Source organism: Arthrobacter psychrolactophilus (assembly GCF_003219795.1).
In the GTDB taxonomy this organism is placed as follows: Bacteria; Actinomycetota; Actinomycetes; order Actinomycetales; family Micrococcaceae; genus Specibacter; species Specibacter psychrolactophilus.
This window is the reverse complement of record NZ_QJVC01000002.1, coordinates 292,097-471,280: the sequence shown is the minus strand read 5'-3', so window position 1 is coordinate 471,280 and position 179,184 is coordinate 292,097. Positions and strand designations below refer to the sequence as shown.

Annotated in this window: 146 protein-coding genes, 2 tRNA genes, 1 other RNA gene and 3 pseudogenes (1 of these 152 running past the window's edge); 106 read left to right on the top strand and 46 right to left on the bottom strand. The window is 60.9% G+C overall.

The genetic code is table 11. The features are described from left to right. Nucleotides 1–606 precede the first annotated feature (606 nt). Nucleotides 607–1,293, bottom strand: coding sequence for a 3'-5' exonuclease (locus CVS30_RS04460; RefSeq protein ID WP_110484085.1), 687 nt, complete (start codon nucleotides 1,291–1,293; stop codon nucleotides 607–609). Nucleotides 1,294–1,372: 79 nt separating this feature from the next. Here CVS30_RS04460 and CVS30_RS04455 point away from each other — a divergent pair, with 79 nt between their 5' ends. Genes CVS30_RS04455 through CVS30_RS04445 form a run of 3 tightly spaced genes read left to right on the top strand, consistent with a single transcriptional unit; the run spans nucleotide 1,373 to nucleotide 8,588 of the window. Beyond that, nucleotides 1,373–1,795 (top strand): MGMT family protein, encoded by a 423-nt coding sequence (locus CVS30_RS04455; protein ID WP_110484084.1) that lies wholly within the window; start codon nucleotides 1,373–1,375, stop codon nucleotides 1,793–1,795. Beyond that, nucleotides 1,792–5,094 carry an ATP-dependent helicase gene (locus tag CVS30_RS04450; RefSeq protein ID WP_110484083.1) on the top strand — a complete coding sequence of 1,101 codons (3,303 nt, stop codon included), beginning with the start codon at nucleotides 1,792–1,794 and terminating at the stop codon, nucleotides 5,092–5,094. The genes CVS30_RS04455 and CVS30_RS04450 overlap by 4 nt, the downstream gene beginning before the upstream one ends. Further along, nucleotides 5,091–8,588, top strand: a complete 3,498-nt coding sequence (locus tag CVS30_RS04445; protein WP_110484082.1) for an ATP-dependent helicase — start codon at nucleotides 5,091–5,093, stop codon at nucleotides 8,586–8,588. The genes CVS30_RS04450 and CVS30_RS04445 overlap by 4 nt, the downstream gene beginning before the upstream one ends. A 24-nt stretch (nucleotides 8,589–8,612) precedes the next feature. Here CVS30_RS04445 and CVS30_RS04440 read toward each other — a convergent pair whose 3' ends face one another. Beyond that, nucleotides 8,613–9,875 carry a macrolide 2'-phosphotransferase gene (locus tag CVS30_RS04440; RefSeq protein WP_110484081.1) on the bottom strand — a complete coding sequence of 421 codons (1,263 nt, stop codon included), beginning with the start codon at nucleotides 9,873–9,875 and terminating at the stop codon, nucleotides 8,613–8,615. 187 nt (nucleotides 9,876–10,062) lie between these two features. On the opposite strand from CVS30_RS04440, the gene nudC reads away from it, so the two are divergent. After that, the gene (gene nudC / locus CVS30_RS04435; RefSeq protein WP_110484080.1) at nucleotides 10,063–11,037 is read left to right on the top strand and encodes an NAD(+) diphosphatase; all 975 of its coding nucleotides are present in this window, start codon (nucleotides 10,063–10,065) and stop codon (nucleotides 11,035–11,037) included. Further along, the gene (locus tag CVS30_RS04430) at nucleotides 11,034–13,181 is read left to right on the top strand and encodes an ATP-dependent DNA helicase UvrD2 (RefSeq protein ID WP_245934428.1); all 2,148 of its coding nucleotides are present in this window, start codon (nucleotides 11,034–11,036) and stop codon (nucleotides 13,179–13,181) included. The genes nudC and CVS30_RS04430 overlap by 4 nt, the downstream gene beginning before the upstream one ends. Here CVS30_RS04430 and CVS30_RS04425 read toward each other — a convergent pair. Further along, a complete protein-coding gene (locus CVS30_RS04425; RefSeq protein ID WP_110484078.1) occupies nucleotides 13,142–14,215 on the bottom strand; it encodes a TOMM precursor leader peptide-binding protein in 1,074 nt (357 codons plus the stop codon). The genes CVS30_RS04430 and CVS30_RS04425 overlap by 40 nt on opposite strands. Nucleotides 14,216–14,370: 155 nt before the next feature. On the opposite strand from CVS30_RS04425, the gene CVS30_RS04420 reads away from it, so the two are divergent. Both CVS30_RS04420 and CVS30_RS04415 read left to right on the top strand, forming a co-directional pair. Continuing rightward, nucleotides 14,371–15,015 (top strand): M48 metallopeptidase family protein, encoded by a 645-nt coding sequence (locus tag CVS30_RS04420; RefSeq protein ID WP_110484077.1) that lies wholly within the window; start codon nucleotides 14,371–14,373, stop codon nucleotides 15,013–15,015. A gap of 229 nt (nucleotides 15,016–15,244) precedes the next feature. Further along, nucleotides 15,245–16,063, top strand: coding sequence for an SDR family NAD(P)-dependent oxidoreductase (locus CVS30_RS04415; RefSeq protein WP_110484076.1), 819 nt, complete (start codon nucleotides 15,245–15,247; stop codon nucleotides 16,061–16,063). Between the two features lie 664 nt (nucleotides 16,064–16,727). Here the strand turns inward: CVS30_RS04415 and CVS30_RS04410 are convergent. Then, nucleotides 16,728–17,570 (bottom strand): alpha/beta fold hydrolase, encoded by an 843-nt coding sequence (locus CVS30_RS04410; RefSeq protein WP_110484075.1) that lies wholly within the window; start codon nucleotides 17,568–17,570, stop codon nucleotides 16,728–16,730. Nucleotides 17,571–17,692: 122 nt separating this feature from the next. Between CVS30_RS04410 and CVS30_RS04405 the strand changes: the two genes are divergently transcribed. Beyond that, nucleotides 17,693–18,253, top strand: coding sequence for a TetR/AcrR family transcriptional regulator (locus tag CVS30_RS04405; protein ID WP_110484074.1), 561 nt, complete (start codon nucleotides 17,693–17,695; stop codon nucleotides 18,251–18,253). Between the two features lie 100 nt (nucleotides 18,254–18,353). Here CVS30_RS04405 and CVS30_RS04400 read toward each other — a convergent pair whose 3' ends face one another. After that, nucleotides 18,354–19,751 (bottom strand): zinc-dependent metalloprotease, encoded by a 1,398-nt coding sequence (locus CVS30_RS04400; RefSeq protein WP_110484136.1) that lies wholly within the window; start codon nucleotides 19,749–19,751, stop codon nucleotides 18,354–18,356. A 264-nt stretch (nucleotides 19,752–20,015) separates the two neighbouring features. Between CVS30_RS04400 and CVS30_RS04395 the strand changes: the two genes are divergently transcribed. From CVS30_RS04395 to CVS30_RS04385, 3 genes are all read left to right on the top strand, one after another. Then, on the top strand, nucleotides 20,016–21,110 hold the full coding sequence (locus CVS30_RS04395; protein ID WP_245934427.1) for a YlbL family protein: 1,095 nt from the start codon (nucleotides 20,016–20,018) through the stop codon (nucleotides 21,108–21,110). Between the two features lie 165 nt (nucleotides 21,111–21,275). Beyond that, nucleotides 21,276–24,206 carry a UPF0182 family membrane protein gene (locus CVS30_RS04390; RefSeq protein ID WP_110484073.1) on the top strand — a complete coding sequence of 977 codons (2,931 nt, stop codon included), beginning with the start codon at nucleotides 21,276–21,278 and terminating at the stop codon, nucleotides 24,204–24,206. A 131-nt stretch (nucleotides 24,207–24,337) separates the two neighbouring features. Next, a tRNA-Met gene (locus tag CVS30_RS04385) sits at nucleotides 24,338–24,411 on the top strand. A gap of 65 nt (nucleotides 24,412–24,476) precedes the next feature. On the opposite strand, the gene CVS30_RS04380 is transcribed toward CVS30_RS04385, so the two are convergent. Beyond that, entirely contained in the window at nucleotides 24,477–26,312 is a 1,836-nt protein-coding gene (locus CVS30_RS04380) for an SLC13 family permease (RefSeq protein WP_110484072.1), read from the bottom strand. Between the two features lie 190 nt (nucleotides 26,313–26,502). Here CVS30_RS04380 and CVS30_RS04375 point away from each other — a divergent pair, with 190 nt between their 5' ends. The 4 genes from CVS30_RS04375 (at nucleotide 26,503) to cls (ending at nucleotide 31,616) form a co-directional block, all read left to right on the top strand. Then, entirely contained in the window at nucleotides 26,503–26,880 is a 378-nt protein-coding gene (locus tag CVS30_RS04375) for an SHOCT domain-containing protein (RefSeq protein ID WP_110484071.1), read from the top strand. Between the two features lie 65 nt (nucleotides 26,881–26,945). Then, on the top strand, nucleotides 26,946–28,499 hold the full coding sequence (locus CVS30_RS04370; protein WP_110484070.1) for an AbgT family transporter: 1,554 nt from the start codon (nucleotides 26,946–26,948) through the stop codon (nucleotides 28,497–28,499). Nucleotides 28,500–28,540: 41 nt separating this feature from the next. Then, nucleotides 28,541–30,040, top strand: coding sequence for a leucyl aminopeptidase (locus tag CVS30_RS04365; protein WP_110484069.1), 1,500 nt, complete (start codon nucleotides 28,541–28,543; stop codon nucleotides 30,038–30,040). A 109-nt stretch (nucleotides 30,041–30,149) separates the two neighbouring features. Continuing rightward, complete coding sequence (cls, locus tag CVS30_RS04360) at nucleotides 30,150–31,616, top strand: cardiolipin synthase (protein ID WP_110484134.1); 1,467 nt, start codon at nucleotides 30,150–30,152, stop codon at nucleotides 31,614–31,616. A 19-nt stretch (nucleotides 31,617–31,635) separates the two neighbouring features. Here the strand turns inward: cls and CVS30_RS04355 are convergent, their stop codons facing one another. Next, a complete protein-coding gene (locus CVS30_RS04355; RefSeq protein ID WP_110484068.1) occupies nucleotides 31,636–32,775 on the bottom strand; it encodes an AI-2E family transporter in 1,140 nt (379 codons plus the stop codon). 139 nt (nucleotides 32,776–32,914) lie between these two features. On the opposite strand from CVS30_RS04355, the gene CVS30_RS04350 reads away from it, so the two are divergent. From CVS30_RS04350 to CVS30_RS04340, 3 genes are read left to right on the top strand one after another with little or no spacing between them, the layout of a single operon-like run. Continuing rightward, nucleotides 32,915–34,132 (top strand): acetyl-CoA C-acetyltransferase, encoded by a 1,218-nt coding sequence (locus CVS30_RS04350; protein WP_110484067.1) that lies wholly within the window; start codon nucleotides 32,915–32,917, stop codon nucleotides 34,130–34,132. 4 nt (nucleotides 34,133–34,136) lie between these two features. Continuing rightward, the gene (locus tag CVS30_RS04345; RefSeq protein ID WP_306418753.1) at nucleotides 34,137–36,317 is read left to right on the top strand and encodes a 3-hydroxyacyl-CoA dehydrogenase NAD-binding domain-containing protein; all 2,181 of its coding nucleotides are present in this window, start codon (nucleotides 34,137–34,139) and stop codon (nucleotides 36,315–36,317) included. Beyond that, nucleotides 36,317–37,180: a crotonase/enoyl-CoA hydratase family protein gene (locus CVS30_RS04340; protein WP_110484065.1), complete on the top strand. Its 864-nt coding sequence runs from the start codon at nucleotides 36,317–36,319 to the stop codon at nucleotides 37,178–37,180. Before CVS30_RS04345 ends, CVS30_RS04340 begins: the two co-directional genes overlap by 1 nt. 16 nt (nucleotides 37,181–37,196) lie before the next feature. Here the strand turns inward: CVS30_RS04340 and CVS30_RS04335 are convergent, their stop codons facing one another. Beyond that, the gene (locus CVS30_RS04335; RefSeq protein WP_110484064.1) at nucleotides 37,197–37,733 is read right to left on the bottom strand and encodes a MarR family winged helix-turn-helix transcriptional regulator; all 537 of its coding nucleotides are present in this window, start codon (nucleotides 37,731–37,733) and stop codon (nucleotides 37,197–37,199) included. Nucleotides 37,734–37,991: 258 nt separating this feature from the next. On the opposite strand from CVS30_RS04335, the gene CVS30_RS04330 reads away from it, so the two are divergent. The 6 genes and pseudogenes from CVS30_RS04330 (at nucleotide 37,992) to CVS30_RS04305 (ending at nucleotide 43,217) form a co-directional block, all read left to right on the top strand. After that, on the top strand, nucleotides 37,992–38,945 hold the full coding sequence (locus tag CVS30_RS04330) for a cytochrome b/b6 domain-containing protein (protein ID WP_110484063.1): 954 nt from the start codon (nucleotides 37,992–37,994) through the stop codon (nucleotides 38,943–38,945). Between the two features lie 106 nt (nucleotides 38,946–39,051). Then, the gene (locus CVS30_RS04325) at nucleotides 39,052–40,188 is read left to right on the top strand and encodes an acyl-CoA dehydrogenase family protein (protein ID WP_110484062.1); all 1,137 of its coding nucleotides are present in this window, start codon (nucleotides 39,052–39,054) and stop codon (nucleotides 40,186–40,188) included. A gap of 18 nt (nucleotides 40,189–40,206) precedes the next feature. After that, nucleotides 40,207–41,265, top strand: a complete 1,059-nt coding sequence (locus CVS30_RS04320) for an enoyl-CoA hydratase/isomerase family protein (protein WP_110484133.1) — start codon at nucleotides 40,207–40,209, stop codon at nucleotides 41,263–41,265. A gap of 23 nt (nucleotides 41,266–41,288) precedes the next feature. Then, nucleotides 41,289–42,248, top strand: a pseudogene (mmsB, locus tag CVS30_RS04315) (3-hydroxyisobutyrate dehydrogenase); the annotation flags it as partial. Nucleotides 42,249–42,290: 42 nt separating this feature from the next. Next, the gene (locus CVS30_RS04310; protein ID WP_110484060.1) at nucleotides 42,291–43,067 is read left to right on the top strand and encodes an enoyl-CoA hydratase; all 777 of its coding nucleotides are present in this window, start codon (nucleotides 42,291–42,293) and stop codon (nucleotides 43,065–43,067) included. A gap of 73 nt (nucleotides 43,068–43,140) precedes the next feature. Beyond that, nucleotides 43,141–43,217, top strand: a tRNA-Met gene (locus tag CVS30_RS04305). A 152-nt stretch (nucleotides 43,218–43,369) separates the two neighbouring features. Here CVS30_RS04305 and CVS30_RS04300 read toward each other — a convergent pair. The 7 genes from CVS30_RS04300 to CVS30_RS04270 all read right to left on the bottom strand — a co-directional run bounded on the left by CVS30_RS04300 (nucleotide 43,370) and on the right by CVS30_RS04270 (nucleotide 49,398). Further along, nucleotides 43,370–44,428, bottom strand: coding sequence for a sulfate/molybdate ABC transporter ATP-binding protein (locus CVS30_RS04300; RefSeq protein ID WP_110484059.1), 1,059 nt, complete (start codon nucleotides 44,426–44,428; stop codon nucleotides 43,370–43,372). Beyond that, nucleotides 44,425–45,267, bottom strand: a complete 843-nt coding sequence (locus CVS30_RS04295; protein WP_110484058.1) for an ABC transporter permease — start codon at nucleotides 45,265–45,267, stop codon at nucleotides 44,425–44,427. Before CVS30_RS04295 ends, CVS30_RS04300 begins: the two co-directional genes overlap by 4 nt. After that, a complete protein-coding gene (gene modA / locus CVS30_RS04290; RefSeq protein WP_110484057.1) occupies nucleotides 45,245–46,060 on the bottom strand; it encodes a molybdate ABC transporter substrate-binding protein in 816 nt (271 codons plus the stop codon). Before modA ends, CVS30_RS04295 begins: the two co-directional genes overlap by 23 nt. Beyond that, complete coding sequence (locus CVS30_RS04285; RefSeq protein WP_110484056.1) at nucleotides 46,057–46,467, bottom strand: TOBE domain-containing protein; 411 nt, start codon at nucleotides 46,465–46,467, stop codon at nucleotides 46,057–46,059. Before CVS30_RS04285 ends, modA begins: the two co-directional genes overlap by 4 nt. Nucleotides 46,468–46,547: 80 nt before the next feature. Further along, the gene (locus CVS30_RS04280) at nucleotides 46,548–47,552 is read right to left on the bottom strand and encodes an NAD-dependent epimerase/dehydratase family protein (RefSeq protein WP_245934425.1); all 1,005 of its coding nucleotides are present in this window, start codon (nucleotides 47,550–47,552) and stop codon (nucleotides 46,548–46,550) included. After that, on the bottom strand, nucleotides 47,549–48,520 hold the full coding sequence (locus CVS30_RS04275) for an aldo/keto reductase (protein ID WP_110484054.1): 972 nt from the start codon (nucleotides 48,518–48,520) through the stop codon (nucleotides 47,549–47,551). The genes CVS30_RS04280 and CVS30_RS04275 overlap by 4 nt, the downstream gene beginning before the upstream one ends. Before the next feature lie 2 nt (nucleotides 48,521–48,522). Continuing rightward, nucleotides 48,523–49,398: a helix-turn-helix transcriptional regulator gene (locus CVS30_RS04270; protein ID WP_110484053.1), complete on the bottom strand. Its 876-nt coding sequence runs from the start codon at nucleotides 49,396–49,398 to the stop codon at nucleotides 48,523–48,525. 162 nt (nucleotides 49,399–49,560) lie between these two features. Here CVS30_RS04270 and CVS30_RS04265 point away from each other — a divergent pair, with 162 nt between their 5' ends. Continuing rightward, nucleotides 49,561–50,412 (top strand): aldo/keto reductase, encoded by an 852-nt coding sequence (locus tag CVS30_RS04265; RefSeq protein ID WP_110484052.1) that lies wholly within the window; start codon nucleotides 49,561–49,563, stop codon nucleotides 50,410–50,412. Between the two features lie 73 nt (nucleotides 50,413–50,485). Here CVS30_RS04265 and CVS30_RS04260 read toward each other — a convergent pair whose 3' ends face one another. Together CVS30_RS04260 and CVS30_RS04255 are read right to left on the bottom strand one after the other, a co-directional pair. Then, a complete protein-coding gene (locus CVS30_RS04260; RefSeq protein ID WP_110484051.1) occupies nucleotides 50,486–51,262 on the bottom strand; it encodes a PspA/IM30 family protein in 777 nt (258 codons plus the stop codon). A gap of 131 nt (nucleotides 51,263–51,393) precedes the next feature. After that, a complete protein-coding gene (locus CVS30_RS04255) occupies nucleotides 51,394–53,427 on the bottom strand; it encodes a TPM domain-containing protein (RefSeq protein WP_110484050.1) in 2,034 nt (677 codons plus the stop codon). Nucleotides 53,428–53,684: 257 nt separating this feature from the next. On the opposite strand from CVS30_RS04255, the gene CVS30_RS04250 reads away from it, so the two are divergent. Further along, nucleotides 53,685–55,337: a S1C family serine protease gene (locus CVS30_RS04250; RefSeq protein WP_245934424.1), complete on the top strand. Its 1,653-nt coding sequence runs from the start codon at nucleotides 53,685–53,687 to the stop codon at nucleotides 55,335–55,337. 52 nt (nucleotides 55,338–55,389) lie between these two features. On the opposite strand, the gene CVS30_RS04245 is transcribed toward CVS30_RS04250, so the two are convergent. The 3 genes from CVS30_RS04245 to CVS30_RS17755 form a co-directional block, all read right to left on the bottom strand. After that, nucleotides 55,390–56,730, bottom strand: coding sequence for an ABC transporter permease family protein (locus CVS30_RS04245; RefSeq protein WP_245934423.1), 1,341 nt, complete (start codon nucleotides 56,728–56,730; stop codon nucleotides 55,390–55,392). Beyond that, entirely contained in the window at nucleotides 56,727–57,491 is a 765-nt protein-coding gene (locus CVS30_RS04240; protein ID WP_110484049.1) for an ABC transporter ATP-binding protein, read from the bottom strand. Before CVS30_RS04240 ends, CVS30_RS04245 begins: the two co-directional genes overlap by 4 nt. An 85-nt stretch (nucleotides 57,492–57,576) precedes the next feature. Continuing rightward, complete coding sequence (locus tag CVS30_RS17755) at nucleotides 57,577–57,810, bottom strand: hypothetical protein (protein WP_146233337.1); 234 nt, start codon at nucleotides 57,808–57,810, stop codon at nucleotides 57,577–57,579. Nucleotides 57,811–57,841: 31 nt separating this feature from the next. Between CVS30_RS17755 and CVS30_RS04235 the strand changes: the two genes are divergently transcribed. The 3 genes from CVS30_RS04235 (at nucleotide 57,842) to CVS30_RS04225 (ending at nucleotide 60,815) form a co-directional block, all read left to right on the top strand. Beyond that, a complete protein-coding gene (locus CVS30_RS04235) occupies nucleotides 57,842–58,633 on the top strand; it encodes an electron transfer flavoprotein subunit beta/FixA family protein (protein WP_110484130.1) in 792 nt (263 codons plus the stop codon). A gap of 10 nt (nucleotides 58,634–58,643) precedes the next feature. Continuing rightward, nucleotides 58,644–59,612, top strand: a complete 969-nt coding sequence (locus CVS30_RS04230; protein WP_110484048.1) for an electron transfer flavoprotein subunit alpha/FixB family protein — start codon at nucleotides 58,644–58,646, stop codon at nucleotides 59,610–59,612. Nucleotides 59,613–59,810: 198 nt separating this feature from the next. Beyond that, the gene (locus CVS30_RS04225) at nucleotides 59,811–60,815 is read left to right on the top strand and encodes a type IV toxin-antitoxin system AbiEi family antitoxin domain-containing protein (protein WP_110484047.1); all 1,005 of its coding nucleotides are present in this window, start codon (nucleotides 59,811–59,813) and stop codon (nucleotides 60,813–60,815) included. 155 nt (nucleotides 60,816–60,970) lie between these two features. Here the strand turns inward: CVS30_RS04225 and CVS30_RS04220 are convergent, their stop codons facing one another. Genes CVS30_RS04220 through CVS30_RS04210 form a run of 3 tightly spaced genes read right to left on the bottom strand, consistent with a single transcriptional unit; the run spans nucleotide 60,971 to nucleotide 63,364 of the window. Continuing rightward, on the bottom strand, nucleotides 60,971–61,774 hold the full coding sequence (locus tag CVS30_RS04220; protein ID WP_110484046.1) for a class I SAM-dependent methyltransferase: 804 nt from the start codon (nucleotides 61,772–61,774) through the stop codon (nucleotides 60,971–60,973). Between the two features lie 58 nt (nucleotides 61,775–61,832). Further along, entirely contained in the window at nucleotides 61,833–62,306 is a 474-nt protein-coding gene (locus tag CVS30_RS04215; protein ID WP_110484045.1) for a tRNA (cytidine(34)-2'-O)-methyltransferase, read from the bottom strand. A 50-nt stretch (nucleotides 62,307–62,356) separates the two neighbouring features. After that, nucleotides 62,357–63,364: a J domain-containing protein gene (locus tag CVS30_RS04210; protein ID WP_110484044.1), complete on the bottom strand. Its 1,008-nt coding sequence runs from the start codon at nucleotides 63,362–63,364 to the stop codon at nucleotides 62,357–62,359. Between the two features lie 77 nt (nucleotides 63,365–63,441). Between CVS30_RS04210 and CVS30_RS04205 the strand changes: the two genes are divergently transcribed. Further along, nucleotides 63,442–64,398: a diacylglycerol kinase family protein gene (locus CVS30_RS04205; RefSeq protein ID WP_110484043.1), complete on the top strand. Its 957-nt coding sequence runs from the start codon at nucleotides 63,442–63,444 to the stop codon at nucleotides 64,396–64,398. Here the strand turns inward: CVS30_RS04205 and CVS30_RS04200 are convergent. From CVS30_RS04200 to folE, 4 genes are all read right to left on the bottom strand, one after another. Then, nucleotides 64,395–65,168 (bottom strand): pyrimidine reductase family protein, encoded by a 774-nt coding sequence (locus CVS30_RS04200; protein WP_110484042.1) that lies wholly within the window; start codon nucleotides 65,166–65,168, stop codon nucleotides 64,395–64,397. The genes CVS30_RS04205 and CVS30_RS04200 overlap by 4 nt on opposite strands. 11 nt (nucleotides 65,169–65,179) lie before the next feature. After that, a complete protein-coding gene (folP, locus tag CVS30_RS04195) occupies nucleotides 65,180–66,118 on the bottom strand; it encodes a dihydropteroate synthase (RefSeq protein WP_181419679.1) in 939 nt (312 codons plus the stop codon). Nucleotides 66,119–66,126: 8 nt separating this feature from the next. Beyond that, nucleotides 66,127–67,398 carry an NAD(P)/FAD-dependent oxidoreductase gene (locus tag CVS30_RS04190; RefSeq protein WP_110484040.1) on the bottom strand — a complete coding sequence of 424 codons (1,272 nt, stop codon included), beginning with the start codon at nucleotides 67,396–67,398 and terminating at the stop codon, nucleotides 66,127–66,129. Nucleotides 67,399–67,482: 84 nt separating this feature from the next. After that, complete coding sequence (gene folE / locus CVS30_RS04185) at nucleotides 67,483–68,085, bottom strand: GTP cyclohydrolase I (RefSeq protein ID WP_110484039.1); 603 nt, start codon at nucleotides 68,083–68,085, stop codon at nucleotides 67,483–67,485. A 130-nt stretch (nucleotides 68,086–68,215) separates the two neighbouring features. On the opposite strand from folE, the gene CVS30_RS04180 reads away from it, so the two are divergent. Both CVS30_RS04180 and CVS30_RS04175 read left to right on the top strand, forming a co-directional pair. Continuing rightward, the gene (locus tag CVS30_RS04180) at nucleotides 68,216–68,935 is read left to right on the top strand and encodes a helix-turn-helix transcriptional regulator (protein ID WP_110484038.1); all 720 of its coding nucleotides are present in this window, start codon (nucleotides 68,216–68,218) and stop codon (nucleotides 68,933–68,935) included. A 193-nt stretch (nucleotides 68,936–69,128) separates the two neighbouring features. Further along, the gene (locus CVS30_RS04175) at nucleotides 69,129–69,869 is read left to right on the top strand and encodes a hypothetical protein (protein ID WP_110484037.1); all 741 of its coding nucleotides are present in this window, start codon (nucleotides 69,129–69,131) and stop codon (nucleotides 69,867–69,869) included. Nucleotides 69,870–69,921: 52 nt separating this feature from the next. Here the strand turns inward: CVS30_RS04175 and CVS30_RS04170 are convergent, their stop codons facing one another. Next, on the bottom strand, nucleotides 69,922–71,427 hold the full coding sequence (locus tag CVS30_RS04170; RefSeq protein WP_110484036.1) for a S8 family serine peptidase: 1,506 nt from the start codon (nucleotides 71,425–71,427) through the stop codon (nucleotides 69,922–69,924). Nucleotides 71,428–71,524: 97 nt separating this feature from the next. Between CVS30_RS04170 and CVS30_RS04165 the strand changes: the two genes are divergently transcribed. The 10 genes from CVS30_RS04165 (at nucleotide 71,525) to CVS30_RS04120 (ending at nucleotide 83,133) form a co-directional block, all read left to right on the top strand. After that, a complete protein-coding gene (locus CVS30_RS04165) occupies nucleotides 71,525–72,745 on the top strand; it encodes a cysteine desulfurase family protein (protein WP_110484035.1) in 1,221 nt (406 codons plus the stop codon). A gap of 69 nt (nucleotides 72,746–72,814) precedes the next feature. Beyond that, nucleotides 72,815–73,954, top strand: coding sequence for a tRNA 2-thiouridine(34) synthase MnmA (gene mnmA / locus CVS30_RS04160; RefSeq protein WP_110484034.1), 1,140 nt, complete (start codon nucleotides 72,815–72,817; stop codon nucleotides 73,952–73,954). Nucleotides 73,955–74,173: 219 nt separating this feature from the next. After that, nucleotides 74,174–74,791: a TIGR03086 family metal-binding protein gene (locus CVS30_RS04155; protein WP_110484033.1), complete on the top strand. Its 618-nt coding sequence runs from the start codon at nucleotides 74,174–74,176 to the stop codon at nucleotides 74,789–74,791. A 227-nt stretch (nucleotides 74,792–75,018) separates the two neighbouring features. Further along, entirely contained in the window at nucleotides 75,019–76,653 is a 1,635-nt protein-coding gene (locus CVS30_RS04150) for an ABC transporter substrate-binding protein (protein WP_110484129.1), read from the top strand. Between the two features lie 106 nt (nucleotides 76,654–76,759). Then, complete coding sequence (locus CVS30_RS04145) at nucleotides 76,760–77,851, top strand: ABC transporter permease (protein WP_110484032.1); 1,092 nt, start codon at nucleotides 76,760–76,762, stop codon at nucleotides 77,849–77,851. 3 nt (nucleotides 77,852–77,854) lie between these two features. Further along, nucleotides 77,855–78,805 (top strand): ABC transporter permease, encoded by a 951-nt coding sequence (locus CVS30_RS04140; RefSeq protein WP_110484031.1) that lies wholly within the window; start codon nucleotides 77,855–77,857, stop codon nucleotides 78,803–78,805. Continuing rightward, nucleotides 78,802–80,520: a dipeptide ABC transporter ATP-binding protein gene (locus CVS30_RS04135; RefSeq protein ID WP_110484030.1), complete on the top strand. Its 1,719-nt coding sequence runs from the start codon at nucleotides 78,802–78,804 to the stop codon at nucleotides 80,518–80,520. The genes CVS30_RS04140 and CVS30_RS04135 overlap by 4 nt, the downstream gene beginning before the upstream one ends. A 99-nt stretch (nucleotides 80,521–80,619) precedes the next feature. Beyond that, nucleotides 80,620–81,081 (top strand): chorismate mutase, encoded by a 462-nt coding sequence (locus CVS30_RS04130; protein WP_110484029.1) that lies wholly within the window; start codon nucleotides 80,620–80,622, stop codon nucleotides 81,079–81,081. Further along, complete coding sequence (locus CVS30_RS04125; protein WP_110484028.1) at nucleotides 81,078–82,184, top strand: uroporphyrinogen decarboxylase/cobalamine-independent methonine synthase family protein; 1,107 nt, start codon at nucleotides 81,078–81,080, stop codon at nucleotides 82,182–82,184. Before CVS30_RS04130 ends, CVS30_RS04125 begins: the two co-directional genes overlap by 4 nt. Nucleotides 82,185–82,245: 61 nt before the next feature. Then, on the top strand, nucleotides 82,246–83,133 hold the full coding sequence (locus CVS30_RS04120; protein WP_110484027.1) for an SGNH/GDSL hydrolase family protein: 888 nt from the start codon (nucleotides 82,246–82,248) through the stop codon (nucleotides 83,131–83,133). A gap of 9 nt (nucleotides 83,134–83,142) precedes the next feature. Here CVS30_RS04120 and CVS30_RS04115 read toward each other — a convergent pair whose 3' ends face one another. Genes CVS30_RS04115 through CVS30_RS04095 form a run of 5 tightly spaced genes read right to left on the bottom strand, consistent with a single transcriptional unit; the run spans nucleotide 83,143 to nucleotide 88,705 of the window. Continuing rightward, nucleotides 83,143–84,435: a DUF58 domain-containing protein gene (locus tag CVS30_RS04115; RefSeq protein WP_110484026.1), complete on the bottom strand. Its 1,293-nt coding sequence runs from the start codon at nucleotides 84,433–84,435 to the stop codon at nucleotides 83,143–83,145. Between the two features lie 34 nt (nucleotides 84,436–84,469). Next, nucleotides 84,470–85,498 (bottom strand): AAA family ATPase, encoded by a 1,029-nt coding sequence (locus tag CVS30_RS04110; protein ID WP_110484025.1) that lies wholly within the window; start codon nucleotides 85,496–85,498, stop codon nucleotides 84,470–84,472. Beyond that, complete coding sequence (locus CVS30_RS04105) at nucleotides 85,495–86,754, bottom strand: DUF4350 domain-containing protein (protein WP_110484024.1); 1,260 nt, start codon at nucleotides 86,752–86,754, stop codon at nucleotides 85,495–85,497. The genes CVS30_RS04110 and CVS30_RS04105 overlap by 4 nt, the downstream gene beginning before the upstream one ends. Beyond that, a complete protein-coding gene (locus CVS30_RS04100) occupies nucleotides 86,751–87,446 on the bottom strand; it encodes a DUF4129 domain-containing protein (RefSeq protein ID WP_110484023.1) in 696 nt (231 codons plus the stop codon). The genes CVS30_RS04105 and CVS30_RS04100 overlap by 4 nt, the downstream gene beginning before the upstream one ends. Nucleotides 87,447–87,457: 11 nt before the next feature. After that, nucleotides 87,458–88,705 carry a DUF7847 domain-containing protein gene (locus CVS30_RS04095; protein WP_110484022.1) on the bottom strand — a complete coding sequence of 416 codons (1,248 nt, stop codon included), beginning with the start codon at nucleotides 88,703–88,705 and terminating at the stop codon, nucleotides 87,458–87,460. A 278-nt stretch (nucleotides 88,706–88,983) separates the two neighbouring features. Here CVS30_RS04095 and mtrA point away from each other — a divergent pair, with 278 nt between their 5' ends. From mtrA to secA, 7 genes are all read left to right on the top strand, one after another. After that, on the top strand, nucleotides 88,984–89,658 hold the full coding sequence (gene mtrA, locus CVS30_RS04090) for an MtrAB system response regulator MtrA (RefSeq protein WP_110484021.1): 675 nt from the start codon (nucleotides 88,984–88,986) through the stop codon (nucleotides 89,656–89,658). Nucleotides 89,659–89,667: 9 nt separating this feature from the next. Next, the gene (gene mtrB, locus CVS30_RS04085) at nucleotides 89,668–91,626 is read left to right on the top strand and encodes an MtrAB system histidine kinase MtrB (RefSeq protein ID WP_370800357.1); all 1,959 of its coding nucleotides are present in this window, start codon (nucleotides 89,668–89,670) and stop codon (nucleotides 91,624–91,626) included. Beyond that, complete coding sequence (locus tag CVS30_RS04080; protein ID WP_110484019.1) at nucleotides 91,623–93,380, top strand: LpqB family beta-propeller domain-containing protein; 1,758 nt, start codon at nucleotides 91,623–91,625, stop codon at nucleotides 93,378–93,380. Before mtrB ends, CVS30_RS04080 begins: the two co-directional genes overlap by 4 nt. Nucleotides 93,381–93,469: 89 nt before the next feature. Continuing rightward, complete coding sequence (locus CVS30_RS04075; protein ID WP_110484018.1) at nucleotides 93,470–94,327, top strand: ComF family protein; 858 nt, start codon at nucleotides 93,470–93,472, stop codon at nucleotides 94,325–94,327. 146 nt (nucleotides 94,328–94,473) lie between these two features. Next, entirely contained in the window at nucleotides 94,474–95,169 is a 696-nt protein-coding gene (hpf, locus tag CVS30_RS04070) for a ribosome hibernation-promoting factor, HPF/YfiA family (protein WP_110484017.1), read from the top strand. 30 nt (nucleotides 95,170–95,199) lie between these two features. After that, complete coding sequence (locus CVS30_RS04065; RefSeq protein WP_110484016.1) at nucleotides 95,200–96,411, top strand: winged helix-turn-helix domain-containing protein; 1,212 nt, start codon at nucleotides 95,200–95,202, stop codon at nucleotides 96,409–96,411. A 122-nt stretch (nucleotides 96,412–96,533) separates the two neighbouring features. Next, the gene (secA, locus tag CVS30_RS04060; protein WP_110484015.1) at nucleotides 96,534–99,311 is read left to right on the top strand and encodes a preprotein translocase subunit SecA; all 2,778 of its coding nucleotides are present in this window, start codon (nucleotides 96,534–96,536) and stop codon (nucleotides 99,309–99,311) included. Between the two features lie 117 nt (nucleotides 99,312–99,428). Here the strand turns inward: secA and CVS30_RS04055 are convergent, their stop codons facing one another. Both CVS30_RS04055 and CVS30_RS04050 read right to left on the bottom strand, forming a co-directional pair. Next, nucleotides 99,429–100,007: an Rv3235 family protein gene (locus CVS30_RS04055; protein WP_110484014.1), complete on the bottom strand. Its 579-nt coding sequence runs from the start codon at nucleotides 100,005–100,007 to the stop codon at nucleotides 99,429–99,431. A gap of 72 nt (nucleotides 100,008–100,079) precedes the next feature. Beyond that, on the bottom strand, nucleotides 100,080–100,856 hold the full coding sequence (locus CVS30_RS04050) for a LysM peptidoglycan-binding domain-containing protein (RefSeq protein ID WP_110484013.1): 777 nt from the start codon (nucleotides 100,854–100,856) through the stop codon (nucleotides 100,080–100,082). 174 nt (nucleotides 100,857–101,030) lie between these two features. On the opposite strand from CVS30_RS04050, the gene CVS30_RS04045 reads away from it, so the two are divergent. Continuing rightward, nucleotides 101,031–101,591: a hypothetical protein gene (locus tag CVS30_RS04045; RefSeq protein WP_110484012.1), complete on the top strand. Its 561-nt coding sequence runs from the start codon at nucleotides 101,031–101,033 to the stop codon at nucleotides 101,589–101,591. A 32-nt stretch (nucleotides 101,592–101,623) separates the two neighbouring features. Here the strand turns inward: CVS30_RS04045 and CVS30_RS04040 are convergent, their stop codons facing one another. Beyond that, on the bottom strand, nucleotides 101,624–101,842 hold the full coding sequence (locus CVS30_RS04040) for a helix-turn-helix domain-containing protein (protein WP_110484011.1): 219 nt from the start codon (nucleotides 101,840–101,842) through the stop codon (nucleotides 101,624–101,626). A gap of 165 nt (nucleotides 101,843–102,007) precedes the next feature. Between CVS30_RS04040 and CVS30_RS04035 the strand changes: the two genes are divergently transcribed. The 4 genes from CVS30_RS04035 to CVS30_RS04020 all read left to right on the top strand — a co-directional run bounded on the left by CVS30_RS04035 (nucleotide 102,008) and on the right by CVS30_RS04020 (nucleotide 110,638). Further along, the gene (locus CVS30_RS04035) at nucleotides 102,008–102,649 is read left to right on the top strand and encodes a CpaB family protein (protein ID WP_110484010.1); all 642 of its coding nucleotides are present in this window, start codon (nucleotides 102,008–102,010) and stop codon (nucleotides 102,647–102,649) included. Beyond that, nucleotides 102,646–104,067, top strand: a complete 1,422-nt coding sequence (locus CVS30_RS04030) for a CpaE/TadZ family protein (RefSeq protein WP_245934422.1) — start codon at nucleotides 102,646–102,648, stop codon at nucleotides 104,065–104,067. The genes CVS30_RS04035 and CVS30_RS04030 overlap by 4 nt, the downstream gene beginning before the upstream one ends. 113 nt (nucleotides 104,068–104,180) lie before the next feature. Next, nucleotides 104,181–109,055, top strand: coding sequence for an NAD-glutamate dehydrogenase (locus CVS30_RS04025; protein WP_110484009.1), 4,875 nt, complete (start codon nucleotides 104,181–104,183; stop codon nucleotides 109,053–109,055). Nucleotides 109,056–109,159: 104 nt separating this feature from the next. Beyond that, a complete protein-coding gene (locus CVS30_RS04020; protein ID WP_110484008.1) occupies nucleotides 109,160–110,638 on the top strand; it encodes a sensor histidine kinase in 1,479 nt (492 codons plus the stop codon). Between the two features lie 67 nt (nucleotides 110,639–110,705). Here the strand turns inward: CVS30_RS04020 and CVS30_RS04015 are convergent, their stop codons facing one another. Continuing rightward, complete coding sequence (locus CVS30_RS04015) at nucleotides 110,706–110,954, bottom strand: WhiB family transcriptional regulator (protein WP_038469266.1); 249 nt, start codon at nucleotides 110,952–110,954, stop codon at nucleotides 110,706–110,708. A 290-nt stretch (nucleotides 110,955–111,244) separates the two neighbouring features. On the opposite strand from CVS30_RS04015, the gene CVS30_RS04010 reads away from it, so the two are divergent. Further along, on the top strand, nucleotides 111,245–111,685 hold the full coding sequence (locus tag CVS30_RS04010) for a hypothetical protein (protein ID WP_146233335.1): 441 nt from the start codon (nucleotides 111,245–111,247) through the stop codon (nucleotides 111,683–111,685). 5 nt (nucleotides 111,686–111,690) lie between these two features. Here CVS30_RS04010 and CVS30_RS04005 read toward each other — a convergent pair whose 3' ends face one another. Then, on the bottom strand, nucleotides 111,691–115,713 hold the full coding sequence (locus CVS30_RS04005; protein WP_146233334.1) for an FtsK/SpoIIIE domain-containing protein: 4,023 nt from the start codon (nucleotides 115,711–115,713) through the stop codon (nucleotides 111,691–111,693). A gap of 247 nt (nucleotides 115,714–115,960) precedes the next feature. Here CVS30_RS04005 and glf point away from each other — a divergent pair, with 247 nt between their 5' ends. From glf to CVS30_RS03955, 10 genes are all read left to right on the top strand, one after another. Next, entirely contained in the window at nucleotides 115,961–117,145 is a 1,185-nt protein-coding gene (glf, locus tag CVS30_RS04000) for a UDP-galactopyranose mutase (protein WP_110484005.1), read from the top strand. A 92-nt stretch (nucleotides 117,146–117,237) separates the two neighbouring features. Beyond that, nucleotides 117,238–119,157 (top strand): glycosyltransferase, encoded by a 1,920-nt coding sequence (locus tag CVS30_RS03995; protein ID WP_110484127.1) that lies wholly within the window; start codon nucleotides 117,238–117,240, stop codon nucleotides 119,155–119,157. A gap of 6 nt (nucleotides 119,158–119,163) precedes the next feature. Beyond that, nucleotides 119,164–120,042, top strand: coding sequence for an ABC transporter permease (locus tag CVS30_RS03990; RefSeq protein WP_110484004.1), 879 nt, complete (start codon nucleotides 119,164–119,166; stop codon nucleotides 120,040–120,042). 1 nt (nucleotide 120,043) lies between these two features. Further along, the gene (locus CVS30_RS03985) at nucleotides 120,044–120,772 is read left to right on the top strand and encodes an ABC transporter ATP-binding protein (RefSeq protein ID WP_110484003.1); all 729 of its coding nucleotides are present in this window, start codon (nucleotides 120,044–120,046) and stop codon (nucleotides 120,770–120,772) included. Beyond that, entirely contained in the window at nucleotides 120,769–122,847 is a 2,079-nt protein-coding gene (locus CVS30_RS03980) for an acyltransferase family protein (RefSeq protein ID WP_110484002.1), read from the top strand. Before CVS30_RS03985 ends, CVS30_RS03980 begins: the two co-directional genes overlap by 4 nt. Before the next feature lie 274 nt (nucleotides 122,848–123,121). After that, the gene (locus CVS30_RS03975) at nucleotides 123,122–124,411 is read left to right on the top strand and encodes a nucleotide sugar dehydrogenase (RefSeq protein ID WP_110484001.1); all 1,290 of its coding nucleotides are present in this window, start codon (nucleotides 123,122–123,124) and stop codon (nucleotides 124,409–124,411) included. A gap of 43 nt (nucleotides 124,412–124,454) precedes the next feature. Further along, on the top strand, nucleotides 124,455–125,051 hold the full coding sequence (locus CVS30_RS03970; protein ID WP_110484000.1) for an acyltransferase: 597 nt from the start codon (nucleotides 124,455–124,457) through the stop codon (nucleotides 125,049–125,051). After that, nucleotides 125,048–126,139 (top strand): DegT/DnrJ/EryC1/StrS family aminotransferase, encoded by a 1,092-nt coding sequence (locus tag CVS30_RS03965; protein WP_110483999.1) that lies wholly within the window; start codon nucleotides 125,048–125,050, stop codon nucleotides 126,137–126,139. Before CVS30_RS03970 ends, CVS30_RS03965 begins: the two co-directional genes overlap by 4 nt. Nucleotides 126,140–126,142: 3 nt before the next feature. Next, on the top strand, nucleotides 126,143–127,135 hold the full coding sequence (locus CVS30_RS03960; protein WP_110483998.1) for a Gfo/Idh/MocA family protein: 993 nt from the start codon (nucleotides 126,143–126,145) through the stop codon (nucleotides 127,133–127,135). Beyond that, complete coding sequence (locus CVS30_RS03955; RefSeq protein ID WP_110483997.1) at nucleotides 127,135–128,301, top strand: glycosyltransferase family 4 protein; 1,167 nt, start codon at nucleotides 127,135–127,137, stop codon at nucleotides 128,299–128,301. Before CVS30_RS03960 ends, CVS30_RS03955 begins: the two co-directional genes overlap by 1 nt. 153 nt (nucleotides 128,302–128,454) lie before the next feature. On the opposite strand, the gene wecB is transcribed toward CVS30_RS03955, so the two are convergent. Continuing rightward, the gene (wecB, locus tag CVS30_RS03950; RefSeq protein WP_110483996.1) at nucleotides 128,455–129,519 is read right to left on the bottom strand and encodes a non-hydrolyzing UDP-N-acetylglucosamine 2-epimerase; all 1,065 of its coding nucleotides are present in this window, start codon (nucleotides 129,517–129,519) and stop codon (nucleotides 128,455–128,457) included. 44 nt (nucleotides 129,520–129,563) lie between these two features. Continuing rightward, the gene (locus tag CVS30_RS03945) at nucleotides 129,564–130,706 is read right to left on the bottom strand and encodes a glycosyltransferase family A protein (RefSeq protein WP_110483995.1); all 1,143 of its coding nucleotides are present in this window, start codon (nucleotides 130,704–130,706) and stop codon (nucleotides 129,564–129,566) included. A 54-nt stretch (nucleotides 130,707–130,760) separates the two neighbouring features. Here CVS30_RS03945 and CVS30_RS03940 point away from each other — a divergent pair, with 54 nt between their 5' ends. From CVS30_RS03940 to CVS30_RS03930, 3 genes are read left to right on the top strand one after another with little or no spacing between them, the layout of a single operon-like run. Next, nucleotides 130,761–131,870 (top strand): glycosyltransferase family 2 protein, encoded by a 1,110-nt coding sequence (locus CVS30_RS03940; RefSeq protein ID WP_110483994.1) that lies wholly within the window; start codon nucleotides 130,761–130,763, stop codon nucleotides 131,868–131,870. 47 nt (nucleotides 131,871–131,917) lie between these two features. Continuing rightward, on the top strand, nucleotides 131,918–133,039 hold the full coding sequence (locus CVS30_RS03935) for a glycosyltransferase (protein ID WP_110483993.1): 1,122 nt from the start codon (nucleotides 131,918–131,920) through the stop codon (nucleotides 133,037–133,039). A 54-nt stretch (nucleotides 133,040–133,093) separates the two neighbouring features. Further along, a complete protein-coding gene (locus CVS30_RS03930; protein WP_110483992.1) occupies nucleotides 133,094–134,089 on the top strand; it encodes a glycosyltransferase family protein in 996 nt (331 codons plus the stop codon). Between the two features lie 54 nt (nucleotides 134,090–134,143). Here CVS30_RS03930 and CVS30_RS03925 read toward each other — a convergent pair whose 3' ends face one another. After that, on the bottom strand, nucleotides 134,144–135,850 hold the full coding sequence (locus CVS30_RS03925; RefSeq protein WP_245934421.1) for an ABC transporter ATP-binding protein: 1,707 nt from the start codon (nucleotides 135,848–135,850) through the stop codon (nucleotides 134,144–134,146). A gap of 245 nt (nucleotides 135,851–136,095) precedes the next feature. Between CVS30_RS03925 and CVS30_RS03920 the strand changes: the two genes are divergently transcribed. The 7 genes from CVS30_RS03920 to CVS30_RS03890 all read left to right on the top strand — a co-directional run bounded on the left by CVS30_RS03920 (nucleotide 136,096) and on the right by CVS30_RS03890 (nucleotide 142,272). Continuing rightward, nucleotides 136,096–137,055: a glycosyltransferase family protein gene (locus tag CVS30_RS03920; RefSeq protein ID WP_110483990.1), complete on the top strand. Its 960-nt coding sequence runs from the start codon at nucleotides 136,096–136,098 to the stop codon at nucleotides 137,053–137,055. A 4-nt stretch (nucleotides 137,056–137,059) separates the two neighbouring features. Continuing rightward, complete coding sequence (locus CVS30_RS03915) at nucleotides 137,060–138,406, top strand: glycosyltransferase (protein ID WP_110483989.1); 1,347 nt, start codon at nucleotides 137,060–137,062, stop codon at nucleotides 138,404–138,406. Continuing rightward, a complete protein-coding gene (locus CVS30_RS03910; protein WP_110483988.1) occupies nucleotides 138,406–138,897 on the top strand; it encodes a hypothetical protein in 492 nt (163 codons plus the stop codon). Before CVS30_RS03915 ends, CVS30_RS03910 begins: the two co-directional genes overlap by 1 nt. 73 nt (nucleotides 138,898–138,970) lie before the next feature. Next, nucleotides 138,971–139,609 (top strand): glycosyltransferase family 2 protein, encoded by a 639-nt coding sequence (locus tag CVS30_RS03905; RefSeq protein ID WP_110483987.1) that lies wholly within the window; start codon nucleotides 138,971–138,973, stop codon nucleotides 139,607–139,609. A 4-nt stretch (nucleotides 139,610–139,613) separates the two neighbouring features. Then, complete coding sequence (locus CVS30_RS03900; RefSeq protein WP_110483986.1) at nucleotides 139,614–140,030, top strand: DUF2304 domain-containing protein; 417 nt, start codon at nucleotides 139,614–139,616, stop codon at nucleotides 140,028–140,030. Then, a complete protein-coding gene (locus CVS30_RS03895) occupies nucleotides 140,027–141,082 on the top strand; it encodes an acyltransferase (RefSeq protein WP_110483985.1) in 1,056 nt (351 codons plus the stop codon). Before CVS30_RS03900 ends, CVS30_RS03895 begins: the two co-directional genes overlap by 4 nt. 56 nt (nucleotides 141,083–141,138) lie before the next feature. After that, nucleotides 141,139–142,272, top strand: coding sequence for a glycosyltransferase family protein (locus CVS30_RS03890; protein WP_110483984.1), 1,134 nt, complete (start codon nucleotides 141,139–141,141; stop codon nucleotides 142,270–142,272). Here the strand turns inward: CVS30_RS03890 and CVS30_RS03885 are convergent. Next, nucleotides 142,269–145,445 (bottom strand): cell wall-binding repeat-containing protein, encoded by a 3,177-nt coding sequence (locus CVS30_RS03885; RefSeq protein WP_110483983.1) that lies wholly within the window; start codon nucleotides 145,443–145,445, stop codon nucleotides 142,269–142,271. The genes CVS30_RS03890 and CVS30_RS03885 overlap by 4 nt on opposite strands. A gap of 111 nt (nucleotides 145,446–145,556) precedes the next feature. Between CVS30_RS03885 and galE the strand changes: the two genes are divergently transcribed. Further along, nucleotides 145,557–146,570: a UDP-glucose 4-epimerase GalE gene (gene galE, locus CVS30_RS03880; RefSeq protein ID WP_110483982.1), complete on the top strand. Its 1,014-nt coding sequence runs from the start codon at nucleotides 145,557–145,559 to the stop codon at nucleotides 146,568–146,570. 100 nt (nucleotides 146,571–146,670) lie between these two features. Here the strand turns inward: galE and CVS30_RS03875 are convergent, their stop codons facing one another. Then, complete coding sequence (locus CVS30_RS03875; RefSeq protein WP_110483981.1) at nucleotides 146,671–148,632, bottom strand: DUF6541 family protein; 1,962 nt, start codon at nucleotides 148,630–148,632, stop codon at nucleotides 146,671–146,673. Nucleotides 148,633–148,878: 246 nt separating this feature from the next. On the opposite strand from CVS30_RS03875, the gene CVS30_RS03870 reads away from it, so the two are divergent. From CVS30_RS03870 to CVS30_RS03790, 13 genes and pseudogenes are all read left to right on the top strand, one after another. After that, entirely contained in the window at nucleotides 148,879–150,990 is a 2,112-nt protein-coding gene (locus CVS30_RS03870; protein ID WP_110483980.1) for an acyltransferase family protein, read from the top strand. Between the two features lie 1,128 nt (nucleotides 150,991–152,118). Beyond that, nucleotides 152,119–153,093, top strand: a pseudogene (locus CVS30_RS03855) (TadA family conjugal transfer-associated ATPase); the annotation flags it as partial. Nucleotides 153,094–153,134: 41 nt separating this feature from the next. Then, nucleotides 153,135–154,547, top strand: a complete 1,413-nt coding sequence (locus CVS30_RS03850) for a recombinase family protein (RefSeq protein ID WP_110483977.1) — start codon at nucleotides 153,135–153,137, stop codon at nucleotides 154,545–154,547. Continuing rightward, nucleotides 154,544–154,981: a hypothetical protein gene (locus CVS30_RS03845; RefSeq protein ID WP_110483976.1), complete on the top strand. Its 438-nt coding sequence runs from the start codon at nucleotides 154,544–154,546 to the stop codon at nucleotides 154,979–154,981. Before CVS30_RS03850 ends, CVS30_RS03845 begins: the two co-directional genes overlap by 4 nt. Nucleotides 154,982–155,329: 348 nt before the next feature. Beyond that, nucleotides 155,330–155,650, top strand: a complete 321-nt coding sequence (locus tag CVS30_RS03835; RefSeq protein WP_146233332.1) for a hypothetical protein — start codon at nucleotides 155,330–155,332, stop codon at nucleotides 155,648–155,650. Then, nucleotides 155,650–155,940: a hypothetical protein gene (locus CVS30_RS03830; RefSeq protein ID WP_110483973.1), complete on the top strand. Its 291-nt coding sequence runs from the start codon at nucleotides 155,650–155,652 to the stop codon at nucleotides 155,938–155,940. The genes CVS30_RS03835 and CVS30_RS03830 overlap by 1 nt, the downstream gene beginning before the upstream one ends. Further along, nucleotides 155,937–156,191 carry a hypothetical protein gene (locus tag CVS30_RS03825; protein ID WP_110483972.1) on the top strand — a complete coding sequence of 85 codons (255 nt, stop codon included), beginning with the start codon at nucleotides 155,937–155,939 and terminating at the stop codon, nucleotides 156,189–156,191. The genes CVS30_RS03830 and CVS30_RS03825 overlap by 4 nt, the downstream gene beginning before the upstream one ends. Further along, nucleotides 156,188–157,564 carry a DNA primase family protein gene (locus CVS30_RS03820; protein WP_110483971.1) on the top strand — a complete coding sequence of 459 codons (1,377 nt, stop codon included), beginning with the start codon at nucleotides 156,188–156,190 and terminating at the stop codon, nucleotides 157,562–157,564. Before CVS30_RS03825 ends, CVS30_RS03820 begins: the two co-directional genes overlap by 4 nt. A 309-nt stretch (nucleotides 157,565–157,873) precedes the next feature. Continuing rightward, nucleotides 157,874–158,062 (top strand): hypothetical protein, encoded by a 189-nt coding sequence (locus tag CVS30_RS17750; RefSeq protein WP_146233330.1) that lies wholly within the window; start codon nucleotides 157,874–157,876, stop codon nucleotides 158,060–158,062. Between the two features lie 2 nt (nucleotides 158,063–158,064). Beyond that, nucleotides 158,065–158,364 (top strand): hypothetical protein, encoded by a 300-nt coding sequence (locus CVS30_RS03810; protein ID WP_146233329.1) that lies wholly within the window; start codon nucleotides 158,065–158,067, stop codon nucleotides 158,362–158,364. A gap of 190 nt (nucleotides 158,365–158,554) precedes the next feature. Continuing rightward, entirely contained in the window at nucleotides 158,555–158,791 is a 237-nt protein-coding gene (locus CVS30_RS03800) for a hypothetical protein (RefSeq protein WP_110483967.1), read from the top strand. Between the two features lie 12 nt (nucleotides 158,792–158,803). Continuing rightward, on the top strand, nucleotides 158,804–159,580 hold the full coding sequence (locus CVS30_RS03795; protein WP_110483966.1) for a hypothetical protein: 777 nt from the start codon (nucleotides 158,804–158,806) through the stop codon (nucleotides 159,578–159,580). A gap of 933 nt (nucleotides 159,581–160,513) precedes the next feature. Further along, entirely contained in the window at nucleotides 160,514–160,948 is a 435-nt protein-coding gene (locus tag CVS30_RS03790; RefSeq protein WP_110483965.1) for a hypothetical protein, read from the top strand. A 173-nt stretch (nucleotides 160,949–161,121) separates the two neighbouring features. On the opposite strand, the gene CVS30_RS03785 is transcribed toward CVS30_RS03790, so the two are convergent. The 3 genes from CVS30_RS03785 to CVS30_RS03775 form a co-directional block, all read right to left on the bottom strand. Beyond that, complete coding sequence (locus tag CVS30_RS03785) at nucleotides 161,122–161,361, bottom strand: helix-turn-helix domain-containing protein (RefSeq protein WP_110483964.1); 240 nt, start codon at nucleotides 161,359–161,361, stop codon at nucleotides 161,122–161,124. After that, entirely contained in the window at nucleotides 161,361–161,807 is a 447-nt protein-coding gene (locus CVS30_RS03780) for a hypothetical protein (RefSeq protein WP_110483963.1), read from the bottom strand. Before CVS30_RS03780 ends, CVS30_RS03785 begins: the two co-directional genes overlap by 1 nt. A 484-nt stretch (nucleotides 161,808–162,291) precedes the next feature. After that, nucleotides 162,292–162,699, bottom strand: coding sequence for a helix-turn-helix domain-containing protein (locus CVS30_RS03775; RefSeq protein ID WP_110483962.1), 408 nt, complete (start codon nucleotides 162,697–162,699; stop codon nucleotides 162,292–162,294). A 210-nt stretch (nucleotides 162,700–162,909) separates the two neighbouring features. On the opposite strand from CVS30_RS03775, the gene CVS30_RS03770 reads away from it, so the two are divergent. From CVS30_RS03770 to CVS30_RS03690, 17 genes and pseudogenes are all read left to right on the top strand, one after another. Beyond that, nucleotides 162,910–163,167, top strand: coding sequence for a hypothetical protein (locus CVS30_RS03770; protein WP_110483961.1), 258 nt, complete (start codon nucleotides 162,910–162,912; stop codon nucleotides 163,165–163,167). After that, on the top strand, nucleotides 163,167–164,021 hold the full coding sequence (locus CVS30_RS03765) for a type II secretion system F family protein (RefSeq protein ID WP_110483960.1): 855 nt from the start codon (nucleotides 163,167–163,169) through the stop codon (nucleotides 164,019–164,021). The genes CVS30_RS03770 and CVS30_RS03765 overlap by 1 nt, the downstream gene beginning before the upstream one ends. Then, the gene (locus tag CVS30_RS03760) at nucleotides 164,018–164,956 is read left to right on the top strand and encodes a type II secretion system F family protein (protein WP_110483959.1); all 939 of its coding nucleotides are present in this window, start codon (nucleotides 164,018–164,020) and stop codon (nucleotides 164,954–164,956) included. The genes CVS30_RS03765 and CVS30_RS03760 overlap by 4 nt, the downstream gene beginning before the upstream one ends. A gap of 133 nt (nucleotides 164,957–165,089) precedes the next feature. Beyond that, nucleotides 165,090–165,287: a hypothetical protein gene (locus tag CVS30_RS03755; RefSeq protein WP_110483958.1), complete on the top strand. Its 198-nt coding sequence runs from the start codon at nucleotides 165,090–165,092 to the stop codon at nucleotides 165,285–165,287. A 56-nt stretch (nucleotides 165,288–165,343) separates the two neighbouring features. Continuing rightward, nucleotides 165,344–165,688: a TadE family protein gene (locus tag CVS30_RS03750; RefSeq protein WP_245934420.1), complete on the top strand. Its 345-nt coding sequence runs from the start codon at nucleotides 165,344–165,346 to the stop codon at nucleotides 165,686–165,688. Then, nucleotides 165,669–166,124 (top strand): hypothetical protein, encoded by a 456-nt coding sequence (locus tag CVS30_RS03745; protein ID WP_110483957.1) that lies wholly within the window; start codon nucleotides 165,669–165,671, stop codon nucleotides 166,122–166,124. Before CVS30_RS03750 ends, CVS30_RS03745 begins: the two co-directional genes overlap by 20 nt. Beyond that, the gene (locus CVS30_RS03740) at nucleotides 166,121–166,585 is read left to right on the top strand and encodes a pilus assembly protein TadG-related protein (protein WP_245934419.1); all 465 of its coding nucleotides are present in this window, start codon (nucleotides 166,121–166,123) and stop codon (nucleotides 166,583–166,585) included. Before CVS30_RS03745 ends, CVS30_RS03740 begins: the two co-directional genes overlap by 4 nt. A gap of 57 nt (nucleotides 166,586–166,642) precedes the next feature. Continuing rightward, a complete protein-coding gene (prfB, locus tag CVS30_RS03735; protein WP_110483956.1) occupies nucleotides 166,643–167,764 on the top strand; it encodes a peptide chain release factor 2 in 1,122 nt (373 codons plus the stop codon). A gap of 57 nt (nucleotides 167,765–167,821) precedes the next feature. After that, entirely contained in the window at nucleotides 167,822–168,238 is a 417-nt protein-coding gene (locus CVS30_RS03730) for a hypothetical protein (protein ID WP_110483955.1), read from the top strand. Between the two features lie 86 nt (nucleotides 168,239–168,324). Next, nucleotides 168,325–169,020: pseudogene (ftsE, locus tag CVS30_RS03725) on the top strand (cell division ATP-binding protein FtsE); the annotation flags it as partial. A gap of 221 nt (nucleotides 169,021–169,241) precedes the next feature. After that, nucleotides 169,242–170,156 carry a permease-like cell division protein FtsX gene (ftsX, locus tag CVS30_RS03720; RefSeq protein WP_110483953.1) on the top strand — a complete coding sequence of 305 codons (915 nt, stop codon included), beginning with the start codon at nucleotides 169,242–169,244 and terminating at the stop codon, nucleotides 170,154–170,156. A 97-nt stretch (nucleotides 170,157–170,253) separates the two neighbouring features. Beyond that, entirely contained in the window at nucleotides 170,254–171,759 is a 1,506-nt protein-coding gene (locus CVS30_RS03715) for a M23 family metallopeptidase (protein WP_110483952.1), read from the top strand. Between the two features lie 118 nt (nucleotides 171,760–171,877). Next, the gene (gene smpB, locus CVS30_RS03710) at nucleotides 171,878–172,351 is read left to right on the top strand and encodes an SsrA-binding protein SmpB (RefSeq protein ID WP_110483951.1); all 474 of its coding nucleotides are present in this window, start codon (nucleotides 171,878–171,880) and stop codon (nucleotides 172,349–172,351) included. Beyond that, nucleotides 172,352–173,233: a cytochrome c oxidase assembly protein gene (locus CVS30_RS03705; RefSeq protein ID WP_110483950.1), complete on the top strand. Its 882-nt coding sequence runs from the start codon at nucleotides 172,352–172,354 to the stop codon at nucleotides 173,231–173,233. Nucleotides 173,234–173,238: 5 nt separating this feature from the next. Then, nucleotides 173,239–174,522 carry a glycoside hydrolase family 3 N-terminal domain-containing protein gene (locus CVS30_RS03700; RefSeq protein ID WP_245934418.1) on the top strand — a complete coding sequence of 428 codons (1,284 nt, stop codon included), beginning with the start codon at nucleotides 173,239–173,241 and terminating at the stop codon, nucleotides 174,520–174,522. Between the two features lie 90 nt (nucleotides 174,523–174,612). Next, nucleotides 174,613–174,978, top strand: a transfer-messenger RNA (tmRNA) gene (gene ssrA / locus CVS30_RS03695). 498 nt (nucleotides 174,979–175,476) lie between these two features. Then, nucleotides 175,477–179,184, top strand: partial view of an SdrD B-like domain-containing protein gene (locus CVS30_RS03690; protein ID WP_146233327.1) — the 5' portion only. It continues 207 nt past the right edge of the window; the window shows 3,708 of its 3,915 coding nt (coding positions 1–3,708); its start codon is at nucleotides 175,477–175,479; the stop codon falls past the right edge of the window.

Sequence of the window (179,184 nt, the reverse complement as noted above, 5' to 3'; positions counted from 1 at the left end):
CAAAGGAAGCCACCGAAAAACAAGCAGCCTAACCGCTGTCTAACTCACCTTGGTACCGCTTGACTTGAAAAATTCCGCAACCGCGGCAGCCTAGGAAATCAGAACGCTTAACTATGGCATTTAGCGACGCATTCTCTCCGGGATGTGTGAACTTCATTAGGATCCTCACCCAACCGGGTACAAGAAGCTGGCCGGTGAAACTCACGCTTGAAGGATTCGTATTGGCGACCATCGGCCTCTATACGACGGTATTGACGATATTCTGGTCGTCACCGTGCTCCGAGTGGCGCACCGCGGCGAGGTCTACAAATAGCTAACCACCGATTTCGATGTGCCCTCAGAGTTCCTAATCTTTCGTCGATTCTCGGAATCCAGCATCGGATGAACCAGCCCAGCAGAATGGCTAGCTTCTTCCACCCGGCAGAGCCCATTCGCACTGTTCTTCAAGTCGCAGTCGACAGTCCCGCAGGGTTCCTTCGTATGGGACACACGACGTCTTGGACGTGAATCAAACGGACTTGCTGAAGTTGTCTCACTACAGTTGGGTCATTCCATTACATCCCGCGCTTTTCGTGGTCCAACTTCTGTGAGACCGGGAGGTGTCGATCAGGGAAGAAGCGGCCAGTCGCCCTCGATCACGGCTTCTGGATCTTTGACGCGACGCAGATAGGCCTGGAAATCAGCGGCCTGCTCCCGCGCCCAGCCAACTTGTGCGGCATGCAGTTCGTTCAGATCAATCCGCAGGGCACTGTATTTCGCGGCCAGGGCATCGGCCAGGCGCAGCGTGGCCTCGGCGTCGGCGGCCGAGGTGTGAGCGTCCTCAAGGTTGATGCCGTATTCCTCGCACAGGGCCACGAGCGTGCGGCTGCCCTTGCGGAAACGGTCGACGTGCTTATTGCAGATAAAGGGGTCAATGACGGGAGACGCCGTGATCTGCGTGAGTTCGTGCCGGCGAGCCTCGTTGGCCAGGACGGTGAAGTCGTAGCTGGCATTGAAGGCGATAACGGGGATGTCATTGGCGAACAAGGTGGCCAGGACGGCGCCAACCTCTGCCGTGACCTCGTCGGAGGGGCGGCCGTTTTCGCGGGCATGGGCCGTGGAGATGCCGTGGATTGCGGCAGCTTCCTCGGGGATTTCAACTCCGGGATCGGCTAGCCACTCGTAGCTTTCGGCCACGGCACCGCTCTCGTCCACCATCACGATCGAGGCCGTGACGATCCGCGCCGTGCGCGGATCCTTGCCGGTGGTTTCAAGGTCAAATGCGGCACGGGGGTGCATGCTCCAGCTAGTCATTCCATAACGCTACCTGCTGCCATGGACAAAGACGTATCCGGGGCGCATCTGGGCTGCTCAGGCGAACTAGGCTTGAGGCATGCGTGAGCAGTATATTGAAGCAGTTTTGGCGGTAGCGGACTTGATTCCGCCAGCCCGCGTCCTCTCCTATGGGGACATTGCGGCCTTGCTCGAGAATGGTGGACCTCGGCAGGTGGGCGCCGCGATGGCGGCGCAGGGCAGCGACACGCCCTGGTGGCGGGTCATTCGTGCCAGCGGTCAGGCACCACAGGGCCTTGATGCTCAGGCACTGGAACATTACCGCCAAGAGCAGACAGCCCTGCGCGGCGATACCTCTCCCACAGCTGGCCGGACTCCGTCATGGCGGGTTGACATGAAGCTCGCGCGCTGGAACCCCAGCGACACCGAATTTGATCAGATCGACGCCATCGCCGAGAGCCTCCGGGTGCTGGATGGTTCCGACGCCACAATGTCAGAGCCTCATGATGGACTACAAGTATGAGCACGCAAGCAGAGCAGCCGTATTCAGAACAGCCCTTCGCAGAAAAGCCAGGGAAATTCGCGGTGCCGAAGTTGGCGCTGGTGCCACCCGTGGACAGTGTTCGCTCCGCCCCGCAGCTCACGGCCGACCAGCAGGCAGTTGTGGATCTGGAACCCGGCTCGGGCCCGGTCTTGATTTGGGGTGCCCCGGGAACCGGGAAGTCCACAGTTCTCATTGAAGCGTCGGTGCAGCGGATGGATCATCACGGGATCGATCCCGCCGGTGCCCTGCTGCTGGCGCCGTCGCGTCTCGCGGCTGCACGCCTGCGCGATGGTTTTAGCGCCCGGCTGACTCGAAGCCTCAGTACCTCGCCGGCCAGAACCTGGTCCTCCTATGCCTTTGATTTGCTGCGCCGGGCCAAGGTCGAGGGGCGAATGCCACACCTCGATGGCCCGCCGCGCCTCATGAGCGGCCCGGAACAAGACCTGATCATCAGGGATCTGTTGTTGGGGCATCGGCTCGGTCTGGGGTCGGCCCCGCAGTGGCCCGCCGAACTGTCCGACGCCTTAGAAACCCGGGGATTCCGGAAGGAGATCCGCGAGCTCTTTGACCGGGTCATTGAGTATGGGCTGGCTCCGGAAGAACTCGCTGAACTGGGATCTGCCCAGAAGCGCCCGGATTGGGTTGCCGCGGCGTCCCTCTACCAGGAGTACCGCGATGTAGTGGACTGGGGAAAATCGGGTTCCTTTGACCCCGCAGGCATCATCACGGCGGCCACGACCCTGCTGCAGCTGGATCCGGAATTCCTCGCTCAGGAACGTAACCGGCTGTCCTTGATTGTTGTTGACGACATTCAAGAGGCCAATAAATCGGTGCATGAACTCCTTCGGCTCGTGGCTCGCGGCAAGGACGTGCTCGTGGCAGCATCCCCTGACACCGTGGTGCAGGGTTTCCGTGGGGCACGCCCGGATCTCATCGCGTCCCTGGGGGAGACCCTCTCCACGCCCGAACACCCACTGCAACAGTTTTCCCTCAGCGCCTCCCACCGCATGAATCCCGCCCTCGGGGCCGCCTGGCAGGGTGTCGCGGACCGGATCTTCCAGATTCGTGGTGGACACAAGGCGCGTGAACTCCGGTGGCGCAGTGACGTAGCTGAGACGGTAGCGGACGGTGCTGCGGTCAGCGCCCATGTGGTGGCGTCAGAGGTGCACGAGCTGCGTCTCGTGGCGGAGCGCATCTTGCATCTGCAACACCTGGGCGGTCGCGGACTGAACCAGATCGCCGTCATTGTGCGAACAGGTTCGGCGCTCGCGGCTCTGCAACGATATTTAAGTGCGCAGGGGATCGCCGTCAAGGTGCCTGTCGCCGAGAATCCGGTCCGCGACGAGCCCGCCGTACGCCCGCTCCTCGAGGCCTTTGCTGTTGCCTTGGCGCCAGAGAAGCTCGACGCCGAGGCTTGCGTTGCGCTGTTAACCTCACGTCTGGGGCGCTCAACGGCGCTTCATCTGCGCCGTTTGCGGCAGGCACTGCGGCAACAAGAACTGCATGCGGGAGGCGGCCGCGCCAGCGACGAGCTGCTCGTCGAGGCATTGCTCAACCCAGAAAAGCTAGAGCCCTTGGGCTGGGAGGCCGCCAATGCTCGCCGCATTGCAGCCATGCTGGCGGCCGGTCGAGTGGCGGTCGTTGAGGCGGGCGCGAATGCCGAGACGGTCTTGTGGGCGCTGTGGGACGCGTGCGACAGTTCCGGAACCTGGGAGACTCAGGCACTGCGTGGTGGCCCCACAGGGATTCGCGCCGATAGGGATCTCGACGCTGTCATGGCCTTGTTCCAAACGGCCGAACGCTATGTGGACCAGCTGCCCGGTTCTAGCCCACAACAGTTCTTGGACTACCTCATGGACCAGGAACTGCCCATGGATACGCTCGCGGCTCGTGCGCAGCGCACGGACGCCGTGGAGATCTTGACCCCGGCCAGTGCTGCGGGCAGGGAATGGCCCGTGGTGATTGTGGCCGGTCTGCAAGAAGGCGTCTGGCCCAACACTCGCCTGCGAGGTGAATTGCTGGGGAGCCAGCTGCTCGTGGATGTGCTTGAACGGGGGGCGCTCGCGGCCCAGCAGATCGATCCGGCCGCACGACTGCGGGACATCCGGTATGACGAACTCCGCAGCTTTGCTGCCGCCATCTCGCGCGCCAGTGAGCTCTTGATTCTCACAGCAGCCGCGGGGCATGATCTGCAGCCCTCACAATTCCTAGATCTGGCCGCGCCCTATATCCCCGTGACCGATTCCGGCGGCGAATCACAATATCCTGTCCGCCCAGTAGAGCAGGTACCCCGGCCCATGACCTTGCGCTCGCTCGTGGCCGAACTCCGGCAAGAATCGGAGATGCATGCCGAGCCGGAAGCCGCACGCATGCTGGCACTCCTGTCGGAAAACCAGGTGCCCGGGGCTCACCCGAAGCAATGGTGGGGGCTGTTGCCGTTGAGCTCTGACGCCGCGATTGTGGCGCCGGGCGAGCCGGTGGTGGTCTCGCCGTCGAAAGTTGAAGAGGTACTCAAGTCACCCCTGAATTGGTTTATCAAAGCGGCCGGAGGCGAAGCGACGACGGACTTTGCGCGCAGCCTCGGAACGCTCATCCATGGCATCGCCCAAGACATCCCCAACGGCGCCGGACATGAATACCTGGCCGAGCTGGATAAACGCTGGCCGTCGCTCGGGCTTCCTGAGTCGTGGGAGAGCGATGTGGACTACAAACGTGCTCAGGAGATGCTGGGCAAGCTGGCGCAGTACGTCATCGACGCCCGGCAACAGGGACGCACCTTGATCGGTGTCGAGGAGAACTTCACGACCGATCTAGGTGAATTACCTGAGGGAGATCACGTGGTCCGGCTGCGTGGGCAGGTGGACCGGCTTGAGGCTGATTCCCAAGGAAATCTGATTGTTGTTGACCTCAAGACCGGGCGTACCAAACCCACCAAGGATCAGGTGGCCGAGCATCCGCAGCTGGGTGCCTACCAAGTAGCCGTGAGCGCGGGAGGCTTCGAGGAGCAGGCCGCCGCTGCGGGCTTTGCCGGAGCCGTCTCCGGCGGGGCCGCGCTACTGCCGCTCGGCGATGGCACCAAGAGCGTGAAAACACAGGACCAGGCGGCCATGGTGGCTGGCAGCGATAACGATCCCACCCGCAAAGTCATGGAGGCGGCCCTGCTCATGGCCCAGGCGGTTTTCCCCGCCCGTCACGGGGCCGATTGGTCCGAACGTAATGGCTGCCCCCTGCCCACCATCTGTCCGCTGTGCCCGGAAGGGAAACAAATCACCGAATGAGTACCTCTGAGCAAGTGAGCACTGAAGCGTCGGAAGCATCCGAGGTCCCGGACTCGAGCCAGGCGCCGGAGCGGCCCGTCTTGAGTCCCTACGAGCTGGCCGAGCTTTTGGAACAGCGCCCGCCCACCCCTGAACAGGCCGCGATTATCTGCTCGCCGCTGGAGCCATTGCTGGTCATTGCCGGTGCCGGATCGGGCAAGACCACCACGATGGCCGACCGTGTTGTGTGGCTCGTGGCCAATGGTTTGGTCCTGCCCGAGGAGATCCTCGGCGTCACCTTCACTCGAAAAGCGGCCGGAGAATTAGCCTCACGCATTCGCGGGCAGCTGGCTAAACTCGGCACGCTGGCCCGCTCGGGGCTCGTGGAGCTGGCCCCCGCCGCAGCGGCCCGGGATGCCTTGGAGCCCAAGGTTTCCACCTACCATTCCTACGCGAGTGGCATCGTGACGGATTATGGCTTGCGCTTGGGAATCGAACGCGACGCCATCGTCATGGGCTCCGCCGATGCCTGGCAGCTGGCCAGCCACGTGGTGGAAGCCCACGATGGCGCTCACGAGCACTTCACGGCGGCCAAGTCCACGCTGATTCAATCCGTCATGGACCTGGCAGGGGAGTGCGCCGAACACCTGCAAGAACCCGAGCAGGTCATCGCCACGATCGAAGAGTATCTGGCAAGTTTTGAGGCCCTGCCTTATATCGCCGAGACCGTGAAGCCGCGGACGGCAGCCGTCACCAAACAGCTGGACGTTCTGCGAACGCGTGCCTCCGTGGCCGCCCTGGTGCAGAAGTATGCCGAGGCCAAGCGCCGCCGCAACGTCCTCGACTACGGAGACCTGGTGGCCCTGGCTGCCCGAATTGCGCGCGATGTTCCGCATGCTGCCGAGATGGAACGCCAACGCTTCAAGGTGGTGTTGCTGGATGAATTCCAGGACACCTCGCACGCCCAGCTGCAGCTCTTCGCCGAGCTCTTCGGCGCCGGTCACCCGGTCACGGCTGTAGGCGATCCGCACCAGTCCATCTATGGTTTCCGTGGCGCCTCGGCCGGTCAGCTCTTCCGCTTCCCCGAGATCTTTCTCAAGCACGACGGCGCCTATGCCGGAACTGCCGAACTCACCATTGCGTGGCGCAACTCCGCACATATTCTGGCCGCTGCCAACGTCATGTCGGCCGAGCTGACGGCCGCACAAACGCGCAAGGCCAATGCCAGGCTCGCCGCCGGGCTCACCGAGTCCGAGCGGGCGGCCGCCGGTCCCCGGGTGGTCGTCTCGCCGTTGCGCGAGAAGCCCCATGCACCGGACGGGGAGGTGGTGCTGGCCCGTTACGAGACCGAACTCGATGAAGCCGAGGCCATCGCCGCCGAAATTCTCGACCGCAAAGGCGACTTCACTCACCGTACCGGAGCCCAAGGTGCCATGACGCTGGCTGTCTTGTGCCGCCGTCGTGCGCAGTTTTCAAAGCTGCAATCTGTCTTTGAGGCGCGGGGTATTCCCTATGAAATTGTCGGGCTGAGCGGGCTGCTCGGAACCCCGGAAATCGTTGATCTCGTGGCAACGCTGCGGGTAATTGCCGATCCCGGGCGTTCGGATGCCCTGATGCGTCTGCTCACGGGGGCACGGTGGCGGATTGGGCCGGCGGATTTGATGGCCTTTGCCGATTGGGCCCGGCACTTGGCACGCCGTCGCAGCTGGGCTGCGAAACATCGGGTGGGCTTTGATGCCGCCGCGCTGCATGCAGAGGGTGGAGAGTCGCCGCAGGAGACGCCCGATGCCCCCGTTGTGACAGCCGATCTGGTCGATGCCTCCTCGCTGATCGAGGCGCTGGATTATCTGAGCCCCGACTATTGGCCCGAGGGCTGCCGACCGCTGAGCGATGTCGCCCGCACCCGGCTCCTGGCGCTGCGCGATGAGCTGCGCGTGCTGCGGACCTTTGTGGGCGAGGACCTGGCGAACCTGCTCGGCGTCGTGGAGAAGACCATGCTCCTGGACATTGAGTTGGCCGCCAAACCCGGCTCCAGCATTCACCATGCCAGGCGTCATCTGGACGCCTTTGCCGATGCCGCCGCAACGTTTATGCAGGCCGCTCAGCGCGTAGATCTGGATGCTTTTCTCGCGTGGCTGGAAACTGCGGAATCCGAGGAGGGCGGGCTGGAGATGTCGCCGGTGGAAAGCAACCCCGACGCTGTTGCCCTGCTGACCGTGCACGCCTCGAAGGGGCTTGAATGGGATGTGGTCTTTGTGCCGGGCATGAATGCCGGAGCGTTCCCCAGCGCCCGCGCGGACCGGTGGAGCACGGGTGCTAAATCGCTGCCGTGGCCCCTGCGCGGGGATCGCGATGATCTGCCCGAGTGGGATATGAACGTGCCGGATCTCAAGTCATTGATGGATAACGAGAAGCTCTTCGCCGACGATGTTTTGCTGCATGCCGAAGAAGAGGAACGACGCCTGGCCTATGTCGCCTTCACTCGAGCCCGCGACTATCTCATGTGCTCTACGACGGTGTGGGGAAGCGGAAAGAAGCCACTGGAACCATCGCCTTTCCTCGACGAGTTGCTCCCGCTGACCGAGGGTGCACACCAGACGGCGGCCCTGGGACTGTGGCGAGAAGATCCGGAAGAAGACGCGGTCAACCCCATCAGCGCGGGTGCCGAAAGCGCACCCTGGCCCTACGATCCACTCAACGGGCCAGAGATTGCAGGCCGTGCCGGTGTGGCGCAGCGGATCGGACGCCGGGAGAACTCCGAACGTTCCGCGGCCGCCGTCCTCGCCTCGGTTGCTGAGTTCCAAGAACAGGAAATCTCCGCAGGGACTGCGGAATTCCTGGCCCAGAATCCTCGCTGGGGTACGGAAGCCTCGGTCCTGTTGGCCCAAGACAAGATCGAAACGGAACAGCTGAGGGTGGAACTGCCCCCGCATATTTCCGCCTCACGGCTCGTGGCCTTGGGCGAGGACCCCGATAAGGTTACGCGTGCCATGCGCCGACCCGTGCCCACGAAGCCGGGTATGGCGGCTCGTAAGGGAACGGCGTTCCACGCCTGGATCGAAGAGTTCTTTGCCACCACCGGACAGCTCGACTTTGACGAAGAGCCGGGTGCCGACGCTTATGTCGACGAGGCGTATGGCCTGGCCGATATGCAGGAGACCTTTAAAAACTCCGATTGGGCCGCGAGAATCCCCGCCGATCTTGAGGTACCCATTGAAACCCGCGTGGCCGAGGTGGTTGTGCGTGGCCGTATCGACGCGGTGTTCCGCGACCCCGATGGTGTGTGGGATCTGATCGACTGGAAGACCGGCAAGGTACCCAGCAAGGCGCAGCTGGCCGTACGCGGCGTGCAGCTGGCCGTGTACCGCTTGGCCTGGTCACGCTTGAAGGGCGTGCCGCTGGATCAGGTGCGTGCAGCGTTTTACTACGTGGGGCAGGACAAGTTGATCCGGCCCGTGGATCTCGCCGGGCAGGAGGAACTCGAGGCGATCGTGCGGAATGCCTACACAGCGTAGCTCGTGAGGGAGGACCGCGGGGGATCAGTCCTTTTTGAAAGGGATGACCTTGAGCGCTGTTGTGTCGAGTTCGTTGGCGGCAGGCGTATCGCTTGACGGCTCCTCGGTGGCGTCCTCGGTTGCAGCGTCGTCGGAATCGCTCGCGTCGTCCGCAGAGTCTGTGGCGCTGTCCTCGACGCTGACAGCGTCGGTGGCCTCGGCGTCGTCCGCTTCGAGTGCCTTGACGGCCTCCGGAACGATCGTGATAGCGTCCGTTGCATCCGGCACCGGGCTGACAGAAACCGCGGATGGCACCGCTGCGGGGGTGGAGGGAGTAGTGTCGGGGGCCTTGGCGGGTGCGGGCGGAACCACGGTGGGCTCCACGCTGATGGGCTGACCGCCATGCTCGGCGATATCGGCCTCGAGGGTCTTGAGCATGGACTCGGCGTCCTCCACCATACGGGCGCTATCGGCGGCGTAACCCTTGACGAGCCACTGAGCCAGCGCAAACTCGGCGCTCAGGGCGGCGCGGCGGAGCAGATGGGGGTCCGGGGTTTCGTGGCGGGCCGCGGCATAGGCCTGCATGACCGTGTCAACAAAATTGGCGTCGTTGACGGCCACCAGCCAGGCAAAATCATCGGCAGGGTCGCCAATGCGCAGATCGGTCCAGCCAATAACGGCCGTGACCTTGTCCTTCTCCAACAAGATGTTGTCCTCGTGGAGATCGCCATGCACCACGCAGGGGTTGAAACGCCAAAGCGTCACATCCTCCATGGCGTGTTCCCAGCGACGCAACAACGACGGGGGAATCTTGCCCGTGGTGGCCGACTGATCAAGCTCATTGAGCTTACGCTGTCGGAATTCGTTCGCCGTGTAGCTGGGCAGATCAGAATTCGTGACGAGTTCCTGCGGCAAATCATGAATTGCGGCAATCGCGGCGCCAATCTCCAGCGCGAGCGCAGCGGTGCCTGAGGCAAGCCGCTCCACGGTTTCGGCCTGGCCGGCGATGTGTGAGTATACAAAAGTGATCAGCTCACCCTGACGCACGGTTCCGGCGACGGACGGCAGAAGGAAGGGCAATTCGGCCCGGATCGCGGGAGAGAAGGCTCGCAGAACTTGGCGCTCGGTCTCGAGTCGGGTGCTGGCTTCGGGGTGCCGCGGTGAGCGTACTCGCCAGCGGCGATTTTCGGCGTCAACAAGCATCGCCGAGCAGAAATCAGCCGTGTCATCAGGCTCCGGCCCGAACGCTGTGACATTAAGTCCGGGCACGGCGGCGCTGGCGATCGCGGCCAATTCGATTGCAGTCATTCTTCTCACCCCTCCACCGTAGAACGCCAATGCCTTAACCCCGTGCCGCTGGGGCGGCGAGTCGCAAGAACTCCTTGGCCCGGATCTAGCGCAACGCCTCCCCGCGCGTGTGCGCCGGCGGCGGAAGTTGTCCACAATCACGGCCGCTGGAATGTAAAAATCGCTCCCCGATGCGTACGGTAGAAACATGACCATTCTCAGCCCGTCCCCCGAAACCTTGCTCGATCGCCAGTGCGAACAACGCAGCGAACTGGGGTATCTGGAGACGATGCTGGAATCGAGTGCCCGTCGCGTTGTGATCTTCCACCGCGGCAAGGCCCTCATGAGCGGTGGCGCGCTGGGATATTTCGACCCCGCAACGCTTCCCGCTGTGCCCCCGGCGGGCACCATTTCTGTGTACCTAGCCAAGACCCTTGAAGGGCACGGGTTGCCGTCCGGCACCGATGTGCTCCTGCAAGTTCTCCCTTACGACGCCGGCGACCTCGCCTGGGTGCCGGCAGACGCCGAATTTTCCGGGTACCGGGACGTGGCGAGTTCCTTGAGCGCTGGCGATGTTGAAATCTTCATCGAGGCGCAAGCCGTCGCGAACTGGCACGCCACGCACACCTTCTGCCCGCGCTGTGGCACCCTCACCGAATCGCTGAGCTCGGGCTGGATGCGCCGCTGCCCGAAGGACGGCTCGGAGCATTTTCCGCGCACCGATCCGGCCGTTATTGTGGCCATCGTGGGCCCGGATGACAAGATCTTGTTGGCCAATAACTTTGCGTGGCCCGAAAATAAGTACTCCACCGTTGCGGGCTTTGTTGAGGCAGGGGAGAGCGGTGAGCGTGCCGCCGTGCGTGAAATTGCCGAAGAGGTCGGTGTCGTGCTCGAATCGCTGAGCTATGTCGACTCACAAGCCTGGCCTTTCCCTCGCTCCTTGATGCTTGGCTACATGGGATACACCTCCTCATCCGTGTCTACACCGGACAGGGTCGAGGTGCGAGCTACCCGCTGGTTCAGCCGGGAAGAGCTGCAGGCCGAGGTCCTCAGCGGCCGTGCCAGCATTCCTGGCCGCCTCTCGATCGCCCGTGAACTCGTGGAACGCTGGTACGGCGGACGCATCGTGGAAGCCGACGATTCCGATGCCGCCGAGTTGATTGCCTCTGGCGCGACGGCATGAGTTTCGATCCACAACAGTCGGGCCTGCCGGTGATGGATGAACGCACCGCGGAGGAGCGCATCCTGGCAGGTCTGGATGATGAACAACGTGCCGTAGCAACCACCCTGAATGGTCCGCTCTGCGTTTTGGCCGGAGCCGGTACGGGCAAAACCCGTGCCATCACGCACCGCATTGCCTACGGTGTGCACACAGGTGTTTACAACCCCAACCGGCTGCTGGCCGTGACCTTCACCGCCCGGGCGGCAGCTGAGATGCGGACCCGCTTGCGTGATCTGGGCGTTGGTACCGTGCAGGCCCGGACGTTCCACGCAGCCGCCCTGCGTCAACTGCAGTACTTTTGGCCGCACGCCGTCGGAGGTCAGCTGCCTGGGCTGCTCGACTACAAGGCACAAATCATTGCCGAGGCTGCACGTCGCCTGCGCCTACCCACCGACCGGGCCGCCGTCCGCGACCTTGCCGCCGAAATTGAATGGGCCAAGGTGTCGATGCTGACGCCGGAAACGTACCTGCTCAAGGCCGAGGACCGTGGCGAACCCGGAGGTCTCGACAAGGTCGCCGTGGGCCGCTTGTTCCAGGCCTACGAAGACGTCAAAGCCGATCGAAACCTCATTGACTTTGAGGACGTCCTGCTCATCACCGTCGGTATTTTGCAGGAAGATCCGCGCGTTGCCGCGACCGTGAGAGATCAGTACCGGCACTTTGTGGTTGATGAGTATCAGGATGTGTCCCCGCTCCAGCAGCGCATGCTTGATTTGTGGCTGGGCGGGCGGGATGAGTTGTGCGTCGTGGGCGATGCAAGTCAGACCATTTACTCCTTTACGGGTGCAACGCCACGGCATTTGCTCGACTTCCCCAAGCGCTATCCCGAGGCTAATGTGGTCAAGCTCGTGCGCGACTACCGCTCCACCCCGCAGGTTGTGGGCTTGGCGAACTCCCTGTTGGGTAACCGGCGAAGCGGGGGACTCAGCGCTGATGCGCTCTGGTCCAAACCCCTAGAACTCATCGCCCAACGCCCCAACGGTCCGGCCTCCGAGTTCTTAGAATGCAGCGACGACGAGGCCGAGGCAGCAGCCGTGGCCTCACGCATCAAGGCATTGATGGCCAACGGCACCCAGGCCAGCGAAATAGCCGTGCTCTTTAGGACCAATGGGCAGTCCGAAGCCTACGAGCAGGCACTGACGGCAGCCAATGTTGGGTATCAACTGCGTGGCGGGGAGCGCTTCTTTGCGCGCAAGGAAGTCCGCGACGCCATGCTGCAGCTCCGGGCAGCCTCCCGTGCAGCCGAGGACGAAGCCCTGGGTCAGTTGGTCCGCGATGTGCTGCACAACCTGGGCTACCAGGAAGAAGCACCCAAGACCGGCGGTGCCGTCCGCGAGCGGTGGGAATCGCTCTCGGCCATTGTTGCCCTGGCTGATGAACTCGTGGTTTCCCGCAGCACACCGGAGCACACCTTTACGCTCATTGACTTTGTTGCCGAGCTCCAGGACCGCGCAACAGCCCAGCATGCACCCACGGTGCAGGGTGTTACGCTGGCCTCTTTGCACTCGGCCAAGGGCCTGGAATGGGATGCCGTCTTCCTCGTGGGGTTGAGCGAGGGACTCATGCCGATCTCCTTCGCGGACACCCCTGAGACCGTCGATGAGGAACGCCGCCTGCTCTATGTGGGTATCACGCGTGCCAGGGAATTCTTGAACTTCTCCTGGTCCACGGCACGTACCCCCGGAGGGCGCGCCAACCGTAGGCCCTCGAGGTTCCTCGATGGCTTGCGCCCCAACACCTCGGCCAGCGCCCCGGCGTCGGCCCGCCTGCCCGGAACCAAGAAGTCCCGTAAGGCTGTGGGACCCTCCGTGTGCCGAGTCTGTGGGAAGATCTTGAGCACAGGAGCCGAACGCAAGACTGGCCGTTGCGCCGACTGCCCGCCCGGCTACGACGAGGCCGTCTTTGAGGAACTGCGGGAATGGCGATTGGGTGAGGCCACAAGCGCCAACGTTCCGGCTTTCGTGGTGTTCACCGATGCCACCTTGATGGCTATCGCCGAGGCCGCACCGCAGGACCTCGACGCACTAGCGGCCCTGCCCGGGGTTGGTCCCTCGAAGCTGGAGCGTTACGGAGAGGACGTCTTGGATATTGTCGCCAACGGCTGATCCTGCCACTGACAGCCACAGTCAGGATGCGGGGCGAACTCTTGCCGCGTCCACCGGCCAGTCCCTGAATGAAAGGTCATGACGGCCGAGTAACTCCCCGGTTGATTGACGGCATCTAGAAACAATAAGGCATGAGCTGCCGCCATGCCAGCCAGGGTTGTCGCCAAGGCAACACTCTCCAGCGAGGCAGGATGACGAGCAGGGGAGGCGCCAGCTTCGGGGGATTCCTGCCATCCCACGTGCTGCACCCCGAGATGGCGTTCCACGCAGTCGGCGCACGCGGTTTCGCCAGGGATGACAAAGGGTCCCAACCGCCCATCCTGTTCTCGGAGGACCACAAAGAGATGCGGCCGCTCCACGGCAAGGAAACGCGCCGCGGTGTCCTGTGAGACGGTGTCGTGGCTGGTCACAATGGCAAGATCAAGGCACCGCGGATCAGGACCACCGTTCCCTCCCGTATGCAGCACATGGGCGTTGGCCAGCGGATCGATGCGCAGCAGACGGCGCCGTACCGCCAGCGAGCGAGCCAGCCCCAGATCGCTGATCTTGAATGACCCCGGGCCCACATCACTGGGACCCACCGGCCGATCATCCTCAAGCAACAAGGTGCCCACCCCGGCACCTACGAGCGTCGCGGCTAGCGCTGCACCTGTGCGCCCCAAACCGACAAGATGCACGACGGCGTGCTCCCGCCGGCTCATGAAGATCCGGCACGGCTTCTGATGCAGACCGAGCAACGCCACATGATCGGGAAGCAGCCGCTCGGCCCGGAAACCCTCCGCATGCAGTTCCTCATCAGGGAAGAGCTGCCCGGCCAGCATGGAGCAGATCTCCTCGGCGCGGGCAGAACCGAGCCCTAAGGCAGCGGCCTGCTCCTTCACGAGCGGATCGGCAATTCCTTGGCGCAGTGCATCGACGAAGCTGATGTCAGCGGCTTGGAGCCCGTCGAGAATGATGCCGCCTGGACCCAGCCCGATCTGGACACTGGAGGCACTCAGGCGCACCATGCGAAGGCCCGGATTGATGATGCTCATGGCACCCTCCTGAACTAAAGACGATAGTCATCTGCCCCTCTTTGATCTTGGCACTAAATCGCATTTCGTGCGTGAAGTTATCCACAGGGGCAGGTTATCCACAATGACGGGGCGCAGATTCGAATCAGGCCTCAGGATCGTTGTACCGTCAGAGTATGGCAGCAACAAAAGCACCGCGTCCTGGAACCATTGGGCGAGGAACTCCCGGGCCACTGGGCGATTCCATCTCCGCCCACACCCTCAGCACGGGAGAGCCCGTCATTGTCAGGCGCACGAATCGCCGCAAGAGCGGACTATCGGCGTTCTTTGAAAGTGGCCGGGCGGTCATCGCCGTTCCGGCCCGCCTGAGCGTGGAAGATGAAAGTTATTGGGTCCCGCATATGGTGGCCAAACTTGAACAAGGCGCCAAGCAACAGCGCGGCCGCCGGGGGATACCCACCAGTGACGCCGCGCTCATGGAACGTGCCACTTTGTTATCGGCACGGTATCTGCGCTCGCAGGCTGCCCCCGAGTCAGTCCGCTGGGTGACAAACCAGAATAGTCGCTGGGGATCGGCAACTCCGGCGCGGAAGTCGATTCGGATTTCGCATCATGTTCAGGGGATGCCAGATTGGGTCGTGGACTATGTGCTGTTGCATGAGCTCTCGCACCTGATCCATCCTGACCACAGCCCAGCCTTTTGGGCCCAAATGGCCGGATTTCCGCATCTGGAACGAGCCAAGGCCTTCCTAGAAGGCGCCTCTTTTGCCGCCGCACGAAACTTCAGCGGTGCCACTGACATCGACGACGTGGAGCAGTAGCTGCTCATCTTGGATGGCAACCCCTGCGAACTTTTCTATGGGTGCTCATTCCGGTGTCCTCAACCCGTAAGCGGAAACGCCAGTGGGACGGGTTATCTCCTTCGGTTGTGGCCACTCAGTCATTGAACCTCATGGCTTCATGCGAACAGGAACAACTTCCTTCACACAATCCACTTTGTCCTAGGCTGTCTCTACTGCCTCATAACTTATGCATCCCGAAAGAGGAAACATGCCCAAGACTATTGTGATTACGGGAGCAAGCGACGGAATCGGTGCTGCGGCAGCCCTCCTGCTGAGCCAAAAGGGTGAACGTGTGGTGATCGTGGGCCGCGACCCGCAGCGCACCGCGGCCGTAGCCAAGGAGGTGGGAGCACCGTACTTCTTAGCAGATTTCGCGGACCTGTCCCAGGTGCGCACCTTGGCGGAGCAGTTGTTGAAACAGTTTCCGGAAATCAATGTGCTGGCCAACAATGCCGGCGGCATCATGGGCAACCGAACGCTGACCGTGGACGGATATGAAAAGACGTTCCAGGTCAACCATTTGGCCCCGTTCCTGTTGACGAGCTTGCTCCTACCGGCCCTTGAAGCAGGTAAAGCGACCGTGATCCAGACCTCCAGTAAGGCGGCGTCCTTGTTCGCACGCTTCAACATCGATGACCTGCAAAACGAAAATGACTACACCCCGCAGAAGGCGTATGGCAACGGAAAACTTGCCAACATTCTCTTCACTCGCGAACTACACCACAGGTTTGCCGACAAGGGCATCGCCGCAGTGGCGTTCCACCCAGGAATCGTGGGGACAAGCTTCGCCAGTGACACCACAAATTTGATGCGCTACATCTACCACAGCCCCTTGAAGCACCTCTTTACGATCCGCCCCGAAAAAGCCGCCCAAGATCTGGTCTGGCTGGCCGAAGGCACCCCCGCCGTCACTTTCACACCAGGCGAATACTACGAATCTAAGAAACTTCCCACGCGAGTGAATCCGGTGTCCATGGACGCTGCGTTAGCCAAGGAGCTCTGGGACAGATCAGCCGCACTCATCTGATCCCTCTGCGCGGAAAGTACGACGTCGTGCTGCCCCTCTCGCAGGCCCCTCACCTTGCGTTGGGATAAGCCTGGCGGGAGACCTGCAAGCTGACAAGCGCTCTAGCATGCAGCGGATTAGGCTGTCGAGTTTCCTTAAAGGGCTCTGAACTCCGGCCCTCATTTCCGGGTCAGTTGCCGCTCGGATGGATCAGAAACGGCCTTGATGTGCCTCATAACTCATGCGTTACAAGACGCCACAAAATACTCTGTGGTGTCTTTTCGTCGTTACAGCTCGGAGGCGCCATTCTGGGACTCTTGAAAGAAGGTGGTGTGCCAGCTGAGCAAGCGGCCTAGGGCGTTGATCTACTCTTTGCTTATCCCACGTTGCTCGCGGCCGAACGAGGGTCACGCAGTGTTGACCAAGACGCTGGAGATCATGAACTGACCGGCCTCGTCGACCGTATTAAGCCGGCAAATCCTGTGGTTTTACCGAACCTTTTCGCGATTGGCAGGGACCTTGTTGAGGGCACTCCTGAGCAGTGCCTGCGGTGGGGCGTGACCGTTCTCATTAATGGCATCACGCATACTGTGCGGGCTTAAGACGCGAGGTATTTCGACGCTAGGCCGCGTGTCACTGTGCCGAAGCGACTGAGTGACACGCGGCCTAGCGCTATGACTGGTGACTACTTGTTGACGAAGGCCAAGAGTGCTTCGTTGACCTCTTCGGCGTGGGTCCACAGCAGACCGTGGGGAGCGCCCTCGATTTCCACGTAGTCAGCCTCGGGCAGGGCCTTCGTGAAGCGGCGGGCCGTTGCATCAATGGGGAGGATATTGTCCTTGGTGCCGTGCAGGATCAGGGACGGCTTGCCACTGGCCCGGACTGCCGCGACGTCCTCACGGAAGTCTTCAATCCAGGCAGGCACGACGGCGTACGCGGCCACGGGTGCACTAGAAACAGCCGTGTTCCAGCTTGCAGTGACGGCCTCCTGGCTGATGCGGGAGCCCAGGTTTTCATCCAGGTTGTAGAAGTCGGAGAAGAACTGCGTGTACCAAGCAAAGCGATCGCCCTTGGCTGCCGCACTGATTCCGGCGAAGACCTCCGCCGGGACGCCCTCGGGATTGTCATCCTGAGCAACCAAGAAGGGTTCGAGCGAGGCGAGGAAGGCGAGCTTGGCAACACGGGCATGTCCGTACTTGCCTACGTAGCGGGCCAATTCGCCGGTGCCCATGGAGAAGCCCACGAGGATGACATTGGAGAGGTCCAAGGTTTCTAGAACCGTGTTGAGATCAGCGGCGAAGGTGTCGTAGTCGTACCCACTACCAACCTTGCTTGACTGGCCAAAGCCTCGGCGATCGTAGGTGATGACACGGTAGCCGGCAGCGAGCAGTTCACGCGTTTGGCGTTCCCAGCTGTGTCCGTTCAGCGGGTAGCCGTGGATCAAGACGATGGGCTGACCGGCGCCCTGATCTTCGTAGTACAAGTCGATCGAGGTGCTGTTTTCAGTTCCAACGGTGATGTAAGCCATGAGGAATTCCTTTTCTAAGCAACTATAAGAAACAACCTTGAGAACGATCTTGAGAACGATCGTTCTCGCTGATGTTTATGAGCCTACAGAACGATCGTTCTCACGTCAAGTACTATGGAGTTATGAATGATGAAGAAGTGCGCGAAAGAATTCTCGTCGCCGCGGATAACTTGTATTACAGCAAGGGATACGCGGCTGTTGGCATGGATGAACTGCGCACAACGGCAGGGGTGTCGTTACGGCGGCTCTATGCCATGTTTAAGTCAAAGGATGACATCGTCACAGCCGTCTTACGGCGCAAGCATGAGGAATGGGAAGCCGGAATTGCGGGCCAGGTGAGCGCCGCGGGCGAGGATCCGGAGCAACAGCTTCTGGCCATTTACGACTTCCTTGACGCGTGGTTTTGTACCGGTACCTTCCGAGGGTGCGCCTTTATCAATGCCTTTGGCGAGTTGGGTGGAACCCATCCGGAGGTGGCAACACTGGTGCGCGAGCACAAGGAATCTTTCCAACGCTATGTTGGGGGTCTCGCGCAACAACTAGGTGCCCCCGAATCGCTCGGTGCGCAGTTGGCCATTCTGGCCGAGGGTGCGCAAAGTACGGCCGCCATTTCCGGCGATCCCGCAGTGGCAGCCGTGGCGCGTTCAGCCGCCGAGGTGCTGATTAACTCGGCCTTGCGATAAATCCGGGTAGCTTTCTAGGCACAAAAAGCGGCCGCCGACTTCGTGCACAACAGGGAATGCACCCTGAGTGGAAGAAGCCGGCGGCCGCCGATGTTTGTGGCTACTTGGCGCCGTCGTCGGGAGTGGAGCTGTCGTCAGGCCCCGCGCCGTCCTCAGGATCGAAGTCCTCGAAGCCGCCGTCGAGGAGCTTGGCCAGAGCCGCATCCACATCCGACTCGGAAGCGTCATCGGCGCTGCGACGGGCACTGAAACCTGCCGCGTCGTCGAGGTCTGCCGAGGTGGGCAAAAGATCAGGGTGAGCCCAGATGGCATCGCGGCCGGAGATGCCACGCTGCTCCTTCAAGGAAGCCCAGAGGGCAGCGGCCTCACGGAGCCTGCGCGGACGCAACTCCAACCCGACCAGTGAACCGAAAGCGTGCTCGGCCGGTCCTCCGGTGGCCCGACGGCGTCGGATGGTTTCGCGGATCGCGGCAGCGGCAGGCAGATTGGCGGCCGCCTCAAAGCTCAACTCATCAACCCAGCCTTCGACCAGGGCCAAGGCTGTCTCCAGCTTGGCGAGCGCCGCATCCTGGGCGGGGGTGCGGGCCGGCATGAAGACGCCCTCGGAGAGAGCCGCCTGCATGGCCTCGGGGTTGGAGGGGTCGAGATTGTGCGCCAGATCTTCGATGCGTGACATGTCGATGTGAATGCCTCGGGCATAAGACTCGATGGCGCCGAGCAGGTGACCGCGCAACCAAGGAACCTGGACAAACAAGCGGGCATGAGCGGCCTCGCGCAGCGCGAGGAACAACCGGATTTCCTGCTCGGGAACTTCCAGACCTTCGCCGAATGCTTTGACATTGGTTGGCAGAAGCGCCATCTGCAGATCGGCCAGCGGAATGCCAATATCTGTGGAGCCAAGCACTTCCTTGGCCAGCGCGCCTACGGCCGCACCCAGCTGCAGGCCAAAGAGGGCGCCACCCATGTTGGTCATCATGCTCGCGGCGTCGCCCATCATGGACTTCATTTCCTCGGGCAATTGCTCGTTCATGGCCTTGGAGATCGCCGAGGCGATGCTGTTCGCGACAGGCTCCGTCAAACGCTGCCATGTGCCGAGAGTTTCCTCGACCCATTCGGCGCGCGACCAGGCGCGGCCAATGATGGCGGTCGGAGCCAACTCGGTGAGCGGATCAAGCCACATCTCGGCCAAACGCAGGGCCTCGTCGATGGCCTGCTGCTGTGCCGGCGTGACGGATGGGTCGTCGCCAGCGGCAGCCTTACGGGCAGCATCGCGGGCCAGATCCCAGTTCACGGGGGTGTCCGAGGAATTGCTCATCATGGCCTGAACCTGGGAGAACATCTGCGACAAGACATTCGGATCCGAGGGCAGTCCCGCGGCCTTGGCCAGCTCGGCAGGATCAAAGCCCTCCATGCCCTGGCCACCCAAAAGGTTCGCAAGCATTTCCTGCAGCGGATCCTTCGGGGTGTCGTCGTCGTTATTGGCTGGTGTGGATGACATGATGGCCCGTTCCTTGGCGTTGAGGCTGAATGACTTCACGTTACCGCCGCGCTAGGCTCTTGTCGCCCCATGGCCGCCTACTGTTCGCTACAGGCAAAGGGCCGCGGAACCGCGCCACGGCCACGCGCCGAATCTGCCCCGATTCAGTGTTAACTCCCAGCGCCAGCTCACACATGGCACACAATCACAGCGTAGGCTTAGGGTCGGTGCCCATCTTTGTCAGGGATACCAGTAGGCCCGGGAAAACTTGGAAAGGTCACAGCGTTGAGCCAGGAGATTGCGAAGACGGCGGCACAGCCAGGCGCTTCCCGCGACCGCAGGGTCACCACCATGATGGTCTCCGGCATTGTTGCCGTGGTGTTGGCCGTTGCCGCCATCACCTTGCCAGTGCCGTATGTCATTGAATCTCCAGGGCCGGCGATCAACACGATCGGCGAGTTCAACGGACACCCCATCATCACCGTCGCGGGCCGTGAGAGCTTCCCCTCGACCAGCGGCAGCCTGGATTTGACCACGGTTCACATGACCGGCGGCCTGCCCGATAGCCAAATTAACTTTTTCGAAGCCGTGAAGTCCTGGCTGACGCCGTCGCACACCCTGTACCCAGCCGAGATGATCTACGCTCCCGGCATCAGCCAGGAAACCGTCAATAGCGAGAATTCCGCGGCCATGACCGGTTCGCAGGAGAATGCCACCGCAGCAGCATTCAAGGCGCTCGGGATCGACTACGAGACCAACCTGTCCGTCGCCTCCATCCCTGAGGATGGCGCCTCCGCTGGCATCCTCAAGCCCGACGACGTCCTTCTCACAATTGGCGGGAAGACGGTGACGGATCTGTCCGTCATCCAAAGCGTTCTCGCCGAAGGCAAGGGGTCCGCCGTCGAACTTAAAATCAGGCGAGCCGGGGCTGAGAAGACCCTGAGCGTGACGCCCAAACTGGGCAGTGAAGGAAAGTACCTGTTGGGCATCTCCCTGCAGAACACCTTCAAGTTCCCCTTCGACGTCAAGATCTCTTTGGAAAACATCGGCGGCCCCAGCGCTGGCATGATCTTTGCCCTGGGCATCATGGACACCTTGACCGAGGGTGACCTCACGGGCGGCAAGCTCTTCGCTGGCACCGGAACGATTGATCCTGAGGGAAATGTTGGCGCGATTGGCGGTATCGCCCAGAAGATGGTGGGCGCCCGGAGTAACGGGGCCGACTACTTCCTGGCCCCGGGCGCTAACTGTGGCGACGTCGTCGACCATATCCCCAAAGGGCTGCAGGTCGTCAAGGTCGACACGTTGCGCGAGGCTTACGACGCGGTGTCCTTGATTGGCAAAGGTGGCGACGCTAGCACGCTCGCTACCTGCAAGTAACGATTGCGCATCATACGGAACTTTAGCCACGAACCATTCGTGGCACCAAGAGAGCAGTAACCGGCATGAAAGACCATGCCCCAGTTAAGTAAGAGGTAGAGAGTGACATCCCGACCATCCCCATCGCCCAGCAGACCGGTACGACCGAAACGCAGAAGCGCGCTGATGCCCACCATTATCGTGGTGGCCGCATTAGTTGTCGCTGTGCTGATCTTCTCCGGCGTTTATACAGAACTCCTGTGGTTTAACCAGATCGGCTTCAGTGAAGTGTTCTGGACAGAACGCCTTGCGAAGTTCCTGATCTTCCTGACAGGGTTCCTTGTCATGGCGGTCGGCGTGTACTTCTCGATCCGGACAGCCTACAAGGCCCGCCCCATCTACGCCCCTGACAATGCGCGCGAGGACAACCTCAACCGTTACCAGATGCAGCTTGAACCCGTCCGTCGCGTGGTTATGATCGGCATCCCGATCGTCTTTGGCCTGTTCGCCGGAACCGCTGCCATGGCGCAGTGGGAAAAGGTCATGCTGTTCCTGTACCGTGTGCCGTTTGGCAAGACGGATCCGGAATTTGGCCTGGACATTAGCTTCTACACGAACACCTTGCCCTTCCTGGGCTTTGTGGTCGGGATGCTGATCAGCGCCACCGTGATTGCCTTCATCGCAGGGTTGCTCACGCATTACCTGTACGGCGCCATCCGCCTGACCGAACGCGGCATCTTTGCCTCTCGTGCGGCACAGATCCATATCTCGATCCTGGCCGGCTTCTTCTTGTTGCTGCTCGGCGTGAACTTCTGGCTCGGCCGCTACGCCACCTTGCAGGACAACAGCGGCTACCGTGCCGGCGCCATGTTCACTGACGTCAACGCCGTGATTCCAACCAAGGCCATTTTGGCCGCCGCGGCGATCATTGTCGCGATTCTGTTCATTGTCGCCGCCTTCATCGGCAAGTGGAAGCTTCCCCTGATCGGTACCGGCATGCTCGTGGTGACGGCCATCGTGGCCGGCGGAATCTACCCCTGGGCCATCCAGGAATGGCAGGTTAAGCCCTCCGAAGGTGACGTGGAACTGCCCTATATTGCTCGCAATATTGACCTGACGCGCGATGCCTACGGTCTGAGTGATATGCAAGTGACCCCGTACAACGCCACCACTACTGCCGAAGCCGGCGCCCTGCGCCAGGATGCGGATACGGCAGCGAACATTCGCCTGCTTGACCCGAACCTGATCTCTTCGACGTTTGCCCAGCTGGAACAGTACCGTCCGTACTACAAGTTCCCGAAGACTTTAAACGTTGATCGCTACATGATCGATGGCAAGGTCCAGGATGCTGTCATCGCGGTACGTGAACTCAACCCTGATGGTATTAGCTCCACGCAAAAGAGCTGGTACAACCAGCACCTTGTTTACACGCACGGCTATGGAGTGGTGGCCGCTTATGGCAACACCGTCACGGCCGATGGTAAGCCTGTTTTCATGCAGCAGGGTGTGCCTTCCACCGGCAAGCTGGGAACCGATACGAGCTATCAACCACGAATTTACTTTGGACAGTCCACCACGGACTACTCCATTGTTGGTGCACCCGAGGGAACCACGCCCATCGAGCTTGATCGCCCTGAGGGCAACACTCCGGAGGCCAGCGCCGATAGCCCGGATAACGAGGCCCTGACCACCTTTGCCGGTGACGCAGGACCGAATGTTGGTAACTGGTTCAACAAGTTGATGTATGCCCTGAAGTTTCAGTCCACAGACCTGTTGCTGACCAATGGTGTCAACGAGAGCTCGCAGATCTTGTACGATCGCACCCCGGCCGAGCGCGTGGCCAAGGTGGCCCCGTACATCACCCTGGACGGTAACCCGTATCCCGCGATTGTGGACGGCAAGGTCAAATGGATTGTTGATGGTTACACCACCAGCTCCAACTACCCCTACTCGCAGCAGCAGCAACTCCAGGCAGCTACGACCGACTCCCTCACGGCTGCAGGTGGTGTTGGCGTCATGCCCAACGCCTCGGTGAACTACATCCGCAACTCCGTCAAGGCCACGGTTGATGCCTACGACGGATCCGTTGACCTGTACGCCTGGGATACTGAGGATCCGATCCTGAAGTCATGGCAGAAGGTCTTCCCTTCGAGCATCAAGCCGTTCACAGAAATGTCGGGCGATCTGATGTCGCACGTTCGCTACCCTGAGGATCTCTTCAAGGTGCAGCGTGAACTGTTAGGCCGTTACCACGTGACCGATCCGACCAACTTCTTCAAGAACACCCTGGCCTGGAGCGTTCCCGAGGATCCCACGTCCACGACGAAGGAAAAGCAGCCGCCGTACTACCTCTCCCTCAAGATGCCGGGTGAGGACAAGACCGCGTTCTCGCTAACGACCTCCTTCATCCCGCAGGAAGTGACTGGCACGGATTCGAGGAACATTCTTTACGGCTTCATGGCGGCTAACGGTGATGCCGGAAACGTCAAGGGCGTCAAGAGCGAGGACTATGGCAAGTTGCAGCTCCTGCAACTGCCGGACGCCACGCAGGTTCCTGGCCCCGGCCAGGTTCAGAATAAGTTCCAATCTGACCCGACGGTTTCCGAACAGCTCAACGTGCTCAAGCTCGGCCAGACGGATGTCATCAACGGCAACCTACTGACCCTGCCCATGGGTGGCGGTATGCTCTACGTCCAGCCCGTCTACGTGAAGTCAACAGGCTCAACCTCGTACCCCACCTTGCAGCGTGTTCTCGTCGCCTTCGGTGACAAGATTGGTTACGCGGCCACGTTGAACGAGGCGCTTGACCTGTTGTTCGACGGTGACTCGGGGGCCGCGGCCGGCGATGTTGACGTCACCAAGGAACCTGGCACCGGCGGCACCTCGACCGGTGGCACCGGCGGCACCGTCAGCACGAACCCGGCGCTTGCCAAGGCGCTCAATGACGCCAAGGCCGCCATCACCGAGGGTCAAGCCGCTCTGGCCAAGAGCGACTTCACCGCCTATGGGGCAGCGCAGAAGAAGCTCGAGGCAGCCATTGCGGCCGCTATTGCAGCGGAAGGTGCTGCTGCAACACCCGCACCCACAGCGACGCCAACGCCGAGCGCGACACCCTAGTTCCGCCGTCGTTCTTGTCCTAGGACGCCCGGTCACCTCGCGGTGACCGGGCGTCCTAGTTAACGGGAGACGAAGGTCACGTGCTCTCAGTTTGGCCGCACAGTGAATGGACGGTAAAGTAATAATCACATCGCGGGGTGGAGCAGTTCGGTAGCTCGCCGGGCTCATAACCCGGAGGTCACAGGTTCAAATCCTGTCCCCGCAACTCCACTAGAAAAGTCCTTGATCTTCGGATCAGGGACTTTTCTGTTTAACAACCTCAGGCGCGGCTTAGAAGGGCCAGATAACCGGGACAAGGAAAACGCCGACGGCGAGATAAAGGACCATGACGACGCCGCCAAACTTCCAATAGTCGCCAAATTTATAGCCTGCCGGGCGCATGATCATCATGTTGGCGGGGGTTGCGATGGGTGTCAGCAGTGCGGCTGCTGAGGCTACGCTGACGCACATGAGTACCGTGAAGGGGGACAGGCCAGCCTCTGTCGCCACTGAGAGGCCAATCGGGATGATGATCAGGGCCGTTGCGGTATTGCTGATGAGCTGACCCAGCACCGCCGTGACGATGAACAGACCCAGTAGTAGAAGGTACGGGCTGCCACCACCGGTGAGGGTCACGATTCCGTCTGCCAAGAGGGTGGCCGTGCCGGTCTTGGTGATGGCGGCCGAGAGTGGAATCATGCCAGCGACCAGGATGAGCGTCTGCCACGCCATGGAACGGTGGGCCTGCCCCAGTGTGACGACGCGGCTAAGCACCATGGCCATGGCAGCGAGGAGGGCCGCCACGGCAGCCGGAACAACGTTGGTGGTCATCATGATGACCATGCCGAGCAAGATCGCCAGCGCTGGAATGGCGCCCGGCCCGAGGGGGACGGTTTGGCGGCGGATCGCGTCGGGGGAGTCTACGAGCAGCACGTTGTGATCCTGTGTGTGCTTATCCAGAGCCTGCCAGCTACCTTGGAGGAGGAGCGTATCCCCGGCCTTGACCTTGTGGGGTTTCGGACGGGGAGCTGTGGCGCCGGTGATGGTGGCTGGAGTCTTGCCTGAGCGTTGGTGTGCCAGCACCACTAAAGATCCGCTCTGGGTGACCATTCCAGGGTAGACGTTGGTCCCGATCAGATTGGAGCGCGGGGCCACCAGCACCTCGGCGACGCCAAAGGACTTGCTGACGAGGCCACAGGCAATGCCGGAGTCACCGTCGGCCTCCACTCTCATCTCGTGCTCGATAGCGAAAGCTGCGATATCCGTCGCCGTGCCGCGTACCACTAGGAAGTTCCCCGCGTCTAAGTTCTCCTGCGTCAGTGGCCTTCCGTCGGTGCTTTGGACGGTGATGAGATGCACCCCGCCTCGAATAGTTGGCAAGACGCCACTGATGGGACGCCCCACGTGAGTGCTGGCCGGAGGGATGTGTAGGCGTGCGAGCTTGTGCGCCTCGGGCCAGTAGTGGCCGAGCAATACCTGCGGGAGGTCACTGAGATCCTTGGGTGTATCGTCCGGGACGCGCTGCGGAAGGAGCCTTGGCCCCAGATAGATGGCGGCCAGAATTGTGCCGGCCAGCAACGGCAGCCCCACGAGGGCGAACTCAAAGAAACCAATGCCCTGACCTGTGGCGTCGAGCGCGGCTTCAAGGATCAAGATGTTGACGGGAGATCCTGTCAGGACAAGAAGTGAGCCAGCGTGGGCTGCAAAAGCCATGGGCATGAGCAGCTGTCCAGGTTCCCGCCCAAGGCGCACGGCTAGGACCACCACCATCGGAAGCAGTGCCGCGACGGCCCCATTGACGCTGATGATGGCGGTGAGCAAGGCCGTGAAGACCATAATGAGGGTAATCAGGCGAGCTTTGCTGGTGCCCGCAAAACGCACCAGCAGGCCACCCATCCAGGTGGTGATCCCGGCCGCGTCGATAGCCTCGGCCACCACGAACAATGCCGCGATCAAGATGACGGTTTGCGATCCAAAGCCGGAAAACGTTTCGGTAGCATCGACAATTCCCGTGGCGAAGAGTAGGAGCGCAACGCCTAAAGCGACGATTTCTACGGGTATTTTATTCCACACAAATATGACAATCGTAATTGTCAGAATGGTCAGGAGTACGGCGATATCGCTCATAGGCAAAGGCTAATGAAAAACAGTACGAAGGGCAATCATGAAAGATTTACAGATATTCGTAAATTACTCATTCTTGCTATATCCAGGAGATCGCTGCCCTGCTACTGTGAAACCTAGGTCGCAAAGACGGCCGTACTTGGCCTGTCGCAACGCAATACCTGCGCTAGGCCTTATGGATTGGGGAAATCGCATGCAGTTCTTTGAAGTTTTTTGGTCAATTACCATAGCCTTTCTTTTTCTGGCTTATCTTATTCTGCTATTTCAAATTGTGGGCGATATTTTCCGCGACTCAAGCCTAAGCGGTATCTTCAAGGCTATTTGGATTTTCTTCCTTTTGGTGACGCCCTATATTTCGGCACTCATTTACATCATTGTTCGAGGAAATGGCATGACGCAACGTCAGGTCAAGGCGGCAACGTCAGCGCAGCAGCAAGGCGAAGAGTATCTGCGCCGGGTGGCTGGAACGCAGAGCCCCGCAGATCAGATTTCCGCCGCCAAATCACTCCTGGACGCCGGAACCATCACCGACGCCGAATATGCCCAGCTCAAGGCCAAGGCACTCGCCTAAAACAGCTTCGGGTTCCCTCTCCTTTGTCATAAGAGCACCATGTTCACCATCGAGGTAGATACATTATGGCCAGCAAAGATACGGCGCTTAAGCCGCAAAAGAAATCAGTTCTCGAGAAATTCCTGACCGGCGTTGAGGTTGTGGGGGACAAAGTCCCACACCCAGCCGTCATCTTTTTAATTCTTATTGGCGTGGTCATGGTCTTGTCCGTGATCTTCTCGGTGGCCGGCGCCAGCGCTACTTTCCAAAGCGCCAACATTGTCACGGGTGAAATCGAGGATGTGACTACTAAGGTCCGCAGCCTCCTCGACGCGGACGGCATCAGATTCCTGTTCACCTCCATGGTCACTAACTTCACCAACTTTGGTGTGGTTGGCGTGATTCTGGTGGCGATGCTTGGCGTGGGGTTGGCGGAGGAAGCCGGACTGATTTCGGCGTTGATTCGTAAACTCGTCCTCGTCACACATCCCAGCATGATCACCTTCGTCATTGTCCTGCTGGGTGTCATCTCCAGCATCGCCACCGACGCCGGATACATGGTGTTGATCCCCTTGGGTGCAGCCATTTACCACTCCCTGGGTAGACACCCCTTGGCCGGACTCGCCGCCGCATTCTCCGGTGTTGCTGCCGGCTTTGGCGTCAACGTCTTGATCACGCCGCTGGACGGCATGCTGACAGAGGTGACCAACGAGGCCATCCATATGATGGACCCGGCTAGGAACCTCGACGTGACGGCCAATCTGTACTTCAGTATCGCCTCGACGGTTTTGGTGGCCATTATCTGTACCGTTTTGACAGATAAATTCGTCGAGCCGCGACTTGGTGTCTACGAGGGTCCATCCGCCGGGCACGAAGATGGTGTCATCAGCCTGGAGGAAAAGAAGGGCCTACGCTGGGCGCTGTACACCGCGATCGGGATTGCCGCCGTCGTACTCTTGCTCTCGCTACCCTCCTGGGGGCCGCTGCGTAACCCGGACACAGGCTCCCTGATTGTTGCCGCACCCTTGCTCGAGAGCATTATCTTCTTGGTCATGATTGTCTTCCTCGGCTGCGGTACTGCCTATGGGCTCGGGGCCGGAACGATCAAGAACAGCATGGACATCATCAATCCGATCGTGAAGACCTTCGCCAACCTTGCTGGCTTGATCTTCCTGCTCTTGGTCATTGCCCAGTTCATCGCCTACTTTGCCTACACAAATCTGGCCACCGTGGGTGCCGTGGGAATGGCTGACTGGTTGGAAAGCTCCGGATTTGGGCCGGTCCCGCTGTTGATTGGCTTTGTCATCGTGACCTTGATTATCGACATCTTGATGCCCGGCGGGCTACCTGCCTGGGCCATCCTGGCGCCGATCTTTGTTCCCTTGTTCATGCGTCTGGGCATCGACCCTGAGGCGGTCTTGGCCGCATATCGCGTGGGGGACTCGCCCATGAACATCGTCACCCCGCTCATGCCGTACTTTGCCATGATCGTGGTCTTCGCCCAGAAATACCGGCCCAAGTCCGGTGTGGGCACCATTGTGGCCATGATGTTGCCGTACACCGTGGTGCTCGTGGTCGTGTGGACGGCGTTCCTGGTGCTGTGGTTCGTCACGGGCATCCCGTGGGGGCCCGCTAGCTAGCGCACGCAGTCATCTCATCATTTACGAAGGGTAGCCCTGTCATGGCACATTCACCGAACAAATTGATTCCCGAATCCTACGATCCGGCGCCTTCACTGGGGCTCGACCCGACTGTCTCCGCCGTCGCGGCCCCCAGTGGTGAGGTGTCCGCCGTCGCATATTTTGTCTCCTCCGACGGGGAGGTGCCAGCCGAAGTCGGGCTTGACCGTGTGGCGCTGGTAGCCGCCGGCTTCACAGGAGCGGCGGCCCAGACCCTTTATCTTCCCGGTGATGGCACGACGGCGGTCATCGCGGTTGGTGCCGGAGGCGGCACCGCACGCACTGTCGATGAGTTGCGGGACGTGGCAGCTGCCTTTGCCCGTGCCGCGGCTCGGCACGCCAGGATTGCCGTGGTCCTGCCCGAGGGGCATGGGGTCGACGGGACCTTGGCCGGGCAGGCGGTGGTGGAAGGCGTGCTGCTGGCCCGATACCGCTACAGTGCCTTGAAAAGCGCGCCCAAGGATGTGGCCGTTGAACGCCTTGAGATCATCGGGGCAGGTGAGGGAGCGGCGGCAGGAGCCGTCCGAGGAAAGGTACTGGCCAGGTCTGCGGCGCTGGCCCGAGACCTAGCCAATAACCCGCCCGGACACCTGACAGCGGTGGAGTATGCCGATTTTGCCACGGAACAAGGACCCCAATTCGGGCTCGGTGTGGAGAGCTTCGACAAGGCCCAACTCATTGAGATGGGCTGCGGGGGACTGCTCGGCGTCAATGCCGGCAGCGTGGAGGAACCCCGCCTGATTGTGTTGCGCTATGTTCCCGAAGGCGAGCCCACGGGGCATGTAGCACTGGTAGGCAAGGGCATCATGTACGACTCCGGCGGCATCAGCCTCAAGCCCTCGGATCCCATGCACCTGGCCATGAAAATGGACATGGCCGGATCGGCTGCTGTTCTGGCCGCCATGACCGGATTGCGGGATCTGGGCGCCATGGTAGCTGTCAGCGCATGGCTTGTCTGCACGGACAACATGCCATCTGGAACGGCCACCAAGCTTGGCGATGTCCTAACGGCACGCAACGGAACCACCGTCGAGGTCAAGAACACTGACGCCGAGGGGCGCCTGGTCATGATGGATGCGCTGTGCCTGGCCATGGAAGAAAAACCCGACGCCATTGTCGACATCGCCACGCTGACGGGCGCCGCCATGGCAGCCCTGGGAACGTTAGTCGGGGCAACGCTCGGCAATGATCAGCCCCTCATTGAACAGCTCAAGAGCGCTGCCGAGGTATCCGGGGAGTCCCTGTGGCAATTGCCGTTGGAGGCCAGCTACCGCGCCCAGTTGGACTCGGATATTGCAGACATTTCCAATATGGGTGGTCCCACCGCGGGTGCCATCACGGCGGCCTTATTCCTCTCGGAATTTGTCAAGGGCACACCCTGGGCCCATCTCGATATCGCCGGGACGATGAAAAGCGATATCGACGACTCGTGGAGGTCTCGCGGAGCGACCGGCTACGGGACCCGATTGTTAAGTGAATTCCTCGCGAGCTACTCGAAGTAATCCGACTCTGGCCTAGTCTAGAAAAATCAGCATCAGCTGCGGTGTGACGGCGATCCCTCCGGGGATCGCCGTTGCTCACGGTTAAATAGGGGGAGCGTCGTTCTTGAGTATTCGCGAATGGTTCAGTGATGCCAGTCATCTGACCTGGGTGTTATTGGCCGTGCACATCATCCTCGGTGCCATTGCGGTGGCCTATATTTCGGCCAGACGGCGTCCAGCCACCGCCATCGCCTGGATGCTGACGATTATCTTCATCCCTTACATTGGCATTGTGGCGTTTGCCATGGTGGGTTTCTCCCGGCTACCCAAGTCCCGAAGGGACAAACAAAAGTTCGTCAATGACCTCATCCTGGAACGGACCGAGGGCTTTGACCAGCTCAGCCACAAGGAAGACTGGCCGCAGGGCTTGCCCGGGCTCGTGACCCTTAACAGCACCTTGGGTGCGCTGCCCATGGTAGGCGGCAACGACGTCGAACTTCTCCCGGATTACCACGGCTCGATTGCCGCCATGGCAGCGGCTATCGATGAGGCGCACAGCTACGTCAACGTGGAGTTTTACATTTTGGTGGCGGATCAGGCGACGGAACCGTTCTTTGCCGCGCTCGAACGGGCCGTGCAACGTGGCGTCACCGTGCGAGTGCTCTCCGATCATCTGGCCTCGCTCATGAACCCCGGACGGAAAACAACACTGGCCCGGCTGGAAGCGATGGGCGCCGAATATCATGCCATGCTTCCGCTGCGCCCGTTGAAGGGACAGTGGAGCAGGATCGATCTGCGCAATCACCGCAAGCTCATGGTGGTGGATGGCCAGATGGGTTTCAGCGGTTCACAAAACCTGGTGCACGAAAGCTACAACAAGAAGAAAAACATTGCCCGCGGGCTGCGCTGGCACGAACTTATGATGCGCACGCATGGCCCGGCCGTGAGGGAACTGGACGCCGTGTTCGTGACCGATTGGTACAGCGAGACGGATGAATTGCTGATCTTGGATACCTCACCCGTGGTGCTGAACCCCGCGCCGCACCTTGTGGATGTACAGGTGGTACCCAGCGGGCCGAGCTTTGAAAATGACAACAATCTCAAGCTTTTTGTCGCCATGATTCATCAGGCCACGGAACGGGTTAGCATCACGAGCCCGTACTTTGTCCCCGAGGATTCGGTCCTATTGGCCATGATTACGGCAGCCGGACGAGGCCTGTCGGTGGAGCTCTTTGTCTCCGAGATTGGCGATCAGGCCATGGTTTATCACGCGCAGCGCTCCTACTATGAGGCGCTCCTGCGGGCCGGCGTGCAGATCTACCTCTACAAGGCTCCCGAGGTGTTGCACGCCAAGCACTTCAGCATCGATTCCGATGTGGCCGTGGTGGGTTCCTCCAATATGGATGTGCGATCCTTCTCCCTGAACATGGAGATTTCGGTGCTGATCCACAGTGCGGACTTCGTTGATCAACTGCGCATCATTGAGGACGGCTACCGGGCCAACAGCCGTGAACTGGAACTGGCCGATTGGGTCAAGCGTCCGGTCATGGAGAAGTTCTGGGACAGTGTGGCGAGGCTGACCTCCAACCTCCAATAGCTCCTCGTCCAACGCGGCATCACTTTCCGGCGGGTTCGGCCTTGACAGACTTGGCCGCTTTGTCAGAAGCGCGACGGCTCGCCAGGAGTGCCTTGGCCTCACCAATGTCGCCGAGGAAGGGACGCAACCAGGCAGCCTGAGGGTGCGAGTCCACCAGAATGGCTCGCGCGAATAAGGACAATGGAACCGCCATCAAAGCCCCGAGCGGGCCTAAGAGCGCGGACCAGAAGATGACTGAAAGGAACGTTAAGGTCATATTCAGGTTGACCGAACCAGCGACAAACTTTGGCTGGATAACCGATTGGATCAAGGAATTGATGATCCCGTAAAAAGCTAGGACGCCGATCAAGGTTGGCAGGCCGCCGGACAAGAGCGCCATGATGGCCACGGGGACAAGGCTGATCCAAAATCCGATGAACGGGATAAAGCCACAGACAAAGGACAAGAGTGCCCAGAGTCCCGCACCCGGGACACCCAGGATCAGCAATAACGCCAGGTTGAGCGCCGCCACGATGGCCCCAAAAATGGTGGTCATGACCATGAACGAGCGGGACAGTTTGGCAAAGGTTGCAAGGGCTGTCACCATCGACGCCTTTTTCTCCTGCACCGAGCTCAAGATCGTGGGGTAGTAGTTAGCATCGACACTCATGAACAGCAGCAACAACAAGAGAAATACTGCGCCGGATCCGATGTTCATGACACTGCCCAGCAAGGAATATGCGGCATCTAAGAGAACCCGCAGATCCACCGAGTTAATAATGGTCTGGACCTGCTCATCGCCGATCCCCAGGGTGTCATGCAGGAAATGCCGCAGATCATTTCCGAGCTCGGTGATTTGAGATGTGTACTGCGGCAGTAGACGAGTGAGCTGGACAGCGGAAACCCACAGCGATGCCACGAGCGCTGCAAGGATGGCATAGACGGCCAGAATCGTAGAGACTGTGGCTAGGGCCACCGGAATCCCACGATGAATGAGGCGTTGTTTGAGCGGGTACACACAAATGGTCAGGACCAGCGCCAGAAACACCGGCCCAACGATGGAAGAAATACGGCTCAGCCCAAATAAGACAATCACGGCCGCCGCGAGGCTGATCAAAACCTTGCCACCCGAGGACTGCGGAACGGTTTCCGGCAGCGATGATTCGTGTGATGAGCTCATGGAATACCCATTTCAATGCCACTAAAAATGCCCCAATGGCATTGCAAGTATCCTAACTGTCGACGGAGCGTTTTGGCAGGAAAAGTACAGTCAAGGCCAGCTGCTAGTGTCAGTGCCAACGCATTGGAAGGAAGCCCCCATGAGTGAACAACCCGAAGCCTTCATCTACGACGCCATTCGAACCCCACGCGGCCGCGGCAAAAAGGGTGCCCTGTACGGCACTAAGCCAATTGATCTCGTGGTGGGACTGATCGAGGCACTGCGCGAACGCCACCCTGGTCTTGATGAAAACCTCATCGACGATCTCATTCTGGGCGTAGTCTCACCGGTCGGGGATCAGGGCGCCGTCATCGCCCGCACCGCCGTCCTTGCCGCCGGACTGCCCAATACCGTGGGAGGCGTGCAGCTCAACCGCTTCTGCGCTTCGGGACTCGAAGCCGTCAACACCGCGGCTCAAAAGGTGCGTTCGGGCTGGGATCAGCTCATCATCGCCGGCGGTGTGGAGTCCATGTCCCGGGTACCGATCGGCTCCGACGGTGGAGCCTGGGCCATGGACCCGTCCACCAACTACGATGCGTATTTTGTGCCGCAGGGCATTGGCGCCGACCTCATTGCCACGATGGAGGGCTTCAGCCGGGTCGACGTCGACGCTTATGCCGTGCGCTCGCAGCAATTAGCCGCGCAGGCCTGGCAGGAGGGCCGTTTCGCCAACTCGGTCATACCTGTTAAGGACCAAAATGGCCTGATCGTCTTGGACCGCGATGAGCATATGCGCCCGGAGTCCACGCCGGAGTCCCAGGCCGGGCTGCGTCCCGCCTTTGCTGTCATGGGCGAGGCAGGCGGCTTTGACGCCGTCGCACTGCAAAAATTCCATGCCGTGGAAAAGATCGACCACGTTCACACGGCCGCAAATTCCTCGGGGATTGTCGACGGCGCGGCCCTGGTCTTAGTAGGTAGCGCGGCAGTGGGAGAGCAGCTGGGTTTGCGCCCGCGCGCCCGGATCGTGGCCACGGCAACCTCGGGTGCCGATCCCACCATCATGCTCACTGGCCCCACCCCGGCCACGGAAAAGCTGCTGCAGACGGCGGGCCTGAGCGTGGCGGATATCGATCTCTTTGAAATCAATGAGGCCTTTGCCTCCGTGGTGTTGAAGTACCAAAAGGACCTCGGCATCCCCGACGAGGCACTCAACGTCAACGGCGGCGCCATCGCTATGGGACACCCCTTGGGTGCCACGGGAGCCATGATTTTAGGGACCGTGCTCGACGAACTCGAACGGACGGGCAAACGCAGGGCGGTGGTCACCCTATGCATCGGCGGCGGTATGGGCGTGGCGACCTTGATCGAGAGGGTCTAAACGAGTGAGTGAGGAAACCATGAACCACGTGCGCACCATCCGCTGGGAGCAGGACGGTGACGGCATTGTCATCCTGACCCTCGATGATCCGAAGCACTCGGCCAACACCATGAACGCGGACTACATCGCCTCCATGCAGGTAACGGTGGAACGGCTGCTCGCCGAGAAGGAAAACATCAGCGGCGTCATCCTGGCGTCGGCCAAGAAGAGCTTCTTTGCCGGCGGTGACCTCAAGGATCTCATTGCCGCCACGCCGAAGGATGCAGCCACGATCTTTGAGCTCGGCCAAACGGTGAAGAAACAGCTGCGGGTCCTGGAAACGCTCGGCCGCCCCGTGGTCGCCGCGCTGAACGGCTCAGCCCTCGGGGGTGGGTTGGAGATTGCCCTGGCCGCGCACCATCGCATTGCCGCAAACACCAAGGGATCCGTCATCGGCCTGCCCGAGGTGACGCTGGGCCTGCTGCCCGGAGGTGGCGGAATTGTGCGCACGGTACGGCTCATGGGCGTGGCCGATGCGGCCATGAAGGTTCTGCTGCAAGGCCAAAAGTACCGGCCCGACAAGGCGCTCGAGGTGGGTCTCATCCAAGAGCTCGTGGCGTCAGAGCAGGAGCTAATCCCCGCGGCCAAGGCTTGGATCAAGGCCAACCCCGACGCCATCCAGCCCTGGGACGTGCCGCAGTACAGGATCCCCGGCGGAACGCCCCACAGCCCTGCCTTCGCCGCGAATCTTCCCGCTTTTCCTGCCAATCTGCGCAAGCAACTCAAGGGCGCCAATTACCCGGCCCCGCGCGCGATCTTGGCGGCCGCCGTCGAAAGTACCCAGGTGGACTTTGACACTGCCCTTGAGATCGAGTCGCGGTACTTTACCGAGGTCGTCACGGGGCAGGTGTCCAGCAATATGATCAAGGCCTTCTTCTTCGATATGGGCCACATCAGCGCTGGCGGCAGCCGCCCCGCAGGGTACGAGAAGTACACGGCCCAGAAGGTGGCCGTGGTGGGGGCCGGCATGATGGGAGCGGGCATCGCTTACGTTTGCGCTCGGGGCGGCATGGAGGTGGTGCTCAAGGACGTGAGTCTCGAGGCAGCCCAACGTGGCAAGAGCTACTCCACGATGCTCACGGACAAAGCTGTGGCGCGGGGTCAGCAAACCCAGGAACAAGCCGATGCCCTGCTGGCGAAGATCACGCCCACCGCAGACGCCGCGGACCTTGCCGGATCTGACTTGGTCATCGAGGCCGTGTTTGAAAACGTGGCCGTGAAGCAGCAAGCCTTCGCCGAGATCGAAGAGCTCCTCACCGCAGATGCCGTGCTGGGCTCTAACACCTCGACACTGCCCATTACGGAGCTCGCGGAGGGCGTGCGCAGCCAAGAGAATTTCATTGGCCTGCATTTCTTCTCGCCCGTGGACAAGATGCCGCTGCTGGAAATCATTGCTGGCAAGAACACCTCCGATGCCACGCTTGCCAAGGCCTTCGACCTCGCCGTACAGATCAAGAAGACCCCCATCGTGGTCAACGATTCCCGCGGCTTCTTCACCTCGCGCGTCATCGGCACCTTCCTCAACGAGGCCATCGCCATGCTGGGTGAGGGCATCGCGGCCCCGTCCATCGAGCAGGCCGGGCTGCAGGCGGGTTACCCGGCAGCGCCGCTGCAGCTGGCCGACGAGCTGAACTTGACCCTCATGTCCAAGATCCAGAAGGAGACTAAGGCTGGTCTGGAGCACGACGGCGGTCCCCAAAAGTACCAGCACCATGCCGCCCACGCGATCGTGGATCGGATGATCGAGGACTTTGCGCGCCCGGGCAAGCTGGCTGGTGCGGGCTTCTACAAGTACGCCGACGGCCACCGCACCGGGTTCTGGGAAGGTCTCAAGGAACACTTCGGCGGCACCGCGGAAATCCCGTTCGCCGATATGCAGGAGCGCATGCTTTTCGCCGAGTCGCTCGAGAGCGTCAAATGTCTCGACGAGGGTGTGCTGCGCAGCGTGGAGGACGCCAATGTCGGCTCGATTCTTGGCATTGGCTTCCCGGCCTGGACCGGCGGCGTGCTGCAATACATCAACGGCTACCGTGGCGGACTGCCCGGCTTTGTGGCCCGTGCCCGGGAACTGGCGGCGAGCTACGGTGAGCACTTCCTACCGCCGGGCTCCCTCGTTGCCAAAGCCGAGAAGGGTGAAAGCTACTGATGGAAGAGCAGATCGAAGGCCCAGCGTTCACACGCAACTGGCTTGCTTTTAAGGTGACGCGGGCAGCCACGCCGGGTGTCGCCGTCGTGCATCTGTGCGGGCCGGGGCGCGGCAATATGATGGGGCTCGCCTTCTGGGCGGAGCTGCCGGAACTCTTTGGCGCGCTCGACGCCGACGACTCGGTGCGCGCCGTGGTGCTGGCCGGGGCGGGAAAGAGTTTCAGCACGGGTCTTGATGTGCAGGAGGTCCTGGGCAGTTGGCTTGGAAAGCTGGGGCCCGGTGCCCAGGCGCAGGCGGCGCAACGGAGCGAACTGCACGGGATTATCCGCGGACTGCAGGACTCCGTCACCTCCCTGGCCAGCTGTCGAAAGCCAGTCATCGCGGCTGTGCATGGCTGGTGCATCGGCGGCGGGGTGGATCTGATCAGCGCGGCCGACGTGCGACTGGCCAGCCAGGATGCCAGATTTAGCATCCGGGAGGCCCGGCTCGCGATCGTGGCCGACGTGGGAAGCCTGCAGCGCCTGCGCGGCATCATTGGCGAGGGGCAGCTGCGCGAGCTGGCGCTGACGGCCAAGGATATCGACGCGCAACGGGCCGAGAAGATCGGGCTGGTCAACGACGTCTTTGCCGATCAGGAGGCGCTCATGGCGGCCGCGCTGGCGATGGCGGGGGAGATGGCCGCGAATTCCCCGCTGGCCGTGGCCGGGACAAAGATGGTGTTGAACGAGGACCGTGAGGAGAACATTGCGCGCGGGCTGCGGCACGTGGCGCTGTGGAACAGCTCATTCCTGCACAGCGAAGATTTGATCGAGGCCGTGACGGCGCTGGGTGAGGGCCGGCCGGGCGTATTCACCGGCAAATAGCGTCGGCTTGCGGGGGCTACAGGGGCTCGGGGTATTCCACCGGGTCCGTAAAGTCACCCGAGTTGCGCCGGAAGCGGGCCAGGATCGCGGTCATGACTGGTAGATCGGCGGCGGGGATGCCGGGGTTGGCGAACACCTCGGCGTTCAGCACAGTGGTGGCTTCCTCTGCCACCTGACGCCCGGCGTCGGTCAACACCACCAGGGTAGCCCGTCCGTCGGAGGGGTGGGCCTCCCGGCGTACCAGGGCGTCCTTTTCCAAGCGGTGCACGAGACTTGTCACGGATGTGGGATGCACCTGGAGGCGGGCGCTAGCGCTGGCCATCGGCAGGGCGCCGTCGCGCGTGAAGGACAACAGCCGTAAAAGTTCCAGCCGGGCATACGACAAACCCAGTGGTTTCAGAGCCGCGTCCACCCTGCCGTACATGAGCTGGTGTGCGCGCATGACGGAGGAGAAGGCTGCCATCGCGTCGGCGGTATCGGCCCAGCCGTGTGCGACCCACTGGCGTTTGGCCTCGGCAATGGGGTCCATGGGCAACGGAGATGCGGGTGCCATGGTGGTCCCTTCCGAAAATGTGCGGCGGCGTGGCTGGTTCGTGGCGGTGAATAATCGGGTCTGCCCATAATTTACTTGGGATACCTAGCAAATACTAGTGGTGCCTAGTATTCTTCAAGGGAAGTCGGGGCCGTCGCGTATTACATAACGAGACGTTCCATGTAGTCCGGCGTAGTACAGAGACTGAGACAATAGATGTCAACGTACGAACAGTATCGCCAGCGCGAGAAGCTGTGTTCCCGAAAGAGGTTCTAGACCATGTCGACCCCCAAGTCCAAGCAGGGCGCCGCCATTGCCGCGCGCTGGAACGGCCTCGGCCTGTGGAGCAGAATTGGCGTCTCCGCCGGCGCCCTGATCGTGCTCCTAGCTGTCGCGGTGCTGGTGGCCCGCGGACTGATGAGCCTAGATGGTGTGAAGTCCTTCATGGCCACCTACCCGGGCCACTCCGAACTGCCCGCCAGCGCACCCGTGGGCATCCCGGCGTGGCTGGGCTGGCAGCACTTCTTGAACATGTTCTTCATCTTGCTGATCATCCGCTCGGGCTGGCAGGTGCGCACCACCAAGCGCCCGGCCGCGCACTGGATCCGCAATAATAAGGGCCTCATCAAGACCCCGGGGAACCCCACGAAGATCAGCCTTGACCTCTGGTTCCACCTGACGCTCGACGCCCTCTGGGTGCTCAACGGCATCATCTTCGTCGTGGTGCTCTTCGCCACCGGCCAGTGGATGCGTATCGTGCCCACCAGCTGGGATGTGTTCCCCAACGCCATCTCGGCCGGACTGCAGTACCTGTCGCTGAACTGGCCCACCGATAACGGCTGGGTCAACTACAACGGCCTGCAGCTGCTCACGTACTTCATCACGGTCTTCATCGCCGCCCCGCTGGCCATTCTCACGGGCCTGCGCATGTCCGGCGCCTGGCCTAAGAAGGCCACCACGCTGAACAAGATTTACCCCATCACCACGGCTCGCGCCATCCATTTCCCGGTCATGCTCTACTTTGTGTTCTTCATCGTGGTGCACGTGACGCTCGTCTTGGCTACCGGCGCACTACGTAACCTCAACCACATGTACACCTCCTCCGACGTGGTCAACTGGTGGGGCTTTGGCATCTTTGCCGGCTCGCTCGTGGTCATGGCGGCCGCCTGGTTCCTGGCCCAGCCGCTGTTCCTGCGCCCCGTCGCCTCGTTGATGGGTAAAGTGACAAAATAAGCACGACGGCGGGACCGCACCACAGCGGCCCCGCCCACTCGGTGGCCCCTTACCCGGGTAGCCGCCACGCACCGCATGCCGCAATGACGCGGCCTAAGGAGGCACCATGAACGATCTCACGCCGGACCAAGCAGACCTGGTGGAGATGGTACGGGATTTTGCGCTGCACGAACTGGCCCCGCACACGGCCCGCTGGGATGAGGAAAAGTTTTTCCCCGTGGACGTGCTGGCCCAGGCCGGCGCCTTGGGCATGGGCGGAATCTACGTGGGGGAGGAGTTCGGCGGATCGGCGCTGAGCCGCAGCGATGCCGTGCTCATCTTTGAGGAACTGGCCGCCGTGGACCCCACGATCGCCGCCTACATTTCCATCCATAATATGGTTGCCTGGATGATCGACGCCTTTGGCAACGACGAGCAGCGCAGCGCCTGGCTGCCGGGCATCACGGCCATGACCGAGCTGACAAGTTATTGCCTCTCCGAACCTGGCGTGGGTTCCGACGCGGCCGCCATCACCACCAAGGCGGTGCGCGACGGTGAGGAGTACGTCCTCAACGGCAGCAAGCAATTCATCTCCGGAGCCGGTTCCTCGGCGTGGTATTTGGTTATGGTCCGCACCGCCGAGCTAGGCGCGAAGGGGATTACCGCCGTCGTGGTTCCCGCCGATGCACCCGGGCTGAGTTTTGGGGCGAACGAGAAGAAAATGGGCTGGCGGGCGCAACCCACACGGCAGGTCGTTTTTGAAAATGTGCGCATCCCCGTCGGGAACCGGCTGGGCGCGGAGGGCGACGGTTTCGGCATTGCGATGAAGGGACTCAACGGCGGCCGGGTCAACATTGGGGCCTGCTCGCTAGGTGGTGGCCGGGCCGCGCTGGAGAAGTCCATCGCGTATCTGAAGGAGCGCCAGGCCTTTGGCGGCCCGCTCATCGAGAAGCAGCATCTGCTCTTTGAAATTGCCCAGATGGACACCGAGCTGGAGGTCTCGCGCACCATGCTCCGGCGTGCCGCGGAGGCGCTCGACACCGGCGCCTCGGACACCGTGAAGCTGTGCGCCATGGCCAAACTCGTGGCCACCGATGCTGGTTTTCACGTGGCCAACCAGGCGCTGCAGCTGCACGGCGGCTATGGCTATCTCAGCGAATATGGCTTGGAAAAGCTGGTCCGGGATTTGCGCGTGCATCAAATCCTCGAGGGCAGCAATGAAATCATGCGTTTGATCGTGGGCCGTCTGGCCGTGGAGCGCTGAAGCGTGGAGGATGAGTACATGGAGCATGCAGAAGTTCTCGTGGAACGGCACGGCCAGCTCGGGCAGCTGATCTTGAACCGGCCCCAGGCCATGAACGCGCTCAATCACGCCATGGTCAAGGCCGTCGCGCAGGCCCTAGATGACTGGGAAACGGACGACGGCGTCACTACCGTCCTCATCTCCGGAGCCGGGGAGCGGGGCCTGTGCGCAGGAGGCGACATCGTCTCGATCTACCACGACGCCCGCACCGGCGGGAGCGGGTCCGAGCAGTTTTGGCGCGATGAATACCATCTCAACGCCCGCATTCGCCGCTATCCCAAGCCCATTGTGACCCTCATGGACGGGGTGGTGCTGGGCGGCGGCGTGGGGATTTCCGCGCACGCCTCGCACCGCATCGTGACGGAACGTTCCCGCATCGGCATGCCGGAGACCGGGATCGGCTTCGTCCCCGATGTGGGTGGCACATACCTTTTAGCCCACGCACCCGGTGAGCTCGGCACGCATGCCGGGCTGACCGGAGCCATGGTCAGCGGCGCCGATGCGATTCTCATGGGCCTGGCCAATCACTATGTCGACTCCGCCCTCTTGCCCACGCTGGTCGCCGAGCTGGCCGAGCGCTCCGTGAGTTCCGTCGTCGGACGTTATGGGCAGGTGCCGCCGGAATCCGCGCTGGCACAGGAACGCTGGTGGATCGATTCGGCGTATGCCTCGGACGACGCCGGGACCATCCTCGAGCGGCTGGCTCGCGTGGGTGATCCCGCGGCGACGGCGGCTGCACAGACGATTGCGGCCAAGTCACCCACCGCCGTGACCGTGACGTTAGCGGCGCTGCGGCGGGCCCGGGCCCTGTCCTGGCTCGAGGAGGCGTTGAATCAGGAGCTGCGGGTGGCCTTGCGGGCCCTGCGCTGGCCGGACTTTGCCGAGGGGATTCGGGCGCAGCTGGTCGACAAGGATCGCAATCCGCGGTGGGCGCCGGCGTCCCTGGCCGAGGTGCCGGAGGAGCTGGTGAGCGGCGTGTTTGCGCCTTTGGGGGATCAGGAATTGGGACTGCGGGCGCCCGTCGCCGGCGATATGTGAGATGAGCCACGTGGCACAAGCGAAGGAGCTGGACCATGAGCGAGGAATCCTTAGTAACGTCTGATCCGGGCCAGACCCGGGTGGCCTTTATCGGCCTAGGTCACATGGGCGGACCCATGGCGGCCAATCTGGTGCGCGCCGGCTATCGTGTCCGGGGCTTTGACGTGGTGCCGGCCGCGCTGACCGCTGCCGCCGCGGCCGGCGTGGTGGTTGCGGCATCCTCGGCCGAAGCTGCTGCCGGGGCCGATGTCATCATCACGATGCTGCCCGCGGGGAAACATGTTTTCGCCGCCTTCGAGGGCGAGGGAACCGGCGGGGGACTGCTGGCCGCGGCCCAACCCGGAGCCTTGTTCCTGGAATGTTCCACGATCTCCGTTGAGGACGCACTGACCGCCCACGAGATGGTCGTCGCGAGCGGACACCGCGGCCTGGACGCACCGGTTTCCGGCGGGGTCGTAGGCGCCGAGGCCGGAACCTTGACGTTCATGGTGGGCGGATCCGAGGCCGACTTTGCCGCCGCGGCACCCATCTTTGAGGTCATGGGCAAACGCATCGTGCACTGCGGCGGGCCAGGAGCCGGACAAGCCGCCAAGGTCTGCAACAACATGATCCTCGGAGTCTCGATGATCGCCGTCAGCGAGGCCTTTGTGCTCGGGGAGAAGTTGGGGCTCACGCACGAAGCCCTCTACGAGGTCGCAGCCAACGCCTCGGGACAGTGCTGGGCCCTGACCACCAACTGCCCCGTGCCCGGCCCGGTCCCCACCAGCCCGGCCAACCGCGACTACCAGCCCGGATTTGCCGGAGCCCTCATGGCCAAGGATCTCGGGCTGGCCGTGGAGGCGCTTAACGCCACGGGCGTCGACGCCGTGCTGGGCCGTGCGGCGGAGGAAATCTACCGCGAGTTTTCCCTCGGCGGCGGGGACACCACCGATTTCTCTGGCATCATCAACACCATCAGGGCCGCCTCGAAGCACCGCGGCTAGAGCCCTTCAGTCCATTCTGACCCTTCAGCGAACGGAACTTTCATGACGCAGTACTCCTTGATCCTTGTCGAACAGTGCGATCGGGTCGGCCTGATCACGCTCAACCGCCCCGAGGCCTTGAACGCCCTGAGCGATGCCATGGGCAAGGAGATTCTGTCCGCGGCACAGGCGTTCGACGCCGATCCCGGCGTAGGCGCCATCGTCCTGACCGGCTCCTCCCGGGCCTTTGCAGCGGGGGCCGATATCAAGGAGATGGCCACCAAGTCCTCCGTGGAGATGTACCAGGCCAACTGGTTCTCCGCGTGGGACGAACTGGCGCGCGTGCGCACCCCCCTGATTGCCGCCGTCGCCGGTCACGCCCTGGGCGGCGGCTGCGAGCTGGCCATGATCGCCGACTTCATCATCGCCGCCGACAACGCCAAGTTTGGCCAGCCCGAAATCAAGCTGGGCGTCATCCCGGGCATGGGCGGCTCGCAGCGCCTGACCCGCGCCATCGGCAAGGCCAAGGCCATGGAGATGGTGTTGACGGGGCGCGTCATGGGCGCCGTGGAGGCTGAGCAGGCCGGACTCGTGGCCCGTGTGGTGCCCGTGGACGTGTTGCTCGAGGATGCCCTGGCCACCGCCGCCACGATTGCCTCGATGTCCAAGCCCGTCGCCATGATCGCCAAGGAGGCCGTCAACGCTGCCTTCGAGAGCAGCCTGGCCGAAGGCGTGCGGCACGAACGGCGCGGCATTTTCTCGTGTTTTGCCACGGAGGATCAAAAGGAAGGCATGGAGGCGTTCACGCAAAAGCGCCCGGCGGTCTTCAAACACCGCTAAAACTCCCCAAATCATGGCGTGGGGCCTCTCGAATTGGTGTTTGGGCAAAAGGCGTGTACTGTTGAGGACGCAACGCGGGGTGGAGCAGTTCGGTAGCTCGCCGGGCTCATAACCCGGAGGTCACAGGTTCAAATCCTGTCCCCGCAACCATGATGAGGAAAACCCTCGGCCAGACGGTCGGGGGTTTTTCGTTTTCCCGTGTAAAAACCGCTATAGCTAGACGTTTTCGCCATAGCTGGGCACTCTCGCTATAGGCCGACTTATGGCGAGAATGCCCAACTATGGCATTTTTCGCAGGGACGCTAGCCAGCAGGGTATAAAAGCACCTCGGCGGCCTTGACCACGAAGAAAACCTCGGATCCTGGCACGATTCCCAGTTCGGCGATGGCCGCGGGGGAGACGTCGGCCGCGAGCAGCCCGGCGCGCACCCGGATATGCCCGCCCTGTGGCTCCAAGGCCTCCACCCGTACGGGGAAGGCGTTGCGTGGGCTTCCTTGAGGTGGTGTGAGAAAGACAGAGACGGACGACGGCGGGAACGCGGCCAGTCCTGCCATCTCCCCTTGCGCCGGACCCCAGTCGCCCGCGGGGCGGCCGGTGACCGTGACGCCGTCGGAGGTGATGACTGACTCTGCGTTCAGAGTGCCGCTGAGAACGTTCAGGCCCGCCAACGAGGCGGCGAAGGCACTGCGCGGGTGCGTCAACACCGTGGCCGTGGGGCCGTCCTCGACGATGCGTCCGTCCTCGATCACGATGACGCGGTCGGCCAGCATGAGCGCGTCGAGGATGTCGTGCGTGACGATGATGGCGCGGCGCGTCGCAAGAACTCGTTTGAGAAGACTGCGCAGGAACGGTGCGCTGTTGACGTCCAGGGCCGCCATGGGTTCATCGAGCAGGAGCAGTTCGGGATCGGTGGCGAGGGCGCGGGCCAGAGCCACACGTTGGGCCTGCCCGCCGGAGAGTTCGGCGGGCTTGCGTGCGGCAAAGTCCTCCGCGGCCACCTCCCGCAGCCACTCGTGAGCGCTCGCGTTGGCTGCGGCTTTTGAGGCGCCGGTGCTGCGCGGACCAAACGCCACATTGTCGACAACCGTGAGGTGCGGGAACAATAAGGGTTGCTGGGCGAGCAGGCCGATGCCACGCTCATGAGGCGGCAACCACCTGCCATGGTGACCCATGCGGAACAAGAGCCGATCGCCCAAAGTTGCGTGTCCGGCGTCGGGCTTCACCAGACCGGCCAGAACCTGCAGGATCGTAGACTTCCCGGCCCCATTGGGACCCATAATGGCGAGGGTCTCGGTGGGGCCCAGGCTGAGGTGCAGCTCGAGATGTCGGGCCGCCAGGGTCAGGGAAAGATCTAGGGTCATGGCGTGGCCTGCCGTGGTGCGCGGGGGCTGCGGTAGGCGAGCACGACCACCACGAGGGCCACCGCGATAAGGAGGAAGGAGAGGGCGACGGCGGCGTCGGGATCGCTCTCGCGCTGGAGGTAAATTTCCAGCGGCAGGGTGCGGGTGACGCCTTGCAGGCTACCGGCGAAGGTGAGGGTCGCGCCAAATTCCCCGAGGCTGCGGGCAAAGGCCAGGACGGACCCGGAGATCAGGCCCGGCAGGACCAAGGGGAGCGTGATGCGGCGCAGGACGGTGGAGGGTCGGGCGCCCAAGGTTGCGGCGACGGCCTCGTAGTGTTGGCCGGCCGTGCGCAGGGAGCCCTCCAAGCTGAGCACCAAAAAGGGCAGGGCGACGAAGGCCTGCGCCATGACCACAGCAGTCGTGGAGAAAGCGATGTCGATGCCAAGAAGCTGCAGCGATGAGCCAATCAGGCCCTCGCGGCCAAAGGTGTACAGCAGCGCCAAGCCTCCCACAACAGGCGGGACCACCAGGGGCAAGAGCACGAGGGCGCGTACGATCCCTTGGCCCGTGAAACGTGTCCGGGCCAGGAGCAAGGCCAGAGGCACGCCGAAGATGATGCACAGGGTTGTGCTGGCGAGGGCCGTCTTGAGGCTCAGGAGCAGCGCGGCGACGGATGCCTCCGAGGTGACGAGCGGGATGAAATGCGCCCAGTCAACCTTGGCGACCATGCCCAGCAGCGGCAGCACAATGAAGAGCGCGCCCACCGCCGCGAGGAGGAAGATCCAGCGGGGGACCGCCTGAAAATTCCGGCTCTCGCGGCGAGGGCTCCGCCTGCTAAGGAGCACCAAAGCCGGCATCCTGAAGGACCTTTTGACCCTCCGGCGCCGTCACTAAGGCGATGAAGGCGGCGGCAAGATCGGCGTGGGCAGAGTTGCTGACGGCGGCGATGAGGTACTCGTTGACGGTGGGCGATGCCAGCCCAAGGGGAATGGTTGTGACCTTGTCTTGGGCGGCCCGGGCGTCGGTGACATAGACCAGGCCGGCATCAGCCTCTCCCGAGGTGACCTTGCCGAGCACACTCGTTACGGACAGTTCTTCGCTGACAGGCTGCAAGCTCAGCCCTGCCGCTGTGGCATCGGACTGCGCGGCAGCACCGCAGGGAACCTTGGGCGCGCAGATGACCAATTTCGTGCCGGTCTTGGCCGCGTCGGCAAAGGATGCGATATTGGCCGGATTGCTAGGCGGGACCACCAAGGTCAAGACGTTGCTGGCAAAATCCACTGGCGTCCCCGCGGCCAGCTTCGCCTCGCTGAGCTTGGCCATCGTGGCGGTATCGGCCGATGCAAACACGTCGGCCGGGGCGCCCTGGGTGATCTGCGTGACAAGCGTGGCGGATCCATCAAAGTTCAAGGACACCTTGACCTGAGGATGAGCGGTTTCGAAGGCCGTGGCGAGCTCGGTAAACGTCGACTTCAGGGACGCCGCGGCAAAGACCGTCAGTGTTCCGGAAAGCTCCGGAACTGCAGAGCCAGCGGCCGAGCTTTCCTGCGACGCGGATGCGGTATCGCCGGCACTAGAGCAGGAGGCCAGCGTTGCGCCGAGGAGGAGGCAGCTGGCGAGAGCCGCCAACGATGCGAGGGAGAGTTTCATGATCCGTAGCCACCGTTCGGGACTTCGATGATGACATTTGTCGATTTAACGACCGCGGTAGCCACCGAGCCGGGCTCCAGTTTTAGCTCGCGTACCGCCTCGCTGCTCATGAGGGATACCACCCGGAACGGTCCGCATTGGAGTTCCACCTGGGCCATGACCTTGTCCATGATGACGTTCGTCACGAGGCCAACGAAACGGTTGCGGGCCGAGCTGCCCACGCCGGTGGGATCATCCGGGAGCGAGGCCTGCGATTTCGCGAGGGCTGCGAGCTGGATCCCGTCGATGACGATTCTTCCGCGTTCATCTTTCTGGCCCTTGAGCGTGCCATTGTCGAGCCAGCGTCTGACGGTGTCGTCGCTGACGCCAAGGAATCTGGCCGCTTCGGAAACTCGAATGAGGGTCATAGGGCGAGTCTATATCCTCATATACGGATAATAAAGCTTTGTGAATCCTCAAATGCGATTGCAGTCTGTGTGATCGCTGGCTAGTGGGCGGCCAAACGGTCAGAGAGTGCCATGTCCTCCTTGTTCACCACGCACGCCTCCGGATGTGCGAGGTGCCAGGCCAGGATGGCACCGGCTGCATCGCAGAAACGAACCCGGGTGCCAAATGCTGGCACGAGGGACTTGATCTTGGCATTGTCGAAGATGACCGAGTGAGCCTTGTCGCCCAAGAGTCCCGGGCCAAGATCTGGTGCTGCGGCAGCTATCCGATCGCTGGCCACATGCACCAGCACCGGATCGCTGACGCCGGCAGCAGCAGCCACGCTTCGGTACACGGCATCCCACGGCAGGACATCGTCGGAGGTAATGGTGAACGCCTCGCCCGCCACAGAGAGCCCGAAAAGCCCCACAAGTCCCACCGCGAAATCGTCGGTGTGCGTCAGCGTCCACAGGGAGGTACCGTCGCCATGGACAATCACGGGTAGTCCCTCCCGCATGCGGTGAACATCTGTCCAGCCAAAAAGCAGCGGAAGCCGTGTGTTGTCGTACGTGGACGAGGGCCGGACCACCGTGACCGGGAATCCGTCATCACGGTAGGCGGCCATGAAGACCTCCTCGCACGCAATCTTGTCCCGCGAGTATCTCCAAAAAGGGTTTCGCAGCGGGGTTGACTCGGTGATGGGCAGCCGGGCAGGCGGTTTTTGGTACGCGGAGGCGGAACTGATAAAGATGTACTGCGCGGTCCGGCCCTGGAAAAGCTTTACGGCGGCACGTGCCTGTTCCGGCAAGAACGTGACAAAGTCGGCGACGATATCGAAGGTCCGGGGGCCCAGTGCGGCCGCAACGGCCGCGGCGTCCCGGATGTCCGCCACAATGATCTCGACGCCCGCCGGAACCGACCGCGTGCGGCTCCTGTCGCGGTTGAGCACCGTGACGGTGTATCCCAGTGCCACGGCCCTGGCCACGGAGGCCGTGCTGATGATGCCCGTGCCGCCAATAAAGAGCACTCGCGGCCGTGTCAGCAGAGAGCCATCGACGCCGCTCACCAGGCGTAATCCTCAGGCGCCGTCTTGGGGCCGGGGAAAATCTTATCGAGTGTGGCCAAGGCGGCCTCATCGAGGGAGATCTCCAGAGCCCGCAGCCCGGCCGTCAACTGCGAGGCGGTGCGTGGGCCAATGATGGGTGCGGTCACGGCCGGCTGATGCAGCAGCCAGGCCAGCGCCACGTCGCCGGGTGCATGACCGAGCCCAGCAGCGAAAGCCTCGAAGGCAGCGATGGCGTCGTGGTGCTGGTCCAGTGCCTCGGCGGCGCGGCCCTCGACCCGGCGGACGCCGTCGTGCTGTTTTTGCAAGACCCCGCCCAAAAGTCCTCCGTGCAGCGGCGACCACGGCAGCAGCCCCAGGCCATAGTGCTGGGCGGCCGGAATGACCTCGCGTTCCACGCTGCGCTCCATCAAGTTGTAGATGGACTGCTCGCTGACCAGGCCCGTGACGGGACGGCGGGCGGCCGCTTCCTGCGCGGAGGCGATGTGCCAGCCAGCGAAATTCGAGCTGCCGGCGTACAGGATCTTGCCCTGCTGGATCGCGACGTCCACCGCCTGCCAGATCTCATCCCACGGGGTATCCCTGTCAACATGGTGGAACTGGTACAGATCGATGTGGTCGGTTTGCAACCGCTTCAGGCTCGCATCCAGGGCCCGGCGAATATTCAGGGCTGATAACTTCGAATCGTTGGGCCAGTCCGTCATGTTGCCGTAGACCTTCGTGGCCAGCACCGTCCGTTCCCGCCGGCCGCCGCCTTGGGCAATCCAGCGGCCGATGATTTCCTCGGTCCAGCCCCGACGGTCGTTGCCACCGTAGGCATTAGCCGTGTCAAAGAAGTTCAGCCCGGCCTCGTGCGCCTGATCCATGATTTTGTGGGCATCGGCCTCCTCCGTGTGGGGACCGAAGTTCATGGTGCCTAGGCAAAGCGCGGAAACGGACAGGCCGCTGCGGCCCAATTGCGTGTACAACATGTTCACTTATTTCCTTCGGATGGGGTGGAGACCGGATGAATATCGGGGGCGGAGCTGCCGGCCCAGGAGGAGAGCAGCTTGAGTGCGTCGTGCGATGGCGAACCATTCTTGGCCGTGTAGATGCGCAGGCTTTGATCGGGATCGTCCGGAAGCAACAGATGTTCGAAATCAAGCGCTATGTCGCCAACAACGGCATGGCGCAAATGCAGCGTGCCCGAGGATTTGCGGGCCACCGTGTGCCGCGCCCACCACTGGCGAAAGTCCTCGCTATTGACGGCGAGTTCGCCCACCAGGGCGGTGGCCGCCGGATCGCCCGGGTGCCTGCCAATATCGGCGCGCAGGGTTGCCACCGCATCGGCCGCCGCGCCGTGCCAGTCACGGAACAACACTCGCGCAGCAGGATCCAGCATGATCCAGCGCGTGTAGTTTCGTTGTTCCCGGGCCATGGCCGGGAAATCAGCAAAGAGCAGTCCGGCCATGCGGTTGCTGGCCAACACCTCGGTTCGTCGGCCCAGTACGACGGCGGGCACCTCGCCCACCGCTTCCAGCAGCTGGCGCATGGCGGCGCGCACCCGCTGGGTGGTGGGCGGGTTGCTGACTTTTCCTCCGCAGTTCTCCAGAAGATCGAACATGTGGGTCGCTTCGGCGGCGGTGAGCTCCAGCGCACGGGCCACCGAGTTCAGGACGGAACGCGAGGGATGAATGTTGCGACCCTGCTCCAGCCGGGTGTAGTAATCGGTAGAGACGCCCGCCAGGCGTGCCACCTCTTCACGGCGCAGTCCGGGGACCCGCCGAGTGCTCAGGACGGCTTCCGGATCCGGCTGCAATCGGGAGCGCATGGCGGAGAGGAACCTGCCGAATTCTATGCTTTGACCCATGCTTACATTCTGCCCCGGTGCGAGGACATGACCTAGGGTTTGGGTGGTCCTGCCAAACCTAGGTTCACTCGACACAGCTAAAGAGTGCCTTTACAAGGGTTTGCGGCCTAGGCTGGAGTGGAGCGCCCGCTGTGGCGCAGCTAACGAAAGGACTACCTGACTATGACAGATTCACACACACCGGCAGTTGTTGTTCCGGAGCTGACCTTGAATAATGGCGTGACCATTCCGCAGCTAGGTTTTGGAGTCTTCCAGGTTCCGCCGGAGGAAACCCGAGTAGCCGTTGCCCAGGCACTGGCCGCAGGATACCGGCACATCGACACGGCAGCGGCGTACCGCAACGAGGCTGGCGTTGGTGCGGCCATCGCCGAATCCGGAATCGCCCGGGAAGAACTATTTATCACCACCAAGCTGCGCAATGGCGAACAAGGCAGCCCGCGAGCCGCCTTCGAAGCAAGCCGCAAGGCCCTGGGCCTGGACTGGATTGATCTGTATTTGATCCATTGGCCGGTCCCGTCGCAGGGCCTCTATACCCAGGCGTGGAAGGAAATCGAATCGCTCTATGCGCAGGGCCTCGTCCGTGCCATCGGTGTCTCCAACTTCTTGCCGGATCACCTCGACACGCTCCTGGAAGCCTCCACCGTGGTCCCGGCCGTAAATCAGATCGAGGCGCACCCCAGCTTCCACCAGGGTGAGCTCGCGGACAAGAGCCGCAGCCACGGCATCGCGGTTGAGGCGTACAGCCCGCTGGGTCAGGGCAAGGACCTGGACCACCCGGTCATCACCGAGCTGGCCGCCGAATACGGCGCCACTCCGGCACAGATCGTGTTGGCTTGGCATTTGGGGTTGGGAAATATTGTCATTCCCAAGACCGTGTCCCCGGCCCGCATGAGTGAAAATCTGGCGGCGGCCGCCATCACGCTCAGTGAGGATGCCTTGAAGCGCATCAGTGCCTTGGAAGCGGGAGAGCGCATCGGCGCGGACCCGGCCGTTGCGGCTTTTACCCAGATGTAAGTTCTTCCACCGTTAAATAAGTCAGGGGTGGGCCGACGCTAAGCGTCGACCCACCCCTGACTCGTGTCAGCGACTAGAGCTTGTCGAACTCGGTCTCGTCAACATGATCGGTGGCCGTGATGGCGGCCGGAGCCGGTGAGCGGCCAGCCTTCAAGGCTGCCAAACGAGCCTCAACCTCGGTCTGCTCGCCCAGGTCCTCCAGGGAGTTGAATTGGGCGTCCAGGCTGGAGGCAGCCAGCTCATTCTGGCCACGGACCTTCGCCTCTTCGCGGCGGATCTTTTCCTCGAAGCGGCTGACTTCGCTCGTGGGATCCATGATGTCAATGCTCTTGAGCGCATCGTTGACCTGCGTCTGGGCGGCGGCCGTCTTGGAACGAGCAATGAGCTCATTGCGCTTGTTGGCCAGCTCGTTGAGCTTGCCTTCCATCTGGGTCAGGCCGGTCTTGAGCTTGTCGACAACATCGTTCTGGGCAGCGATGTTGGGCTCTGCCGCGCGGGCCTCATTTTCAGCGGTGATCTGTCGCTGGAGAGCCACCTTGGCCAGGTTGTCGAACTTCTGGGCGTCGGCGGCATTGCCGGCGGTGCGGAATTCATCGGCCTTGCGGCTTGCTGCGAGAGCCTTTGAGCCCCAGTCCTGGGCCGCCTTGATGTCCTCGTTGTAGTCATCCTCGAGCATGCGCAGGTTACCGATGGTCTGGGCTACCGCGCCCTGGGCCTCGATAATGTTGGACTTGTAATCGCGCACCATCTGGTCGAGCATCTTCTGCGGGTCCTCGGCCTGATCCAACAACGCATTGATGTTGGCCTTGGCCAACTGTGCGATCCGGCCGAAAATTGACTGCTTTGCCATTCTTTTCCCCTTATATGTGCTGGTTTGGATCTAACAAAATCTACAAGGTCTAGCTGCGGCTGTCCGTGCAACGAGTCTAGGGGACATGTCCCGCATCCTCATTCAAGTGGCCAGGCCGTGTAACAAACCGGTTAGAAGTTACCGCCGCTGCCGCCGAAGCCTCCGCCTCCACCGCCGCCACTGCTTCCTCCACCGAAGCCGCCTCCGCCGCCGCCACCGAAACCGCCGCTAAAGCCACCGCCTCCGCCACCTCCGGAAAGCAGGCCGCCGATGATTCCACCGAGGATGGCCCCACCCATGCCGCCGCCCATGGAACCGCCGCCGCGGCCATAGCCACCACCGCCTCCGCCGCCAAAACGATCCACATCGTTTTGCGCGTACTGGATGGCTTGATTCGCCAGGGCCTGAGCTTGCTGTGCGTAACTGAGCGAGTTGCTCGGATCAGACTGCGAGATGGAAACGGCGTAGTCAAAGTTACGCTCGGCCTCGGACAAGCGAGTGCGCGCCTCGGAGCCGACACCGCCGCGTCGGGCCGTGATGAAGTCCTTAGCCGTGGCAATCGTGGCCTGGGCTCCGGCCAAAGCCTGCTGCAGGGAGGCCTGAGCGCGCAGCTCTTGTTGCTGCTGATCGCGAATGCCCGTCAGCAATTCATCAAGCTGTGTATGAGCCTGCTGCACCGCGGCGAGCTGCCCGACCGGATCGCTCTGGCCCGCGGCGGAGTTCATCCGAACCTCGTTCAGGGCAGCCTCAGCGGCCTGCACGGTGGGCGCATAGCGGGCAAATTGTGCCGACGCCACCATGGACTTGGCCTGTTCCAGATCCGAGAGGGCCTCGGGAAGCGCGGTTTGCAAGGTGCTTGCGGCTTCCTGCAATGCGGCCCGCGTCTTTGTGATCGCCTCAACGAGGACGCCCGATTGCAACAAGCTCTCCTGCGCGGCGTGAACCGACACCGCTGCCGCCGCCGTGTCTGCGGCAGCGAGCTTGGCGTCGGCGTCGGCCGCGGCCGTGTCGACGAAGTCCAGACGCTCCTTGGCCTGAGCCACATTGTCACGAACGGGAGCCACAGCGGCCTCTGAATACTGGGAGGCCAAGGTGGCCCACTGTTCTTCCGCAGCGGAGATAGCGGTACGAGCCGTGGCAGCTTCTGCCCGGATGCCAGCCAAGACCTGCGGGGCGGTACGTTCGAGTTCCCGCAAATCATCAAAGGCAGCCTTCTGAGCGTCCAGAGCAGCATTGGCGTCCTCGCTCCGGGCAATGATTTCACCCAACCAGCTGCGTTGTTCCTCGATGGTGTCCGGGATCTCATCATCCAATTGCTGCTGCAACTTGAAGGACTCGGTGAGGTGAGCCTTGGCCTGATCCAGTGCTTCCTGGAACGGTTTCACGGCGGCATCACCGTAGGAAGCTTGCGCGAAACCAATCTCATGCTCGCTGCTCTTGATGGCGTCATCCGCGGCGATAAGCAGCGAGCCGGCCTTGGAACGCAGCTCGGGAACACTCATACCAGCGTTGGGATCGAGCGGCTTGCCATCCTGGCCATACCCCTTGGCCGTGGCTTCGGCGCTGTTCTTCCGGCGCTTGTTCCGTAGGTACAGCGCGGTGCCTGCTCCACCAACCACGACGGCGCCGCCCACTCCCAGGGCAACGTAACCGCCCGTGGGGTCAGGGACATTACCCTTACCGCCGCCGGCTGCATCGCCCAAGGCCGCGGCTCCATCGATGGCCGCCTGAGCCCAATTATCAGCTGATAGCTGGGGCTTGATCACGTTGGTTTGGATGTATTGGTTTTTCGACTCGGGAACGAGATTGGTATCGGCGAACAAGGCATACTTGCTGTCCTTGACGGCCACCACGAGCAAGGCATCACCCGTGCCGAGCTGCTTCTGGTCGGCGACCTGCTGGCCCCAGACCTCTCCGGACTCTCCGTCAAAGGAATCGACGTACACCACAAAGAAGGTCAGGCCATGGTCTTGGCTCAACTTTGTAATGGCGCTCTGAACCTCGGACGTCTGGGCTCCTAGGACATCGGCGTTGTCCACAATGTAGCTGCCGCCCGGAATCGTCACGGGCGGTTCTGCTTGGGCCAGACCAGCCGGGGCCAGCATGAGACCTAGGAACGCCACCACTGCTAACAAGGGGGAAAATCGCTTCAACCGTGCAAACATCGCTCACCTTTGAATTGAGGCCACCGTCAAGACCGGCCTAAGTACCTCAAACGATACTATGGCGCCCTTTGATTGGCGCGGAAGATTTTCCGCTCAGCGAATAACCTCACAGTCTGGCAGGGAAGGGCCATAATGAAAGCTGCGAGACCTTCACAGCTGCCTTCCAGCAAACGTACGTCAAGGCATCAGCCACGGCCGAGAAGATGAAGTTCAGATCAAGAAATTACGACCATGAGATTTCAATGAAGGGAAAGCTGATGAGCGAGAACCACGGCGACGACACCACCGGAATCAACCAGCCCACAAATAGCACCCCGCAGGTGCCTGAGACCACGGTTGTTCCCGAGGTTGCTGCTCCGCAGGCACCGGCCACCCCGTCGTGGCGTTCGAGCACCCCTCCGCCTCCGCCAGTTGAAACACAGCCGGCCACCCCTCCGGCACCGGCTGCTCCGGTTGCCGCAACGCAGCCCATGGCGCCGCAGCCCGCCGAGCCCCAGCCCGCCGCGCCGGCCGCAGCCGCGAACCCCACCGAGCGGATCCCCGCCTATGGCCAGACTGCCCCCACGGCGGCCAATCCCACCACACCCATCCCGTCTCCTCCGGGAGCACCGCAGCCGGTGACGGGTCACGCGGGTCCGGGGTACCCGGCGTCGAACGCTTACCCGCAGACCTTGGCACCGGCCGTGACGGCACAACCCAAGCAGCGCAAGAAGGTCGGCATGGGCTTGTTTGCTGGAAGCGTTTTGGCAGCGGCTCTCGTGGGCGGTTTGGTCGCGGGCGGCACCATGTTCCTCGTGGACCAGCAGGGCGGCAATTCCGTCACGGGCGCCAGTCAGCAGAGTGCGCCGCTCGTGGTCAACAACACCAGCAGCGTCAACGCCGTGACGGCAGCCGCAGCCAAGGCCATGCCCTCCGTCGTGACCATCTCGGCAACCAGCGGCAGTTCAGGAGGCACGGGCTCGGGCATCATCTTGGACACCGAGGGTCACATCCTGACCAACACGCACGTCGTGACGCTCGATGGTGCGGCCGCGCATGCCACGATCGAGGTGCAGACCAGCGACAACAAGGTTTACGCTGGCACCATCGTGGGAACCGACCCGCTCTCCGATCTGGCCATTGTGAAGATTGACGCGCCGGACCTCGTGCCGGCAACGCTCGGGGAATCGGGCAAGATCAACGTGGGCGACACCGTGATCGCGATTGGTTCACCTCTGGGCCTGAACGGCACCGTGACCGACGGCATCGTCTCCACACTCAACCGCACCATTCAGGTGGCGTCCTCGGCCGTGCCGGAAGAGAGCAGCGATGCGGCTCAAACCCCGGATGACAACGGCAATGGCTTCCGTTTCTCCCCTCCCGGTGGAGGCACGGATACTCCAGTCGCCCAGGGCACCGTGAACCTCAACGTGATCCAGACCGATGCGGCCATCAATCCGGGTAACTCCGGCGGTGCCTTGGTCAACGCCAAGGGCGAGATCATTGGCGTCAACGTGGCCATTGCCTCGACGGGCAGCTCCTCCAACGCCAGCAGCCAGAGCGGCAACATCGGCGTAGGCTTCTCCGTTCCCATGGACCACGCCAAGCGCGTCGCCGAGGAAATCATCAAGAACGGTTCGGCAAGCCACGGCCAGCTCGGCGTCTCCGTAGGGGCCACCAGCTCGACGGACTCCAGCAGCAGCTTCTCCACGGGAGCCACGGTCGCCTCTGTGACCTCCGGAAGCGCCGCCGACAAAGCCGGCCTGAAGAAGGGCGACATCGTCACCCAGCTCGGATCGCGCGTCATCAGCGATCCCTCCGAACTGACGGCCGCCGTCCGCGAACAGGCCGGTGGCGCCACGGTGCCGCTGACCTTCACCCGCAACGGCAAATCCCAGCAGGTAGATGTCACCCTAGACGTCATGAAGTAAGAGCGACGTAGAAAAGTCCCCCTCCGCCATACCGGAGGGGGATTTTTTATGCCTACGCCTCGCGCAGCACGGCGGTGAGGATCGGTGCCGAGGCCGCCAACCCCAGCCACACCAAACCGATGCCGCCGGCCAAGATCCCCGCGATGACCAGTACGGATACGGGTGCAAAGATGATCGCCAAGCCCGTCAGCGGGAACAACAAGACCGCGGCCAGAACTCCCGAGCCGATCGTGACGATTTGCACGGGCCACATGACGGCGCGCTTGCGGGCAGACTCCATGATGGGGCGCGGCATGCCGAGGCGATCCAGGCTGACATACAACTCGCGACGATCCAGCACCGCGGCCGCCTGATTCACGCCGGCGCTGGAGGCCACGAGCAGGAACGACACGATCACGGTAATGAGCACACCCGTGCGCATATCGCCGTACAGGATCGCATCCTCGGCATTGTGTGCGTCCCCGGCCGAGGCGATGATGGCCAGACCCGTGCCCGCCACGACGGCGATGAAGCTGGTCATCGACAGCGAACTCACCTGGCGCCACGCGGCCTTGGGCGATTCCAAAATGCTGCGCGCCGCCAGCAGTCGCACGGGGGTCGTGGCTCTGGCCAATCTACGCGTGGCTATCCACTTCACCACAAAGGGGCCCATGAGGTTCAGCAGTGCCAGCCCGCCGGCGAAGGCAGCGCACAGGACCACGATCATGATGGCGGCAGATCCGCTGGCCGTCGCGACGGTCATGACCAAATACAGGACGACGGCGGCTCCCGCACCCAGTGCCAAACGGAGCCAATGCACGGTGGGCGCCTTTTGCCGGGTCCGGACCCCCAGAGGGGAAAGGATGACCAGACGCAATCCCAGGGCTGCGCTGATGGCAGCCAGCAGGATCAGGGCCGCTACGGCGATGAACAACACCCCACCAGGGAGCCACAGTGTGGCGAGTCCCAACGCCTGTCCCTGAAAGTGAATCAAGGCGATGGCCGGTAACGCGGCCGCGTACAGCACGATGCCGGCCGCGATGCCCACTACGGCCACGAGCGTTGACTCGATAATGGTCAACACGGACACCAGTGCGGGGGTGCCGCCGAGGAGACGGAGGGTGGAAAGGCGTTCGTCACGGCGCCGGGCCGAGAGCCGGGCAGCAGATCCACCCAGAGTCATCATCGGTAACACCATGAGCGAGACGGCAAAGGCCGCCAGCATTTGATAGATCCCCGCCATTCCGGTGGGGTCATCCGCCGCGGTGTTGGTGAAGAAGCTCAGGGCTCCGGCTAAAACAATCAAGAGCAGGGCCGTCACCAAGGCAAAGGCGACGGCGGGCAGGACCATGACCGCCTTGCTCCCCGGCGCTGGCCGGGACAACATCCACAGGATGGAAAGAGTGGATTTCACGCCCGGGCCTCCCCGTCCTGGCTCAGCTGCGGCAGGAATGTTGTTCCCGTGGAGGCGCCGGGTATGGCCTGCGTGGCAGCCGGGCGAGATGTCGGCGCAAGGGAGAGGACGCCGTCGTGCATAAAAAGGGTACGGCTGCAGCGGGAGGCGACCGTGGGGTCATGGGTGACGAGCACGAGGGTGTTGCCGCGGCCGGCCGTGGCGTTCAGGAGCGCGGTCATGACCTCGGCGGAGGTGGTGGAGTCGAGCGCGCCGGTGGGTTCGTCGGCGAACACGATGCGGGCGCCGGTGACCTGGGCGCGGGCGATCGCGACACGCTGCGCCTGACCGCCGGAGAGCTCGCCGATGCGGCGATTTTCCATGCCGGCCAGGCCCAGATGGGCGAGCCAACCCAGGGACTGCGCCTCGGCATCGCGGCGGGGGACCCCGTTGAGCATGAGGGCCAGTGCCACGTTCTCGATGGCCGTCAGCTCGGGAATCAACAGCCCGGACTGGAAGACAAAGCCGAAGGCTTCGCGGCGGAGCTTGGAACGCTGGGTTTCATTCAGACCCGTGACATCCGTCCCCTCGTAATTCACGGAACCGGAATCGGGGCTCGTGATGCCTGCCAGGGTGTGCAGGAGCGTGGTCTTGCCCGAGCCGGAGGCGCCCATGATGGCCACGGACTCCCCGGGGTGGATATCGAGATCCACATTGTTCAAGGCGATGCCAGCGCCATAGCGCTTGGACAGGGAGCGTGCACTCAGAAATGTTGAAGTCATACTTCTACTGTGCGCTCTGAGCGCTGGCCAAACATCGGGCTACAGGGGGAAAAGCTGGCGCGAGCGTCCACCCGCGGGATGAGCCCTAGCGGCGAGGCTCCCGGATGACCACAGCAACAGCGCCAGCCACGCCAGCCCGCAGGCAGGACTGCCATAACTGTCCGGGGAGTTCCCCATCCGTGTTCGCTTGGAGTAAAGAATCGGCCATGGAAATTCCGGCTCCGGCCCGCCACGAACTAAGCTGGTGCAAGTAGGCCAAGGGCGAACCTGCGGCGCCCGCCCCGCCAAGGGGAAGGACGCCGCCCAACCATCCGTCCATGACACAAAGGACAGCAGTGGAAAACTCAGCACTGAACATTGTCGTACTGGTCAAATATGTGCCAGACGCACAATTTGACCGACACCTCACAGGTGATGCCCGCACGCTGGATCGCAGCGAGAGCATCCTCTCCGAACTCGATGAATACGCGCTCGAGGCAGCCCTGGCGCTGACCGACGCCCGCGGTGGCGCCAAAGCCGGCAATGTCGTCACGGCACTGACGCTGGGCCCGGCCTCCGCCGCGGCCGCCGTGAAGAAGTCGTTGCAGATTGGCGCGACGCAGGGTCTGCACGTCACAGACGACGCGCTCGCAGGCTCCGACGCCTCGGCCACCTCTCTGGCGCTGGCGGCAGCCATCAAGACCCTGGGTCCGGTGGATCTGGTCATCACCGGCATGGCCTCCACGGATGGCGAAACCTCCATCATCCCGGCGCAGCTGGCAGCACGACTGGGCCTGGCCCAGATCACCTTCGCCTCCTCCCTGGAGCTGGACGGCACCACCGTGAGCGCTCGCCGCGATGGCGATGACTTCTCCGAGGAAATTCAGGCCACCCTGCCTGCCCTCGTCTCGGTCACCGATCAGGCCAACGATCCCCGCTACCCGAACTTCAAGGGCATCCTCGCCGCGAAGAAGAAGAAGGTGACCACCGTGTCCCTGGCGGATCTGGGCTTAGCAGCGTCCGACGTCGGACTGGCCGGGTCCCTGACTCGTGTCACCGCGGCAGCCGAGCGCCCCGCCCGCACCGCTGGCACCATCATCACCGACTCCGGCGATGCCGGCATCCAGCTCGTTGACTTCCTGGCCGCGCAGAAACTGATCTGAGGAACCCTTCATGACTGCAATTGTTGTTTACATTGATCAGCTCGATGCCTCCGGCAAGCTCTCCGTCACGGCGACACAGCTGCTGACCGTGGCCCGTGGTGCCGGGGAAGCCGTAGCCGTTGTGGCCGGTGGCGTTGCTCCCGAGCTGCTGAACGAATTGGGTGCCTATGGCGTGAGCCGTGTGCTGCACTCCGAGCAGGCCGAATTGGGCCAGTTCCTCGTTGCCCCTAAGGCCGACCTCGTGGCGCAGGCCGCCGCAGCCGTGGCCGCCAGCGCCGTGTTGGTTGACAACAGCGCTGCCGGCAAGGAAATCGCGGCCCGTGTGGGCGTGGCCCTGAACGCCGGTGTCATCACCGACGCCGTGTCCGTGAGCTACGACGGCGAGGCCCTCGTGGCACACAAGTCGGTCCTGGCCGGCTCCTACACGGTGGAGGCGCGGGCCACCTCGGCCGTTGCCGTCATCAGCGTGAAGGCCCACAGCGTGGAAGCGGCCCCGGCAGCGGCGGCCGTAATTCCCGCCGTCGAGCTTGTGGACGTTGCCTTTGCACCGTCCAGCCTGGCCGCACGGGTTGTCACGCGCACCCCGCGTGCCGCCTCGGGCCGCCCGGAACTTGAAGATGCACGCATCATCGTGGCCGGTGGCCGCGGCGTGGACGGCGACTTCACCCCGGTCGAGGAACTGGCCGACGTTCTGGGCGCAGCCGTGGGTGCCTCCCGCGCCGCCACGGATGCTGGCTGGATTTCGCACGCCTCGCAGGTTGGCCAGACCGGTAAGAAGGTGTCCCCGCAGCTGTACATCTCGGTGGGGATCTCCGGTGCCATCCAGCAGAAGGCCGGCATGCAGACCTCCAAGCTCATCGTGGCGGTCAACAAGGATGCCGAATCACCCATCTTTGAGATTGCCGACTTCGGCATCGTGGGCGACCTCTTCAAGGTGCTGCCGCAGGCCGTGGAAGAGATCAAGAAGCGCCGCGGGTAATACCGCGCTTGCTTGGACGGTGTCGCCACCGTTCGGTAGAAGCGCCATAGTTGGGTGGTCTCGCTATAGGCCGACCTATAGCGAGACTACCCAACTATGGCGTTTTTCGTTGTGGGGCGCTTGACGGCGCGCGGGAGTTATCCACAGCCGCCGCTTTCACACTGTTTTGAGCCTCCCTGAGGTGGAAAACTGAGAGACATGAACAAGCCTCGACTCATCAGTGCGGCGCAGTACAACGACACAGGACGCGACCGCCACAAGCTTGTGACCGCCCAGAAACGCGGCGAACTCGTCAGGGTCCGCCGCGGCATCTACGTTGAGAGTGCAGAGTGGAGCAAACTTTCCGGTAGGGAGCGCTACGGCCTGCGGGCTCTGGCCTGTGTGCGGCTAGCCCAGAGTGAACCGGTGTTTTGCCACGCCACCGCGGCACTTCTCTGGGGACTGTGGATTGTTGGAGTACCTCAAAAGCTCCACACTGTCACCGAGGTGACCCGCGGTGGACGCAGCTCGAGCGGGGTGGTGCGCCACGTTGGCTCCCGAACGGAAGGTGTTCAGCGCTGCGGACCTGTCCTCATTACGGACAAGCTCACCACCACGATGCAGCTGATCAATACCCTGTCGTTTTCCGCGGCAGTGACGGTCTGCGATTCGGCCTTGCGGGTTCCTCGGCGGAGCGTTGTAGCGAATCACTTTGAGCGTCCCGACGCAGATCCCTTCCACTGGGACGCAACGTGGGAGCTGGATGAGCCCCAAGGGGCCGCGTTGTTGCCGGAGGAATTACGTGCAGCCGCCGCGCAGCTGCCGAGCAAGGCCGGACAGACACGGGCCTTGAAGATCATCAATTTCGCCTCTGCCTTGTCGGGGTCGGCCGGTGAATCACTGAGCCGGGTCAAGATGTTTGAACTCGGTTTTCCGGCACCGGTGCTGCAACAACGATTTTCCCTTGATGACGGCAGAGCCGCGCTCGTGGATTTTTGGTTCAAGAAGGAGCGCGCAGTGGGGGAGTTCGATGGGAAGGGCAAGTACCTGCGCGACGACTGGGGCCAGGGGCGCTCGATGGCAGATCGCATCATGGCAGAAAAGCGCCGCGAGAATCAGATCCGGGCTCAGGTGTCCGGCTTTGCCCGGTGGGACTGGCAGGATCTGAAGGACACGCAGCGTTTCATTTCCATCCTGCGCCAGGCAGGATTGCGTCAGAAGTAGCAGGCACCGGCACGTCGCCGCAGGCACCACCCCACGAGAAATGCCATCGCTGAGAACTTTCGCGGTAGCTGGGCATTCTCGCCATAGCTCGGCCTATAGCGAGAATGCCCAGCTATAGCATTTTTGGGCACAGGGCACAGCAGGGCGCAGGGCGCCTAGCGCGGCGTGGTTCCCGTGGCGATCATGGCGTCGGAGTTCATCTCGACGTGCGGACCAACCGACTTGATGAAGTCGCGGCGGACACGGGCGATGGCCTCGGGGTCACGGGGGAGCAAGGTGCGCCAGCCGCTGCCCATGACTAGGTTCCACGCCATGGCGTCGTCAACGGCCAGCGTGAGCGGGTGCGTTGTCACAGCGACGTTTTCTAGGCCGCGCTCGCTCATCCAGCGGCCCAGGGATTCCACCGTGTCCACGCGTGACATATTTTGATTCGGCAGCGGCGTCACACCGGCGAGCCGGGGGCGTTCCTTGACGGCGGCCTCGAAAATGCGATCGGCGAAGGGCGCCAAGGCGCCGTCGATCCAGGTGCTCGTCACGAAGCGGCCTCCGGGGCGCAGCATGGAGGTGAGGTGTTCGACTCCGGCTTCCATATTCGCGAAGAAGAACATGCTGTAGGAGCACAACACCGCGTCGAAGGTGCGGTGGCCACGCCACTGCGTGACGTCGGCTTCCGTCAGGGTGGCGTTGAGAATGCCCTGGGCGGAGACATTGGCGGCGGCGATGCGCAGCAAACCGGTGGACAGGTCGACGCCGTCAACCGCACCCTCGGGTCCGACGGCCAGGGCTGCCGGAATAGTGGCGGCACCCGTTCCGCAGCATGCGTCCAGGACTTTTTCTCCGGGGAGCAGCTTGGCGGCAGCCACGACGTCGCGCCCCATGGGATCCCAGAGCTTGTCCGACCACGCCTCAAATTGCAGCGCTCCGTCAGTGAACGCTAGGCCAGGATCGCGAGCGGACATACATACCTCCAGTAGATGAAAAAGGTGCCGGACGGGCCAAGGAAACGGCCAGCGGTGGTTAAGCCTGGATTTGGGCCCCGGCGAAGTCGTTTTGGCGCCAGGCCTCGAAGACGGCGATCGAGGCGGCATTGGCCAGATTCAGGGAGCGCAGGGCCGGCAGCATGGGCAGACGAACGCGGGCCGTGACGTGCGGATCCTGCTTGATGTCGGCAGGGAGTCCGGTGGATTCGCGGCCAAAGAACAACACGTCACCGGGCTGGTACGCAATTTCGGTGTAGCTTTTTTCCCCATCCGAGGTGAAGGCATAGACCCGTTCCGGGGCGAGGGCCTCCCACGCGTCGTCAAGGGTTTTGTGAACCGTCACGACGGCAAGGTCGTGATAGTCCAGGCCAGCCCGGCGCAATTTAGCGTCGGAGAAGTCAAAGCCCAGAGGCTCCACGAGGTGGAGTTCGGCGCCGGTGATGGCCGCCAATCGGATGGCGTTGCCGGTATTACCGGGGATTTCGGGGGTCATAAATAAGATGCGGAACACGTCATTCATCCTACGCCAGCCGCTGGCCTACCCCGACCGTCCCGAAGGACTTAGTACATACCACCCAGGAGGCGATCGAGGACACTCACATCCACCACATTGGGTGAAGGGCCGGAAGCTAAGAATTGCTTGGCCTCACGCACAAAGCGGGCGGCGTTGGCCATATTCACGGTGTTGGACCCATCGGGTTCGGTTCCTCGGGCATAGTCAATGACGGGTTCAAAAAGGTTGCCTGTATGGCTGTGCACGCAGACCCAGGCCGTCACATTACATTCCGGGAAGAGCTCCTGCAGCGCCCGGGCCGCCGGGATTAGCTGCGGAGGAGCGGCGACACGGCTGCCGTGCACCAGCACGCTGCCATCCCACCGGAAGGCGCCGTCGGGCACCAGCATGGAACCGATCACGGCAATGCGGTAGCCCGACACGAGCACGTGGTCCAGATAGCCGCTGCCGTGAGGGGCCGTGAGCCCGTTGATGAGGCGTGCGGCCGGGATCCCGGGCAAAATTTGCTGCATAATGAGCTGCGCAGTCCGAGCCTCACGCGCCAGACGGGACGCGGCACCGAACAGGCCACGTTTCCGGGGTGCGCCGTGGACAGGCTGAGCAGCCGTGCGCCGCGGCATGATGGGCGCCTCGCCGTTGAGATCCTCGTAGGACGGGAAATAGATGGCCGGTTCCGAGGCGGTGCTTCGCTGCTCAGGTGCCCGACGCGTCGTGAATCCGGAAAAGCCGTTCGGGGCACCATAGCTGGGCGTGCTCGGTGCCGCTCCGGCCCGCGAGCGAGAGGAGGGGCCGGCGCCATAGGACCTGTCGTACGCCTGACGGCGCACAGTATCGGAGAGGATCTCGTAGGCTTCGGTGATCTGCCGGAAGACAGCGGGGTCGCCGCCCCGATCCGGGTGAGCAATGCGGGCAGCCTTGCGGTACGCGATCTTCACCTCGCGTTCGGAGGCGGTCCGGGCAAGTCCCAGGACTTGATAATGCGTGAGGTGCTTCTCGCCCACAAGGGACCTTTCGCTAGCGGCTGTTTGCGCGTCGGCAATGGTGCAAGAATTCATTCTATCCGGCGCGACTGAGCGTTTACTTTGCGCGAAAATTCCCAGGAAGGCCCCGCGCTGGCATACTTTCAGGTGCCATGAAAACGCCCGCAGATTCCGCAACAGCCGGTTCCAACACCGCCCCCGTCCTGTCCATCGCCGTGGCGATCAATCCGCGCGCCGCTTTTGGCGGGAAGGGTGCTGCCTCGCCCGGCCACACGGGCGAGCTGGTGGTGGCCCGGCTCCGCGCCGCCGGCCACACGGTCACCGTCTTGCGCCGCCGCGACTACCACTCCTTGAGTGAAGCGGTCGACACCGAGATTTCGGCAGGTGCCGACGCCCTCGTGGTCGTGGGTGGGGATGGCATGGTCCATCTGGGAGTCAATGCCGTGGCCCACACAAAGGTTCCGCTGGGCATCATCCCGGCCGGCACGGGCAACGATGCCGCCCGCGGACTGGGCCTGGAGCTCCTGAACCCGGGTGCCGCCGTCGAGCATTTCCTCACCTGTGCCCAGGGAAAGCCGCGCGCCGTGGATTTGGGGCGGATCGAGCGTGCCGGGGAGCCGCCGCGGTGGTTCATGGGTGCCTTGTCGGCCGGCTTCGATGCGCTCGTCAATGAGCGGGCCAATATGTGGCGCTGGCCCACCGGACCCATGCGGTACAACCTGGCGATCCTGCGCGAGCTCGCGGTGCTGCGGCCGCTGAGTTATGCCCTGGTGGTCGACGGGCGGGCCCGGCATCAGCGCGGCGTGCTGATTTCTATCTCCAATGGCACCTCGATTGGCGGGGGTATGAAAATCACTCCAGATGCCAAGTACGACGACGGCCTGCTGGATTTGTTTGTTGTCTCGCCTGTCTCGCGGAGCACGTTTTTGAGGATTTACCCGCAGGTGTTCTCGGGGCGGCACACGAATCGGCCCGAGGTCAGTATTGAGCAGGTCACCGAGGTGGTGATTGATGCGCCGGGGCTGGTGGCGTATGCCGATGGGGAGAGAATCGGGCCGCTGCCGGCAACGGTCAGGGTGGATCCGGGCGCTGCGCTGTTGTGGGCCTAGCTGCTGTGCTGGCGGACGTAGCGCAGGAACAGCATGGAGTCGGCCTTGAGGATGCGGCGCAGCTCCATGGAGTTGGCCAGCTCTGAGGCAGCATGGCCGTGGGAGATTCGTCCGGAGGCCCCGCCCACGAGGAGCGGTGAGAGCGTGAGGTTGAGCTCGTCGACGGCTCCCGCCGCGGCAAAGGTGCCCAGCAGGCTGGGGCCGCCCTCGGAGTGAATGCGGTTGAAGTTGCGTGCCGCCAGCTCGGCGAGGAGGCGTTGCGGGTCCAGGACATCTCCGCCCACCGTGACGATCTCGGCCAGCTTAGCTAGGGCGGCTACGCGCTCCCGCGGTGCCTGGTCCACGGCGGATTCCAGCGTCAGGAGCAGCGGCCGTACGGGCGGGTCACGAAAGACCTCAAGCTCGGGGGCGAGGTTCAGCGACCCCGAGACAATGGCCAAGGGTGGATGGGATGGCAGCCAGTTTTCATGCCGCCACTGCTGGGCGGCCGCGCTCAGGAGCTCGCCGCCATAACCCTCGGCCCGAATGGTTGCTGCACCCACGAGGATGACATCCGCGCTTTGGCGCAGAAGCGAGAAGACCCTGAGATCCCAGGGATTGCCGAGCTTCCCGGAGAGCCCGTCCAGCGTTGCGGCGCCGTCGATGCTCGAGATGAAATTAAAGCTCAACCACGGGTTAGCTGCGCTACGGTCTACGGGCGCAGCGAGGAGTTCATGCTCCAATTCCGCGCCGGTGAGCACCGCAGGGTGCGGGAAGATTCGCTCGATCATGGCTGGGTCCCTTAGACCGTGGTGCGGTTAGGGTGGGCCGGGGCGTTGATATCGCCCATATTGTGTTTGAGATAGGCAGGCTCGCGCCACCCTAGCGTTGTCTCGGTCATGCGGATGGCGGACTTGGCCGAGGCCACATTGTGCATGCGCAGGATCCTAGCTCCTCCTAAAATGCAGATCACGCCCGTGGCGAGGGAACCCTCCAAGCGTTCGTGCTTTTCCTGATCGAGTGATTCCCCGATGAAGTCCTTATTCGACACGGCAGCAAGTGCCGGGAAGCCGAGCGAGGCAATCTCGTTGAAGCGGCGCGTGATTTCCAGGGTGTGCAGCGTGTTTTTATTGAGGTCGTGTCCGGGATCGATGATGATCTTTTCGGCCGGGACACCCAGGGACATGGCGAGCTCCACCTTCTCGGCGAGGAAGGCCGCAACCTCCGTGACGACGTCGTCGTAGTAGGGGCGCGGATACACCGTGCGTGGTTTGGCGAGTGAGTGCGTGATGACCAGGTGTGAGCCGCTCTCGGCCACCACCGAGGCCAACTCCGGATTGGCCAGCCCCGTGGTGTCGTTGATGACGTGCGCGCCGGCGGCGATGCTGCGGGCGGCCACCTCCGGCAGGAAGGTGTCCACGGAGATAATGACGTCGCTGGCGGCCGCGACGGCGGCAATCACGGGCACCACACGGTCAGCCTCTTCGTCGGCGCTGAGCGGGGGACCGGGGGCGAAGGGCACACCGCCGATATCGACCCAGTCGGCGCCGTGCTCAACAGCCGTGAGCGAGGCGGCAACCGCAGCGTCCAGCGCAAAGGTGGCTCCGCCGTCGTAAAAGGAATCCGGGGTGCGGTTGATGATGGCCATGAGCGCCACTTGGCGGCTGAAATCGAGCGTGCGGGTGCCAAAGTCGTGGACCGGGTGCAGCAGGGGAGGCGCATAAAACGGTGAGGTGCTCATAGTCTCCATCAAATAGCCTCGAGAGGGGTTTGCGGGTCAGCCAAGGTCAGCGTGTCGACTTTTCGGCCGGAGGAGATGAGCTCCTTGATGGCGTCCTGCACGTCCCACACGTTGACGTTCATGCCGGCCACCACCCGGCCGTCCAGGACCCAGAAGGCGATGAATTCGCGCTGTTCCAGGCTGCCGCGAATGACGAGCTCGGCGTCCTTGGTGAGGGCGCCGTAGCCGGAGTACTCCATGCCGAGGTCGAATTGGTCGGTGTAAAAGTACGGGATGTCATCCAGCACGGCGTCGCGGCCCACCATGGAGCGCGCCGCGACCTTGCCCGAGGCGATGGCGTTGGCCCAGTGCTCGGAGCGGGTGCGCATGCCGGTGACAGGGTGCATCGCATTGGCCACGTCTCCTGCGGCAAAGATGTCCGGGGAGGAGCTCGCCAGACCGGAGGTGACTTCGATGCCATTGTTGATCGTGAGCCCGGCCTGCTGCGCTAGCGCAGTATTGGGCACCACGCCCACGGCCACAATGACAATGTCGGCCGGCAGTACCGCGCCCGTTGTGGTGAGCACCTGGCTCACGCGCCCGTCCCTGCCCTGGATCTCGGTGGCGCTCGCGGGCAACAAGAACTTCACGCCCGCCTCCTTGTGCCGGTTCATGAAGACGGTGCCAAGTTCGCTGCCAATCGCGGCCGACAACGGCACCTCCTCCAGCCCCAACAGCGTGACGTGGTTGCCCAGCTCGCTCGCCGTCGCCGCAATTTCCATGCCGATCCAGCCCGAGCCGATCAGCACCACCTCCTTGCCGCCGCCGGAGAGTGCGGCCTTCAGCGCCACACTATCGGCCTTGGTGCGGAAGGTGTAGACCCCTTCAAGGTCGACGCCGGACAATGGGATGGTACGCGGAGCGGCACCTGTTGCGATCAGCGCCTTGGTATACGGCAGCGAGGTGCCATCTGCAAGCGTGATGGTGTGAGCATCCGGGTGCAACTCGGTTGCGGCCATACCAGTCAGGAGCGTGACCTGATGCTCCGGGTACCAACTGGCCGGGAGCGGGAGCAATGCGTCCTCGTTCTCCTGACCCGCCAGGAATCCCTTGGACAGCGGCGGGCGCTGATAGGGAACTTCTGCTTCCTCGGCGATCACCGTGATGGTGCCGGCATAGCCCTCCTTGCGCAACGTCTCGGCAGCGGTGGCCGCCGTCAGGCCACCGCCGATGATGACGATGCCGGGGAGCGATGAAGCGGTGTCTGACGGAACGGGGGAGGCGCTGAATAATTCATTCATGATCGAAACTCTTTCCTGAGGAAAACTGATGTTTCTTGAGATGAATCGGCGTCGGGGTGGCGCTACTGAGGTGGGGACCAGCTGTCAGTGAGGGAACTGCTCGCGGAGGGGTCCGGCGTCGGACAAGATGCCGGTGAAGACTGAGGTGCGGGTCATGGTGCCGGCGGTCTGCACGCCGCGCAGCGACATACACATGTGCTCGGCTTCCATGACCACACCCACGCCGCGGGGTGCCAGCGTGTCCTCGAGCCAGTTGGCGATCTGCTGAGTGAGCCGCTCCTGAACCTGTAGATCACGGGCAAACAGCTCCACGCCGCGCGCCAATTTGGAGAGCCCAAACAGGCGATCGCCCGGCAGATAGCCCACATGCGCTACGCCGCGGAAGGGCAGCAGATGGTGCTGGCACAGCGAATGGAAGGGGATGTCCTTGACCAGCACGAGGCCCTGATAGCCGTCTTCGTTGGGGAAGGTGGTCCAGGAAGTTTCGCGCGGGGTGAGCATCTCGGCATAAGCGGCAGCGACCCGACGCGGGGTGTCGAGCAGATGCGGATCGTTTTCATCCCGGCCCAGCGCTCGCAGGAATTCGGCGATGGCATTTTGAGCTCGCGGGAGATCGATGGCCGGATTCTCGGTTTGCGGATCCTCGAAGGAGAGGAGTTCCGGCAGTTGTGCACTGGAGATGGACATGGTCACACCTTTCTAAAGCTTGTATTATTGACTTTAGAAGCGCAGATTCAAAGCGTCAAGCAGCACGCAATAAAACACGACATTCCCGCACGGCTCATACTGCCGCGGAAGAAGGGGCAGGCCAAACATCATGAAGCAGGAAGTCACGCCAGCATCCTCCGCACCACTGGCCGGGCGTCCCGACGGGCTCGACGACGAGCAACGCCTCAGCGCCGTGGCCTGCCTCAACGACCCCGTGCGCCAGCAATTGTTCGAACTCCTGCGCAGCTCCGAGACGGACCGGGGGCTTAGCCGCGATGATTGTGCGGATGCCCTGAGGTTGCCACGGAGCACGGTGCGGGCACAGCTGGACCGCCTCGTGCAGGAGCGGCTCGTGCACGTGGAATTTCACAAGCTTGGGGAGCGGACTGGCCCGGGGTCGGGGCGCCCCACCAAGCTGTACTCTGTTGCGCAGCAGGAAGTGACGGCGTCCTTCCCGCCACGGCACTACGACCTCGCCGCCCGGCTCCTAGCCGCCGCCGTGCAGCGCTCGATCGACGGCGCGGAAAACATTGAAACAGCGTTATCCCAGGTGGCCCACGCCGAGGGGCGTCGCATGGGGGCACAAGCTGGTGCCATCCATGATGTCCTGGCCAGCGCGGGCTATGACCCCCAAGATGATGGCCAAGGCGGCACCATCATGGCCAATTGTCCGTTCCATCGGCTCTCGGCCGAGCATGCCGGCGTGGTGTGCGCCCTCAACGGGGCGCTTCTCGGTGGTGCACTAGAGGGATGTGGGGATGCTGAGCATGAACTGGCAGCTGACCACGAGATTTCCCATTGTTGTGCGCGTTTGGTGCCCCGAATCTAGACCCCGCCGCCCGTCCGAACCACGAAAAATGCCGGTCCTTCGGGAAACGCTATAGCTGGGCATTCTCGCTATAGCTCGGCCTATCGCGAGAATTCCCAGCTATGGCGCGAATTCCCAACTATGGCGAGAATGCCGGACGGGGTGAGCCGGAAATCCTCGTGACCGGGGAGTCGCCGTGCGTTAGGCTGCGGAGATGGATGCTGTCAGCGGTGCCGAGGGCCAGTGGATTGCCGATGCGCTGGAGCGCTACATCGGTAAGAAGGGCTACTTTGGGGCGGTGGCAGGTGTCATCCCTGACACTTTTGAGGCGTACGCTCGGATCTTTCATCCGGTCGACGAAATGAACGCGCTGGGGCCGGGATTGCGCTGGGCCGATCTCGCCCGCACAAAAAACACTGTGTTCCATCCGGAGGCTCAGTTCCATCGGCTGGCCCGGACTGAACTTTATGGCCGCGCGGAAATAGATGGCCGTGACGTGGGGCAGGCCCCGAGCGGCGAAATAGTGCAAAGGGAATTGGAACTGCTCGCCGAAATCCTGGCGGGACACTCGATGCCATCTCAGGATATCTTCCAGGCCGTGTGGGATGGCTGGGGCGGTTTCGAACCGGGTCGCCATAACATCCCCACCGGAGCTGGCACCACGCTCACGGTAGCTAAGGGCCTGCGAAAGTATTGGGTGTTTCGCGGAAGCATGGCAGAGTTCGTGCGTCCACCGTGGTTTGACGCGGAATGGGGTCGGAGTGAGCAAACCCCCAACCTGGCCTGGCCTGGGGATCGCAGTTGGTGCATGGCGAGCGAAATTGACTTTGACTCCACCCTGGTGGGCGGAACAGCGGAACTGATTGCCGCCGTCGTGCATTCATCGGGGTTGGAGGCTCTAGAAGTGACGCCGAGCAGTAATCTGAGCTCGGAAGGGGACACGATCAACGTTTAAGGAATTCCGGCGGCCACCGAAAACGATGGCCGCCGGAACTCTGGGGTGGGGCTTAGAGAACTGCCTTGAGTGCGTTCACAATGCCTTCGCCGTAATAGCTGTTGTTGAGCGCGGTTCCCGTGCAAGTTGCGCCAGTCGGGGTCGCCGGAGCAACACACTCATGGTCCTGCGCCTGCTCACGCAGCGTCGCGATCATCGCCTTGGGCTTCATGCCGGGGTGTGCCGACTTCATGAGCGCCAACACGCCAGCAACCTGAGGGGATGCCATCGAGGTACCGCTGAGCAGACCGTAAGTGTTGTTCGGCAGCGTCGAGAGGATGCGTGATCCGGGAGCGGCCACATCGATGACGTCCAGGCCTCGGTTGGAGAAGGAGGACAGCTTCGTGGCTTGATCCGTGGAGGCTACCGTGACAACACCCTCGAGCTCGGTGGGGATGTCCTTGCAGTCATTGTTGATCTCACGTTCAATGCCGGCGATGTCGTTGGGGCTGACGTCGTCGGTGGTCTTGTTGGCCAGATCGTAGGAGGCATTTCCCGCAGCGGCGGCATGCACAACGCCCTGCTTGGTTGACCATTTGACCGCGCGCTCAACGGCTGTGAGGACGGCCTTCTGATCGGGCTGATCGCCGCACCAGAACTGCATGGGGTCAACATAGTAGCTGTTGTTGGTGACGTCCATGCCCTTCATGCCCGCCCACATGAAGCCGCAGATGGCGTACTCGGGGTAGATCGAGCCTGCGTCGTTGACAACCTTGACGGACGCCATGCGCACGCCGGGGGCCACGCCGACAATGCCAACGCCGTTACGGGCGGCGCCGATGATGCCGGCCACGTGGGTGCCGTGCGATGAGTTCGTCGGGAACCAGCCTGTGGGCGAGGTGTCCGGGCGACCGGCGTCGGTGCAGTTGACCGAGTTGGCTACGTCGATGTTGGCCGCGAGATCCGGGTGGACCGGGTCGATGCCGCTGTCCAAAACACCCACCAAAACATCCGGTGAGCCGTCGGTGATCTCGTTGGCCAGATCGGACTTGATCTGAACGCGGCTCCACTGCTCGGATTCGCGCGGGTCGGCGGCGATGGCGTCGAGCGTGGCATCACCGTAGAGCAGATCGGTGTTGGCCAGCTGGCGGCTGCGCTGGGAGGGCGCCGTCGCGCTCTGCCATGGAGTGGTAATTCCCTCAGGGGTACCTTCGGCCACCGTGATGGTGCGGGTTGCGCCCACCGATTCGATGGCTGAATGGCCGAGCCTGAGGACATCTAAGCGGAAGTTGGCGCGATCCGACTGGACCACCACCACCCCGATTTCCGGCCATTCCTGGACGGCAACGCCACCGGCGGCCTCAATGGCCTCCACGGCGGTGCGGGTCTTGTTAGCGTTGGCGGCCTTGACATTGACCACATAGCTCATGAGCTGGCCGTCGGCTGCTGGGAAATCGACGGGCGTGGATGCCGCGGCTGCGGGTGCGGCCATGGCGCTGCCACCGACGAGGCTCGATGCCGCCAGAACGACTGCGCACAGTGCGGCAGAGGTGGTGCGGCGGAAGAATGCATTCTTCATAAATTTAATCCCCCCGGGATCATTGTGTGATGTGGGACACCACGATCCTGCCATCGAGGGCGGATCATGACAAGGCAACGTGCCGTAGAATTGAGCCGTGCCCGTGTATCTAGATCACGCGGCGACCACGCCTATTTCGGCCCCGGCCCTCGCCGCACTCACCTCCGTTATTGCCCGTAGCGGCAATCCGTCCTCCCTTCATGGGGCTGGCCGTCGTGCCCGCGCCACGGTGGAGGCGTCCCGCGAAACTATTGCCAAGGCCGCCGGAGCCCACCCCACCGAGGTCATTTTCACCTCGGGCGGGACGGAGTCCGACAACCTTGCCGTCAAGGGCCTGTTCTGGTCCCGCAACGCCGCCGAGCCTGCCCGCAAGCGCATCCTCGTCTCCTCCGTCGAGCATGCCGCCGTGCAGGACACCGTCGAATGGCTCGAGAAGCATGAGGGCGCCGAAGCCGTCTGGTTGCCCGTCGATGAGAGCGGCACCGTCAGTCTTGCCGCTCTGGAAAAAGAAATGTCCGACGGCGGAGCAGACTCGATCGCGCTCCTCACCTGTATGTGGGCCAACAATGAGGTTGGCACCATCCAGCCCATCGCCGAGATCGTAGCCCTCGCCTCCCAGCACGGCATCCCGGTGCATTCTGACGCCGTACAGGCCTTCGGTTCGATTCCCGTGAATTTCAAGGAATCCGGCCTCGCGGCCATGTCCATCAGCGGGCACAAGATCGGCGGACCCGTCGGGGTGGGTGCACTCCTGTTGGGTCGCGCCGTGAAACTCACACCCGTGCAGCACGGTGGGGGACAGGAGCGCTCCGTGCGCTCCGGAACCCTCGACACCGCCGGTATCGCGGCCTTCGCCGCCGCCGCCCAGGACGTCACAGATAATCTTGCCATCGAGAATCCACGCATCGCGGCCCTGCGCGACGGCATCATTGCGGCCGTCCGCAGTGCCGTCCCCGAAGCGGTGTTGCGCGGCGTCGACCCTGCCGTGAATCCGGCCGGACGCCTCCCCGGCAACGCCCACTTCACCTTCCCCGGCTGCGAGGGCGACTCCCTGCTGTTCCTGCTCGACATGGCGGGCATCGAATCCTCCACCGGCTCAGCCTGCACGGCCGGGGTACCCCGCCCCTCACACGTGCTGCTCGCCATGGGCCTGGATGAAGACACGGCACGTGGCGCACAACGCTTTAGTTTGGGGCATACATCGAGCCACAAAGACGTTGACGCCTTTGTGGCCGCCCTCCCGGACGCTCACGCACGAGCAAAAACAGCTGGCATGGCCGGACATCAATCGTCCATCCAAACCGCCAGTACCCGTTAGTTCGGGGCCACGCACAGCCTGCCACTTGCTCGGCACGCTTGATTTTTAGTTTCAATTGAAAGGTACGTAATGCGAGTATTGGCCGCCATGAGTGGTGGAGTTGACTCCGCCGTTGCCGCAGCGCGCGCGGTGGATGCCGGGCACGACGTCGTCGGTGTTCACCTGGCGCTCTCCCGCATGCCCGGAACCCTGCGCACCGGCAGCCGCGGCTGCTGCACCGTGGAGGACTCCAACGATGCCTGGCGCGCCTGCGATCTGCTGGGCATTCCGTACTATGTCTGGGACTTCTCCGAGCGGTTCAAGGAAGATGTGGTCCAGGACTTCATCGACGAATATGCCGCCGGCCGCACGCCCAACCCCTGCATGCGCTGCAATGAGCGCATCAAGTTCGCCGCGCTGCTGGAGAAGGCCATCGCCCTCGGCTTTGACGCGGTCTGCACGGGCCACTACGCCAAGGTCATTACCGACGCCGACGGCAACCCGGAACTGCACCGCGCCGCCGACTGGGCCAAGGACCAGAGCTACGTGCTGGGCGTGCTGACCCACGAGCAGCTCAAGCACTCCATGTTCCCTCTCGCCGACACCCCGTCCAAGGCTGAGGTCCGCGCCGAGGCCGAAGCCCGCGGCTTGTCCGTCGCCAAGAAGCCTGACAGCCACGACATCTGCTTCATCCCCGACGGCGACACCGCCGGCTGGTTGGCTGAGAAGATTGACATGACCGACGGCGAGATCGTGGACGAAACCGGCGCAAAAGTTGGCGGCCACACCGGTTCCAACCAGTTCACGGTGGGTCAGCGTCGCGGCCTCAAGCTGGGCACCCCGGCCGCCGATGGCAAGCCCCGCTTCGTCCTCGAGATCCGTCCCAAGGAAAACAAGGTCATCGTCGGCCCGCACGCGCTGTTGGCCATCGACGAGATCAAGGGCATCAAGGTCTCCTGGGCCGGGCTGCCCATCGCCGAAGTCGCCACCGGTGTCGAGTTCGATTGCTACGCCCAGGTGCGCGCGCACGGCGATCCGGTTCCGGCCCGCGCCTTCGTCACGGAAGTAACGGACGACGGCGTGACTCGCCAGCGCCTCAACGTCACCTTGGTTGAGCCGCTGCGCGGCGTGGCCCCCGGTCAGACGATCGTGCTGTACCAAGGCTCTCGCGTGTTGGGTCAGGCCACCATCGACACGGCCCGTTCCCTAGCCCGCCCCGACCTCCCCTAACCCAACGCCGCACCACTTTCCGGCCGTTTTTTCCAAACGCCGCACCACTTCCCGGGATCTCTTCGTACCGTCCCGCCATGAAGTGGTGCGGCGTTTGCGTTTTATAGCCGGAAAGTGGTGCCGCGTTTGAGAGGGAAGGAGTGACTTATTGGCGTGGCTCTTGCGGGGCAGGCGTAAGCTTCCCATAAAAGGTGATTTGGCACACGGAAGGTTTACACAATGGCCCCGCATACAATTCCCAACCCGTTGCAGTTCTTAGATAGCGCGCTCAACCAGTGCGCCGAAGTCATTGGAGCCATCGCTGCCAATCAGGCCAGCTGGCCCACGCCATGCTCCGATTGGAACGTTCAAGACCTCCTGCATCACTTGGTGGTCCAAGACCTACACAACTACACCATCATGGCTCGTGGCCATCACATCGATCCCACGACCTCGGGGGCGACGGTCGGCGCCGATTGGTCCACGCGTTTCACCGACGGCGCGGCCCTCTTGATGCGCGCCTGGTCCACCGCGGACCTCAGTACGCAGGTTGCGCTGCCCGGAGGCGGCGAGGCTCCTTTGCGCAGTCGCATTGGCCTGCAAATCACCGAATTCACGGTTCACTCCTGGGATCTGATGAAAGCCACCGGCGTTCCGGTCATCCTTGATCCCGTCCTGGCTGACCAGTCCCTGGCCTGGTCTCAGCGCATGATGAAGCCAGAATATCGCGGCGTGGAGCGTGGCTTTGGCCCGGAGGTGCAGGTTCCTATCGCCTCAGATTCTTACACGAAACTTGCCGGTTGGTTCGGCCGCAGCCCGCATTTCCAGCCGGGGCCCCGGGCCGAGTCCCTGAGGTAATCTCCCGCCACCGGTGCCATCCATCTCGATGCGGCGGTGCATGAGTGAGGTCAATGAGGCAAAAACCGAATTCATTTGTACTCGTTGGTAACCTTCTGGTTGCAACTTTGTGATCCGTGCCATGTCTTGAGCGGAAGTCTGATAATAATTGAAACATCAGGCGCATGATCTGGATCACACAAGGGCGTGTGTCACGTTACATGCAACGCACAAGAGAAAGTTTGCTGATGGCTAAGAGTATGTTCGGATTCAAGTCGGTCATGGCTGTGGCTGGAGTGTCAGTCTTGGCAATGACAGCATGTACGGGACCTGCCAATAATGGCGGAACCGAAAGTGGTGGAGCTACAGGTTCACCCGTTGTTGTTGGAACCACCGATAAGACCACCTTCTTGGATCCTGCCGCGTCCTATGACAACGGCTCCTTCATGGTGATGAACCAGATTTACCCGTTTGTGTTGAACTCGGAGCCGGGAAGCGCCGACCCCAAGCCGGACATCGCCGAGTCCGCCGAATTCTCCTCACCCACCGAGTACACCGTCAAGCTCAAGGCCGGACTCAAGTGGGCCAACGGCAGCGACCTCGACTCCAAAGACGTGAAGTTCTCCTTCGATCGCCAGCTCAAGATCAACGACGTCAACGGCCCCGCGACCCTCCTGGGAAACCTTGAGAGTGTCTCGGCGCCAGACGCCACGACCGTGGTCTTCACGCTCAAGGCTGGCAACGACCAGACGTTCCCGCAGGTGCTGACCAGCCCCGCCGGTCCCATCGTTGACGACACCGTTTTCAGCGCCGACGCCGTCACCACTGACGAAGACATCATCAAGGGCAAGGCCTTCGCCGGCCAGTTCACGATTGATTCGTACAAGAAGAACGAGCTCATCTCCTTCAAGAAGAACGCCGACTACAAGGGCCTGCTGGGCGCCGCCAAGTCCGACTCTGTCACCATGAAGTACTACGCCGATTCCAACAACCTCAAGCTGGATGTTCAGAAGGGCAATATTGATGTTGCCTGGCGCAGCCTGACGGCCACGGATATCGACAGCCTCAAGAGCGACAAGAACGTCAAGGTCGACATTGGCCCCGGTGGCGAAATTCGCTACATCGTCTTCAACTTCGACACCATGCCGTTCGGCGCCAAGACGGCAACCCCGGACGCTGCCAAGGCTCTTGCTATCCGTCAGGCCATGGCGGATACCGTTGACCGCGCGGCCCTGGCCGAGCAGGTCTACAAGGGCACCTACCTGCCCCTGTACTCCCCGGTTCCCGCCGGTTTCACGGGCGCCATCGAGCCGCTGAAGTCTGAATACGGCGACGGTAGCGGAGCCCCGGATGTTGACAAGGCCAAGAAGACCCTGGCCGATGCCGGTGTTGAAACGCCCGTCTCGCTCGACCTGCAGTACAACCCGGACCACTACGGTTCGTCCTCAGGCGATGAGTACGCCGCCATCAAGGCGCAGTTGGAAAAGACCGGCCTGTTCAAGGTCAACCTGCAGTCCACTGAGTGGGTTTCTTACTCCAAGCAGCGCACCGCCGACGCGTACCCCATGTACCAGCTGGGCTGGTTCCCGGACTACTCCGATGCTGATAACTACCTGACACCGTTCTTCAGCAAGGACAACTTCCTGAAGAACCACTACAGCAATGACGCCGTGCAGTCGATGATCTCGGAGCAGCTGACCACGAATGATGCGGCCAAGCGCACCCAGCTGATCGAGGATATCCAGACGGCCGAGGCCAAGGATCTTTCCACACTGCCGCTGTTGCAGGGTGCTCAGGTTGCAGTCTCGAACGTCAATGTCAGCGGCACCAAGGACACCTTGGACGCTTCGTTCAAGTTCCGCTTGGGCGTCCTCTCCAAGTAGTGCCGTGCAGGCATTCACCAGGAGCTAGTTGAAAGCACGGCAAAGAAGCGGGGCGCACTAAACGCCCCGCTTCTTGCCGTTCGGCATGAGAAGAATATAGGCGCACATGACCGCAATGATTGACCTGCCGGTGGAAGAACCTTCCGCGCGGGCCCCCAAGAGCAAGAAAAAGTCCGGCGGAAGCCTCGGTAAATACCTTGCCATCCGCTTCATCTTGATTTTCCCCACGATTTTCATCCTCGTCACCATGGTGTTTTTCCTCATGCGACTCACCGGTGACCCGATTACCGCCGCATTGGGCGGACGCTTGCCACCGGACCAGCTGGCCATCCGAATTCACGAGGCCGGCTACGACCGGCCGTTGTTTGTTCAGTACTTTGAGTACCTGGGCCAGATCGCGACCGGCAACTTTGGCCGCACCATTTCCGACAATCTGTTGATCTCAGACATGCTCGCCACCTACGGCACAGCCACCCTGGAATTGGTCATCAACTCCCTCGTCGTGGCCCTGCTCATCGGCATCCCCTGTGGCATGCTGGCCGCCTACAAGCGCGATAAGTGGCAAGACGCCATCTCCCGCGTGCTGGCCATTTGCTTCTACGCAACACCGGTGTTCTTTGCCGGCTTGTTGTTGAAGTTGGTCTTCGCCGTGTGGCTGGGCTGGTTGCCCGTCGCCGGACGAGCCTTCATCACCACCGATATTGCGATGACTGCGCTGGAAGCGCCCACCGGCATCTACTGGCTCGATGCCCTCCGCAGCGGCAATATGGACGCCTTCTGGGACGTCGTCCAGCACTCGATTCTGCCCGCCGTAACGCTCGGCCTGCTCACGGCCGGTATCTTCCTGCGCCTCGTGCGCACCAACGTCATCGGCACCTTGAGCAAGGACTACGTCGAGGCCGGGCGTTCCCGTGGCGTGAGCGAATACCGGCTGCTGTCCAAGCACGCCTTCAAGCCCGCGCTGATCCCCATCATCACCGTCATGGGACTGCAGATTGCGCTCATGCTCGGTGGCGCCGTCTTGACGGAAACCACCTTTGAATGGAAGGGACTTGGCTTCCAGCTGGCTCATTACCTGACGGCGCGTGACTTCGTGGCCGTTCAAGGCATCGTGGCCCTGCTCGCCGTCATCGTGGCCTTTACCAACTTCATCGTGGACGCCATCGCCGCGCTGATCGACCCGAGGGTGAGGTACTAGATCATGGAGACGAAAAAATCACTCCTGAGCCGTTTGCCCGTCATCTCCCAACTCAAAAAGAGTGTGGGACTCCAACGCGGCATGCTGGTCGCCGGCATTGTGCTGACCCTGATGTTCCTCCTGACGGCGGCCCTCGCCCCGTTGATCGCCCCGTACGGCGCAACTCAGCGCTTCGATGAGACCCAGGCCGCGCCGTCGTCCGTTCATCTTTGGGGCACGACGGCGGGAGGTTACGACGTCTTTTCCCGCACCATTGGGGGGGCCCAGACCGCGTTCATGGTGATCGTCGTGGCGGTAGCGCTGTCCATTTTCCTTGGTGTGATCCTGGGGCTGCTCTCGGGCTACCTCGGCGGTTGGCTTGACCGCATCCTCGTGGTCGTGGCCGACGCTATCTACGCCTTCCCGACACTCTTGCTGGCCATGGTCATGTCGATCGCGCTCAGCCAGGGCCGCTCCGATGTGTGGTCCGGCATTTTCTCCGCGGCCATCTCCATCACCGTGGTGTTCATCCCGCAGTACTTCCGCGTGATTCGAGCCGAGACCATCCGCCTGAAGGCCGAGCCGTTCGTGGAGTCGGCCATCGTGGTGGGCGCCTCCAGCGTGCGCATCATGGCCCGACACATCTACAAGAACGCCACCCGCACCCTGCCGCTGATCTTCACGCTCAACGCCTCCGAGGCGATCCTGACCTTGGCCGGCTTGGGCTTCCTAGGCTTCGGTATTGAACCCTCGACGGCGGCCGAGTGGGGTTACGACCTCAACCATGCCCAGTCCGATGCCACCGCCGGTATCTGGTGGACAGGCGTATTCCCGGGTGTCGCGATTGTATTGACGGTACTCGGTCTGACCTTGCTGGGTGAGTCCATGAATGATCTCAATGACCCGCGCTTGCGTGGACGTAAGCGGGCCGCCAAGAAGGCCCGCAAGAATGCAAAGGAGTTGGTGGACGCATGAGCCACTCCACAGAAAATGTTGGCGCAGCGCCTCGGGGCGAGGCCGTGCCGCGGCCCGTGCTGGACATTGCCGATCTGAAGATCACCTTCGCGACAGATCAAGGCGATGTGCAGGCCGTGAAGGATGTTTCCTTCACGGTGGCCCCGGGCGAGATCGTGGCCATTGTGGGCGAATCTGGCTCCGGCAAGACCGTCACGGCCAAGGCCATTTTGGGACTCCTGCCGGAGACGGCCATCAGCAGCGGTGCCGTGGTGATCAGCGGCAATGATGTCATTACCGTCAGCACGCATCAGCTGCGTCAGATCCGCGGCCGCGATGTGGCCATGGTGTTCCAGGAACCCTCAACGGCGCTCAACCCGGTCTACACTGTGGGCTGGCAGATTGCCGAGGGCCTGCGGGCTCACCGCCCTGAGGGTAAGCGCGTGGGCAAGCGAGAAGCCCGCAAGCTGGCCATCGAGGCGTTGGGCAAGGTGGGTATCCCGGAACCTGAAAAGCGTGTTGACTACTATCCCCACCAGTTCTCCGGTGGGCAGAAGCAGCGTGTTGTCATCGCCGCGGCCTTGGCCTTGAACCCGGGGTTGATTGTGGCCGATGAGCCCACGACGGCCCTTGACGTCACGGTGCAGGCCGAGATCTTGGAGCTGTTGCGGGATCTGCGCGATCGCTACGGCACCTCGATTGTGCTGATCACGCACAATATGGGTGTTGTGGCCGATCTGGCCGATCGCGTTGTGGTCATGTTCCAGGGCGACGTCGTGGAGGAAGCCACCTCGGAGGCACTCTTCGCCGCACCCCAGCGGGCGTATACGAAAAAGCTGCTGGCCGCCGTCCCGCACCTTGGCCGTAACTCCGCATCGGCGGGATTCACCGAACGGGCCTTCCAAGACAAGGACGTTCTGGTCCGTGCCACCGAGCTGGAGATTGAATATCCCGGCCGCTTGGGTAGCCCGGCGTTCAAGGCCGTCGACAAGGTCTCCTTCACCATCAGTGCCGGAGAGGTCTTTGGCCTGGTCGGAGAGTCGGGCTCGGGCAAGACCACGATTGGTCGCGCCATCGCGGGCTTGAACCGGACCACGGGTGGTTCCTTGAACGTGCTTGGCTACGAGATGCTCAACTATAAGGAACGCACCTTCCGCCCCTTGCGCAAGGACATCGGCTTTGTCTTCCAGGACCCTGCCGCCTCCTTCAACCCGCATCTTTCGATCGGGGAATGTGTGGCCGAGCCGCTCATCATCCACACGGATCTCTCGGGGCCTGCCGTGACGCGGAAGGTCGAGGAACTGTTGGAATCGGTGCAGCTGCCGGCCGCGTACGCCAAGCGATTCCCGCACGAGCTCTCTGGCGGGCAGCGCCAGCGGGCGTCGCTGGCCCGAGGCTTGGCCCTGAAGCCCAAGCTGCTCATCGCCGATGAACCCACCTCGGCCCTGGACGTGTCCGTGCAGGCCAAGGTGTTGGAGCTCTTCCGGGAGATTCAGGCCGAGCTAGGTTTTGCGGCCTTGTTCATCAGCCACGATCTGGCCGTCGTGGACATCCTGGCCGAGTGGGTCGGGGTGCTGTACAAGGGCAAGATGGTCGAGCAGGGCATCGGTAATCAGGTCATGGGTAACCCGCAGGACGCGTACACCAAGCGTCTGATTGCCTCCTTGCCCGTGCCCAATCCGGCGGAGCAGGCGCAGCGGCGGGCGGCCCATCAGGCCCTGCTCGCGGCTCGCTAGCGGGCAACGCCTCATTCATCGTTACGGCGATAACAGCAACGGCGGTGTCTGGGGTGGACAAGAGTTTTGTCCGCCCCGGACACCGCCTAAACTGTCCCTATGACCGAACCGAGCCACACACCGCACTTGTCCGTCGATGACTTTGACCCGGCCGCCAGTTCCCTCTCGGGAGCCGTGGATCCGGCCATCATGGCGGAGCTGTTGTCCATCCGTTCTAGCATCGACAACTTCGACGCGACCCTCGTGTATTTGCTCGCCGAGCGGTTCAAGGCCACGCAGAGGGTGGGCATTCTCAAGGCCACGCACCAGCTGCCGGCCGCGGATCCCAATCGTGAAAAGGCTCAGATTCAGCGCCTGCGCGCCCTGGCGGAATCGGCTAACCTCGATCCGGCCTTTGCCGAAAAGTTCCTGAACTTCATCATCAGCGAGGTCATCCACCACCACCAAGCCATTTCCGAGAGCCACTCCGCCGTGGCCGCCACCGGGGTGGTTCCCGTGGTGAGCCGTGACGGCCAAGGTTTCGTGGCCCAGACTGACGACGGCGGCACGCAGCCTCAGTGAGTCCCTCAGCTAACGCTTTTCCCGAGCAAGTCACCGTCACGGCCCTGGGTACCTGGCCCGGAATCGATCCAGAGGAAGCCGCCAAGGTTTCCCTCGGGCTTCTGAGCAGTCCGCATCTGCCGGCCCTGGCGCAGCTTCCGGCCCGTGGGGTGGGCTCGGACGCCGTAGGCCGCACGGCCTCGCTCCTGCAAGAACTGCCCGTGGACGTCCAACCCTATGGTTGGCGTTTCGTTGACCGCCCAGGTCACGACCACCGCCGCGCCGTCTCAGCCCTGTCCACGGATGTGAATGTGTTGGCCGATGTTGCCGGAGCCGGCGACATCATTCCGCCAGCACTCAAGGTTCAGGTCATGGGGCCGATCTCGCTCGCCGCGGCCATCCATCTGCACTACGGCGAACGTGCCGTGCGCGATTATGGGGCCCGGCGCGACATCGCCCAGTCACTCGCTGCGGGCCTGGTGCCCCATACCGAGAAGCTGAGGGAGGCCGTCCCGGGTGCGCAACTTGTCCTGCAGATCGATGAGCCGGAGATTGCCCCGGCCCTCGCTGGAACCATTCCCACGGCGTCTGGTTACCGCACGCTGCGCGCCATTCCGGCCTCGGAACTGCGCCAGACGTGGAGCACGTTGGCGACGGCTGCCCGTGAGGCCGGATTTGCGCAGGTCGCCATCAACCTGACCCCGACGGACACCGCCGCGGAGCACACGGCGCCCGGTGCCGAGGAGGCCAAGGCGGCCGAAACAACTGCCTGGCGCAAGGCGCTGGAGATCGCACTGGAGTCTGGTCTCGACGCGGTGGCCCTGCCGCTTCACCTGCTCGATACCGGCCACTGGGAACAACTGGCCGGGGCCCTGGAATCGGGTCTAGGCGTGTGGGCTGGGACGGTTCCTACCCTCGCGGGGCGGGTCCCGCCGTCGTACTCGGTTTTGGAGGAAAAAATCATGCGACCGTGGCGGGGGCTGGGACTGGATTTGCCCCTCCTCAAGCAGCTGCGCATCACGCCCGACGCCGGGCTTGCCCACCTTTCGCCGCAGGAGGCGCGCACCGTGCTGAACCGCGCGCTGGAGCTGGCCGAACGCTTGAATGAGGTTCGTTACGCGTAGTTTGCTCGCCCGTCAGCTCGGTGGTTTATGATTGCCTTCCGGCGCCACTAAAGGGGGACATATGGGGCGAGGTAGGGTCTTTCAAGTTTGCCTGGCCAGCGGGGTGGTCGCCGCGGCGGTGCTTGCCCTCGGGCCGAGTACCGGGGTCTCGGATGCCGGAGCCGAAATCGTGGCCCAGGCCAGCACCGCGGCGGCAACCCCGGCGCCGCCGCCGACCTTCCCGGACCGGAACGTGGTGCCCGACGGCGGGCGAGCCTACCAGAGGCTGGATGAGGTGTTGACGCCGTGGGATCTGCCCAATGGTTCCTTGGTATGGAATCCGGTCTCGGCCCGTGAAGAGATCATCGACGTGGACATTGCCCGTCAGGTGGTCCTCTTTGGCGATTCGCAATCCAGTGGCATGGGGGGAGTCAAGAGCGCAGATACCTGGGTTGAAAAGGCGCTCAGCAGCCGCGGTTATCACGTGCGCTTTGTCGGCGCACCAGGCACCGGTTTTGTTGCCAAGACTACGCAATCGACTAATTATCCCGACGCGATTTCCACGGGCAGGGTCGTTCTGCCGTATGGTTCCCCGGCGTTGCTCGTGCTCCAAGGCGGAGGGAACGATGCGGCGCAAGGGGCCACCGACGCGCAAATTACGGCGAATGTGGAACGCCTCCTCCGTGAGCTGCGGGCCAGCTACCCCAGTTGCACCATCCTCATGATCGGGACCCTGGGCCGAGGCCTGCCCGCCAAAAGCGACCGCCGTGTGCAGGTGGATGCGGTGCTGGCCAAGATCGCGATGAGCAATGGGGTCTCGTTTATCAGCCCCCGGGACTGGATTACGAAGTACAAGGTGGGCAATAAGATGCTCGACGGCGTCCACCTCTCGACCAGTGGACATCAGGTGCTCTCCACGGTCTTGGCCGGCGAACTCACGAAGCTAGGACTGCAGGCGCCTGTGCGTTGAGCTTGGGGATTAGAGGCGTCCGGCGGCCTTGAGTTTGATGTACATATCGGCCAGGTGCGGCGGGAGATCTAGCGGCGTCGCATCGACGACCTCGACGCCTGCCTGCTTCACGACGGCCGTGATGGCGGCCCGGCGATTGAGCGCATGCTCGGCGGCGGCCGCCCGGTAGGTGGCGGTCGTGGAGCTCCGGTCATGCCGGGCCTGGTCGACGGCGGGATCACGGACGGCGGCCACGACAACAACGTGCTTCTGGCTCAGGCTCGTGACGAGCGGGATGAGGCCCTCTTCGGCCGCCCCGGCATCCAGAGACGTTATGAGGACCACGAGGGCGCGATGGGCGGTGACCTGACGGACGGCTCCGGCAATGGCCGGGGTATTGAGTTCAATCAGCTCAGGCGCCAAGGGTGCCAGTGCCTGCACCATGCCGTTGAGCATATTGCCCTTACCAGCCGAGGACACCTTGGCCCGGATCCGTCGGTCATAGGCGATGAGGCTGACGCGATCTCCGCCTCGCTCGGCCAGAACGGCCAACAACAGGGCTGCCTCGATGCCTGTATCGAGGGCCGTCTCATCATCGACCCGAGCGGCGGAGGTTCGTGAGGTGTCCAGCACGATGACGACGCGGCGGTCACGTTCGGGCCGCCAGGTGCGCACGACGACGTCCCGGCGACGGGCCGTGGCACGCCAATCGATGGAGCGCACATCATCGCCCCGAACGTAGTCTCGCAGGGAATCAAACTCGGTTCCGGCGCCGCGGATCTGGACGGCGGCCTTGCCATCGAGCTCCCGTAGCTTCCGCAATTTAGAGGGTAGGTGTCGTTTGGCGTGAAAAGGCGGAAGGACCCGTAAGAGGCCGGGAGCCTGAATGGTTCCCTGCCGCGCCACCATGCCCAGCGGGCCAAAGGATCTGATGGAGATGTGTTGGCTGCGCAGATCTCCTCGCCGAACGGGACGCAGCGCAACGCTTAACGCGGCTCGTTCCCCGCCCCGGATGAGAACGTTTTGTAAGGGATTGAGCGCGCCGGCGGAGGGCTGCCACCCGTCCTTGACCTGGGCTCGCAGGGTCCGCGGCGACTCATTGGCCAGATGCACGGTGGCCGAGGTTGCTTCGCCCAGCCGCACCCCATTGGGCAGCGTCCTGCGCAGCGAGATCTTCCGCGGCGAGGCCGCCAGCAGTAGATCAACGAGCACCACAAGAGCCAGCACGGTCAGCGACAGCAGCCAGCTCAGGGCTCCGGGGAGGGCAATGATGGGCACCAGCGCCGCTAGTGCCAGATAAAAGAACCTGCCCGAAATGGCCATAATGAGTGTTGTCCGTCGTTGAGAAAGCGGTGAGCTAGCGGGGAACCGGCACGGTGGCCAGAATGGAGTGCAGGATGCCGTCAACGGCCACGCCATCCATCTCGGCCTCGGGGCGCAGGGCCACCCGGTGCCGCAGTGTTGGCAGGGCCAGCGCCTTGATGTCGTCGGGGGTGACGAAGGTGCGTCCCGACAGCCAGGCAAAAGCGCGGGCGGCCTTCAGAATGGCCGTGGCGCCTCGCGGGGAGACGCCCAGCTGGAACGAGGGTGCCGTGCGGGTGGCTCGGACCAGATCCACCACGTAGGCGAGAATCTCGGGATCAACGGCGACCCGGGCAACTTCCTGACGGGCCGCCACCAGCTCGGCCACACCGGCCACGGGGCGCACACCGGCAGCCGCCAGATCCTGCGGGTCAAATCCGAGGCTGTGCCGACGGATGATCTCGATTTCTTCATCCCGCCCCGGCAGTTCCAGCGTGAGCTTCAAGAGGAAACGGTCGAGCTGAGCCTCGGGCAGCGGGTAGGTGCCCTCGTACTCGATGGGGTTTTGGGTTGCCGCGACCATGAACGGCGCCGGCAGTTTGCGGGATACCCCGTCAACGGAAACCTGATGTTCCTCCATGGCCTCCAGCAGTGAGGCCTGCGTCTTGGGAGGGGTGCGGTTGATTTCATCGGCTAAAAGAATATTGGTAAAGACCGGGCCCTCACGGAAGGTGAAGGCCGAGGTGCTGGCATCGTAGATCAAGGAACCCGTGACATCGCCGGGCATCAGATCTGGGGTGAACTGCACCCTTTTGCTATCGAGACTTAAGGCGGTGGACAGCGCCCGCACCAGCAAGGTCTTGGCCACGCCGGGGACACCCTCGAGCAAGACATGTCCTCCCGCGAGGAGGGCGATCAGCAGGCCCGTGACGGTGGCATCTTGGCCCACGACGGCCTTGGCGACCTCGCTGCGCACCGCCAACAAGGCCTGTGCGGAGGAGCTCGGTGCGTGCTGCTGCCGAATGGTCTGGGCAGCGGGAGCCTGCTCGGGTGCGTTCGGGGATTCGGGGTGGGGCAGGCTCATCGCTGTGCCACTTCTTCCTCTAGGGCCGTGAGTTCAACGGCCATGGTCAACATCTCTTGTTCGGTTTTAGGTAGCGCGCCCAGTAACAGCGCATGGACCTGCGGCACGGGACGGCCCGTGGCCGCCGCCGTTGCAAGCACGACGGCGTCCGGCTCGGCGGTGATCCCCAACCTCAGGGCGCGTGCCAAACGCGTCAGGCTCGCGTGCCGCAAGGTCCGTGACGCCGTGCCGACGGCCCGACCATCTTGATACAACCTCGCCCGGCCCGCGAGGGTCTCCGAGGCTTTGACGATCACGGGCAACGGTTCGGGCACCAGCGGTCCGCTCCGGCGGCCCTTCCACAGCATGCCGATGACGGCCACGAGCAGCAGCCAGGAGGACGCCGGGAAAATCCAGGAGGGCGTCAATTCAGCCAGAGAAGGTGCCTGCTCGGCCACGGGAAGATCCTTGATGGAGACCGTGTACCAGAGCAGATTCGGGGCATGGCCCAAAAGCCGCACGGCCAGGGCGGCATTGCCCCGGTTGGCCAGGTTCTGGTTGATGAGGATGCCCGGATTGCCCAGGGCCATCACGTCACCGGCGGCATTGAAGGCCAGCTGGCCTGCCGTTTCGCCCTGCGGCGTGAAACAGTTCTGCGTGCCCTGATACAGGTGGAGGGGCAGGCTGACGGGAGCCAAAACACCCAAGTCCGAGGATCCGCCGTCGATCATTCCCGCGGCGACGGCATCGGGCTGGGAGCAGCCCGCAGCAATCGACGCGGTACCCCGTGCGGTTCCGGCGCTGAGTAGATCGGGGCTGAAGCGGGCCACGGTCAGTGGCGCGGGGGAGAGCGCCACCAGGCGTGCCCCCGCCTCGCGAACCTCGTCCGCGAGGGTTGCGGCCTGGTCCGGGGAGAGGAAATTGTAGGGATCGTAGAAGACCACGGTGCTGTTGCCGGCACCGTTGGCAGAGAGTGCTGCCAGGGTGTCGGCCAGCGAATCCGTGGCGCTCACGTCAACGCCGTGGCTGCGCAGGACTTCGGCCGCTCCTTGCGCCCCGGCCGGTGCCGGGTTGGTGATCGAGAGCGTGCCTGATGACTGCTCCCCGCCCTTGGCCAAGATGAAAGCCAGGAGCGAGAGCGCCACGAAGATCGCGGCACAGATGATCCAAAACTTCCCGGTGCGCCAGAGGCGGCCTGCCCGTTGTGCCGTGCTGGCCGGATCGGCCCGGAAGGTCTCTGGCTCCGAGGAGGTGCGGTGTGACGCGACGGAACTCATGAGGACACCGCCACTGGAGCGGCAGGCTCGTCGGTATACAGCGGCTTGCTGGCCGCAACCGCCCGATCCGTGAGCACGAGCTCCTCGAACATGGCGGCGGTGGCCGTGAGATGCCCGTAGCGGACGGCATTGAAAATTTCGGCGCTGGTGAGCAGGGCCTGGCCCTGGGCCGGGAAAGCGCGTTGCAGTTCGACGGAGATTTCCAGAGCCGTTCTGCCCAGTGCCGGAAGGCTCACATCGCGCTCCTCAGTGGCGCGGACGATGGCCCGAAATTGCTCACTGATGGCGGTATAAAAGTCTTGGGATGCGGCGGCGGAGCGTGCCAGAGCCCGGTGTTGTTCGGCTGAGAGTTGCCGCTTTCCGGCAAAGACGTCCTGATCCGCGGCGACAGTGCGATTGAGCCGTGGTCGGATAATGAAGACAACCGCCACGATCGCCAGCAGGAGCACGCCAATGGCAATGGCCAGGGCAAAGCTGCCGCTGGGGGAGCCGACATTGTTGAGAAACTCATCGAAGGCGCTCCTCACGAGCGCGGCAATCTGCTCCGCCAACCCCGGCTTGGCATCCTGATAGACCTTGTGTGCGAGTTCCTCTTGAGCCCAGCGGCGGGCTTCATCGGCGTCGGGAACCAGCGGAACATCCCCGGGCAGCCGTCCGGCTAAGGACGTCAAAAGAGTCAGTGAGAACGCCATCGAAATCCGGCCTACGCTCCGTACTGTCCGGAAGCTTTGAGGGGAGAGCCGGGGATCCCGCCGTCGTCCTGGCCGTTCTCGGTTTCCTTGAGCAGCTCAATGTCGAAGCCGTCGCGGCGCATCCGCAAATCAACGTAGATCAGGGCCATGACACCGGTCTGGAACGCCAATGTCACGGCGCCGACCAGGGCGCCGATCAGGCCGGCAATGCCTTGCGCGATGAGGATGGCGTTGGCTGTCTGCTCCGGGTTGGGCTCGGTGCCAAACATCAAGGGCACGAGGAAGCTGGCCAACATGGAGACCGGAGTGGTGATGACCGAGGAGATGACACCAGCGATGACGGCCGCCAACAGCGAGATGCCAAAGGTGCGCCACCAACTACTGCGGGTCAAGAGCCAGGAGCGCTTGATGGCGACGAACGGCCCCACCTGCTCCACGACAATCGCCGCAGGGGCCAGCAAAATCTTCGTGCCAATCCAGACCGAGATCACAAGGAAGGGCAGGCCGATCAGGAGGGCCAGGCCGATCGTGGCGAGGGCGGATCCGCCGCTGGAAGACGCGTCCAGACCCACAGCGATGGCCACCACAATCGCGATGTAGACGGCCAGGACCACGGCCACGGCGACCGCATAGAGCAGGGCGAGGGCTATGAGGCTGCCGATGCGTGGCCTGACCAGCCGCCACATCTGCCCGAAGGAGGTCTTGCGGTTCAACACGGCGCGAATGACGGGGATGACCAGGGCGCCCTGCAGAATCATTTGAATCGCTACGGCCAAGAGGCTCGTCAGGAGCAAGGACACCGAGGAGGCCACCAGGCTGCCGCCGAGGGCGTCCAAGGTCTCAGATTCCGCAGCGACGGTGGGGTCCATGGTCATGAGCTCGCCGAAGGCCTGGCCAAAGGCGAGGTACATGACGACCAGGGTGATGGCGGTCGTGACGAACTGGAAGATCAACGCCGAACCAAACATGGCCTTGCCGTTGCGTCGGGCGGCCTGGAACGCGCCGTCGAGAATCTCGCCCAAACCGAGCGGGCGCAGGGGAATGACGCCGGGCTTGGGCGGGGCGACGTACTGGTTAAAGCCGGGCTGTCCGTACGGCTGCCCGGGGTACTGCTGGGCAGGCTGGCCGAATGCGGGATGACCGGGCTGCGCGTACTGGCCCCACTGCGGCGCCTGCGGCTGGGCGTACGGGGGCGCCGGCTGAGGCTGAGCATCCTCGCCCTGTGGTTCCAGCGGTGGTTGCTGCGGTCCCTGCGTCATGCGTGCTCCCTGTGAAATAGTCCCCGGGCGCGTTCACACCGTGAACGTCCCAGCGCCCCGGAGAGCGCAGTGTGTAGCCGCCGTCCCGGAGCAGTGACAAAGCTTGTCGTGCTTCTCTTCAAACCCTATCGGGAAGATCCCCAATTACTCCGTGAAGGCCCGGGCATTGCGGAAAAAAGAGCACAATCTGCGCCCAAAATTGGCAAAATCCACACATGCCGGCATTCCTAGGGAGCGTCGATGGGGACATTACGGGGTTGATAGGCAAATATAGAACTATGAAGGCACGTATTTTAGTTGTTGACGATGACGAGGCACTGGCCGAGATGATCGGTATTGTGCTCCGCAATGATGGTTTTGATCCCGTATTTTGTGGAGATGGAGCCAAAGCATTCGAGGTTTTCCAGGCCAACAAGCCTGATCTCGTACTGCTTGACCTCATGCTGCCCGGAATGGACGGCATTGAGATCTGCCGTCTCATCCGTGCCGAGTCGGACGTTCCCATCGTGATGCTCACGGCCAAGTCGGACACCTCTGATGTGGTCCGCGGTCTGGAGTCCGGTGCCGACGATTACGTTGCCAAGCCCTTCAAACCCGCCGAGCTCGTGGCCCGCGTGCGCGCCCGTTTGCGCCCGGGTGACGTCAAGCCGCCGGAAACCTTGATCATTGGCGAGATCACGATCGATGTGGCTGGCCACTCGATTCGTCGCGCGGGGGAGAAGATTGCCCTGACGCCCCTGGAATTTGACCTTCTCGTGGCCCTAGCCCGGAAGCCCTGGCAGGTGTTCTCCCGCGAGCTGCTACTGGAACAGGTCTGGGGTTACCGGCACGCGGCCGACACCCGCCTCGTCAACGTGCACGTGCAGCGTCTGCGCTCCAAAATTGAACGCGATCCCGAGGCGCCCGAGGTTGTCCTGACGGTGCGCGGCGTCGGCTATAAGGCCGGGTCCTAGCCTGGGCCTGTGGCCGGCTGCGGTGATGATGTCATGACGGCGAACACGCACCCCACGGACGACGGCGGGAGCTCCCCTCTCGAGGGACCGCAGGCTTCCGCCTCGGTCACCGAGCAGGAGGAGGCCGAGGTTCTCGAGCCCGTTTCCGCCCGCAGCATTGCCGAAATAGCTCTTTCAAAGACCCAACAGGTCCTGCGTCTGACCGGCCGTGCCGTGATGTCCGGCGCCGGAAAGTTTCGCAGAGGCTGGTCCACGCGCTGGCGCACCTCCCTGCAATTTCGCACGGTCGTCACGACGCTCTTGATCGCCGCCGTGGCCGTCGTGGGGGTTGGCGGCTATTTGGCCGGGCAAATCTCCAACGGTCTATTCAAGGAACGCCTGACCCAGGCGCAACACGAATCCGCCCGTGGGGCAACGCAGGTGCAGGAAAGTTTTTCCAACGCCGGCGCCAGTGATCAGCCGCGAGTGTCGACCTATGTGGCCGACACCCTGAAATTGCTCGAGGTGGGCGGGGCGGATGACAACCGCAAATACCTGATGCTCATCATTCCCGGCCAAAATAGCCGACTCGCCGTGAGCTCCTCGGACTCTGGCGGGGTGACCTCCGCGATCATTCCGGAGGAATTACGGAAGGCCGTGCAGGGCGACGCCGAAGGGCAGTTCTGGCAGTCGATCGCCTTGCCCACGGGCAGTGCCGGCGTTCATCCTGCCGTAGTTGTCGGCAGCCAGGTGCAGCTGCTGAACACCGACTACGAGCTGTACATGATCTACGACCTCAACGGCGCCCAAATGACGCTGAACTATATACAGTCGGTGCTGTGGCTCGTCGGTGGCATCTTACTCGTGCTGATCGGCGTCATCATCTGGTACGTGACCCGGACCGTAGTGAACCCCGTCAGCCAGGCCGCAGCCGTGTCTGAAAAGCTGGCGGCGGGCGAGCTTGAGGAACGCATGGTGGTCATCGGCGAGGATGAAATGGCCAGGCTGGCCACCTCGTTCAATAAGATGGCCACCTCATTGCAAGACCAAATTACCGCGCTGGCCACCCTCTCGGAGATGCAGCAGCGCTTTGTCTCGGACGTCTCCCACGAATTGCGCACCCCGTTGACCACGGTGCGGATGGCCGCCGAGGTGTTGTTCGACGCGCGCGAAGACTTTGACCCCATCAATAAGCGTTCCTCGGAGCTGTTGTTCCATCAGGTGGAACGCTTTGAGTTGCTGCTGGCTGATCTTTTGGAGATCTCCCGCTTTGACGCCGGTGTGGCCGATCTGGACGCGGAATCGTTGGATATTTTCTCCGTCATTTACTCCGTGATCGATGGCGCCCTGCCCGTGGCCGAGGCGAACTCCTCGGAGCTCTCGGTCGTGACCCGGCTGCGCAACCACAAGTGTGTTGTGGAGATGGACTCGCGCCGGGTGGATCGCATCCTGCGCAACCTCGTCTTGAACGCCCTCGAGCACAGTGAGGGGCGGCCCGTGAAGATCTTTGTCTCGGCCGATGACACCGCCGTGGCCGTGGCCGTGCGCGACTACGGGGTTGGCATGTCGCCGTCCTCCTTGGAACATGTCTTCTTCCGTTTCTGGCGAGCCGACACGGCCCGCGCCCGCACCACCGGCGGTAGTGGTCTGGGCCTGTCGATCGCCATGGAAGACGCCAAGCTGCACGATGGCTGGCTTGAGGCATGGGGCAGCCCCGGCGAGGGCTCGTGCTTCCGCCTGACTTTGCCGCGCCGTCGCGGCATCATCTTGGACCATTCTCCCGTTCCGTTGCCTCCCGACGGCGGTCACGTCGGCAGCTTCTCCTCGCTGTCCACGGGCCCGGTGCTGACAAATACCGGTGCCATCGGCGTCGTGGGGGCCCTGGGAAAGCTAAAGGGATCTACGGTGGGTGAGCCCAATGCCGCGACGGTCAAGAAGACTACGGATAGCTCGTCGGATGAGACAAGCACGGAAAAGGTGGAACGGTGAGCGGCTCCTTGATGACTGGCTGGCGTCCTCGCATCACGGGAGCACAGCGCAACTGGCGGATGGTCGCGGTGGCGGTGGCCGCCGTCGTGCTTCTCCTGCTGTCCGCCTGCGCCGTCATACCAACTCACGGCTCCGTCGGTAAGAGCGATCCGCTGACGCCCCGCAACAACGAGGTCAACGTGGGGCTGCAGCAATTTGCGCCCGTTGAGGGGGCCTCGCCCGAGAGCATTATTCGCGGCTTCGTCGATTCGGGCACCGGGCTCAGCGACGATTTTCAGTATGCCCGCCAGTATCTGACACCGGGCCTGGCGCAATCGTGGGCCCCCGACAAGCGCACCCTGGTCTACAAGGACACCTTCTCGGTGATGCCGGGCTCGGAAAAGGACAGCTTCGAGCTCAAATTCAATGTGGTCTCAAGCGTGGATGCCACGGGTGTGCTGACCCCGGTCCAAGGATCGAAGACGGAAAATCTCACGATCAAGCTGGTGCAGGTCGATGATGAGTGGCGAATTTCTGAAGCGCCCGACGGCGTGATGCTCACCGAGGCGACCTTCCAGACGTTGTTCAGCCCGATTTCCCTCTACTTCTATGACCCAACGTTTAGCAATGGGGTTCCGGATGTGCGGTGGCTGGCCGGTCGCTCCTCGCGCACGGCCACCTCGATTGTGAAGGCGATGCTGGCCGGGCCGGCGCCGTACCTCCAAGGTGCCGTGGTGAGCGCCTTCCCCAACGGCATCGCCCTGGAACGCGACTCTGTCCCCGTCAGTGATTCTGGCGTGGCCAAGGTGGGCCTGACGGCGCAGCTGTTGCTTGAAACGAGCGTAAAGCGGCGTCAGCAAATGCAGACGCAGCTCATGGTGACCTTGCAAAAGAGCCTCAACACGGTGACCGAGGTACAGCTGCTGGCCGACGATCGGGAGGTCGACATGGGCGGCACCGTCGATGCCGGCGTCCCAGTCACGATTGATAACCCCGTGCCGTCCGCGCAGGTCGCCCTGGCGAAAAATGAGTTGGTGACCTTTGACGGGACGAAGGTCTCGCCCATCCCCGGGATGCCCTCCGTGGCAAGTTTGTTGCCCTCGGTGCCGGCCATGTCGTACTCCGGCGCGAACTTCGCCTTCCGCTCCGGGGCCGGAAACCAGATTTACGCCGTGGGTCCGGACCTTGCGCCGACCCTGGCCATCTCCGGAGTGTCCCTGACGGCGCCTTCCTTCGCGCCCAACGGCTGGCTGTGGGCCGCCGCGGGAGATGGCTCCGGCACCATTATCGCCCTCAACCCGAAAGACAGCGCCACCTTGGAGAAGCCTGTTGTCCTGACGGTTCCGTGGCTGGTGGGGCAGGATGTCACCTCCCTGAGGATCTCTCGCGATGGGGCCCGGGTGCTCATCGTCTCGCACTCCGATGGGGTGAGCCTGGTCAGCGTTGCCGGGATCATTAAGGCCGGAGATATCCCGAAGGATCTCACCACGCCGCTCAACCTCAGCCACACCGGGGCCCCGACGCTGGGTGTTTGGACGGGAGAGAGCAGTGTGGCCGTGACGGCCACCTCGACCACGGAGGCGGTCAACATCGAGATCCTCGACCTTGCGCTGGCGCCGGTTGCCCTGGAAGAACTCACCGGCATTGAATGGATCAGCGCCAGCTCCGGCGTGCGCAACGTCCACGCCCAAACGGCAACGCAGTACTACTCCAACGCGGCCAATTCCTGGGAAGTCATCTCGAAAGAGATTCGCTATGCCTCCTTTGCTGGCTAAGTCCTCCACACCCTAGCCTTCCCGGCGCCGTATCCACAGTGCGGACCCTGACACTGGTGGACGGCCTTGGAGGTGCCCATGCTGGAGCCATGGAGCTTGAGCAGAGCACCCCCGGTGCGCATCGGGGCATCGCCCACGGCAAATGGTTGCGGAGCTGGCTATGGTGCGAGAGCGCCTGGCGCGAGTTTCTTTATCTCGCCTTCCCAGCCGAGTGTGTTGTCTGTGGGGCAGAGGACCACGCCATCTGCCCACCGTGCTCGGTGCTGCTGCGCCGGCAAACTCGGCAGCCCTTCCGGGCGGAAGGCGCGGCAGACGCCCTCGTTGGTGTCGAGGGCGAGAGCCACCTGCCCGTTGTGGCCGCTGGCGAGTATCGCGACGCGCTGGCCGCCACGATCCTGGCATACAAGAATCATGGGCGCACCGAACTTCGAACCAGCCTGGCCCGCGTCCTCGCCCTGGCACTGACCGTGGCACTGGAGCTGACTCCCGAGCACGAGCCGGTAATTTTGGTGCCCATCCCGAGCACCGGAAGCGGCTGGCGGCGCCGCGGCTACGATCCCGTGGCGCTGCTGTTGCGGTCCCTGCAAACTGAGGGCCGAGTTCCGCCCCAACTGTTCATCGCGCCGCTGCTGGGGATTAAGGCGAGGCCGCCCTGGCAACGCCAGCATCAGAAAGGTCTGGGCCGTCAGGCACGACGCAGAAATGTTCGTAACACAATGTGCATCAGGCGAAATAAGCTCGTGCACATTCGGCCGTCAGCGAACCATAGCGGGCCTGCGCTCATGCTCGTCGATGACGTGCTCACCACCGGATCTACTCTGCGTGAAGCCACAAAAACACTGGAAAAATGGGGCTTTCGGGTGTGCTCGGCCACGGTTCTGGCGGCCACGCGGGCGCCCGAGGGAGCTCACGAAAAAGCGGCCTTTGGAGGACGCGCCAAAAATTAATTCACACAAAAGATGAATAAAGGCATGAGGTGAACTAACGTGAGTGAACGGGTACCTCTAGCAAGAGGAAACCACCCGTCGGCGGTCAGATTTACTGCACCTTTGCTAGCCGACCGCCGTGTCACCGAAGATATTTGGAGGGCACCATGGAGTTCATGATCACGGGTCGTAACTTGACTGTTTCGGACCGATTCCGCGAATACGCTGGCGAAAAGCTCACGAAGATCGAACAGCTGGCCACAAAGGTTCAGCGCGTCGATGTGAAGGTTTCCAAGGAGAGCAAGGCTCGCACAGCAGACACTCCGCTCACGGTTGAGCTGACAGTGGTGGGCCGAGGTCCGGTGATCCGTGCGGAAGCAGCTGCATCGGACAAGTTCGCAGCGTTTGATCTCGCCTACGGAAAGCTGCTCGAGCGGCTCCGTCGGGCCAAGGACAAGAAGAAGGTCCACCACGGTCGCCACGCCCCTGTCGCCGTCAACGCCGCCACCGGTTCGCTGCCGACGGTGAGCAGCTCCGAGCCGATCTACGCTCAGAGCGTTCCGGACGTTGTCGAGGAAAAGTCCCCGTACGACATCGAGAACGACATCCCCGCCGGCGATTCACCCGTGTTGATCCGTCGCAAGGTTTTCCCCGCCACCGCCCTGTCCCTGGACGATGCCGTGGACAACATGGAAATGGTCGGACACGACTTCTACCTGTTCATCGATTCCTCAACCGGCATCCCGTCGGTGGTCTACCGCCGCAAGGGCTGGACCTACGGCGTCATTTCCCTCGATGAAAACGCAGATGTCACCGAGGAAATCTCCGCCTACCGTTCCAGCGATGAGCCGGCACGCGTCTAACCAGCGGCAAAAAACTAAGGGAAGGACACAATGACTGCACGGCTGAGCCTGCATCAGGCCCGCCGGATGGCATTGAATTCCCAAGGACTGGCAAAAGTCCGGCCCACGGAACCCGTCACAGCACGGGCCGTGGGCCGGACTTTTGCGCAGCTGCAATTAGTGCAGATCGACTCGGTCAACATCATTTCCCGCAGTCATTTCCTCCCGTTTTTCTCCCGCCTGGGATCCTACGACCGCAACGTCCTCGCCACCATGGCAGGAACCGCCCCACGCAAGATGATGGAGTACTGGGCTCACGAGGCCAGCTTCATTCAACCGCGTCATTTCCACGACCTTCGTGTGTGGCAAAGCCGCAGCTGGGTTAAATCCGATCGGCTCGAACCTGCCCTGCGTGATCGACTTGAGGTGCAGATCCTCGATCTGCTCGCGAACAGCAAACCCATGACGGCCCGCGAGGTCAAGGCCCACATTGGGCATGAGGAAGATAAAAACACCGACCAGTGGGGCTGGAACTGGAGCGCCGTCAAACGCACCCTCGAGGGGCTCTTTGAAAACGGTGCGGTTGCTGCCGCTTCCCGCAACGAGCAATTTGAACGCAAATACTCGGTGCTCGAGAAGGTCTTGCCACGCGGGCTGGCCGCCGATGTGGATGAAAACCCCGACAAGGGCGAGGCCATGGAGCGGCTCATCGAGGCCGCGGCACTTGCCCACGGCATCGGCACCGTGCGCTGCCTCGCCGACTACTTCCGTCTACCCCTGCGAGAGAGCGCGGTGGCCATCCAAGCCCTGGTGCGCCGAGGTGTTCTGCAACCCGTTACCGTGACCGGCTGGACCGAGGAAGCGTTCGCCCACGTCAAGGCCCGTAGTCCGAGGCAGGCTCAAACGCGTGCCCTGCTCAGCCCCTTCGACTCGCTCGTGTTTGAACGGCAGCGCCTCGAGAAACTCTTTGATTTCCACTACCGCCTCGAAATTTACACGCCAGCACAGAAGCGGAAATATGGATATTACGTGCTTCCCTTTCTGCTGGGCGAGAACATCGTGGCCCGCGTGGACCTCAAAGCCGATCGGCGGGCTGGCAAGCTCATGGTTTTTGGGGCGTTCGCCGAAGCCGGCGCTCCATCGCACACCGCCGTTGAACTAGCCGGGGAACTCGCCACGATGGCGCTCTGGCTGGGACTGGGGGACGTCGTCGTACATCCACATGGAGATTTAGCTCCAGCACTGGCAGCAGCACTGGGATAGAAAGGCGAGCCGCATTCCCCAGAGATTCAAAGGAAACACGCAGCTACTGGCGGGAAGCTCCGTGTCTTCTCCCGTAGACTGAACACGCCACTTTTAGGCAGCAATAGATTGGGAGCAATTTCGTGCCATCACTTCTTGAGCGAGTCCTTCGGACAGGCGATCGTAAGACGCTTAAACGACTCAACGTCCTTGCCGACGCTATCGATTCCTTGGAGGACTCTTTTCAGACCTTCACCGATGCAGAACTGCGTGAAGAAACGGACAAGCTCAAGGCCCGCCACAAAGACGGCGAGACCTTGGACGAACTCCTCCCGGAGGCCTTTGCTGCCGTTCGTGAAGCCTCTTCCCGTACCCTGGGTCTGCGCCACTTCCGTGTCCAGCTCATGGGCGGCGCCGCCTTGCACCTGGGCAACATTGCGGAAATGAAAACCGGTGAGGGTAAGACCCTGGTGGCTACCGCCCCGGCTTACCTGAACTCGCTCAGCGGCAAGGGTGTTCACGTTGTCACGGTGAACGACTACCTCGCCCAGTACCAGTCCGACCTCATGGGACGCGTCTTCCGCTTCCTGGGCCAGAGCAGCGGTTGCATCGTCTCCAACCAGGACCCGTCGGTTCGTCGCGCCCAGTACGCCGCCGACATCACCTACGGAACCAACAACGAATTTGGCTTTGACTACCTGCGCGACAACATGGCATGGAGCAAGGACGAGCTCGTTCAGCGTGGCCACAACTTCGCCATCGTCGATGAAGTTGACTCGATCCTCATCGATGAGGCCCGTACGCCGCTGATCATTTCCGGTCCGGCCTCGGGCGACGCCAACCGCTGGTATGGCGAGTTCGCCAAGGTGGTCTTGCGCCTGAACAACGAAGAAGACTACGAGGTTGACGAGAAGAAGCGCACGGTTGGTGTTCTGGAAGAGGGCATTGAAAAGGTTGAGGATTACCTCGGCATTAGCAACCTGTACGAGTCCGCCAACACCCCGCTGATCGGCTTCCTTAACAACGCCATCAAGGCCAAGGAACTCTTCAAGCGCGACAAGGACTACGTCATCATGGACGGCGAAGTCCTCATCGTTGACGAGCACACGGGCCGTATCCTGGCCGGACGTCGCTACAACGAAGGCATGCACCAGGCCATTGAGGCGAAGGAAGGCGTGGAGATCAAGGCTGAGAACCAGACCTTGGCCACCGTGACCTTGCAGAACTACTTCCGCCTCTACGGCAAGCTGGCCGGCATGACCGGTACGGCCGAGACCGAAGCCAGCGAATTCATGAGCACCTACTCGCTCGGCGTCGTCCCGATCCCCACGAACAAGCCGATGCAGCGCGTGGACCAGCCCGACCTGGTCTACAAGAACGAGGTTGTAAAGTTCGACGCCGTCGTGGCAGATATTGCCGAGCGTCACGAAACCGGTCAGCCGGTTCTGGTGGGTACCACCAGCGTGGAGAAGAGCGAGTACCTGTCCAAGAAGCTGTCGCAGGCAGGCGTCAAGCACGAGGTTTTGAACGCTAAGAACCACGCCCGTGAAGCCGCCATCGTGGCTCAGGCAGGGCGTCGCGGCGCCGTCACCGTGGCCACCAACATGGCCGGCCGTGGAACCGATATTATGCTCGGCGGCAACGCCGAGTTCAACGCCGTTGCCGCCTTGGCTGCCCGTGGGCTCGACCCGGAAGAAACACCGGAAGAGTACGAGGCCGCCTGGCATGAGGCCTTCGAGGAAGCCAAGCTCGCCGTCAAGGACGAGCATGAGGCAGTCCTGGAAGCCGGTGGCTTGTACGTTTTGGGTACCGAGCGCCACGAATCCCGCCGCATCGACAACCAGCTGCGTGGACGTTCCGGCCGTCAGGGTGACCCGGGCGAATCCCGCTTCTACCTATCGCTGACGGATGATCTGATGCGCTTGTTCAACTCCGGAGCAGCCGAGCGTCTCATGTCCCGCTCGTCCATGCCCGATGACGTGGCCTTGGAATCCAAGCTCGTCTCCAAGGCCATCGCCTCCGCGCAGGGACAGGTTGAGGGACGTAACGCCGAACAGCGTAAGAACGTACTCAAGTACGACGACGTCCTCAACCGTCAGCGCGAAGCCATCTATGGCGATCGCCGCCACATCCTTGAGGGCGATGACCTCCACGAGAAGGTGCAGCACTTCCTCGAGGACACCGTCAACGAAATCATCGAGGCCGCTGTCAGCTCCGGTAACACGGGGGAGTGGGACTTCCCCACGCTCTGGAATAACCTGCGCACCATCTACCCCGTCCAGGTCACGGTCGATGAGATCGCGGAAGAAGTTGGTGGCGAGGGGCGCATCACCGCGGACCTGCTCAAGACCGAACTGCTATCCGACGCCAAGGTTGCTTACCAGGAACGTGAAGCTGCTCTAGGCTCGGCCACCATGCGTGAACTCGAACGCCGCGTTGTACTCTCCGTCGTGGGACGCAAGTGGCAGGAACACCTCTATGAGATGGACTACCTCAAGGAAGGTATCGGCCTGCGCGCCATGGCTCAGCGCGATCCTCTCGTGGAATACCAGCGTGAAGGCTACGAGATGTTCCAGGCCATGATGGCCGGCATCCGTGAGGAAAGCGTTGGTTTCCTGTTCAACCTCGAAGTTCAGGTAGAGAACGCTCCGGAAACCGCTGTTGGAGTTGTCGCCGATGCTCCCTCGGCGCTCATGGACCGGGTCTCCGGCTCCGACGATGACCACGCTGGCCACGATCATGCCCCGCGGATCACCGCTCCCGGATTGGAAGCTCCGGAAAAGCCGGCCCAGCTGCAGTTCACGGCTCCTGATGCTCAGGGACAGGCAGAAACTCACGTCGAACGCCGTAGCAGCGATGGCGTACCGCCGTCGGCCAAGCGTCCGGCCAGCAAGGGTGCCAAGAAAAAGAAGAAGCGCTAAGCATGAATGGTTCTGGCTGATACTGCCAGAACCGGCAAAAGCCGTCGTTGGAAAAGGACCACTAAGCTGTGGCCCCATCCAACGGCGGCTTTTTGCGTGCTCTCATGGCGGTGGAAGCTAGCCGATCTGTAGCGCGGTGACCTTCCACAGACCCTTGCTGCGTTCGAACCGCATGGCGACCGCCCGGAAACGGTTTGCATCAGAAATCACGACCGAGCTTTCAAAGATCCCCGGTGCCACAGGGCTGCAGTGGACCGAATGCACGATTGGCTGGTGATGCAAGGTAGCGACATTGCCGTAGCTCGGATCATGACTCTGCCGCCGAAGCTGGGCCCGGCAGGCCTCCGCATGCAGACGCGCCCGGGTGGTGAGGGCGCTGAGACACATCGTGTCGAGCCAGCGCGAGAGCTGCTGGACAGAACGGACACCGCTGAGAACTTCCAGGACCGCCTGGGCGATCTTGGATGACATGACTGCCACGACTTCGCGATCTGCTGCCTCAGGGTTGAGGGATCGCACGGCTGCCGCGGATCCTTCAGTGGCCCGACGTTTGGTGCGTTCACCCTGGCTGGGGAGCCGCACCACGGTGCCTCCGCTTTGCTCGGTGTCCTCCTGGCCTGAAGCGTCTGGCTGCGCGGCGCGAACCACGACAAGGCGGGGTTGGCTAGATTCTTCAAAGCTGGCTGCTGTACTCACGATGTTCTCCTGGTGCATTGAAGATGAAGCTTGCGGTCGGGGCGTCACTCCCGGTGCGAATGGCCTTCCGGTTCATGGCGCGGTGGGTGCGTGCAAGATTTGGCCGGGGAAGATGATGTTTGGGTCGGGGCCAATGGCTTCGCGATTGGCGCTGTACCAGCGCGGCCAGGCGAGCGCCACGTCGACGTCGTTGGAAAAGGGGCCCAGCGCTGCGGCCACGATGCTCCAGAGGCTGTCGCCCTGCTGCACGACAACATCCGTTTCGGTGGCGGGGTTCTGGGATTGTTCTTGGGGTGCGTCAGAGGGCAGTCGTTCGGCCCGTGCCGGTGGGCGGGCCAGCAAGGCGGGATCCGTCGCAGCGGTGCGCGGCACCCAGGCCGGCTCGACAGGAACGACGTCCACGGAAGGAAGTGTGTTGGTCGCCGCCGGGCTGGACGGCGCTGGCGTCGTTGCAACGGTCCCCGGCTGCCACCTCGGATCGCTTCCGTCCGACGGCGCTGCCGTGGCGAGGGGAGCGGCTAGCAGATTTATGCCCACCACGGCGATCACGATCCTACGCATGAACGCTGGAGAGTAAGCGTTCGTGAAGGCTGCGAGCCTCGGGATGCCCAGATGCTGTGCCAGCGGGGAGATCAAGGCGCAGATGAGAGCCGTCAGCCACCAACACAACAGTGCCAGTCCCGCTCCCGCACTGCCCACACCCATCAGCTCCGGTAAATCCAGGAGGCGCCCGGATTCGATGCTGCTCCAGCGCATCCTCAGGAGCGAAAAACCGCTGAAGACCAGCGAGCCGGCCAGGAGCAGGAGCGCCCCCGTCATGGCGAGGTCTGCGTATAGTTGCCGTTTCACCGAGATCTCCTTTGAACTCGTTTGATACGTTTAGAGCTATTTTGAATACCTAAGACTTATTTTGAACCCTAAAGTGCGTCCGTGTCCATAGCTTCGGCAAGATTGTGGTGCTCGGGATGCCGGATCGCTGTCGATCTGTTGACGGAAGGCGCGGCACGGGCTTAGCGTGACGCCATGCGATGGGAGCTGCTCTTTGGGGATCTAGAAGCGCAATTTCATGCCGAAACGCAGCAGGAGCTCGAGCAGCACATCAATGAACTGGCCCGCATCGAGGCATCTCAGCTGAGCTTTTCCGAGGTGCTACGAGGTGCCCTGGGACGACAAATTTCGGCGACCATGAGGAGCGGAACGGTTTTTCATGGCGAGGTTCAGCGCGTGGAACAACAGTGGTTGTTACTGGGCCAGGAGCGTCGTTCGGTGCTCTTGCCCCTGGCCATGGTGCTCCGTGTTCAGGGTGTGGGGACGCACCGGGTGCGGGCCACATCGCGAGTTCCTTACACCTTGCCGGCAGCCTTGCGGGTGCTGGCTCGAAATCGTTCCACGGTGGTGCTCGAGCTGGCGGGGACACGGCCAGCCAGCCTGCGCGGAGTGCTGGACCAGGTGGGCGCGGATTATGTTCAGCTCATGCAAATGGCCGACGGCGTGGGCCGGGACCGGGGGAATGCGCAGGGGAGTGTGGTGGTCCCCTTGGCGGCGCTCGTCGCTATTGCCTCCGCCTCAGATAATGAATTTTAAGGCGGCGGATACTGGGCAGCGACCGCGCAGGCTCAACTGGCTGAGGCTGAGTTTTCTGCCGCCAACATGGCGCGGGCAGCGGCGTGGCGGTCGTCGATGAACTGCTCAAACTTCGCAGCATCCACGCGCCACTGACCGCGTCCGCCAATCTGGAAGGCCGGCAGTTCACCGCTATGAACTAAGGCGTAGCAGGCAGCAGCCGAGATCTGCAGCTGTTCGGCAACATCGGCCAAAGTGAGGAATCGAGGCATAAGACCATTATCCCCTCCTTTGTCCATGTTTGGCGAGGTTCGCCGTTGATATCCACAGATTGGGCCCAATTTTCGTCAAGGTCTTTCACGGTGGCCTGATCAGCGGTAGAAATGGTAGACGGCAGCGGTGTTGCTGGCGGTAGGTTCCCGTGATGGGGAGGAACTATGGCAGGGGAAGAATCTGACGCGGCCGCCCGGCTGCGTAAACCCTCGTGGAAGGATCCTCGATTACTCATCGGCATCCTGATGGTGCTGGCATCCGTGGCCGGAGTCGTGGCGCTCGTGGGTAGCGCGGCAAAAACCGTACCCATGTATGTGGCCAAGGACGCGCTCGTGGTGGGCCAAAAAGTCACGGCCGATTCCTTTTCCATTGCACAGGTCCAATTGGGTGAGGTCGACGGAAAATACCTCGACCCGCACGATGTCTTCGATGAGCATTCCGTGGCTGTGCGGATGGTGCCCAAGGGGGAATTGGTCTCCCGCTCCAGCATCGGGCAGATGGATGCACTGGATCGAAAACCCGTCTCCGTCACGGTCGATGAGCCACTGCCCAAGGAAGTCATCGTGGGCAGCTACGTCGACGTCTGGATTGCCCTGCCCGATGAACGCAACGGTTTCCAAGACCCCGTGTTGATGCTTCCCGGTGCCGAGGTGGCCGCGCTCAATGTGGCCGCAACGTCGCTGGGTTCGGGCAAGAATACCCAGCTCATGGTCCTCGTGACCGACTCCCAAATGCCCAAGTTCCTCGGCGCCGTCGCCAACAAGGCCAAGGTCGCCGTCGTCTGGAACCCCGGCGCCGCCCCATGACCACGATCAGCGTGGTTTCGGTCGGCGACACCGCAACACAGGTGATCGAGGAGCTTGCCCGTTCGCGCGGGACGGTGCAGGTGGTGCGGCGCTGCCCGGAGCTATCGGAGCTTCTGGCCGCCTGTCAGAGCGGACTGGCCCAGGTGGCCGTTGTGGCGGAGTTTACCGAGGAGCTCACGGCCACGTTGATCGATCGGCTCACGGCCGTGGGTGTCCTAGTTGTCGCCGTGGCCGCCACGGCGGAACAGTCCGGGCGCCTGCAGAGCGCCGGCGCCACCACGGTTCCCGAGACCATCACGGCGACGGTCCTCACCGACACGATTCGCCTGGCCGTGGAGGGCCTGCGACATCCCAGCTCGGGCGGATTTTCGGTTCCCACGGCGCCCCTGCCTGCCAGCTCTGCCGCCCAGTCGGTGTTGCATCAGCATGAGCCAGAGACGGACGACGCCGGACCCCCGGCCCGCGCCGCCAGCGCACCTTCTCCTGACCCCACCGCGGGCGAGAGCCTGCCGAGAAAGCGTAGCTGGCACCTGCGTGCCAAGAACTCCCGAGGTCATGATCAAGCACAACCACTCAGGGTCAATAGTGTCGGGCCAGGGCAGCGCCCCGGCGATAGCGGCAGCATCGTTGCTGTGTGGGGACCCACCGGGTCTCCGGGACGCACCACCGTGGCCATCAACCTTGCCGCCGAGCAAGCCGTCAAGGGTCATAAGGTCCTCTTGATCGATGCAGATAGTTACGGTGCCAGCGTGGCCGCCACGTTGGGACTCTTAGATGAGGCGGCCTCCTTTGCCCAAGCCTGCCGAGTGGCCGATCAAGGCGGGATGAGCACGGCGGAGCTAGCCAAAACCGTGACGCAGGTCGTGTTCGAGGGCGGGAGCTTTTCGTTGCTGACGGGACTGACGCGGGCCGACCGCTGGCCCGAATTGCGGGCGGCCGCCGTCGAACGAGTCCTTGATGCGGCGCGAAAGATTGCCGAGGTGGTCATTGTGGACTGTGGCTTCGCCTTGGAAAACGACGAGGAACTCAGCTACGACACGGTGGCGCCGCGGCGTAACGCAGCCACCTTGGCCGTTCTCGGTCGCGCCGACCTGGTGTACGCGGTGGGCAATAGCGACCCCATCGGGATCCCGCGGCTGATCAGGGGCCTAGACGAGTTGGGGCAGGCCTGTCCGGGAAGCAGCATCAAGGTGGTGGTGAACAAGGTGCGGCGCAAGGCCGTCGGTGGCACGCCGGAGAGGTCGCTTATTCACGCCTGGGAGCGTTTTGGGCCCGACTATGACATTGCGCATTTCCTGCCGTGGGACCCCGATCTGACGGATAGAGCGCTGCTCGAGGGCCGGCTCCTGAGGGAGCTCTCCCCGGACGCACCGCTGAGCATAGCCATCCGCGGTATGAGTTGTGCAGCTGACCAGTGAATGCGGGAAACCCTGTAGTAACAGCCACAGCAAGGGTTGATATTCGGGACTAGGCTCAGGTGTACTGATCGCAATGAGGCGGTCTATTTTCTCTTGACGGAGGCGTTATTTTCATGTCATCGCACTCACCCAGCCACGAGACGGCCTTGGACCAAGCCAAGTTTGGCGGCGCGGGGTTCCTTGCGGACTACTTTGTGCAACTCTCCGAGGAAGATGGGTCGCTGTACGACCCCGAGACCTTGCAGGCGCGAGCGTATTCACACCAAAAGCTGGCGAGTAAGCGTATCCCCGGGCAGGCCAACATTGAGATCCTTGATGAATCCGATGCCAGTGTTGTCTACATCATCACCGATGACATGCCGTTCCTCGTGGACTCCGTCAGCGCCGAGCTCGTGCGCCAGAACCAAGCCATCCATCTAGTCACCCACCCTGTCTTCGTCGTGTCCCGAGATAAGTCCAGCAACGAGCTGACCCAGGTGACGAAGGTTCCCTCGCATGCCGGCGTGGCCAGCGGAGACACCCAAGCGATGCCCAACATCGCCCACCTGCTCGGCGATGACCACACGGCCTCGTTCCTTGAGTCGTGGATCGCTGTCGAAATCCCCAAGATTGGCGACGAGGCGAAAGCCGCATTGCTGACCGGCTTAGACCGCATTCTGGGCAATGTCCGTGCCGCCGTGGAGGACTGGCCGGCCATGCGCGAAAAGGCCCTGAGCCGCGCTGAAATCCTCGCGACGGTGCTCTCCGGCGAGTCCCTCGTGGACCTGCGCGAGGCCGAGGACCTCCTGCACTGGATGGAGGCCGACAACTTCACCTTCCTGGGCTACCGGGAATATGATCTGCACCGGCGCGACGGCGAAGAGGTCCTCGTCAACCGCGAAGGCAGCGGACTAGGTTTGCTCCGGGACGGCTCCAGCCACCCCACGGTTCAGCACCTGACCGTCACGGGCCAGCGCAAGGCCCGCGAAAAGCGCGTCCTGGTCATCACGAAGGCGAACTCACGCTCCACGGTGCACCGCAGCGCCTACCTGGACTACATCGGCGTCAAGTCCTTTGATTCACAGGGCAACGTCAACGGCGAACAGCGCTTCATCGGCCTGTTCTCCTCAGCCGTCTACACCGGTTCGGTACGCAACATTCCCGTCGTACGGGAAAAGGTGGATGCGGTGCTGCGGCACTTTGGCTTCCCGCCCAACTCACACTCCGGCAAGGACCTTTTTGCCGTCCTGGAAACCTACCCCCGTGACGAGCTGTTCCAGATCGAGGTGTCGGATCTGATCGAGATCGCCTCCGGCATCCTCCGCTTGGCCGAGCGCCGTCGCACACGCTTGTTCTTGCGCCCAGACATCTACGGACGCTTCATGTCCGCACTGGTCTACATTCCGCGTGATCGCTACACCACGGCCGTCCGGCATCGCATCGAGGAAGAACTCATGCGCACCTTCGATGGTGTCTCGATCGATTTTGAGGCGCGAATGAGCGAGTCCGCCCTGGCGCGACTCTTCTTCCGTATTCGCCTGCCCAAGAACTACCAGCTGTCGCCCGATTTGCAGACCTCGGATCTGGAGGAGCGACTCGTCCGTGCGGCCCGCTCCTGGCCCGAAGGTATCTCGCAGGTACTGCGCGATTCGCAGGACCACGACCGTGCCGATCACCTCGTCTCCAAGTGGGCTGAGGCATTCCCAGCCAGCTACCGCGTGGACTTCGAGGTAGAGGACGCCCTGGCCGACATTGCCCGCTTCGAGAACTTTGACGCGAAGTACAAGGTCTCGATCGAGGCTGGCAAGACCCCAGAACAGTGCGCACCGGGGCTGCATGTTTATCTGCCCAGCGGCCACGGCGTGGAGCTCGAGGAGGACGCTCGCGTCAAGCTGTACATGGCGCATCCGCAAAGCCTGACCCGAATTCTGCCGTTCTTCCACAACCTGGGACTTGAGGTGATCGACGAGCGACCCTTCGAGATTGAAACCGAAGACAAGCGCGACTTCTTCCTCTACGATCTGGGCCTAAAGTACCCCGAGGGCGTGGATCCGCTCGCCACTGCAGCCCTCTTGGACGAGGCGTTTGGCGCCGCGATCACAGGTGCCAGCGAGTCAGATAACTTTGACCGCTTGGTGTTGACCGAGGGCATGGCTTGGCGCCAGATTGTCATCTTGCGCGCCTACGCCAAGTACCTGCGCCAAATGGGAAACACGAACTCCTTCGGCTTCATCGCCACGACCCTGCTGCAGAACGTAGCCGTGACGCGCGGACTTATCGAGCTGTTTGCCGCACGTTTTAACCCGGAGTTTGCCCAGGATGCCCGCCCCGGGTTGCTCACGGAGGTCCGGGCCCGGCTCGATGCCGCACTGGAAAATGTACCGACCCTGGACGCTGATAAGATCCTGCGAACCTTCGCAAACCTCATCGAATCCACGTTGCGCACCAACTACTACCGTGGCCGCGACTTCCTGAGCCTCAAGCTCAACCCCGCCGAAATTATTGGCCTGCCGGCGCCGGTTCCCATGTTTGAAATTTGGGTTTACTCCCCGCGAGTCGAGGGCACACACCTGCGCTTTGGCAAGGTCGCCCGAGGCGGGCTGCGCTGGTCCGATCGTCGCGAAGACTTCCGGACCGAGGTGCTGGGCCTGGTGAAGGCGCAGACGGTCAAGAATGCCGTGATCGTTCCCACCGGCGCCAAGGGCGGCTTCTTCGCCAAGGCGCTGCCGAATCCGGCCGTGGACCGCGGCGCCTGGATGGCCGAGGGCCAGGCGAGCTACAAAACCTTCATCCGCGGACTGCTGGATGTCACCGATAATTTGCTGGCAACGGCCGACGGCGAGGTTGTTGTGCCTCCCGAGAACGTCGTCTGCCACGACGCCGCCGACACCTACCTCGTGGTCGCTGCGGATAAGGGCACGGCGTCCTTCTCCGACACGGCCAACGCCATCTCGTCCGAGTACGGTTTCTGGCTCGGCGATGCCTTCGCGTCCGGCGGATCCGTCGGCTATGACCACAAGGCCATGGGCATCACAGCCCGTGGGGCCTGGGAGTCGGTCAAGCGTCACTTTAGCGAGTTCGACGTCGACACCCAGACTCAGGAGTTCACGGCGGTTGGCGTCGGGGACATGTCAGGTGACGTCTTTGGTAACGGCCTGCTGCGCACCCGCCACGTGCGGCTCATCGCCGCCTTTGACCACCGCGACATCTTCCTTGACCCCAACCCCGTGGCAGGACCGGCCTTTGACGAGCGCCAGCGCCTGTACGATCTGCCGCGTTCCTCCTGGCAGGACTACAACCCGGAACTCATCAGTGACGGTGGTGGCGTCTTCTCAAGGTCGTTGAAGTCCATCCCGATCTCCCCGCAAGTGGCCGTGGCACTGGGACTGCCCGAAGGTGTTGTGAAGCTGAGCCCACCGGAGCTCCTCAAGGCGATCCTGCTGGCCCCGAGCGATCTGTTGTACAACGGTGGCATCGGCACCTACATCAAGGCACGCTCCGAGAGTCATGTCTCGGTCGGCGACAAGACCAATGATGCGATCCGCGTTGACGGAGCCGATCTGCGGGTCAAGGTCATTGGTGAGGGCGGAAACCTGGGCATGACCCAGCTGGGCCGCGTCGAGGCAGCCCTGAACGGGGTCATCCTCAACACCGACGCCATCGATAACTCAGCCGGCGTTGACTGCTCCGACCATGAGGTCAACATCAAGATCTTCGTTGACCGAATGGTGGCCGCAGGCAAGCTCGACGCCGGCGAACGCACCGAGTTCCTCATGTCGATGACGGATGAGATCGGGCATCTGGTGCTGGAAGACAACATTGAGCAAAACATCCTCCTGCTCAACGACCGCCAGCGCGTTGTGGAGTGGACACCCAGTTATGAACGCTTCATGGACTGGTTGGAGACGCATGCGGATCTCAACCGTGAACTCGAGGCGCTGCCGAGCAATGCTGATCTTGAGGCACGTGTGGCCTCGGGACAGGGCCTGACCTCACCGGAACTTTCCGTGCTCTTGGCTTACGCCAAGATGGAATTGGCCAAGGTCCTCAGTGCGAGTGACCTGGCCAGTGATCCCTGGTTCAAGCAGACCCTGCGCAGCTACTTCCCGGCCGCCGTGTCCGAGCGTTTTGACGCCGAGATCGACACTCACCCGCTGCGCAAGGAGATCATTGCAACGGCCGTGGCCAACGACATGGTCAACCTTGGAGGCATCACCTTTGCCTTCCGAGCCATGGAGGAGTCCTCCGCCAGCGAGGTGACCATCGCTAAGGCCTTCGTCGCCTTGCAGGAGATCTTTGAGTTCGGCTCCATCCGGGCTGCGCTTCGGGAACTGCCACCGTCGTTCCCCACCGAGCAGTGGTGCGCCGTGCACCTGGACATGCGACGCCTCCTGGACCGTGCCGTGCGTTGGCTCGTCAACGAGGGCATCGGCACCCAGAGCATCGACGAGGTCGTGAGCCGTTTCGCGCCGGTCGTCAGCTCGCTCAGCAGCCGTATCGGTGGCTTCTTCCAAGGCGTCGATACCGACCGCGTTGCCAAGGGGTACACCCGTGCAGCCGAGTGCCAGATGCCCGAGGCTTTGGGACGTCGCTGGGCCGAAATGTATGAGAGCTACCCGCTGCTGGACATCGCGATGGTCAGCGAGACCCTGCACGAGGACCAAGAAGCTGTCGCTGGCGTGTACTACGCGTTGTACAACCGCTACGACGTGGACTCGCTTCTGGAACGCATCACCGCCCTGCCGCGCAACGACAGGTGGCAGGCGCTGGCCCGTGCCGCGCTCCGCGATGACCTCTACGCGACCACGGCGGATATGACACGCAATGTCATGGACAGCACCGAGGCAGGTAGCGACGCGTTGGAACGCATTGCGGCCTGGGAACTGCAAAACCAGGAGCAGCTCTCTCGGGCCATCAAGATGTTTGCCGAGGTGAATGAGCTAGAGCGCGACGACATGGCGTCATTGTCGGTAGCATTAAGGCTCTTGCGTTCAATCGTGCGACGTTAAAGCGTTAACGTAATTAGGTGGTTGCGGCATGAACGCTGCGACTATTTAGGTGGTGCCTGCGCAACCTTGGCAGGCACCACTATCTATATCTTTTAAGGAGCCCCATGGCAATCTTTGGCGACATGATTCGGGAACGGTCAGGATTAGGCCCGGGCGACGCCGAATGGCTTCACTTGCTGGTGGGCGATTGGCAGATGATCGCGGATCTTTCCTTCGCCGACATGGTGCTCTGGTTTCCCACGCCGGAAGACGACGGCTTCGTAGCCATTGCGCACGTGCGCCCGTCCACCTCACACACCATGTTCCATGCGGACTTTGTGGGGGAGCAGATTCAGCCTGAGCTGGAGCCGCTCGTGGAGCTGGCGTGGAAGAGCCAGAATATTGAGCGTTCGCAGGAAACCAAGATCTGGAACGCGGATATGGCGATGCGGGTCGAGGCCATTCCGATGGTGCGCAATGGGGTCACCCTTGCCGTCATTACGACCCACATGGATCTCTCTAGTTCACGGATGCCCTCGCGGCTTGAACTGACGTACCGCCAGTGTGCCTTCGACATCTTGAAGATGGGCACGCTCGGGCTATGGCCTGACTTTGCCTCACCGACCGGCTCGCGCCGTGGTGCCCCTCGTGTGGGCGATGGTCTCCTGCGCCTGGATGTCGACGGCATTGTCCAGTACGCGAGCCCGAATGGCGTCTCCGCCTTCCGTCGCCTTGGTGACGGCGAGTCCTTGGAGGGTCGCTCCCTGGCCGAGCTCACTACCCGGCTGCTGAAGGATCGTCGCATGGTGGATGAGTCCTTGCCCCTGGTTGTCACCGGCCGGATGCCGTGGCGCACGGAGATTGAGTCTCGAGGCGTAAGTTTGTCCCTGCGCGCCATTCCCTTGCGCGATAGCACGGAGCGCTTCGGCGCCTTGGTGTTGTGCCGCGATGTGTCTGAGCTGCGTCGCAGGGAGCAGGAACTCGTGACGAAAGATGCCACGATTCGCGAGATCCATCACCGGGTCAAGAACAACCTTCAGACGGTGGCGGCCTTGCTGCGCATGCAGTCCCGCCGCATGCACAGCGAGGAAGGCAAGCTGGGGCTTGAGCAGGCAATGCGCCGCGTGGCGACGATTGCGCTGGTTCATGAGACGTTGTCTCAGGGTCTTGCCCAGAACGTTGACTTTGATGAGTTGATCGACAGGCAGTTCCGGCTCTCCGCTGAGGTGGCCTCACCTTCGCAGCGGGTACGCACCGAACGTGAGGGCGCCTTTGGGGAATTGCCCAGCGACTTCGCAACCCCGCTGGCACTGGTCATCAACGAATTGGTGACGAACGCCGTCGAACATGGTTTGCAGGATCGCGAGGGAACTGTCTGGCTCATGGCCAATCGTTTCAAGACGGCCGCTGGCGATGATGGGTTGACCGTGAAGATCGCCGATGACGGCGTGGGCTTACCTGAGGGGACGATCGCCGAGGGTCTAGGCCTTCAGATTGTCCGGACACTCGTCACGAGCGAACTGGGTGGCACGATCGACTGGTCCCCGCGTGAAGGCGGCGGAACAGTGGTGGAAATGCAGATGACGTTGATCAGCAGGAATTAAACAACAAAGGCCTCGACAGGCTCAGTACATGAGCTTGTCGAGACCTTGCAGGCTCGGTGGTGAAGAACTAGCTGGCGCGACGGGCGCGAGCTGCGCGGCGCTTCATGGCGCGACGTTCGTCTTCGCTCAATCCGCCCCAAACTCCTGCATCCTGGCCGGATTCGATAGCCCATTTTAAACAGGTGTCGATCACGGGGCAGCGACGGCAAACGCTCTTCGCTTCCTCAATTTGCAGAAGGGCCGGGCCGGTGTTTCCCACAGGGAAAAACAGTTCCGGGTCCTTGTCAAGGCAGGCTGCGCGACTACGCCAGTCCATGCTGATCACTCACTCCTTATTAAAAACAAAAGGCTTCTTGTGAAAATTTTCACTTTATGCCACATAGAGAAAGGGGCCTATTTGGGCCCCTTTAGGTCATTGAGTTAAGCCTGTCATGTTAACTCTGTGTAAACAAGGGGTAATGATGGAATTATTAGCGTATAACCATGAGCGATACATCACAATGCATGAGCACCAAATGACTGCTACGTAGGAATGTCCGATAGGGTGCTGATGTGCATAAGGAAGCAAAGAAATCCACTGATATGACCGAGTCTCAGAAGCCTGAAATGACAGAAAAAACAGCGGCGTCGCTGCCCACGCACCGGCCGCTAGGAGTCTATGTCGTGGCCGGCGTGGTTGCCCTAGAGGCCCTCGCTCTGGCTGCTGCAACGGTCTGGGCCATCGTCTCGGCTCTTTCGACGACGCAGGTCTCGGTGGCCAGTGGAATCTTCCTGATTGTCTTGTTAGCTGCCATGGCCGCAGGTATGAGTGCCGTGGCCGTTAACGTGTTCAAGGGAATGCGCTGGACCCGATCGGCGGCTTTTGTCTGGCAGCTGTTGATGGTGGCACTGGCTGTTCCCGCGCTGCTGGAGGGCTACATCGGCTTGGGACTGGTCATGTTGCTGCCCGCCGTGGCCGCGGCCTATTATTTGTTCACCCCTACGGTGGTCGCCTTTACACAGCGCACAGCTGCTGATGCTGACGGAGCAGGCACGGCCGTTCTTTAGCGGCATCACCCAGGTCCCTCGACATAGGGGAATTGAAACCAGCTGCGCCTACCGCGGTCGAGAAGAACCGCCCGGCCTGCTGGTTCTGCGCCCATGGTGTCCAGCCGCACGCCAAAGAGTTCGGCATCGCTCGGGCGCTGAGGGAACACCACAATGCCCTGTTGCGGCGCCCGTAGACCCCATTCGAGCGGGAGCGCGGCGAGACCTAGACCCGGGTACGAAAAAGCAATCACCAGGATCTCGCCCTGAGCCACACATTCCGTGGCCTCTCGAAGGCGGTCCGGTGGAAGCGTGTTCGCATCGTCAAGATAGCTGATGTGCCTGGGTGCCTCTTGATGGTTTAGCTGGTCGAGAAGCCGCAGCAGACTGGACTTGCCGCACCCCGGCGATCCGATGACGGGCAGCACGGAGCCTGGCTCCACGACGACTTGCACGAGCTCATGTCCGTCCCCGCCGAGGCCCAGAAGCAGTGATCTCCTCGCCGCCGTGCGGGGCTCGGCTGTGGTTCTAGACGTGGGCCACGGTGTCTGTGTCAGGGCCTGTCGCAGTTGGCTCAGGGTGAGCGTGCACGGCAGAGCAGTGAGCTGCAAAATATCTTGGGCTCGGTGTCCGGCACGGGTGGTGTAGCTCGACTCCGAGAAGACACTGCTCTGGCTGGGCGCGCCCAGTTGGACAATGAGTAAATCATCGGTGGTCGTCGTACCGGGGGTGGCGCTGCGGGCAATGGGCCCGGTGATGGCGGCACGGCCTGCCGCGGGGCCGAAATCGGGGAGGCGGGGCCACAACGCCGTTGACTCGGAGCTGCTGCCCTGCGTGAGATATATGCGGTTGGGGATGGTCGCAAGGAAGGGTGCGCTGACGAGTTCGCGAGCGCCGCCGATGACCACGACCAGGTTGCTCTGACCGAAACGAATCAGCTCGCTCATGGCGTCCTCGGCCTCGTGCCAGGGACTGGACCTGAAGACTGCTAGCCAGCGACCCCAATCGGAACAACACAAGATGAGGCAGTGCTCAGGATGTTGCTGTGCCGCCTCCACGAGCCGTTGGAGGAGCCGGGCAGCGGCCCGGAGATCTGCCGGAGTGAGGTAGGCGCCCACACAGTCATTGAGTGAGTGGTTCTTCAAGGATCCGTCGCCGTCGAGTAGATACACGACAAAAGGCTCCCGGCTGCTGGGCTCCAGAATGGCCGATACTAGCTGTTGCACAAGCATGGTGATGGCGTTGGAACTCTCCGTTGCAGTGCCAAAGAAGGCCAGATGGGAGTGGAGCTCAGGATTCCAGCGGAGCTCTTCTAAGCATTGCTGGCTGGGGACATCAATGATCCCCAGCAGCACGCCTGGCTCTACGCCTGTGCCGTCTTGCCGGTGGTCCATGCTGCGGGATTGAAAAGCCGCGGTTAGTTCTTCAGCCGTCGGTAACTCTGCGGCGACAACGTGGGGCGCACACTGCTGCTGGGTACGGTTCGCATAGTGCTCCCACGCCGCCGACAGCAATGCGGCCATCGTGGCAATATCGCTGTCCTGGAAGCCTAGCTGGGCGTCCAGATGCGGCATCCGTGACAAGCGTTCGCTTGCCAGCTCAAGAGTCGGCGTCGTGTCGGAATCAGTGCTGTGCAACCGCAGGGTGGCGCTTTGAAACTCCTCAGGAGTGGCGCCGGCACGACTGATAAAAGCCCGCCCGGGAGTGTCCACGGCAATGGTCGCCGCGACGGGCGTACCAATCAGGTCCGTTGAGTCAAATGGGGATTGCACCCGCAGACAGATGGAACTCGTGACGTTAGCTCGGATATCGGCGCTCACGGCGCCCTGCGGCCGCTGGGTTGCCAGCAGCAGATGGATGCCCAAGGATCTTCCCACGGCGGCGATCCGCATGAGTTCGTTCATAGCGTCGGGGAACTGGTCCACGAGCATCCTGAACTCGTCGACGACGATGAATAGATGTGTCATGGCTGGGGTGCCCGGTGGCATGCTAGCTTCACGTCTGCGCGTTCGATAGCTTTGGCTGTCGGTCACTTCGACCCTCGCGAGGGCTACTTCACGGTGACGCAGCTCTGCTCTCAGGGATGCGAGCGTGCGGTTCATGCCGTGGCCGCTGAGGTCGGTAATGAGCGAGCAGCTGTGGGGGAGCTTGGTTAATGTCCCGAGTCCGGCGCCACCTTTGAAGTCGATGAACACGAATTGCAGATCGGAAGGGGAATGCGACGCGGCGAGACTGCCAATGATGGTGCGTAAGAGTTCCGACTTACCGGATCCGGTGGTCCCTGCAACTAGCAGGTGCGGACCGTCTCGTACGAAATCAAAGCGTGCTGGGCCAGTGGCTGACAATCCCACCCGAACGGGGGCTAAGGATCCGCCGGCCGTTCGCTCCCACTCTTGCATAATCGCGGAGACCGAGCAGAGCTCTGGCGGTGGAAGGGTGTTGGGCCGTAACCCCACATCGTCGAGCCCCTTCGTCTCGGCGCACTGCAACGCTCGAGACCGGGCGTAGTCATCAAGAACCACAGCCGGAACCCCGTCGGGAACAAAGTCCTGGCCGCCGAAGGTGCCACGAAGTCGATCGCCCACTGTCTGGAGTTCCACGAGGGGAGAGCCGGCGGAGGGAATCGTAAAGCACAGGGCGGATAGGCCTGGCATCGCGGCTAGCAGATCACTCACCGGCTCATTAAGGGAGAGCAGGACGGCGCCCGGGTTCCCCTGAGTATCCGTTCGGTAGGCAGCCAACGCTGTGGCGGCCGCAGCCAGAGAACCCACCAGTGTGGTGCGAGGCAGGAACCGCGCTGCCAAAGGGAGGTCCTCGGCGTGACCGCACAACACCACGGGCACATGGGCGGCGTCCAATTGCATCAGCACAAAGTTAAGTAACTTGCCTACAGGGGCCGACGGGCCGCCGATCGTGACAGCGCTTGATCCCAATGGCACGGTGAAGGGAAGCCCGGCAACGATTGGCGGAGTGAAGGTCGTATCCGCGGGGGAGACGGCCACAGCCGCGCGTTGATCCGCAATGCCCAGACGCACGGCTAGCTCCGTCAACGGGGCCGCACGTGGCTGGCCGCGGGGCTGTGCCTTCTCAGGAGAGTCGGCCTCGAACATGAGCGACGCGGCATCCGGGAACGCCAGGGCTTGGCGCGCTGCGTCAGCACCTGCGGCGCGGGTCACCGCCGCACGAAAAGCCTTTCGCCGCTTTGAACCGCCCAACAGGGGAACCAGAACGGCAATGGCTCCCATGGCGGAGAAGGCCAGGAACATCCAAGATCCCATCAGCAAGGCCAAGCCAACGCCCAAAAGTAAAGGGAGCGTTCCTGCGAGGATCATGGCCACTCGATTTCGGACAGGATTCGTGTCCTGATGGATAACCAGTGACTCCAGAGCAGCAGTATTCAAGAGGCGAGCACCGCCAACCGCGACGGCTTCCGTGACCTGAGCTGACACGGGCAATCGCAGTTCAACTATGGAAGAGCCACACTGCACCCGCTGACCGACGGTCAAGAGGTGCGTTCCCTTGAGGGGCTTCGCGCTCGCAGTGGGAGAGCTGCCGCCTCGACGAAGCAGGAATCCGCTGGATCCTGGGGTTGAGTTCAGCGTGATCTCGCTGGCAGTCACACACAAGGTTCCATGGTGCCGAGATAAGGCGGGGTCGGCAATCGTGAGGCGGCAGTGGCCTCGGCCGAGCGTGTACCGGCCACGCTGCAGGGCGAACACCTTGCCGGCTTCGGGGCCCGCGCACACACATAAGAATGCGGCAATGCCCTCATAGGATCCCGAGGAAGATCCTCCCGGGCGCAAGGTGGCAGATGGTTGCGCCACGACCACAGCCCCATCGAGCAGCGGGGCCGTTCCACACCGCAGGGCATCCAGGGACTCGCCGCTAAGAGAAAAGGAACAGCCAGGCCAGCGCTTCTCCAGAGCCTTTCGCAGTGAAACACCGGAGCAGCTGCTTCCTGCGTCCGAACCTGGCCAGACAGCGGTGAACTCGGTAGGAGAAAAAGCGTCGATACCCGGCCCTGCCACAACCGTGAGCTCTAATTCCATGGTCACTCCCGCCTGCTCAATGCTGCTGTTCCACGAGCTTAGGCGCGGCAACAGCGGTGGTGGGGTCCGCCGTCGTGCTTTGTGAAGAGCAAGGCAGCTGGCCGTCCCTGTGGAGGAATGATCCTAGTAAATCCCTGTGAGCGCGGCCACGTAGGAACAAGCAAACGGTAACGTTCGGGTAACCTAAGGAGGTAGACCACGGCACGATTGTGCCTATTATTTGCTACCTAGCTACACAGGAGAGTTTGTGAACGCTGACCTAGTCGTCGTCGGTTCGGGTTTCTTTGGCCTGACCATTGCAGAACGTGCCGCCACCGAGTTGGGATTGAAGGTAGCCGTCATTGATCGCCGTCACCACATCGGCGGTAATGCCTACAGCGAGAACGAGGCGCAGACGGGCATCGAGGTGCACCGTTATGGGGCGCACCTGTTCCACACTTCCAACGAGCGCGTGTGGGAGTACGTGAACCGCTTTACCGCGTTCACCAACTACCAGCACAAGGTGTACACCTCCCACAAGGGTGAGGTCTACCAGATGCCGATTAACCTGGGCACCATCAACCAATTCTTCCGTTCCTCCATGGGCCCGGGTGAGGCGCGTGCGTTGATCCAGGAGCAGGCCGGCGAACTCGCGGGCACCGATCCGGCGAACCTCAACGACAAGGGCATCCAGCTTATCGGCCGCCCCCTCTACGAGGCATTCATCAAGCACTACACGGGCAAGCAGTGGCAGACCGATCCCAAGGACCTGCCGGCCGAGATCATTTCCCGTCTGCCTGTCCGCTACAACTATGACAACCGCTACTTCAACGACACCCACGAGGGTCTGCCGGTTGACGGCTACACCGCGTGGATTGAGCGCATGGCGGATCACCCGAACATTGAAGTTGTGCTGAACACCGACTTCTTCGACGACGGCGAGTACTCTCGCAAGGCTGTCACCGGCCAGGTTCCGGTCATCTACACCGGCGCCGTTGACCGCTACTTTGACTACGCCGAGGGCGATCTGTCCTGGCGCACCATCGACCTTGAACAGGAAGTCCTGCCCATCGAAGACTTCCAGGGTTGCGCCGTCATGAACTACCCGGATGAGGCGCAGAAGTACACGCGCATCCACGAGTTCCGCCACTTCCACCCGGAGCGCGACTACACCAAGGACGCCACCGTCATCATGCGCGAGTTCTCCCGCTTCGCCGAAAAGGGCGACGAGCCGTACTACCCGGTCAACACCAGCGATGATCGCAGTAAGCTGCTGGCCTACCGCGATCTGGCTCGCGGCGAGAAGGACGTACTGTTCGGTGGCCGCCTGGGCACCTACAAGTACTTGGACATGCACATGGCCATTGGCTCTGCGCTGAACATGTATGACAACAAGATCAAGCCGCATTTCACTGGCGGAGCGAAGCTGCAAAGCGGAGGAGTTGACGCGTGAGCGTAACCGAGTCATTGGAAAGCACGACGGCGGCACCCGAGTCCCAGCAGTGGCGCACCCTCCAGCGGGTCATCTTGCCCAAGCAAAGCCAGATGGACACGGCTCCTTTGTACATGGACACCGGCGGAGCCGTGGGTGTTCAGCTACCCACTCTTGGTGCCGCCAATACTATGCGCGATGCCAAGCTGACGCAGACAGTGAGCGCACCCAGTAAGGAAGTCCACGTTGAGGACTTCCTCTCGCGCTATTCCACGGCGGTACGTTCCGGTGAACGTGTTTCCTTCGGGACGTATTTCAACGCCTTCCCGGCTAGCTACTGGCGCCGTTGGACCACAGTTCAGGACATTCGTCTATCGGTTTCAACGAGCGGTACAGGGACCGTCATTGTGTACAAGTCCAACGCTCGCGGTGCCCTGCAACGCGTTGACTCGGTGCGGGTTGATGGCGAAGCTGTCAGCAATTTCGATCTGTCCCTGAAACCATTCGGCGACGGTGGTTGGTACTGGTTCGATCTGTTGGCCGGTTCGACCCCTCTGGTCCTGAATGAGGCAGAGTGGCAGTCCGAGGGGGAAACCAAGACGCCTGGGGCCATCACGCTGGAAATCACCACCCTAAACAAGACCGATTTCTGCATCAACAACCTGCGCCTGCTCGCGGAAAACCCGCAGGCATTGGAGCACGTGAAGGAACTAATCCTCGTTGATCAGGGTAGCCAGAAGGTCGCCGACGCAGAAGGTTTTGCCGAGGTAGCCGAAGCCCTCGCCGGCAAGCTGCGCATCATCAATCAGGACAACCTCGGTGGTTCCGGTGGTTTTGCTCGCGGTATGTACGAAGCCGTTGAGAATGGCAGTGACTACGCTCTTCTCATGGACGACGACGTCGTCGTGGAGCCCGAGAGCATCATCCGTCTGTTGACCTTCGCAGATTTGTGCAAGACCCCGACGATTGTTGGCGGGCACATGTTTGACCTCTACAACCGCACGGTGCTGCACACCTTCGGTGAAATCGTGAACCCGTACTCCTTCCAACCAGATCTGCCCAGTGGCGACATGACCCTCGGTCATGACTTTGTTGGCTCGAACCTGCGCCACACCGGCTGGATGCACCGCCGCGTTGACGTGGACTACAACGGTTGGTGGATGTGCATGATCCCCACCAAAGTCATTCGCGAAGTCGGCCTGTCCCTGCCTGTCTTCATCAAGTGGGACGATGCCGAGTACGGTCTGCGCGCCAAGGCTGCCGGATTCCCCACGGTTTCCATGCCGGGTTCGGCTGTGTGGCACGTGTCCTGGATCGACAAGGACGACCTTGTCGGCTGGCAGGCTTACTTCCACGCTCGCAACCGCTTCATCGCGGCTCTGATCCACAGCCCTTACGAATTTGGTGGCAAGGTTGTCCGCCAGTCGTACGCCTACGACGTCAAGCACCTCGTGTCGATGCAGTACGCAACGGCTCAGGGACGCATCATGGCGTTGCGCGACTTGCTCGCCGGCCCGGATCAGCTCCACGATCTCTTGCCAGGCAAGCTGCCGGAGATTCGCACCATGATGAATGGCTACTCCGACTCGCAGTTCTCCTCGGATCCGGATTCCTACCCGGCACCGAAGATGGACAAGCCCCCGAAACATGGCCAGGGTGTTACGCCTCCCTCCTATGTGGGACTTCTTCCTTGGGCTGCCAAGACAGTTGTTCGCCAGCTCTCAGCTCCTGTTTCCGAGACTGCCAAGGAACGCCCGCAGGCCAACGTTCCGCACCAGGACAACCGCTGGTGGCGCATGTCCCAGTACGATTCGGCCGTTGTTTCCAACGCCGAAGGTACCGGAGCATCTTGGTACAAGAGGGATCCCAAGCAGCTGCGCCGGATGATGGCCGAGAGCGCTAAGCTCCACGCCGCACTTCTGAAGGATTGGCAGCGCCTGAGTACCCAGTACAAGAATGCGTTGGCTGAGATTACCTCCATTGCTGCGTGGGAAAAGACATTCGCAGCACACAGCGAAAAGAACGAGAACTAAACGCTCATGTCCCAAATGAATGACGAGCTAGTCCGCCCGGGAGTCAGTGGCGGACTAGCAGATGTGGTGCGGGCACGGTTCCTGCTCAAGCTCTTGGTACGCAAGGAACTCAAGGTTCGTTACCGCGGATCGGTGTTGGGCCTGTTGTGGTCTTACGTCAAGCCCGGCGTTCAATTTGTGGTCTTTTATGTCGCGTTGGGTGTTTTCCTTGGGTTGGAACAAAGCCCCACGAACAAGTCGGGTTTGCCGAACTACGCAATTTACTTGTTCTCCGGCATTGTCCTCATTAACTTCTTTACGGAAGCCCTAGGAAACGCCTCCCGTTCCATTGTTGGAAATGGCGGATTGATCAAGAAGATTTATCTACCACGCCAGCTTTTCCCCATCGCGTCGGTGTGGGTTTCGGCGGTTCATTTCTTCCCGCAGCTGGTCATTTTGCTGGCCGCATGCCTGTTCACCGGCTGGCATCCCTCACTGCTCCAGCTGGCGGCCGCCGTCATCGGTTTCATCATTGTGGCGCTGCTGGCCGCGGGCCTTGGCTTGTTGTTCGGTGCAGCCAATGTGTACTTCCGTGATTCGGAAAACTTCGTCGACATGCTTCTGATGATCGCGACCTGGGCGTCGCCGGTCATGTACGCCTGGACCATGGTGCAGAACAAGCTGGGCGAGGTCTGGTTCACCATCTATCAACTCAACCCCATCACGGTCGCCGTGGAGACCTTCCACTACGCCTTCTGGCTGCCTACTACCGACGGCAATACCAGCATTCCGCCGCATCTGCTCTCCTTGTGGGTTCCCGTGGCACTTATTATCTCGGCAGGAATCCTGCTGTGGGGTCAGCTGACCTTCCGCAGGCTCGAAGGCCGATTCGCGCAGGAGCTCTAAGATGACCACGGCAATCGAAGTAAAAGGCATTAACAAGCAGTTTGTCCTGCGCCATTCCCGTTCCATCAAGGAAGCCTTCGTGTGGCTCATCAAGGGACGCAAGGGTGATCTGTCCGAGAAGTTCCATGCGCTCAAGGGAGTGGATCTGGACGTTAAGCAGGGCGAGACAGTGGCCCTGCTTGGTTTCAACGGCTCCGGCAAGTCGACCCTGCTCAAGCACATCTCCGGCGTCATGATTCCCGACACCGGCACCGTGCGCACCCGTGGCAGGGTCGCGGGACTCATCGAGGTGGGTGCCGGCTTCCACCACGACCTCTCCGGCCGCGACAACGTCTACCTCAACGGTGCCATCCTGGGCATGACCGAGGACCAGATCAACGAACGGTTCCAGTCGATCGTGGACTTCGCCGAGATCGGCGACTTCATCGACACCGAGGTGAAGTTCTACTCCTCCGGCATGTACCTGCGCCTGGCCTTCTCCGTGGCCGTGCACACGGACCCCGAGGTCTTCCTCGTGGATGAGATTCTGGCGGTCGGCGATGAGCCGTTCCAGAAGAAATGTATTGCCAAGATTCAAGAACTTGCCGGACAGGGCAAGACCCTTGTCGTGGTCAGCCACGACCTTGACCTGGTTTCGCGAATCTGCGGCCGCGGCGTGTTGCTGGACCACGGTGAGATCATTTTCGACGGCCCCATTCACGACGCCGTCGCCAAGATGCGTGGGCAGTGACGCAGGATTCGACGATCGGCACCCGTGCCAAACGCCTTGACCTTCAGGGGCTTCGAATCCTGGCCGTTGGGCTCGTCATCATTTATCACCTCTATCCCGGAAGTTTGCCTGGGGGCTTTGTCGGCGTCGACATTTTCTTCGTCATCTCCGGATACCTGATCGTCGGATCGTTGGTGCGGGAACTGGCCAAAACCGGGAGCATCGGACTAGGCACGTTTTACGCTCGACGGATCAGGCGGCTCCTTCCTGCCAGCACCCTGGTTCTCCTCGGCGTCATGGTTGCCTCCGTCGTGGTTCTGCCACAGAGCCGCTGGCAGGAGGTGGCGCGGGACGTCGTGGCGTCGGCACTGCAAGTTCAAAACTGGAACCAGGCGTTCGGATCCACCAGCTATGAGGCCGCCGGGGAGCTGGTTTCCCCTGTACAGCACTTCTGGTCGCTCGCCGTCGAGGAGCAGTTCTACCTACTCATTCCCTTGCTGCTGCTCGTGGCCGCGGCCTGTGCGCGCCTCATCAAACGAGGCGCCGAGAGCGCCGCCCTCTGGTTATTGCTCATCTTGGCCGCGGCGTCGCTCATCCACTCGATCGTGTTCTCGAGGCAAAGCCACGACTTCGCCTACCTTGCCACCACCACGCGAATGTGGGAGCTGGCGCTGGGCGGAATCACGGCCCTTGTCTTCTCACGCCTGCGGCTCAACTCGCTCACCCAGCTAGCTGCCGGGTGGATCGGCTTGGCCATGGTGCTCGTGAGCGCCGTGACTGTTACGACGACGATGGCATTCCCCGGCTACATCGCGCTCGTGCCGGTCCTAGGGACGGTGCTCATCATCGTCGCCGGGGCGCCAGGCAAGGGCGTTGCGGAGTTCGATCGGTTCGGGTTCTCCCGGTTTTTGAGCCTGCGTCCGCTGACCTACCTCGGCGATATTTCCTACTCGCTGTATCTGTGGCACTGGCCCGTCATCGTCTTTTACATCCTGCTTGCCGGGCAGCAGCCGGGGATTGTGGCCGGCGTCGGCATTCTGCTTCTCAGCCTCGTGCTCGCATCCCTGAGCTACCACCTCGTGGAGCAGCGCTTCCGTCACGGGAAGCCCGCAACGCCCACCGGCGAAGGGAATCAGCCGCCGCGAGTACAGAATCGATCGGCGTTCGCATTGGCGGCGGGCTTGATCTTACTGAGTTGCCTCAGCGCGGCCGGGCCCTGGTCCGTGGTGCAAGCGAAATCGATGCAGACCGTGTCGGATCTCGCCACGCCGGACTATCCAGGCGCCTTGGCCTTGGACACGGACCGGAATGTGAAAGTTCGCGAGGGGGTCGAAATTATCCCCGATCCGGCGATTGCCATGAAGGATAAGACACGGCTCTATCGGGACGGTTGTGCCGCGTACGACCCGGCAAAAATCGACGATTCCATGTGTCGATACGGAGATCCCACGGGAACCAAGTCGCTGGTCTTGATTGGTGACTCACACGCGGGACAGTATTTGGAACCGCTCGAAGCCATGGCCAAGACACACGGCTGGCGGGTGCGGGCCATGGTTCGTAATGGTTGCCCCTTCAATGCGGCCCCCGCCGCAAGCGCCACCGTCACCTACACGAACTGCTCGAGCCAGAACGCTGTCTCCCTCGACAAGATCCTCGGCGAAAAACCCGATCGAGTCGTCATCTCCGCCATGACGCCCCACGGCTACAATGAATCACTGAACTGGAGGTGGGAGAGCGATGACGTCGTCGTCGATGGCTATGAACAGATGATTCGTCCGCTCCTAACAGCCGGGATCAAGGTCAGCGTCATTGCCGATAACCCCTACCCGGAGCGATCCATCCCGGATTGTGTTGCGAGAAACGGTGCGCAATCCCCGGAGTGTGTCACCGTGAGGCAGCAAACTAAGGATCCACTGCTGACAGCCGCCGAGAAGCTTAGTGATGTCCAGGTCATCGACCCGACCTCGTTCTTTTGTGTGGGGAACTCCTGCCCACCGGTGATCGGCAATGTTTTGGTCTATCGAGACAACCACTTGACCACGACCTTCGCGGAGACGCTGGAGACCCTGCTGACCAAGAAATTGGCGCTTCCATAGCCGCTGGCCGTCGACAAGTGTGTGATCTCCGTCCCTAGTAGATGCAATCCTCGCCACGGAGGTTCTCGGCGAAGAACGCTGATCCCGGGATCCAGCGAGAGTCACGCAGCTACCACAAATATAGCCGTGATAAGTTGGCCACGACTTTGTTGAAACTGCGTTGGGTCGCGCCAGCACTGAGATTCAGCCACAAGCCGGTATTCTTCTATATGGGAATAGGCAGAATTATCCAGCCCTCCCAGCCATCAATGCACGAAAGAAAAGGCTACAACACGTGAAGATTGCAGTTATCGCACTCGGTAAGATCGGTCTGCCTCTGGCAGTTCAGTTTGCGTCCAAGGGTCACGAAGTGGTTGGCGTTGACGTCAATCAAGCTGTTGTGGACCTCGTGAATGCTGGCAAGGAGCCGTTCCCGGGCGAGGCTCATCTGCAGGAAAAGCTTGCCGAGCTGGTTCCGGCTGGAAAGCTGCGTGCGACAACGGACTATGCACAGGCTGTTCCCCAGGCCGATGCTGTGGTTTTGGTAGTTCCCTTGTTTGTTGACAAGGATGCCAACCCCGACTTTGGTTGGATGGATGTTGCCACGGCCGAGTTGGCCCGCCACCTGACCCCGAACACCTTGGTTGCCTACGAAACCACGCTTCCCGTGGGAACCACCCGTACGCGGTGGAAGCCTGCTCTCGAGGCCGGCTCGGGTCTGAGTGAGGGCACCGATTTCCATCTCGTCTTCTCTCCCGAGCGTGTATTGACCGGCCGCGTCTTCGAGGATCTGCGCAAGTACCCCAAGCTGGTGGGTGGCCTGTCCGATGAGGGGGCTGCTAAGGCCGTGGAGTTCTACGAATCCGTTCTCGACTTCGACGAGCGCCCCGACCTCAAGCGTGCCAATGGTGTGTGGGACCTGGGCTCCGCCGAGGCATCCGAGCTGGCTAAGCTGGCCGAAACCACCTACCGCGACGTCAACATTGGTTTGGCTAACCAGTTCGCGCGCTTCGCGGCTAAGACCGGGATTGACATCTATCAGGTCATCGACGCGTCCAACTCGCAGCCGTTCAGCCACATACACCAGCCCGGCATCGCCGTTGGTGGACACTGCATCCCCGTCTACCCGCGCTTGTACCTGTGGAACGATCCGGAAGCTACCGTAGTTCGTGCAGCACGCGCGGCCAACGCCGATATGCCTGACTACACCATTGGTCTTCTGGAAGGTGCCTTCGGGGATCTGACCGGGGCACGTGTCGTCGTTCTTGGTGCGGCCTACCGAGGCGGGGTCAAGGAAACCGCATTCTCCGGCGTCTTCGACGCTGTTGAGGCTATCAATCGACGTGGCGGAACAGCCCTAGTGCATGACCCCATGTACACGGATGAGGAACTGGGTAAGCTCGGCTTTGTACCGTATCACTTGGGCGAGCCCGTTGATGCTGCCGTTGTCCAAGCGGATCATGCTGAATACCGCGAACTAACCCCCACGCAACTGCCGGGTGTGAAGGTCTTCATCGACGGCCGTCGCGTCAGCTTAGCTGAGAAGTGGACCGGCGTAACGTACCGTGTCATTGGCAAGGCGTAAGGGAAACACCTAGTCGTATCCGATCCCGTTCAGGAGTATCAGTTTGAGTTATATAGCCCCCAGCGCCGATGTTGCGGACCAAGCGGTCCTTGGCGAAGGCACGAAGGTTTGGCACCTTGCCCAAGTACGTGAGGATGCGGTTCTCGGTGAGAACTGCATCGTAGGCCGAGGCGCCTATGTTGGCACGGGCGTGAAGATTGGCGACAACACCAAGATTCAGAATTACGCGCTTGTCTACGAACCTGCCGTCCTCGGCAAGGGAGTGTTCATTGGCCCGGCCGTTGTGTTGACCAATGACACTTACCCGCGTGCGGTTAGTCCGGACGGTTCACTCAAGAGTGCCCACGATTGGATCCCCGTCGGCGTCACGATCGAAGACGGCGCATCGATCGGCGCCCGGGCCGTATGCATCGCACCCTTGACCATTGGACGGTGGGCCACCATTGCGGCTGGCTCCGTCGTCACGAAAGACGTTCCTGCGTTTGCCTTGATGGCAGGCGTCCCCGCCCGTCGCTTGGGATGGGTCGGCAAAGCCGGCTTCCCGCTCAAACAGGACGAAGGTTTCTGGGTGTGCCCGGAAACAGGATCAAAATATATTGAAGATTCAAACTCCCTTAAAGAGGCAGAGGACAACGTATGAGCCAGGAATTCATCCCCGCAGCAAAACCGATTATTGGCGACGAAGAGCGTGCGGCAGTTGATGCTGTCATGGCGACCGGAATGTTGGCGCAGGGCAAGCAGGTTGCAGAATTTGAAACTGAATTCTCGCAGGTACTCCTTGACGGCCGCGCCAGCGTTGCCGTGAACTCCGGCACCTCGGGCCTGCATTTGGGCTTGTTGGCGTCGGGTGTTGGTCCGGGCGATGAGGTCATCGTTCCGTCCTTCACCTTTGCTGCCACCGGCAATTCGGTTGCTTTGACCGGTGCCACGCCTGTCTTCGCCGACATCGAGCTGGATTACTACACCCTCGATGTAGCTCACGTGGAATCCCTCATTACCGACAAGACCAAGGGCATCATGCCCGTGCACCTTTATGGTCACCCGTTCGCTGCGGAGGCCTTTGCCGCGTTGGCGCAGAAGCACGGTATCGACCTGTACGAGGACGCTGCGCAGGCTCACGGTGCGGCACTGAACGGTAAGAAGGTCGGAACCTTCGGCAAGTTCGGCATGTTCAGCCTGTACCCCACCAAGAACATGACCTCCGGCGAAGGTGGCATGGTCTCCACCTCGGATGCCACTGTTGAACGCAATCTGCGTCTGCTGCGCAACCAGGGCATGGAAACCCAGTACCAGAACGAACTGGTCGGCTTCAACAACCGCATGACGGACCTGCACGCTTCCATCGGACGGGTGCAGCTAACTAAGGTCATGGGCTGGACCAAGCAACGCCAAGACAACGCAGCATTCCTGACCGCCAACCTTGAAGGCGTCGGAACGCCTAAGGTTGCTGAAGGGGCAGAGCACGTCTACCACCAGTACACGATCCGTGTGCCTGAAGGACGTGACGAGCTGCATGAGCGTTTGCGCTCGGAGTTCAACATCGGTTCCGGCGTTTACTACCCGGTCCCGAACCACCGCTTGCCCTCGTTCAACCGCACCGATGAACTGCCCAACACGGAGATCGCTGCCAAGGAAGTTCTGTCCCTGCCGGTTCACCCGTCACTGTCGCAGAACGATCTGGAACGTATCGTCACCGCCGTGAACACCATCGTGAAGGCCGGTGCCTAAACCATGGCTAATTTGCGCGTAGGTCTTATCGGTCTGGGCATGATGGGCCGCCATCACGCCCGCGTCATTCGTGAAGTTGAGGGCGTTGACCTAGTCGCCGTGGCCGACGCTTTCGGCGATCCGCACGGTGTTGCCAAGGAACTCCCCGTTCTGCATAGCGTTGAGGAACTCATCGCGGCCGGCATCGACATGGCAGTTGCCGCTGTTCCCACCGGCATGCACGAGGAAGTTGGCTTGGCTCTGGCCGAAGCCGGCGTTCACACCCTCGTGGAGAAGCCCATTGCCGCTAGCGCACCTGCTGGCCAGCGCCTCGTTGAGGCCTTTGCCGCTAGGGGACTGGTAGGCGCCGTCGGACATATAGAGCGGTTCAACCCCGCGCTGCAGTCCCTGCGTCAGCGTATTGCAGACGGCGAGCTGGGCGAGGTTTACCAGATCGCTACCCGTCGCCAAGGACCGTTCCCGTCCCGCATCGCCGATGTTGGAGTCGTCAAGGACTTGGGTACCCACGACATAGATCTGACAGCATGGCTTGCACAGAGCCGTTTCGAGTCGATCTTCGCGCAGACCACCACGCGCAGCGGCCGTCCCCACGAGGACATGGTTGCTGCCACTGGTAAGCTTGAAAACGGTGTCATCACAAACCACTTAGTGAACTGGCTTTCCCCTATGAAGGAACGCTTGACCATCGTCACCGGCGAAAAGGGTGCCTTCGTGGCCGACACCGTCACAGCCGATCTGACATTCTACGAAAACGGTACGGTTGCCACTCAGTGGGATTCCATGGCGGCTTTCCGTGGAGTATCCGAAGGCAACGTCACCCGCCTGGCTATCGCTAAACCGGAACCGTTGCGCACAGAACACGAAGCGTTCCGCGACGCTGTTTTGGGTCTGCGCAATGATGTTGTCACCATGGCCGAAGGTCAGGACACGCTCGTTGTGGCAGAGGCAGTGCTGGAGTCTTCCCGCACCGGGCAGCCCGTAAGGATTCTGTCTTAGTGGCAACAAAGAATCCGTTGAAAGTCGTCGTCACCACCCGGTTATTTGCACCGGAGGTGGGGGCGGCGGCTTTCCGCTTAAAGGCCCTCGTTGATGGTCTTGTGGGGGAGGGTGCTGACGTTCATGTCATCACGACCACTCCGCCCAAGGGGTCAGGCCTGTTTAAGCCGTCCTATAGGCTTGGTCGTTGGCCTGTGCTGCGGGACGCTGGCGGAAACGTCCGTGGCTATGTCCAATACCTGAGCTTTGACATCCCTGCGTTCTTCCGCCTCTTGGCTGTAGACGCTGATGTCGTGGTGTCAGAGCCGCCGCCAACAACAGGGCTCGTCGTTGCGCTCTCATCGAAGCTGCGCCGTCGTCCCTACGTGTACTACGCGGCAGACGTCTGGACCGAGGCGCTGTCGGCCATGGATGTTCCCAAAGTCGTCAAGAAGGTGATGGGCACTCTGGAGGGATTTGTCTTGAGGGGTGCGACTAAGGTCATTGCCGTCTCTGATCCCGTGGCGGAACAGGTTGCCAAATTCGGTGTTTCAGCAGATCTGATTGATGTTGTTGGCAACGGTGTGGATACCGCCATCTTCACGCCGCAGGGCGCTGTTCCTGCCGCCGAGAAGCCGTACTTTGTTTACACGGGCACTATGAGCGAGTGGCAGGGAGCCGGAATCTTCATCGAGGCACTTCCCCTAGTGCGGGCTCAGTACCCCGATGCCGAGATCCGATTCTTCGGCCAAGGTACCGACGAGGACAACCTCAAGGCGCTTGCTACTACGGCAGCTCCGGACGCCGTGCATTTTGGTGGTGTGATTCCTCCGGCCGAGGCAGCCGAGTGGATTCGAGGCGCCGCGGCTGCTCTCGTGAGCATTAAACCGGATCAGGGCTATGACTTTGCCAAGCCCACGAAGATTTATGCTGCGGCCGGATGCGGCACGCCGGTGATCTTTGCCGGTCAAGGCGATGGAGCCGCCATCATCGAGTCCGGGCGGCTCGGAATGGGTGCCAGCTACGATGCACGGGCTGTTGCCGACGCAATGATCGCCATGTTGGCTGATTCCACGCTGGGCGGCTCTCAGAGCGCCGAGGATCGTGTCCAGTGGGTGGCGGATAACGCCTCACTGCAGGCCGCGGGCCGAGTTGCTGCTACGGCGGTCCTCGCAGCCGTAGCCTAAAACGCCGAGGTAGCCGGTTACCATCGATAATACGGTGGTCAATAGGATGCTCGACGGAACATTCGTGCCGCTCGGGGCATCCTGTGCCCCGAAGAGACGATAAGACACCGAAGGCGCCGAGTTCCATCGAACTCGGCGCCTTCGGTGTAGAAGTTACTTGCTAAAGGCTTCCAAGAGAGCATCGACCGTGCGGCGGGCCGCGTGGCCATCGCCATACGGGGTGGCATCCGTCGGTGCGGGGGCCTGGCGCTCAACGGCACCGGCCAAAAGCGAGAGATCCTCGTTCACGAGCACGTTCCAGCCCAGCTGTACCGTCTCCACCCATTCGGTTTCGGGGCGGATCGTGGTGCACGGGACGCGCATGAGGAAGGCTTCCTTTTGCAATCCGCCCGAGTCGGTCACAACGCCGGCGCTATTGGCCACGGCGTTGACCAGCTGCGGGTAAGCCAGCGGATCGTTGAGCACGATCGAGCCGGCAGCAAGGTCAATGCCGTGAGTCTCGGCAAGGGCCTTGAGGCGCGGGTGAGCGAGCAGCAGCACCGGCTTGCTCAGGGCCGAGAGGGATTCAATGATGGCCTTCAACCGCGCGGGCTCGTCGGTGTTGTCCGGGCGGTGAATCGTGCAGACATAGTAGCCGCCAGCCTCAAGCTCGGCCGGAAGCGGCTGTCCCTGAGCGGCGAGCTGCTCGCGCACCTGGTAGAGGACATCGGTCATGACATCGCCCACCATGACGGACTTTTCGGCGAGGCCTTCGTTGCTCAGGTGTTCCATGCCCACCTGTGTGGGGGAGAGCAGCAGATCCGAGGCGTGGTCGGTCAAGACCCGGTTGTGTTCTTCGGGCATACGGCGGTTGAACGAGCGCAGCCCCGCCTCGAGGTGAGCCACGGGGATGTGGATCTTCACGGCGGCGAGGGCCGCGGCCAGGGTGGAGTTCGTGTCACCGTACACCAGCACAACATCGGGTTTGGCTTCCTCGAAGACCTTCTCTAGACCTGCCAACATGGCGCCAGTCTGTTCCCCGTGCTTGCCCGATCCCACACCGAGGTTGTAGTCCGGGGCAGGAATGCCGAGATCCTGGAAGAAAACATCGGACATGAGCTCGTCATAGTGCTGTCCGGTGTGGACAATAACGTGCTCGGCCCGGCCTTCCATGGCTTTCGCGATGGGGGCAAGCTTGACAAACTGGGGGCGCGCGCCCACCACACTCAAAATTCGCATGCTTCCAGCTTAAGGGGTCTTGGCCCGTCTCATGGCACCGGGGCCTAGACCTCAGGTGTGGCGTACACCCCGGTTTTTGAGCGCAGCTGCTCATTGAGGTAGTGCCGGAGCACCGATTCCCGCGACAGCACACCACACGGCTGATCCGTCAGCAGCTCTTGCTGGCGGCCAGATTTTTGATGAAGTACGACGGCGGCCCGCAGCTCTCGCTGGTCCTGCGCCTTAGTCGCGGCCAGACACAGCGCAGCATCCTTTCGGGAGAGAGCGGGAAGCCCGCCTCCGGCAAAGGTCTTCAGATTCGCCAAGAGAACACTCCAACGGCGGGACTCACCGCTGTTCCATGGTTCCTGCCCGGCGGCGGGTTCAAAGGCGGCTCGGCGCAGGAGCGCACCAACCCCATGAACTCGCAAGATCTTCAAGGCCACGGCCCGGCGTTCCACTTCGGGCGCGCTCAACAGCCAGGGTTCCGTCAGGAGCCCGTCGAGCCAGGCAAATTCTTCCGCCAGCGGCAATATAGAACTGGTGACTCGGTTCGGCCCGGAATCGTCAGTCTGGTGATAGGCGGGCGCATCGTAGGGGTAGCAAATGGTGCCGGCCCGGAACCAGAGTTTGAGTGTTGTGGTGATATCTTCACCCGTCGCTATGCCTTCTGCATAGCGGAAGCCAATAGCCAGCAGCGAGGATCTGCGCAATAAGCCATAAGGAACGCTGCGGTAAGCCAGACCGTCCTTGACCGCGTTGAGGACGGCAGGCTTGCTTGGGCGAATTCTGGGGGAGCGGAGGATATTTCCCTCGGGGGTGCGCAGCGGAGCAATCACGGCGGCTGCGGTCCGGGCCTCGGCGAGCTGCCACCAGGCAGCCAGCGATCCTGCCTCCAGGAAGTCATCCGAGTCCAGAAAACACAAGAACGTGGCGGAGCTGGCATCGAGGGCGACGTTGCGCGGCCCTGCCGGTGATTTGATCCCATCAGCATGGTGTAACCAGACGACGGAAGCGTGAGATGCAAGGTCGGCGGGGATACTGCTTTTGATGTCCTCGGGCGCAATGTTGTGGCACACCACGGTGGCACGGAGCTCGACGCCGAGGGCCGCAAGACCCTCTTGCTGGCGCAGAATTGAACGCAAACCACGTTCTAATGGCCGTGCAGGATCATGCACGGGTATGACGACTTCAATGCTCTGGCTCATGGCCGGGTTCTCCTGTGCAGGCTTCGTTCCAAGGTTCCGCGATAACCTTACTGGGTGGACAACGATATTCAGGACTCAGTGCTCGTCGACGTGGTTATTGCCGTACATACACCGGACCGCCCCATTGAGCGTACCGTGGCATCGCTCATGGAGTCGGGGCTGCCCACGGAAAGCACCGCCAGCAACCGCTTACGAGTCACCGTGGTCTGCCACAATACGGAGCTCGCGGCGATTCGGGCACGCGTTGCGCCAAGGGACCGGGACCGGGTCCGCTTTGTGGAGTATTCGGATGGGATCAAGAGCCCCGCAGGCCCTTTCAACCATGGTATTTCCCTGGCCTCGGGCACCTGGGTTTCCATCATGGGAAGCGATGACTCACTGGAACCTGGCGCCCTCGCCAGCTGGGTGGCGGCCGCCGGACAAGATGATGCCGACGTTCTCATAGCGCCCATGGCTCACGCCGGAGCCGGAACTATCCGAACCCCCGTCGTGCGACGCCGGCACCGCACCGCACTCAACCCCGTCGCGGATCGTCTGAGCTACCGCACCGCACCCTTGGGGATCATGAAGCTTTCACTCGTACGGTCCTTGGCCTTGGAATTTCCCACCAACTACGCAACGGGAGAGGACCAATCCTTCTCGGCTCAGCTGTGGTTCTCCGGTGCCAAGATCAGTTACGGTCGGGGCTTGCCACGGTATCTCGTGCACGATGACGCGGTCCTGCGTGTCACAGCCACCCCGCGAAGTGTCAGTGAAGATCTCGCCTTCGCCACGGACTTAGTCACCTCTGAGTGGTTTGCCACGTTGGCCGAGATGCAAAAGTCCGCCCTTGTCACCAAGATGCTGCGGGTACACGTTTTTGGGCATGTGTTCCTGCGCGCCGATAGCGGAAGCTGGAATGCCCACGACGCGGCCGAAATGGCGGAGGTGGCGCGAACGCTCTTGTTTGCCGCACCTGGCGCCGCCCGTCCCCTATCCTTGGCGGATCGTGATCTTCTGGACGCCGTGGTCCGACAGGAAAGTGACCCGAGCACCATGAAGTCGTTGGCGACGCTTCGTCGCACGTTCACAAACCCCCGCACCTGGCTGCCGCGCGACTTCTCCCAGCTGCTGCATCCGGAGGCGCCACTTCGCTTTATGAGCGCCTCCGCACTCGTTTCATAGTTTTCTCCCAAACATTCTTTCCCTCTCGCACCCCACTCAAGGAACCCATGAAGATCCTGGTCATTGCCACCTGGTACCCCCACGAGGAAAACCCTGCTGAGGCACCTTTTAACGCCGAACATGTTGAGGCTATTCGGGGTCAGGGGCACGAGGTGCGCGTGGTGCACGTCAGGCTGGGCACTACCTTGGCCATGCCTGCTGCCCTGCTCGATGAATGGGAGGGTACCCCCGTCCGACGCGTTTTGGCGGATCCGAAGCGCCCGCTGACGGTTGTGGCTGCGGAGCGTTTGCTGCACAAGGAGATGGCCTGGGCCGACATGGTTCACACGATGGCTTTCTCCTCGATCTTGGCGGCACTGCCAGCATGGGGCGCACGCACGGTAGTTGGGCGTGGACGGCCGTGGGTTCACACGGAGCACTGGAATGGTGTGGTTAATCCGGCGAGCGTTTCCCCTCGTTGGGAGAAACTTTCCTGGATCCGGAAGGTACTTTGCTTCCCGCATATTGTCACGGGTGTGACGGGGCAGCTGGCCACAGAGATGCAGAAATTCGCCCGTCCCAACGCAGCCCGTGTGGTTCCCTGTGTCGTCAAGGGCAGGGGAGCGGTTGCTCCAACGTCCTTTGCCACGCCCCTGCGGCTCGTGGCGGTTGGCGGGCTCATCGAACGCAAACGTCCCCTGACAACCATTAAAACCGTGGCTTGGCTGCGTGAACAAGGCCTGGAGGTGTACCTGACCTGGGTTGGCGAGGGCCCACAGCGGGCCGAGTGTGAGGCCTTGATTTCCGAGCTGAAGCTCAACGACCAGATAACCCTGGCCGGTTCCGTGCGCCCGGCAGAAGTTGCCAAGCATCTATCGGCGGCAGATTTGTTTTTCCTCCCTACCGCACAGGAGAACTTCTTTACCTCCGCCGCTGAGGCCCTCGCGGCTGGCCGGGCCGTTGTCGCTACCAGGGTCGGCGGTTTCAGTGACTATGCCGACGATTCCAATAGCAGGCTCGTGGACGAGGCCACTCCCGAGGTGTTGGGAGAAGCCGTCATGTCCGCGGTTGCAGCTTTTGAACATGTCAGTGCAGAGGACCTTGCCGCACCCATCCGGGCACGCTTCTCGCCTGAGGCCATTGGACGACTCTTCGATGAGGCGTACACCGCCGCTTTGGCTCGAGCCTGAGCCAACCCACAAACCCAGGTAGCCAAACCATTGCCGATTGCAGGAGCCCCCAAGATGCCCAGCGAAGCTAAAGTACTTCAGTTCAACGACTGTGCCTTCGTGGCCCGATCCCTCGTGAGCGCGGCCGCTCGAGCCGGAATCGATTGGGGCTACCTGCCACCGGAGAAGGTGCGGCCCATGACGGCTGCCCCCAAGAACCCCCTCTTGGCCAAGGCCCGTTTTGTGCCCTATGTTTTACGACGGCGTGCCGCTCTGCACGCAGCTGATGTGGTTCACGTGCACTACGGAACAAGTGTGCGTTTAATCAAGGAGCGGGCCATGCCGGAACGCCCGTATGTTCTGACGTTGCACGGTACGGACATTCGGCAGCAGTGGAAGGCCGCCGCCTTCCACGATGAGATCCAACGGGCCATCGACGGGGCTGCCCATGTTTTCTATGCCAACACCGACAACCAAGATGACGCCACGACGGCGAGATCAGACGCTGAATTCTTTCCCTCGGTTGTTGACTTGCCGAGGCTTCCGCAATGGAAGCCCGAGGCGCGCCCGCAGGTGATGTTTATTTCCCGGTGGGACGATGACAAGGGTGTCGGCAAGCAGCTGGAACTCGCCAAGGAACTATCTCGGGCCTTGGCGGGCAAAGCAGATCTAGTCGGTCTGAATTGGGGTCCGGGCGCGGCCCAAGCAGAGGCCAATGGTGTTCGTCTGTTGGAAAAGATGCCGCAGCAGCAGTACTACGAGCAGCTCAGCCGCTCTGCCGTAGGGATTGGCCAGGCGTCGAATTACTTCTCCACGAGTGAATTTGAAGCCATGTGCATGGGACTTCCGGTTGCGGCACTGGGAAGCCGCCTGCCCCGGCCCGACGACGGAAGCGTGCCCCCTGTCATGGAAGGCGAGCTGTCCGACGTCGTTGCCCAGGTTGTTGAGGCCGTGGCCGAGCCGCAGAGCAGTTCGGCTCGCCTGGGCGGAGCCGACTGGGCCGTGCCTCGTTATGATGCTGCCGCCTATGTGCCGCGACTGCAGGAGTTGTACCAGCGCATCAGCGGCTAGGAGCGGCCTGCTCCGTCGCCACTGTTATTCGGCGGCTACGGAACGGGACACTTCTCAGGGCGCGGTGTAGAGTCCGGCGAGCGAGGCTTGCTGGGCAAATTCCGCGTTGTTATGGACTACCTCATCGAAGGAGCCCTGCGTGACGATACTGCCGTCCTTCATGTAGCAAACCATGTCGTTGTCGCGGATCGTTGAAAGCCGGTGAGCTACCGAGATCACGGTCATATCGCCATGTAGCTCAGCAATGGCCTTGGCCACGGCGGCTTCCGTCGCAGTGTCAAGGGCGCTGGTGGCCTCGTCAAGCACCAGAACCAGGGGATCCATATAGAGGGCCCGGGCAATGCCCAGGCGCTGGCGCTGGCCGCCGGAGAGGGAGCCGCCGCGTTCGCCAACCCGGCCATGGATGCCGTTGGGCCGGGCATCGATGGTGGAGAGTAGCTGGGCACGTTCCAGAGCCGTCCGAACCCGCGTCTCATCAACGTCGCCACCCCACGAGAGGGCAACGTTTTGAGCTACCGTGCCGTCAAAGATCGCAACTTCCTGCGGCACATAACCAACGCGCTTGCGCCAGTCGGCCAGGACATCCTCAAGGGGTGTGCCATCCAAGGTCATGGAGCCACTCGAGGGGACGAGCAGGCCAAGGAAAATATCGATCAGCGTTGACTTACCGGCACCTGATTGGCCAACAACACCAACGGAAGAGCCCATGGGGAGCACGAGGTTAATGTTGGTGACGGCCGGAGCATCGGCGCCCGGGTACGTGAACTCAACATTGCGCAGATCCAGAAGCTGAGGCTCGCCCGCGATCGGGGTCTTCCCCAGCTTCTCGGCATTCTTGCGGAAGTCCTCGGCCTCGCGGATGTCCGCCATGACCAGCTCCGTATAGGGAAGCGTGGACTGCACCAACGTCACCTGCGACTGGATCGTGGTGAGAGCCGGAACCATCTTGAAGCCGGCCAGCGCAAAGATGGCCACCGAGGACATTGCCGTACCGATGCCACCGCTGAAGTACCCGACAGTGCCGATGAGCAGGAAGCCGCCGATGAGCGCCATGTCAATGACGAACTTGGGAACTGCGGCGAGGAAACGAATATTGGAGCGTGAACGAGCAGCCTTTTCACGGCTGATGTAAACAACATCGGCGACCTCGTTGGCCTTGTCGCGCAGTGTGATTTCTTTCAAGGCCGCCAGCATTTCAGAGACCAAGGTGGACATGCGCATGGCAGAGTCCCGGTTGACCTTGCCTGCTTCATAGGACTTCTTGGAAAGGTACAGGTAGAGGAACGCTGCGATCAGGCCTAGATAGATCACGGTGATAATGGCCGTCTGCCAGGAAGCCGCCACCAAAATCACCAGAACTGAGGCGAATGTCAGCGCCTGCGCCGGCAGCAACACTGCCGGATTTAAGACGCCGGCAATGGTGTTGGCAATTCCGACATCGATCATGCGCACCAACTCGGTGGTTGACCTGTTTTGGCGTGATGTCCAGGGTGCTCGGATGTAGCTCTGGAAGAGGATAGTGCCGATTTCAAGTTCGTAGTCGGCAAACTTTCTTGTTGACACCCACTGCAGCCAAATGTTCAGGAAGGACTTCAAAATCATGAGGCTCGCCGCAGAGACCAACACGATGAGTCCGGCTTCTTGTGAAATAGTCCCAAGAATGGGCAGCTCGATTGTCTCGGCGCCTTTCTCCATGCCCATGATGGCGTTCAGCACGAGAGCAAAGACGCCTAGGGCAGCCGCATCGACAAGTACCAACACGGACGAGAGCGACGCGAACAGGAGAAGAAATTTTCTCGCGCTAGAGGGGAGAAGCGGCAATAGCTGGCCAAGCGTGCGGCGCAGATTTTTCAAGTTTAACTCCAGAACGGCAAGTGGAACAGTTCTGTCCATACTACGGCGCTCAGAAGTGCTCGGGTGTGCTGTGTGTTTGAAGTCGCTTGCTCGCTAGGGGGGGCACACTCGGGAGGAGCTTGTCTGCTCGGTGAGAATGGGACAATGGAACCATGAACAAGGAAATCCGGGTAACGCAACTTTTCGATTGCGCTGATGTCGGCTCGAACATAGTGCATGAGGGGCGACTGCAAGGTAAACCTTGGAAGCTCATTCAGGGCCCGTGGACCAGGGGTGGCACCAAAGCTGCGTACTATCGTTTTCTCTTAGAACAAGCCACGGCCTACCCGCGTACCCAGCTGTGGCATGTCAATATGGGTGGCCGGGCCAAGTGGGCTCGAGGAAAATTCGCTCGCCCCTATGCGCTCACCCTGCACGGCACCGACATTCGTGAAAACTACTGGCAAGAACAGCACCATGCAAGCATTAAGGCAGACATCGATGGTGCTGGCCATGTTTGGTACACGACACCTGATCTCCGCGAAAAAGCTGAACGAGCCCGTTCAGATGCGCAATACCTGCCTGTTCCGATCGATCTGGAGAGCCTGCCGAAGTGGGCCCCGGCGCAGAAACCTCGCGTGTTCTTTACCTCGCGATGGGACGCCTCAAAAGGTGGGGATGCCTGGGTTCAAACTGCCGCGGACGTTGTAGCTGCCCTGGCCGGCCAAGACGTTGACGTGGTTGCCCTTGATTGGGGCGATCGAGCCGCAGAGGTTGCCGCTTTGGGTGTGACGCTCCTGCCGAAAATGTCCAAGCCGCAATTCCTGCAAGAGATTTCGCGTGCGCACGTAGCCGTGGGGCAGGTGGCTGGCATCTTGGCAGCCAGCGAGCTTGAAGCCATCGGAATGGGTGTGCCTACCGTGTTTGCCGATCAAGATCCCGGCTATCCCGACGGCGTTGCAACGGTGTCTGTTAATCGTGCCGATGTTGGGCATGCCGTGCGGGAGACCTTGAATGATCCATTGACCGTGTCCAAGAAACTTGCCGGGGCAGAATACGTGTTAGCGAATCATTCCGCGAAGTCACTCATGCCGACGCTTATGGCCGGCTATAGCAAAGTGTTGGAGAAATAACGTTATGACCCGTCCGCATCTTTTGTACGTTGCTTTTTCCTTCCCACCGAGTACCGCCTCCTCTGTTTACCGGTGCACGGCGGTGGCTAATGATTTTGCTCGTGATGGTTGGGACGTTACGGTCATTACCGTTGACCCCACCGTGTGGTCCCAAATCTCAGGAACCGATGAGGGCCTAGTCAAGTCGATCGATCCGCGGATCCGTATAGTCAACGTCGACGACGGCGGGGCTGAAGAGCCGGCGCGTCGTGATTTGCGGCGGTACTCTCGCCTGCGAGTTGAGGCACCATACCTTTGGAAAGAACTCTTCCGACGCCGGACGAGGAAAGGGTTCCCGGAAGATTTTCACGCTGCATGGCTTGAACCAGCCTCTGCGGCGGCCCGAAAAGTTCATGCCGAGCATCCTGTGGATCTTGTCATGGCATCGGCGAGTCCCTATGTTTCCTTCGGTGTGGCACAGGCCCTTCCCGGCGTTCCTTTTGTCCTTGACTACCGGGATGCATGGGCTTTCAACACCATCACGGGAGCCCAAGATTTCGCCGCGGATTCCGAGATGGGAAAGATTGAAAGTGCCTATCTGCGCGATGCTGCACAAGTGTGGTTCGTGAATGAACAGATCCGCATCGAGTACGCTCAGCGATACCCATTTGCCACGGAAAAGTTGCGAGTTGTCGCTAACGGCTTCGACCCGCAGCCAGGCCATGCACAACCGGTGATCCGGCCAACTGAACGTCCTCGTTTTGGCTACCTGGGTACATTGCAGTACGTCAACATGCCATTGCAGCCCTTCTTTGCTGCGTGGGAGAAAGCTTTTGGCACCGAGTCCAATGACAAAGCAGATGGCATCTTCCGAGGCAAGCTCAGCGCCTCGGGCGCTGCCCCAGCTGAGGTCTTGTCTGCCTTTGATTCCTCGCGAGGAGACGGATTAAGTTACGAGGGAGCCATCTCTAAACGCGAGGTGGCTAATTTCTACAGCAGCCTCGATGTCTTGATTCTGCTGCTCTCTACCGGGAAATATGTCACGGGTGGAAAAACCGCGGAATACCTCGCCACCGGACTTCCCATCGTCTCCGTCCATGACTTAGGAAACGCTGCAACGGATCTCCTCCGAGACTATCCCTTATGGTTCCCGGCCAAAGACTTGTCCGAGGAAAGCATTGCCGCTGCCCTGCGTGAGGCTGCACAGGCTTTGAAGAGTCCGGACGATGAGCGCTGGACTGCTGCTTGGGAATACGGTCAGCAGTTCGACCGAACAACGATTCTGGAACCAGTCATCTCTGAACTGCGCGCGATCGTGGGTAAAAAAGCTGGTGGACACGCGGAAAAGTCTGTCGTTAAGGATGAGTCATAATGGCGCCAAAAATACTCAATATCAGCATCGTTGCCGGTCAGACGCAGCATCCGGAAGCGGTCTTCAACGATCTTTGCAGCCGCGCCCGCGGGGTCATCGATAGCTCTGCCTGGACCCTCGCCCTCACAATCGTCCATGTCAGTGATGGTTCGGAGCACATTCAGGTAGATGAATCTGATACTACTTTGGCATCTCTGAGTGCAGCGCAACAAGGAAAAGCGGCGTCCGTCTGCGCCCTTCTTGCTGGGAAGCCTGGCCCCGTCGGAATTCTTGGCCGGTTGTTGCAGGACAACCTTGAATCACGCCGCGTCGCGAGAAGTCTCATCAATAACAAGTCCCTCATGGCGCAACTTCGAAGCTCGGCCGTGGTGGTTTCGGCCGACCCCAGCGCCATTCGATCCGTCTGGGGCCTGCGCAAGCAAACAGGAGCTCATCTGGTCCACGGGCCCATTGCCATGGTGCACGCCATAAAAGTATTGACGAGTGCCTGAGCATGGCTGATTCTCTGGCCTGTCGCCGCTGTGGGATACTTGTGCGGTGAGTCGAACCTGGATAGTCATCCCTATGTATAACGAGGCGTCAGTTGTTGGCACCGTCATCACTGGGCTGCGAGAGGTATTTCCTTACGTTGTCTGTGTTGACGACGGCAGCACAGATGGTTCCCAAGAAGTAGCACGTGCGGCAGGAGCCGTGGTTGTGCAGCATCCTGTCAACCTTGGCCAAGGTGCCTCGCTGCAGACCGGAATTGAGTATGCACTTGGTGATCCTGAGCTAGATTGCATCATTACTTTTGACGCTGACGGACAACACCGCGTCATCGATGCGCAGCTGATGGCCGAGCGTATCAAGTCCGGTGAAGCCGAAATTGTTCTGGGCTCGCGCTTCCTCGACAAACGCACGAAGATATCACCGGCCAAGCGGCTGGTGCTCCGCACCGCTGCCGTGCAGTCGCGCCTGGCCACCGGGATGGCCCTCACCGATGCCCATAACGGTCTCAGGGCGTTCAGCCCCAAGGTGGCCCGTGGCATTCATCTGACACAGAACCGTATGGCACATGCCTCGGAGCTCGTTCATCAGATCGCTGAAATGAAACCAAAATGGGTGGAGCAGCCCGTGGAAATTATCTACACCGATTATTCCAAGGCCAAGGGGCAGTCCTTGCTGAATTCGGTCAACATCCTCGCTGACCTTTTGTTTAGGTGACATTGTGCAAATAGTTGTTCAGATTGTTCTTGTTCTTGCCGTCATCATCGTGTCGTTGGCGCTCATGCGCGGCGGATCGAATGCGCGGCATTTGGCCATTCGACGCATCATGTTGGTGCTGTTTGCCTGTGTTGCAGCATTGTCGATCTTCTTCCCGGGCTTGTTGTCGCAGCTGGCGCGTTTCTTTGGTATCGGTCGTGGCACTGACCTGGTCTTGTACGGGCTGATCGTCAGTTTCCTGGTATTCATGGCGACGACGTACCAGCGCTTCCGTCACATGGAAACCACCGCGACCAAGCTGTCACGCCGGATTGCCCTAGATGAGGTCAACCGGACGGACTCTCCCCAGGCCTTCGCCCTGGCGATTGAATCCGGAAATGGTGTCCAGATCCCAGAACAGGGTAAAGCTACCAAGGAATGAACAAGACCTTCCGCGACTACGGTCTCGATATGCTGCGGATAATTAGCATCTGCGGTGTTGTGGCCATTCACGTTTTTGGTCTCCGTGTTGGATCCGAGGCTAAAGAAGGCCGCGGTTGGTGGGCTGCCGTTGCCATCGATATTGGTTTTATTTGGGTCGTCCCGGTTTTCGTTATGATCTCAGGCGCCCTTCTTCTCGGATCACGGCAAGCCATTTCCGCACCCATGAATTTCTATGGCAAGAGGGCCTCTCGTCTGGTGCCGGCCCTCATTATATGGAACGCCGTGTACTTGATTGGTGTACGGATCTGGATGCGGCATGAGGAACTCTCCGGGGCTCGAGTATTGCAGCTGATCTATGACGGTTCCGTTTTCACACAGCTCTATTTCCTGTGGCTGATCGTGGGGCTCTATGCCATTACGCCAATCCTGGCGACCTTCTTTGCTGAGGCTTCACAACGACGCGTCCTGGTCACTGCTGGCGTGTTTCTTGCTGCAACCGTGCTGGCCTACATGGCGCCGGGAATCCTTGGCTACTTTGAGGTCTCCCGGCCGATCTCGACGAATATTTTCACCTATTGGATTCCCTTTGTCGGGTATTTCGTTGCCGGATATGCCCTGCGCAGTGTTCGGCTGAGGGGAATAGCTCTCATCGCGGTGTCCATCGTGACGGCCGCTCTTATAGTCTTTACTATTTGGCACTTTGGGCATCGGGGTGTTTTCCCCTGGGCCGATAGATTGTTCTCGATTTCTTATTTGGGGGCGGGAGTCGCGGCGATGGCGATAGGAGTCTTCGTCGTCGGGCTTTCAGTCTCTAAGTTCATCAAAGTCCCGGACCGGGCGGGGACTGTTCTGGTCTCCTTATCAAATGCATCATTTGGCGTATTTTTAGTGCATCTGGTGATCTTCGAGACCATCAGACTCAATGTGCCCGCGGTCCTCGCCGCTGACTCGTTCCCAGCCATTGCCGTGGCCTACATCGTGACGTTGCTGGGCAGCTTCCTCGTGTCCTTGATTGCTCTGAAGGTGCCACTTCTACGTCGTGTTTTTTAGGCGGTAGGGCGGGTTCACTTGTCAATGAGCGCCAGCTGATCGGCGATAATGGAAGCATGACTGAACTTCCCTCTTTGCTTATCCTTACTTTTTCGCCCATTCGGTCCGATCCGCGTGTGCTCAAGCAGGTTGAATTGTTCAAGGATAAATACCGAATTGCCACCTGCGCCTATGGTGCCGCACCTGATGGCGTCGACGAGCACTATGCTTTGCCAGACGACTCTCGGGGTTGGCCATCGGACAAGGTCGGGCTGATCAGTCGTCAATACCAAAAAGTTTATGACGGCCTGCCTGCCGTGCAGTCGGCGAGGGCCATCCTGCCCAAGGGCAAATTCGACATCATTTTGGCCAACGATCTGAACACCTTGCCGCTGGCGCTTGAACTCAATGCGAAATCGGGTGTGCACTCTGATCTGCACGAGTTTGCCCCGAGGGAAAAAGAAGACAACCTGAAGTGGCGTTTGTTCATTGCGCCCTTCATGAGGTGGCTGTGCAAGCGTTACCTAGCCTCCGCCGCTTCCGTGACATCAGTGTCGCAGGGGATTGCCGATGAGTATTTCAAAGACTACGGAACGCCCACAGGCGTGGTGACCAACGCGGCACCCTACGCTGAAGGCACGGTCAAGCCCGTCGGTGATACAGTACGACTGATCCACAGCGCCGCCGGACAGCGGTACCGCAAGCTGGAGAACTTCATTGAAGCCATGAAGGATGTCCCGGAGTGGTTGACCCTGGACATGATCGTCATGCCGAATGAACCTGACTATGTCGCCGAGCTGAAAGCACAAGCGGCCTCGGTTCCCTCGATCAAGTTCCGGGATCCGGTGCCGTACAAGGAGCTGGTCGCTACCTTGAGTGAATACGACGTCTCGGTGGTGTTCCTGCCACCCACGAACTTTAACTTGAAGAATGCCTTGCCGAATAAGTTCTTCGAAGCGGTGCAGGCCCGTATTGCCCTGATCGTAGGTCCTTCCCCGGCCATGGTGGGACTTGTTAAGGAACACGGCCTAGGCGCAATCACGGAAGACTTCTCGGCTGAGTCCTTGCGAAAGACACTTGTGTCGCTAACACCGGAAATCATTTCAGGATGGAAGGAAGCTGCCGACCGCGCGGCTAGGCCACTTTCTGCCGAATCTCAGGTCGTGGTCTGGCAAGAAGCCATCGCACGGATCGCTAACCGCGCCAACTAAGGCACATACTGCGCGAGTTGAGATTGCACGGTGCTGCTGAGTGCTCCAGTGCCGCCGAGGATGATGATTTTCTTGGGTTTGAGGCGTGCGAGTTCGGTGCGTGTGGCGGCTGGTAGTCCAGCTGTCGTGGCGAGTAGGACTGGTGCGCCAAGTTTTCCTGCTGCTGCGGCTCCGGAGAGTGCGTCGGGGTAGTCGATGCCGCTGGCTATGTAGACGGTGCTGATGCCGGTGGCGTAGCTGGCTTTCGATATCGCTGCCGAGGTGGCGTACCTGTCGTCGCCCGCGATGCGGGTGACGGTGCCGGTGTACTGCGCGAGTTGAGATTGCACGGTGCTGCTGAGTGCTCCGGTGCCGCCGAGGATGATGATTTTCTTGGGTTTGAGGCGTGCGAGTTCGGTGCGTGTGGCGGCTGGTAGTCCAGCTGTCGTGGCGAGTAGGACTGGTGCGCCAAGTTTTCCTGCTGCTGCGGCTCCGGAGAGTGCGTCGGGGTAGTCGATGCCGCTGGCTATGTAGACGGTGCTGATGCCGGTGGCGTAGCTGGCTTTCGATATCGCTGCCGAGGTGGCGTACCTGTCGTCGCCCGCGATGCGGGTGACGGTGCCGGTGTACTGCGCGAGTTGAGATTGCACGGTGCTGCTGAGTGCTCCGGTGCCGCCGAGGATGATGATTTTCTTGGGTTTGAGGCGTGCGAGTTCGGTGCGTGTGGCGGCTGGTAGTCCAGCTGTCGTGGCGAGTAGGACTGGTGCGCCAAGTTTTCCTGCTGCTGCGGCTCCGGAGAGTGCGTCGGGGTAGTCGATGCCGCTGGCTATGTAGACGGTGCTGATGCCGGTGGCATAGGTAGCTTTGGAAATCGCTGCCGAGGTGGCATACCGATCAGCCCCTGCGATGCGCGAGACAGGCACGAACGGAACAACCGCCGAGCTTGTGGCAGATGCCGGTGACACCCCAGCCGTATTCTTAGCGACCGCCTTAAAAGAATATGAGATTCCGTTGCTGAGCCCCGTCACGGTACAGCTGCCGGCAGCTGATGTGACTATGCAGCTGGCGCTTCCGGGCGATGACGTGAGGGTAACGCTGGTGGCTGCAGAGCCTTGGGCGTTCTTGGTGACTGTGATAGTTGCCTTGCTGTTGCCAGGAACAGCCTTGGGTGCTGGGGGAGCCAGCGGAGGCTGAATCAGGTTGATGTCTTCGCCACCAGCGATGAGGAATGATCCCCACCCAGATCCAATCGACGTTGCAGAAGCAAAGGCAGAGTTTCCTGGGACGGAAACGTAATTGATGGCACCGGAGACGTTTCTGCGGATGAGTCCTAGCGAACCTGAATAGTTGAAATCGCTGTAGACGGAGATGCTGGTGAAGGCATTCCATCCGGAGCCAATGACTTTGCGGCCCTCATTGATGAAAGCCCCATATCCATTTGAACGAGCCAGTCTCAATGTACCGTCCGGATACTGCGCGAGAAGGTCCTGATTCCCATCTCCGTCAAAGTCCACCATGGTGAGATTGATATTGTTCCAGCCTTGAGTAAGCCGGGTGGAGGTGCCTAAAGAATTTCCCGAGGGGTTACCCCACATAACAATGTCCCCGTTGCTGCCACGCGTGAGGATCTGGGGGTACTTACTGGAATTAATCCAGTATCCAACGACCATGTGATAGCTGGCCCAGCCCGATTCTGCGAGCTGTTGTCCAGCTGCGAATCCTCCTCCTGCTAGTCCCTTGTAGTAGGCAAGTGAACCTGAGGTTCGTTGCGCTAGTAAGTCAAGGACGCCGTCGGAATTCCAATCGATGACGGTGATGGAACGCATGCCCGTCCAGCCTTTGCCGATCTGTTTGCGTGTTCCAAATCCACCCGACCCGGTGCCTGGATACTGCCATAGAACTCCAGTAGAGTCGGCTGCTACAAGATCGGCTGCCGAGGTGATCGAGGGTTGACTTACGGGTGCGGGGGCCGGAGGTGTCACCGTGGGAGCCTCGGCCTTCGCCGCGAATGCTTCGAGACTTGACTGAGTGCCATTCCATGTATTGGAATCGCCCGCAAAAGGGCCTGAATCGCTGTACTGCCATACGCTGTAATTCTTCCAACCACCCGGTGTCCAAGGACTATTGGTTCCATAGGCAGCAATATGCAGAGGCTGGTTAGCGAAAGCCGTGGAATTTCCTGTGCAATCCTGCCACCAGTAATAGTTTGTGTAGATCATGGGGAGCCGGCCCGTCAGTGCCTGAACACGCTTGGAAAAACTACTGATCCAGGAAACCATGGCCGACGCGCTGAGACCGTAGCAATTGGCTCCATATGGATTATTCTCGATGTCTAGCAGTGGCGGCAGAGTCTTTGTGTTCGCACTCCAGCCACCGCCATTCGTGACGAAGTAATTTGCTTGAGTGACGGCGTCGGATTGGTTAGGCAAGGCGAAATGGTAGCCACCACGCAGCATGCCGACCTTGGCGGCGCCCGTTGTATGAGATGAGAAGGACGCGTCCTTGAATGAGGTTCCTTCCGAGACTTTGGCGTAAACGAATCGCGCTCCCAGACGCCATTGTTCGGTCCAATTCACTTGGCTGACTGAGTGTGTAGCACTGTCGGCCTGCCAACCGCTGACATCCATCCCAAGGATGCCGGGCGGGGTCGCGCTAGCCAAGGGATTGGCCGCCGAGGCAGACAGCGGAGACGCAGCCTGCGTACCCCGTAGAAGCTGTTCCTCGCTGGGAATCTCTTTGGCCAGGCCAATGCCCATATAGGCCCCAAAGGTAGCAACGTCGGCCGGACTTTCGACACTGACGGCTGGCTCGGGAGCTGCTGAACTTTGTTCGACGTCGGCTGGCAAAGTGGTGTCAGCAGTCTCAGGGGAGTCTTCGAGGCCCGGGCTCTGGGTGGCTGTCTCCGGCGAGGTGGTCTCGACTGACATGGCAAGTTCCGTGAATTGCACGGTTGCTTTCGGAGTCTCGGGAGACGTAGGTGCGGCGATGGCCGAGCTGATACCCAGCACGGCTGTCAGGGACAAGGCAAGCAGTCCTGTTCCGGCGACAGCCAGGGCAGTTTGTAGCCGCGCTCTGGTATTGGCATAGGGGGAGAGTGGCCGGACAGTAACCATTGTGAAGAGCTCCGGAGCTTTTGCGTAGGCGGTGGTGCGCATCGGGACAGAGACACGATGGCCAGTGAAAGGGTATTTCACATGCTTCCATTGACAGCTTACAACGGGGTTACAGGAGTGGCCACTGGGGCTAGAGTGCGGCTTTGCACCCAATAGCGGGCCTCAGACGTCATGGCATATATGCTGGGTTGTATGAAGGTTTTGGTTACCGGCGGTGCCGGATACATTGGTTCACATATGGTTCTTTGTCTATTGGAAGCCGGACACGACGTCGTCGTTTTGGATAACTTGGCGAACTCCTCCGCTGAATCACTTCGCAGAGTTGAAGAACTAACAGGCAAGCATCCTGACTTTGTTGAGTTGGATCTCTTGGATGCGACAGGGGTCGATCGGCTCTTTGAAACGAATGGCTTTGACTCCGTGATCCACTTTGCTGGTCTCAAGGCCGTGGGAGAGTCTGTTGCTCAGCCATTGCGCTACTACCAGAACAACATTGTTGGCACGCTGAATCTGCTGGCTTCTATGGACAAGCATGGGGTTCGTACGCTCGTCTTTAGCTCCTCGGCCACCGTGTACGGCGCTAGCGAGGAAGTCCCGCTCATTGAGAAGATGCCGCTGGATGCAACCAACCCCTACGGGCGAACCAAGGAACAGATCGAAGATATTCTGACTGATCTGGGCGCGGCTGATTCCAGTTGGCACATAGCCCTCTTGCGTTACTTCAATCCTGTCGGCGCCCACGAGTCCGGGCGTATCGGTGAAGACCCTACTGGCGTGCCGAACAACCTTCTGCCTTTCGTGGCCCAGGTGGCCGTTGGCCGCCGTGAAAAGGTCATGGTCTTTGGCAATGACTACCCCACGCCGGATGGAACAGGTGTCCGCGACTACATCCACGTCATGGACCTAGCCGCCGGCCATTTGGCTGCCCTGGATTATCTGCCCAGCCACCCGGGCGTCTTCCGCTGGAACTTGGGCTCGGGGGAAGGCTCCTCCGTGTTGGAAGTTATCCAGGCTTTCGGAGATGCCGCAGGTAAGCCTGTGCCCTTCGCATTTGCGCCGCGACGTCCCGGTGATGCTGCCGTGAGTTATGCAGATCCTTCTTCGGCCTTGGCTGATCTGGGCTGGTCGACGCACCGCAACCTCGCTCAGATGTGTGAAGACCACTGGCGCTGGCAGCGCGAAAACCCCAATGGTTACAACGCCTAAAGAGGCTTGTTAGCGTAGTTTCTGCGTGGTAATAATGTAGTCCCGGACACCTGAAATGTCCGGGACTACATTATTTATTTGCGGCTAGTTACTGCTGATGTCAGCAGCCGTCGATCCGGTAAAGCCGTGCCGGACCTTCTTCATCGACAAGTGTCAGACCGGGGTTAGCTTCTAGCTGCTCCGAAGTGGGGAACGGCCTAGTCATCTCATTGATCTGGAGGCTACCAAAGTCCAGTACATAGAAGGCGTTGAGAGTCTTAGCTGCCGAGCAAACCTCGGGGTTCCCGCTCAAGTCGAACAGATTGAAGATCAGCGTGGATTCCAGAGGGGTGGGCTGTGAGCTCGCTGCCGGCAACAGGATATGCCGATCTGCCAAGGCGTATACCAACGAGCCGCCTGCGGCGGGGTTAGCAATCACCGTCGCATCAGCCGGAACGTTTGCATCAACTCGTGAGAGAAGTGAGGCCTCATCAGATGAGAGAAGGGGTGCTTCTTCATTGATGGTGTAGGACTCTTGTGCTGTGGTGACCGCTATCTCCATCGACTTGTTTTGTGCCCAAATCCCGATTCCTATGACCGCCACAATACCGATGGCACAGCAGGTCTGCCAGCGGCGCGGGGCGTCAAGGGGCGTCGCTTTGGCTGCGGCGGCAAGGTGGTCAAAGAGCCAGACGGCTCCAAATACTGATACGAGGATTCCCGCCATTGGCAAGAGCGCGGCCAAGCGGAAGCTGTCGTTGTAAAATACGCCGGTGACGAAGGAACGCCCGTCTCCAACCTCAAAGGCCGAGACGACGACGAAGAAGTACACTCCGGTAGCCAATACGCCGAGAACCCAAAGGTGCGTTCGACTGCGAACCACGGCGTAGATGCCAAGCATCGTCATGCAGATGATGGTCCAAGACTCCGGACGGCCCAAGGGGGCATTAGCAACTGCCTCACCGAGTGCTTGAGCGATGGACTGCGTGGGCGGCCAGAACGAAGCAAGCTCAGTCGGGCGAATAGCTTCCCAAACGTTCAGCAGGACGGTGGTGTATACGGCTGCTCCGACCACCGAGACGATGAACCAAACAAGGGACAGCTTCTTGGCAAGGAGGGCACGCAGCTGTGCAAACAGCCAGAACGCAATGAGTGGAAGCGCAAAGGCGCCCAGCAGCATAACGGCATTGGGATGGCTCAGGGCTAAGCCTGGAGTCATGAGTACGAGAAGGATGAGTGCACGCATTGTCCCTGGATGATCCTTGTGAGAAAAACGAAGGACATCGGTTACGAGTCCCACGGCCACAGGCAACAAGACTAAAGCTAGGAAGTTTGGATAGAGGACACCGAAATCAAGCAACAAGTACGGGAAGGAAGCGAACGCGCCAGCGAGGACACCGGTGAGGATATAGACAGCTGGACGGCTGCCTAACGCACGAGTGACGAGATACATGGCCGAGATGGTCCAGACCAAGGCGCCAAGAATGATGTTGGTGGCGTTAACGCTGACGGGAATGGAGGATCCGCTCACCTGGGAGACGAGAGCTACCAGATCATGCCATGCACCAGGATAAAAGGCGCTGCGTCCCGAACCTGTGAGGTCTCCAAGGTAGAGAGAGGAACCATTGCCCGAGTCTAAAATGTATCGGACGGCATTTAGATGGAAGACGTTGTCATAGGTTTGGGAAATATTCTCAGGGGCAATGAACATCGAGGCTAGACGCAACCCGATTGTCACTGCCGCAACGATGAGCCCAACGATCAAGCCAAAGATTGTGGACTTGGGGGAAATAACCCACAAAGGTTGCCGCTTTTCGCCGCGACGAATTTCTACGACATAGCGAACACCCCACAACACCACGGAGATTCCCAAGGTCAGAGCGACCACGACGATGGGAGACCACCGTACATGAGCCAAGTTCGCCACGATGGCACCGGCGCCAATGAGTGTCAGGCTAAGCGGTGCTGAAACTGCCAGCCATGCAATGCCCCGTGCACCCAAGGTTCTAGCTAAGACCGCTCCTGGTATGAAAATCAGTGCCGTGGCAGCCAGAAGGGTCGGAACAGTGTCAAGCCAATTCATGAATAATGGATGCTCTCCTACGGGGCACAAGCCCATTGATGCCGCGCGATAGAATGCAGGCTCCTGTGATTCTAGCAACTCAGGCATGTCAGTCTGGCGAGCGTGTTACTTAGCTCACTATGAAGCAGCTTAGGCCTGGTAAGTGGAAGGTTGCTGTGAATCACTATCAGCTTGGCGTCGTAAAATCACGATGGCTATTTCTGTCCCCGTTATTGGGCACAAACTATCTTGAGGTGTGAAATTCGAATGACCCTTGTCGCTGAGGAAAAACCGAGTGTCTGGTACCGACTCTCTGGCAGGTCAAGCTTCCAAACGTCGTTGCCAAGAAGGAAGGAACAGCGCAAGTTTCTCCCAGAGGTGCAGGGTCTGAGAGCCATAGCGGTACTCATGGTTGTTTCATACCATGTATGGTTCGGTCGAATTTCAGGTGGCGTGGATGTCTTCCTGCTGATCTCCGCCTTCCTTCTTACCGGTCAGTTTGTTCGCAAATTGGAGAATGGAAGGGCCCTAGAACTTCTCAAATACTGGGGCCACCTCTTCAAGAGGTTACTGCCAATGATTGCCGTAACCCTTCTAGGAGTTTTACTGGCTAGCTATCTCTTCATGCCGGAGACTAACTGGACAGGAATACTTCGTGAGACTTGGTCTTCTCTGCTCTACTACCAGAACTGGTTTTTGGCCTCCGAAGCCGTCGACTACTACGCCACTGATCACAGTGTCGCGAGCCCTCTGCAGCATTTCTGGTCTCTCTCCATTCAGGGACAAATATTCATCTTGTGGCCTGTAGTATTTGCTGTTGCAGGCGGAGTTGCACGAAAATTCCGCTTGAGAATTCGGCCGTTGCTGATCTACATCTTTGGTGCGATTTTCGTTGTATCGTTGGCCTTTTCCATCGTGACGACTAATTCCCAGCAGGCGTTTGCATATTTTGACACCAGAACGAGGCTCTGGGAATTTGCCTTGGGATCACTTCTAGCTCTGGTGCTGCCCTACTTGGACGTCAAGCGATCAATACGAATGGCCATGGGATGGGTCGGTATTGTCGCGATGCTTTCTTGCGGGCTCATCCTGCAGGTTGGACAAAAGTTCCCTGGCCATATGGCTCTCTGGCCGACTCTGGCTGCGGCTCTGATTATCATTGCGGGGTTTACGAACAGCAGCATGGGTGTTGATCGTTTCTTGAGCTGGAAACCGCTGGTCAAATTGGGGGATAGTTCATACGCGTTGTACCTTATGCATTGGCCCGTTTTAGTGTTCTTCCTTATCGTTTCGGGGCGCGAAAATGCAGGACTTATCGGTGGAACGGCAATCATCCTTGTGTCGTTGGCGGCAGCAATTCTCGCCACTCGCTTCATTGACACACCGCTGCGTCGAAACCAATGGATTGAAAAGAAGAGTCGGCGTTCTCTTCTGACGATAGCGATTTGCATCGCGTTAGTTGCGACTCCATTGGGTGTCTGGCAGCTGCATATTCATCGTCAAGAGGCGGCCGTGCAAGCCAAGGAGCAGGCAAATCAGGCCGAAGTGCTAAGGAACTACCCCGGAGCACTTTCCCTGCATGAGGGTTTCGTTGATGAGGCAGATCCAGATCTACCTCTGAAACCCGCATTGACCGCACTCAATAAACAATGGGTGAGTCTAGGAACGGCCTGCGAGGGAGCGTTCTTACCTGATTCGTCGGTGCTGCAGAAAGCCTGCGGTCAGACGAAAGCTTCGTCAAATGCCAGCAAGACGATTGTCATCTTGGGAGATTCCCATGCTGAGCAATTCTCAGGTGCATTGATACCTGTCGCCAAAAACAACGATTGGCAGCTAGTTTCGCTTCTCTTGGGAGGGTGTGATTTTGGTAGTGAGGAAAGTAACTCGGGGCGGGGCGCTGACTGTCAAGAGTTCAATAAGGCTGCGATGAGCTATGTACTACAGCTCAAACCTGATGCAGTGTTCACGGTCGCCACAGATGCAATCGCTAATTCTTCGGAAGAGCGCTTGGTTCCCGGATACGAAGACACCGTGAAGTCTTTGGTGCAGGCAGGTATCGAGGTCATCGGGCTGAGAGACAACCCGCGGTTTACTGAAAACAAAGCTAGTTGTGTGGCGAGGCTAGGAGCCGTGGGCTGTGAATTCCAACAATCAGACAACCTTGCATCAAGTAATCCGGCAGAACCCTTGAACCAAATCAAGGGAGCTCACATGATCGATCTCACCGATCAATACTGTCTAGAAGGAACATGCAAGGCCGTCGCTGGAAATATCCTCGTCTACTTGGATGATAATCACCTCACGTGGGACTACACCCGGACGATGTCGTCAGCCCTCGGAGAAAGAATTGCGACAGCCACAACATGGAAAATGAAATAACGCGGAGCCGCGAGGCTAAGCCGGCCCAGTCTCGCTGCGGTCATTAGCTTTACTTGAATCGAATTGTGCGGAGGGGCGTTGATGGCCGCGCGGGTTGCTGCTCCTGCGGAACACATTGCACTGGTCATGGCGCCTTGCATCGTTGCGTTGATGATGCCGTTCATCTGAGCAGCGAGGGTCGATCCCTGCTGTTCGGCAAGCTGTGCGCTGGTAGTGTCGCGAAGGAACTGCTCGTGTTGGTTGGTTAAGGTGCCTATTGGTGGCGTCCTGCATCATCGACGCGAGGTGGTCATGAATGATCTGCCAACAGGCTCTGACATCTTCAGAGTTGCGGAACTTCTGAGGGAACCAGCCAGCGTATTCAATTTGGAATTCTTGGCGAGTCTGGCTCAGCTGATAGTCCAACAGGGCGATTCCTGACGCTACGAGTGCTCCAATTTTGGTAGCGTCATCCTGGTTGTACATCTTGCATTGACTATTCATGGCGGGAACCCGAGAGTTCCGCACGACCACGATGATCCCGGCCGCGATCAATGCGACAGGAAACAGCAACAGAAACAGAGTCGTATCTTCAACGGGAGCTTCTCCCGTGCAGTTGTTGCTCCACGCGGCCATGACCGACGTCGTGACGACCCCAGCAACGGTGGTCAATGACACGGTTGAGACAAGCACTCACAGCCAATACATTCCGGTACGCCATTTGGATTTATACGCCGCGTAGAGATGTGCATGCTGCCGGTAGATGTTATCTTTCTGCTATTGGATGTCATCAAATCTGCGGAACAACTGGTAGAGGCGATTTAAATGATGTTCGAGTTCGGCTCTCGCGGCTGTGCTCATCAGGTGTTTCCTTCGTCATCTGCGGGCAGTTCGCAACTATCGACCGCTTATTAAGGCCGCCCGATAAGCACCTTAAATTGAGCCCAGTCCCACGATTACGAGGAAACTTTGCGCAACAGGTTACTTTAAGGCCTTTCCTCAGCCAGAGAATATGACGTCGTCAAAGTGGGTTGAGCGGGGACTAAGTATTATCCACAGCAGACATTTGCCACTAGCGAGACCGCAATCTCAGGACTAGGCTCCTGTTCACAGGGTTGAAGACACCGCAAAGGGGCGGACGTGGTCTGAGTGGATGCGCTGGCATTAGTTGAGGATGAAGTTCGGGAACTTATCCGCCGCAAGGGTCTTGACCCGCTGCGGCAGGGGTCGGACGTTCGCGCCTTAATTGATGCAGCCGTCAACGACTACGGAGAACGCTCGCTACTCGGAGCGGTCCCAGCGTTCGCTCAGGGCGACGACGTCAAACGGGCCGTGTATAACGCCGTCGCAGGTTTTGGTGCCTTGCAACCACTCCTCGACGATCCAGACATCGAAGAGATTTGGCTCAACGCCCCAGATCAGGTCTTTGTCGCCCGGCACGGCGAGTCGGAGCTGACCGGGATTATTTTCAGTCAACAGCAAGTGCGTGACCTTGTCGAAAGAATGCTCAAGAGCTCCGGTCGGCGGTTGGACCTGAGCAGTCCTTTTGTTGATGCGGCGCTCCCCGATGGCAGCCGTCTCCACGTGGTGATCCCGGACATCACCAAGAGTCACTGGGCCGTGAATGTCAGAAAGTTTACGGCTCGCGCCAGCAGGCTCGACCATCTCGTAGAGCTTGGCTCACTCACACCTCAAGCCGCTCGATTTCTTGGTGCTGCCGTCAGCAGCGGTCTGAACATTCTGGTATCCGGAGCCACCCAAGCCGGCAAAACCACAATGCTCAATTGTCTTGCAGCAGGGATTGGATCACGCGAGCGGGTGGTGACCGTGGAGGAGATCTTCGAACTCAAACTGCCGCTCCGCGACGTGGTAGGCCTGCAATGTCGCCAGCCCAACCTCGAAGGCATGGGCGAGATTCCGCTCAGACGCCTCGTCAAGGAAGCCCTCCGCATGCGCCCGGACCGACTCATCGTCGGAGAAGTACGTGAAGCGGAGAGCCTGGACATGCTCATCGCCCTAAATAGCGGGATGCCCGGAATGGCTTCCGTGCACGCGAATTCGGCACATGACGCCGTCGTAAAAATCTGCACATTGCCACTTCTCGCGGGCGAAAATATCACCGCTACGGGATATGTCAACTCACAGCATGCTGGTAGAATTATGAAATGTCCCCCTCCGCAGTTACCGCAGCCATCTATTGCCGAATCTCAAAGGACCGCGCTGGTGGTGGTCTCGGCGTCGCTAGGCAGGAACAAGACTGCCGTGAAATTGCTGCATCGCTGGGCTGGGACATCTCCCGCGTGTATGTGGACAATGACATCAGCGCCTACTCTGGCAAACCTCGCCCGAGCTACCGGGAACTACTCGAGGCAATGCGGGCCGGTCACGTTCAGGCTGTCATTGCGTGGCACACCGACAGGCTTCACAGGTCGCCGCTAGAACTTGAGGAATATATTGATATTTCCGAAAAGGGCGGCATCACAACTCAGACAGTCAAGGCCGGAGAGTTGGATCTCAGCACGCCGTCAGGCCGCGCCGTGGCTCGCACTCTAGGAGCGTGGGCCCGCTATGAGTCCGAACATAAATCAGAGCGTGGCAAGCGCAAGCAACTACAACTCGCCACCGCTGGAAAGTTCACGGGTGGCCCCATTCCCTACGGCTGGGAAATGGTTGGTAAGGTGCCCGTCATTGTGGAGGGTGACGCCGTAGAGATCCGCAAAGCAGTGAACAGCATCATTGCGGGCGCAAGTATTGGATCCATTGTGCGGGATCTCAACGCCCGAGGCGTCCTCACCCGACGCGGCCAAGTCTGGACCTCTACGTCTGTGCGCAACCTGGTCATGCGGCCAACAAATGCCGGCCTCTCCAGCTATCACGGGGAAATTCTAGGCGCATCCGTGTTTCCTCCTATCGTGTCAGAGGATCAATGGCGCACCGCCTCAGCCATCGTGAAAGATCCTTCCCGCCGATCGGCGTTCGATTCCAAAGTGAAACACCTACTCGCCGGAATGCTGCGCTGCGGTACGTGTGGCGGCGCCATGAAGACATCGTCACGCATGCAGGGCACGAGCAGCCGCACTACAAGCCACTACTACAAGTGCATTACGCGTGGCGATGGCCACTCATTCCAGACAGCGGCGCCCGTTGAAGATCTTGTCTCAAAGGTCACCGTCGCTCACCTTGAAAATCAACAGAGTCAAGGGAAGATGAGCTTTCCCGACGATGAGGCCAAGCTTGCCAAGTTGCGAACCGAAGCCCTCACTCTCCGCGGGCGCCTGGACGAATCAGCGAACAGTTTCGCGGACGGAATTATCACCGCGAAGCAACTTGAAACCATCACTACGCGAGTACGTGAACAGCTGGATAAGACCACCGCCAGCATGTCAGCTCTAGGGCACGGGAGTCCCCTTCCGCCGCCGAACGTAGCCAACATTAGAGACTGGTGGGCAGCGGTCGGGATAGAGCGCCAGAGGGCAATTATCGACTCCATCATGGCTATCTATGTTGACCCGATACGCAAGAGTGCACCCCGCACCTTTGACCCCGAACGAATCAGAATTGAATGGAAAACGGCATGAAGACGAATGACTCTAGTTTCTTCCATTGGGCCCAGTCAGTGCATGGGCGGCGTGACGAGATGGACCAGCTGCTGACTAACCCCGTAGTTTGTGCGATTATTGCGAATTCCTCGACTGCAAAAGGACGGCTGCGGACTCCTGCACTCCGACTAATGTGCGGTAAGCATTGGTCCGGTGTCACTGTTTCATTGAGGATTGAAAGCGGAAGAGTTGCTTTCGACTACGCGGTAAAGGCCGGCGCTATTGGCAAGGATCACTTACAGAAACGCTCCATCAAAGGCTACGAGTCTGTTCCCATGATCCGCGTTATGTGCATGGAATGCGGCCGTGAGCAATCAAGGCAGCCGGAGTGGATGGTGAAGGAGTCTGTGCAGAAACTGGCAGACCTGCAGTCCGCAAAATCGACGCGTCCCGAACTGGTATTCTATACTTAGACAACATGTGTTAGTGTCTTAGTTACAGGCAGCGGAATCCTTTAGTACCGCACATGCAGGGCCATCAAATAATCGGTGGAATCAGCGTAATAGCTCCCGGTGAAGACACAGCTTTATGCTGTTCACACCGAGGAGCTTTTTTATGTCTACGGACATTTTCAAAGCAAGATCCCAAGTAGCAGTAGCCTCCCGGCGAAAGGACACCGCCGGCCTAGCAATAGCCCGCCGTAACCTTGCCGCGGCCAAACTTGAAGCCTACGTCTCACGGGTAGTTGCCGAAGCCCCACCACTCACACCCGAACAGCTCGACCGTGTATCTGTTCTGCTCCGCCCTGGCGGTGGTGCATCTTGAGAGCCGCAACCGCCGCCCGCCCTTTGAGCGAATGCTCAGCCAAGGGAACCCGCACCGAGGTAAACAACGCAGTAGAAATGCGTGACCTCAGCGAATACTTCCGCCGCGAACACGGGATGTCTCGCCGTCGCTCAGGATTCATGTCCCGCGAAATCTACCGGGACGAATCACTATCCCGCGAATGGTTGCCCACCGGATGGCATGAATCCATATACCCGCCAGCCATCGCCTTCACTCGCCGCGGTGGACACCTCGGGGAGCCCTTTACCCCCAAGCAGCACGCCGCATGGCTCAAGGCCGGCGGTGACCGCGCCTAATGTCTCAGACACAAGAAAAGGCCCCCGGCGACGAATCCAAGGGCCACGTAAAACTTGATAACACAATCGTATCAAAAGCCGCAGACATTTACCCGGATCACAAGGGCCTAGTGGCCGGTTGCTACGTTGCCGTTGTGCAGGTGCGCGGAACCGATGCCGCTCCGAAGTACCGCCGCCGCGTTCTGTTCAATCTGCCGAGCGCCCAGCGTGCCGTAGACCGCGCCACCGCCGCAGGACTCGACGCCTCAGTGATCCTCTGCCAACTCATCCCAGCCGGTGGTGACAAGTGAGCCGCACCGATGAGGAACTGGCAACACTGGTTTGCCGTGACGATGACGCATTCCGCATCTATCAGATGGGATACTCACGCGGGCACCAGGACGGACAAAAGTTCATGGTGCTTACCAACGATCAAGTTGTGGAGCTCGCCGCCCGCCGTGAGCGCGTCCTCGCCTATCTTGATGACGAGATCCGCAGGGAAATGAAATCCACACGCGAGTTTATAGACGTCAAGATTGCAAGGGAGCGTGATGAGAAGTGACCGAGGTCCCCGATTACTTCCGGGCCGACGCTTTCGAGCCCGAGGCCCCCGCTAACTGGGATGACCGTGGGCTAAGGTCCCACCAGCGCATTGCAGCACGATTCACGGCCTACGCCGCTAACAAGGCACTCTATGTAAACGGTATGGGCTGGCACTACTGGGACGGCTCACGATGGGCACCAGATGACCGAGACGCCCGAACTAATCAAGTCCTTACCGACCTACTCAAGATCAGCTGGCAAGAAGCAATTTCCGACCAGGCGCTAGCGGCTGACGTGAAAGCCAGCATGACCGCCACCGGCTCGGCCGGCGTCCTCACCCTTGCATCCCGCAAACTGTTCGCCGCCAACGTGGACACGGATCCTTGGATGCTCAATTGCTCCAACGGGACACTGGATCTTCACACACTCCAATTGCGCCCGCATAACCCGGCCGACAGGATCACCAAAGTAACCACGGCCGCATATGTGCCGCATGCCGACAGTGAGACGTTCAAAACATTCCTTGAGTCCAGCCTCCCAGACGAATCGGTCCGCACCTTCCTACAGCGATACGCAGGCCTATCCCTCATCGGCAGAGTGTTGGAACACGTCCTAGTTATCGCCACAGGTAGCGGCCGAAACGGTAAAGGCGTCCTAGCGCGGGCCATCTCAACAGCAATGGGAGACTATGCCATCACCGCATCAAACAGCATGCTCATAGCAAGCCGCTACGGGCAAAAGTCTGCCGGTGAACAAGCCTCTCAAATGCGTCTCCGCGGGGCGCGCTGGGCTGTCATGTCAGAACTAGAGAAGGGCGACAAGTTGGCCGAAGCAATGACGAAATCCCTCACAGGTGGCGACAATATCGAAGCTAAGTTCATGGGTCAGAACCCGGTCGAATTTCCACCGTCTCACAGCTTCTTCATGCTCACCAATGACCTGCCATCGGTAGACGCCGACGCTACGGCCGTTTGGGCTCGCTTACGGGTAGTACCGTTCGATGTTTCCTTTGAAGGCCGAGAAGATGTGACCCTCGAGGAACGCCTCGAAGCTGACATAGACGCGGTGCTCTCCTGGGCAATTGCAGGACTGCGTGCCTACCAATCCGAAGGTCTCGCCGCTCCTGCCGCTGTCATGGCGAAGACGGGCGCTTACAGAGAAGAAAACGACCCGCTTGCACTCTTCATGGGGGATGAATGCGTTAGGCATCCACATGCCAGCGTAGGCACTACCGAGTTTGCCCACGGTTACGCCAAATGGGCGCTAGAGAACGCGGAAGCCCCCATGAGTCCCCGAGCTATCGGCATGCATATGAAGCAGCTGCAAGGCATCACACAAACCAATTCTGGCGGCCGCAAATGGGTCGGAATCGGATTCAAGGCAGAGGACTAACCCGTGAAGGAGCTGACGAAACAACGCATACAACAGAACTTCCCAGTCATTTCCACGGGAATGAAATATAAGAAACGACCGGGAAGAAGTGTTGTTTGTGTTGTAGCCCCGGAATCACGCCGAAATGGAGACGAGAACTTGACCGAATACACGTTTGATAGCTGGCTTCGGGCCCAGGCTAACCGGCGCGACCCCATCGGATCTCTCGCACAGGACTACCGCGCAGACTGCAACGCCCACGGCCTGACGTCGATGACCGCCGCCGAACTGAGAGCAAGCATGCTTACCCAGTGCGCATGCAGTGGAGCAATGCAAGCCCTTACCATCGCCCAACGCGAATGGAACCAGCAACTCCGCCGTGAACGCCAAGAAGCTCAGCACCGGGCAAGCCTCGCCCGTGCCGCGCAAAGTCGACCACGAGCCCACAGCCTGCCACTAACGAACGCGGCCGGCCACACCGAGGCACCCCTCGAAACCACACCAGCAGAAAGCGAATGACCATGGCTTACGGAACAGTGCGATGGTTCAACCCCGACGGCGAGAGTTTCCTTTGGGACGTTGACGCCCTACCGACCACGGCAGAGCACCCCAACGTCGTCATGCCAAACGTGTATTGGGACAAAGACACCGGGCTACTCATGCACGTTGCTGCGGCCAGCGTCCTGCACATGGCCACTGACGGCAAGCTGTACCGCTCCACCAGTGGCGGATCTCCAAATGACAACGCTCGCGGCGTCATGTGCATTGGGCCCTATCCCTGCACTAAACCCCACCCGCACCCCCGACCAGGACAGGAATAACCATGAGCCTCAAGCGCCCATACCTCACTCCACGCAAATACATATGGAGGGACGCAGACGGCAAAGAGACCCCCGGCGTCGCTCTAACACGCGGCGACGAAATCAAAGCCCACCTAACACCCACCGAGGCCCGCACCATGGCCGACAAACTCCACGACTACGCCGACAAAGCAGAAATAGGAACCACACCATGAACCGCATCAACACCCACGCTAGCCAAGCGACCGATGCCCAGCCTGCCAACGTCCGCCCCGAAGACTCGATGGACGTTGCTGAGCTTCGGCTCGAAGTCGCCAAGTGGCGCGTCATAGCATTCTGGGGCCTCCCCGACGATACCCACGACATTGTTACCGGCAACACCGCCCAAGAAATCGAAGACAAAGCCCACTCCCTAGCCGCCATGCTCCACCTCATCCCCACCAAGTAAGGACACTTCATCATGAAGACCATCGACGAAAAGTACCAACTCGCAGGAAACAACTTCGAAGAAAACCCGATCCCGGCCCTCGCCGTCAAGATCCGCTCTTTGAACACCACACTCGACCCCAACCTAACCCGAATCAAGATCCCTCCCGTCAACGAGCTCCTGCACAATGTCCTGCATTTCTCAGATCACCTGGCCGACGCCGCCAACAAAGTCCTTGACGGTGAAGACCCAAGCGAGTCCATGGCCAAATACATGACCATGACCCACATTCAGGCCCTCGCCGACGAAGTTCGCAACCAAGACAAGCTGCGCCAGATCGACGCCATCAACTCCGCCGCAGCCAACATTTTCAAGACCATCCGGGCCGAAGTATTTGAGCCAGCCATCGAGGCGTTGCGCGAACTCATCGAAGAGCACGAAGGAGGGTGGAACATCGAAACCGCCATCAGCGCCAAGGACTACAAATCGGCAGCGATCATCGAAGGGGCAACCCGGCTTGTCGCCCGGCTGAACGCCGCGGACGAAGCCCGACGTCTACTTCACCCGGGAGCATTCACCGGACCCGCAGCCTACGGACTGACGCCGGAAGTTGACCTTTCAAACCAAGGCACCTTGTCATGGTGGATGCAGACCTTGAACGACGGTCACGAGCCGGTATTCTCCACCCTGGCGGAGTGGTACCGACTCCACCATTCCGAAGCCCACAGTGAATACCGTGCCTCGGCAGCAGCAGCGGCCGAAGCAGACCAGCCCGAGGTCATCAGCCTTGGATGGAACATCAAGAATTAGACCAACCACTGTTGCGGCCGAAGCATTGGCCTCGGCCGCAACAGCATTTCCCTTTTGGGGCGCATTTCGGGTGGGGGGATACCCCTCCCCTGGGCCCCGTTTTTCGCACCTCTTAGACTAGCGAAAATATCCCCCCGGCCGAGCCGCTCCGGATGCTCAGGGGCGTGTCAAGTCCTTTGTGCCCCCTTCTGACAGCCCTAAGAAGGGTCTCAGGGCATATTTGATGTGGCACTATTTCTCTTGTCTGCCAGTTTCTACAATTTTCTGTATTCCTTGTGTTTACAGGGATTATGTGTGACATATGGTGTCATGCAGATAATGCACCTGTTCCACGTTTTGACGGAGGTATAGGCCCAACCCACTATCGGGTTTCCTGCTGACGGTTCTGTTAAAATTGTGGGAGCGTGAACGTCGCGGGTACCTCACCAAGCGGTGTGGCCGAACGATGGTTTGGAGCGGTTGCGTCCGCATTGATAGGCCAGCGCTTTGACGGGCAAGATCTGGCGTGTTCTTTGAAAGGAACTCCCCTAACCAACGGGCGACCGGAAGCCGTCAGTTTTCCAAGATCCCCGGTTGGCTTTCGAGCTGGCCGGGGTTTCTTGTGTCCGGTAACTAGCAGTGACGCGAGGCCGGCACATGATGACCGGAATCAGATTCCTATCGCCTGCCGTCAGCCTGGCTGACACCATGACCTCAGTAGCACTTAGGTCATCGGCGTTTGAAACGCGGAAGGGGGTACATACTATGGACACCCTCGGTGGATCGCAGGTCAAGGGGTGCTCACTAGTGAACACCCCTGGCGGACATGTGCCCGCGCACGCGTGGGGATGACCGAAGTCTGATTTCGGCCGTGACCTGACGTAAGCCGAATGGACACCAGCCCGCATTTCAAATGCGACCTGACCTATGGCTGACTTACCCTAGAATCAGCTCATGTCACCTTGGATCCCCATAACCGTTGCCATAGCTGGTGCGATAGTCAGCATTGCTGCTGCAGTCTTATCAAGCCTTGGAGCAACCAAATCCCGCAAGTCGGCCGAGGCACTCAACTCAAGGGCGCATAGAATCGCTCGACTCGACAGCGAGTCAGAGGAAATGCGCGAGGCGTATAAAGCATATGTTTTGGAATTTGGAAGGTTTGAAACTACCCAGTTAGCTGCACCAACTATGGCAGCTCTTGAGGCGCTCATGGCTTGCCAAGGTGCTACTCCCAAGCTGGAGGAAGTGTCCCTAAGACATAGCTCGGCAGTCGCCCTTGCCGCAGTACAGGGAATATTTAGAGGGATTGATCCGACTCGGGTTCGCGTTGAGTACAGAGCGGCCCAGAAGATCCTTGCCGATAAACGCGAGGCCGAGGCGACGGACTAAGACGCCGCCGAGGGTGTCGCTATTACCGACACCCTCTACTGGGATCGCAGGTAAGGGTGGGAGCTAGTCCCGACCCTTGGGATGCCCTCCGTCTGGCGGAGGGCGCAGAAAAGCCCCGGTGACATATCTAGTACATACGTCACCGGGGCTTATTGCCGACACCGGCAAAATGGTTAGACGGCAATAAGCTCGGATGGTTTGATCTCTAAGACCCTGGCGAACGCGAAAACATCAGTGATCATAAGCCGAGTCTCGCCCCGCAGCTTCCGGCGCATCCTGTCAGGAGTGAGGCCGACGGCTGCAGCAACATCCTTGCGGCTGAGTGGGGATGTCTCAACAAGCCCGTGGATACGCTTAGCTAGGAGCTGGCACCACTCGTCGGGGTCGATATTTGGTGTGGATGATGCTGCCATTAGACTGTCTCCATTTGCTCTGTTGTTAGGTCGAAAAGGTTGGTTAGTTCCAAGTCTTGGAACATTGCTGCCTCAGCTTGGGCAAGGTAATCGTCATCCACATAGCGGCACAATTGGACGCGACGGCGATCGGGCTCGCATGGGTGGATGGGCCAGTCCTCGCGGGCAAGCTTGGCAGTGGCGTATAGACAAAGGATCTCATCGCGGGTTGCCCCGGCGTTTATCGTGATATGCCGATGCCCCGTGGCCGGCCAATAGACAATGTTCCCGAATCGGCGAACCATGCGCCCGGCCTTTTCGGTGGTGTTATAGACGGCGTTGGGTGAGCGGTAGACGGTGACGCCCGGCGCTACTTCCTTGGATGATCGCGGCAAAGTGTGGTTGTGACCACTCAAGCAGACCTTAGTACCGATCATGTAGAAGCCGTTATTTGAAGAGTTACCCATGGTTGTTCTCCTTTGTTGTTGGTGACGCTATAGGTAGGGTCTGACATTGTTCTCAGGTTGGGCAGTTATGGGGCTGAACCCTATATCTGCGGGCTTGAGGTCAGCGGTTGATCCATGTTCATGAGGGACATCGTTGGTTGGCTCTAAAGAAGGAATCGGACCTAAAGGGCTGGCCTTGCAAGTCCCCACCGCCGACGATTCCCAAAGCCCCCGCCAACTCTCAGCGATATTTGAACGCCTATAGCCCGCTCGGAAGATCCGGGCAGGCTGGCGTCACCCGGTACCCCGGCCGTGGGTATCGGTAGCCTGGCGGTTCAGGCTTGAAGGTTGGTATGAACACCGCGCCCCATTGAGTACGTCGAGGGGCTGGAACACGAAGGCGGAAGCCTAGAACCGTTCAGCTCGGATTTGAAATCCGACCTGCCCAGATCCCGACCGCCGCCAAGGGATCGCATTTCAAATGCGACCGTTGACGACGGGAAGGTTAGGCCACGAGATCCGACATGCGGCAGCCCAGCACGCGGGACAACTTGCCAATGTCGCTGACCATCAGCATCGTTTCGCCGTTGAGTTTCCGGCGCAGCTTGCCAGCAGACCATCCCATGCGGGCGGCAATGGCTTTGCGCGTGATCCCGGAGTCTTTGATTCTGGCCTTGATAAGGGCAAGAGTGGCGTCGTAGTAGGAGACCATGACGGCGGGAGGATCTAGCTCGACGTATTCAAGACGGAGCGTTGAGGGCAGTTCTCCGGCCTCGGAATCATCCCAAGTAACGTGAACATAGGTGCCGTGGTTGGTGGGCTCTAGGGCGGTAATGGTGCCCATCTCGCCCGTGCTGCGGTGCATGGCGCGGAGCGGGATCACGAGGTTATCGGTGCTTACGACGTTGCTCATGCTGACAGCTCCCCACCAACGAGAAGGCTTGCCAAAGCGGGTGCAAGAAGAATTGCCGCCGCAAAGAACGTGTAAGTAATGGCGCGGGCTGTGCCTCGCAGAAAGAGGTATGTATGCTTATTCATGTTGCCGGTCCTAATCACTGGTAACCACGTCCCGGACTGTTAGCGCAGTGCCGGGACTTCTATATTGTGCTGTGATTAGACAGTAATGACCGCAGCCTTCGTCGTTCCCACCGTGGCCGCGTGCATCGACCTCGTGGTGCACTGCGTGCGAGCCCCCAACGGTCAACGCAGCGTCGGCCAGATCTTAGCTCTTGGGCGCCGAGTGGAAAACGGCATCATCGAATCAGGGTTGATCTTCGATACAGTCAATGGCAAGCTCACTGCCTCCGAAACCGCCATGCCAGCGCCCGATAAATTTGTGGCGGCTGGCTACAACGTGGCGACACTCATGGGCGAACCCTGATGTCGGCCATCGTGGGGATACTCGGCGGGATGGGCTTGTTCCTCATCTGGAATGCCTTCTGGAACGAACCCTCGCGAGCGCCTCATGGCGGTCGACGCAGCGCTCTGGAACGGCTTCTCCAACGCGCCGGTGTCCCGCAGGTCTCGCCCATATCGTTGGTCATGAGCTCGGCAGGGCTGGCGCTTTTGATTGCGCTCATCGGGCTGGTCCTGACCGGCGCCCCGGCCATAGCGCTGTGTTTTGCCTTGTTTAGCGGCTATCTTCCCTTTGCCTTACTCAACATGAGAGCACGACGTCGGACGGCGGCCATGCGCGAGATCTGGCCTGACGTCGTGGACCACTTACGCTCGGCTATTCGGGCTGGATTATCACTCCCGGAGGCTCTGGCGCAGCTAGGCAGCAAAGGTCCAGTGCAGCTTCGGGGAGACTTTCAGGTCTTTGCCTTGGACTATCGGGCATCGGGACACTTTGAGGAGGCCCTACAAAAGCTCAAGGCGACCCTTGCTGACCCCGTGGCGGATCGAATCATCGAGGCCCTACGCCTGACCCGGGATGTTGGTGGCTCGGATCTGGGCAGACTGCTGGGCACGCTCTCGGAATTCCTGCGGGATCACGCCCGGACCCGAAGCGAGCTGGAGGCGCGGCAGTCCTGGACCGTCAACGCAGCCAGGCTGGCGGTTGCGGCCCCGTGGATTGTCTTGATGCTCATGTCGACGAGACCGGAAGCGGTGGGAGCGTATAACTCTCCAGCGGGGTGGGCGGTCCTTGGGGGAGGACTATTGATCTCCTTGATCTGCTACCGGGTCATGCTGCGCATCGGAGCCTTACCCGAAGAACGACGAGTCCTGCAATGAATATGTATGCAGCACTGGTTCTAGGGCTCGGGCTCCTCATGGGCTCGGGCCTGTGGCTGAGTTTTGTCAGGCTCCCTGCCCTGCGCAAGACCAGCTTTACTCAGCGAATAGAACCGCAGCTGCGTTCCACGGTCAGGAGATCCAAGCTCCTGGAGGCCGAGGATTCCGGGACGCTCTTTGGCCCGCTGGAGAAGATTTTTCGATTGGTGCTCTCCGACGCTGTCCACCGGCTGGGCCGTTTTAACGTCAGCGTGCATGGCCTCAGTGGAAGGCTAGAACAGGCGGGGAAGAGTGCCACGGCGCTGGAGTTTCGGGCTACACAGTTCTTGTGCGCAGGCTTCGGACTCATGATTGGCGCCCTGGGGTCGCTCTTCCTGTTGTGGAGGGGCAATATCAATATCATGGGTGCCGTGCCCTTGACGCTTGGCCCTATGGTGTTGGGGTATATCGTTTGCGACTATCAGCTGGGTGTGCGTATCAAGAAGCGGCAGGCACAGATGCTGAGCGAATTCCCAGCGCTCGCAGAACTCATGGCACTTGCCGTAGGTGCGGGGGAGAGTGCTGCCAGTGCCTTAGACCGCGTGGCTCGATCATCCAACGGTGTGCTATCAGCCGAGTTTGGCAAAGTGCTCGCGCAGACCCGAACCGGCATGCCACTGGTCGAAGCGCTCAATGAGTTTTCCCTTCGGGTCAATGTCGCGGCCCTGTCTCGATTTGTTGATGGCATCAGCGTTGCCGTGAACCGTGGAACGCCGCTCGCCGAGGTCTTGAGAGCTCAGGCTCAAGACGTGCGTGACGTCGCCAAACGTGAGCTCATGGAATCCGCAGGGCGTAAGGAAATCGCCATGATGATTCCGCTGATCTTTGGCGTCTTACCGCTCACCGTTGTTTTCGCCGTCTTTCCCGGCCTGGCCATGCTGCAGATGGGGTTTTAGATGGACCCGGCGAAGCAATCACTCCTTGGATCATCACCAAAAGTCGCACCGCACCACACGGAGGTTATAAGCCATGCATTTTTCAGACAAGCTAGTGGGGATAGGACTAGCACTAGTAATCAACGGCAAACTGATGCTCAGAACGGCCAAGAACGCCCTCAGGAAGAAGTTCCCCGCGCTGTTCCCCACCACAGAAAACGAGGCAGGAGATGTCCCCGGCTGGGTTTTGATCACCCTCATGAGCGCCATCTTGGTGGCAGGGCTTCTGGCCCTTGCCGGTCCGGCGCTGGAGCGGCTCTTCAACCAAGCCATGAGCCAGGTCAACCCCTAACGCGTAGTAGTCGCAGCGCCAACGTCTCTGCTTTCCGGGAGGTGGGTTCTGCCGTGGTGGACTTTGTCTTAGTTGGAGCCCTCGTCGCGCTCATCTTCGTGGCGCTGATTCAACTGGCGCTCGCGTTGCACGTGCGAAACACCGTGGCAGACGCCGCATCGTCCGCTGCTCGCTACGGTGCACTGGGGGATCGCACCGCTGGCGACGCGAGGGAACGGGCCACCTCCTTGGTGAGCTCGGCCCTGGGGGCCGATTTCATCCAAGATGTTTCCGTCACGGTAGAGACCCGAGACGGATTACAGGTCCTGAGCGTCTCCATCACCACGCCCCTGCCGGTCTTGGGGCTATTTGGTCCCGCGCGCTCTCTGGAGATGACAGGTCATGCTGCCATCCCCCACTAGTGAGACACAAGATGCCCAAACACCAGAGGCACAAGGTGGCAGCGCGATCGTCGAATTCATCTTTCTCGCGGTGCTGATTATGGTCCCTGTCATCTACCTCATCCTGACGGTGGGTCGAGTGCAAGGAGGAGCCTACGCCGTGGTCGGGGCGTCGGACCAAGCCGCCAAGGTCTTTGTCATGTACCATGATCCACTGCAGGCCCAGCAAGCCGCCGAGCAAGCAGTGAGCATGGCCGTTGAGGATATGGGATTCGACCCAGACAACGCCGCCTTGAGCATCAACTGCGTTGGTGGGTGCTTCACGGCAGGTAGCACGGTGCGTGTCTCTGTAATGCTCCGGGTTGAGCTACCTGCTGTAGGAGCTATCCCGGGAGTCAACGCCACCGTCGTCACGGTTGACTCCAGCTCCTCGCAAAAAGTAGGCCGATACAAATGATCCGGCGGCAGCCAAGGCACCTGAGGGAGGAAACCGACGAGCAGGGCCAGATCATGGTGCTGCTCATTGGCTTTGTCCTCATCGTGCTCTTGATCGTCACGGTTATCGCCGCTGCGGGCAGCGTATATCTTGGCCATAAGAAGCTACTCTCCATGGCTGACAGTGCCGCGCTCGCAGCCGCCGACACCTTTGAACTCAGCGGAGGCAGCGCCAGTACCGATCCCGGGACCCTGCTCACCACACCGGGAGTTGTTGCGGCAGCGCAGAACTCTTTGGCGAGTGCGGATATCCCTGCCGGGCTCAGCGGCATTGTCGTCGATGCGGGAACCGGGGCCGCCGACTCGCATACCGCTAAGGTGAGCTTGTCCGCCGTCGTGCATCCCTTGTTCATTAACTTTCTGGTGCCACAAGGCATCAACATCACGGTGACCAGCACGGCGCGGGCCAATCTGCTTCTGTGACGCAGGCTGCGAGTGCGAGCCTGCAGGAGCCTCGCACATGCCGTAGGCTTGAATATCATGGCAGAGACAGACTTTCCCGCAGAAATCCGGGCGCTACGCGCAACTTACCTCTCGATCGAGCAAGTCTCCGAGGTGGACAAGCTCATCGAGAGCATCGAGGATTTGTCCGATCAGGCGGGCTCACCCAATTTGTGGGATGACCCTGCCGCTGCCCAGAAAGTCACCTCCAAGCTCAGCCACGCCCAGTCAAAGCTGGAAAAGCTGCGCACCCTGGAGTCCCGGATCGACGATCTGGAGGTTTTGGTGGAGCTGGCTCAGGAAGAGGGCGACGCCGATTCCCTCGCCGAGGCTGCCAAGGACCTTCCGGCCTTGCAGAAGTCGTTGCAGGACCTGGAAATCGTGACGTTGCTGGCCGGTGAATACGACGAGCGCGAGGCCGTCATCACGATCCGCTCCGGCGCGGGTGGCGTGGATGCCGCCGACTTTGCCCAGATGCTGCTGCGCATGTACCTGCGTTGGGCCGAACGCCACGGCTACCCGACCGCTGTCCTGGACACCTCCTACGCGGAAGAGGCCGGGCTGAAGTCCGCCACCTTCGAGGTCAAGGTACCGTACGCATTCGGAACGCTCAGCGTTGAAGCCGGCACGCACCGTTTGGTCCGCATCAGCCCCTTCGACAACCAGGGCCGCCGCCAGACGTCCTTTGCCGCCGTCGAGGTCATCCCGCTCATTGAGTCCACCGATAGCATTGAGATCCCGGATAACGATATTCGCGTGGACGTCTTCCGCTCCTCCGGTCCTGGTGGACAGTCCGTGAACACCACGGACTCCGCCGTGCGCCTGACCCACCTTCCCACCGGCACCGTCGTGTCGATGCAGAATGAAAAGTCGCAGATTCAAAACCGTGCCGCCGCCATGCGCGTGCTGCAGTCGCGCCTGTTGCTGCTCAAGCAGGCCGAGGAAAACGCGCAGAAGAAGGCCATGGCCGGAGACGTCAAGGCGTCCTGGGGAGATCAGATGCGTTCCTACGTTCTGAACCCGTACCAAATGGTCAAGGATCTGCGTACCGAGCACGAAGTCGGGAACGCCGGCGCCGTGCTAGATGGCGACATTGACGACTTCATCGATGCCGGAATTCGTTGGCGCGCAGATAACCGTAACGCGGAAAAGACACCATAACTTTTTACGCGGCCGTCATAAACCACGGAGATTATCGCGGCGAGGCAACGGGTTGTAATGTGGCTCACAGCAATCAGTTGCGCTGCCCCGACCACCATCGAGCCACCCACCGACGAACACCTTCGAGGTGAGCTACGTGCGGCAGACGCAATCGGCGTGAAGTATCACGTGAAGGAAAAGGAATCGTATTTCGAAAAGGTGGGCGACGAGGTTTATCGCCGCAATAAGGTATTCCGCAGTGTCCGGGACAAACGCACCGGAAATGAGATTGCCAACGAGCTCATTGTCGAGAATAACGCCAAGGTCTTATACGACCACTCCCTCATCAACGCACCCATTCGTCAGGACGTCGGGGGGAGTGCTCGCATACACGCACACACCCTAGACATTTCGCAACGACTGCTCATTCACAGTAATCATCCAGCATCGACACGCCCCCACGGAATCAGCATTCACCGGACTCGGCGCCTATAGTCGTTATGCTGGCGGTTTCTTCCCCCGAGCCTCTGCCCGGCCGCCAGCATGCCAGCGCTTTGTGCTGGCCGGGCAATGAAAAAGTCATGATTCGTTTTGAAAATGTGAGCATTGCATACGACCGCAAGTCCAGTCCTGCGCTCGATGATGTCTCCTTGGACGTGCAACGCGGCGAGTTTGTTTTCTTGGTGGGCTCTTCCGGCTCCGGAAAATCGACCCTGCTCAGTTTGATCCTGCGCGAAAAGCGGACTCCCCACGGGCAGATCTATGTGGCCGGGCAGAACGTGGCGACCGTGCCTAGCTGGCGTGTGCCGAAATTCCGCCGCGGCATCGGTGTGGTCTTCCAGGACTTCCGGCTCATCCAAACCAAGACGGTTTCTGCCAACGTCGCCTACGCCATGCAGGTCCTGGGTAAGTCCCGCGCCGCCATCCGTGCCGAGGTCCCTCGTGTGCTGGAATTGGTGGGCCTCGAGGGCAAGGGACACCGCAAGCCCCACGAACTTTCCGGTGGTGAGCAGCAGCGTGTGGCCATTGCCCGCGCCATCGTGAACCAGCCGGGCATTCTTCTGGCCGATGAGCCCACGGGTAACCTTGATCCCACCACGAGTGCCGGCATCATGGAAATTCTGGACAAAATTAATCAAAATGGCACCACGGTGGTCATGGCCACGCACGATGACGACATCGTGAACTCCATGCGTAAGCGCGTCATAGAGCTCCGCGGCGGCAAGGTGGTCAGAGATGAAGCTAAGGCGCTCTACACCTCCATGATCCCTGTGGTGCAGGCAGGCGAGGGGTCCGCCGTCGGATCTTCTATTAAGCACGACGCCGAGCCCCAGACCCGCCGCCAGCGCGCGGTCAGTGCCGCGGCAGCAAGTGACGCGGCAGCGGCGGCGGAGACGATGCCGCCCCGCCTGGAACGTAAACGCGGGGTCGGGCCCGCAGATGCGGTGCCTGGCGCCGAGACGATTGACGGCTTGAAGAACACGAATGAGGACCAAAAGTGAGACTTGCTTTCATTATGAGCGAGTTGGGCAGCGGCTTACGCCGTAACCTGACGATGGTCATTTCGGTGATCCTGGTGACCTTTGTGTCACTGACCTTTGTTGGAACGGCGGGGCTGCTGCAGATGCAGATCGGCCAGCTCAAGGGCTTCTGGTACGACAAGGTCCAGGTGACCATCTACCTGTGCAACGACGTGCCGGCCAACAGCAACTGCATTTCTGGTCCCGTGACGGATGATCAGAAGAAGAGTATTGAGGGCATGCTGGAATCGGCGGCAGTCAAGCCTTACATTGAAAACTGGGCCTTTGAATCTCAGGCCGAGGCGCTGGGACACTTCCAGGAACAGTTTGCGAATTCTCCCATGGTGGATTCCGTGGAGGCTGCCAACCTGCCGTCATCGTTCCGCATCAAGCTGACCGACCCGGAAAAGTACCAGATCATCAACGAGACCTTCTCGGCGACCCCGGGCGTTGACTCGGTGGTTGATCAGCGCAAGGTGCTCGAGAAACTGTTCTCGTGGATGAACATCGCTACCTACGTCGCCATTGCCGTTGCCGCCTTGATGACGATTTGTGCGGCACTGCTGATTGCCACAACTATCAAGCTGTCGGCACAGTCGCGTACGCGTGAGATTGAAATCATGCGCCTGGTGGGCGCCTCGCGGACAGTGATCCAGTTGCCCTTCGTGCTGGAGGGTGTTATCGCCGCGACGATTGGGGCGCTGCTGGCCTCGGGTGCGGTGTGGTCAATTGTGCAGTTCTTCATGGGCGGGTACCTGGCCTCGGCCAACTCGGGAACGCCCTTTATCTCCACGATGGACGCGTTCAAGATCTACCCAGTTCTGGTCTTGCTCGGCATTGTGTTGGCCGGAGTTTCATCGGCCGTATCCTTGCGCAAAAACCTTAAAGTGTAAGATCAAGGTTGGGGCTGTTACAGCTGGGTCTCAAATATCTAGTCTTACCAGTGCTTGCACGTGACTTTTGACGGCAATTTTGAAGGAGCTATTAGGCATGAATTCGAAATCAAGTGGGGGAATTGGAACTGTGAAATCTCCCCGACTTGGGCGTAGCCTGCCCGTTTCTGAAGTCTCGGCCACGAAGCGCGGCCGGGGCACCCGGCCGGCGGTCCGCCGTTTGACGGTATCCGTCACCGCACTGTTGGCTTTTGCCCTCCTGGGGCTGGTCCCTTCGGCGCACGCCGATGATCTCAACGATCAGGCTGCTGCCTTGGCGCGGCAAGCTCAGGACGTTCAGACCTCTCTTGAATTTGTCGACGCTGGAATCGCCCAGTCGGCCGCAGACCTTGTCATGTATCAGGGGCAGCTGCCGGGCGCCCAGGCCGCTTTGGCTGATGCACAGAATCGTGTGGGTGTTGCCACCGGTGTTGTGACCTCGTTGGCTTCGCGGATCGATTTGGCGCAGCAGAACAAGGATAAAATCACGGCGCAGATTGCCGCCGACGCCGAGAAGGCCACGGAGACTAAGACCATGATCGGACAGATCGCGGCCCAGTCGTACAAGGCTGGCGGGCTGCCCGTGAACCTGACCTTGATTCTTGGTGCTGGTTCCACGAGCGATTTGGCCAACTCGATTGACCTGGCCGAGCAGGCGCTGCGGAGTCAAACCGCTGCCCTCGAAGCCTTGACGGCTCAGAAGGCAACTAACCAAAACGCTCAGGCCCGGCTCGTGGCCGTTGAAGCGGAAATCAAGGACCTGAAGCTCCAAGCAGATGCTGCCCTTGCCGCCGAGCAGGTGGCCCGTGACGAGGCTGCGACAAAGAAGGCCGCTGTCGATAAGCTCGTCAGCGATTCGGCAGCCTTGAATGCCAAACTTGAGGCTGAAAAGCCGCGGATTCAAGCGCAGTTGAAGCAGGTTCAGGTGCAGCAAGACGCGGTTGGGGCTCAGATCGCTGAGATCCAGCGTAAGGAGCGTGAAGCTGCCGAAGCCGCTGCGAGGGCAGAAGCCGAGCGCGTTGCTCGCGAACAAGCTGCTGCAGAGGCCGCTGCGAACGCAAACAACAATGGAGGCGGCCAAGCCCCCTACGTTCCCCCGGTCTATATCCCGCCGGCTGTTGGCAATGTTTCAGCTTTTGGTCTGCAGCACCCCTTCGCCGCGAATATCCCGATCACTTCCCCGTTCGTTCGTAACCGACCGGTTCCGGCTGGCACGGCTGACTTCAATGGCACCGGCTACTACGACCACACCGGCATCGACTTTGGCGCACAATGTGGCACACCGGTCTACGCGCCGGCCGATGGAACGGTTCGCTTGGCCGGCCAGACCACGGTGGTGTGGGGTGGCGGTAACGTCTTGTGGATTAGCCACGGCGTCGTCGCGGGCAACGCCCTGATGACCGTTTTCTACCACAACTCCTCTGTTTTGGTCAGCGCCGGTCAGACCGTCAAGCGCGGCCAGCTCGTGGCGTACTCGGGTAACACCGGTAACTCCACCGGTTGCCATGCGCACTTCGAGACCTGGCTCAACGGAACACCTGTTGATCCGATGTCTGTGCTCTAATCACTTGCTAAACTAAGGGCTTGCATCGCGGATTCTTGGGCGATGCAAGCCCGTAGTCATTTTTACAACCGACTTCACCACCGGTGTTGCGGTCATTCTTAACACGAGGGAGTCAGCTGTGCCTAAGGAAAGTGGCCTGAAGGTAGTGGCCACCAATCGCAAGGCCCGGCATGATTATCACATCATGGATACCTTCGAGGCCGGTCTGGTCTTGATGGGTACCGAGGTGAAGTCCCTGCGTGAGGGCCGGGCGTCCCTGGTGGATGGTTTTGCCACGTTTTACAATAACGAGCTGTGGCTCGAAGCGGTCTACATTCCGGAGTACCTGAACGGAAGCTGGACCAACCACACCGCCCGCCGCCGTCGAAAACTGCTCTTGCATCGCGAAGAGCTGGAGAAGATCGACCGCAAGACCCGCGAATCGGGTTTCACCATCGTGCCGCTCCAGCTGTACTTCAAGGACAGCCGAGCCAAGGTGGAGATCGCCATTGCTCGCGGTAAGAAGGATTACGACAAACGCCATGCCCTGCGCGAACAGCAGGACAACCGCGAGGCGTTGCGTGAGATGCGAGCCAAGAACCGCGGCGAGTAGATGCCTGCAGTCGGCGTTTTTTGGAGCACCTGGAGCCTAGACCCTTGGGCACTCGCTCTGATTCTTGCCGCCGCAGGCCTGTATGTCTGGGGACTGTACCGGGCTGCCGCGGTAGGTGTTCGCTGGCCTGTCTGGCGCGTCGCCGCGTTTTTCACGCTGGGACTTGGCCTCTACGCCGTCGTTAGTTTTGGCTTTCTCGGAACCTGGTCAGCAGAGCTGAGATGGGCCTTTTCCCTGCGGATTGCCATCTGCTTGTTTGTGGTTCCGGCGGGGCTGGCCCTGGGCTTGCCAGTTGCTCTGGCCCGCATTGCGGTACGCCAGGGCCGGCTGCGCACCGTGTTGGCGGCTGTGGGCAGATGGCCCATGCGGTGCTTTTCCAACAGTGCCATCGCGCCCGTGATCGGCTTGTTGGTGCTCTCCATGATGCTGACCCCGTTGGCAGGGATCACGCGTATCAATCCTGTTTTTGAGGGCCTGCTCAGTGTCGCGATACCGCTTTTGGGGCTGCTCATGGTGGTCCCACTGGTCGAAGAAAAGACCCAACTGAGCACGGGTCTGATCATGGTTCAGTTTGTTTTTGCCTTCATCGAGTTATTGGCCGATGCCATGCCAGGGCTCATTATGCGGCTGAGCCCGGGGATTTTGGACGGGGCTACGCTGTTCTCCGGTAGCCATCCGGCCTGGTTCCCCACGGCTTTGGCTGACCAGCAACTTGGCGGTGATTTTCTGTGGTTCATCGCCGAGATCATGGACCTGCCCGTGCTCATCCTGCTCTTCCTGCGCTTCGCCACCTCTGACAAGGGCGAGCGGAAGGTGCTTGACGCATTGAGCGATGAGCACATGGCCGAACTCAACGACGCACATCTAAAACTGAGGAGATAATTCCCATGGCATCGATCCAACGGCGCTGGTGGATGATCGGTGCCGGGGTAATTGTTGCGGCACTGGTAGCCGTTCTCGCGGTTGTTTTCACGAATAATTCGGCACCTCGGCCCGTGGCGACGTCGGCTCCCGTTCCGTCGCCTTCCTCAAGCACGACGGCGGTGCCGCCTTCCAGCGCGAGTCCGGCTCCGTCGTCGTCCGCTTCTGTGGCAACGACCGCGGCCACCGCGACAGCAGGTGGGGGAGTGGCGGCGGCGAAGCTTGCCGAGCTGACCGTCGAGCAAAAGGTGGGACAGGTCCTCATGGTCGCCTCGCCCGTGACGGGGCCGAGCGCCGATTCCTTATATGCAGTGGACACCTTGTTGGTGGGCAATGTTTTTATGAAGGGCCGCAGCACGGCGGGGCAATCGGGGATCGCCGATGAGGTGACGGGCATGTTGAAACATGTCTCTGGCTCACGAACCGCTGGAATCCTGCCATTTGTCGCCACCGATCAAGAAGGCGGCCTGGTGCAAATCATGCGCGGGCGAGGTTTTAGCGAGATGCCGCAAGCCATTGAACAAGGGGAGCTTCCTGTCGCGACCCTGCTGGCCGACGCCACTACCTGGGGTGAACAGTTGGCTGCCGTGGGTGTCAACGTGAATCTGGCACCCGTCATGGACACCGTGCCGAGCGCAGAATTCGCGCCGAAAAATGCGCCGATCGGAGCCTTCGGGCGGGAATACGGTTATACGCCGGAGGCTGTTTCAAGTCACGGAATCGCTTTTGCCCAGGGGATGCGTGCGGCCGGCGTTGACGCGACTGTCAAACACTTCCCGGGGCTGGGCCGGGCCACCGCCAATACAGACGTTGATGCCGATGTCATTGATACAGTCACCGTCCGCAATGACGCCTATGTGGAACCATTCCGTGACGCGGTCAAGGCGGGAGTGCCGTGGCTCATGATGTCGAACGCGTCGTACCCCAAGATTGACGCCGCGAATCTGGCGCCATTTTCCCGGACGATTGTTCACGACATGGTGCGCGGTGACCTGGGGTTCAAGGGCATCATCGTCAGCGACGACATTTGCGATGCGGTTCAGGTGCGGGCCGTGCCCGTCTCTCAGCGAGGGGTCCTTTTCCTCAAAGCCGGCGGAACCATGGCCTTGTGCACTAATGAGGCATTGTTGCCCGAGATGTACAGCGGGTTAGTCGAAGCAGCCAAAACTGATCCAGCTTTTGCAAAGCAGCTCGATGCCGCGGCGCTGGTGGTTTTGGAGATGAAACAGGACCGCGGCTTGCTTAGTTAGTCGGCCTGCTTGGAATAAATGAGGGGCCACATGCGCTAGCATGGATACACCACAGATGGTCTTGGCCGGACGTGGTTTGAAAAAACAATAGGGGATGATCGGTTTCGACGGTGTTAGTCGAGACAGGTGAAGCGGGTCGAGGATACAGGGTTAACTCGTAAACGATCTCTGTAAAACACAAGTGCTGAATCAAATCGCACTGACTTCGCTCTTGCTGCCTAAGCAGTAAGACAGTCCGTCAGCCCGGGAATGCTCTCGTCCCGGATACTGGCGTCATCTAGAGGGCCACTGCTCTAAGTGCTTGTTGTAGGCGCTTAGGGGACTCTTATACAACTGGGCCTGGCAGCTACTTGTTTGCGAGATAGCTGGGGCCGAGAAAAACCGCTGCAAACTGCACCCGGAGAAGCCCTGACAACACAACATCGGACGGGAGTTCAATTCTCCCCATCTCCACATCCCTATTGGGACCTGTTCCCCGCCTTGCGGCGGGGGACGGGTCCTTTTTCTTTGCTCTGAATCAGCCAGTGTGACGAAGAATGCAGGGTTAAACAGAGGGTCAAATTGGGGGCTTTGAGGGGATCCCGGATATTCGACTTGCCAAAATGTAATGGGACAACTTTGCGCTTCGCCTGAACCAACTGGTCTATTTTTGGGGCTTGGCACAGTGACTTGTCACGCTTCATCAATGAGTCGATAAAGAGGAAAAAATGCACAGAAGACTACCAGAGGCGGTGCTGTATTCTCCGGGGGAGAATGGCACCAATCGGCTAACTAGGGGGTGGCTGGCAGTTCTGGCAGGCGTCGTCGCTGTTGCATTGACCTTTGCAGCCCTTATTGGACTTGGGAACAGTGCGGCCAACGCCGCAACGCCCGGGAGTATCACCACCACCGTCATTACGGGGGGGTGAAAAGTACGACGGAATTCCTGTGGTCAAGGAAGGCGAAACTCTCACGATGAGGGTGACCTATAAGGATTCAGTCGGAGCTGGCAGCTCGGTTTCCATTAACTTGGGCGCCAACGTCACCTTGGGTGATGTGCCGGCCGGAAACGAAGCGGTTGAATCCATCACGAAGGATCCGCAGAATCCCAACGCCGTCATTGTGAAGTTCAAGGACCCCTGGCCTGCAGGTGTTGACCAGGGCCTGCTTGACTTGACCTTCACCGTCAATGCTGTCGATGGTAGCTCCAAGGAGACCATCGATTGGACCGTAGACGGGGATCCTCAGAGCCTCGAGGTCATCGTCAAAAACGACGGCGACGACTTTGCCAATGTTAATGACTACCAAAGCAAGGGCATTAACAACAACGGCAACCTCGGGCGCTTTGTTAGCTATGACAAGGTCACCGGTAAGGTCACGGTCGCTGCCGGCATCGTTGGTGCGCCGATTACCTACACACTTGCCGTTGACTCTAAGGATGCCAAATCTGGGTATGTCATTGCTGACGTACTCCCGCAGGGCATGGCTTACAACGCCGGATCCTTCACGGCCAAGCAGACGACATGGGATGCACTAGGCCTTAACAAGGTGGAGAACGCTGTGGGCTTTGTTCCTCAGATCAGCGACAATACCTTCTCCGGTTCAATGGATCTTCCTGCTTCATCGAAGACACTGATCACCTACACGGCGAGTGTGACCGATGAGGCCGCTCGAGCGGCTCTTGAAGCACAGCTGCAGACCGCAGCAGACAAGGTTAACCTCGTCAATGGCGGAAACTACAACGTCAGTATCAAAAACACGGCTACCTTTGGTGGTTCAGTCACCAAGGACGCTACGTTTTCCTTCGGCGGATCAATCGCTGGTGTTTCAGGTCCTGGCCTAAGCGGGGCCCTGTCTAAGAATGCTGACTGGTCAACTCAGGAAATCTCTCCTAAGGACGACGGATCACTGGATCCGCCCTTGGATATCACGTACACGATTAAAACGGACCTCACTCCATTCGACGGCACTAATGTGCTGAAGACCTTGGTCGCCAACGTTGTTCTTTCTGACAACCTTCCGGTGCAGGCAAGCTGGAAGACCACGGATGCTTCGTTCCTTACCTCTACGGGCATCGTGCTGGAAAAGGTTGCGCCCGTAAACCTGACCGCGTTTGCCGGTGATGAGTACGTGGGAAAGTACTTTGTGGATGGACAGAAACTGTACGTCAACGTGGGTATGGACAACGCACTCAAGTCCACAATTGCCGTCAAGGCTTCGATCAACACCGTCAAGGGACTGAATAACGAGTGGACCAGCATTCCCGGCGAAACGAAGAAGAAGCTTACCAATAGGGCCGAATGGACCTACACAACTGAGAATGGTAAGAAAACCACCGGCTACAACAATCCTGTAGAGCTTCTTTCTCACGAGACGAATGAAAACGGCTTCAACGCTCCGGACTACTTCAAGAAGGAGTCCACTGCTAAGCAGGTAACCGTGAAGCCCGGGGAATCCACCACAGTTGGCTACAAGTTCACGGTTGGTGCCGGCAAGGGCATCGATGTTACAAAGAGCTCAATCGTCGACTATGTTGATTCGAATGTTTTTGATACCTCGGATCTTGAGGCTATCAAGGGCGGCCTGACGGCCACCTATGACTATTGGCGAACCTTGGACGGCTCATCGTTCGATGTTTCGCTTAACGGTGCAGGTGACCTGGTCATCAAGCTCAATGATGCTGGTATTGCCTTGGTCAATGGTTGGGGCGCAAACAAGCAGTTTGAACTGAATATTGTGCTCACTACAAAGCCGGTTATTGGTAAGCAGACTCTGCAGATCACGAACAAGGCGACGCTCTTTGGTACCGACGGCAAGGCTTTGTACTGGTCGGAAGCCTCGTCGACGGCAACGTCTTATGGTGACGAGGCTGAAATTCGCAAGGAAGTTCGCGATACACCGAATTCCGCGTGGACGCAGAACCTTCGTGCTGAATTCAGTCCTGATGGGAAGCTCATCCAAGATGAGTTTGTCTACAACGTAGCTCTGATTGCTCATGGTAAGTACACGGGTGTGGAGATCTTTGACGTCGTCGACGTTTTGCCTGCCGGTATTGAATTCCTCGGTTTTGTGGATGATGCCAATATCGATGATGGTGCCAACCCTAAGGCTGGACCGATAGATCTGAAGGGCAATGTTCAGGCGCGTTTCGACGCACCTACAGTCGATGCCCCTCAGGGCAAGGTTGTACTCTTCCAAAAGGCTGGTACGGTTCTTGACGCGTCACAGGGTGTTGCGTCGGCGAACCTTTTGGTCAAGATCACTGACTTCACCTCGGATGCTGCCATCGTGAACTCCATCGGTAGCAAGAAGGCGTCCATCACTCCTTCCAGTGGTTACCCCTTGAGTATTGCGAAGCTCAACTCGGTGGACGACACCGTTGCTATCTCTGACACCAAGGCAAAGTTCCAGATCCTCGACGATATGGGCGGAATTGTTGTCGACAACGTCTTCGTTCAGGACAACGCTCTACGCGTCGAGGACAAGGGCGTAACTAAGAACGTTACGGTTCCAAAGCCTGGCACGTACACGGTGAAGGAAATTACTCCTCCGGCTGGTTACGCTAAGTCGGACGTGACAGTTGAAGTTGTAGTCAACACTGATGGCAGTTCAAACTCCGTCTCGTTCTACAACACACCGATCAAGACCTACGCCGTTGGCGACGTGGTTTGGGTTGATACAGACAAGAATGGCCTTCAGGGTGAAGAAGAATTCCTTGAAGGTGTCGAAGTAACCCTTCTGGATGGTGCAGGTACTCCTATTGCCACGACCAAAACTGACTCCAGTGGTTGGTATATGTTCGACAGCTTGCCTGCTGGTGACTACCAGATCAAGTTCGAGCTTACGGCCGAGCAAAATGCGAAGTACGACTTCACTGCGCCCAATCAGGGTACTGACGACGCGGTCGACTCCGACGCCGATCCTGCCACAGGCCTCACAGCCAAGTTCACGCTTGACGAGAGCAATAAGGCAGTCACCAAGGAATACCGTCATGATTTTGCAGCCACCGAGGGTATTGACCCGACATGGGATGCCGGTGTAATTCTGAAGCCGAAGGTTTCTGTTGGTGATTATGTGTGGGTTGATTCCAACCGTGATGGTGTTCAGGATGAGGGTGAGAAGGGCATCAAGGATGTCGTTCTGACAATCACTGGTCCTGACGGCAAGCCTGTTACTGATGTATTTGGTAACCCGGTTGCTCCTGTTACGACGGATGAGAACGGTAAGTACACTTTCGAGAACTTGCCGGTCCTGACGGATGGTCAGTCTTACACGGTTTCGATTGATCAGGATGCTTCTAAGGGACCGTTGGCTCCTTATGTTCCGACGATTGATACTGGTGCTGATCGTGCGACGAACTCCTCGACGTGGACCGCTACCTCTGAGGGTTTGACGAAGGATGGCGATCGCGATGCGACCCTGGACTTCGGTTTTGTAACACCTGAAGTGAAGCCGACGCCTACTCCGACGAAGGATCCGACGACGCCTGCTCCGACTGAGGATCCGACGACGCCTGCTCCGACTGAGGATCCGACGACGCCTGCTCCGACTGAGGATCCGACGACGCCTGCTCCGACTGAGGATCCGACGACGCCTGCTCCGACTGAGGATCCGACGACGCCTGCTCCGACTGAGGATCCGACGACGCCTGCTCCGACTGAGGATCCGACGACGCCTGCTCCG

What these genes read in the sequence shown, in the direction of transcription:
- mtrA (WP_110484021.1), top strand. Translation starts at nt 88,984, where the DNA reads ATGAAGGCACGTATTTTAGTTGTTGACGATGACGAGGCACTGGCCGAG.
- CVS30_RS03905 (WP_110483987.1), top strand. Translation starts at nt 138,971, where the DNA reads ATGTATAACGAGGCGTCAGTTGTTGGCACCGTCATCACTGGGCTGCGA.
- CVS30_RS03810 (WP_146233329.1), top strand. Translation starts at nt 158,065, where the DNA reads ATGGCTTACGGAACAGTGCGATGGTTCAACCCCGACGGCGAGAGTTTC.
- CVS30_RS03715 (WP_110483952.1), top strand. Translation starts at nt 170,254, where the DNA reads ATGAATTCGAAATCAAGTGGGGGAATTGGAACTGTGAAATCTCCCCGA.
- CVS30_RS04150 (WP_110484129.1), top strand. Translation starts at nt 75,019, where the DNA reads ATGGCTAAGAGTATGTTCGGATTCAAGTCGGTCATGGCTGTGGCTGGA.
- CVS30_RS03780 (WP_110483963.1), bottom strand. Translation starts at nt 161,807, where the DNA reads ATGGGTAACTCTTCAAATAACGGCTTCTACATGATCGGTACTAAGGTC.
- CVS30_RS03830 (WP_110483973.1), top strand. Translation starts at nt 155,650, where the DNA reads ATGTCTCAGACACAAGAAAAGGCCCCCGGCGACGAATCCAAGGGCCAC.
- folE (WP_110484039.1), bottom strand. Translation starts at nt 68,085, where the DNA reads ATGTCCATCTCCAGTGCACAACTGCCGGAACTCCTCTCCTTCGAGGAT.
- CVS30_RS04225 (WP_110484047.1), top strand. Translation starts at nt 59,811, where the DNA reads ATGAACAAGCCTCGACTCATCAGTGCGGCGCAGTACAACGACACAGGA.
- CVS30_RS04105 (WP_110484024.1), bottom strand. Translation starts at nt 86,754, where the DNA reads ATGAGTTCCGTCGCGTCACACCGCACCTCCTCGGAGCCAGAGACCTTC.
- CVS30_RS03995 (WP_110484127.1), top strand. Translation starts at nt 117,238, where the DNA reads ATGGACACGGCTCCTTTGTACATGGACACCGGCGGAGCCGTGGGTGTT.
- CVS30_RS04010 (WP_146233335.1), top strand. Translation starts at nt 111,245, where the DNA reads ATGACAGAAAAAACAGCGGCGTCGCTGCCCACGCACCGGCCGCTAGGA.
- CVS30_RS04410 (WP_110484075.1), bottom strand. Translation starts at nt 17,570, where the DNA reads ATGGCTTACATCACCGTTGGAACTGAAAACAGCACCTCGATCGACTTG.
- CVS30_RS17750 (WP_146233330.1), top strand. Translation starts at nt 157,874, where the DNA reads ATGCAAGCCCTTACCATCGCCCAACGCGAATGGAACCAGCAACTCCGC.
- CVS30_RS04285 (WP_110484056.1), bottom strand. Translation starts at nt 46,467, where the DNA reads ATGACCCTCATTCGAGTTTCCGAAGCGGCCAGATTCCTTGGCGTCAGC.
- CVS30_RS04065 (WP_110484016.1), top strand. Translation starts at nt 95,200, where the DNA reads ATGACTGCACGGCTGAGCCTGCATCAGGCCCGCCGGATGGCATTGAAT.
- CVS30_RS03960 (WP_110483998.1), top strand. Translation starts at nt 126,143, where the DNA reads ATGGCTAATTTGCGCGTAGGTCTTATCGGTCTGGGCATGATGGGCCGC.
- mnmA (WP_110484034.1), top strand. Translation starts at nt 72,815, where the DNA reads ATGCGAGTATTGGCCGCCATGAGTGGTGGAGTTGACTCCGCCGTTGCC.
- CVS30_RS04265 (WP_110484052.1), top strand. Translation starts at nt 49,561, where the DNA reads ATGACAGATTCACACACACCGGCAGTTGTTGTTCCGGAGCTGACCTTG.
- CVS30_RS04460 (WP_110484085.1), bottom strand. Translation starts at nt 1,293, where the DNA reads ATGACTAGCTGGAGCATGCACCCCCGTGCCGCATTTGACCTTGAAACC.
- CVS30_RS04120 (WP_110484027.1), top strand. Translation starts at nt 82,246, where the DNA reads ATGGGGCGAGGTAGGGTCTTTCAAGTTTGCCTGGCCAGCGGGGTGGTC.
- CVS30_RS04035 (WP_110484010.1), top strand. Translation starts at nt 102,008, where the DNA reads ATGGCAGGGGAAGAATCTGACGCGGCCGCCCGGCTGCGTAAACCCTCG.
- CVS30_RS04220 (WP_110484046.1), bottom strand. Translation starts at nt 61,774, where the DNA reads ATGTCCGCTCGCGATCCTGGCCTAGCGTTCACTGACGGAGCGCTGCAA.
- CVS30_RS03930 (WP_110483992.1), top strand. Translation starts at nt 133,094, where the DNA reads ATGCCCAGCGAAGCTAAAGTACTTCAGTTCAACGACTGTGCCTTCGTG.
- CVS30_RS04405 (WP_110484074.1), top strand. Translation starts at nt 17,693, where the DNA reads ATGAATGATGAAGAAGTGCGCGAAAGAATTCTCGTCGCCGCGGATAAC.
- CVS30_RS04430 (WP_245934428.1), top strand. Translation starts at nt 11,034, where the DNA reads ATGAGTTTCGATCCACAACAGTCGGGCCTGCCGGTGATGGATGAACGC.
- CVS30_RS03730 (WP_110483955.1), top strand. Translation starts at nt 167,822, where the DNA reads ATGTGGCTCACAGCAATCAGTTGCGCTGCCCCGACCACCATCGAGCCA.
- CVS30_RS04250 (WP_245934424.1), top strand. Translation starts at nt 53,685, where the DNA reads ATGAGCGAGAACCACGGCGACGACACCACCGGAATCAACCAGCCCACA.
- CVS30_RS03760 (WP_110483959.1), top strand. Translation starts at nt 164,018, where the DNA reads ATGAATATGTATGCAGCACTGGTTCTAGGGCTCGGGCTCCTCATGGGC.
- CVS30_RS04300 (WP_110484059.1), bottom strand. Translation starts at nt 44,428, where the DNA reads ATGACCCTAGATCTTTCCCTGACCCTGGCGGCCCGACATCTCGAGCTG.
- CVS30_RS04365 (WP_110484069.1), top strand. Translation starts at nt 28,541, where the DNA reads ATGGCACATTCACCGAACAAATTGATTCCCGAATCCTACGATCCGGCG.
- CVS30_RS03920 (WP_110483990.1), top strand. Translation starts at nt 136,096, where the DNA reads ATGAACAAGGAAATCCGGGTAACGCAACTTTTCGATTGCGCTGATGTC.
- CVS30_RS04180 (WP_110484038.1), top strand. Translation starts at nt 68,216, where the DNA reads ATGAAGCAGGAAGTCACGCCAGCATCCTCCGCACCACTGGCCGGGCGT.
- CVS30_RS04350 (WP_110484067.1), top strand. Translation starts at nt 32,915, where the DNA reads ATGAGTGAACAACCCGAAGCCTTCATCTACGACGCCATTCGAACCCCA.
- CVS30_RS04425 (WP_110484078.1), bottom strand. Translation starts at nt 14,215, where the DNA reads ATGAGCATCATCAATCCGGGCCTTCGCATGGTGCGCCTGAGTGCCTCC.
- CVS30_RS04025 (WP_110484009.1), top strand. Translation starts at nt 104,181, where the DNA reads ATGTCATCGCACTCACCCAGCCACGAGACGGCCTTGGACCAAGCCAAG.
- CVS30_RS04375 (WP_110484071.1), top strand. Translation starts at nt 26,503, where the DNA reads ATGCAGTTCTTTGAAGTTTTTTGGTCAATTACCATAGCCTTTCTTTTT.
- CVS30_RS03775 (WP_110483962.1), bottom strand. Translation starts at nt 162,699, where the DNA reads ATGAGCAACGTCGTAAGCACCGATAACCTCGTGATCCCGCTCCGCGCC.
- CVS30_RS03875 (WP_110483981.1), bottom strand. Translation starts at nt 148,632, where the DNA reads ATGAATTGGCTTGACACTGTTCCGACCCTTCTGGCTGCCACGGCACTG.
- CVS30_RS03700 (WP_245934418.1), top strand. Translation starts at nt 173,239, where the DNA reads ATGGCATCGATCCAACGGCGCTGGTGGATGATCGGTGCCGGGGTAATT.
- CVS30_RS03870 (WP_110483980.1), top strand. Translation starts at nt 148,879, where the DNA reads ATGACCCTTGTCGCTGAGGAAAAACCGAGTGTCTGGTACCGACTCTCT.
- CVS30_RS03785 (WP_110483964.1), bottom strand. Translation starts at nt 161,361, where the DNA reads ATGGCAGCATCATCCACACCAAATATCGACCCCGACGAGTGGTGCCAG.
- folP (WP_181419679.1), bottom strand. Translation starts at nt 66,118, where the DNA reads ATGAGCACCTCACCGTTTTATGCGCCTCCCCTGCTGCACCCGGTCCAC.
- CVS30_RS04370 (WP_110484070.1), top strand. Translation starts at nt 26,946, where the DNA reads ATGGCCAGCAAAGATACGGCGCTTAAGCCGCAAAAGAAATCAGTTCTC.
- CVS30_RS04240 (WP_110484049.1), bottom strand. Translation starts at nt 57,491, where the DNA reads ATGACTTCAACATTTCTGAGTGCACGCTCCCTGTCCAAGCGCTATGGC.
- CVS30_RS03945 (WP_110483995.1), bottom strand. Translation starts at nt 130,706, where the DNA reads ATGAGCCAGAGCATTGAAGTCGTCATACCCGTGCATGATCCTGCACGG.
- CVS30_RS04155 (WP_110484033.1), top strand. Translation starts at nt 74,174, where the DNA reads ATGGCCCCGCATACAATTCCCAACCCGTTGCAGTTCTTAGATAGCGCG.
- CVS30_RS17755 (WP_146233337.1), bottom strand. Translation starts at nt 57,810, where the DNA reads ATGGACGGATGGTTGGGCGGCGTCCTTCCCCTTGGCGGGGCGGGCGCC.
- CVS30_RS03740 (WP_245934419.1), top strand. Translation starts at nt 166,121, where the DNA reads ATGATCCGGCGGCAGCCAAGGCACCTGAGGGAGGAAACCGACGAGCAG.
- CVS30_RS04135 (WP_110484030.1), top strand. Translation starts at nt 78,802, where the DNA reads ATGAGCCACTCCACAGAAAATGTTGGCGCAGCGCCTCGGGGCGAGGCC.
- CVS30_RS04390 (WP_110484073.1), top strand. Translation starts at nt 21,276, where the DNA reads ATGCCCACCATTATCGTGGTGGCCGCATTAGTTGTCGCTGTGCTGATC.
- modA (WP_110484057.1), bottom strand. Translation starts at nt 46,060, where the DNA reads ATGAAACTCTCCCTCGCATCGTTGGCGGCTCTCGCCAGCTGCCTCCTC.
- CVS30_RS04095 (WP_110484022.1), bottom strand. Translation starts at nt 88,705, where the DNA reads ATGACGCAGGGACCGCAGCAACCACCGCTGGAACCACAGGGCGAGGAT.
- CVS30_RS04175 (WP_110484037.1), top strand. Translation starts at nt 69,129, where the DNA reads ATGGATGCTGTCAGCGGTGCCGAGGGCCAGTGGATTGCCGATGCGCTG.
- CVS30_RS03850 (WP_110483977.1), top strand. Translation starts at nt 153,135, where the DNA reads ATGTCCCCCTCCGCAGTTACCGCAGCCATCTATTGCCGAATCTCAAAG.
- CVS30_RS04310 (WP_110484060.1), top strand. Translation starts at nt 42,291, where the DNA reads ATGACGCAGTACTCCTTGATCCTTGTCGAACAGTGCGATCGGGTCGGC.
- CVS30_RS03795 (WP_110483966.1), top strand. Translation starts at nt 158,804, where the DNA reads ATGAAGACCATCGACGAAAAGTACCAACTCGCAGGAAACAACTTCGAA.
- hpf (WP_110484017.1), top strand. Translation starts at nt 94,474, where the DNA reads ATGGAGTTCATGATCACGGGTCGTAACTTGACTGTTTCGGACCGATTC.
- CVS30_RS03985 (WP_110484003.1), top strand. Translation starts at nt 120,044, where the DNA reads ATGACCACGGCAATCGAAGTAAAAGGCATTAACAAGCAGTTTGTCCTG.
- CVS30_RS03745 (WP_110483957.1), top strand. Translation starts at nt 165,669, where the DNA reads ATGCTGCCATCCCCCACTAGTGAGACACAAGATGCCCAAACACCAGAG.
- CVS30_RS04020 (WP_110484008.1), top strand. Translation starts at nt 109,160, where the DNA reads ATGGCAATCTTTGGCGACATGATTCGGGAACGGTCAGGATTAGGCCCG.
- CVS30_RS04445 (WP_110484082.1), top strand. Translation starts at nt 5,091, where the DNA reads ATGAGTACCTCTGAGCAAGTGAGCACTGAAGCGTCGGAAGCATCCGAG.
- CVS30_RS04200 (WP_110484042.1), bottom strand. Translation starts at nt 65,168, where the DNA reads ATGATCGAGCGAATCTTCCCGCACCCTGCGGTGCTCACCGGCGCGGAA.
- CVS30_RS04440 (WP_110484081.1), bottom strand. Translation starts at nt 9,875, where the DNA reads ATGACTGCAATCGAATTGGCCGCGATCGCCAGCGCCGCCGTGCCCGGA.
- nudC (WP_110484080.1), top strand. Translation starts at nt 10,063, where the DNA reads ATGACCATTCTCAGCCCGTCCCCCGAAACCTTGCTCGATCGCCAGTGC.
- CVS30_RS04170 (WP_110484036.1), bottom strand. Translation starts at nt 71,427, where the DNA reads ATGAAGAATGCATTCTTCCGCCGCACCACCTCTGCCGCACTGTGCGCA.
- CVS30_RS04420 (WP_110484077.1), top strand. Translation starts at nt 14,371, where the DNA reads ATGGCAGCAACAAAAGCACCGCGTCCTGGAACCATTGGGCGAGGAACT.
- CVS30_RS04140 (WP_110484031.1), top strand. Translation starts at nt 77,855, where the DNA reads ATGGAGACGAAAAAATCACTCCTGAGCCGTTTGCCCGTCATCTCCCAA.
- CVS30_RS04005 (WP_146233334.1), bottom strand. Translation starts at nt 115,713, where the DNA reads ATGGAATTAGAGCTCACGGTTGTGGCAGGGCCGGGTATCGACGCTTTT.
- CVS30_RS04450 (WP_110484083.1), top strand. Translation starts at nt 1,792, where the DNA reads ATGAGCACGCAAGCAGAGCAGCCGTATTCAGAACAGCCCTTCGCAGAA.
- CVS30_RS04100 (WP_110484023.1), bottom strand. Translation starts at nt 87,446, where the DNA reads ATGGCGTTCTCACTGACTCTTTTGACGTCCTTAGCCGGACGGCTGCCC.
- CVS30_RS03935 (WP_110483993.1), top strand. Translation starts at nt 131,918, where the DNA reads ATGAAGATCCTGGTCATTGCCACCTGGTACCCCCACGAGGAAAACCCT.
- CVS30_RS04330 (WP_110484063.1), top strand. Translation starts at nt 37,992, where the DNA reads ATGTCGACCCCCAAGTCCAAGCAGGGCGCCGCCATTGCCGCGCGCTGG.
- CVS30_RS03770 (WP_110483961.1), top strand. Translation starts at nt 162,910, where the DNA reads ATGACCGCAGCCTTCGTCGTTCCCACCGTGGCCGCGTGCATCGACCTC.
- CVS30_RS04275 (WP_110484054.1), bottom strand. Translation starts at nt 48,520, where the DNA reads ATGTTGTACACGCAATTGGGCCGCAGCGGCCTGTCCGTTTCCGCGCTT.
- wecB (WP_110483996.1), bottom strand. Translation starts at nt 129,519, where the DNA reads ATGCGAATTTTGAGTGTGGTGGGCGCGCGCCCCCAGTTTGTCAAGCTT.
- CVS30_RS03895 (WP_110483985.1), top strand. Translation starts at nt 140,027, where the DNA reads ATGAACAAGACCTTCCGCGACTACGGTCTCGATATGCTGCGGATAATT.
- CVS30_RS04030 (WP_245934422.1), top strand. Translation starts at nt 102,646, where the DNA reads ATGACCACGATCAGCGTGGTTTCGGTCGGCGACACCGCAACACAGGTG.
- CVS30_RS03915 (WP_110483989.1), top strand. Translation starts at nt 137,060, where the DNA reads ATGACCCGTCCGCATCTTTTGTACGTTGCTTTTTCCTTCCCACCGAGT.
- CVS30_RS04040 (WP_110484011.1), bottom strand. Translation starts at nt 101,842, where the DNA reads ATGCCTCGATTCCTCACTTTGGCCGATGTTGCCGAACAGCTGCAGATC.
- CVS30_RS03990 (WP_110484004.1), top strand. Translation starts at nt 119,164, where the DNA reads ATGTCCCAAATGAATGACGAGCTAGTCCGCCCGGGAGTCAGTGGCGGA.
- CVS30_RS04400 (WP_110484136.1), bottom strand. Translation starts at nt 19,751, where the DNA reads ATGTCATCCACACCAGCCAATAACGACGACGACACCCCGAAGGATCCG.
- CVS30_RS04045 (WP_110484012.1), top strand. Translation starts at nt 101,031, where the DNA reads ATGCGATGGGAGCTGCTCTTTGGGGATCTAGAAGCGCAATTTCATGCC.
- CVS30_RS03890 (WP_110483984.1), top strand. Translation starts at nt 141,139, where the DNA reads ATGACTGAACTTCCCTCTTTGCTTATCCTTACTTTTTCGCCCATTCGG.
- CVS30_RS04340 (WP_110484065.1), top strand. Translation starts at nt 36,317, where the DNA reads ATGGAAGAGCAGATCGAAGGCCCAGCGTTCACACGCAACTGGCTTGCT.
- CVS30_RS04325 (WP_110484062.1), top strand. Translation starts at nt 39,052, where the DNA reads ATGAACGATCTCACGCCGGACCAAGCAGACCTGGTGGAGATGGTACGG.
- CVS30_RS04335 (WP_110484064.1), bottom strand. Translation starts at nt 37,733, where the DNA reads ATGGCACCCGCATCTCCGTTGCCCATGGACCCCATTGCCGAGGCCAAA.
- CVS30_RS03765 (WP_110483960.1), top strand. Translation starts at nt 163,167, where the DNA reads ATGTCGGCCATCGTGGGGATACTCGGCGGGATGGGCTTGTTCCTCATC.
- CVS30_RS04110 (WP_110484025.1), bottom strand. Translation starts at nt 85,498, where the DNA reads ATGAGCCTGCCCCACCCCGAATCCCCGAACGCACCCGAGCAGGCTCCC.
- CVS30_RS04295 (WP_110484058.1), bottom strand. Translation starts at nt 45,267, where the DNA reads ATGCCGGCTTTGGTGCTCCTTAGCAGGCGGAGCCCTCGCCGCGAGAGC.
- CVS30_RS04115 (WP_110484026.1), bottom strand. Translation starts at nt 84,435, where the DNA reads ATGGCCATTTCGGGCAGGTTCTTTTATCTGGCACTAGCGGCGCTGGTG.
- CVS30_RS03800 (WP_110483967.1), top strand. Translation starts at nt 158,555, where the DNA reads ATGAACCGCATCAACACCCACGCTAGCCAAGCGACCGATGCCCAGCCT.
- CVS30_RS04380 (WP_110484072.1), bottom strand. Translation starts at nt 26,312, where the DNA reads ATGAGCGATATCGCCGTACTCCTGACCATTCTGACAATTACGATTGTC.
- CVS30_RS03845 (WP_110483976.1), top strand. Translation starts at nt 154,544, where the DNA reads ATGAAGACGAATGACTCTAGTTTCTTCCATTGGGCCCAGTCAGTGCAT.
- CVS30_RS04270 (WP_110484053.1), bottom strand. Translation starts at nt 49,398, where the DNA reads ATGGGTCAAAGCATAGAATTCGGCAGGTTCCTCTCCGCCATGCGCTCC.
- CVS30_RS04145 (WP_110484032.1), top strand. Translation starts at nt 76,760, where the DNA reads ATGACCGCAATGATTGACCTGCCGGTGGAAGAACCTTCCGCGCGGGCC.
- CVS30_RS04075 (WP_110484018.1), top strand. Translation starts at nt 93,470, where the DNA reads ATGGAGCTTGAGCAGAGCACCCCCGGTGCGCATCGGGGCATCGCCCAC.
- CVS30_RS04320 (WP_110484133.1), top strand. Translation starts at nt 40,207, where the DNA reads ATGGAGCATGCAGAAGTTCTCGTGGAACGGCACGGCCAGCTCGGGCAG.
- CVS30_RS04255 (WP_110484050.1), bottom strand. Translation starts at nt 53,427, where the DNA reads ATGTTTGCACGGTTGAAGCGATTTTCCCCCTTGTTAGCAGTGGTGGCG.
- CVS30_RS04260 (WP_110484051.1), bottom strand. Translation starts at nt 51,262, where the DNA reads ATGGCAAAGCAGTCAATTTTCGGCCGGATCGCACAGTTGGCCAAGGCC.
- CVS30_RS04130 (WP_110484029.1), top strand. Translation starts at nt 80,620, where the DNA reads ATGACCGAACCGAGCCACACACCGCACTTGTCCGTCGATGACTTTGAC.
- CVS30_RS04190 (WP_110484040.1), bottom strand. Translation starts at nt 67,398, where the DNA reads ATGAATGAATTATTCAGCGCCTCCCCCGTTCCGTCAGACACCGCTTCA.
- CVS30_RS04415 (WP_110484076.1), top strand. Translation starts at nt 15,245, where the DNA reads ATGCCCAAGACTATTGTGATTACGGGAGCAAGCGACGGAATCGGTGCT.
- CVS30_RS04230 (WP_110484048.1), top strand. Translation starts at nt 58,644, where the DNA reads ATGACTGCAATTGTTGTTTACATTGATCAGCTCGATGCCTCCGGCAAG.
- CVS30_RS03755 (WP_110483958.1), top strand. Translation starts at nt 165,090, where the DNA reads ATGCTCAGAACGGCCAAGAACGCCCTCAGGAAGAAGTTCCCCGCGCTG.
- CVS30_RS04015 (WP_038469266.1), bottom strand. Translation starts at nt 110,954, where the DNA reads ATGGACTGGCGTAGTCGCGCAGCCTGCCTTGACAAGGACCCGGAACTG.
- CVS30_RS03790 (WP_110483965.1), top strand. Translation starts at nt 160,514, where the DNA reads ATGTCACCTTGGATCCCCATAACCGTTGCCATAGCTGGTGCGATAGTC.
- CVS30_RS04355 (WP_110484068.1), bottom strand. Translation starts at nt 32,775, where the DNA reads ATGAGCTCATCACACGAATCATCGCTGCCGGAAACCGTTCCGCAGTCC.
- CVS30_RS03965 (WP_110483999.1), top strand. Translation starts at nt 125,048, where the DNA reads ATGAGCCAGGAATTCATCCCCGCAGCAAAACCGATTATTGGCGACGAA.
- CVS30_RS04210 (WP_110484044.1), bottom strand. Translation starts at nt 63,364, where the DNA reads ATGAATTCTTGCACCATTGCCGACGCGCAAACAGCCGCTAGCGAAAGG.
- CVS30_RS03910 (WP_110483988.1), top strand. Translation starts at nt 138,406, where the DNA reads ATGGCGCCAAAAATACTCAATATCAGCATCGTTGCCGGTCAGACGCAG.
- CVS30_RS04205 (WP_110484043.1), top strand. Translation starts at nt 63,442, where the DNA reads ATGAAAACGCCCGCAGATTCCGCAACAGCCGGTTCCAACACCGCCCCC.
- galE (WP_110483982.1), top strand. Translation starts at nt 145,557, where the DNA reads ATGAAGGTTTTGGTTACCGGCGGTGCCGGATACATTGGTTCACATATG.
- CVS30_RS03705 (WP_110483950.1), top strand. Translation starts at nt 172,352, where the DNA reads ATGCCTGCAGTCGGCGTTTTTTGGAGCACCTGGAGCCTAGACCCTTGG.
- prfB (WP_110483956.1), top strand. Translation starts at nt 166,643, where the DNA reads ATGGCAGAGACAGACTTTCCCGCAGAAATCCGGGCGCTACGCGCAACT.
- CVS30_RS04455 (WP_110484084.1), top strand. Translation starts at nt 1,373, where the DNA reads ATGCGTGAGCAGTATATTGAAGCAGTTTTGGCGGTAGCGGACTTGATT.